At 47.1% G+C, this 230,686-nt stretch carries 216 protein-coding genes, 2 pseudogenes and 5 riboswitches (2 of these 223 only partly in view); of the genes and pseudogenes, 144 read left to right on the top strand and 74 right to left on the bottom strand.

Annotation, left to right across the window (positions count from 1 at the left end; all coding sequences use genetic code 11):
* On the top strand, positions 1 to 528 hold the 3' portion of the coding sequence (gene mgtE, locus AC3IRK_RS14140; RefSeq protein ID WP_131502445.1) for a magnesium transporter. The gene continues 825 nt to the left of window position 1, outside the view; 528 of the gene's 1,353 nt are visible here — the last part of the coding sequence; its start codon lies off the left edge, out of view; it ends in the stop codon at positions 526 to 528.
* A 71-nt stretch (positions 529 to 599) separates the two neighbouring features.
* Here mgtE and AC3IRK_RS14135 read toward each other — a convergent pair whose 3' ends face one another.
* From AC3IRK_RS14135 to AC3IRK_RS14115, 5 genes and pseudogenes are all read right to left on the bottom strand, one after another.
* Positions 600 to 2,168 carry a glycosyltransferase gene (locus AC3IRK_RS14135; protein ID WP_131972039.1) on the bottom strand — a complete coding sequence of 523 codons (1,569 nt, stop codon included), beginning with the start codon at positions 2,166 to 2,168 and terminating at the stop codon, positions 600 to 602.
* Positions 2,169 to 2,274: 106 nt separating this feature from the next.
* Positions 2,275 to 2,907 (bottom strand): hypothetical protein, encoded by a 633-nt coding sequence (locus tag AC3IRK_RS14130; protein ID WP_131502443.1) that lies wholly within the window; start codon positions 2,905 to 2,907, stop codon positions 2,275 to 2,277.
* Between the two features lie 14 nt (positions 2,908 to 2,921).
* Positions 2,922 to 3,248 carry a potassium channel family protein gene (locus AC3IRK_RS14125; RefSeq protein ID WP_071500571.1) on the bottom strand — a complete coding sequence of 109 codons (327 nt, stop codon included), beginning with the start codon at positions 3,246 to 3,248 and terminating at the stop codon, positions 2,922 to 2,924.
* Positions 3,245 to 3,598: pseudogene (locus AC3IRK_RS14120) on the bottom strand (GGDEF domain-containing protein); the annotation flags it as partial. The gene AC3IRK_RS14125 and the pseudogene AC3IRK_RS14120, both read right to left, overlap by 4 nt.
* A 55-nt stretch (positions 3,599 to 3,653) precedes the next feature.
* Positions 3,654 to 4,493, bottom strand: coding sequence for an SDR family NAD(P)-dependent oxidoreductase (locus tag AC3IRK_RS14115; protein WP_131502442.1), 840 nt, complete (start codon positions 4,491 to 4,493; stop codon positions 3,654 to 3,656).
* A gap of 131 nt (positions 4,494 to 4,624) precedes the next feature.
* On the opposite strand from AC3IRK_RS14115, the gene AC3IRK_RS14110 reads away from it, so the two are divergent.
* Genes AC3IRK_RS14110 through AC3IRK_RS14100 form a run of 3 tightly spaced genes read left to right on the top strand, consistent with a single transcriptional unit; the run spans position 4,625 to position 6,872 of the window.
* Positions 4,625 to 5,386, top strand: a complete 762-nt coding sequence (locus AC3IRK_RS14110) for a DeoR/GlpR family DNA-binding transcription regulator (protein WP_214855847.1) — start codon at positions 4,625 to 4,627, stop codon at positions 5,384 to 5,386.
* Positions 5,383 to 6,423, top strand: coding sequence for a Gfo/Idh/MocA family oxidoreductase (locus tag AC3IRK_RS14105; RefSeq protein WP_489170128.1), 1,041 nt, complete (start codon positions 5,383 to 5,385; stop codon positions 6,421 to 6,423). Before AC3IRK_RS14110 ends, AC3IRK_RS14105 begins: the two co-directional genes overlap by 4 nt.
* Positions 6,420 to 6,872 carry a heme-degrading domain-containing protein gene (locus AC3IRK_RS14100; RefSeq protein WP_188004810.1) on the top strand — a complete coding sequence of 151 codons (453 nt, stop codon included), beginning with the start codon at positions 6,420 to 6,422 and terminating at the stop codon, positions 6,870 to 6,872. The genes AC3IRK_RS14105 and AC3IRK_RS14100 overlap by 4 nt, the downstream gene beginning before the upstream one ends.
* 57 nt (positions 6,873 to 6,929) lie before the next feature.
* On the opposite strand, the gene AC3IRK_RS14095 is transcribed toward AC3IRK_RS14100, so the two are convergent.
* The 4 genes from AC3IRK_RS14095 to AC3IRK_RS14080 all read right to left on the bottom strand — a co-directional run bounded on the left by AC3IRK_RS14095 (position 6,930) and on the right by AC3IRK_RS14080 (position 8,725).
* On the bottom strand, positions 6,930 to 7,409 hold the full coding sequence (locus tag AC3IRK_RS14095; RefSeq protein ID WP_188004809.1) for a DMT family transporter: 480 nt from the start codon (positions 7,407 to 7,409) through the stop codon (positions 6,930 to 6,932).
* Between the two features lie 13 nt (positions 7,410 to 7,422).
* Positions 7,423 to 7,851: a DMT family transporter gene (locus AC3IRK_RS14090; RefSeq protein ID WP_188004808.1), complete on the bottom strand. Its 429-nt coding sequence runs from the start codon at positions 7,849 to 7,851 to the stop codon at positions 7,423 to 7,425.
* A 70-nt stretch (positions 7,852 to 7,921) separates the two neighbouring features.
* The gene (locus AC3IRK_RS14085; protein ID WP_114597294.1) at positions 7,922 to 8,239 is read right to left on the bottom strand and encodes an ArsR/SmtB family transcription factor; all 318 of its coding nucleotides are present in this window, start codon (positions 8,237 to 8,239) and stop codon (positions 7,922 to 7,924) included.
* Between the two features lie 36 nt (positions 8,240 to 8,275).
* Complete coding sequence (locus AC3IRK_RS14080; protein ID WP_131972051.1) at positions 8,276 to 8,725, bottom strand: GNAT family N-acetyltransferase; 450 nt, start codon at positions 8,723 to 8,725, stop codon at positions 8,276 to 8,278.
* A 170-nt stretch (positions 8,726 to 8,895) separates the two neighbouring features.
* On the opposite strand from AC3IRK_RS14080, the gene rpoE reads away from it, so the two are divergent.
* Together rpoE and pyrG are read left to right on the top strand one after the other, a co-directional pair.
* A complete protein-coding gene (gene rpoE, locus AC3IRK_RS14075) occupies positions 8,896 to 9,420 on the top strand; it encodes a DNA-directed RNA polymerase subunit delta (RefSeq protein ID WP_131502435.1) in 525 nt (174 codons plus the stop codon).
* 254 nt (positions 9,421 to 9,674) lie between these two features.
* Complete coding sequence (gene pyrG / locus AC3IRK_RS14070) at positions 9,675 to 11,270, top strand: CTP synthase (protein WP_131502434.1); 1,596 nt, start codon at positions 9,675 to 9,677, stop codon at positions 11,268 to 11,270.
* Positions 11,271 to 11,350: 80 nt separating this feature from the next.
* On the opposite strand, the gene AC3IRK_RS14065 is transcribed toward pyrG, so the two are convergent.
* Positions 11,351 to 11,860, bottom strand: a complete 510-nt coding sequence (locus AC3IRK_RS14065; protein ID WP_131502433.1) for a DUF2529 family protein — start codon at positions 11,858 to 11,860, stop codon at positions 11,351 to 11,353.
* 93 nt (positions 11,861 to 11,953) lie between these two features.
* Between AC3IRK_RS14065 and AC3IRK_RS14060 the strand changes: the two genes are divergently transcribed.
* The 5 genes from AC3IRK_RS14060 (at position 11,954) to glpX (ending at position 16,399) form a co-directional block, all read left to right on the top strand.
* Positions 11,954 to 12,328 carry a response regulator gene (locus AC3IRK_RS14060; protein WP_026827306.1) on the top strand — a complete coding sequence of 125 codons (375 nt, stop codon included), beginning with the start codon at positions 11,954 to 11,956 and terminating at the stop codon, positions 12,326 to 12,328.
* Between the two features lie 132 nt (positions 12,329 to 12,460).
* Entirely contained in the window at positions 12,461 to 13,315 is an 855-nt protein-coding gene (gene fba, locus AC3IRK_RS14055) for a class II fructose-1,6-bisphosphate aldolase (RefSeq protein ID WP_026827307.1), read from the top strand.
* Positions 13,316 to 13,479: 164 nt separating this feature from the next.
* Positions 13,480 to 14,127 (top strand): fructose-6-phosphate aldolase, encoded by a 648-nt coding sequence (gene fsa / locus AC3IRK_RS14050; RefSeq protein ID WP_012371594.1) that lies wholly within the window; start codon positions 13,480 to 13,482, stop codon positions 14,125 to 14,127.
* Positions 14,128 to 14,154: 27 nt separating this feature from the next.
* On the top strand, positions 14,155 to 15,402 hold the full coding sequence (gene murA / locus AC3IRK_RS14045) for a UDP-N-acetylglucosamine 1-carboxyvinyltransferase (RefSeq protein ID WP_489170127.1): 1,248 nt from the start codon (positions 14,155 to 14,157) through the stop codon (positions 15,400 to 15,402).
* A 31-nt stretch (positions 15,403 to 15,433) separates the two neighbouring features.
* Positions 15,434 to 16,399 (top strand): class II fructose-bisphosphatase, encoded by a 966-nt coding sequence (glpX, locus tag AC3IRK_RS14040; RefSeq protein ID WP_114597299.1) that lies wholly within the window; start codon positions 15,434 to 15,436, stop codon positions 16,397 to 16,399.
* A 646-nt stretch (positions 16,400 to 17,045) separates the two neighbouring features.
* Here the strand turns inward: glpX and AC3IRK_RS14035 are convergent.
* Both AC3IRK_RS14035 and AC3IRK_RS14030 read right to left on the bottom strand, forming a co-directional pair.
* Positions 17,046 to 17,432, bottom strand: coding sequence for an SDR family NAD(P)-dependent oxidoreductase (locus AC3IRK_RS14035; protein WP_489170733.1), 387 nt, complete (start codon positions 17,430 to 17,432; stop codon positions 17,046 to 17,048).
* 72 nt (positions 17,433 to 17,504) lie between these two features.
* Positions 17,505 to 18,188, bottom strand: a complete 684-nt coding sequence (locus AC3IRK_RS14030; RefSeq protein ID WP_131502430.1) for a C40 family peptidase — start codon at positions 18,186 to 18,188, stop codon at positions 17,505 to 17,507.
* 360 nt (positions 18,189 to 18,548) lie between these two features.
* Between AC3IRK_RS14030 and rho the strand changes: the two genes are divergently transcribed.
* Both rho and AC3IRK_RS14020 read left to right on the top strand, forming a co-directional pair.
* Positions 18,549 to 19,913, top strand: a complete 1,365-nt coding sequence (gene rho, locus AC3IRK_RS14025; protein WP_131502429.1) for a transcription termination factor Rho — start codon at positions 18,549 to 18,551, stop codon at positions 19,911 to 19,913.
* A 97-nt stretch (positions 19,914 to 20,010) separates the two neighbouring features.
* The gene (locus AC3IRK_RS14020; RefSeq protein ID WP_012371588.1) at positions 20,011 to 20,256 is read left to right on the top strand and encodes a type B 50S ribosomal protein L31; all 246 of its coding nucleotides are present in this window, start codon (positions 20,011 to 20,013) and stop codon (positions 20,254 to 20,256) included.
* A gap of 35 nt (positions 20,257 to 20,291) precedes the next feature.
* On the opposite strand, the gene AC3IRK_RS14015 is transcribed toward AC3IRK_RS14020, so the two are convergent.
* The gene (locus AC3IRK_RS14015) at positions 20,292 to 20,942 is read right to left on the bottom strand and encodes a DedA family protein (RefSeq protein WP_131502428.1); all 651 of its coding nucleotides are present in this window, start codon (positions 20,940 to 20,942) and stop codon (positions 20,292 to 20,294) included.
* Between the two features lie 177 nt (positions 20,943 to 21,119).
* Between AC3IRK_RS14015 and AC3IRK_RS14010 the strand changes: the two genes are divergently transcribed.
* A complete protein-coding gene (locus AC3IRK_RS14010) occupies positions 21,120 to 21,740 on the top strand; it encodes a thymidine kinase (RefSeq protein WP_131502427.1) in 621 nt (206 codons plus the stop codon).
* 67 nt (positions 21,741 to 21,807) lie between these two features.
* Here AC3IRK_RS14010 and AC3IRK_RS14005 read toward each other — a convergent pair whose 3' ends face one another.
* The gene (locus AC3IRK_RS14005; RefSeq protein ID WP_489170126.1) at positions 21,808 to 22,566 is read right to left on the bottom strand and encodes an alpha/beta hydrolase; all 759 of its coding nucleotides are present in this window, start codon (positions 22,564 to 22,566) and stop codon (positions 21,808 to 21,810) included.
* Between the two features lie 62 nt (positions 22,567 to 22,628).
* Positions 22,629 to 22,732, bottom strand: a riboswitch (SAM riboswitch).
* 249 nt (positions 22,733 to 22,981) lie between these two features.
* A riboswitch (SAM riboswitch) is annotated at positions 22,982 to 23,085 on the top strand.
* A gap of 86 nt (positions 23,086 to 23,171) precedes the next feature.
* Between AC3IRK_RS14005 and AC3IRK_RS14000 the strand changes: the two genes are divergently transcribed.
* The 9 genes from AC3IRK_RS14000 to AC3IRK_RS13960 all read left to right on the top strand — a co-directional run bounded on the left by AC3IRK_RS14000 (position 23,172) and on the right by AC3IRK_RS13960 (position 33,464).
* Entirely contained in the window at positions 23,172 to 24,203 is a 1,032-nt protein-coding gene (locus AC3IRK_RS14000; RefSeq protein ID WP_489170125.1) for a methionine ABC transporter ATP-binding protein, read from the top strand.
* Entirely contained in the window at positions 24,193 to 24,843 is a 651-nt protein-coding gene (locus tag AC3IRK_RS13995) for a methionine ABC transporter permease (RefSeq protein WP_489170124.1), read from the top strand. The genes AC3IRK_RS14000 and AC3IRK_RS13995 overlap by 11 nt, the downstream gene beginning before the upstream one ends.
* A 33-nt stretch (positions 24,844 to 24,876) precedes the next feature.
* On the top strand, positions 24,877 to 25,698 hold the full coding sequence (locus AC3IRK_RS13990) for a MetQ/NlpA family ABC transporter substrate-binding protein (protein WP_489170123.1): 822 nt from the start codon (positions 24,877 to 24,879) through the stop codon (positions 25,696 to 25,698).
* Between the two features lie 27 nt (positions 25,699 to 25,725).
* Positions 25,726 to 26,937, top strand: a complete 1,212-nt coding sequence (locus tag AC3IRK_RS13985) for a M20 family metallopeptidase (RefSeq protein WP_489170122.1) — start codon at positions 25,726 to 25,728, stop codon at positions 26,935 to 26,937.
* 158 nt (positions 26,938 to 27,095) lie between these two features.
* Positions 27,096 to 27,243: riboswitch (FMN riboswitch) on the top strand.
* Positions 27,244 to 27,399: 156 nt separating this feature from the next.
* Positions 27,400 to 28,446: a bifunctional diaminohydroxyphosphoribosylaminopyrimidine deaminase/5-amino-6-(5-phosphoribosylamino)uracil reductase RibD gene (ribD, locus tag AC3IRK_RS13980; protein ID WP_188004802.1), complete on the top strand. Its 1,047-nt coding sequence runs from the start codon at positions 27,400 to 27,402 to the stop codon at positions 28,444 to 28,446.
* Positions 28,431 to 29,060: a riboflavin synthase gene (gene ribE / locus AC3IRK_RS13975; RefSeq protein WP_188004801.1), complete on the top strand. Its 630-nt coding sequence runs from the start codon at positions 28,431 to 28,433 to the stop codon at positions 29,058 to 29,060. Before ribD ends, ribE begins: the two co-directional genes overlap by 16 nt.
* A complete protein-coding gene (gene ribB, locus AC3IRK_RS13970) occupies positions 29,057 to 30,241 on the top strand; it encodes a 3,4-dihydroxy-2-butanone-4-phosphate synthase (RefSeq protein ID WP_354020953.1) in 1,185 nt (394 codons plus the stop codon). The genes ribE and ribB overlap by 4 nt, the downstream gene beginning before the upstream one ends.
* A 1-nt stretch (position 30,242) precedes the next feature.
* The gene (ribH, locus tag AC3IRK_RS13965; protein ID WP_131502418.1) at positions 30,243 to 30,701 is read left to right on the top strand and encodes a 6,7-dimethyl-8-ribityllumazine synthase; all 459 of its coding nucleotides are present in this window, start codon (positions 30,243 to 30,245) and stop codon (positions 30,699 to 30,701) included.
* Positions 30,702 to 30,827: 126 nt separating this feature from the next.
* Positions 30,828 to 33,464 carry an EAL domain-containing protein gene (locus AC3IRK_RS13960; RefSeq protein ID WP_489170121.1) on the top strand — a complete coding sequence of 879 codons (2,637 nt, stop codon included), beginning with the start codon at positions 30,828 to 30,830 and terminating at the stop codon, positions 33,462 to 33,464.
* 58 nt (positions 33,465 to 33,522) lie between these two features.
* Here AC3IRK_RS13960 and AC3IRK_RS13955 read toward each other — a convergent pair whose 3' ends face one another.
* Together AC3IRK_RS13955 and AC3IRK_RS13950 are read right to left on the bottom strand one after the other, a co-directional pair.
* On the bottom strand, positions 33,523 to 34,173 hold the full coding sequence (locus AC3IRK_RS13955; RefSeq protein ID WP_489170120.1) for a DUF4352 domain-containing protein: 651 nt from the start codon (positions 34,171 to 34,173) through the stop codon (positions 33,523 to 33,525).
* Positions 34,174 to 34,184: 11 nt separating this feature from the next.
* A complete protein-coding gene (locus AC3IRK_RS13950; RefSeq protein ID WP_489170119.1) occupies positions 34,185 to 35,543 on the bottom strand; it encodes an alkaline phosphatase in 1,359 nt (452 codons plus the stop codon).
* A gap of 259 nt (positions 35,544 to 35,802) precedes the next feature.
* Here AC3IRK_RS13950 and AC3IRK_RS13945 point away from each other — a divergent pair, with 259 nt between their 5' ends.
* Together AC3IRK_RS13945 and AC3IRK_RS13940 are read left to right on the top strand one after the other, a co-directional pair.
* Positions 35,803 to 36,612 carry a DUF6612 family protein gene (locus tag AC3IRK_RS13945; protein WP_188004798.1) on the top strand — a complete coding sequence of 270 codons (810 nt, stop codon included), beginning with the start codon at positions 35,803 to 35,805 and terminating at the stop codon, positions 36,610 to 36,612.
* A gap of 368 nt (positions 36,613 to 36,980) precedes the next feature.
* Complete coding sequence (locus AC3IRK_RS13940; RefSeq protein WP_131502413.1) at positions 36,981 to 38,339, top strand: alanine/glycine:cation symporter family protein; 1,359 nt, start codon at positions 36,981 to 36,983, stop codon at positions 38,337 to 38,339.
* 58 nt (positions 38,340 to 38,397) lie between these two features.
* On the opposite strand, the gene treC is transcribed toward AC3IRK_RS13940, so the two are convergent.
* The 7 genes from treC to AC3IRK_RS13905 form a co-directional block, all read right to left on the bottom strand.
* A complete protein-coding gene (gene treC / locus AC3IRK_RS13935; RefSeq protein ID WP_131502412.1) occupies positions 38,398 to 40,041 on the bottom strand; it encodes an alpha,alpha-phosphotrehalase in 1,644 nt (547 codons plus the stop codon).
* Positions 40,042 to 40,064: 23 nt separating this feature from the next.
* Positions 40,065 to 41,504: a PTS system trehalose-specific EIIBC component gene (gene treP / locus AC3IRK_RS13930; protein ID WP_012371570.1), complete on the bottom strand. Its 1,440-nt coding sequence runs from the start codon at positions 41,502 to 41,504 to the stop codon at positions 40,065 to 40,067.
* 302 nt (positions 41,505 to 41,806) lie between these two features.
* Positions 41,807 to 44,593, bottom strand: a complete 2,787-nt coding sequence (locus AC3IRK_RS13925) for an EAL domain-containing protein (RefSeq protein ID WP_489170118.1) — start codon at positions 44,591 to 44,593, stop codon at positions 41,807 to 41,809.
* Between the two features lie 132 nt (positions 44,594 to 44,725).
* Complete coding sequence (treR, locus tag AC3IRK_RS13920; protein ID WP_489170117.1) at positions 44,726 to 45,436, bottom strand: trehalose operon repressor; 711 nt, start codon at positions 45,434 to 45,436, stop codon at positions 44,726 to 44,728.
* A gap of 46 nt (positions 45,437 to 45,482) precedes the next feature.
* Entirely contained in the window at positions 45,483 to 46,445 is a 963-nt protein-coding gene (locus AC3IRK_RS13915; protein WP_489170116.1) for an ABC transporter permease subunit, read from the bottom strand.
* Complete coding sequence (locus AC3IRK_RS13910) at positions 46,438 to 47,304, bottom strand: ABC transporter ATP-binding protein (RefSeq protein ID WP_131502408.1); 867 nt, start codon at positions 47,302 to 47,304, stop codon at positions 46,438 to 46,440. The genes AC3IRK_RS13915 and AC3IRK_RS13910 overlap by 8 nt, the downstream gene beginning before the upstream one ends.
* Positions 47,298 to 47,666, bottom strand: a complete 369-nt coding sequence (locus AC3IRK_RS13905; RefSeq protein ID WP_114597321.1) for a GntR family transcriptional regulator — start codon at positions 47,664 to 47,666, stop codon at positions 47,298 to 47,300. Before AC3IRK_RS13905 ends, AC3IRK_RS13910 begins: the two co-directional genes overlap by 7 nt.
* Positions 47,667 to 47,860: 194 nt before the next feature.
* On the opposite strand from AC3IRK_RS13905, the gene prfA reads away from it, so the two are divergent.
* The 14 genes from prfA to wecB all read left to right on the top strand — a co-directional run bounded on the left by prfA (position 47,861) and on the right by wecB (position 60,588).
* The gene (gene prfA, locus AC3IRK_RS13900; RefSeq protein WP_131502407.1) at positions 47,861 to 48,919 is read left to right on the top strand and encodes a peptide chain release factor 1; all 1,059 of its coding nucleotides are present in this window, start codon (positions 47,861 to 47,863) and stop codon (positions 48,917 to 48,919) included.
* The gene (gene prmC, locus AC3IRK_RS13895) at positions 48,919 to 49,767 is read left to right on the top strand and encodes a peptide chain release factor N(5)-glutamine methyltransferase (protein WP_214855894.1); all 849 of its coding nucleotides are present in this window, start codon (positions 48,919 to 48,921) and stop codon (positions 49,765 to 49,767) included. The genes prfA and prmC overlap by 1 nt, the downstream gene beginning before the upstream one ends.
* Positions 49,764 to 50,762 (top strand): L-threonylcarbamoyladenylate synthase, encoded by a 999-nt coding sequence (locus tag AC3IRK_RS13890; protein ID WP_489170115.1) that lies wholly within the window; start codon positions 49,764 to 49,766, stop codon positions 50,760 to 50,762. Before prmC ends, AC3IRK_RS13890 begins: the two co-directional genes overlap by 4 nt.
* A 17-nt stretch (positions 50,763 to 50,779) precedes the next feature.
* Positions 50,780 to 51,295, top strand: coding sequence for a low molecular weight protein arginine phosphatase (locus AC3IRK_RS13885; RefSeq protein WP_012371560.1), 516 nt, complete (start codon positions 50,780 to 50,782; stop codon positions 51,293 to 51,295).
* A 6-nt stretch (positions 51,296 to 51,301) separates the two neighbouring features.
* Positions 51,302 to 51,742, top strand: coding sequence for a ribose 5-phosphate isomerase B (gene rpiB, locus AC3IRK_RS13880; protein WP_012371559.1), 441 nt, complete (start codon positions 51,302 to 51,304; stop codon positions 51,740 to 51,742).
* Positions 51,743 to 52,282 (top strand): TIGR01440 family protein, encoded by a 540-nt coding sequence (locus AC3IRK_RS13875; RefSeq protein WP_131502404.1) that lies wholly within the window; start codon positions 51,743 to 51,745, stop codon positions 52,280 to 52,282.
* 110 nt (positions 52,283 to 52,392) lie between these two features.
* A complete protein-coding gene (glyA, locus tag AC3IRK_RS13870) occupies positions 52,393 to 53,652 on the top strand; it encodes a serine hydroxymethyltransferase (RefSeq protein WP_131502403.1) in 1,260 nt (419 codons plus the stop codon).
* 99 nt (positions 53,653 to 53,751) lie between these two features.
* A complete protein-coding gene (locus tag AC3IRK_RS13865; protein WP_489170114.1) occupies positions 53,752 to 54,423 on the top strand; it encodes a response regulator transcription factor in 672 nt (223 codons plus the stop codon).
* Positions 54,420 to 55,790, top strand: a complete 1,371-nt coding sequence (locus tag AC3IRK_RS13860; protein WP_489170113.1) for a sensor histidine kinase — start codon at positions 54,420 to 54,422, stop codon at positions 55,788 to 55,790. The genes AC3IRK_RS13865 and AC3IRK_RS13860 overlap by 4 nt, the downstream gene beginning before the upstream one ends.
* Before the next feature lie 70 nt (positions 55,791 to 55,860).
* Positions 55,861 to 56,892, top strand: a complete 1,032-nt coding sequence (locus AC3IRK_RS13855; protein ID WP_489170112.1) for an ABC transporter permease — start codon at positions 55,861 to 55,863, stop codon at positions 56,890 to 56,892.
* Complete coding sequence (locus tag AC3IRK_RS13850) at positions 56,889 to 57,533, top strand: ABC transporter ATP-binding protein (protein WP_131502400.1); 645 nt, start codon at positions 56,889 to 56,891, stop codon at positions 57,531 to 57,533. The genes AC3IRK_RS13855 and AC3IRK_RS13850 overlap by 4 nt, the downstream gene beginning before the upstream one ends.
* A gap of 106 nt (positions 57,534 to 57,639) precedes the next feature.
* Positions 57,640 to 58,617: a hypothetical protein gene (locus AC3IRK_RS13845; RefSeq protein WP_489170111.1), complete on the top strand. Its 978-nt coding sequence runs from the start codon at positions 57,640 to 57,642 to the stop codon at positions 58,615 to 58,617.
* Between the two features lie 76 nt (positions 58,618 to 58,693).
* Entirely contained in the window at positions 58,694 to 59,323 is a 630-nt protein-coding gene (gene upp / locus AC3IRK_RS13840; protein ID WP_012371551.1) for a uracil phosphoribosyltransferase, read from the top strand.
* 128 nt (positions 59,324 to 59,451) lie between these two features.
* Complete coding sequence (gene wecB, locus AC3IRK_RS13835) at positions 59,452 to 60,588, top strand: non-hydrolyzing UDP-N-acetylglucosamine 2-epimerase (protein WP_489170110.1); 1,137 nt, start codon at positions 59,452 to 59,454, stop codon at positions 60,586 to 60,588.
* 357 nt (positions 60,589 to 60,945) lie between these two features.
* Here wecB and AC3IRK_RS13830 read toward each other — a convergent pair whose 3' ends face one another.
* The gene (locus AC3IRK_RS13830; protein ID WP_489170109.1) at positions 60,946 to 61,737 is read right to left on the bottom strand and encodes a pentapeptide repeat-containing protein; all 792 of its coding nucleotides are present in this window, start codon (positions 61,735 to 61,737) and stop codon (positions 60,946 to 60,948) included.
* Positions 61,738 to 62,384: 647 nt separating this feature from the next.
* Here AC3IRK_RS13830 and AC3IRK_RS13825 point away from each other — a divergent pair.
* The 13 genes from AC3IRK_RS13825 to mreB all read left to right on the top strand — a co-directional run bounded on the left by AC3IRK_RS13825 (position 62,385) and on the right by mreB (position 72,808).
* Complete coding sequence (locus AC3IRK_RS13825) at positions 62,385 to 62,603, top strand: AtpZ/AtpI family protein (RefSeq protein ID WP_012371548.1); 219 nt, start codon at positions 62,385 to 62,387, stop codon at positions 62,601 to 62,603.
* The gene (locus AC3IRK_RS13820; protein ID WP_012371547.1) at positions 62,600 to 62,986 is read left to right on the top strand and encodes an ATP synthase subunit I; all 387 of its coding nucleotides are present in this window, start codon (positions 62,600 to 62,602) and stop codon (positions 62,984 to 62,986) included. The genes AC3IRK_RS13825 and AC3IRK_RS13820 overlap by 4 nt, the downstream gene beginning before the upstream one ends.
* 8 nt (positions 62,987 to 62,994) lie before the next feature.
* Positions 62,995 to 63,738 (top strand): F0F1 ATP synthase subunit A, encoded by a 744-nt coding sequence (atpB, locus tag AC3IRK_RS13815; RefSeq protein WP_026827347.1) that lies wholly within the window; start codon positions 62,995 to 62,997, stop codon positions 63,736 to 63,738.
* 75 nt (positions 63,739 to 63,813) lie between these two features.
* Positions 63,814 to 64,026 (top strand): F0F1 ATP synthase subunit C, encoded by a 213-nt coding sequence (atpE, locus tag AC3IRK_RS13810; RefSeq protein ID WP_012371545.1) that lies wholly within the window; start codon positions 63,814 to 63,816, stop codon positions 64,024 to 64,026.
* A gap of 137 nt (positions 64,027 to 64,163) precedes the next feature.
* Positions 64,164 to 64,697 (top strand): F0F1 ATP synthase subunit B, encoded by a 534-nt coding sequence (gene atpF, locus AC3IRK_RS13805; RefSeq protein ID WP_131972087.1) that lies wholly within the window; start codon positions 64,164 to 64,166, stop codon positions 64,695 to 64,697.
* Positions 64,697 to 65,230, top strand: a complete 534-nt coding sequence (locus tag AC3IRK_RS13800) for a F0F1 ATP synthase subunit delta (RefSeq protein WP_131502395.1) — start codon at positions 64,697 to 64,699, stop codon at positions 65,228 to 65,230. Before atpF ends, AC3IRK_RS13800 begins: the two co-directional genes overlap by 1 nt.
* Positions 65,231 to 65,249: 19 nt before the next feature.
* Positions 65,250 to 66,758, top strand: a complete 1,509-nt coding sequence (atpA, locus tag AC3IRK_RS13795) for a F0F1 ATP synthase subunit alpha (protein ID WP_012371542.1) — start codon at positions 65,250 to 65,252, stop codon at positions 66,756 to 66,758.
* Between the two features lie 57 nt (positions 66,759 to 66,815).
* Complete coding sequence (gene atpG, locus AC3IRK_RS13790) at positions 66,816 to 67,667, top strand: ATP synthase F1 subunit gamma (protein ID WP_012371541.1); 852 nt, start codon at positions 66,816 to 66,818, stop codon at positions 67,665 to 67,667.
* Between the two features lie 35 nt (positions 67,668 to 67,702).
* Positions 67,703 to 69,121 carry a F0F1 ATP synthase subunit beta gene (gene atpD, locus AC3IRK_RS13785; protein ID WP_114597335.1) on the top strand — a complete coding sequence of 473 codons (1,419 nt, stop codon included), beginning with the start codon at positions 67,703 to 67,705 and terminating at the stop codon, positions 69,119 to 69,121.
* Positions 69,122 to 69,147: 26 nt separating this feature from the next.
* Entirely contained in the window at positions 69,148 to 69,561 is a 414-nt protein-coding gene (locus tag AC3IRK_RS13780; RefSeq protein ID WP_012371539.1) for a F0F1 ATP synthase subunit epsilon, read from the top strand.
* Between the two features lie 320 nt (positions 69,562 to 69,881).
* Positions 69,882 to 70,115 (top strand): DUF1146 family protein, encoded by a 234-nt coding sequence (locus AC3IRK_RS13775; RefSeq protein ID WP_012371538.1) that lies wholly within the window; start codon positions 69,882 to 69,884, stop codon positions 70,113 to 70,115.
* 235 nt (positions 70,116 to 70,350) lie between these two features.
* Positions 70,351 to 71,655: a UDP-N-acetylglucosamine 1-carboxyvinyltransferase gene (murA, locus tag AC3IRK_RS13770; protein WP_114597338.1), complete on the top strand. Its 1,305-nt coding sequence runs from the start codon at positions 70,351 to 70,353 to the stop codon at positions 71,653 to 71,655.
* 169 nt (positions 71,656 to 71,824) lie between these two features.
* Positions 71,825 to 72,808 carry a rod shape-determining protein MreB gene (gene mreB / locus AC3IRK_RS13765; RefSeq protein WP_026827353.1) on the top strand — a complete coding sequence of 328 codons (984 nt, stop codon included), beginning with the start codon at positions 71,825 to 71,827 and terminating at the stop codon, positions 72,806 to 72,808.
* 66 nt (positions 72,809 to 72,874) lie between these two features.
* Here the strand turns inward: mreB and AC3IRK_RS13760 are convergent, their stop codons facing one another.
* Complete coding sequence (locus AC3IRK_RS13760; protein WP_489170107.1) at positions 72,875 to 73,744, bottom strand: hypothetical protein; 870 nt, start codon at positions 73,742 to 73,744, stop codon at positions 72,875 to 72,877.
* A gap of 181 nt (positions 73,745 to 73,925) precedes the next feature.
* Between AC3IRK_RS13760 and AC3IRK_RS13755 the strand changes: the two genes are divergently transcribed.
* Positions 73,926 to 75,122: a multidrug efflux MFS transporter gene (locus tag AC3IRK_RS13755; RefSeq protein ID WP_131502393.1), complete on the top strand. Its 1,197-nt coding sequence runs from the start codon at positions 73,926 to 73,928 to the stop codon at positions 75,120 to 75,122.
* A gap of 58 nt (positions 75,123 to 75,180) precedes the next feature.
* Here the strand turns inward: AC3IRK_RS13755 and AC3IRK_RS13750 are convergent, their stop codons facing one another.
* Positions 75,181 to 75,618, bottom strand: a complete 438-nt coding sequence (locus AC3IRK_RS13750) for a PAS domain-containing protein (protein WP_426354202.1) — start codon at positions 75,616 to 75,618, stop codon at positions 75,181 to 75,183.
* 229 nt (positions 75,619 to 75,847) lie between these two features.
* Between AC3IRK_RS13750 and AC3IRK_RS13745 the strand changes: the two genes are divergently transcribed.
* The gene (locus AC3IRK_RS13745) at positions 75,848 to 76,636 is read left to right on the top strand and encodes a flagellar hook-basal body protein (protein WP_131502392.1); all 789 of its coding nucleotides are present in this window, start codon (positions 75,848 to 75,850) and stop codon (positions 76,634 to 76,636) included.
* Positions 76,637 to 76,651: 15 nt separating this feature from the next.
* The gene (locus AC3IRK_RS13740; protein WP_131972091.1) at positions 76,652 to 77,437 is read left to right on the top strand and encodes a flagellar hook-basal body protein; all 786 of its coding nucleotides are present in this window, start codon (positions 76,652 to 76,654) and stop codon (positions 77,435 to 77,437) included.
* A gap of 97 nt (positions 77,438 to 77,534) precedes the next feature.
* Here AC3IRK_RS13740 and AC3IRK_RS13735 read toward each other — a convergent pair whose 3' ends face one another.
* Both AC3IRK_RS13735 and AC3IRK_RS13730 read right to left on the bottom strand, forming a co-directional pair.
* Positions 77,535 to 78,398, bottom strand: coding sequence for an NAD(P)-dependent oxidoreductase (locus AC3IRK_RS13735; protein ID WP_426354199.1), 864 nt, complete (start codon positions 78,396 to 78,398; stop codon positions 77,535 to 77,537).
* 108 nt (positions 78,399 to 78,506) lie between these two features.
* On the bottom strand, positions 78,507 to 81,050 hold the full coding sequence (locus AC3IRK_RS13730) for a HAMP domain-containing sensor histidine kinase (RefSeq protein ID WP_214855917.1): 2,544 nt from the start codon (positions 81,048 to 81,050) through the stop codon (positions 78,507 to 78,509).
* Positions 81,051 to 81,333: 283 nt separating this feature from the next.
* Here AC3IRK_RS13730 and AC3IRK_RS13725 point away from each other — a divergent pair, with 283 nt between their 5' ends.
* From AC3IRK_RS13725 to AC3IRK_RS13715, 3 genes are all read left to right on the top strand, one after another.
* Positions 81,334 to 82,491 carry an AI-2E family transporter gene (locus tag AC3IRK_RS13725; protein ID WP_131502388.1) on the top strand — a complete coding sequence of 386 codons (1,158 nt, stop codon included), beginning with the start codon at positions 81,334 to 81,336 and terminating at the stop codon, positions 82,489 to 82,491.
* Positions 82,492 to 82,563: 72 nt separating this feature from the next.
* On the top strand, positions 82,564 to 82,887 hold the full coding sequence (locus AC3IRK_RS13720) for a winged helix-turn-helix transcriptional regulator (RefSeq protein WP_131502387.1): 324 nt from the start codon (positions 82,564 to 82,566) through the stop codon (positions 82,885 to 82,887).
* A gap of 134 nt (positions 82,888 to 83,021) precedes the next feature.
* A complete protein-coding gene (locus AC3IRK_RS13715) occupies positions 83,022 to 83,615 on the top strand; it encodes a hypothetical protein (RefSeq protein ID WP_489170106.1) in 594 nt (197 codons plus the stop codon).
* Between the two features lie 39 nt (positions 83,616 to 83,654).
* Here the strand turns inward: AC3IRK_RS13715 and AC3IRK_RS13710 are convergent, their stop codons facing one another.
* On the bottom strand, positions 83,655 to 84,587 hold the full coding sequence (locus AC3IRK_RS13710) for a class F sortase (RefSeq protein WP_131502385.1): 933 nt from the start codon (positions 84,585 to 84,587) through the stop codon (positions 83,655 to 83,657).
* Between the two features lie 86 nt (positions 84,588 to 84,673).
* A complete protein-coding gene (locus AC3IRK_RS13705) occupies positions 84,674 to 86,044 on the bottom strand; it encodes a copper amine oxidase (protein ID WP_489170105.1) in 1,371 nt (456 codons plus the stop codon).
* Between the two features lie 307 nt (positions 86,045 to 86,351).
* Here AC3IRK_RS13705 and AC3IRK_RS13700 point away from each other — a divergent pair, with 307 nt between their 5' ends.
* Positions 86,352 to 86,648 (top strand): DNA-directed RNA polymerase subunit beta, encoded by a 297-nt coding sequence (locus tag AC3IRK_RS13700; protein WP_114597502.1) that lies wholly within the window; start codon positions 86,352 to 86,354, stop codon positions 86,646 to 86,648.
* A gap of 117 nt (positions 86,649 to 86,765) precedes the next feature.
* Here the strand turns inward: AC3IRK_RS13700 and tnpB are convergent, their stop codons facing one another.
* The gene (gene tnpB / locus AC3IRK_RS13695) at positions 86,766 to 87,857 is read right to left on the bottom strand and encodes an IS200/IS605 family element RNA-guided endonuclease TnpB (protein ID WP_489170104.1); all 1,092 of its coding nucleotides are present in this window, start codon (positions 87,855 to 87,857) and stop codon (positions 86,766 to 86,768) included.
* A 173-nt stretch (positions 87,858 to 88,030) separates the two neighbouring features.
* Here tnpB and fabZ point away from each other — a divergent pair, with 173 nt between their 5' ends.
* From fabZ to AC3IRK_RS13665, 6 genes are all read left to right on the top strand, one after another.
* Complete coding sequence (gene fabZ, locus AC3IRK_RS13690) at positions 88,031 to 88,453, top strand: 3-hydroxyacyl-ACP dehydratase FabZ (protein ID WP_012371522.1); 423 nt, start codon at positions 88,031 to 88,033, stop codon at positions 88,451 to 88,453.
* Between the two features lie 7 nt (positions 88,454 to 88,460).
* Positions 88,461 to 88,883 carry a hypothetical protein gene (locus AC3IRK_RS13685; protein WP_188004782.1) on the top strand — a complete coding sequence of 141 codons (423 nt, stop codon included), beginning with the start codon at positions 88,461 to 88,463 and terminating at the stop codon, positions 88,881 to 88,883.
* Positions 88,884 to 89,015: 132 nt separating this feature from the next.
* Positions 89,016 to 89,339, top strand: a complete 324-nt coding sequence (locus AC3IRK_RS13680; protein WP_489170103.1) for a four-helix bundle copper-binding protein — start codon at positions 89,016 to 89,018, stop codon at positions 89,337 to 89,339.
* Positions 89,340 to 89,490: 151 nt separating this feature from the next.
* Entirely contained in the window at positions 89,491 to 91,008 is a 1,518-nt protein-coding gene (locus AC3IRK_RS13675) for an SdrD B-like domain-containing protein (RefSeq protein ID WP_489170102.1), read from the top strand.
* A 117-nt stretch (positions 91,009 to 91,125) separates the two neighbouring features.
* A complete protein-coding gene (locus tag AC3IRK_RS13670; RefSeq protein ID WP_426354186.1) occupies positions 91,126 to 91,557 on the top strand; it encodes a helix-turn-helix domain-containing protein in 432 nt (143 codons plus the stop codon).
* Between the two features lie 133 nt (positions 91,558 to 91,690).
* Positions 91,691 to 92,539 carry a pirin family protein gene (locus AC3IRK_RS13665; RefSeq protein WP_489170101.1) on the top strand — a complete coding sequence of 283 codons (849 nt, stop codon included), beginning with the start codon at positions 91,691 to 91,693 and terminating at the stop codon, positions 92,537 to 92,539.
* 67 nt (positions 92,540 to 92,606) lie between these two features.
* Here the strand turns inward: AC3IRK_RS13665 and AC3IRK_RS13660 are convergent, their stop codons facing one another.
* Complete coding sequence (locus tag AC3IRK_RS13660) at positions 92,607 to 92,852, bottom strand: hypothetical protein (protein WP_251138607.1); 246 nt, start codon at positions 92,850 to 92,852, stop codon at positions 92,607 to 92,609.
* A gap of 165 nt (positions 92,853 to 93,017) precedes the next feature.
* Here AC3IRK_RS13660 and AC3IRK_RS13655 point away from each other — a divergent pair, with 165 nt between their 5' ends.
* The 9 genes from AC3IRK_RS13655 to AC3IRK_RS13615 all read left to right on the top strand — a co-directional run bounded on the left by AC3IRK_RS13655 (position 93,018) and on the right by AC3IRK_RS13615 (position 106,909).
* Positions 93,018 to 93,431, top strand: a complete 414-nt coding sequence (locus AC3IRK_RS13655) for a hypothetical protein (RefSeq protein WP_214853429.1) — start codon at positions 93,018 to 93,020, stop codon at positions 93,429 to 93,431.
* A 533-nt stretch (positions 93,432 to 93,964) separates the two neighbouring features.
* Positions 93,965 to 97,264, top strand: a complete 3,300-nt coding sequence (locus AC3IRK_RS13650; RefSeq protein WP_489170100.1) for a hypothetical protein — start codon at positions 93,965 to 93,967, stop codon at positions 97,262 to 97,264.
* 212 nt (positions 97,265 to 97,476) lie between these two features.
* Complete coding sequence (locus AC3IRK_RS13645; protein ID WP_489170099.1) at positions 97,477 to 100,158, top strand: glycoside hydrolase family 70 protein; 2,682 nt, start codon at positions 97,477 to 97,479, stop codon at positions 100,156 to 100,158.
* Positions 100,159 to 100,304: 146 nt separating this feature from the next.
* A complete protein-coding gene (locus tag AC3IRK_RS13640) occupies positions 100,305 to 101,915 on the top strand; it encodes a S8 family peptidase (protein ID WP_251138606.1) in 1,611 nt (536 codons plus the stop codon).
* 158 nt (positions 101,916 to 102,073) lie between these two features.
* Positions 102,074 to 103,642 (top strand): S8 family peptidase, encoded by a 1,569-nt coding sequence (locus AC3IRK_RS13635; RefSeq protein ID WP_489170098.1) that lies wholly within the window; start codon positions 102,074 to 102,076, stop codon positions 103,640 to 103,642.
* A gap of 16 nt (positions 103,643 to 103,658) precedes the next feature.
* Positions 103,659 to 104,360, top strand: coding sequence for a hypothetical protein (locus AC3IRK_RS13630; RefSeq protein WP_214853418.1), 702 nt, complete (start codon positions 103,659 to 103,661; stop codon positions 104,358 to 104,360).
* 16 nt (positions 104,361 to 104,376) lie between these two features.
* Positions 104,377 to 105,081 carry a hypothetical protein gene (locus AC3IRK_RS13625; RefSeq protein ID WP_214853415.1) on the top strand — a complete coding sequence of 235 codons (705 nt, stop codon included), beginning with the start codon at positions 104,377 to 104,379 and terminating at the stop codon, positions 105,079 to 105,081.
* A 27-nt stretch (positions 105,082 to 105,108) separates the two neighbouring features.
* Positions 105,109 to 105,798 (top strand): hypothetical protein, encoded by a 690-nt coding sequence (locus AC3IRK_RS13620; RefSeq protein WP_489170097.1) that lies wholly within the window; start codon positions 105,109 to 105,111, stop codon positions 105,796 to 105,798.
* 181 nt (positions 105,799 to 105,979) lie between these two features.
* Entirely contained in the window at positions 105,980 to 106,909 is a 930-nt protein-coding gene (locus AC3IRK_RS13615; RefSeq protein WP_131972127.1) for an LCP family glycopolymer transferase, read from the top strand.
* A 41-nt stretch (positions 106,910 to 106,950) separates the two neighbouring features.
* Here the strand turns inward: AC3IRK_RS13615 and AC3IRK_RS13610 are convergent, their stop codons facing one another.
* Positions 106,951 to 108,108, bottom strand: coding sequence for a hypothetical protein (locus AC3IRK_RS13610; protein ID WP_489170096.1), 1,158 nt, complete (start codon positions 108,106 to 108,108; stop codon positions 106,951 to 106,953).
* A gap of 198 nt (positions 108,109 to 108,306) precedes the next feature.
* Between AC3IRK_RS13610 and AC3IRK_RS13605 the strand changes: the two genes are divergently transcribed.
* The 13 genes from AC3IRK_RS13605 (at position 108,307) to AC3IRK_RS13545 (ending at position 122,721) form a co-directional block, all read left to right on the top strand.
* Complete coding sequence (locus AC3IRK_RS13605) at positions 108,307 to 109,038, top strand: YveK family protein (RefSeq protein ID WP_426354172.1); 732 nt, start codon at positions 108,307 to 108,309, stop codon at positions 109,036 to 109,038.
* Complete coding sequence (locus tag AC3IRK_RS13600) at positions 109,031 to 109,726, top strand: CpsD/CapB family tyrosine-protein kinase (RefSeq protein ID WP_131972133.1); 696 nt, start codon at positions 109,031 to 109,033, stop codon at positions 109,724 to 109,726. The genes AC3IRK_RS13605 and AC3IRK_RS13600 overlap by 8 nt, the downstream gene beginning before the upstream one ends.
* A gap of 11 nt (positions 109,727 to 109,737) precedes the next feature.
* On the top strand, positions 109,738 to 110,502 hold the full coding sequence (locus AC3IRK_RS13595) for a tyrosine-protein phosphatase (RefSeq protein WP_214853405.1): 765 nt from the start codon (positions 109,738 to 109,740) through the stop codon (positions 110,500 to 110,502).
* A 188-nt stretch (positions 110,503 to 110,690) separates the two neighbouring features.
* Positions 110,691 to 111,584, top strand: a complete 894-nt coding sequence (galU, locus tag AC3IRK_RS13590) for a UTP--glucose-1-phosphate uridylyltransferase GalU (protein ID WP_131972137.1) — start codon at positions 110,691 to 110,693, stop codon at positions 111,582 to 111,584.
* Positions 111,585 to 111,623: 39 nt separating this feature from the next.
* Entirely contained in the window at positions 111,624 to 113,474 is a 1,851-nt protein-coding gene (locus AC3IRK_RS13585; RefSeq protein WP_489170095.1) for a polysaccharide biosynthesis protein, read from the top strand.
* Between the two features lie 29 nt (positions 113,475 to 113,503).
* Positions 113,504 to 114,130 carry a sugar transferase gene (locus tag AC3IRK_RS13580; RefSeq protein WP_489170094.1) on the top strand — a complete coding sequence of 209 codons (627 nt, stop codon included), beginning with the start codon at positions 113,504 to 113,506 and terminating at the stop codon, positions 114,128 to 114,130.
* 5 nt (positions 114,131 to 114,135) lie between these two features.
* The gene (locus AC3IRK_RS13575) at positions 114,136 to 115,011 is read left to right on the top strand and encodes an NAD-dependent epimerase/dehydratase family protein (protein ID WP_489170093.1); all 876 of its coding nucleotides are present in this window, start codon (positions 114,136 to 114,138) and stop codon (positions 115,009 to 115,011) included.
* A 3-nt stretch (positions 115,012 to 115,014) separates the two neighbouring features.
* A complete protein-coding gene (locus AC3IRK_RS13570) occupies positions 115,015 to 116,160 on the top strand; it encodes a glycosyltransferase family 1 protein (protein WP_489170092.1) in 1,146 nt (381 codons plus the stop codon).
* Complete coding sequence (locus AC3IRK_RS13565; RefSeq protein WP_489170091.1) at positions 116,157 to 117,320, top strand: glycosyltransferase; 1,164 nt, start codon at positions 116,157 to 116,159, stop codon at positions 117,318 to 117,320. Before AC3IRK_RS13570 ends, AC3IRK_RS13565 begins: the two co-directional genes overlap by 4 nt.
* 14 nt (positions 117,321 to 117,334) lie before the next feature.
* On the top strand, positions 117,335 to 118,837 hold the full coding sequence (locus AC3IRK_RS13560; RefSeq protein ID WP_489170090.1) for an O-antigen polysaccharide polymerase Wzy family protein: 1,503 nt from the start codon (positions 117,335 to 117,337) through the stop codon (positions 118,835 to 118,837).
* Entirely contained in the window at positions 118,806 to 120,101 is a 1,296-nt protein-coding gene (locus AC3IRK_RS13555) for a glycosyltransferase (protein WP_489170089.1), read from the top strand. Before AC3IRK_RS13560 ends, AC3IRK_RS13555 begins: the two co-directional genes overlap by 32 nt.
* Positions 120,098 to 121,522: a lipopolysaccharide biosynthesis protein gene (locus AC3IRK_RS13550; RefSeq protein WP_489170088.1), complete on the top strand. Its 1,425-nt coding sequence runs from the start codon at positions 120,098 to 120,100 to the stop codon at positions 121,520 to 121,522. The genes AC3IRK_RS13555 and AC3IRK_RS13550 overlap by 4 nt, the downstream gene beginning before the upstream one ends.
* Positions 121,523 to 121,554: 32 nt before the next feature.
* A complete protein-coding gene (locus tag AC3IRK_RS13545) occupies positions 121,555 to 122,721 on the top strand; it encodes a nucleotide sugar dehydrogenase (RefSeq protein ID WP_489170087.1) in 1,167 nt (388 codons plus the stop codon).
* An 84-nt stretch (positions 122,722 to 122,805) separates the two neighbouring features.
* Here AC3IRK_RS13545 and galE read toward each other — a convergent pair whose 3' ends face one another.
* The 5 genes from galE to AC3IRK_RS13520 all read right to left on the bottom strand — a co-directional run bounded on the left by galE (position 122,806) and on the right by AC3IRK_RS13520 (position 128,219).
* Positions 122,806 to 123,831 carry a UDP-glucose 4-epimerase GalE gene (gene galE, locus AC3IRK_RS13540; protein ID WP_489170086.1) on the bottom strand — a complete coding sequence of 342 codons (1,026 nt, stop codon included), beginning with the start codon at positions 123,829 to 123,831 and terminating at the stop codon, positions 122,806 to 122,808.
* A 1,792-nt stretch (positions 123,832 to 125,623) separates the two neighbouring features.
* Positions 125,624 to 125,899, bottom strand: coding sequence for a hypothetical protein (locus AC3IRK_RS13535; protein WP_119923519.1), 276 nt, complete (start codon positions 125,897 to 125,899; stop codon positions 125,624 to 125,626).
* The gene (locus AC3IRK_RS13530) at positions 125,896 to 127,272 is read right to left on the bottom strand and encodes a hypothetical protein (RefSeq protein WP_489170085.1); all 1,377 of its coding nucleotides are present in this window, start codon (positions 127,270 to 127,272) and stop codon (positions 125,896 to 125,898) included. The genes AC3IRK_RS13535 and AC3IRK_RS13530 overlap by 4 nt, the downstream gene beginning before the upstream one ends.
* Entirely contained in the window at positions 127,217 to 127,945 is a 729-nt protein-coding gene (locus AC3IRK_RS13525; protein WP_114594946.1) for an ATP-binding cassette domain-containing protein, read from the bottom strand. The genes AC3IRK_RS13530 and AC3IRK_RS13525 overlap by 56 nt, the downstream gene beginning before the upstream one ends.
* A 55-nt stretch (positions 127,946 to 128,000) precedes the next feature.
* Positions 128,001 to 128,219, bottom strand: a complete 219-nt coding sequence (locus AC3IRK_RS13520) for a hypothetical protein (protein ID WP_026830228.1) — start codon at positions 128,217 to 128,219, stop codon at positions 128,001 to 128,003.
* A gap of 784 nt (positions 128,220 to 129,003) precedes the next feature.
* Between AC3IRK_RS13520 and AC3IRK_RS13515 the strand changes: the two genes are divergently transcribed.
* The gene (locus tag AC3IRK_RS13515; protein WP_489170084.1) at positions 129,004 to 131,088 is read left to right on the top strand and encodes a sensor domain-containing protein; all 2,085 of its coding nucleotides are present in this window, start codon (positions 129,004 to 129,006) and stop codon (positions 131,086 to 131,088) included.
* A 226-nt stretch (positions 131,089 to 131,314) separates the two neighbouring features.
* Positions 131,315 to 132,133 carry a tyrosine-type recombinase/integrase gene (locus tag AC3IRK_RS13510; RefSeq protein ID WP_489170083.1) on the top strand — a complete coding sequence of 273 codons (819 nt, stop codon included), beginning with the start codon at positions 131,315 to 131,317 and terminating at the stop codon, positions 132,131 to 132,133.
* Here AC3IRK_RS13510 and AC3IRK_RS13505 read toward each other — a convergent pair.
* From AC3IRK_RS13505 to AC3IRK_RS13495, 3 genes and pseudogenes are all read right to left on the bottom strand, one after another.
* Entirely contained in the window at positions 132,114 to 132,587 is a 474-nt protein-coding gene (locus tag AC3IRK_RS13505; protein ID WP_489170082.1) for a tyrosine-type recombinase/integrase, read from the bottom strand. The genes AC3IRK_RS13510 and AC3IRK_RS13505 overlap by 20 nt on opposite strands.
* Before the next feature lie 179 nt (positions 132,588 to 132,766).
* Positions 132,767 to 132,943, bottom strand: a pseudogene (locus tag AC3IRK_RS13500) (tyrosine-type recombinase/integrase); the annotation flags it as partial.
* Positions 132,943 to 133,377, bottom strand: a complete 435-nt coding sequence (locus AC3IRK_RS13495; RefSeq protein WP_489170081.1) for a sigma factor — start codon at positions 133,375 to 133,377, stop codon at positions 132,943 to 132,945. The gene AC3IRK_RS13495 and the pseudogene AC3IRK_RS13500, both read right to left, overlap by 1 nt.
* A gap of 456 nt (positions 133,378 to 133,833) precedes the next feature.
* On the opposite strand from AC3IRK_RS13495, the gene AC3IRK_RS13490 reads away from it, so the two are divergent.
* Both AC3IRK_RS13490 and AC3IRK_RS13485 read left to right on the top strand, forming a co-directional pair.
* On the top strand, positions 133,834 to 134,274 hold the full coding sequence (locus AC3IRK_RS13490) for a hypothetical protein (RefSeq protein WP_489170080.1): 441 nt from the start codon (positions 133,834 to 133,836) through the stop codon (positions 134,272 to 134,274).
* Positions 134,275 to 134,389: 115 nt separating this feature from the next.
* Positions 134,390 to 135,922, top strand: a complete 1,533-nt coding sequence (locus tag AC3IRK_RS13485; RefSeq protein WP_489170079.1) for an FAD-dependent oxidoreductase — start codon at positions 134,390 to 134,392, stop codon at positions 135,920 to 135,922.
* A 40-nt stretch (positions 135,923 to 135,962) separates the two neighbouring features.
* On the opposite strand, the gene AC3IRK_RS13480 is transcribed toward AC3IRK_RS13485, so the two are convergent.
* Positions 135,963 to 136,640, bottom strand: a complete 678-nt coding sequence (locus tag AC3IRK_RS13480; RefSeq protein ID WP_489170078.1) for a DUF3298 and DUF4163 domain-containing protein — start codon at positions 136,638 to 136,640, stop codon at positions 135,963 to 135,965.
* Between the two features lie 342 nt (positions 136,641 to 136,982).
* Between AC3IRK_RS13480 and desA the strand changes: the two genes are divergently transcribed.
* Both desA and AC3IRK_RS13470 read left to right on the top strand, forming a co-directional pair.
* Positions 136,983 to 138,002, top strand: coding sequence for a Delta(5) desaturase DesA (gene desA, locus AC3IRK_RS13475; RefSeq protein WP_188004747.1), 1,020 nt, complete (start codon positions 136,983 to 136,985; stop codon positions 138,000 to 138,002).
* 126 nt (positions 138,003 to 138,128) lie between these two features.
* Positions 138,129 to 138,641, top strand: coding sequence for a VanZ family protein (locus AC3IRK_RS13470; RefSeq protein ID WP_131972185.1), 513 nt, complete (start codon positions 138,129 to 138,131; stop codon positions 138,639 to 138,641).
* Positions 138,642 to 138,696: 55 nt separating this feature from the next.
* Here AC3IRK_RS13470 and AC3IRK_RS13465 read toward each other — a convergent pair whose 3' ends face one another.
* Positions 138,697 to 138,891, bottom strand: coding sequence for a hypothetical protein (locus tag AC3IRK_RS13465; protein WP_131502347.1), 195 nt, complete (start codon positions 138,889 to 138,891; stop codon positions 138,697 to 138,699).
* 362 nt (positions 138,892 to 139,253) lie between these two features.
* Between AC3IRK_RS13465 and AC3IRK_RS13460 the strand changes: the two genes are divergently transcribed.
* The gene (locus AC3IRK_RS13460) at positions 139,254 to 140,666 is read left to right on the top strand and encodes an ankyrin repeat domain-containing protein (protein WP_489170077.1); all 1,413 of its coding nucleotides are present in this window, start codon (positions 139,254 to 139,256) and stop codon (positions 140,664 to 140,666) included.
* Positions 140,667 to 140,747: 81 nt separating this feature from the next.
* Here AC3IRK_RS13460 and AC3IRK_RS13455 read toward each other — a convergent pair whose 3' ends face one another.
* Positions 140,748 to 142,844 (bottom strand): 5'-nucleotidase C-terminal domain-containing protein, encoded by a 2,097-nt coding sequence (locus tag AC3IRK_RS13455; RefSeq protein WP_489170076.1) that lies wholly within the window; start codon positions 142,842 to 142,844, stop codon positions 140,748 to 140,750.
* Between the two features lie 821 nt (positions 142,845 to 143,665).
* Here AC3IRK_RS13455 and AC3IRK_RS13450 point away from each other — a divergent pair.
* The 3 genes from AC3IRK_RS13450 (at position 143,666) to galU (AC3IRK_RS13440) (ending at position 146,432) form a co-directional block, all read left to right on the top strand.
* Positions 143,666 to 144,475, top strand: coding sequence for an ABC transporter permease (locus AC3IRK_RS13450; protein ID WP_026827415.1), 810 nt, complete (start codon positions 143,666 to 143,668; stop codon positions 144,473 to 144,475).
* A 14-nt stretch (positions 144,476 to 144,489) separates the two neighbouring features.
* Positions 144,490 to 145,443 (top strand): ABC transporter ATP-binding protein, encoded by a 954-nt coding sequence (locus AC3IRK_RS13445; protein ID WP_131972192.1) that lies wholly within the window; start codon positions 144,490 to 144,492, stop codon positions 145,441 to 145,443.
* A gap of 110 nt (positions 145,444 to 145,553) precedes the next feature.
* The gene (gene galU, locus AC3IRK_RS13440; RefSeq protein ID WP_489170075.1) at positions 145,554 to 146,432 is read left to right on the top strand and encodes a UTP--glucose-1-phosphate uridylyltransferase GalU; all 879 of its coding nucleotides are present in this window, start codon (positions 145,554 to 145,556) and stop codon (positions 146,430 to 146,432) included.
* A 68-nt stretch (positions 146,433 to 146,500) separates the two neighbouring features.
* Here the strand turns inward: galU (AC3IRK_RS13440) and AC3IRK_RS13435 are convergent, their stop codons facing one another.
* Positions 146,501 to 147,082: an LOG family protein gene (locus tag AC3IRK_RS13435; RefSeq protein WP_489170074.1), complete on the bottom strand. Its 582-nt coding sequence runs from the start codon at positions 147,080 to 147,082 to the stop codon at positions 146,501 to 146,503.
* A 130-nt stretch (positions 147,083 to 147,212) separates the two neighbouring features.
* Here AC3IRK_RS13435 and AC3IRK_RS13430 point away from each other — a divergent pair, with 130 nt between their 5' ends.
* Complete coding sequence (locus AC3IRK_RS13430) at positions 147,213 to 147,386, top strand: hypothetical protein (protein WP_012371451.1); 174 nt, start codon at positions 147,213 to 147,215, stop codon at positions 147,384 to 147,386.
* A 299-nt stretch (positions 147,387 to 147,685) separates the two neighbouring features.
* The gene (locus AC3IRK_RS13425) at positions 147,686 to 148,108 is read left to right on the top strand and encodes a hypothetical protein (protein WP_489170073.1); all 423 of its coding nucleotides are present in this window, start codon (positions 147,686 to 147,688) and stop codon (positions 148,106 to 148,108) included.
* A gap of 3 nt (positions 148,109 to 148,111) precedes the next feature.
* Here the strand turns inward: AC3IRK_RS13425 and AC3IRK_RS13420 are convergent, their stop codons facing one another.
* Complete coding sequence (locus AC3IRK_RS13420; protein ID WP_131972200.1) at positions 148,112 to 148,999, bottom strand: helix-turn-helix domain-containing protein; 888 nt, start codon at positions 148,997 to 148,999, stop codon at positions 148,112 to 148,114.
* Positions 149,000 to 149,146: 147 nt separating this feature from the next.
* Between AC3IRK_RS13420 and AC3IRK_RS13415 the strand changes: the two genes are divergently transcribed.
* The 4 genes from AC3IRK_RS13415 (at position 149,147) to AC3IRK_RS13400 (ending at position 151,900) form a co-directional block, all read left to right on the top strand.
* Positions 149,147 to 149,293 carry a hypothetical protein gene (locus AC3IRK_RS13415; protein ID WP_165871603.1) on the top strand — a complete coding sequence of 49 codons (147 nt, stop codon included), beginning with the start codon at positions 149,147 to 149,149 and terminating at the stop codon, positions 149,291 to 149,293.
* Between the two features lie 81 nt (positions 149,294 to 149,374).
* Complete coding sequence (locus AC3IRK_RS13410; protein WP_131972202.1) at positions 149,375 to 150,583, top strand: hypothetical protein; 1,209 nt, start codon at positions 149,375 to 149,377, stop codon at positions 150,581 to 150,583.
* Complete coding sequence (locus AC3IRK_RS13405) at positions 150,576 to 151,319, top strand: hypothetical protein (protein WP_131502336.1); 744 nt, start codon at positions 150,576 to 150,578, stop codon at positions 151,317 to 151,319. Before AC3IRK_RS13410 ends, AC3IRK_RS13405 begins: the two co-directional genes overlap by 8 nt.
* Before the next feature lie 272 nt (positions 151,320 to 151,591).
* Complete coding sequence (locus AC3IRK_RS13400; protein WP_131972206.1) at positions 151,592 to 151,900, top strand: hypothetical protein; 309 nt, start codon at positions 151,592 to 151,594, stop codon at positions 151,898 to 151,900.
* A gap of 69 nt (positions 151,901 to 151,969) precedes the next feature.
* Here the strand turns inward: AC3IRK_RS13400 and AC3IRK_RS13395 are convergent, their stop codons facing one another.
* Positions 151,970 to 152,389 carry a helix-turn-helix domain-containing protein gene (locus tag AC3IRK_RS13395; RefSeq protein ID WP_131502334.1) on the bottom strand — a complete coding sequence of 140 codons (420 nt, stop codon included), beginning with the start codon at positions 152,387 to 152,389 and terminating at the stop codon, positions 151,970 to 151,972.
* 228 nt (positions 152,390 to 152,617) lie between these two features.
* Between AC3IRK_RS13395 and AC3IRK_RS13390 the strand changes: the two genes are divergently transcribed.
* Together AC3IRK_RS13390 and AC3IRK_RS13385 are read left to right on the top strand one after the other, a co-directional pair.
* On the top strand, positions 152,618 to 153,115 hold the full coding sequence (locus tag AC3IRK_RS13390; RefSeq protein ID WP_131972210.1) for a VanZ family protein: 498 nt from the start codon (positions 152,618 to 152,620) through the stop codon (positions 153,113 to 153,115).
* A gap of 95 nt (positions 153,116 to 153,210) precedes the next feature.
* Positions 153,211 to 154,203, top strand: a complete 993-nt coding sequence (locus tag AC3IRK_RS13385; RefSeq protein ID WP_131972212.1) for an ATP-grasp domain-containing protein — start codon at positions 153,211 to 153,213, stop codon at positions 154,201 to 154,203.
* Positions 154,204 to 154,270: 67 nt separating this feature from the next.
* On the opposite strand, the gene AC3IRK_RS13380 is transcribed toward AC3IRK_RS13385, so the two are convergent.
* Positions 154,271 to 155,029 (bottom strand): hypothetical protein, encoded by a 759-nt coding sequence (locus AC3IRK_RS13380; protein WP_131502331.1) that lies wholly within the window; start codon positions 155,027 to 155,029, stop codon positions 154,271 to 154,273.
* 31 nt (positions 155,030 to 155,060) lie between these two features.
* Positions 155,061 to 156,350 (bottom strand): O-antigen ligase family protein, encoded by a 1,290-nt coding sequence (locus tag AC3IRK_RS13375; protein ID WP_489170072.1) that lies wholly within the window; start codon positions 156,348 to 156,350, stop codon positions 155,061 to 155,063.
* A gap of 328 nt (positions 156,351 to 156,678) precedes the next feature.
* Between AC3IRK_RS13375 and AC3IRK_RS13370 the strand changes: the two genes are divergently transcribed.
* The 13 genes from AC3IRK_RS13370 to AC3IRK_RS13310 are packed head-to-tail and all read left to right on the top strand — an operon-like array spanning position 156,679 to position 171,181.
* Positions 156,679 to 157,329, top strand: coding sequence for a YveK family protein (locus AC3IRK_RS13370; protein ID WP_131502329.1), 651 nt, complete (start codon positions 156,679 to 156,681; stop codon positions 157,327 to 157,329).
* A 22-nt stretch (positions 157,330 to 157,351) separates the two neighbouring features.
* Positions 157,352 to 159,223: a nucleoside-diphosphate sugar epimerase/dehydratase gene (locus AC3IRK_RS13365; RefSeq protein ID WP_131972214.1), complete on the top strand. Its 1,872-nt coding sequence runs from the start codon at positions 157,352 to 157,354 to the stop codon at positions 159,221 to 159,223.
* Positions 159,224 to 159,235: 12 nt separating this feature from the next.
* Positions 159,236 to 160,498, top strand: coding sequence for an oligosaccharide flippase family protein (locus tag AC3IRK_RS13360; protein WP_131502327.1), 1,263 nt, complete (start codon positions 159,236 to 159,238; stop codon positions 160,496 to 160,498).
* Between the two features lie 13 nt (positions 160,499 to 160,511).
* Positions 160,512 to 161,804: a hypothetical protein gene (locus tag AC3IRK_RS13355; RefSeq protein ID WP_131972216.1), complete on the top strand. Its 1,293-nt coding sequence runs from the start codon at positions 160,512 to 160,514 to the stop codon at positions 161,802 to 161,804.
* Positions 161,794 to 162,831, top strand: coding sequence for an NAD-dependent epimerase (locus AC3IRK_RS13350; protein ID WP_489170071.1), 1,038 nt, complete (start codon positions 161,794 to 161,796; stop codon positions 162,829 to 162,831). Before AC3IRK_RS13355 ends, AC3IRK_RS13350 begins: the two co-directional genes overlap by 11 nt.
* Positions 162,821 to 164,170: a phenylacetate--CoA ligase family protein gene (locus AC3IRK_RS13345; RefSeq protein ID WP_489170070.1), complete on the top strand. Its 1,350-nt coding sequence runs from the start codon at positions 162,821 to 162,823 to the stop codon at positions 164,168 to 164,170. The genes AC3IRK_RS13350 and AC3IRK_RS13345 overlap by 11 nt, the downstream gene beginning before the upstream one ends.
* 12 nt (positions 164,171 to 164,182) lie before the next feature.
* Positions 164,183 to 165,526 carry a nucleotide sugar dehydrogenase gene (locus AC3IRK_RS13340; protein WP_131972222.1) on the top strand — a complete coding sequence of 448 codons (1,344 nt, stop codon included), beginning with the start codon at positions 164,183 to 164,185 and terminating at the stop codon, positions 165,524 to 165,526.
* On the top strand, positions 165,514 to 166,623 hold the full coding sequence (locus AC3IRK_RS13335; RefSeq protein WP_131972224.1) for a glycosyltransferase family 4 protein: 1,110 nt from the start codon (positions 165,514 to 165,516) through the stop codon (positions 166,621 to 166,623). Before AC3IRK_RS13340 ends, AC3IRK_RS13335 begins: the two co-directional genes overlap by 13 nt.
* Before the next feature lie 16 nt (positions 166,624 to 166,639).
* On the top strand, positions 166,640 to 167,260 hold the full coding sequence (locus tag AC3IRK_RS13330; protein WP_131502321.1) for a sugar transferase: 621 nt from the start codon (positions 166,640 to 166,642) through the stop codon (positions 167,258 to 167,260).
* Entirely contained in the window at positions 167,241 to 168,308 is a 1,068-nt protein-coding gene (locus AC3IRK_RS13325) for a lipid II:glycine glycyltransferase FemX (protein WP_489170069.1), read from the top strand. The genes AC3IRK_RS13330 and AC3IRK_RS13325 overlap by 20 nt, the downstream gene beginning before the upstream one ends.
* Positions 168,305 to 169,459: an aminotransferase class I/II-fold pyridoxal phosphate-dependent enzyme gene (locus tag AC3IRK_RS13320; RefSeq protein WP_131972228.1), complete on the top strand. Its 1,155-nt coding sequence runs from the start codon at positions 168,305 to 168,307 to the stop codon at positions 169,457 to 169,459. The genes AC3IRK_RS13325 and AC3IRK_RS13320 overlap by 4 nt, the downstream gene beginning before the upstream one ends.
* Positions 169,460 to 169,482: 23 nt before the next feature.
* Positions 169,483 to 170,223, top strand: coding sequence for a hypothetical protein (locus AC3IRK_RS13315; RefSeq protein ID WP_131502318.1), 741 nt, complete (start codon positions 169,483 to 169,485; stop codon positions 170,221 to 170,223).
* 34 nt (positions 170,224 to 170,257) lie between these two features.
* Positions 170,258 to 171,181 carry an LCP family glycopolymer transferase gene (locus tag AC3IRK_RS13310; protein ID WP_489170068.1) on the top strand — a complete coding sequence of 308 codons (924 nt, stop codon included), beginning with the start codon at positions 170,258 to 170,260 and terminating at the stop codon, positions 171,179 to 171,181.
* A gap of 93 nt (positions 171,182 to 171,274) precedes the next feature.
* Here the strand turns inward: AC3IRK_RS13310 and AC3IRK_RS13305 are convergent, their stop codons facing one another.
* A complete protein-coding gene (locus AC3IRK_RS13305; protein ID WP_489170067.1) occupies positions 171,275 to 171,886 on the bottom strand; it encodes an AmiS/UreI family transporter in 612 nt (203 codons plus the stop codon).
* Between the two features lie 151 nt (positions 171,887 to 172,037).
* A complete protein-coding gene (locus AC3IRK_RS13300) occupies positions 172,038 to 173,291 on the bottom strand; it encodes an SH3 domain-containing protein (RefSeq protein WP_251138605.1) in 1,254 nt (417 codons plus the stop codon).
* Between the two features lie 159 nt (positions 173,292 to 173,450).
* Here AC3IRK_RS13300 and AC3IRK_RS13295 point away from each other — a divergent pair, with 159 nt between their 5' ends.
* The gene (locus AC3IRK_RS13295; RefSeq protein ID WP_489170066.1) at positions 173,451 to 174,359 is read left to right on the top strand and encodes a Gfo/Idh/MocA family protein; all 909 of its coding nucleotides are present in this window, start codon (positions 173,451 to 173,453) and stop codon (positions 174,357 to 174,359) included.
* 68 nt (positions 174,360 to 174,427) lie between these two features.
* On the opposite strand, the gene AC3IRK_RS13290 is transcribed toward AC3IRK_RS13295, so the two are convergent.
* The 3 genes from AC3IRK_RS13290 to AC3IRK_RS13280 all read right to left on the bottom strand — a co-directional run bounded on the left by AC3IRK_RS13290 (position 174,428) and on the right by AC3IRK_RS13280 (position 179,491).
* Positions 174,428 to 174,976 carry a hypothetical protein gene (locus AC3IRK_RS13290; protein WP_188004724.1) on the bottom strand — a complete coding sequence of 183 codons (549 nt, stop codon included), beginning with the start codon at positions 174,974 to 174,976 and terminating at the stop codon, positions 174,428 to 174,430.
* An 80-nt stretch (positions 174,977 to 175,056) separates the two neighbouring features.
* On the bottom strand, positions 175,057 to 175,746 hold the full coding sequence (locus AC3IRK_RS13285) for a zinc ribbon domain-containing protein (protein ID WP_131502312.1): 690 nt from the start codon (positions 175,744 to 175,746) through the stop codon (positions 175,057 to 175,059).
* A 199-nt stretch (positions 175,747 to 175,945) separates the two neighbouring features.
* Complete coding sequence (locus tag AC3IRK_RS13280) at positions 175,946 to 179,491, bottom strand: CDP-glycerol glycerophosphotransferase family protein (protein WP_131972238.1); 3,546 nt, start codon at positions 179,489 to 179,491, stop codon at positions 175,946 to 175,948.
* 141 nt (positions 179,492 to 179,632) lie between these two features.
* Here AC3IRK_RS13280 and AC3IRK_RS13275 point away from each other — a divergent pair, with 141 nt between their 5' ends.
* Positions 179,633 to 180,700 (top strand): glycerate kinase family protein, encoded by a 1,068-nt coding sequence (locus tag AC3IRK_RS13275; RefSeq protein ID WP_131502310.1) that lies wholly within the window; start codon positions 179,633 to 179,635, stop codon positions 180,698 to 180,700.
* 104 nt (positions 180,701 to 180,804) lie between these two features.
* Positions 180,805 to 181,374 carry a hypothetical protein gene (locus AC3IRK_RS13270; RefSeq protein WP_131972240.1) on the top strand — a complete coding sequence of 190 codons (570 nt, stop codon included), beginning with the start codon at positions 180,805 to 180,807 and terminating at the stop codon, positions 181,372 to 181,374.
* Positions 181,375 to 181,534: 160 nt separating this feature from the next.
* Here AC3IRK_RS13270 and AC3IRK_RS13265 read toward each other — a convergent pair whose 3' ends face one another.
* Positions 181,535 to 182,014, bottom strand: coding sequence for a glutathione peroxidase (locus tag AC3IRK_RS13265; protein ID WP_131502308.1), 480 nt, complete (start codon positions 182,012 to 182,014; stop codon positions 181,535 to 181,537).
* 167 nt (positions 182,015 to 182,181) lie between these two features.
* Here AC3IRK_RS13265 and AC3IRK_RS13260 point away from each other — a divergent pair, with 167 nt between their 5' ends.
* From AC3IRK_RS13260 to AC3IRK_RS13240, 5 genes are all read left to right on the top strand, one after another.
* Complete coding sequence (locus AC3IRK_RS13260; RefSeq protein ID WP_012371418.1) at positions 182,182 to 182,376, top strand: hypothetical protein; 195 nt, start codon at positions 182,182 to 182,184, stop codon at positions 182,374 to 182,376.
* Positions 182,377 to 182,615: 239 nt separating this feature from the next.
* Positions 182,616 to 182,768, top strand: a riboswitch (cyclic di-AMP (ydaO/yuaA leader).
* A gap of 321 nt (positions 182,769 to 183,089) precedes the next feature.
* A complete protein-coding gene (gene kdpA, locus AC3IRK_RS13255) occupies positions 183,090 to 184,730 on the top strand; it encodes a potassium-transporting ATPase subunit KdpA (RefSeq protein WP_131972242.1) in 1,641 nt (546 codons plus the stop codon).
* Positions 184,731 to 184,747: 17 nt separating this feature from the next.
* Entirely contained in the window at positions 184,748 to 186,811 is a 2,064-nt protein-coding gene (kdpB, locus tag AC3IRK_RS13250) for a potassium-transporting ATPase subunit KdpB (protein WP_489170065.1), read from the top strand.
* A gap of 13 nt (positions 186,812 to 186,824) precedes the next feature.
* Positions 186,825 to 187,346 carry a potassium-transporting ATPase subunit C gene (locus AC3IRK_RS13245; RefSeq protein WP_489170064.1) on the top strand — a complete coding sequence of 174 codons (522 nt, stop codon included), beginning with the start codon at positions 186,825 to 186,827 and terminating at the stop codon, positions 187,344 to 187,346.
* Positions 187,343 to 188,428 (top strand): universal stress protein, encoded by a 1,086-nt coding sequence (locus AC3IRK_RS13240; RefSeq protein WP_489170063.1) that lies wholly within the window; start codon positions 187,343 to 187,345, stop codon positions 188,426 to 188,428. Before AC3IRK_RS13245 ends, AC3IRK_RS13240 begins: the two co-directional genes overlap by 4 nt.
* Positions 188,429 to 188,548: 120 nt before the next feature.
* Here AC3IRK_RS13240 and AC3IRK_RS13235 read toward each other — a convergent pair whose 3' ends face one another.
* Both AC3IRK_RS13235 and AC3IRK_RS13230 read right to left on the bottom strand, forming a co-directional pair.
* Positions 188,549 to 192,133: an SH3 domain-containing protein gene (locus AC3IRK_RS13235; RefSeq protein ID WP_489170062.1), complete on the bottom strand. Its 3,585-nt coding sequence runs from the start codon at positions 192,131 to 192,133 to the stop codon at positions 188,549 to 188,551.
* 198 nt (positions 192,134 to 192,331) lie between these two features.
* Positions 192,332 to 194,365 (bottom strand): DUF255 domain-containing protein, encoded by a 2,034-nt coding sequence (locus AC3IRK_RS13230; RefSeq protein WP_131502302.1) that lies wholly within the window; start codon positions 194,363 to 194,365, stop codon positions 192,332 to 192,334.
* A gap of 758 nt (positions 194,366 to 195,123) precedes the next feature.
* Here AC3IRK_RS13230 and AC3IRK_RS13225 point away from each other — a divergent pair.
* Positions 195,124 to 197,871, top strand: a complete 2,748-nt coding sequence (locus AC3IRK_RS13225) for a DUF8508 domain-containing protein (protein ID WP_426354075.1) — start codon at positions 195,124 to 195,126, stop codon at positions 197,869 to 197,871.
* A 24-nt stretch (positions 197,872 to 197,895) separates the two neighbouring features.
* Here the strand turns inward: AC3IRK_RS13225 and AC3IRK_RS13220 are convergent, their stop codons facing one another.
* Positions 197,896 to 198,252: a hypothetical protein gene (locus AC3IRK_RS13220; RefSeq protein ID WP_012371409.1), complete on the bottom strand. Its 357-nt coding sequence runs from the start codon at positions 198,250 to 198,252 to the stop codon at positions 197,896 to 197,898.
* A 355-nt stretch (positions 198,253 to 198,607) separates the two neighbouring features.
* Between AC3IRK_RS13220 and AC3IRK_RS13215 the strand changes: the two genes are divergently transcribed.
* Positions 198,608 to 199,486, top strand: coding sequence for a CAP domain-containing protein (locus AC3IRK_RS13215; protein WP_188004715.1), 879 nt, complete (start codon positions 198,608 to 198,610; stop codon positions 199,484 to 199,486).
* Between the two features lie 139 nt (positions 199,487 to 199,625).
* On the top strand, positions 199,626 to 199,766 hold the full coding sequence (locus AC3IRK_RS13210) for a hypothetical protein (RefSeq protein ID WP_165871604.1): 141 nt from the start codon (positions 199,626 to 199,628) through the stop codon (positions 199,764 to 199,766).
* A gap of 127 nt (positions 199,767 to 199,893) precedes the next feature.
* On the opposite strand, the gene AC3IRK_RS13205 is transcribed toward AC3IRK_RS13210, so the two are convergent.
* The 4 genes from AC3IRK_RS13205 to AC3IRK_RS13190 form a co-directional block, all read right to left on the bottom strand.
* Complete coding sequence (locus tag AC3IRK_RS13205) at positions 199,894 to 200,709, bottom strand: MetQ/NlpA family ABC transporter substrate-binding protein (protein WP_012371407.1); 816 nt, start codon at positions 200,707 to 200,709, stop codon at positions 199,894 to 199,896.
* A 34-nt stretch (positions 200,710 to 200,743) separates the two neighbouring features.
* The gene (locus AC3IRK_RS13200; protein ID WP_131972255.1) at positions 200,744 to 201,409 is read right to left on the bottom strand and encodes a methionine ABC transporter permease; all 666 of its coding nucleotides are present in this window, start codon (positions 201,407 to 201,409) and stop codon (positions 200,744 to 200,746) included.
* A complete protein-coding gene (locus AC3IRK_RS13195) occupies positions 201,399 to 202,412 on the bottom strand; it encodes a methionine ABC transporter ATP-binding protein (RefSeq protein WP_131972256.1) in 1,014 nt (337 codons plus the stop codon). Before AC3IRK_RS13195 ends, AC3IRK_RS13200 begins: the two co-directional genes overlap by 11 nt.
* Before the next feature lie 83 nt (positions 202,413 to 202,495).
* Positions 202,496 to 202,599, bottom strand: a riboswitch (SAM riboswitch).
* Between the two features lie 62 nt (positions 202,600 to 202,661).
* Positions 202,662 to 203,849 carry an aminotransferase class I/II-fold pyridoxal phosphate-dependent enzyme gene (locus AC3IRK_RS13190; RefSeq protein WP_131972257.1) on the bottom strand — a complete coding sequence of 396 codons (1,188 nt, stop codon included), beginning with the start codon at positions 203,847 to 203,849 and terminating at the stop codon, positions 202,662 to 202,664.
* Between the two features lie 163 nt (positions 203,850 to 204,012).
* Between AC3IRK_RS13190 and AC3IRK_RS13185 the strand changes: the two genes are divergently transcribed.
* Positions 204,013 to 205,623 carry an alpha-glucosidase gene (locus tag AC3IRK_RS13185; RefSeq protein WP_214767466.1) on the top strand — a complete coding sequence of 537 codons (1,611 nt, stop codon included), beginning with the start codon at positions 204,013 to 204,015 and terminating at the stop codon, positions 205,621 to 205,623.
* 101 nt (positions 205,624 to 205,724) lie between these two features.
* Here the strand turns inward: AC3IRK_RS13185 and AC3IRK_RS13180 are convergent, their stop codons facing one another.
* The 4 genes from AC3IRK_RS13180 to AC3IRK_RS13165 all read right to left on the bottom strand — a co-directional run bounded on the left by AC3IRK_RS13180 (position 205,725) and on the right by AC3IRK_RS13165 (position 208,332).
* Positions 205,725 to 206,453 (bottom strand): MBL fold metallo-hydrolase, encoded by a 729-nt coding sequence (locus AC3IRK_RS13180; protein ID WP_188004712.1) that lies wholly within the window; start codon positions 206,451 to 206,453, stop codon positions 205,725 to 205,727.
* Between the two features lie 102 nt (positions 206,454 to 206,555).
* Complete coding sequence (locus AC3IRK_RS13175) at positions 206,556 to 207,359, bottom strand: SMP-30/gluconolactonase/LRE family protein (RefSeq protein ID WP_214767472.1); 804 nt, start codon at positions 207,357 to 207,359, stop codon at positions 206,556 to 206,558.
* A 36-nt stretch (positions 207,360 to 207,395) separates the two neighbouring features.
* Positions 207,396 to 207,920, bottom strand: coding sequence for a YceI family protein (locus tag AC3IRK_RS13170; protein WP_489170061.1), 525 nt, complete (start codon positions 207,918 to 207,920; stop codon positions 207,396 to 207,398).
* A gap of 148 nt (positions 207,921 to 208,068) precedes the next feature.
* Positions 208,069 to 208,332 (bottom strand): metal-sensitive transcriptional regulator, encoded by a 264-nt coding sequence (locus tag AC3IRK_RS13165; RefSeq protein ID WP_012371399.1) that lies wholly within the window; start codon positions 208,330 to 208,332, stop codon positions 208,069 to 208,071.
* 229 nt (positions 208,333 to 208,561) lie between these two features.
* Between AC3IRK_RS13165 and AC3IRK_RS13160 the strand changes: the two genes are divergently transcribed.
* The 3 genes from AC3IRK_RS13160 (at position 208,562) to AC3IRK_RS13150 (ending at position 212,104) form a co-directional block, all read left to right on the top strand.
* Positions 208,562 to 209,107 (top strand): RNA polymerase sigma factor, encoded by a 546-nt coding sequence (locus AC3IRK_RS13160; RefSeq protein ID WP_012371398.1) that lies wholly within the window; start codon positions 208,562 to 208,564, stop codon positions 209,105 to 209,107.
* On the top strand, positions 209,107 to 209,865 hold the full coding sequence (locus tag AC3IRK_RS13155) for an anti-sigma factor (RefSeq protein WP_188004708.1): 759 nt from the start codon (positions 209,107 to 209,109) through the stop codon (positions 209,863 to 209,865). The genes AC3IRK_RS13160 and AC3IRK_RS13155 overlap by 1 nt, the downstream gene beginning before the upstream one ends.
* Positions 209,866 to 210,061: 196 nt before the next feature.
* Positions 210,062 to 212,104 carry a putative bifunctional diguanylate cyclase/phosphodiesterase gene (locus AC3IRK_RS13150; protein ID WP_131972263.1) on the top strand — a complete coding sequence of 681 codons (2,043 nt, stop codon included), beginning with the start codon at positions 210,062 to 210,064 and terminating at the stop codon, positions 212,102 to 212,104.
* A 255-nt stretch (positions 212,105 to 212,359) separates the two neighbouring features.
* Here AC3IRK_RS13150 and AC3IRK_RS13145 read toward each other — a convergent pair whose 3' ends face one another.
* Genes AC3IRK_RS13145 through AC3IRK_RS13135 form a run of 3 tightly spaced genes read right to left on the bottom strand, consistent with a single transcriptional unit; the run spans position 212,360 to position 214,392 of the window.
* Positions 212,360 to 212,707 (bottom strand): iron-sulfur cluster biosynthesis family protein, encoded by a 348-nt coding sequence (locus AC3IRK_RS13145; protein ID WP_131972264.1) that lies wholly within the window; start codon positions 212,705 to 212,707, stop codon positions 212,360 to 212,362.
* 51 nt (positions 212,708 to 212,758) lie between these two features.
* On the bottom strand, positions 212,759 to 213,487 hold the full coding sequence (locus AC3IRK_RS13140; protein WP_012371394.1) for a TspO/MBR family protein: 729 nt from the start codon (positions 213,485 to 213,487) through the stop codon (positions 212,759 to 212,761).
* A 59-nt stretch (positions 213,488 to 213,546) separates the two neighbouring features.
* Entirely contained in the window at positions 213,547 to 214,392 is an 846-nt protein-coding gene (locus AC3IRK_RS13135) for a DegV family protein (protein ID WP_131972266.1), read from the bottom strand.
* A gap of 186 nt (positions 214,393 to 214,578) precedes the next feature.
* Here AC3IRK_RS13135 and AC3IRK_RS13130 point away from each other — a divergent pair, with 186 nt between their 5' ends.
* The 6 genes from AC3IRK_RS13130 (at position 214,579) to AC3IRK_RS13105 (ending at position 219,562) form a co-directional block, all read left to right on the top strand.
* Positions 214,579 to 215,124, top strand: a complete 546-nt coding sequence (locus AC3IRK_RS13130; RefSeq protein WP_012371392.1) for a helix-turn-helix domain-containing protein — start codon at positions 214,579 to 214,581, stop codon at positions 215,122 to 215,124.
* Positions 215,125 to 215,137: 13 nt separating this feature from the next.
* Positions 215,138 to 216,235: an ABC transporter ATP-binding protein gene (locus AC3IRK_RS13125; RefSeq protein ID WP_012371391.1), complete on the top strand. Its 1,098-nt coding sequence runs from the start codon at positions 215,138 to 215,140 to the stop codon at positions 216,233 to 216,235.
* The gene (locus AC3IRK_RS13120; protein ID WP_012371390.1) at positions 216,235 to 217,041 is read left to right on the top strand and encodes an ABC transporter permease; all 807 of its coding nucleotides are present in this window, start codon (positions 216,235 to 216,237) and stop codon (positions 217,039 to 217,041) included. Before AC3IRK_RS13125 ends, AC3IRK_RS13120 begins: the two co-directional genes overlap by 1 nt.
* A complete protein-coding gene (locus tag AC3IRK_RS13115) occupies positions 217,038 to 217,841 on the top strand; it encodes an ABC transporter permease (RefSeq protein ID WP_131502282.1) in 804 nt (267 codons plus the stop codon). Before AC3IRK_RS13120 ends, AC3IRK_RS13115 begins: the two co-directional genes overlap by 4 nt.
* A 3-nt stretch (positions 217,842 to 217,844) precedes the next feature.
* Complete coding sequence (locus AC3IRK_RS13110; RefSeq protein WP_131972268.1) at positions 217,845 to 218,918, top strand: ABC transporter substrate-binding protein; 1,074 nt, start codon at positions 217,845 to 217,847, stop codon at positions 218,916 to 218,918.
* A gap of 134 nt (positions 218,919 to 219,052) precedes the next feature.
* Positions 219,053 to 219,562 (top strand): hypothetical protein, encoded by a 510-nt coding sequence (locus tag AC3IRK_RS13105; protein WP_426354061.1) that lies wholly within the window; start codon positions 219,053 to 219,055, stop codon positions 219,560 to 219,562.
* A 32-nt stretch (positions 219,563 to 219,594) separates the two neighbouring features.
* Here AC3IRK_RS13105 and AC3IRK_RS13100 read toward each other — a convergent pair whose 3' ends face one another.
* Positions 219,595 to 220,203 carry a YktB family protein gene (locus AC3IRK_RS13100; protein ID WP_131502279.1) on the bottom strand — a complete coding sequence of 203 codons (609 nt, stop codon included), beginning with the start codon at positions 220,201 to 220,203 and terminating at the stop codon, positions 219,595 to 219,597.
* A gap of 128 nt (positions 220,204 to 220,331) precedes the next feature.
* Between AC3IRK_RS13100 and AC3IRK_RS13095 the strand changes: the two genes are divergently transcribed.
* Positions 220,332 to 222,029: a GGDEF domain-containing protein gene (locus AC3IRK_RS13095; protein ID WP_131972270.1), complete on the top strand. Its 1,698-nt coding sequence runs from the start codon at positions 220,332 to 220,334 to the stop codon at positions 222,027 to 222,029.
* Between the two features lie 205 nt (positions 222,030 to 222,234).
* Here the strand turns inward: AC3IRK_RS13095 and AC3IRK_RS13090 are convergent, their stop codons facing one another.
* The 4 genes from AC3IRK_RS13090 to AC3IRK_RS13075 all read right to left on the bottom strand — a co-directional run bounded on the left by AC3IRK_RS13090 (position 222,235) and on the right by AC3IRK_RS13075 (position 226,435).
* A complete protein-coding gene (locus AC3IRK_RS13090; RefSeq protein ID WP_114595023.1) occupies positions 222,235 to 222,885 on the bottom strand; it encodes a homing endonuclease associated repeat-containing protein in 651 nt (216 codons plus the stop codon).
* A gap of 269 nt (positions 222,886 to 223,154) precedes the next feature.
* Positions 223,155 to 224,804 (bottom strand): peptide ABC transporter substrate-binding protein, encoded by a 1,650-nt coding sequence (locus AC3IRK_RS13085; RefSeq protein WP_131502276.1) that lies wholly within the window; start codon positions 224,802 to 224,804, stop codon positions 223,155 to 223,157.
* 326 nt (positions 224,805 to 225,130) lie between these two features.
* On the bottom strand, positions 225,131 to 225,580 hold the full coding sequence (bcp, locus tag AC3IRK_RS13080) for a thioredoxin-dependent thiol peroxidase (RefSeq protein ID WP_131502275.1): 450 nt from the start codon (positions 225,578 to 225,580) through the stop codon (positions 225,131 to 225,133).
* A 12-nt stretch (positions 225,581 to 225,592) separates the two neighbouring features.
* Positions 225,593 to 226,435, bottom strand: coding sequence for a hypothetical protein (locus AC3IRK_RS13075; protein WP_489170060.1), 843 nt, complete (start codon positions 226,433 to 226,435; stop codon positions 225,593 to 225,595).
* Between the two features lie 114 nt (positions 226,436 to 226,549).
* Between AC3IRK_RS13075 and AC3IRK_RS13070 the strand changes: the two genes are divergently transcribed.
* The 4 genes from AC3IRK_RS13070 to AC3IRK_RS13055 form a co-directional block, all read left to right on the top strand.
* Positions 226,550 to 226,837 (top strand): HesB/YadR/YfhF family protein, encoded by a 288-nt coding sequence (locus AC3IRK_RS13070; protein WP_012371380.1) that lies wholly within the window; start codon positions 226,550 to 226,552, stop codon positions 226,835 to 226,837.
* A gap of 127 nt (positions 226,838 to 226,964) precedes the next feature.
* Positions 226,965 to 228,509 (top strand): L-glutamate gamma-semialdehyde dehydrogenase, encoded by a 1,545-nt coding sequence (gene pruA / locus AC3IRK_RS13065; protein WP_114595027.1) that lies wholly within the window; start codon positions 226,965 to 226,967, stop codon positions 228,507 to 228,509.
* Positions 228,510 to 228,581: 72 nt separating this feature from the next.
* Positions 228,582 to 230,093: a sodium/proline symporter PutP gene (gene putP, locus AC3IRK_RS13060; protein WP_131502273.1), complete on the top strand. Its 1,512-nt coding sequence runs from the start codon at positions 228,582 to 228,584 to the stop codon at positions 230,091 to 230,093.
* Positions 230,094 to 230,247: 154 nt separating this feature from the next.
* Positions 230,248 to 230,686, top strand: the start of a protein-coding gene (locus AC3IRK_RS13055) for an Nramp family divalent metal transporter (protein WP_255508366.1). The gene runs 779 nt beyond the window's last position; the window shows 439 of its 1,218 coding nt (coding positions 1-439); its start codon is at positions 230,248 to 230,250; its stop codon lies beyond the right edge, outside the window.

Here is a 230,686-nt window from a genome sequence, read left to right as displayed (position 1 = left end):
CCCTGGGTGGCCGCGACCCGGCGTCTGCCGTGGTTGATTTTGTTATTATTCATTGGACTGGTTTCCGGATCAATCATCAGCCAGTTTGAGGAAACCTTGTCAAAAGTCGTCGCGTTGGCATTCTTCATGCCGATGATTGCCGGGATGACCGGAAATACCGGGACGCAGTCGCTCGCTGTCGTCGTTCGTGGTTTGATTACGCGTGAAGTCGACAAAAAAGTTGTCACCCGGCTGATTCTCCGGGAGTTACGTGTCGGTCTGATCATTGGTGTGACATGTGGAATCTTGATTGCCATCATCGCCTATGTCTGGCAAGGGGATCCGATTCTTGGTCTCGTCGTCGGCAGTTCACTGATTATCACGTTGATTTTCGGGACATTGGCCGGAACGATCATCCCGTTGATTTTGCATCGTCTGAACATCGACCCGGCGATTGCATCCGGTCCGCTCATCACGACGCTGAACGATATCCTGTCGTTGCTCGTCTATTTCGGGATTGCGACAGCCTTTATCAGCCGTTTGATGTAACACAAAAAAAGTATCGTTTCGCCGGATCTCAACAGATTCGGCAGAACGATACTTTTTTTATCGACTGGAAATCAGTCGGTCTGGGCATCAAGTGTCTCTAACAAGTTCACCCAACGCGTTTCATAGTGTTGATCCGAGAACGGTTCAAGTGCTTTAGCGGCACGTGATCCCATCAGTTGTCGGGCATCGGGATGTGTCATCAAGTCGATTGCGGCTTCGGCGAACTTGGCCGTATCTCGTTTAGGAATGAGACGTCCCGTCACCCGGTCCTCGATGATTTCCGCCGGACCGTAACAAATATCGTAAGCAATGACCGGAATACCATAGCTCATGCTCTCAAGAATTGCCATCCCAAACCCTTCTGATTGTGAGGTGAAGAGCGTTGCGACGGCACCGGCATACGCTTCCCGCATATCGGTGACGAATCCTTTGAAATGGATGTGATCGGTCAAAGCCAATTCCTTGATCAATGCCAAAAGATCTTTTTCGAGTTGGTCGTTATAACCAAACCCATAAAAATCAAGGAAAGCGTTTGGATTGTGATCGACGATCCGGCGCATCGCCCGAACGCTTTCTGCGACATCTTTTTTGACTTGAATCCGTGATACGACGACAAACCGATTCGGATTGACGGGATCAACAAGTTCGCCCGAGGCTGTGTTCGTAAACGCATGAGGGATGGAATGGAACAGGGACGCGTGACCAAACTGCTGTTTCATATGGTCGGCCTGTCGGGATGTCGCTGTAATGACAGCACTCCACTCATCAATCCGTTTGAACAAAGTATTCCAGACACCACTGACTGTGGCGGTTTCATCAAAAGGTGAGACAAAGTGGTTACTGTGTCCAAACGCAACTTTTCGGATGTTTGGATGATTGACGTTAAGCACGACGGCATCTAAATTCTGTTTCGGTAAGTTCGGCAGACGGTCCCGGAATTCGGACGACAGCATGACGGCCGGATATTGCCCCAACAAACGATTGAGCGCAAAGGTATAAAAAGCAGCAGGGTCATTGAATTGGAGCTGTTCGTTTTTTCCGAAATAGAACAGATGACTCCAGTCCACGGAATTCATCTTGTGCCAAAGCGTTAAATAACAGGTACCGTTACCGTGAAGAAACTGGCGTGAGACAGGTTTGTTCGTCGTCGTGGAATAATGAATGATTTGGAACAGTTGTCCGTTTTCCAAATATTCTTCCCGTTTCAGACGATGACGTGTCTCTGAGAAGTAATCAATGAAAAGAAGGCGATCCATCGCATCAAAACGAAGATACTGAACGTACACTCCGTTGTCGAAAACACGATAGGAGTCGTTTTCTGTCCGGCTGGCGTCATCAAAGACGACGAATTGCCGGTTCAGTTGTTTCAAGAGACGAGTTTTCGTCTGCTTTTCGTTTGCCTTCTGCTGTCCTAATGTATGGATCAGGTTCGTGACCTGGACATTCGGATTTAGAAGGTCAAGCTGTATCATCTCTTCTCGGATGCTGTCGATTTGTGTCTGCAATCCAATCGTCAGGAGGTGGACTGAGCGGTCCGGTTCGGCAGCCGCAATCGTATTCGCCCGCTTGATGACGGCTTTGACGAGACCGCCGCGTTTGGTTCCCAGTGTATTCAATGTGAAAAAAGTAGTTCTTTTCATAGGTATATCAGCTAACGGACATATGGAATATGTGGTTAGCCTTCACCTCCTTTCTTTTCCCTATAGCATAACATCCTAAAAATAGGACGTGAGTAAAAGAACATGTTCAACGCATCCAGACGGCGAGTGGACCGATATCATCAAACCCGGCTTCAAGTGCCGTAATCAATTGGTCGCCATACTCATAGCCGACGAGGTGTTGTCCCGGAAAGTGAGCGGAACTGAGGCGAATGATGTCATCCCACAGCCGTTCATCGAGATAGTCGGATGTCAGATGCGACAGTCCGGTCGTTTGACCGTTGGAATAGGCAATGAAACCGGCCTGTTGGGCATCAGAAAAGAAGAGCCGGACATCTGTTCGTTCGAATAACGTATCCGGCAAGTCATGCGTTTCGATGAGGGCGAAGAAACGTGCCGCGTCCTCGGAAGTCGTCACGACGGTCCAGTCTGCCGGAAGTGCGCGCCGGTCGAGAATCGGCGGACGGACGATCCATTCCGCTGTGAACAGATGTGTCAGTCCCGCAAGTGAAAAATCATAGCTGGCGGTACAGTCCTTGATACTCATGACGCCAGTCAGATCGAGCTGCTGTTGATGCGCCCGGACCATCATTTCCGGATAGAGCGGCGGGACGTTACCTGTCGCTTTCCAACTGTCGAGTGTTTCCGTGACGGTACATCCGTTCAGTTCACAAATCAGGCGACACCAATCGAAGTTATTTTGAATGGCTGCTTGCCGCATCCCGACATCTCCTTTCAGTCTTCCTGTTCCTTGATTAAGACATAGGCGAGTGTGGCAATCAACGTAAGGAATAAACCACATCCGATTGTAATATAAGCCATCGTAAAGACTTTCCCGAGTGTCGTGACAGGAGCAAACGTCGGATGCCCGACCGTGCTAAGCGTCGTGATACAAAAATACAGCGCATCGATGACGGTTAAATTTTCCTGAGTGCTGTAAAAAATCGTTCCGGACAGCAATGTCAACAGACAAAGGATCAATAGACCACGGAAATATGATAACTGGAAAGCATGGCGTAATCCTTTGAATAACCGTGAAAAAATCGCAAGCATCGAAATCATCGTGTGCCTCCTTCGGACGGTCGCTGGACCGAATAGAGTGTATCATGAATCCGGTATCCGTTTTTACCATTGTATTTGATATGATACATGGCCTGATCGGCATGATGAATCAGTGTATCCAAACTGATGCCATGGTCCGGTGTTTGATTCTGCAGTAGCAAAAAGAATTCATCGCCGCCGACGCGGGCAGCGAAACCGAGTGGTTCAACGGTCTGTTCGAGCAACCGGGTTAAGTGAATCAAAAAGGCATCGCCGATTTGATGGCCGTACGTATCATTGATGCCTTTGCAACCATCCAGGTCAACGACGACGACCATGATACTGTCTTGTTTGAGAATCGCTTGCCCGGTCCGTTCATAAAAAGAAGAAAAGGACGAATCTGATTTATTTTGAAGAAAAGGGGAATCAGTCTAAATTTAGCGTCAGCTGCCGGGTTTTGATCGTCCCGATAAGACCGGACGGATCGTTTCCGGTTTTATGGGCAACAAACGCTTCATCTTCCGGTGCCGTCCGAACACGCAACGGCTTTTCATCGGCTTGGACGAGTTCAAAAATCAACTCGGCAATCGTTTCCGGCGACTGGCGCTCGGCGTGTCGGACGCGGTACGTCCGTAAATAACTTTCGACGATCGGTTTGAAATCATCGTCATGAAGACCACCTGTCTGCTCCAAACGATCGAGGACGTTTGCCGTGAAGTTCGTCTCGACGGCAGCCGGTTCGATTAATGTGACGTCGATCGAGAAAAACGGTTTGTAGTAAGTGGCGAGGCTTTCGAACAAACCTTCGAGTGCAAACTTGCTGGCACAATAGATTTCGTTCATCGGCTGGCCGACCAGTCCGCTGATGCTCGAGGTGGCTAATAGATGACTGCCGTTCGGAGCGGCCTTCAGGAGCGGCAGACAACATTCAATCGTCCGCATGACCCCAAACACGTTGATATCGAACAATTGATTGATTTCATAACTCGTCGCTTGTCCAAGCGCCCGTAACAATCCCTGACCGGCATTACAAAATAAAGCATTCAAGTGACCAACTTCCTGCTCGATGACGGAAACGGCCTGTTTTAGACTCGCGAGATCAGTTACATCGACTTCAAGAAAATGCAGATGCGGTAAGGCGGCTTGTTCCAGTGCTGGTGTCAGTTCACGTGTACCGGCATACACTGTCCATCCTTCTTCAGCAAAACGTGTCGCCGTCGCGAAGCCGATTCCGGACGAGGCACCGGTGATGAAAATCGTACGCATGTGTCATTCCTCCTCTTGAATTCCTGGTTATACCGTTCTTTACCCGAATTCACTGAAGTTATTTTACGTTAAAATTGCATATTTTAATCAAAAAACTTAAAATAAAGAAAAAGAACGGGAGGACAGGCAACATGGCGCAACAGGATCGACTTCAACAAATGCGGGAATGGATCAAGACGGCACCTGAAATTTCACTCGATCAGTTGATGGAGGCGTACCGCATTTCGCGTGATACGGCCCGGCGTGATTTGATTCAACTGGAGCGGGAAGGAAAAATCATCCGGGTCAAAAACGGTTTGATCCGTGTCGGGACGAATACGACGGTTCAGTACGACCGGCGGACCGAACAGCCGGAAAAAAATCGGATTGCCAAACGTGCTGTTCAGTATATTCAACCGCAGCAAAAAATCATTCTTGATGCGGCATCGACCGTTGCCCGGATGACGGTTCATCTGCCGGCAGAACCACTCCAAATCATTACGAATGCACTGGCGATCGTCGAACAACTCGAAGCCCGTCCGGAAATCGATTTGTATGTGGCCGGAGGGAAGTTGGACCGGCATGCACGCAGTCTCGTCGGTATTAAAACGGCGGATGATATTTTGAACTATCAGGTCGATCGTGTGTTTCTTGGTGCATGTGGGCTGACGGAACAAGGGATATTCGCTGAAAACCTGGAAGAAGCAATCGTGAAAAAGGCGATGATCCGGAGTGGTGCGGAAATTATTGTACTGGCGGATCATACGAAGTTCGAGAAACGATTTCTGCACAAGGTCTGTGATCTTGACCACATCGATGTCCTGATTACGGATGAACGACCGCCTGAACAGTGGCAGGCCTGGTTGCACGAAGCCGATGTCTTACTGGAAATAGCAGAGGAGGAACAAACATGACGACGATTCAAACGACACTGGTCGGATTCGGATTTTCAGCCGTAACGTTTCATGCTCCCTTGATTCAAGCGTTACCCGAATATACGATCCGGCAAGTCGTATCAAGCCAAAAGGATAAAGTGGCAACCGTGTTCCCGGAAGCAAAGGTAATCGGGACACTCGAAGAAGCATTACAAGATGAACAGACGGAACTTGTCATCATCACGACTCCGACAGCTTTACATTTTGAGATGGCGAAACAAGCCATCGAAGCTAAAAAACATGTCCTGCTCGAAAAACCGGCGGTCGTGACGATGGAAGAAGCGATAGAACTGCAACGTCTCGCGACGCGTCACGGCGTCCATGTCGCCGTCTATCAAAACCGGCGGTACGACGGCGATTTTCTGACGGTGGAACAATTGATCGAGATGAATGAGATCGGGGATTGGCAATTGTTCGAATCACGGTTTGACCGGTATCGTCCGGTCGTCCGGGATCGTTGGCGGGAAAAGCCGGGACCGGGTTCGGGTATTTTGTTTGATCTCGGTTCCCACCTGATTGATCAGGCGCTTGCTTTATTCGGTGAACCGGATGCTGTGGTCGGAGATGTCTTATTCCAGCGTGACGGGGCGGAGACGGATGACGGATTCCACATCACGTTATTTTACGGGAAACGCCGGGTCATCTTGCGGTCCAATTCCTTTATCCAAGGATCACCCCCGCGATTTGAGTTGCACGCCACACGCGGAAGTTATATTAAATACGGCATGGATCCGCAGGAAGCGCGCCTTGCGTCAGGACAAGCCGTCGATGCCTCAATCGGTCAAGAGGAAACCGCCGACTTTGGATATCTGAAGATTGCCGATCATCCGGCCGAGCGGTTGGCGACACTTTCGGGCAACTACCTTGGTTTTTACAAAGCGCTTGCTGCAGGGCTGAAGACGGGTGACGTACCGGTTGATTTGACGGATGCCCTCAAGACGATGCAACTCATCGAGGCTGTTCGCTTGAGCAGTGAGACGGGACGCAAAATCTTCCGGAAGGAATGGGATCAATGAAACTGACCGAATTGTTGGCGCAAGAAGAGACACTGACATTACGTCAGTTTACGAATCAAGATGCACTGCATGCCGGACAGTACGTCATCGACCGGGCTTTGCGGGAGCAACTCAGCGTCGCTGTCGAGCTGAAACGGAACGGACAACGGTTGTTTTATGCAGCACTGGACGGGACGGCACCCGATCAGGAAGAATGGATCCGGCGAAAATCGAACGTCGTCCTCCGGCACGGACACAGCTCACTCTACATGCGGTTGTATAATGAAGCGAAACAGCGTGCGTATCATACGATGTATGCCGTCGATCCGGCGGACTATGTGGATGCCGGCGGGTCATTCCCGATCCGCGTCACAGGAGTCGGTGTCATCGGAACGATTACCGTATCGGGTTTGTCACAGGAAGCCGACCATCAGCTGGCGGTTGATGCATTAGCCTTTTTAAAAAAGTAAGTAGACGAAAAACCGGGAGTGCCTTCGAGTTGAAGACACTCCCGGTTTTGTATGGTCTCAAGAAGCCATCGAGTCGGAAGCGGGTGCCTCGACACGTCGCTTGTTCCCGCGATAGATAAAGAACAAGGCGGCCAACATGAACAGAAGACCGGAAAAACGTTTAAGGTCAAACGCCACTTCGACGCCACCGAATGTCCCGAAGTGATCCAGCACCATTCCGGCCGATAACTGTCCGATGACGGTTGCGATGCTCGCTGCCGTGACCCCGATTTTCGGAACAGCGAGAATGGTCAGGAACAGATAGCTGACACCAAACCAGACGGCACTGAGCTGCCAGCGGGGGGCGTCAAGAATCAACAGGACATCTCCTTGTCCGAAAAAGAGGACGGCGAGTGCAAGCAGGAGCATCCCTGTGAAAAAAGTTAAAAATGTACTTTCCAGTGCGCCGGCTTTTTGACCGAAGGCACCGTTGATTGAAGACTGGGCACTGAGGAGAATTCCTCCAAGCAGTGTCATCCCGAGTAATGCGATATTCATCAAGTTTCCTCCTTTAGAAAATCAAAAATAGCGCAATGACCATCAGGCCGGATGCGATTAATTTGTCTTTGTTGATGGCGACGCGGGGACTGCCGAGCCAGCCTTTATGTTCAATGACCATGCTGGCAATCATCTGACCGATGATGACACTGATCATGGCGAGTCCGACACCGACAAGCGGGATGCTGATGATCAGGATCGTTAAATAGATGCTCCCGAGTAATCCGCCCAGCAACGTCCATTTGGGTGCCTTGAATGTATAACCGAGCGAACCTTTTCCGAAAAAGAGCGTGATGATGCCGATGATGATTGTACCGGCAAAGAAATTATAAAAACTGCTTTCGAGTTTTCCGATGCTGTTGCCAAGTTCCCCGTAGATGGCACCTTCGATACTGAGCGCGATTCCGGCGAGGAGAGCCAACAGGTAATAAATGAATTTCAAAATCCGTTCCTTCTTTCTTTTTTAAATCTATATATCGGGAATTGTCGATACATGAACAAAGGAAAACCCTTTAGAGTTCTCCTTTTAGATACTCTGCCAGCTCTTTGATCTTTTCTTCATTTCGACGGTAATACGTCCACTTGCCGTGCCGTTCGGATTCGAGCAATCCGACTTTTTGTAACATCGCCAAGTACTGGGATACCGTGGATTGGGACAAGTTCGCCTTCTCCTGGATATCACCAACACAGACGCCTCCTTTTTCAGCGAGATTCGTTGACAAGTGAGCAGCCGGTTTGTTGAAATGAGTCTCTGGATCCTTGAGCCAGCGTAAGATGTCGAGACGGACTTCGTTCGACAACGCTTTAAACAGATCTACTTGTTGTGTCATGCCATCAATCTAATCGATACTTCTCGATATGTCAATTCATCGGTTTGAGTTGGCGAAGGATGTTTTATCAATGGTGTGCGTGATTTTTTCGCCGGAAACGAGTTGAAATCCGAGCCCTTGATAAAAGGGATCGGCCTGTTCGCTGTAGAGGACTAACCGATCATACGTCAAAAATGCTTCAGACATGATTTTTTCCAGTAAGGCAGTCCCGATGCCGTGCGACCGGGCTTCCGGCAATACATAGACGTGGCGGATCCGACCCGTTCCGGATTGACCGGATTGCTTCATATATCCCCCGCAGGCGAGGACTTGATTGTTCGTCGAAAGGACGACGAACATCGCTTCCCCGTCTTTTTGAAACGATTCCTCCCGGCGGTTCCGTAACATCCGCTCGACCAGTTGGAATCCTTCCTGGGAACTTTTAGCGAGCAACGGAAGCCAGTTATATCCATCGAAATCATTAACCCGTTCGATTGTCATGTCCATCCGTGATTCCTCCTTCTTTTCTTTTGGATTATTCCTTTTTCGACGCTGTCAAAAACCCGATTTTCTTTTTTGATGAATCTTTTTTTGCGAGGGACTGGATTTTTAAAAGCCCTTTTGCGTATAATGAGAAGTAATGGATTGAACGCAAATGAAAGGAAGTGGCCGTCACAATGAGCCTCAGCCGTTTAAGTAAAGAAGAAATTACTGATCTTTCACTGATTAACTTCGTCAATGAAATGCTGCAAGAAGCGGGCGAACAGCCTATTACTTTCGATGACATCATTAAAGAAATCGAAAAATTCCATACGTTTAAAAATGAAGAGGATAAGTTCGAGAAACTTGCCCAACTCTATACGGACATGAACATCGATGGGAACTTCGTTAACGTCGGAGCTAACCGTTGGTCGCTTCGTGCATGGTACCCGTTCGATAAATCGGATGAGGATTTGGTTATCGAAGCCCGTCAACGTGGTGAACTCGATGAGTTCGAAGAAGAGTTCAACTATGATGCGGAAGAAGATGAGTTCGAGACGATTGAAGATGATCTCGATACATTCGCGAAAACTGCTGATTACGATGCAGCAGACGACAGCGAAGAAGACACATTCAAAAAAGTTGCGGTCATTGATGACCTTGAAGACGATTTGGATGAAGAAGACCTCGAAGATTTCGAGGAAGATGACGAAGAAGTTTAACAACCGCAACCTGCCATTTTTGAACATGAAAATGGTAGTTTTTTCGTTGACGGCTGACACAAGTGTGTGTGATTTTTTTCTTTAAAAAATCTGCTTGACGAAGTTTTCGGAATGACGTAAGTTAGTCATGGGCTTCTTTAAGCAACGTGCTTAATTTCAGCAAAAGTGTCTCCTGTGAATGGGGGCACTTTTGCTTTTTTATTTTTTAACGACCTCTGACAGATTTCTGGACTCGAGAAGGGAGCAATTTAATCATGACAAAGTATATTTTCGTAACCGGTGGGGTAGTATCTTCACTCGGTAAAGGGATCACGGCAGCATCACTCGCCCGTCTCTTGAAAAACCGTGGCCTCAACGTCACGATCCAAAAATTCGACCCGTACATCAACATCGACCCGGGGACAATGAGCCCGTACCAGCACGGGGAAGTATTCGTCACGGATGATGGCGCTGAAACCGATCTTGACCTTGGTCACTACGAACGGTTCATCGACATCAATCTCAGCCAGAATGCGAACGTGACATCCGGCCGGATTTACTCGACCGTTCTTAAAAAAGAACGTCGCGGTGATTACAACGGTGGAACGGTTCAGGTCATTCCGCACATCACGAATGAAATCAAAGATCGTGTCTTCCGTGCCGGGAAAGAAACAGGCGCAGATGTCGTCATCACAGAGATTGGCGGAACAGTAGGGGATATCGAATCGCTTCCGTTCATCGAAGCCATTCGTCAGGTGAAAAACGATATCGGAAAAGAGAACGTCATGTACGTTCACTGTACGCTCGTTCCGTATCTTGCAGCTGCTGGCGAGCTGAAGACAAAACCGACACAACACAGTGTCAAAGAACTCCGCAGCTACGGCATTCAGCCGGATATCATCGTGCTTCGTGCCGAGCATGATGTACCGCAAGAAATGAAAGATAAAATTGCCCTCTTCTGTGATACACGTCCGGAAGCCGTCATCGAAGCGAAGGATGCATCGACACTGTATGAAGTACCGCTTAACTTACAACGTCAAGGCATGGACCAGCTCGTCTGTGACTACTTCAAGTTCGATACACCGGTTGCTGATATGACAGCATGGAAGCAACTCGTTCACACCGTGACACACCTCGAGAAGAAAACGAAAATCGCACTTGTCGGGAAGTACGTTGAATTGCGTGATGCGTACATTTCGGTTGCAGAAGCTTTGAAGCATGCTGGTTTTGCTTTTAACAGCGACATCGAAATCGACTGGATCAATGCAGAAGATGTCACACGTGACAACGTTCAGGAACTGCTTGGCTCAGCAAACGGAATCCTTGTTCCGGGCGGATTCGGAGAGCGTGGAATCGAAGGGAAAATCGAAGCAACACGTTTTGCCCGTGAAAACAATGTACCGTTCTTCGGAATTTGTCTCGGTATGCAACTGGCGACAGTTGAGTTCGCGCGCAACGTCTTGAACTTAAAAGGTGCCCACTCGGCAGAAATCGATCCGGCGACACCGTATCCGATCATCGACTTGCTTCCGGAGCAAAAAGACATCGAGGATCTCGGAGGAACACTTCGTCTTGGTCTGTATCCATGTAAGCTCGAAGACGGTTCAAAAGCACGTGCCGCGTATTCAAGCGAACTCGTGTACGAGCGTCACCGTCACCGTTACGAGTTCGGTAACGAATTCCGTGAACAGTTCGAAGCAAACGGTATGATCTTCTCCGGTACAAGCCCGGATGGTCGTCTCGTTGAAATCATCGAGATTCCAGAACACAAATGGTTCGTCGCATGTCAGTTCCACCCGGAATTGATTTCGCGTCCGGAGCGTCCGCAAGCCTTATTCCATGACTTCATCCAAGCATCACTTGGTGAGTAAGAAATTTAGCGAACGGCTAAACAACCCTGTTTCCAAATTGGAGACAGGGTTGTTTAGTTTATTACTATAGAAGAAAAGCCTCATTCCCACTCTTCCGTCATCTCCTGTAATTGCGTCAAAATGTGCGTTAACAAGAAGGCACCAAGCGCGAGACTCGGCAATCCGTGACGGGAACCGTCCTCAGCCGGAAGCAGCCCTTTATCGAATTTCAAGGCAAGCGGAGCAATCGAACGTTCGAGTGTTTCGGTCACGTCGCCGAGCGTGATGATCGAATACGGCGTGTGCCAGGCATCATAGCGGGCAAGCGACGCGAGCAGATCGGAACGTTCCGTATCCGGTGTAAAAATCAACACGCGGTCGACCGCATGGAGGGTTTTATGATCCTTAATTTTCGAGACACGTTTCATCTGGTCCGGACCGTCTGACAACATTGGATACAGTCCTTCAAACTCGCCGTAGGCATCGAGATAGACTTTTCCTTGACCGACGAGTGCCTGGGCAAGCAGCCGGACGACATCGAACAATTCGTCTTCCTGTTTTGTAAGCGTTTGTAGTTTCCCATTGAATTGTGTCGCTAAAATTTTCAGCATTTCTAACATCCTTTCTAAATTTCTCACACACACAGTATATAGCAAGTTTTGCTTTCATGTAGAATGGAAATAACTAGAGGAGGAGTGTGGGAGATGAAAGGAAGATTACTCATCGCGGAAGATGAACCGGGGATTCGGAATTTACTGGCACAATTGTTTCGGGCGCAAGGATATACGACCGATGTCGCTGTCGATGGTCTTGAGACGATCGAACGGCTGAAAGAAACGGAATACGACTTATTATTGATGGATGTCAATATGCCGGGCCGAACCGGTCTTGAAGTATTGCGCCATCAGGACGAGGTCGGACGACGGATCCGGACGATTCTGATGACTGCTTTGGACGAAACAGAAGCGATGGAAGAAGCGAAACGACTCGGTGTCGTCGCCTTCTTCGGAAAGCCGTTTGACATCTTTGAATTAAAAAAAGAAGTGACTGTGCAAATTTCGAACGATGTAAGCGGTTAATCCTTCACGTCGTCGTCACAATCCTAAATTCGGAGTGAAATGCTGTACGTTCCGGTGAATCAGTGTGTTATAATCAGTCTGAAAATGCACGTTTACGTGAAAGTAGCGATCAAAACAGAGGAGGATGTCATTATGCCATTAGTATCTATGACAGACATGTTAAACAAAGCTCTCGAAGGTAAGTACGCAGTAGGTCAATTCAACATCAACAACCTCGAGTGGACTCAAGCAGTACTCGGTGCGGCTCAAGAAGAGCAGTCGCCGGTTATTCTTGGAGTATCTGAAGGTGCAGCACGTCACATGGGCGGATTCTACACAGTTGTTAAAATGGTAGAAGGTCTCGTTCACGACATGAAAGTAACAGTTCCTGTTGCAATCCACCTCGACCACGGTTCGAGCGTTGAAAAATGTAAAGAAGCGATCGACGCTGGATTTACATCTGTAATGATCGACGATTCACATAGCCCGATCGACACAAACATCGAAACAACAAAAGCTGTTGTTGAGTATGCGCATTCGAAGGGTGTTTCAGTCGAAGCGGAAGTTGGTACAGTTGGCGGACAAGAAGACGACGTCATCGGTGATGTCATGTACGCGAAACTTGACGACTGCGTTCGTATCGTCAAAGAAACTGGAATTGACACGCTTGCTCCTGCGCTCGGTTCTGTTCACGGACCATACAAAGGTGAACCAAACCTTGGTTTCGCTGAAATGGAAGAAATCCGTAACGCAACAGACCTTCCACTCGTTCTTCACGGTGGAACAGGAATCCCGACACACGATATCGAAAAAGCAATTTCGCTTGGTACTTCGAAAATCAACGTCAACACGGAAAACCAAATTTCGTTCGCGAAAGTGGTTCGTGAAGTCTTGGCTGAGAAACCAGAAGCATATGACCCACGCGTATTCATCGCACCAGGTCGCGAAGCAATCAAACAAACAGTCATCGGTAAGATGCGTGAGTTCGGTTCAAGCAACAAAGCTTAATTTTCCATGCCTAAAGCACGATAGACACTCGTCTATCGTGCTTTTTTTCATCTAAATCAGCAGATTGTTTTGGAAAACGTTAGGACTTCTCGGCGAAAAAATTTATAATAGAAGAGTAAGCGATTTCAAGGGATATTTTAAGGAATGAAAGGGGAAAGAGAGAGATGAGATTTTTTATCGACACAGCAAACGTAGAGGATATTAAAAAAGCACATAAAATGGGGATTTTGGACGGGGTCACCACAAACCCGTCACTCGTCGCGAAAGAAGGCGTCGATTTCCATACACGACTGCGCGAAATTTGTGAAATCGTCGGAGACGTCTCCGTCAGTGCCGAAGTCATTGCGCTTGATGCAGAAGGAATGATTCGGGAAGGGAAGGAACTTGCTCAGATTGCACCGAACATTACGGTAAAGGTTCCGATGACACCGGCAGGACTGGAAGCCGTCGCAGCTCTTTCAAAAGAAAACATCACGACGAACGTCACATTGATCTTCAACCCGAACCAGGCCTTACTCGCGGCACGTGCCGGTGCGACATATGTATCACCGTTCCTCGGTCGTCTGGATGATATCGGTCAAGATGGAATGGGACTGGTCGAGACGATTGCTCAAATCTTCGTCATTCATGATATTCCGACACAAATCATCGCGGCTTCTGTCCGTAATCCGGTGCACGTCACGAATGCGGCACTCGCTGGAGCTGACATCGCGACGATTCCGCTCAATGTCATTGAGTCACTGACGCAACACCCGTTAACGACACAGGGAATCGAACGTTTCCTTGCTGACTGGGAAAAAGCGCAGCAATAACAGATTGTAGAGAAAGGTTGATGGAATGTGGACATTTTGCATATCGTAGGACAACAACGTCTTGAAGGAACCGTCATGATCAGTGGATCGAAACAGAGTGCGATTCCGTGTCTCGCGGCAGCATTACTGACCGATCAACAGGTCATTCTTGAGGGGGTACCGGACATTGGCGACGTTGCGACGATGATCCAGATCATTGAGATCCTTGGAGCCGTCGTAACACGTCAAGGCGATATGGTGACGATTGACCCGAGTCATGTCGAACCGATGCCGCTCACAGGGACAGATACACGAAAATTACGTGGATCGATTTATCTGATGAGTGTCCTCGCGGCGCGATTCAAACAGGGGGTCGTCGGTCTGCCCGGTGGTTATGCCATCGGTCCTCGGCCGATTGATTTACACATCAAGGCACTGGAACGACTTGGTGTCGCGATGCGAAATGAACAAGGGGTTTACTACATGCATGTCGAAGAGTTGAAGGGAAACCGGATTTATTTGGACCTTCCTTCATTCGGTGCGACAATCAGTGCTTTACTGGTAGCAGTCATGGCGGAAGGAACGACGGTCATTGAAAATGCAGCGTGTGATCCGGAAGTCATCGACGTCAGTACGATGTTGACGAATATGGGTGCGAGTGTCAAAGGTGCAGGGACCGATGAGATTCGAATCAAAGGCGTCAAGACGCTTCAAGGATGCCGCCATACCTTGATTCCGGACCGGATGGAAGCAGGTACGTTCCTGGCAATGGGAGCAGTCCTCGGCCGTGTGACGGTGGATAATGTCATTCCGTTACATCTTGAAAGCATCATTCAAAAGCTGGAACGGTTCGGGGCCAACATCGAGTTGGCGGATGATTCGGTCACAGCATCCATCGATATGGCGAAACCGATCGATATTCGTGTTTTTCACTACGGCGGCTTTCCGAGCGATCTTCAACCGATCATCTCGGCTGTCCTGTTGAAACCGAAAGGCGCGAGTGTCGTCGTCGATAAGCTGTATCCTCAACGTTTCCGGCATGTCCAGGAGATGCGGCGGTTGAATGCACGAATTACACACGAAGACGCTTCGATCATCATCCGTGGTGGTGAAGCGTTACGTGGTACGGAAATTGAAGCTCATGATCCGCGCGGTGCAGCGGCCCTCGTGTTAAGTGGAATGCTTGCTTCCGGTGAAACGTCATTACACCATGCAGAAGTACTTGATCAAAGCTATGAACAGTTCGTCGAGAAGTTAAAAGGACTCGGAGCTCTTGTTTGGCGCGAAACGGTTTAAGGTTTTCAGTTAGGGAGAGGGGATTATACACATGGAGAGAAGTTTATCAATGGAACTCGTACGCGTAACGGAGGCAGCAGCACTGGCTTCGGCACGCTGGATGGGGAAGGGCTTGAAAAACGAGGCAGATGACGCAGCAACAAGCGCCATGCGTGATGTATTTGATACGATCCCGATGAAAGGAACGGTCGTCATCGGCGAAGGGGAAATGGATGAGGCACCGATGCTTTATATCGGTGAGAAACTCGGAAATGGATACGGACCACGTCTTGACGTCGCCGTCGATCCGCTCGAAGGCACGAACATCGTCGCTAAAGGAACATGGGGCGCACTCGCAGTTCTTGCGGTCGCCGATGCGGGAGACTTATTACATGCACCGGATATGTACATGGATAAGATTGCTGTCGGACCGGAAGCAGCAGGACACGTCAGCCTGGATGCGACGATTGAAGAAAACATCGCGGCCGTCGCAAAAGCGAAAAATAAAGAAATCGAAGACGTCGTCGTCTCGATTCTTGACCGGGAACGTCATGAAGAAATCATTCAACGGATTCGGGCAACAGGGGCACGGATTCGTCTGATTGGGGACGGAGATGTCGCAGCAGCCATCAATACGGCTTTCCCGCACACAGGGATTGATATTCTGCTCGGTTCAGGCGGGGCGCCGGAAGGTGTTCTGGCAGCCGTTGCATTAAAATGTCTCGGCGGAGAACTTCAAGGCCGGCTCTTACCTGCAGATGAAGCGGAAGTCGCACGATGCAAGAAGATGGGGATTGAAGATCCGTCGAAAATCCTCATGATGGATGACCTTGTCACGGGAGATGACTGCATCTTCGCAGCAACCGGTGTCACGGACAGCGAGTTGATGAAAGGTGTTCAGTTCACGGCACAAGGCGGTCAAACGCACTCGGTCGTCATGCGTGCGAAGTCGGGAACAGTTCGTTTCGTTGAAGGAATTCACTCGTTCAAGAAAAAACCGAAGCTCGTTATTAAGTAATTGGGATGACAGGCTTATCCAAAAGAATCTACGTTTTCTTCACCCGCTTTCCTCGGGCGAGACACAAGCCGCGCCTACTTTGTCCAAATGGACAAGTAGTAGGGTCTTGTTTGTCTCTGACAGCGCGGAACACCGCGCTTTTTCCCGTCGGAGTCGAGTGAAGAACGTAATTCTTTTCGAAAAGGGAATGCAGTTTGATGCTGTATACGAGTCATGATTCAAAAAATGAATGGAGGGAGGTAGATTTTCGGTATTTAATCCGGAAATCTGCTTCTTTTTTCTTTTTGTACAAGAAATAAGAGCATTTGTATGAGGTATCTCAATTACTCACCAAACTGTCGTAAATGAGCATAGAAACAGCCGATGGTCCCATGAAAAGGGATCATCGGCTATTTGATTCCTGTAGAACGGAGACATACATTCTCGACTCCTACGAGAAAAGGAAGCGCGATTAGTGCTTCCGTCAGGGATAGGGAAGACCCGGCAGATTGCATATTAATTCGAGCTGCCGCGGCTTGTCTCCCGCCCGTGGAAAGCGAGGATGTAGGAAACGTTCGTCATGAGAATTGATTTTGGAGTGACTGATGAGTCAGGCTCTGATATCAAATTTATAAAAGTCCAATCGCATGGAAATTATAAAACTGTATTAAAGACTGTGTGTCGGAGCTTGCAATTGGTGTGTCATCTGGACGAGTTTACGACGTGTGAAAAAGCGTGTCATAAAGACATACACTGCATTACTGCGACCGGGGATGACAAGCGTTTTTCCTTTCATGTACCCGGTGAAGGAAAGCTTTGCAACTGTATTGGCATTCATGATACCCGGTCGTTTAAACAATCCGGATGTCGCAAGATCGGCTGTTTTAGCGAAATCTGTATACGTGGCGCCCGGACAAACAGCTGTCACTTGAATATTGTAACAGGCAAGCTCATCAGCTAAAGCTTCTGAAAAATTGAGGACGTACGCTTTTGTTGCATAGTAGACGCTCATGAAAGGACCGCCGTGGAAAGAAGAGGTCGAAGCAATCTGAATGATCCGTCCTCCTTATGTAATAGGGTAGAAAAAAAGCGATCGAGCCGATGCTCAACCGCTTGGTTTGTTCAATTATAGGTATGAACCCGCGCCGACAAGGCGTGAACCCCAGTAACCTGATTTGAAGCTTGAGTACTTAACGCCACCTGTTTCTGAGTTCACCATGCTTGTTTTGCTTGTTGCCATACCGACGTGTTGAATGCCGCTACCGTGTGAGAAGAAAACAAGATCTCCAGGTTGAACGTTTGAGACACTTACTTTTCTAGAAGAAGAATATTGTGAAGAAGACGTACGTGGCAATGTTTTGCCCGCTGCTTTTTTGTAGACGTAGCTTGTGAAACCAGAGCAGTCAAATCCACGAGTTGTCGTTCCGCCCCATACATAAGGAGTTCCTTTATGTTTAGCTGCTTCGCTTAGAAGGCGTGTACGTGTTGAAGATGAAGTTGTTGATTTTTTAGCCGTTGAAGTAGAAGACTTGTATGTTTTCGTATACTGTGTAGAAACATAACGTGTTTTTCCACCGTATGAAATTTTAGTCCAGCTGCCTGATTTACCTTTGTATGTAAATGTTTGGCCTGCGTTTACTTTACCAACGATGCTTGCTTTTGTAGAAGGACCCGTCCGAACACGTAATCCGCTGTCTGTGATTTTAACTTTCGTTACTGTAGAAGCTGCCTCAACCTTATCTGTTCCCACTGATGCAAATCCTGAAACCACTAATGCTGCCGTTGCGACCGATGCTAGAAAACGTTTCATATGTGAAATCCTCCATGTCATTTTAAAGTAGTTTTGAAAACCGAGTTATATGATGTATCTCATTAAGTGTTTGTTTAAGCAGTTTGCCTTACAACTGTGTAAGTTTTTCTCTGCACGATTATCTTAGCATGCGGAGACATGAAAACGTTTTTTCAGTTCCGCTACAAAACATGACGTTTTTGTAACATAACTGCAATAATATACTCGAATATTACAAAGAAGAAATTCCCATTTCTTAAATCACGACGAAATGGATGAAATGTGATACCTTTAATTCACGAAGAATATACAACATGATCATCGCACCATGATGATTACATCCTTTGCTCCTGAATTTATACGAAGAATAGGTGAATGCATATGCCAACTGAAAAAACTGACAAACCAGAACGTTCCTATACACTCGCTCAACTCAGCAACCTGACATTAAAAGATTTATATGAGATTGCAAAAACAAAAAACGTACCACAGTACCGAGAGGCGCGTAAGCGTGAATTGATGTTCAAGATTCTTAAAGCGCAAGCAGAGTCCACCGGTCTTTATTTCCTCGAAGGGGTACTCGAAGTTATCCCCGGAAACCCACAAATGCAAAATGATGGCGGCTTCGGCTTCCTTCGTCCTATCAACTATTCGCAATCCTCTGAAGATATCTACATCGCCGCCTCACAAATCCGCCGCTTTAATCTCCGTAACGGAGACGTCGTGACTGGAAAAGTCCGGCCGCCAAAAGAAAATGAACGGTTCCAAGGTCTTTTAAGTGTGGAAGCCGTCAATGGAGAAGCACCGGATACGGCGCGCAATCGTCTGTTCTTCCCGGCATTGACACCGATCTATCCAGATCGTCTGATGCGTCTTGAGACAGAACCGCGTCATTTGTCGGTCCGGGTGATGGATATGATTGCCCCGGTTGGATTTGGCCAACGCGGTTTGATTGTCGCGCCGCCAAAAGCAGGTAAGACTTCTCTATTAAAAGAAATCGCCAATTCGATCCAGGTGAATCATCCGGATGTTGAATTGATTATTCTGTTGATTGACGAACGGCCGGAAGAAGTGACGGACATCGAACGTTCTGTCCCCGGAGCGGATGTCGTCAGTTCAACGTTTGACGAAACACCGGACAACCACGTCCGGATTTCGGAACTTGTCCTTGAGCGGGCGATGCGTCTCGTCGAACATAAAAAAGATGTCGTTATTTTAATGGACTCGATTACACGGTTGACGCGGGCTTATAACTTAACTGTTCCGCAAAGCGGTCGGACATTGTCCGGAGGGATTGACCCGGCAGCCTTCCACAAACCGAAACGCTTTTTCGGTGCCGCCCGGAATATCGAACACGGTGGCAGTCTGACGATTCTTGCGACGGCACTCGTCGAAACCGGTTCACGGATGGATGATGTCATCTATGAAGAGTTTAAAGGAACCGGCAATATGGAACTGCATCTGGACCGGAAATTATCCGAGCGCCGGATCTTCCCGGCCATCGATATCCGGAAATCCGGAACACGGAAAGAAGAGTTGCTGTTACCGCAAGATCAGCTCGATGCCTTGTGGACGATCCGCCGGACGATGAACGAGTCCAATGAGTTCGTCGACAGCTTCTTACGCAAGATTCGGGACACGAAAAATAACGAAGAATTTTTTGTCGAACTGGAGAAAGAAAAGAAGAAACCCGTACGGCGCGCACCTGTTAAACCACGTGTGACGAAAACCGACACAACGACTTGAAAATAGGTATTGCGGGACATGAAAAAATCGTTTAGTATAGGAAGGTAACTTACTCTGGCTCAGCAAATGAACCAGGGCGGAAGGAGAGAAAACAACCATGAAACAAGGAATTCACCCAAACTACAACAAAGTTGTATTTATGGACTCAACTACTGAGTACAAATTCTTGACTGGTTCTACACGTTCTTCGAACGAGACAATCACTTGGGAAGATGGAAACGAGTACCCACTCATCCGTGTGGATGTGTCTTCGGACTCGCACCCATTCTACACTGGTCGTCAAAAGTTCAACGCTGCAGACGGTCGTGTCGATCGCTTCAACAAAAAATACGGCCGCAAGTAATTGCGACTTCAGTATTAAAAAACAGCCTGTCTCCATTACTGGAGCAGGCTGTTTTTGTATAGACAGAACTTGGCACGGTACGCCAAATACGTTTTTAAAACGAAGGATAGACCGATTCCACCGGCAGCACCAATCAGATACGGAAGTGTATCCGGATTGTTCGCAAAATGTTCGAGTAAAAGACTGAAGGAAAAATGACGACCTAGGAAATAACCTGCTCCTAAAAAGACACTGATCCAAATTAAAGCACCGGTATAGGCATAAGTAACGAAGATCCGGAACGGCATTTTCGAGACGCCGGCAAAAAAAGCGGACAGTTGCCGGAGACCGGGTATGTAATAACCGATGATTAAAACCGTTTTTCCGTAACGTAAAAATCCGGCTTCTGCTTTGAAAATATGTTTTTCAGAAATACGTAACTTCGGAGCCATTCGATGGAGCAACGGCATTCCAAGTTTCAGACCGAGCACATAGCTGATTGTCATTCCGATACAACTGCCGGCATAGGCAGCAAAAATTGTCCCGACGAGCGGCAAATCACCATGATGCATCCAGAATCCTGACATGACGAGTAACGTCTCGTCTGGAACCGGAAGACCGACGATTCCACCGGCCAGAAGAATTGCGAGTCCGAACGCTCCATATTGATGGAGGACTTCATGTAATATGTGATGAATCGGAGTCACCTTCCTTCAAAGAAACTTCTCTTTCAGTGTACAGGAAATACATACCAGTTGAAATGAGAAGATGAAGAAAGTGGCGAATTTGGCAAGGGTTTTTGATTTTTAGAAGTCAATCCTTTTTCTCAATTTAGATTCGGGCTATACTCGTTAAAGTGACTAATTTAGAGGACGGTGTTTACGATGATGCATGTGATCAATCAATATGGTTGGATTGAAGTGATTTGCGGAAGTATGTTTTCCGGTAAGTCAGAAGAACTGATCCGTCGTGTCAGACGGGCACAGTATGGAAAGTTACCGGTTCAAGTGTTCAAGCCGGCAATCGATGACCGGTATCATGAAGAGCATGTCGTGTCGCATATCGGCAACTCGGTCATTGCGATTCCGATGGCGACGAGCCGTGATGTCTATGCAGCAGTGGCGGAAGAGACGCAAATCGTCGCGATTGACGAAGTTCAATTTTTTGACGATGAGATTGTCGCAGTCATCGAAGCACTGGCTCAAGATGGCAAACGCGTTATTTGTGCGGGACTCGATCAGGATTTTCGGGCCGAGCCATTCGGCAAGATGCCTGAATTACTGGCACGTGCGGAATTCGTGACGAAATTACAGGCGATTTGTCTGTCATGCGGAGATCCGGCGTCACGGACACAACGATTGATTGACGGGAAGCCGGCAAACTACAATGATCCAATCATTCTCGTCGGGGCGTCTGAATCCTATGAACCGCGTTGCCGTCATTGTCATCAAGTTCCGGGCAAACCGCAACCGTTACAGGAATGGAAAAAACAACAGCAAAATTGAGAATAGACGATTTGAAAAAGTGAACGATTCTTTGGCCTCACGGCCGGGAATCGTTCGCTTTTTTTTATCAACCGGTTCGTGTCAACCGGCTGAACTGTTCGATGAATTGTAAGGTCTCACGGACAATCGTCTTTTGATCATGGTCAAGCGTCGCGACATGGTACGAGTCGAGCAGACAATAACTGCGTTTATCTGTTGACCCAATCGTCCGGTACAAATAATCGGAACAGGCCGGCGGGACGACGTGATCCTCAGAAGAATATAAAATAAGTGTCGGAATTTGAATCGTCGCTAAGTGTAGTCGCGTGTCATCAATGAGTCGTAACAGTTCTGAAGCACAAACGGCGGGGACAAGATCATAGATGATTTCAAAAGCGGGCTGCTTGATATCAGGGGTGCTTTCCGGCAGATAGACAGGACAATCAGTGAAGGATAAGGCTTCGTAAGCAGGGACGGACAAGGCGGCATTGATCGTGATGATTCCTGCAATCGGGAGACCTTCAGCGGCAAGTGACAGGGCAAGTGTCGCCCCCATCGATTGTCCGACGATGAAGATCGATTCGCACCGTCTGGCTAACTGTTCGAAGCCGTCACGCAAGCTCTGTTTCCAGTCATCTGCCGTCGTCGCTTCGAATTCCAGGACATCGGTCCCATGACCGTGCAGGCGAGGCGCATAGACGGAGAAACCTTGTTCTGCGAACTGTTCTCCTACAGCCCGAACGCTTTGCGGCGTTGCGTTAAAACCATGACAGAGCAAAATGCCGACGGATCCGCGTCCTAAGGAAAAGGCTTCCGCACCCGGTATAACAGGATAAACCATACTCATCATCTCGTCCTCCATTTCAAAAATAAAAACCCGTTTGGCTTTGGACGCAAACGAGTTTCTCGTGTGTATCATCCAAAGCAACCGCTTTGCTGGTCGGAGCACCTTGCATAACAGCAGGTTGCCGTGGAGTCCTAGAGCCAGGTCTCTCGTCCACTCTTGATATATCGTATAGGAATTGTCGGATTAATCATTGAGAAGATGATAGCATTGGCGGAAATGAATTGTCAAACCCTCTTGAACAGGCGTCAAAATTCAGACAACGATCCAGTTTGTCCCGGGACAACAATCGATATGGGTCATATGGTTTATTTTTGAAAATATGGTTGACCTTTAAAAGATCTTTCTGTAGTGTAAAAATTAGTTTTACGACATAAGTTCAACCGGCAACAACACACATACGAATTTCATACCGCAACACTTATCCAGAGAGGTGGAGGGACTGGCCCTACGAAACCTCGGCAACAGACTCATTATGAGCACTGTGCCAATTCCATCAGACAATTGTCTGAGAGATGAGTCGAGTGGATTCTGCCATTGTGCGGATCCAGGTCTCTTCTTGTTTCTTAAGAAGAGACCTTTTTTGTATTTTAAAGGGGGAACAAGTGGTGATTACATTCAAAAATGTAAAAAAAATCTATGAAACAAAGGAACAATCGATTGCTGCGCTGAACGGGGTCGATCTTGAAATCCGAAAGGGAGAAATCTTCGGTGTCATCGGTTTCAGTGGAGCCGGTAAAAGTTCCTTATTACGATGCGTCAACCTGCTTGAACGGCCGACATCGGGCAGTGTGACGGTCGATTGCCAAGATTTGACGACGCTCTCGGCGAAACAGTTACGGGAAGCCAAACAACACATCGGGATGATTTTTCAGCACTTCAATCTGCTGGATTCGAATACGGTTTTTGCGAACGTCGCAAAACCCCTTGTCTTAAAAGGTGTCAAAAAAGACGAGGTCCATCGGCGGGTCAATGAACTGCTGGATTTCGTCGACTTGGCGGATAAGGCCGATCATTATCCGGACCAGTTATCGGGCGGACAGAAACAACGGGTCGGGATTGCCCGGGCACTTGCCACCCAGCCGTCCGTCCTGTTGTGTGACGAAGCGACCTCGGCGCTTGATCCGCAGACGACACAACACATATTACGCCTGCTGAAACAAATCAATCAGGAATACGGCATCACGATCTTACTGATTACCCATGAGATGGGTGTCATCCGTGAGATTTGTGACCGGGTTGCCGTCATCGAAGCCGGCAAGTTGATTGAATCAGGTACCGTATTCGACGTCTTTTCGAACCCCCAGACGGCGACGGCAAAAAACTTTGTCCGTTCCGTCATGCAGGATGAGATTCCGGCGTCGGTTCAAAAAGTCATCGATCAACGGGATGCCGGGCACCATATCTACAAAATCAACTTCCTCGGGGCAGGGACCGGACAACCGCTTTTATCGCAAGTCGCGAAACGGTTTGATGTCGACCTCAACATCCTGCACGGCAGCATCGCGGAACTGCAAAACATTCCGTTTGGCAGTCTGCTTGTTGAACTGATCGGTGATGCGGCGGAAATCAAACGGGCACTGCATTACATCGATCAATCGGATGTCGTCGTCGAGGAGGTGCTCGCAGATGCTGGTTAACTATACGGATATTTGGACCGCTTTTTTGCAAACGATGACGATGGTCGGACTGTCGTTACTCTTTTCAACATTGATTGGTTTACCGCTCGGCATCCTGCTTGTCGTGACACGAAAAGGAGCATTGCTCGAACAAATCCCCTTCTTCAATCTCTTAAGCAGTATCGTCAACATCTTCCGGTCCATTCCGTTCATTATTTTGCTCGTCGCGATCATTCCGCTGACCCGCTTGATTGTCGGATCGTCGATCGGGACGCAGGCAGCGATTGTTCCGCTCGTCTTTTATGCGGCACCGTACATCGCCCGCCTGATTGAAAGTTCATTGCTCGAAGTCGACACCGGTGTCTTGGAGGCGGCAGAAGCGATGGGGGCGACACCGCTGCAGACGATTTTCCGTTTCCTCTTGCCGGAAGCCCTCAGCTCGCTTGTCCTGAACCTGACGATTGCGACAATCGGCTTGATCGGGGCATCGGCAATGGCCGGGGCAATCGGCGGCGGGGGACTGGGTGACTTGGCGATCACGTACGGCTACCAACGGTTTGATACGACCGTCATGATCATCACGGTCGGGATTCTCGTCATTTTGGTTCAAGGGTTACAGACAACAGGCAACCTGTTGGCACGAAAAATTCGGAGACACTAAAAAAACATAGAACAGATAAGGGAGAGATGGATGATGAAAAAAGGATTAGCGATTGGTGCAGCATTGACGACGGTATTGTTTGCGGGATGTGCCGCTTCCGGAGAAGAAGATCAAAAGACGGTGAAACTTGGCGTCAGCGGTTCTGACACCCAAGTTTGGGAATACGTCGCGAAAAAAGCGAAGAAAGAAGGCATCACGATTGAGCTCGTTAAGTTCTCCGACTATGTTCAACCGAATCTCGCACTCGCGGAAGGAGAGATTGATGCGAACTCCTTCCAGACCGTCTCTTACTTTAACGCCTTCAAAAAAGAACATAAGTTAAAACTGTCGCCGATTGCGACTACGGTCATCGCGCCGATGGGAATTTATTCGGATAAGATCAAGGACGTCAAAGACATTCCGGTCGGTGGAAAGATTGCCGTCCCGAATGAAGCGACGAACATGGGGCGGGCATTGCTCCTGTTGCAGGAAGCAGGCCTGATCAAGCTGCCGGACGACTTTGACGGCAACGGATCCGTCGATAAGATCGTCGAGAATCCGAAAAAACTGAAGATTGTCCCGGTCGTCGCCGGACAGACACCACGCGTCCTACCGGATGTCTCCGCCTCGATCATCAATAACGGAATCGCTGTCGATGCCGGCTTTAATCCGATCAAAGATTCGATTCTCCATGAAAACGAGACGGCGAAACCGTACATCAACATCATCGCGACCCGGACAGAAGACAAAGACAAAAAGACGTTGAAAAAAATCGCTTCCCTTTACCAGCAGGACGATGTCGCTGCCTTCATCAAAAAAGAGTACAAAGGCAGCACGATTCCAACGTTCGTCCCTCTCAGCGATATCGGAGAATAACCAAAAACCAAAAGGAGCGTGACCCAAATGACAATTCAGACGAGACGGCAAAACCTGACACAAACGATTGAACAGGATATTGAGCAAAAACGGGAGTCGTATCTTGAGACGAGCCATCGGATTCATGCGACACCGGAAATCGGCAATGAAGAATATTTTGCGTCGCGTCATCATGCGGAACGCCTGACAGCCGAAGGGTTTACAGTCGAACTTGGTGTGGCCGGACACGAGACAGCGTTTCTCGCCCGGAAGGTCTCGGATAAACCGGGAGCAACGATCGCTTTTCTAGCTGAATATGATGCCTTGCCGGGAATCGGTCACGCATGCGGACACAACATCATCGGCACGACAAGTGTCGCAGCAGCGATTGCCGTCAGTCAAGTTCTGGATGAAGTCGGCGGCAGTGTCGTCGTCCTCGGGACACCGGCGGAAGAAGGCGGACCAAACGGGAGTGCGAAAGGGAGTTTCGTCAAACACAATCTGCTGACGGGCATCGATGCGGCCTTAATGGTCCATCCGTCCGGACAGACCCGGATTACCGGTTCTTCGCTCGCCGTTGATCCGCTCGATTTTGCCTTTACCGGTAAACCGGCCCATGCGGCAGCTTCGCCGGAAGAAGGGATCAATGCCCTGGATGCCGTCATTCAGTTGTTTAACGGAATCAATGCGTTACGGCAACAGTTGCCGAGTGACATCCGGATTCACGGAATCATTACCGATGGTGGAGATGCGCCGAACATCATTCCGGAGTATGCCAAAGCCCGCTTCTTCATCCGGGCGACGACACGCGAACGGCTGAATGCGGTGACGGCAAAAGTCAAAGCCGTTGCCGAAGGGGCAGCCCTTGCGACCGGAGCGACGCTTGAGATCATCGCCTTCCAAAACGAAGTCGATAACCTGTTGTTCAACCGGACGTTTGACGAGATTTTCCGGGAAGAAGCGACGGCGCTTGGGGAAGACGTCAAGACCGATGAACGGCAGGGTCTCGGTTCGACCGACGCCGGCAACATCAGCCAGGTCCTGCCGACGATCCATCCGTACATCAAGATTGGAGCAGACGACTTAGTTGCCCATACGGAAAGTTTCCAGGAGGCGGCGAAATCGGAACAAGGCGACGAAGCCTTGATCACGGGAGCGAAAATCCTGGCCCGGACGGCGTTCCGTCTGCTGACGGATGACTCGTTACTCGGGGCGGTCAAACAGGAGTTCCACGACCGGAAAAACGGTTACTTGATGTAACAGCGAAAGACAGAAGTATGTGTTGGTCCGACCGGATGTCATCAAGACGACCGGGCGGGCCAAACCATACTTTTTTTGTTGAACCGGAAAAAAGAAAACAAATTCTCTTTTGTATTTTAAAATAACCTGTGCTAGTCTTGACCTGTACAACTGAATAACCAGTTCTTCGGGGTAGGGTGAAAATCCCAACCGGCGGTAATGCGATGATTTTCGAATCGACGAGCCCGCGACCCACAATGTACGCATTGTGGCTGACTTGGTGTGATTCCAGGGCCGACGGTAAAGTCCGGATGGGAGAAGAACGAAAAAATGTGCTTGAAACCATTTTCTGAAAAAATATGTTCGGGAAAAGGTCTATTTCTGTATGCTTTTGAACAGAAAACAAGACGTTTCTTTCGTGATCCTTCAATCATGACGCCCTGCAAATGCAGCGGCGTCTTTTCTTTTGAAAGGAGCGGAAATATGAATAATCGAATGCACCAGGCGATGCAGTTGGCACGGATGCTGGACGGACAAACGAGTCCAAATCCGAGTGTCGGTTGTGTCATTACGAAACATGGAAAAGTGATCGGCTTCGGTGCCCACCGGTTTGCGGGTGGTCCGCATGCGGAAGTCGAAGCATTAAACATGGCAGGAGAAGCGGCGCGTGGTGCGGATCTCTATGTCACACTCGAACCGTGTAACCATCATGGAAAGACACCGCCCTGTACGGAGGCGATTTTAGCCGCCGGCATCAAGCGGGTGTTCGTCGCAACGGAAGATCGGCATGCAATCGTCGCCGGACAAGGTATTACGCGTCTGCGTGAAGCCGGACTGACGGTCGAAACCGGATTACTCGAAGACGAAGCGGTTCGATTTTATACACCGTTTTGGCAAAGTCTCGAGCGGAAACGACCGGTCGTCACCGTCAAAGTCGCCCAAAGTTTAAACGGTGTCGTCACGACAGGTGAGCAACGCCTGATTACATCAGATGCAGCCCGGGCGGCAGGACGTGAGCTGCGGGCAACACATGACGCCATCTTAGTCGGGAGTGAGACGATTTTAATCGATGATCCCGCATTGACGTTACGCACGGAAGCCGGACCTGAACCGATTCGGGTCGTCGTCGACCGTCGTGGACGTTTGACGGAAAGCGCCCAAGTCTTTCGGGACGGTTTGAATCCGACATACTGGCTGACGGAACAACCGCGTGTCTCAATTCAATCGAACGTCACGGTTCTCGTCGGCACGTATACGACACCGAATCAGATTTTAGACATATTGTACGACCAGGGGATCCGCAGTTTGTTGATTGAAGGCGGACCAACGATTCAGTCGTCATTTTTAGAAGCAGACCTTGTCGATCGTCTTGAAATCTATCAAGCCCCGTCCGTCTTACAAGGGACGACCGGATTGACAAGCACAATCGAGATTGAAGACCGGTTCGATTTAACCGACGTCGCGCAAATCGGACAGGATGTCCATCTGCGTTATACGCGGAAAGGAGACGGCTTATGTTCACGGGATTGATTGAAGAAGTCGGGACGATTAAACGAAAAGTTCCGCGCCCGAACGGTTTAGCGCTCGAAATCGAGGCGCGGCATGTTCTTGAAGAAACGAAGATCGGCGACAGCATCGCCGTCGACGGGATTTGTTTAACGGTCACGGCGATGACGGCGACCGGGTTCACGGCGGACGCCGTTCACGAAACGATTCGGGCAACGTCCCTTCAGACGTTGCGGGTCGGCACACCGGTTCAGCTCGAACGGGCGATGCCGGCGAACGGACGGTTTGGCGGTCATTTCGTCAGCGGACACATTGACGGAACAGCCCGGTTCTTAAGCCGTCGACCGGACGGTGAAGCGATGGAATACCGGTTCGAGACCGGGGAGTGGAGTAAATACTGTATTCCGAAAGGCTCGATTGCGATCAACGGAACGAGCTTGACGGTCCAACACGTGGAACCGAACAGTTTAATCATCTCATTGATTCCGCACTCCCGACAGTTGACGACGTTCGACCGGTTGCAAAGCGGGGCACTCGTCAATATCGAGTGTGATTTGATGGCAAAACATTTGTATCACTTTACACAGCAGGAACAAAAAACGGATTGGTCGGCATTTTTAGGAGGCGGAGCAGGATGAACGGATTTGATCTCGTAGAAGAAGCGATTGAAGAATTAAAACACGGACGTCCGATCATCGTCTGTGATGATGAAAACCGGGAAAATGAGGGGGACCTGATTCTCCTCGCGGAACATGCGACACCCGAACAAATCAACTTCATGATCACGTACGGGAAAGGACTCGTCTGTGTTCCGGTCAGCCCGCAACTTGCAGAACGCCTTGAGCTGAATCCGATGACAGATCACAATACCGATCCGCACGGGACGGCGTTTACGATCAGCATCGATCATGAAGAAGCGAAGACCGGCATCAGTGCCGCGGAACGTGCGTTGACGATTCAACGGATGCTGACGGATGAGGCGAAACAATTTAAGCGTCCCGGTCATATTTTCCCCTTGATTGCGAAAGAGGGCGGTGTCCGGGAACGGCGTGGACATACGGAGGCCGGTGTGGATTTGGCACGGCTTGCCGGAAGTGCTGAAGCAGCTGTCATTTGTGAAATCATCTTAGAGGACGGGACGATGGCGCGCGTGGATGATTTGCTGACCTATAAAGAAGTCCACGGGCTGAAGATGATTACAATCGATGCCCTCGTCACGTATCTCGAACGCCCCGTCCGGCGCGAAGCGGACGTCCTGCTTCCGGCCGCGCACGGCGCGTTTCGGATACTCGGCTATACGACGCCTGATCAAAAAGAACACGTGACCGTCCTGTCGGGAGAGCCGGAAGACGGAATGCTCGTCCGGCTGCATTCGGAATGTCTGACGGGAGACGTCTTCGGATCAAAACGCTGTGATTGCGGTCCGCAACTTGACGCAGCACTGGCACGCATCGGACATGAAGGCGGAGCGGTACTCTACCTGCGCCAGGAAGGGCGCGGTATCGGCTTGATGGCGAAACTGAAAGCCTATGAGTTGCAGGAGCAGGGACTCGATACGGTCGAAGCGAATCACGCGCTCGGGTATGCGACTGATTTACGGGATTACAAAGTCGCAGCCGCGATGTTACACGATTTAGGTGTCACGAAAATTCGGCTGATGACGAATAATCCGGAAAAACAACAGGCACTCGAACAAAACGGTATTACGGTGCTCGAGCGGATTCCGCTTGAGATTGACCCGGTACCGGAAAACAAGCAGTATCTGCAAACCAAACAAACGAAACTCGGGCATCTGCTCGATATCCAAGGAGGACAATAACATGGTATTCGAAGGATTTTTAACAGGTGAAGGACTACGCGTCGCAATCGTCGCAGCACGATTCAATGAATTGATCACATCGAAACTGGTCGGTGGAGCAAACGATGCATTCCGTCGTCACGGAGTCGCTGCGGATGCTGTCGATACAGCATGGGTTCCGGGAGCGTTCGAGATTCCGCTCGTCGCGGAAAAGCTTGCGAAAAGCGGAAAGTATGACGCTGTCATCACACTCGGTGCCGTCATTCGCGGTGCGACATCACACTACGATTATGTCTGCAACGAAGTCGCGAAAGGTGTCGCCGGCGCGTCACGTGAAACAGGGGTGCCGATTATCTTCGGTGTCCTGACGACTGACTCAATTGAACAGGCCGTCGAACGGGCGGGAACGAAAGCGGGGAACAAAGGATACGAAGCAGCGGTCTCAGCAATCGAGATGGCGAACCTGTTACGGACTATTTAATGAAATAACTGAGTCTTGAGACCTGTTTCCGAATGGAACAGGTCTCTTTTTTTATTCTGGCAGGACTTTACGAACTCCATCCCTAATGATAAGGGAAAGACTCTTTACAGAAGGGTGGAAAGGAAGATGGTGCGTTCAAAAAAAGCTTATTATCTGCCTATTGTCGTCTGCTTTATTACAATTTACTATCTTTGGCTGATTATTTTTGCAAACCAGCCAGAGTTGTCAGCTTGGGGCAGTAACTTGTTTTCCATACTCGGTTGCGCGTTTGCGACATGTTTGTTGGTTCAGGCGCAACGAGAACCGGACCAACAAGAAGGACATTTTTTTCTCTACCTTGCATACGGAACAGGAAGTTATCTGATTGCCGAATTGATGTGGGGGACGTATGAGAATATTCTTCAAGTCGAAGTTCCCTTTCCCGGTATCTCGGATCTTTTTTACGTGTTGCAATCTGTCTTCTTTTTAGTGGCCTTTCTACACGCAATCCAACGCCATGTCACAAAAGCTCGTTTAGTCAGCTTTATATTTGATATCGCCATCGTTATGACGGTCGCTGTTACCTACAGTTGGTTTTTCTTAATCCGTCCGCTGTTTGACGAACCGTTCACCTCGAAAGCGGAATTCGTCCTGGCCTTTGCTTACCCGATGTGCGATATCGTTCTGTTATTTTGTATGATCAGTATCTATTATTTATTTGAGAAACACGAGTGGCAAAAACGACGACGTATGTTTCAGTGTTTGTTCATCGGATTGTTGTTACAGGTCGGCGCAGATACATCGTTTGTCTATGTGACGACCGTCAGCGGTGAGGATGTCATCCGGTTGATTGATCCATTGTTTGTCATTGGTTTACTGACGATTAGTATATCTGGTCATTTGGATAATCCCGTACAAAAAAGGCAACAGAAAGAAACAACGCGACGAAGACGTGCACCGATCGGGAAAATGTTTTTACCATATCTGTTAGTCATATTTTTATTTTCAACGATGACCTTTTATGCACGCCAAAATGAAGCAATGAATGGCTTAATGATAGGTTGCGCTATCACGATTCTCCTGATTTTAGTCCGCCAGATTCTAATGATTTTGAGTCACCAAGAATTAATTGAAGAAATTCATCATAAAGCGGACGAGTTAGAAGTGAGTGAGGAACGGTATAAGTCTTTGTTTACTTACCATCCGGATGCCATCTATTCACTTGACTTGAAGGGACGTATTGAAAGCGCGAATCCTTCGTTCGAAAAATTGACGGAGCAGGATGCGGAGGAATTGATTGGCAAAACGTATCGGCAGTTCACGACATGGCAACAGACATCGACAGACAAGGCGACAGCACAGCAATTTGAAACTGTTTTCCAAAAATCTGGCGGTCCAGATGTTTTGCTGAATGTAACCAACATTCCGATTCGCGTCCGGGATCGATTCGTCGGGATGTACGGGATTGGGCAGGATATCACGACCATCCGGGAAAATGAATTAAAAATCCGCCGGCTTGCTTATTACGATCATTTGACCGGGGTCATCAATCGGACCTACTTTGAAGAAGTGTTGCACCATTTAGTCGAAGAAGAGCGGAAGGAAGAAACCATCATTCTCTGTTTTATTGATCTCGACGACTTTAAACTCGTCAATGATTCGTTCGGTCACCATGTCGGCGATCAGTTGTTGATTCAAGTGGCAGAGCGCCTGCAAGAAGCCGTCAATCCGGACGATATCGTCGCCCGTCAAGGCGGAGATGAGTTTACCGTCATCTTGCGGGATGTTACGTCGGATGAGCAGGGCAGAAGCCGAACGGCCCGTCTGCTCGATGACTTAAAACGAACGTATGCGATTGAAGGAATCGAATTGATTTCCAATCCGAGTATCGGAGCCGTCATATGTCAGCGTACAGCGGGAAAACACGTCGTGACGTTGCTGAAGCAGGCCGATCTTGCGATGTATCAGGCGAAATCGGGTGGCGGTAAATCCATCATCTTCTTTGAAGATATTGCCGAAAAAGCGTCCTACCGCTTGCGACTCGAATCGGAGCTGCCGATTGCCATCGAAACCAATCAATTGATTTTACATTATCAGCCGCAAGTCGATACGGTCACGTATAAGATGGTCGGTGTCGAAGGACTGATCCGTTGGAATCATCCGGAACTCGGAATGATTGCACCAAACGATTTCATTCCGATGGTGGAAGAAGTCGGCATGATTATCCGGCTTGGTGAATGGGTGTTACGCGAAGGGTTTTTACAGGCAAAACGGTGGGAAGATGAAGGAGTCACATTGAAGGTTGGACTGAATGTCTCGATGCAACAGTTTCATCATCCGACGTTCGTCCTGACTTTGATTCGTTTAGTAGAGGAAACAAGTGTTGATCCGACGCGTATCGATCTTGAAATCACGGAAGTCTCAGCTGTCGAAGATATCGAAGAAACCGTCGTGACGATGAATCGCTTAAAAGAACTCGGCTTTACGATTTCGATTGATGACTTCGGAACCGGCTACTCTTCCTTATCCCGTTTAGCGGACTTCCCGATTGATACATTGAAGATTCCCCGCGAGTTCGTCGAAAAAATCCAACCGACGACGACCGGCTACTCGATGATTTCATCCATCATCCATTTAGCGAAGTCACTCGATCTTGAGGTCATCGCGGAAGGTGTCGAGACGCTCGAGCAGGTCAACGTTCTAAATTGGTTGGAATGCTCGCGGATGCAAGGTTATTACTTTGGTCGCCCGATGCCCGCAGAACAAATTCCGGCTCTTTACTAAAAAAGAAGACGATCCTTTCCAGCAAAACAGGAAGGGATCGTCTTTTGGTCTTTTAGCATTATAAGCGCAAAGAAAGGGACGAACCTTTTCCAAGCACATCACGTTTCGCACTGAGGACATCACTCGTCAACAACTCGACTGATGTGAGCGGTTGTTCGATAATGAAACCGAAGTTTCCGCTTCGTGTCTCGCCGGGGGCATATGTCGCAGCGAGCGACTCGAGGTAGACATCGTCTTGCAGTGTCTTCTCGGTTTTTGCATCGAGCCTGAAGTGAGCGACGGGGTTAAACGTGACCGGCTCATCGCCTCTGTTCGTAATCGTCACACGTGTCTTGACGAGGTCAAACGATTCCTCATGCGTAAACCCGTGGAAGAAATCAATCATCCCGTAACTCGGCCGGGCATGGAACACTTTCACTTCTTCGACTTTCATCGTGATCGGTCCGATCGTTCGTGTCACGTCGGGACGGACAAACTGTTTTAACGTCAATTCGCCTTTGTCGTCGGTAACCGATGCGTCGACTTTTGTCAGTTTCCGGTCATCTGGTAATTGCGGGTTCGGGACATATGCGGCAGACTTTTCGATCGATACCGGTGTCTCCTGTTTCGGGGCCGACTTTTCTGATGAGTTCTCTTGGACGGTGTCTGGCGTAGTGCCGCAACCCGAAAGAATCGTCCCGAGCATCAAGGCAGCAAGTATCTGTTTCATGGAAAGTCTCCTTATTTCTTCGACTTCAGTAAATCGAAGATGATTTTGGCATGATTCGTATTATCGACTTGTCCGGCAAACCGTTCCTTCGCTGGACCAAACGCATAGACGGGAACGTCTTCACCCGTATGTCCGCCTGTCGTCCAGCCGGTGTGCGACCGTTCATTGAAGATGGCTTCGATCGCATTGTCGACATCAAGCAGTTTCTTCGATTCCGCAGCACGTGTAACGGACTCGATTTCATCTTCCGTCAGGGTGAGTTTCTTCTGGTCGATATATGTCGTCAACGTTTTTTTGACATCGGCACCTTCGATGATTTTTGCTGCCATGAAGTCTGGTGTCTTTTTCGCCGCCTTGATCGGCTCGGCGAACCAGTTATAGATACCATCCGCTCCAATCGAGTAACCGCCGGTCGAATGGTCGGCTGTCGCCACGACAAGCGTGTGCTTGTCTTTTTTGGCAAAGGCGATTGCCGCTTTGAAGGCACGTTCGAAGTCTTCCATCTCGCTCATGACACCGACGATGTCATTGTCATGACCGGCCCAGTCGATTTGACTTCCTTCAACCATCAGGAAGAAGCCTTTTTTGTTTGAATCAAGTCGTTTGATGGCGGAATTCGTCATCTGTTCGAGTGACGGAACGGATGATTCCCGGTCGATGCGTTTCGGCAGACCACCGTCCGCAAACAGACCGAGGACCTGTTTGTTTTTATCCGCCTGCATTTGATCCAGATTCGTGACGTAGCTGTAACCGTCTTTCTTAAACGCTTTCGTCAAATCGGTATCCGGACGGACGAAGTTTGATTTCCCGCCTCCGAGCAGGACGTCGATCTTATGTTTGCCGTTGACCCGCTCCTTGAAGTAGTCGTCCGCAATCGCATTCATGTTTTTCCGGTTCTCATCGTGCGCGCCGAATGAAGCCGGTGTCGCGTGTGTAATTTCGGATGTCGCAACAAGTCCCGTCGATTTTCCGCGTTCTTTCGCTGCTTCAAGGACCGTCTTGACCTCTGATTTATCATTGTCGACGGCAATCGCGGCATTATATGTTTTGACACCGGACGACATCGCCGTCGCGGCGGATGCGGAATCCGTGATGTTTTGCTCCGGGTCTTCCGGATAGGTCATCTGTTGTCCGACGAGATATTGATCAAATGCCGTTTTTTCCGCGACCGGCGTCGAAGGATCATTTTTTAAGTACCGGTGGGCTGACGTATACGAGACACCCATCCCGTCCCCGATCAGGAAGATGACATTCCGGATTTCCGGTGATTTTGCATGTTTCGTCTTAGCCTCAGCGTCGTTCATCGAGACCATCGTACTTAAGGAAAGGGTCGACAAGGCAAGAATGGGAATGATTCGTTTTAACTTCATGGATTGTTCCTCCTTCAGGAAAATAAATAAATAGTTTAGTATCGGATCAGATCTACAGGACTAACTTTAGCGGTAGAGTGTAAAACGAACATTTGAGGGATGTAAAGTTTTGTTAAGAATCAAACAGAAAACTTTACGTCGGACAGGAAGGTCGATGAGTAAAAAACAGTCAGAACGGTAATAAGATAAGAAATGGTTTTGAAACATTTTTCAGTGACAGCTCGTAAAGAAAGATAATCAATTTCAAGGAGGAATGACGATGAAGAAGACAAGGTGGATGACGGTCGGTCTCCTTACGGCAACGATTGGACTGGCAGGGTGTAATAACGAGACCATAGAAGATGGTCAAGGGGAGAACGGTTCCAAACAGCTTTCGAATACGGAGTTGCTGAAAAAAGCGTCAAGCGCACAAGAAAACATCAAGTCGTTTCATATGGACAGTGACATGATGTCGGAAGTTGGCGGTATGCCGATCAGTCAAAAGATTTCGGCAGACATCATCCAAAAGCCGATGACGATGTATCAAAAAATGACAATGAAAAATGCAGAAGACGGGACCGATGTCGAAACGGAACTGTATCTCGTGGATGATAAAATGTATATGTCGCAATCCGGACAATGGTTGGTACAAGATACATCGGAACTAGGGGATATGTTAGAAAACATGGAGTCGTCGGCATCGACAGAACAAAGTCTGAAGTTACTCAAAAAATATAAAGACAATTGGACGATGAAAAAAGAAGGTGATGTCTATCAAATCGATGTCGATTTGAAAGGCGATCAACTGAAAGCCTTCATGAAGGATTCTCTTGAACAATCCGGACAGCTTGCCCAAATGAAAGAGGTCATGGATCAAGTGGATTATAAAAAGATGGAGTACTCGATGACGTATGATGCAAAAACCTACTATCCAAAGACGCTTGATATGGAAATGGCGTTTGAGATTGAAGAAGGAACGGAATTTACGATGAAAAACGAATCCGTATTCTCGAAATTCAATGAGATTAAATCGATTGAGTTGCCGGCGGAAGCAAAAGACGCACAGGAGTTGCCGAGCAGCAAGCAATAAGAAGAAACTGATTGACCTGAAAAGGGACTGACTCAAAATTCAGTCTCTCCAAAGATAAGGGTGGCAGATTATAATTCTGCCACCCTTATCCCGTTTAAACAGGAATCACTCGTTTCACGCTGGCAGAGACAAACAAGACCCGGTTTCCTGCCTGGATCAGGAAGGGAAACTGGCTTGTGTCTCGCCTGAGGAAAGGGCGTGAAAGGACGAGAGATTCCTTTTTGAGTCAGCCCCTTTTAGTGAGCAGTAAAAAGAATACAACAATATAAGCTAGGCAATCGTCTGCACAGAAAATTAACCATTGACAATAATCTGTAAATTCTGAAAAGATAGAAAAGTACATATCGAATTGAAGGAGGGGAAACAGAATGGGGACAGCGTTCAGTGAGTGGATTGGTACGGTATCGGATTTTGTCTGGGGACCGCCGTTGCTTATCTTTTTGGTCGGTACAGGGATTTACTTGACGATACGACTTGGATTCATTCAAATTACCAAGCTTCCGTATGCCTTAAAACTGGCATTCACGAAACATCAGGACGACACGTCGGAAGGGGATATCAGTCATTTTCAGGCATTGATGACAGCTCTTGCGGCAACGGTCGGTACAGGGAATATCGTTGGGGTTGCAACAGCCGTCGTCCTCGGGGGACCGGGCGCGATCGTCTGGATGTGGTTATCCGGATTATTCGGGATGGCGACAAAGTATGCCGAGGCGATTCTCGCCGTCAAGTACCGTGTTGTCGATGAGAAAGGACAGATGGCCGGGGGGCCGATGTACTATCTCGAACGGGGATTAAGACAGAAATGGCTCGGCGTGTTATTTGCCGCGTTTGCTTCGCTTGCCGCCTTCGGGATCGGTAACGGTGTTCAGACGAACTCTGTTGCACTGGCGATGAAATCGACGTTCGACGTGCCGTTGTATGTAACGGGGATTGTCCTGATGGTGGCGACGGGGGTCGTCATTATTGGTGGAGTTAAGTCGATTGGGAAAGTCGTCAGTTATTTTGTCCCGTTCATGATTTTCTTCTATGTCGGAAGCGGTCTCTTGATCATGGTCATGAACTTTGATTTGATTCCGGGTGCGCTCGCGACCATCTTCAGCAGTACATTCTCGAACGAAGCCATCACCGGCGGAGCAATCGGTGCCGCGATTCGTTACGGGGTCGCCCGCGGGGTCTTCTCGAATGAAGCAGGTCTCGGTTCTGCACCGATTGCCGCCGCCGCTGCAAAAACGGATTTCCCGGGGCGTCAGGCACTCGTCTCGATGACGCAGGTCTTTCTCGATACGCTTGTCGTCTGTTCGATAACCGGCTTGACACTCGTCATGGGTGGTCAGCTCGATAAAAAGCTGGAAGGGGTCGAATTGACGACAGCCAGCTTTGAAGTGTTCCTTGGACCGGCCGGGAAGTACATCGTGACGATTGGTCTTGTCATGTTTGCCTTCTCGACAGTCCTCGGATGGTCCTATTACGGGGAAAAATCAATCTATTATCTGTTTGGTCAAAAATCGATTTTACCGTACCGGATTCTGTTTGTACTCGTCGCGGGACTTGGTGCGATGACGACGAACTTGAACATGGTCTGGGCGATTTCCGACGTCTTCAACGGACTGATGGCCATCCCGAACTTGATTGGTTTGATTGGTTTGTCCGGTGTCGTCATTGCGGAAACACGACTGTTCCGGGAACAGTTGAAACGGGAGGAGGCCGAACGACGAATTTCATAGAATCTCTGACATTGCACAAATCCCGCATTCTCATATGGAGAGTGCGGGATTTGTTTGATTAAGCCGTTTGATACAGCATGAGGGATTCGTACGGGCGTAATGTGACTTGCCCTGACGTCTCTAACACATCCGGATAGTTCTGAATCAGGATCTGATGATCAAGCCACTCGTCCGGTAACGTGAACGAAGTTGTCGTACCGTAAAAGTTTGACAAGACGAGCAGCCGTTCCTCGTCAGTGATTCGTTCGTACGCCCAGAGCGCAAGATCATCAGGTGTCAGAAGCCGGTAAATGCCGTTCGTCAAAACATCATACTGTTTGCGCAGGTGAATCAGCTTCTTGTAATGATAGAAGACCGAGTCCGGATCGGCGAGAGCAGCTTCAACATTGATCGAGGTATGATTTTCAGGAACCGGAATCCATGGTGTCGCGGTCGAGAAACCGGCGTGCGGTGACGCATCCCATTGCATCGGTGTCCGGGCATTGTCCCGGGATTTTTGACGGATTGCGGCCAAAATATCAGTTTCCGTTTCACCGAGCGTTGTTTTTTCAGTATAGGCGTTCAGCGTCTCGACATCCCGGTAATCCGCCAAGTCGGTAAAGTCGGGGTTTGGTGTGCCAATTTCTTCGCCCTGATAGATGTACGGTGTTCCTTGTAAGCCGTGTAACGTCGTTGCAAGCATCTTCGCACTTTCGATCCGGTAAACCGTGTCGTCACCAAACCGGCTGACGACGCGGGGCTGATCATGGTTACACCAGAAAATCGCATTCCAGGCATTTCCCTGCATCCCGACCTGCCAGTCGGAGAGAATCCGTTTCAGCTCCAGGAAATCAAACGGGGCTGCCGTCCATTTCTCTCCATTCGGGTAATCAACTTTTAAGTGGTGGAAGTTGAAGGTCATCTTCAGCTCCTGCTCATTTGTATTCGAGTAACGAAGGCAATGATCGAGTGTCGTTGACGACATCTCACCGACGGTCATCAAGTCATGACCGGCAAAGACACGCTGGTTCATCTCCTGCAGGTAGTCATGCACGCGCGGACCGTCCGTATAGTATTTCCGGCCGTCACCGGTCGGGTCATCTGCAAAACTGTCATCTTTTGAAATCAGATTGATGACGTCGAGCCGGAAGCCGCGGACGCCTTTATCGCGCCAAAAGCCCATCATCTGATAGACGGCTTCCCGGAGCGCCGGGTTTTCCCAGTTGAGATCGGCTTGCGTCTCGTCGAACAGATGCAGGTAATACTTACCGGCGACGTCGTCGAACGACCAGGCCGGTCCACCGAATTTTGACACCCAATCCGTTGGTTCGTCCCGCCAAATGAAGTAATCGTGGTAGGGGCTGTCGGGATTTCGTCCTTGCTGGAACCACATATGATCGGTCGAACAATGATTGACGACGATATCCATCATGACGGATAACTGGCGTTTGTTTGCTTCCGCAATCAATTGATCGAAGTCTGCCATCGTACCGTAAGACGGGTCAATCGCGTAATAGTCACTGACATCATAGCCGTTGTCGCGTTGCGGGGACGCATAGACCGGCGTCAGCCACAGGTAATCGACGCCGAGCTCCGTCAGATAATCGAGTTTCGCTGTCACACCACTCAGGGTACCGGTCGCTTTGCCTTCCGGACTGTAAAAACTTTTCGGATAGATTTGGTAGACGGCGGATTTACGCCAGTCGGTTGTCGTAAGAGTCATATCAGGTCACACCTTTCTAAAACTTATGCTGCCTCTTTAAGTGCCGCTTTGCGGGCACGTTTCGTCGAGACGTAATGGAACAGGAACGTACAGACGATCGGAACGATGATCGCGATGACCATCCCGATGATGAAGGACAGAATCGATCCGGGAACGATCGAGATGAAGGCCGGAAGACCGCCGACACCGATTGCCGGTGCGAGTACTCCGCTGACAGCGATGAAGGAAGATGCAATCGCGGATCCGACCAGTGCCGCATAAAACGGATACTTGAACCGGAGATTGACCCCGAACATGGCGGGTTCGGTGATTCCGAAGTAAGCCGAGATGGCGGAAGTCGATGCCATGTTTTTATCATTGACGTTTTTCGCGAGGAACAGCATCGCAAGTGTCGCCGATCCTTGAGCGATGTTCGAGATGGCAATCATCGGCCAGATGAACGTCGTCCCGCTTTGACCGATCAGTTGCAGATCGACGGCGATGAACATGTGGTGCATTCCCGTGATGACGAGCGGGGCATAAAGGGCACCAAACAGCAACGCACCAAGGAGTGGAACGGCTTCAAACGTATTGACGACGCCGATTGTAATCCAGTCTCCGATTTGACGTGTAACCGGTCCGATGACGGCAAGGGCCAGGAAGCCGGTTAATGTGATGGTCGTGATCGGGACGACGAGCAGCTGAATCGCATTCGGAACACGGTTTTTGAGCCAACGTTCGATTGTACTTAAGACGTAAGCGGCAGCGAGGACCGGTAAAATCTGTCCTTGATAACCGACTTTTTCGATTTCAAATAAGCCGAGGATATTGAATGTCGGAATATCCCCTTTTAGTGCACTTTGACCGTAATTCCAAGCGTTCAGGAGATCCGGGTGCACGAGCATCAGTCCCATGACAATCCCGAGGATTTCACTGCCGCCAAAGCGTTTCGTGGCGGACCAGCCGACCAGTGCCGGCAGGAAGACGAACGCCGTGTTCGCCATCATGTTGATTAAATCCCATAAACCCTGCAGGTTCGGATACCGTTCGATCATCGTCTTGCCGCCAAACTCAATGCCGAAAAGATTGTTAATTCCCATTAACAGTCCGGCGACGATGATGGCCGGGATGATCGGCATGAAGACATCGGAAAAGACTTTGATCAGTTTTTGGAACGGATTCATTTTCGAGGCACCGGACGATTTGACGTCAGCGATTGTCGTCGCCTGTAAACCGGTTAATTGAATGAACTCGGCGTAGACACGGTCAACGTCGCCGGCACCGATGACAATCTGATAGACACCCGCATTCAGGAAAGCGCCTTTGACGAGCGGGACTTCAAGTAACGCTTCTTGTTCGACCAAACTTTGATCTTTTAATGTCAAGCGGAGGCGGGTGACACAGTGGGCTGCCTGCTCGACGTTATCTTTGCCACCGATTCGTTCGATGATTTGTTCTGCAATTTGCCGATAGTTGGGTTTCATCTCACATTCTCCTTTGGGATTGAACTGAAGACTCATTTTGAAATGAAAACGTTTTCTTATATGCGCACATTCATCTTAACTTATCTATATAAGTTAAGTCAACAACTTATATAGATAAGTTTGAAACCGCCTTGATCAATAAAAAAGGGGCTGACTCAAAAGTCAGTCCCTACAAAGAAAAGGATGGCAGATTCTAATTCTGCCGCCCTTTTCTCGTTTAAACAGGAATCACTGTTTCACGCAACTCCTACAGGAAAGAGCGTGAAAAGACGAGAGATTCCTTTTTGAGTCAGTCTTGTTTTTCAGGAAGATTGCAGCGCTTCGAAGACGAGATGGGACTGCTTCACATCCAAGTACTGGCATTCATATTCGATCTGACCGTTATCCAGTTCGATCGCCTGAAGCGGTCGGACCGGAATCGGCTGTTGTTTCAAAATCAAAACGAGTTCAATCCCTTCATGAACAGGCAGATGTAGCGGGGAATAGAAGGAGACACTATGCATGGTCCCTTTGGAGACCACGATATTTGTTCGACCGACGTGGATATCCTGTCCGTTCAGCCGTTGAATCGTAATGGAAGCATCGACCGTCCGGGTGCTGATTGGGGCAGTCATCGCTTCCGTCGCTGCAATCTGCCGTTCGCGCATGGCGCGTTCGAAATGGACTTTAGGTAACGGTTTACTGAACAAGTATCCTTGGATGGTCGTACATTCGAGTCCTCGTAAGAAGTGGAGTTGTCCCATCGTCTCGACACCTTCTGCGACGACATCCATGCCGAATTCCTTTGCCATGAAGAGGACGCTCCGGACGACGGATTGTGTTTTTTTGTCCTGGACCAGCGTCGTCGCGAACTGCCGGTCAATCTTAATCGTATCAATCGGATACTGTTGCAGATAAGAGATTGATGAATAGCCTTTTCCGAAATCATCCAAGGCAATCTTGATGCCCATTTGACTGAGCATCTGAAGTGACTGCTGAATTTTACTGTTATCAAACAAGACATCGGTCTCGAGAATTTCGATTTCAAGCATGCTTGGGGAAACACCGAAGCGCTGGAGTGTTTCCTGGCAGGTCTCGGCAAAGTTCCCGTGGATCAAGCGTTTTGGAGAAACGTTGATTGAAATCGGAACGATCGGTAAATCGGCAAGAATCCATTGATTGATATTCCGGCATGTTTCTTCGAGCACCCAGTCAGCAATCAGGATATGCATCTCGCTTTCCTCGGATAACGGAATGAAATCGTTTGGCGGAATCCGGCCCCAGTCCGGATGTTGCCAGCGGATTAACGCTTCAGCTCCGACAATCGTTCCGGACCACGCGTTAACTTTTGGCTGATACTCAAGGAACAGTTCGTTCCGGCGGATAGCCGTTCGGATACTTTTTTGAAGTTGATGGCGCCGGTAAGTCTCGATATTGAACGTCGAGGAATAGACACTGTATTCATTCACACGGGCCCGACCGAGGGCGATGCTCGCTGTTTTGACAAGGTCTTCCGCCGAATCCGCATCTTCCGGAAAACGGCTCACGCCGATACCGATTGACGGGTACCATTCGTAGGAATCGACGACGATTTTTTGTTTGGACAGTTCAATCAATTGTTCACAGATCTTGTTGATTGAACATTCTTCGACGACGTTCGGGAACAGGACGATGTATTCATCTCCGTAGAGGTGACCAAAGTAAGAAGCAGTCGGCAGGTGGTGTAACAATTGTGTTGCTGTTTTTGACAACCACTTATCACCAATCGGATAACCGAAATCATGATTGATGTCCTGTAAGGCATTGTAGCTGACGGTCAAGACGCTGAACGTGGGATAAGTAGCAATCCATTGGTTCATTTGTTCAAGAACGAGTGTCCGGTTCGGCAGTCCCGTCACCCGGTCATGCATCGCCAGTTGAAAAATTTTCTCTTCCTGTTGTTTTAACTGTGTGATGTCCTGAATGACACTTTGGAAAGCGGAGACGACACCGTCTGCGCCACGGATCGGTGTCCGGTTTTCTAAAATCCAATGAATCCTATCGTCGTGACGGATACGATAGGAGACTTCGGACTCATGATTGGCAAGAATCCGGTGATAACTCGCTTCGACTTTTGATCGATCTTCAGGAAGAATCAAATCCTCGATCCAAAGCCCGTCGACCTGTTGGTGCCGGTGCAGCAATCCTTCAAAGATATTTTCAAATCCCCGTGTGTGAAAATCAATCTTTTTTTGATCAATATCGTACCGGTAAATCGCACTCGTCGACACTTGTTGGAACGTTAAAAACTTTTCTTTTTCATCATGAAGTTGTTTATCCAATGATTTGTGTTCCGAAAGATTATAGAGAACACAAGTGAGCTCTGCCTGTTGTTGCCGGTCATCTTGCCGGAACGCACATCGGCAGAAGATATCCTGATAACCATGCTGTGGATGAAGGACACGTGTTTCGATGTCGAGTGAAGGCAAACAGCGGTTTGTTTTCAACAGATCGAGATATTCACGAAACTCCTGTTGGTCAGCAGGATGAATCCGTTGGAAAAACTCTTGTTTAGACAAATGTTTGAGCTGTTCGGGCCGGACTCCGAATAATTCCGCGAACGAGTCGGAGGAGCGCAACAAGTTACCGTGCTCATTGAATGCGGCCAGTGCGATTCCCGGAAGTGTTTCGACCAATTGCTGATCAAACTGAATCGAGTCCATCTGTTGTTTCATCAGTCGGTTTGTCGTTAAATCGCGAGCAATTCCATAAGCCCCGACAATCAGACCATTGGAGAAGATCGGAATATTGACGATCATCATTTCGAGATAATGACCTTTCGAATGCCGGATGTGTGCCGTATACGTTTCGCTTTGTCCCTGCATGACCTGTTGAAAATGGAACACTGTGCTGTCTTGATCGTCTGGATGAACAAAATGTTTGAAGTGGTTCATTAAAGCGTCTCTCGTATAGCCCAGTAATAGGGATGTTTTATCGTTTAGACGCGTGACACGTCCTAAAATGTCGAGTGTATAAATCGCATCCGGATGGTTTTCCATGAAGTGTTCGTCAATGGTGGATACGTCCTGACCACGTTTTAGTAGGGTCTGTAGTCCTTTCTTAAATGACAATGGCAAAACCTCCAGTTAAAAAATATAAAAAGAAACCTAAAATTTGGTTCACATTTTTATAATATAACATTCAAATGGAGGAATGAACGTTTCGTTCAAAAAAACAAAAAAAGGACTCTGAGTTTAGAGTCCTTAGCGGCGGGCAATATCCGTAAACTGAAACTTATCGAGCCGGTGACGCGACTGTGTCCGTTCAAAATGCTGACCCTCGTAATAATACGTATCATTCGTAATGACGATGACGTGGGTGGTGCCCTCAAGATCCAGATACTGCTGATCTTCCACCGTCGCGGGTTGAGCCTCGATTTTTCGTTTGGCATAACTGATCTGCCGCCCGAGTGTCTGTTCGATATACGCATAAATCGACGCACCGGCAATTTCTTTCGTCAAACCGGGGACAAGGGACGTCACGAACAGGTTGATATCAAAGATGACCCGCTCCCCGTCAATCGACCGGACCCGTTTGACCTGCGTGAGCGACGTACCGGGTGTGACATGGAACAACTGGGCCAGTTCCTCGGTCGCTTCGAGCAGCTCACAGGAAATGACATCGGTCTTGACGTCATGTTCGCCGATTTGCCGGTTTGCTTCAGAAAAGCTGACGATGCCGTTGAACTGAAAGGCAATCGCATCCTGACTGAGTACGAAGACTCCTTTTCCCTGGTGTTTACGGACGAAGCCCTTGTCCTGCAAGGCCTCGATTGCTTTGCGGACCGTGCCGCGGCTGGCACCGAATTCCTGCATCAATTCCGTTTCCGAAGGAAGTTTGGTTTCGGCCGGTAACGTTCCGCCCTGAATCTGGTCGACCAATTGCTGATAAATCTGAAGATATTTTGGCATCATCGATTCCGTCCTTTATTCAAAGTGTTGGGGATAGTGTAGCACGGAATCAACGTTTCCACCCAATCATCCGGCGGTACGAACTAAAAGCAGGCCAGGCGAGAATCGCGACGGCAAGCCAGTAGAGAAATTGATTTTCAGACGAGATCACACCGATGACAGCAGCCAGTAAAATGGTCGTATAGACGGAGAAAACGATGATCAACAGCGGATGGATCTTCGGGAAAACCGTGAAACGGCCAAGGCGTTCGTTTTCGCTTCTGACATAAAGCAGACTGCCGCAACTGATTAAGAGTACCAGCAAGACCAGGTTGAATACGAGGGCGCTGATCAACTGTTCGTCTTCGAACAACAAGGTGAACGGTGAAGCCGTCGTCGTCAGGAAATCGAACAACGAAGCCTCCTCATCGGCGAGACCAAATCCGAGTGTCGTGATGGCGGCGATCGCAAAAAAGGTCAGGTAGTTTAAAAACAGGAAGAACAATCCGAGTAATAATTGGCCGATGACGTCGCCGGCAATCGTTCCCGCGAGTAAAAAGATACTGAAGACGACGAGATCGAATAGAAAATACGAGACAAAATCGAGCGTCAGGTCAGACAGGCTGACGTAGTCAAACGGATGAATGCCGCCGATTCCTTGTAAAATCAGCCAGCTGACGAAGAAACCGATGATCGGCAAAATCAGCAGGATGGCGACACCAAGACTCCATTTGATCCAGTAGAGCGTTTTTTTATTGACCGGCAAAGCGTGAAGCATTAAGCTCCGGCCGCTTCCACGCTCTTTTCCGAGGATTAAAATCGCGAAGACCGCCATCAGAATCGCGCCGAATCCGGCAAAACTCGGACTGACGAGGACGGATTGGATGATTTCGTTTTCTGCTCCACCGTATGTACCGAAGTTATCGATGACCGTGTAACTGCCGAAGCCGTAACTGAAGACAGCGAGCAGGAAAAGAGAAGCGAGTGGCCAGATGCCCTGCTTGATATGATAACGGATCAGTTGTTTATACATGTTGATCGCCTCCGAACGTTCCTAAAAAGTAATCTTCGAGTTGGACAGGTAACACATCTCTCAGTAACGGATTTGTCTTGTCGACGTAAGCGGCACCGGCTTCCGAGCGGACGATCAGCGTGACGACCCGGCCGGTTTGTGACAGGACGTGAACATCGTTATGGTGGAAATCCGGGACCGTCTCATAGGCGAGTTGCCATTTCTGCATGCTGGATTTCGCATCTTCGAGTGTTTGCGGTTCTTTGACGAGGTGTTGTTCGATCGTCATGATCCGGTCGGCCAGTGAATCGAGTTCCTCTAACTGATGGGACGCGATCAGGACGGCGGTTTGACGTTCGGCAAGCAAGGTCACAAGCTGTTTTAAGTAATTTCGTTTATTGATCCGGTCGAGTCCGTCCGTCGGTTCATCGAGTAACAGGACCGGTGCGTTGGTTGCGAAAGCAAGCTGCAGTAAAAACAGCTGGGCCTGACCTTTTGAGAGTGAGGTGACACGGCGTCCACGATCGAGATTCAACGACCGGCAATAGTTTTCAATAAAAGTCCGTTCGAAATTCGGATAAAACGCATTGTAAAAGCCGATCAATTCCCCGAGTGTCATCTGACGGTAGACGCCGATTGAATCCGGAACTAAAAACAGATGTTGCCGGGCTGACGGAACGTGATGGATGGACTGTTGGTTCCATTCGACTTTTCCGCGGGACGGCTCAAGTGCTCCGACGAGTGTTTTCAGTAACGTCGTCTTGCCGGCACCGTTTCGTCCGATCAGTGCTGTAATCGTTCCGGCTGGCAACGTGAACGAGGCGTTTTCGTAAATCATTTTGGAATCAATCTGTTTGGTCAGGTGAGACACGGTCAACATGAGGAATCCTCCCTTGTTTGGATAAGTAGTTGATAAAGATCTGCATTGGATATCGATAATTCATCGGCTACGCTGCACAGTGTCTGCACATGTGGTTGAATCGCAGCCTGTTTGACCTGTTCGATCGGTAAATCGGAAATAAAGGAACCTTTGCCGCGCATCGTGACGATGAAGTTACGGCTTTCGAGTTCCTGATAGGCACGGGAAACGGTATTCGGATTGACGAGTAACGTGCTCGCCAGTTCACGGACCGACGGCATCTGTTCACCGGACCGGAGAAGTCCGCGGGCAACCGCACGGATGATTTGGGCGACAAGTTGCTCGTAAATCGGCAACGAACTTTTAGGGTCAACCGTAAACATTCGATTACCTCCTTAAGTGTATTAATTCAATTAGTACACTAATTATAGGAAAATCCATCCAGGACGTCAAGTGGAGTAAAAAAAGGAGTGACGGGAAACGCTGCTAATAAGGAAGAAATGTTGCTCCGGCGTAACGCGACTCTAAATATTTGCTATACTGACGACAGAAGAATCATCAGGAAGGATGACCGAGAATGTTAGAGCGATTAAGTGCGTTGGAAGACCGTTATGAAAAATTAAATGACCTGTTGGCGGACCCCGCCATCATTAAAGATACGAATCAACTGCGTGAGGTATCGAAGGAGCAGTCCCAACTGGCACCGACCGTTGAAGTGTACCGCGTCTACCGCGATAAGATGGAAGCCTACCAGGAGGCGCGTCATATGTTGACGGACCCGGAGATGCGCGATCTCGCGAAAGAGGAAGTCGCCGTGCTCGAGCCGGAAATCAAGGAACTTGAGACGAAGCTGAAAGCTCTGCTCCTGCCGAAAGATCCGAACGACGATAAAAACGTCATCGTCGAAATCCGCGGTGCGGCAGGCGGTGATGAAGCGGCGTTATTTGCCGGCGATCTCTTTAAAATGTATTCGAAGTTCGCTGAAAAACAGAGCTGGAAAATTGAGATCATCGATGCCAGCTATACGGAGCTTGGCGGCTACAAGGAAATCATCTTCATCGTCAAAGGAACGGGTGCGTATTCGAAGCTAAAGTATGAGAACGGCGCCCACCGAGTCCAGCGTGTCCCGTCAACCGAGTCGGGCGGACGGATTCATACATCGACCGCAACCGTTGCCGTCTTGCCGGAAGCGGAAGATGTCGAAGTCGAGATTCACGACAAAGATGTCCGCGTCGATACGTTCACATCGAGCGGACCGGGCGGACAGTCGGTCAACACGACCCAGTCGGCAGTCCGGGTCACGCACGTACCGACGGGAATCGTCGCCAGCTGTCAGGATGAAAAGTCACAAATTAAAAATAAAGAAAAAGCGATGAAGGTGCTGCGGGCACGTGTCTACGATAAGATTCAACGCGAGCAGCAGGCCGAGTACGATGAAAAGCGGAAATCAGCGGTCGGAACGGGTGACCGGTCAGAGCGGATCCGGACGTATAACTTTGCCCAAAACCGTGTCACTGATCACCGGATCGGTTTGACGATTCAAAAACTTGACCGGATTCTGCAAGGTGAGATGGATGAAGTCATCGATACTCTCGTCATGGAGTATCAGGCCCGGGCATCGGAGGCGGCGAACTGATGCGAATCGCAAAACGTCTGAATCAGGCACAAACGATGCTCTTGACGGCAGGACGCGAGGCCTCGAGTGCCGAATGGTTACTTATGCACGTTTTACAGGTCGACCGGACCGGATTGTTGATCCGTTTGTCGGACGAACTTGAGCCGGAACAGGACCTGTTGTTCAGTGAATATTTACTGGCCCATTTAAATGGTGTCCCGGTCCAGCATTTGATCGGATACCAACCGTTTTACGGACGCGACTTCCGCGTGTCACCCGCTGTCTTGATTCCGCGGCCGGAGACGGAAGAATTGATTGAATTCGTGACGGGACGCCTGCAAGGAGAAACATTCAAACCCGGTGAAATCGTCGATATCGGAACCGGCAGCGGAGCGATTTGTCTGACGCTTGCCCTTGAACTGAAACAACCGGTCACGACGGTCGATATTTCGGCGGAGGCGATTGCGGTTGCCAAAGAAAATCAACAGATGCTTGGCGGAGAGGTCACCTTTTTGGAAGGGGATTTGCTGGCACCGCTTGCTGACCGGTCAGTCCGGGTGTTAGTCTCGAATCCCCCTTATATTGAAGAAGATGAATTGCTCAGTGACGTCGTGTTTGACCATGAGCCCCACCTCGCGTTGTTTGGCGGGAAAGACGGACTCGTGTTCTACCGCCGCCTGATTGAAGACAGCAATCGGATCCTGCGCGATGATTTTCGTTTGATTGCGTTCGAAATCGGACACAATCAGGGCGATGAAGTGCAAATGATGTTAAAAAAACGTTATCCAACTGTAGAAACGGGTATTTTAAAAGATATAAACGGTAAAGACCGTATCGTGTATGCGGAACGAAAGGATTGTCCAGAGTGAAGACGGAAATGATTCAGCAGAAGACATTAAATGAAGCGGTACGACTATTACAAGAAGGTGAAGTCGTCGCGATTCCGACGGAGACGGTCTATGGTCTCGCAGGGGATGCGACGAGCGAAACGGCCGTTCGGCGAATTTTCGCCGCGAAGGGTCGACCTTCCGACAATCCGTTGATTGTCCATGTCGCATCCATTGAACAGGCAAAGCAGTTCGTCACTCATATTCCGGATGTCGCGACTCAATTGATGGATACGTTTTGGCCGGGTGCCTTGACGATCATTTTAGAATCAAACGGACGTGCATCCACACTCGTCACCGCAGGACTGGATACGATCGGATTACGGATGCCGGACCATCCGCTGGCGCTTGAGTTAATCGAAGCGACCGGGTTGGGTCTGGCAGCACCAAGTGCCAACCGTTCCGGAAAACCTTCACCGACGTCATCTGCGCATGTCGCACATGACCTCTCGGGCCGCATCGCCGCAATCGTCGACGGCGGGGAGACCGGAATCGGTGTCGAATCGACGGTCATCGACTGTACCGTGAATCCACCGGTGATTTTACGGCCGGGTGGTGTGACGCGGGAACAGATCGAATCGATCATCGGAGACGTGTCACTTGATCCTGCCTTATCGATGAAAGACCAGACACCGAAGGCACCAGGCATGAAGTACACGCACTATGCACCGGAAGCAACGTTATCCATTGTAGCGGGTGACCTCTCATTCCTGCAGCAACTCATCGATGAAGCACGCCAAACCGGACAAAAGACAGGCGTCATTCTCTTTGACGGAGAAGACATCGAAGCCGATGTCCGTTGTTTCCTCGGAACGACGATGGAAACAGCTGCGCAACGTCTTTACGATTGTTTACGGCGATTTGATCAGACGACAGTAGATCAGATTTTTGTACGGGATCTATCAGAAGAAGGGGTTGGGCTGGCAGTCCGAAATCGGCTCCACAAGGCAGCAGGTGGTCGGATCATTCGCCCGTAAAGAAGGAGGATACTGAGATGAGCACACGTCGTGTATTGTTTATCTGTACAGGAAACACATGCCGCAGTCCGATGGCAATGGCATTATTACGGTCAAAAGTGGCCGATCAAGAATTTGATGTCCGTTCCGCCGGTCTGCGTTCGATGCAAGGATTCGATGCTTCTGAAAACGCATTGCAGGTTTTACGTGAGCGCGGCATTGAACTTGAACACTATACGCAAGTATTTGACGACGTCCTCGGGCGTTGGTCGGATATCATCTTGACGATGACACGCAGCCATAAACAGGAAGTCGGCGAACGGTACCCGGAACTGAAAGACCGGACGTTTACGCTGTACGAGTACGTGACCGGCCTTGAACGGGATATCAATGATCCGTACGGCGGATCGATGAACGTTTACCGCCAGGTCCGAAATGAACTCGAACCCCTCGTCAACCGTCTTGTGTTAAAATTGACGCAGAACGGAAACGGAAGAAAAGCACCGGACAACCGGAAGCTTCCGAAAAAACAACCTAAACAAACGGGGGAATAGTTAACGATGAAAGTAGCAATCGGAGCAGACCATGGTGGTTTTAAGTTAAAAGCGGAACTGAATGAACTCTTACAGGAGCTCGGAATTGATTATACGGACTTCGGAACGTATTCGTCTGAATCAATCGATTATCCGGACGTCGCGATTCCGGTCGCGGAAGCGGTCGCGAACGGTGAATTCGACCGAGGGATTTTAATTTGCGGGACAGGTATCGGAATCGGTATCGCTGCGAACAAAGTCAAAGGCATCCGGGCAGCACTCGTCCATGATACGTTCAGCGCCAAAGCGACACGTCAGCATAACAACTCGAATATCTTGACGATGGGCGAACGTGTCATCGGACCAGGTCTTGCGCGTGACATCGCGAAAATCTGGCTTGAGACGGAGTTCGAAGGCGGACGTCACGAAAACCGCGTCTGCAAAATCTCAGATTATGAGGTGAAGTAAATGGATCTGGAACAAATCAAACAAGATCTCGAAGCGTCGTTGACGGAACTGAATGAACGATTCCCGTTAAAAGGGAAACTACTCGTCATCGGGTGTTCGACAAGCGAAGTCATCGGCAAACAAATCGGTAAGGCGGGTTCGCCCGAAGTCGCAGAAGCGTTGTTCGATGTCTTTGATACGTTCCGTCGTTCGCATCAAGTCGATCTGGCGTTTCAAGGCTGTGAGCACATCAACCGTGCTTTGACTTTGGAGCGGCAGATCGTCGAACGGCTCGGACTGGAAGCGGTGACGGTCGTTCCGGTTCCGGAAGCAGGCGGTTCGATGGCGAGTGTCGCCTATCAACGTTTTTCGGCACCGGTCGTCGTCGAAGCGATCCAGGCCGATGCCGGGATCGATATCGGAGACACATTCATCGGGATGCACTTGAAGCAAGTGGCGATTCCGGTCCGTCTGCCGCACCGCGAAATCGGTGAGGCACATGTGACAGCTGCCGTCACGCGACCAAAACTGATTGGTGGCGCGCGTGCTAAATACGAATGATTTGCGCAAGGGGTTGCACTCCCCTTGCTTTTTTAATGGATTTTTAGAGGGTGCCAGCAAGTGATTATTCGTGTTAAGATAGGTCTATCGAAATGAATGGGGGAATTCAGATGGAACAAACACCACTAACGTATCTGAAACAGCAAGATGAGGAACTCTTTTCGGCTATGCGCAAGGAATTAGGGCGTCAACGCGATAATATCGAGTTGATTGCGTCAGAAAACTTTGTCTCACAAGCGGTCATGGAAGCTCAAGGCAGCGTGCTGACGAACAAATACGCAGAAGGTTATCCGGGTCGTCGTTATTACGGCGGTTGTGAGTTCGTCGATTTAGCGGAAAACTTGGCACGTGATCGTGCGAAGGCCATCTTTGGAGCAGAACATGTCAATGTTCAGCCGCACTCAGGTGCACAGGCCAACATGGCGGTCTACTTCACGATTCTTGATCAGGGCGACACGGTCCTCGGGATGAACCTCTCCCATGGTGGTCACCTGACACACGGTAGTCCTGTGAATTTCTCCGGTGTTCAATACAACTTCGTTGAGTACGGCGTCGATCCAGAAACAGAGATGATCGATTACGATGTCGTCGCGAAGCTTGCGGAAGAACACAAACCAAAACTGATCGTCGCGGGAGCATCGGCTTATCCGCGCGTCATCGACTTCAAACGATTCCGTGAAATCGCGGACAGTGTCGGTGCCTACTTGATGGTCGACATGGCGCACATCGCGGGACTCGTCGCGGCAGGTCTCCATCCGAATCCGGTCGAACATGCGCATTTCGTCACGACGACGACGCACAAGACACTTCGCGGACCACGCGGCGGGATGATTCTTTGTAAGGAAGAACATGCCAAAGCCATCGATAAATCGATTTTCCCGGGAATCCAAGGCGGACCGCTCATGCACGTCATCGCAGCGAAAGCCGTTGCCTTTGCGGAAGCATTAGCACCTGACTTCAAGGAGTACATCGAGCAAGTCGTGGCCAATGCGAAAGTCCTCGGCGAAGAGTTGACGGCACGTGGACTGCGGATCGTCTCTGGCGGTACCGACAACCACCTGCTTCTCGTTGATCTCCAACCGCTAGGCATCACGGGCAAGCTTGCGGAGCATGCTTTGGACGAAGCCGGCATCACGGTCAACAAAAACACGATTCCGTTTGATCCGGCGAGCCCGTTCGTTACGAGCGGAATCCGAATCGGGACGGCAGCGATGACGTCGCGTGGATTCAAAGAAGCCGAGATGAAACAAATCGCAGAGCTGATTGAACTCGTTCTGAAAAACCCGGAAGATCAAGAAACACTGACAAGTGCCCACAAGCAAGTTCTGGCATTGACAGGTCGTTTCCCGCTTTACCCGGAACGCGGTTAAGTTTTAAGCGTACAATCACCACCTCGACCTTTTCGATTGATGAGAAGTGCGGGGTGGTTTTTTTTGATGACCTTCAGCTAATCGGAAAGGAAGTGAAGGATGATGAAGATTTTAGTCGTGGAAGATGATCTGCATATTCAGCGACTTGTCCGGGAGACACTTGAAGCGGACGGCCATCAGATTGTCGCGACGGCGGACGGGAACGAAGCAGCCCGTTGGATCGGCGAACAGCTTTTTGAAGCAGCCGTGCTTGACGTGATGGTGCCGGGACGAAGCGGTTTTGAATTGTGTACCTTGTTGCGAGAAAGTCATGAAATTCCGATTTTGATGCTGACAGCTCTCGGAGAACTGACCGATAAACGTGACGGTTTTTCATCGGGAGCGGATGATTACATCACGAAACCCTTTGATCCGGAAGAACTGGTTTTCCGTCTGCATGCCGTTGCCCGGCGGTATCAAAAAGCCGTTGTCCCCATCATACAATTTGGTGAGGTTACGATTGATAAACAGAGCCAGCAGCTGACGATCGGAACGACCCGGTTGACGATTCCCCGCCGTGAGTTCGAATTGTTGCACCAATTGGCCAACTTTCCGGGACGGGTCTTCAGCCGGGAAGAATTGATCGAACACGTCTGGGGACTCGACTTCATGGGGGACGACCGGACGGTTGACGTCCATATCAAGCGACTGCGCAAACGACTGCAGGAGACGGACGCAATCAAAATCCAGACTGTCCGCGGTCTCGGATACCGGTTGGAGGCGACGGCATGAAATCGTTGTATGTGAAAATTGTCGGGCTCGTCTGTCTGGTTCTGCTCGTCTCCGCATTGATTGCCTTATTGATCAGTAATGTCTTGTATTACACCGTGTGGCAAGCTTCTTACAGTCAGAAGGTAGAAGAGGCGGTCGAGACATCGTTCGCTTATTACGAACGACACGGGGACCGGCGTGTCGATTCGTTTTACGAGATGCTCAGTGCGACCGGCTTTCAACTTTATGTCGTGTCGGAATCCGGACAGGTCAAGCGGTACGGGAATCCGTTCCGTAATGAGACAATCGCACCTGCTGTCATTCAATCAGTGCAAGAAGGACAGGTCTATCAAGGGATGCGGGACTACCCGTTCCATTTGTTCCTGCTTGGATTGTTTGATAATGAAGTCATCAATACGTACGGAACGTCCTTAGAAACGGATACGGGGACGGATGCCGTGTTCATTCGTCCGGACTTAAGCCGGCAGATTCGTGAGCTGCATCTGTTCGTCGGTGCGTTCCTGGCGTTACTCATCCTGCTCAGCTTCCTGCTGCTCGTCTTTTCGATCCGTTACCTGGTGCGTCCGATCAAACGATTGACGACGGCGACGGAACGGATGACGACGGGGGATTACTCGATTTCGGTCGCGACGACCGGGCAAGATGAAATCGGGGAATTATCGCGACGGTTCGACGAGATGGCGCAGGCCGTTGCCAAGTCGGACGCCGAACGAAAAGCATTCATCGCCAATGTCTCACATGAATTCCAATCACCACTGACGACAATCAGAGGATACGCCGGACAACTCGACCGGTCTGCACGACCCGAAGACCGGTCGAAATTAAGGACAATCGGACAGGAAGCGACACGAATGGCCGAATTGACCCGTCAATTACTGACCTTGGCACGGCTTGACGAGGGGCGTCCGCTGAGACGCCAGCCGATTCAGCTCATCCAGTCGATTCAGGCGACACTGGAGACACTTCGTTATCAGTTGGACGAACGTGGAGTGGCCGTCGCACTCGATGCATCGGATGATCCGGTGATTCGTGCAGACGAATTGGCGCTGGAACAGATTTTTCAAAATCTGATTCGAAATGCCTTACATGTCTCGGCGGAAGGCGACTTGATTACGATTCAAGTCGACACACAAGCGGATTCCGTCATCGTTCAGATCAAAGATCAAGGACCGGGCATGACGGAGCAAGTAATCGCTCATGCCTTCGAACGATTTTATCAAGGTGATGCGTCACGCGGGACGAGCGGAACCGGTCTCGGACTGGCAATCGTCAAGGAAACGATGGATCAATTGGATGGACAGATTCGAATCGAGTCGATTCCGGATGCGGGAACGACGATTGTGCTGACTTTTGTAAGTCAGGACTGAGTCGTTCATGTTCCGTTCATCTTTCACCTCTACAATCAAACCTGTAACGTACAAACAGGAGGGATGAAAGATGAAGATGGGATGGCGTGAATTGATTCGGATGCGACAACGCTTCTTCTTGATGGCAATCGTGACGACGTTGATCGTCTTGTTGATTTTAATGATTTCCGGACTGGCCGACGGACTGGCTTATGACAATGGAGCGGTTGTCCGCAACTTGCCGATCGAGCAGGTTGCCTTGAGTAAAGATGCGGAAGGGCAGCTGACACGATCCTTTTTGGAACGGACGGATCAACCGGTGGCGACGGAAGCATTAGGTGTGCAAAACATGGTGCTTGAAAAGAAAAATGGGACAAAAGAAGATGTGACGGTGTTTGCTTCTCCGAGTAATACGCGTTACGGACCGCAGCAATCAGCGGACTTAAAGGACGGTCAAGTCCTGGTCGATCGACAGTACTCCGAACAGAGAGGCACGAAAGTCGGCGATTCGGTCACGGACTTCCGGACGAAACAGACGTTTGAAATCGTCGGTACGGTCAACGACGGACGCTACAGCCATGCACCGGTCGTCTGGATGACGATTTCGACATGGGATGCCTGGCAAAAAAAGATGGACTCGAGTTATGTCTCGGCATTCATCAGCCGGGATTCGATTAAAACAAAGCTTGCGACGTATACGAAACAGCAAATCGTCGAACAAGTGCCGGGTTACGCGGCGGAACAAAACTCGTTCCAAATGATGCGGCTCGCACTCATCATCATCGGTTCGTTGATTTTGACGGCTTTCTTTTACATCTTGACGATGCAAAAAATGAAACAACTTGGTATCTTGAAGGCAATCGGGATTCGGACGCGGACGATTGGGCAAGGACTCGTCCTACAGGTTTTCCTGCTGACGGTCATCTCGTTTTCAGTCAGTCTGCTTTTGACTTGGACGGTCGGACAATTGTTGCCGGACGATTTACCATTCCGGTTTGAATGGACGACCAGTCTGCTGTATGGTGGACTGATTATCCTGATGGCTTTGCTGGGCGGTCTGATTCCGTTGCGTGCTTTGAGAAAACTGGAACCGGCTGATGCGATTGGAGGAATGACAGGATGATTAAGCTGACAGATGTCGAACAAACATATGGTGCGATGAAGGTGTTGCAACACGTCTCGTTCGAAGCCCGGGAAGGAGAATTGATTGCGCTTGTTGGACCGAGCGGCAGCGGGAAAAGTACGTTACTCCAATTGCTGGGGCTGTTGCAGACACCATCCGCCGGTCTGATTCAATTTGATGGAAGTCCGCTTGGAGATACGTCGGATGAAGGACGGCGCCGGATGCGCCTTGAGGCAATCGGCTTTATTTTTCAGGAATCCCATCTTGTACCCTTCTTAACAGCAGCGGAACAACTGGAGCTCGTTGCGGAAGAAGCCGGACGAACGATTGATGCAGCAGCTCAGCTGGAAGTGTTCGGATTACGTGAGAGACGTCATCACTTGCCGCACGCTTTATCCGGCGGAGAACGGCAACGGGTGGCGATTGCCCGGGCGCTTGTCAATGATCCGCGTCTCGTTCTGGCGGATGAACCGACGGCGAGTCTTGATTATACGAATGCCCGACAGGTGATGGAGTTGTTGCAGCGACAGGCACATGAGCACGGCAAGACGGTCATCGTCATCACCCATGACGAACGGATGCTGACGTATTGTGACCGTGTCTTACGGATGGAAGATGGACAGATTCAAGAAATCAATTAAAACGGGATACTGCTCTGACTTTTGTTTTCGCACGAAAAATAAAAGTTGGAGCAGTATTTTTGATATACTGAACTGAACACGAATAATTTAAGGGTGGATTTAAACGATGGACTTATCTAAATTCATACGGTCGGAACTAGAGACGATTAATACGGCACACATTACGAAATGGTTGGAAGATAAAAGTTTATCAAAACGTGACTATAAACGATTGGTTGAAGATTTTAAAGCCATTGTCATCATGGAACAAGCCGGTTTTTATGAACAGGCCGATGCACGGTTCATGCAGTGGAAACCTCTTCCGTTACCGGCGGAGATTTACCGTTACCGATTGGCGATTGCGGGAAAAATCGGTGGGAAACGATTGGCCCGAAAACGTTTTTCGGCATATCCTTCTGTTGTACAAAATCATTCGCAACTGAAGTCATGGAAAAAAAATCTTCGGAGCAATCCGTTGTGGTTAGGTGGACTAGTCGTAGCCGGCCTATTAGCAGTCGGCATTACGCAAGTTGATTTTTCCGAGGAAGCTCCGTCTAAAAAAATTTCCGAACAAACGAACGTTGAACAAAAGCTTGCGTCTTTAGAAAAAGAAGTCGAACAGCTGAAACAAAAAAATGAGAAGCTGGCGGCATCTGAAGAAAAAAAGACGGAAACAAAAAAAACCAAAGCCGATCAATCGAAAGAAACGGAACAAGAGGAGCCGCAGGCGTCAACGAAGGATCCTGAGCAGGTTCTTCAGGAGGCAGTTTCTTCCGTTCAGTCCAAAGAGTATGAAACGGCGAACCAATTGTTGACCGGAAAGGTCCTGACGAATAAAGAGACAGCCGGTATGGCGCGTTTCTACAAATTGATTGCAGCCGGAAAGCTGAAGGAAACGAAACAAAGTGACTACCTGGCCTACCGGAATGATTTTCCGGAATCCGGTTACATGAGTGATGTCTTATGGATGCAGGCTGTTTACGAACAAAAAAATAAAATTGGTAATTACAAAACGACATTACAGGAGTTAGCGAAACAACCGGACAACGAATGGTCATATGCTGCGAAGGCAATCCTTCAAGGGAAGAGTACGCTGGGAGATTGATTCGAAGAAAACAGTTCCCAAGCAGTCGCTTTTTGGAGTACAATGCGAAAAGAGAATGGAGAGGAGATGCAAAACAATGAGTAAAGTACATGTATTTGATCACCCATTGATTCAGCACAAGATGACGATCATGCGTAAAGTCGAAACAGGAACGAAACAATTCCGGGAGCTTGTCGACGAAGTGGCTTCATTGATGGCATATGAACTCACGCGTGATCTTCCACTTACTGACGTTGAAATCGAGACACCGGTCACGAAAACGACGCAAAAAATGATCGAGGGTAAGAAACTGGGAATCGTTCCGATTCTTCGTGCAGGTCTTGGGATGGTGGACGGCATGCTTCGCATGATGCCGAACGTCAAAGTAGGACATATCGGTCTTTACCGTGATCCGGAAACACTTGAGCCGACGGAATACTATCTCAAATTACCGACAGACGTCGCAGAACGTGATTTCGTTGTCGTCGATCCAATGCTTGCGACCGGCGGTTCTGCTGCTGACGCAATCTCCTCTTTGAAAAAACAGGGTGCACAAAGCATTAAGCTGGCTTGCCTCTGTGCGGCACCTGAAGGCGTCAAACGCATTCAGGAAGAACATCCGGATGTCGACATTTATCTCGCGGCACTCGATGAGAAATTGAATGACCATGGTTACATCGTTCCTGGACTCGGGGATGCGGGTGACCGTCTGTTTGGTACGAAATAATCAGCAGACTGAAAGGCGCTTCCTGTGAAGGGAGCGCCTTTTTTTGTACGAGTTGCCACAGGTGTGAACTGCGCACGTGACATGGAATATGTTTTAATAGGAGCAGAAGCAAGAAGGAGGAAGTCTGTATGCCCATCAAAGTCATGCCGATTTTCGGCACGCGACCGGAAGCCATCAAAATGGCACCGCTCGTCAACGTCTTAAAGAACAATCCTGCGTTTGACGTCCATGTCACGATTACGGCCCAACACCGGGAGATGCTCGATCAAGTATTGGAGCTGTTCGAGATTACACCGGATCACGATTTGAACATCATGAAAGCGCGGCAGACCTTGGTCGATATCACGACACTCGGTCTCGAGGGACTCGATGCTGTCATGAAGGAAGTCAAACCGGATCTCGTCCTTGTCCATGGCGACACGACGACGACGTTCGTCGGCAGTCTCGCTGCCTACTACAATCAAATCGCCGTGGGACATGTCGAAGCCGGACTCCGTACATACAATAAGTACTCACCGTTCCCGGAAGAAGTGAACCGGCAACTGACCTCGACGCTGGCCGATCTGCATTTTGCACCGACCGAGCAGGCGGCAGTGAATCTGGCGTCGGAAAACAGACACGCGGGCGTTTTCGTGACCGGGAATACGGCGATCGATGCCCTGCAAACGACGGTCCAGACAGATTATATGCATCCCGTTCTAGAAAAGATCGGTTCGAAGCGACTTGTCCTGATGACGGCGCACCGGCGGGAAAATTTAGGTGCGAAGATGCACCAGATGTTCCGGGCGATCCGGCGTCTTGTCGACGACCATCCGGACATTCATGTCGTGTATCCGGTTCACTTGAATCCTGTCGTCCAGGAGGCGGCGAGTGACGTATTCGGAGGACACGACCGCATCACCTTGATTCCGCCGCTCGACGTCTTTGACTTCCATAACTTTGCGAGCCGGGCGCACCTTATCTTGACGGATTCCGGCGGCGTCCAGGAAGAAGCTCCGTCACTCGGTGTGCCGGTTCTTGTCTTACGCGATACGACCGAACGTCCGGAAGGCGTTAAAGCGGGAACGCTGAAGCTGGCCGGAACGGATGAAGAAACAATCTATCGTCTCGCGAGTGAGTTGCTCGAGGACGAAGCAGCGTATAACAAGATGGCCCAGGCTTCAAATCCTTACGGAGATGGTCATGCTTCCGAACGGATTGCAGCGGCGATTCTGGAACATTTTAATCAGGATGCGGAGTTTGAGCCGTTTAAAGTCGAAAACTGACGAAAGTTTAGACATACAGCAAAGGACCGATGTCCCCGTCACAAACGGAGGCACCGGTCCTTTTATGGAATCCAACAGATCATCTGTTCCAAAGATGGACGTACGAACGATGTGTCAACAGTCCGAGTGAACGTCCTCATTTCATGCGACTCCTGCAGGGAAAAGCGCGTTTTTTGCGCTGTCAGAGACAAACAAGACCCGGTTTCCTGACCACAGGTGCAGGAAAGCTGGCTTGTGTCTCGCCTGCGGAAAGCGAATGAGGAAGAGGGCGGAACACCTGTGACGATAGAATGACGCATTATCTTTGGGAAAGAGACGGCACTTCTTTTGGACAATAATTAATACCCCATTGTTCCCTTACGCCCAGTGCGAAGGGCGGAGCAACCGTTCCGGAAGGCGTGTCTTCGTATTGCCTTGCGCCGCATTGACCTGCGCTTGCGTCAAAAACAGCGCGTCGGTCAGATCGGCTCCTGCCAACTGACAGTCACGCAGGTCGGCACCGAGGAAGTTGACGCCACGCAACCTGCTGTTCGATAAGTTCGTCGCGAGCAAAAACTGTCCGCGGACACTTATGCCGGAAAAGTCCTGTCCTGAAAGATTTTTCCCAATCCAGTCGCGGGGAAGTGGGCGTCTGCTCGTCCCTGAAAACGGTGTTTGAACCAGTCCTTCGATTTTTGCAAGGAGCGGTAGCAATGTTGCCCGTACCTGATCGAGATCGAGTGCCGCAAGCTCGTCTGGAGAAGAACCGGTCATTGCATCCAGTTCAGCCAGCTTATTTTCTAGCAGATGATGAATCGAGCGGGTGGCTGGCCGGATGCCGTCTGTCAGGTACCACATCATTTCCTGCAGATGGACCATCTTCGGATACAGGGCGTACATGACCGGTTTTGTCGTCTCATCGTACACGCCGGAAAATGTCACTTGCGAAATCTGTTGTCCGGCACCAAAGCAGTCATAAACGGTACATCCTTTATACCCGCTCGGGCGCAAACGGTCATGAATCCCGCAACAGTAATCAGCATCTAAATTCCGGCATGGTGTCGCTTCCGGTTTGTTGTGACCAAAATCGCTTGAGGCGGAAAAAGCGAGTGCCGTACAACACAATCCGAAGCAGTCCCCGCACTGAACTCGAAAGCGTTCGGTTTCCATTCTCTTCACATCCTTTTGATTTGTTCATGTCACTTCTTTTTACCATATGTAGACAATCATTTTCAAATCACAATCAACGAGTAAACGAGCAGTGGCTCCACTCAAATGGAAGAACTAAATATATGATTTTTGTAAAAAAACAGTTGCACCATGACCTTGAAAGCAGCAAATCATCCGTGAATTTTTAAGCTGTGACAAGGCACACACGAAACGAATTGGAAATCGTCTGCGGGCTTTGTTACAAACAGATGTCAGAGGGGTTTTCGTGTTCCGAAACGGAAGCGTTTACAATTGTGAAGAAAAAATGTTTTTTCACAAAATCGACACAAATCAAATTTAGACGACTTGTTTCTCATTACGAAAGACGATATAACGTTACTGTTCAATGGTTTTGTTCACCTAGTGAACCATCTCGATAAACGTTGATAGTACTACATATTTTCTTCACATCTTCGTGAAAAGAGTGCCGGGGGAGACCTCTGTGAAAACCTTATCAATTGTTGATATACAATGGTTTCGACGGTCCATTTTAATTGTGAATTCATTTGACTATGAAATGGTTCTCATTGTATTCTTGACTAGTATGAAAATCCGCAAATTGTGGGAAAGAAAAAGAACTCACAACTGGGAAAAGGGGGTCGTCTCTAGTGCGCCAAAAAGGGCTCGCGACGAGTATGGTCATGGCCTCGCAAATTTCGACGGCACTAGCCGCACCGATCGTCATCGGCTTTCTTGTTGGGAACTATGGGGAACAGCAGGACTGGTGGCAAAAGATGGGCGCGACGTTTGCAGTGTTCATCGGGATTTTCATCGGAATTCTCTGCATGATCGCAATGATCAGGCACTTGTTAGGAGACAAGACATGAATATCATCCTTCAAGATGCGTTGTATCGTGCGTACTTACGATGGTTTGGACTCTACTATGGAATCCTTGCCGTTCTGTTACTTGTCGGTTATCCGAGTGATCCGGTGATTTATGGACTGGCGCTGGGTGGGGCAGGTAGCTTCATGATCTTGACGCTGCAACGATTAAGCGTCGATCGAATGTATCGTGTAATCGAGCGTGGGCGCAAGCCGATGTCTCGAGGGACCGTATCACGCATGGCGGTCGCGGTACTCTGTGTGATGATCGGCTTGAAGTATGAAGCCGAATTGTCATTAACTGCGGTGGTAATAGGCCTTCTCGCCGGCCACGTCATACAATTTTGTGAGTATTTTACTCACGAACTTAAGCGGGAAAAGAGGTGAATAATCAAATGAACCACGAAATGCCACTTTACGAAATCCCACTCTGGGGCGACTTCGTTCTGTACGGTAGCTGGACAAACTTGATCACAGTGCTGATTGCAGCTGCTCTCGTTTTCCTGATTGCCGTGGCCGGTACGCGACGTCTTGTGATGAAGCCGACCGGTGCTCAAAACGTGATGGAGATGTTCCTCGAGTTCGTTCGCGGAATCATCAGCAGCACGATGGACTGGAAAACAGGGGGTCGCTTCCTAACTTTCGGAATGACACTGTTCCTGTTCATCATCGTGTCCAACTTAATGGGTCTTCCCTTTAACGTTGTGACGGGTCACTACATTTGGTTCAACTCACCAACTGCAGATCCGTATGTGACACTTGCACTTTCATCTATGGTAGTGGTCATGAGCCATTATTACGGTGTGAAAATGCGCGGCTTCGGCTCGTATGCGAAAACGTTTATGACGCCGATGTTTATTATTACCATCATCGAAGAATTCGCAAACACGTTGACACTTGGTCTTCGTCTTTACGGTAACATCTTCGCGGGTGAGATCATGATTGGTATCATTCTCTCGATCGGTATCATCTCTGGAACGAACGATTTCCAATTCCTCGGACCAGTCGGTGTCATCCTGTCAGCGATCCCAATGTTGATCTGGCAAGGATTCTCACTCTTCATCGGAGCAATCCAAGCGTATATCTTCCTTATCTTAACGATGGTTTACATCGGGCATAAGGCAGCGCACGACCATTAATTCGAAGGTAAAGCATCTGCTTTTCCGATAATCGCACGACCAAATTTCGAACACAATCTAGGGAGGCAATTCATAATGGAACTTATTGCAACAGCGATCATCATCGGACTCGGCGCACTCGGCGCAGGTATCGGTAACGGTCTTATCGTAAACGGTACAGTATTAGGACAAGCACGTCAGCCAGAACTCAAAAACGAACTTCGTCAAACAATGTTCATCGGTATCGGTCTCGTTGAGGCACTTCCAATCATCGGTGTAGCGGTCGGTTTCCTTCTCCTCAACTCTTAATCCGTATTTAATTTTACGTACCAAGAACTGAGCTACATAGGGCGTTATTCGTTCCACTAGAGTGAACCGTCATGGGGGCTGCGGCTCCCTTATGTAGATATTAGAAGTAGGACCAACCACGAGGGGAGTGTAATCGAATGAATCTCACGTATCTTGCGGCAGAAGCAGGCGGCGAAAGTAGTCACCTCTTACTTGCTAACATGATCGTCACGATCGTCGTTTTCCTCTTGCTCCTCATCCTCTTGAAGAAATTCGCATGGGGCCCGCTCGTCAACATGATGAAAGCGCGGGAAGAGCATGTGGCTAGCGAGATCAATTCGGCTGAAAAAAGCCGGAAAGACGCTGAAGTCTACGTAGAACAACAACAAGCAGAACTCAACAAGGCACGTACGGAAGCACGTGACCTGTTAGAAGCATCACGCCGTCAAGCTGAGGCAGAACAAGCACGTGCGATGGAGCAGGCACGTGTCGAAACAGAATTGAGCAAGGAAGAAGCTCGCCGTGCAATCGAACGTGAACGCGCTGAAGCACAAGCTGCTTTGAAGAACGATGTTGCTCTTCAAGCAATCGCTGCAGCACGCCACGTCATGAAAACACAGCTTGCGACAGACGAAGCGGCACAACGTGCACTCGTCGACCAATTCCTCGCTGACACTAAGGGCACGAACTAATGCGTGACCACGTAGCGGGACGCTACGCAAAAGCGCTCTTCGATCTTGCACTTGAGCACCATGTGCTCGAACAAGCAGAAGCTGATGTGCGAACGCTCGGCGAAGTGCTCCACGCAACACCAGAGCTCGCATCGGTTTTAGGAAACCCGTCGATTTCTGCAGAAGAGCTGAAGCAAGTCCTTCATACGAGCTTCACAGGCTTCAATACGATTGTCTTAAATACGATCCTCGTCATGGTCGAAAACGACCGGGCACCGGAAGTATTGTCATTGCCGGAGCATTTCATCGCGTTGTTGAATGAGCACCGTAACGTTGCAACAGCAATCGTGACAAGTGCATACAAACTGTCGGACGAAGAACTCACGAACGTGAAGGAAACGTTTGGCCAAAAATCAGGAAAAACGCTTGAAGTAGAAAATGTTGTTGATACGAACGTAATCGGCGGACTTCGTGTTCAAATCGGTTACACGACATATGATGGCACGATCGAAACGAAACTAACGCGACTTGAGCGTGAGCTGTTAAAAGCGTAAGAAAATAGGGGTGAAACGCATGAGCATTAGAGCTGAAGAAATCAGCGCCCTGCTTAAAGCGCGTATCGCGCAGTACGGTTCTACGATGGAAGTGAACGAGACAGGTACAGTCATCCAAATCGGTGATGGTATCGCTCGTGCACACGGACTCGACAACGTCATGTCGGGAGAGCTCGTAGAATTCGCTAACGGCACAATGGGCTTGGCGCAAAACTTAGAAGAAGGCAACGTCGGTATCATCATTCTTGGTGACTACCTTGAAATCAAAGAAGGCGACTCTGTTCGCCGTACGGGCCGCATCATGGAAGTACCAACAGGAGACGCACTCCTCGGACGTGTCGTCAACCCGCTTGGTATGCCAATCGATGGTCTTGGTCCAATCGAAACAGAACACTATAACCCGATCGAGCGTAAAGCTTCTGGTGTTATGGCACGTAAATCGGTTCACGAACCACTTCAGACGGGAATCAAGGCAATCGATGCCCTCGTTCCAATCGGTCGTGGACAACGTGAGTTGATCATCGGTGACCGTCAGACCGGTAAAACGTCAATCGCCATCGATACGATCATCAACCAAAAAGAAGAAAACATGATCTGTATCTACGTCGCAATCGGACAAAAAGAATCAACAGTCCGTGGTGTTGTTGAAACACTCCGTAAAAACGGTGCACTTGATTACACAATCGTCGTTTCGGCAGCAGCTTCACAGCCGGCGCCACTTCTTTACCTCGCACCATTCGCTGGTGTAGCGATGGGTGAACACTTCATGGATCTCGGCAAGCACGTTCTTGTCATCTATGATGATCTTTCAAAACAAGCAGCGGCATACCGTGAGCTTTCGCTTCTTCTGAAGCGTCCACCAGGCCGCGAAGCCTACCCGGGTGATGTCTTCTACCTTCACTCACGTCTCCTTGAGCGTGCAGCGAAATTGAACGACGGACTTGGTGCAGGTAGCTTAACAGCTCTTCCATTCATCGAGACACAAGCGTCGGATATCTCGGCTTACATCCCGACAAATGTTATCTCGATCACGGATGGTCAAATCTTCCTTCAATCGGATCTCTTCTTCTCAGGTGTCCGTCCAGCGATCAACCCGGGTCTCTCGGTATCGCGTGTAGGTGGTTCGGCTCAAGTGAAAGCGATGAAGAAGGTAGCGGGTACGCTCCGTCTTGACCTCGCTTCTTACCGTGAGCTCGAAGCCTTTTCACAGTTCGGATCTGACCTTGATAAAGCGACACAATCGAAGCTTAACCGTGGTGAGCGGACAGTAGAGGTTCTGAAACAGGACCTTAACCAACCGTTGACTGTCGATAAGCAAGTCATCATCATCTATGCCTTGACTCGTGGTCACCTTGATGATGTTGCCGTTTCAGATATTCGTCGTTTTGAAAAGGAACTCAACCTCTGGCTCGATCAAAACCGCAAACAACTTTGCGACGAGATCCGTAAAACAGGTAACCTTCCAGCTGACGAAGAAATCGTTACTGCAATCTCAGAATTTAAGAAAACGTTCCAACCGACTGTCTAAGGGATTTCTCTTAGACTCGGCGGAACACTCTTGATACTAACAAGGTGGTGAATCGAAATGGCATCGTTGCGCGAGATACAAATGCGGATCAACTCGACGAAAAGTACCAAACAGATCACGAAAGCGATGAACATGGTTTCGGCGTCGAAACTGAACCGCGCTCAAGCACATAGCGCTAAGTTCCAGCCTTACATGCTGAAAATGCAGGAAGTGCTCGGAACCATTGCGAATGGCACGACAGGTGCTAGCCATCCGATGCTCGAAAAACGTCCTGTCAAAAAGACAGGATATATCGTCATCACATCGGATCGCGGCTTAGCTGGTGCATATAACGCCAACGTGCTGCGTGAAGTCTACCGGGAAATCAATGAAAAGCATACTACGGACAGTTACGTCTTGTTCGTGGTCGGTAAAGTCGGTGTCCAGTTCTTCCGTTCACGCGGAATCACGGTCACGGATGCGATCACAGGACTAAACGATTCTCCTTCGTATGTCGATGTCGCAGAAATCGTGAAGCGTACAGTGAGTGCGTTCACGCTCGGCGAAATCGACGAACTCAAGCTGTGCTACAACCACTTCATGTCTGTCATCAGCCAGGAAGTGAAAGTCGAAACCCTTCTCCCGCTCGGAGAAATCGAAGCTTCGTCTTCGACGACTTATGAGTACGAGCCAAGCGAGGAACAAATCCTGGCTGAACTCCTTCCGCGTTATGCGGAGAGCTTGATTTTCGGTGCGCTTCTTGACGCGAAAGTAGCAGAACATGCGTCACGTATGACAGCAATGCAAAGTGCGACAGATAACGCAGATGACTTGATCGGTCGATTGACTCTCGTCTACAACCGGGCTCGACAAGCTGCAATCACGCAAGAAATCACAGAGATCGTCAGTGGAGCCGCTGCCCAGCAGTAATCCACTCGGCGTAATGATAGCTAGGAGGAAACACGATGAACGAACTCGGTTTAAAAGGCCGCGTCGTCGCGGTCATGGGACCTGTCATCGACGTTAAGTTCGACGGACACTTGCCGAAGATCTACAACGCGCTTCGTATTCAATATACGCCGCAAACAGTAGAAGAAGTGGCTATCGACTTGACGCTTGAGGTCGCCTTGCACCTTGGTGACGACGTCGTCCGTACCATTGCGATGGATTCTACGGATGGTGTACGCCGTGGAGTGGAAGTACTGGACACTGGTGCTCCAATCTCGGTACCTGTCGGAGAAGCAACGCTTGGTCGCGTCTTCAACGTACTCGGTAACCCAATTGATGAAAAAGAACTCGATGCAAGCGTGGAACGTCTTCCGATCCACAAAAAAGCACCGACGTTTGATAACCTTTCAACAAAAGTTGAAATCCTCGAAACAGGAATTAAAGTCGTTGACTTACTCGCTCCTTACATCAAGGGTGGTAAGATCGGTCTCTTCGGTGGTGCCGGTGTAGGTAAGACCGTCCTCATCCAGGAACTGATCAACAACATCGCGCAAGAGCACAGCGGTATCTCGGTATTCGCAGGTGTTGGTGAGCGGACGCGTGAAGGTAATGACTTGTACCACGAGATGACGGATTCAGGCGTTATCAAACAAACAGCGATGGTCTTCGGTCAGATGAACGAGCCGCCGGGCGCACGTCTTCGTGTTGCCTTGACTGGTTTGACAATGGCGGAATACTTCCGTGATGAGCAGGGACAAGACGTTCTTCTCTTCGTTGATAACATCTTCCGTTACACACAAGCAGGTTCAGAAGTATCGGCCCTTCTCGGTCGTATGCCATCTGCCGTTGGTTACCAGCCGACACTTGCTACAGAGATGGGTATGCTTCAAGAGCGTATCACGTCAACAAACAAAGGTTCGGTTACATCAATCCAAGCGGTTTATGTACCAGCCGATGACTATACTGACCCGGCTCCTGCAACGACGTTTGCCCACTTGGATGCAACGACGAACCTTGAGCGCCGTCTCTCTGAGATGGGTATCTATCCTGCCGTGGATCCACTTGCTTCTACATCACGTGCCCTTTCACCGGAAATCGTCGGCGAAGAGCATTACGGCGTAGCTCGTCAAGTTCAGGAAACACTTCAGCGTTACAAAGAACTTCAGGATATCATCGCGATCCTCGGTATGGACGAGTTGTCTGAAGAAGACAAATTGACTGTACACCGTGCGCGTCGTATCCAGTTCTTCTTGTCGCAGAACTTCCACGTAGCTGAGCAGTTCACAGGACAAAAAGGATCGTACGTCCCGGTTAAGGACACGATCCGCGGCTTCAAAGAAATCCTCGGTGGGAAACACGATGATTTGACGGAAGAAGCATTCCGTCTCGTCGGTCCGATCGAAGATGCGATTGAAAAAGCGAAGACGCTTGTCTAAGTGACAAAGCATAAGGGGGACTTGAGATGAACACACTTCATGTCAATATCGTCACCCCGGATGGCGAAGTGTATGATGGCGATGTCCGTATGGTCGTTGCGAAAACGATATCTGGTGAGATCGGGGTTCTCCCGCACCACGTACCGCTCGTAACACCACTCGACATCAGCATCTTGAAGTTGCGCCACGAAGATGGCGGACGCACGTTGATCGCTATCAGCGGTGGCTTTATGGAAGTGCGCCAGGATACAGTGACGGTTCTTGCTGAAACGGCTGAAGCAGCGGATAAGGTCGACTACGACCGTGCCTCGGCTGCGAAAGTCCGGGCAGAACGTCGCCTCCAGGACACGAAATTATCAGATCTTGAGTTCAAACGCGCTGAGCTTTCATTGAAACGCGCAATCAACCGTCTCAACCTAAAAGAGTACGGTCGCGATTGATCCAAGTTAAAAGACCCGGTTTCCGTCATGGAAGCCGGGTCTTTTTTTGAGGAGAGGTCAATGATTTCCTGCAGGACAATCGCTTTTACAAATCTGTTGGGTGATTCAGGTTTAACAACGCTAAAAAAAGTAAAAGGACATATATGTGTCCTCTTCACACATTTTTCAATCTTATTATGTGGAATTTTCCATAATCATCTTTTCATAATATATTTTATAGGATAAAATAAATTATCTTGTGCCTTTTTGTTTGCGCAATCATTCATTGTATGAAATCATGGTAAGGTTGGAAAAACCTTAACAGAAGAGGTGCAGTAGCAGTGACGTCAATCGGTTTAAGTGCATTAATCAGTATGCTCGTTTATTTAACGGCGATTGTCTTCGCCTGGTGGGCACTCCTTCCAGTCAAGTGGGAGAAGTTCCTGCAACATCCGAAAGGACCACAGGCTGTCGTCTTACGTGTGTTGCTTGCCGTTGCGCTCGGTTCGCTGATCGCCCGTTTTTTGCTCGACTATTCAGGATTCGCACAGCGTCTCCAGTTCTTAGTCGGGTGAACTTGTAACTTCGTTGTAAACCCTAAATCATCAATCTGATTTAGTATGGAACAGGATAGTATTCTTATAATGAAGAAACGTAACCATTGTAAAGCTGAAAAGTCGTGTTGGATTTGGAATGAGAGATTAACTATAGGGTGTTTCTCTTCTATCATGCGTTGGTCTTCAACTATGATGCACACCAATCGCGAATTGAACATAATAGAACAGAAACGAAAGCAGAGGAGTATGAGTAATGGAAAAAATCGTTGTCCGTGGCGGACGTAAATTAGCTGGAACGGTAAAAGTAGAAGGTGCCAAAAATGCAGTCTTGAAAACATTGGTCGCAACATTGCTGGCTTCAGAAGGTACATCGGTCCTTCAAAACGTTCCCCGTTTGGCAGACGTCTATACCATCAATAACGTCTTACGGAACTTGAACGCAGAAGTAACATTCGATGCTGAAGCAAACACAGTCTCGGTCAATGCAGAAGCAGAATTGAAAGACGAAGCACCACTTGAATACGTTCGGAAGATGCGTGCGTCAATTCTTGTCATGGGACCACTCCTTGCGCGTCTCGGTCGTGCACGTGTCGCCATGCCGGGTGGCTGTGCGATTGGTTCACGTCCAATCGATCTTCACTTAAAAGGATTCGAAGCGATGGGCGCAAAAACAATCATCGGCAATGGATTCGTTGAAGCACACGTTGACGGTCGCCTGCAAGGTGCAAAAATCTACCTCGACTTCCCGTCAGTCGGTGCAACAGAAAACATCATGATGGCAGCGACACTTGCTGAAGGTACGACAGTCATCGAAAACGTCGCGAAAGAACCGGAAATCGTCGATCTCGCAAACTTCCTGAACGCAATGGGCGCAAAAGTCCGCGGTGCCGGTACAGAGACGATTCGCATCGAAGGTGTCGAAAAACTTCACGGTGGCAACCACTATGTCATTCCAGACCGGATCGAAGCCGGTACATTCATGATTGCAGCTGCCATCACGGAAGGTGACGTTGAAGTCATCGGTGCTGAGCGTGAACACCTTCGTCCATTGATCTCGAAAATGGAAGAGATGGGTGTTAAAATCTCAGACACAGAAGAAGGACTTCGTGTCGTCGGACCGAAGAAACTCGTTGCGATTGATGTCAAGACGATGCCACACCCTGGTTTCCCGACAGACGTTCAAGCGCAAATGATGGCGTTGGTCTTAAAAGCAGAAGGCACTTCTGTCATCACGGAAACAGTCTTCGAAAACCGTTTCATGCATGTCGAAGAATTCCGTCGTATGAACGCTGACATCAAGATCGAAGGACGTTCATCCATCATCACAGGCGGCATCCAGCTTCAAGGCGCAGAAGTCCTTTCAACGGACCTTCGTTCAGGGGCAGCACTTGTCACGGCAGGATTGATTGCAGAAGGCGAAACACGTGTTGGTGCCTTGCATCACATTGATCGCGGATACGTTGATTTCCATCTTAAATTACAAGCACTCGGCGCAGATGTCGAACGCATCACGGAAGAAACAGTCGCCATCGAAGAGACAGCAGCGACGAAGCTTTAAGCTATTATTTCATTCCAATACATTCTTGACGACTTTCTCAAAAAGAAAGTCGTCTCTTTTTGTTTCCCTGTGCTAGAATTGAAAGGTATGTATACATAAATGGGTTAGACGTCCAAGCGACGTTCTAAATTTTGGAATAATAGCCAGTGGATAAAGGAGATCACGCGAGATGTTTTTGACAAAGGATATCGGAATTGACTTAGGGACGGCGAATGTCGTCATTCACGTAAAAGGTAAGGGAATCGTACTCGACGAGCCGTCAGTCGTCGCTATTGATAAAGTAACAGGCAAAATTCATGCGGTCGGAACGGAAGCCCACCAAATGGTCGGCCGAACACCGGGTAACATCGTTGCCATCCGTCCATTACGCGATGGGGTCATCGCTGATTTCGAGATGACGGAAGCGATGTTACGTCACTTCATCGATAAAATTGAAGTGAGAAGTATGTTCGGCGGAGTCCGGATGTTGATTTGTACACCGGCCAGCATCACGACGGTCGAAGCGAAAGCGATTCGTCAAGCAGGTGAAAAATCAGGCGCGAAAACAGTTTTCCTTGAAGTGGAACCAAAAGTCGCAGCCGTCGGAGCGGGTATGGACATTTGGATGCCGGCCGGTCACATGGTCATTGATATCGGTGGCGGGACGACAGATGTCGCGGTCCTGTCGATGGGCGATATCGTCTGCGGTGAAACGATCAAAGTAGCAGGGGATCGGTTTGACCACGACATCATCCGTGCGATCAAAGATAACCATAAACTCATCATCGGGGAACGGACGGCTCAAAACGTCAAGATGACGGTCGCGACCGTTTCAGATGAGGGGCGTCAGGAAGAGATGGACATTCGTGGCCGGAATCTCGTGACAGGACTCCCGGACAACATCACGATTTCATCGCAGGAGATGCATGAAGCATTGGCGGAAGCCGCAATGGAAATCGTTGAAGCAACAAAACGTGTCCTCGAGAAAACACCACCGGAACTTGCGGCAGACATCATCGACCGCGGGATCATCCTGACGGGTGGCGGAGCATTACTTGACGGCATCGACCAGTTGCTGGCGAAAGAGCTTGGACTTCCGGTCTTGATCGCAGAAGATCCGATGTTATGCGTTGCACGCGGGACAGGGATCATGCTTGATCATTTAGGGAAATAAGACGAATCAAAAAGGTTCATTCCACAATGGAAATGAACCTTTTTTTAATGGAGCGAAAAGTAAAAATCACTGCGTACTGCGCATGAAGGCCTGATACGCATCAAAATCATGATAGACGATCGCACTTGGCGGCAGGGAACTGTTCATCGTTTGATTGACGAGCTGATTGAGGGCGGTCCGCGTCTGTCCGTAAAACGTGATACTTGGTGTGTCCGGCAGTTCCGTGAATTCCAGAGCATACGACAGACGATGTTGATGACTGGCGGCGTAGAGCGCGTCGGTCATCGTAATCGCAGCGAGACCGTTTCCGCCGCCGTAGACGGTCCGGTAACTCATTAAAGTGACTTCGTCGGCCAGTTCCATTGCCCATTCGCTAAGCGGTTGTCCGGAAGTATCCGGAACGGTATGGAACCAAAACGGCAGGAACAGTTGCAACGGAAGACGTTTCGACGCACTGACATCGTGAAAAGCTGTCAACAGACGTTGATAAGAGGAGATAACGGCTGCTTGATCCGTTTCCCAGGCCGGTAAGGCATAAGGCTCGAGATCGACACTGATGCCATCGGGACGTTCCATTGTTTCTTGAAGATAGACATTGATCCAGGCTAACGGATCTTCGACGTTCGGCCGGTTCGTCGTCCCTTCATTCGTAATCCATGCAGGCTGACCGAACAAGAAATAGACTTCGATCCCGGCAAGATGGGCTTTTTCAACGAATGTGCGGTAGAGAGTTCGGTCACCCTCGACAGCGACATGCAGGTAGACACGTTTCATCTGTCTGTTTGCCAGCTGTGTGACTTTCGTTGAAATTTGTTTCGCTTCAGGAATGGACCACATTACGGTATGACGCGTTACGGTAACGGCCGCTTCGGTTCTGGCAGGTAGAAGTGTAGCGGCCATCGTAAGACAAATCAAACTGATGATGAGGCGTTTCATATCGTTCACTCCCTATACTTAAGTTATCTTATTATCGGTCGTCCGGTGCAATTTGGATATAAGCCGAAAGTACGAGAGTCCTAAGAATCAGTTCAAATCCTAGACATTTCACTTTATGAAGTGTATATTAGAAGTTGTTGAATTGAAACGGAATTACCATTAAAAAGGAAGTGATGCCACAATGCCATTGTGGAAACGAAATTTAGTCGTCGTATGGATCGGTAGTTTTTTGACTGCTGCCGCGTTAAGTTTAGTCTTACCGTTTTTGCCCTTATTCATTGAAGAACTTGGTGTCCACGGACGCCAGGAAATCACGACCTGGTCCGGCGTAGCGTTTGGTGCAACTTTCCTCGTCGCAGCAATCGTCTCACCGATTTGGGGACGTTTGGCCGATAAAAAAGGCCGGAAGTTGATGTTACTGCGGGCAAGTCTCGGTATGTCGATCGTCATGTTCTTAATCAGCTTCGTTCAAGATGTGTATCAACTCGTTTTCTTACGACTCGTCATGGGAGCCGTCTCCGGATTCATCTCTGCCGGAATAACCTTGATTGCGTCACAAACACCAAAAGAGAAAAGTGGCTGGGCGCTCGGTACATTATCGACCGGTGGGATTGCCGGTGGATTACTCGGACCTCTGATTGGAGGATTCCTTGCCGATATGATTGGGCTTCGACCCGTTTTTCTCTTTACGAGCATTCCGCTCTTCCTGACGTTCCTCGTCACGTATTTCTTCGTCAAAGAAGAATTCGTGCCGCTTCAGACAAAGCAGATGGCGTCAGCGAAACAAATCATCCAGTCGTTACGTCATCCGGAACTGATTTTAAGTCTCTTTTTGACGACGTTTTTGATTCAGTTCGCAGCACAATCGATCAGTCCGATTCTATCGCTGTACGTCCGGGAACTTAGTCCTGGTACGGAACGATTGGCCTTACTGTCCGGTATCGTCGCGTCGGCTCCAGGGATTGCGGCCTTGATTGCCGCGCAGCGGCTCGGTCGGCTGTCGGATAAAATTGGGGCGGAACGCGTCTTGTTCTTCGCCTTACTGATTTTCGCCGCCTTCCTGATTCCGCAAGCATTCGTTACGGATACGAGTCAATTGATCATTTTACGGATGGGTATCGGCTTTGCGACTGCCGCTTTGATGCCGTCGGTCCAGGCGCTTCTCCGGAAACATACGCCGGCGAATGCGTCGGGTCGGATTTTCGGATATAACCAGTCGGCCCAGTTCATGGGGAACTTCCTCGGACCACTTGCCGGTGGCCAGATTGCCGGTCATTTCGGCTTTGAAGCGTTGTTCCTGTTCACTGGTCTGATTGTCATCACGAACGCGGTGCTCGAACGGACGCAAACGGCTGTCCTCAGTAAAAAACATTCTTAAAGCATACGAAAGGGCGGTTCTGATTCTGCATCGGGACCGCCTTTTTGATGTAGCAACGTCAGGATAACATGAAGAATTTATCCAGCTTCAGTTGTTCGGATGTTTCGAGCACCTTCATGATTTGTCCCGACTGGGCGCGGATTTTATAGTCGGCCGAGTAGTGAAACAGTCCGTTCTCGAGTTCGGTCACGGCGAGCGGTTCAATCAGTGTTTTCAGATGGATGATATCCGTCAAAATCCGTTGTTTAAGCGGCGTACTCCGCTTCGCTTCGGTCGGTGTGATGAACTCATTGAAATGTTGATGGTGAAGTTGTTTCCCACCATAGCCGAGAAGCAGGGACAGTTTTTGATTGTAAGAGACGATTTCTCCTTCTAAATTCAAGATATAGACCGCATCCGGATGATTTTCGAGAAAGTGGGTCGCGTCGACCAATTGTTTAAAATCCAAGGAGCCGTTGATGAAGGATTCTGTGTTCTTCTTTTTGAAGAAAGGCATGAACTCACCTCATTAGTGTCGTTATAGGTCGATTATAACAATTTATGGAATTTAGACATATCGTGTCTGTTGAAAAATAAGCAAATGTTTTTGAACAACAGGGGTAGGCCTTTCGATGCATCTACGAGATTCATTGCCTTATTTTGAAAAAAACATCGAATTTCCAAAAAATTGACCGATATACTTAAGGAACAGAATTGAACAATAAGTCAATGAGGAGCCAACACATATGTTACGAGGAATGTATACGGCGTCTGGTGCGATGCAGGCGTTACAACGGCAACAAGAAATGTTAAGTAATAACCTGGCCAACGCGCGGACGCCGGGCTTCCGGGCCGATCAGGCGTCCCTCCGGACCTTTCCGGAGATGATGATCCAGCAGTCGGGCGTCAACGAACAATCCGGTGTCCGCTCCCGCGGGACAGTCGGGAAACTTGCGACCGGTGTTTTCATGCAGGCCGCGACACCGAACTTCGCTCTCGGCTCGATTACAGAGACAGGTAACGCAACGGATATTCAAATCAGTTCGCTTGAAGGAGCAGCCCTGTTTACGATCCGGCATGCCGATCCTGCGACCGGTGAAGAAGAGACACTCTATACGACGAACGGTCAGTTCGCCGTCGGACAGGACGGTCTCCTGCGGACGACGGAAAATGATCTTGTCCTCGGTGAAGACGGTCAACCGCTGAACGTCGTCAATGAAGATTTTGTTGTCAGTGCGGACGGTGCCGTCACGGACGGGAACGGTCAAGCCATCGGTAACCTCGGTCTTGTCGTGACGAATCAGCCGGAGACGCTTGAACGGACCGGGAACGGTCTGTTCCGTTCGCCGGACGCGTTAAACGCCGGTGCCGTCAAAGTCGATCAAGGAGTGCTCGAACTCGGGAATGTCGAAGTCGAACAGACGATGACAGAGATGAACGCCGGTCTCCGTCAATTCGAAGCCAATCAGAAAGTCATCCAGGCCTATGACCGGACCGCTGAAAGAGCAGTCTCGGAAATCGGACGCGTCCGTTAATCAAGGAGGAAATTCATGCAATCACTTTATACATCGGCCAGTACGATGGCTCAGCTTCAAAAACAGCTTGATACGACGGGGCATAATTTGGCGAACGCCAATACGAACGGATACAAACGACGGGATTCCCAGTTCAATGAACTGCTCGTCCGGAATCTGAATAACCAACCGGCGGGACTGACGACCGGACCGCTGACGACACCTGCTGGTCTCCGACTCGGTGTCGGCGGATACGTCGCCAATGAAGCGACACGCTTCGCAACCGGGACGTTCCAAAATACCGGGCGCAAGCTGGATGCGGCCCTCAGCAATCCCCATCATTTCTTTGGCGTGATTGATGCGGACGGCGTGACGAAATTTACACGCGACGGCAATTTTGAATTGTCACCGCAGGCAAACGGTCAAGTCTTGTTGACGGATGATGCCGGACGATCGGTCATCAATCAGGCGAACGAACCAATCACGTTCCCGGACAATGCGACTTCGATTGAACTGAACAAGGATGGCAACATCACCGGTGTCCTGAACGGGGAACGGCGTGTACTCGCCCGGATTGGCGTCGCTGATATTCCGAACCACGGGGAATTAACGGATGTCGGAGGCGGACTCTTTACCGCGACGGGACAATACCAGAACACGACAACCGTGAATCCGTTGACGGTCGGAACACTTGAGACCTCGAATGTCGATATGGCGACGGAGATGACGAACTTGACGCAGATTCAGCGGGCCTATCAGTTCAATTCAAAAGCCCTGACGACATCGGACCAGATGATGGGCATCGTGACGTCGCTGAAATAAGCGGAAATTGTATATTTGGATAGATGAAAGAGGGGGCCGGATGTTAAAAATCCGTCCCCCTCTTTTCTGTGCGTACTGATGATCTCAGTAGATGCTGTTAGTTTTTTTTCAACGCGAGATAAATCGCCGCCATGTCTTCGTCACCGTGACCATCCTCTAAAGCATGTTGGTACTGCTTGTTTGCCGTCGTGGCCAGTGGCAGGTCGAGCGTCAATCGTTTCGCTTCTTCCGTGATCAATCCGAGATCCTTTGCCATCAGGCGAAGCGGGAACGCAGGCGGGAATTGTTCGTCCCGGTACATCGTTTGTTTGCCCTGGAAAAGCGGTGTGTTCATTCCGGAAGCACCAATCAGCTGGAGAAGCTTTTCTTTGTCGAGTCCCGCGCGTTCGCCGAGCAATAAGGTCTCGGCGACTCCTTCACCGACTAGACCCAGCAGTAGATTGATGGCAAGTTTTGCTGAACTCCCGGTTCCATGTGCTCCGAAGTGAATGCTTTCCTTCCCGAGAATGTCGAAGTAGGGACGACATGCGGCGATCGCCTGTTCATCTCCGCCGAGTAACAGGACGAGTTGACCGGCTTCAGCGACCCCGACGGATCCTGAGACCGGTGCTTCGATATACGTCGCCCCGGCCTGTTCGGCACGTTCCGCAAATGAAGTCGATTGTTCCGGTGAAATGGTACTCAGGTTGACGAGGGTCTTCCCCGACAGCGCACTTGTCAGCAGACCGTCTTCCTGTTCAAAGACTGCAGTGATGGCAGGACCATCCGCCAGCATGACGAAGATAATCTCCGATTGTTCGACGACGGCGCGGGGCGACTTCAGTGCGACGGCCCCTTCTTTGACGAGGGACGCTGTCTTCTCGACCGTCCGGTTATAGACGTTGACCGGGTGTCCGGCCCGTTTGAGACGTAACGCCATCGGTACTCCCATATGACCTAATCCAATCCATCCTAATGCCATCAATAAAACTCCCTTCGTTTTTCAGCTCTTTCTCCCAATACCCGTCCTGCAGCGGTCCGTAACCTGACAAAAAAACGTGCCCCTGTCTGATGACAAAGGCACGTCAGCTTATTCTTCGTACGTGAGGATGGTCGAGATGACCGCAATCGGGAAACGGATCGTAAACGTCGATCCGGCACCAATCGTCGATTCGACATCAATCGTCCCGTTATGATGTTTGACGATTTCCTTACAAATCGATAGACCGAGTCCGGTTCCACCGATTTTCCGGGTTTCCGAATTGTCGACCCGGTAGAACTTATCGAACAACTTCGACATCGCTTCTTGCGGAATCCCGATTCCCTGGTCCCGAATCGTAATTTCTGCGAAGCCGTCGTTGTTCTCGATTTGAATGGCGACATCGCCGCCATCCGGTGAATACTTGATTGCATTACTGAGCAGGTTGTTCAGCAACTGTTTGATTTTTTCCGCATCGGCATCAATCATGATTGGACCTTCCGCTTCAAAGGACAACTGGTGCGTCGTGTGCGAGGCGTCGTGGAAATCAATCAGTTCGCTTGCGAGCTGGACGAGATCGAACGTCGCCATCTGATACCGTTGTTCGCTCGACTCCATCCGCTGGACATCGAGGAAGTCATTGACGAGTGTCGTTAAGCGACCCGTCTCCGAGTGGATCGTCGTCAGGTATTTCCGTTGTTTCAGGGAATCGATTTCCCGGTTGAGCATCAGTTCCGTGAAACCATAGATTGAGGACAACGGTGTCCGGAGTTCATGGGAGACTGTCGAAACGAACTCTTCTTTCATCCGGTCCGCTTCCGTTTCCTTCGTGACATCCCGTAAGACGAGCATCGTGCCGACCCAGACCTGATTGATCTGGATTTTTTCCGCATAAATCTGGATGTAGGCACTTTGCGAGCGGATCGAGACGACAAGACTCTCTTTCGGCAGATTCTGTTCGACGATTTGTTCGATATACTGTTCGAACGGTTCCGGCTCATCGATGATGGCAGAGAGGGCCGACATCGCCTGGCGGAACGACGAGAGATTACTTTCGTCCTGGTATTCCGTCTGGACTTCCGGGAAAAGTTTCATCAATGGTTCATTGACGAGCAGTTCATCTGATTCATGTTCAATGTAGACGACGGCTTCGCGAATCGAGTTCAGGAGTTGGCCGGTCTTATTTTTCTCGTGCATCATTTTTTCATAAATCCCCATCCGCATCAGCGAGAGCGACAACTGGTGCGAGAACGACAGGATGTCACCCATCTGTTCCGGTGTGAACGCATCCCGGTAACGGACAAGGTAGACACAGGCGATGATCTGTTCTTCATTCGGATCAAGGATCGGAACGGCGACCTCATACATATAGTACGGATACGGCAACGGACTATCATGGGCAACTTGTTTCGACGAATGGACCGGTCGTTTCAGGACGCGGGCCCGGTGGAACAGGGACTGATCGTCCTTGACGAGCTGACCGACCATCTCTTCCGTCATCCCGTACTCAATCGTCGAGCGGACGTCATGCTGATCGAGGAACAGCAGGGCACCGATTTCGGAGTGCGTGATGGCGACGAGCTTTTCGATGATTTCCGGATACGCCGTTAATGTCTCGCGTGACGCAAGTGTCTCCGTCAGTTCATTGCGGTATTTGAGATGCTGTTCGCTGCGCAACGTGATTTCGAGTGCCTCTTCGAGTTCCTCTTGCTGCGCCTGCAGTTCTTCCTGCTGGGCGACGAGTTCTTCTTGCTGCGCTTGTAGCTCTTCATTTTTCGACAGCATATGGACTTTATTGTCGGCGATCGACGTCGCCATCCGGTTAAACGATGTCGTCAGTGTATAGAGCTCGTCATGCCGTTTCGGTAACGGAATGGTATTGATATCCTCACCACTGGCGAGCAGAGCGCTGTCACGCGATAACGTGTTGACCTGCTTCGTCACCCGGCTGATGAACGGACGGACGAGCAGCAACAGGATGATGATTAGAACGACGAGATTCGACAGCCAGATGAACTGGGCGACCCGCATCTCGCTCAATAAGCTGGTCTTTGCCTGTGTCTCTTTATCTTGAATCAAGGTCAGGTAGTTGGCAAGTAAAGTATCGATGCCGGCAGCATCCGTATTTGTCGTCAATTGACTGTTTGATCCTTTTAATGTGCCGTTCTCATTAAATAAATCTTCACCATTCGATAAGGAAGCAAGTGTTTTCGGATCGAGGAATGTCTCGTCGATTGAACCTTGTTTCTTCCCGGTGACATATTCCGTCAACAAGGGGAGGGCGGTCCCGAAGTAATCGTCGTAAAATGTTCGGGTCGCAATAGCGTATTCCTTTCCTTGTTCGTAAATCGCATTTTTTTCGAACCAGGTCGTCAAACGATTAATTTCCCGTTGGTTCGCTTTGATCGTATCGAGTATTTCTGGTGTACCGAACAGCACATACGATTTCACATTGCTCTGCACAAGTGTCCATTCGTTGGCTAATGTATTGGCATTCGTTCGGCGTTCCCGTAAATCATCGAACGCGGCATTCGTCTGGTCGATCTTTCGTTCTGTATAGTTATAGACGATAGCTGATGTCAGACTGAGCGCGATGAAAACCATATAAAAGGCAAACATCAACTGGCGACCGATTTTTTGATTAATCCATTTCACTTGTTTATCCTCCGTATATTATTTTCTAAGGTTCAAAGAATTAATCCAGCATTTTTATCTTACTTAATAAAACAGGCATTCATCAAACTTTAACACGCAAAGATGCAAAAAAGATATTTTAATTACTAGATTTGTAGAATGAATAAAAAAGTAATCAATTTTTATGGAAGAAATCGAATAAACAACCCTTCAACTATTTTTTGAAAATAAGGATTAGAAGAGTCGGGATAAAGGGAATCTAATGAAGGAGAAGCCCTCATTTTAATCATAAGGAAGTGACAAGATGCAAAAAATGTTTGAGAACAAATGGTACCGCGGTGCCTGGTGGATCATGACACTGCTGATCATCGTCTGGATCGGCAACCACGTGACGTTCCTGTTCCGACCGATTGCGATTTTATTGCAGATGGTCGTTCCACCACTCGCGATTGCCGGTATTCTGTATTATGTCCTATTGCCGATTGTCGAGCTGCTCGAGAAGAGGATGAAACGGCGTCCTGCTGTCATCATTGTGTTGATAGGTTTGATTAGTATCCTGACGACGCTCGGATTCATCTTTGGTCCGATGTTGTCGGATCAGATTACGGAATTCGTCAATTCGATTCCAACACTCGCTTCCCAGTTTCAGCGTCAACTGGTTGATGTCCGGGATCAACTTGAAAACAGTGCCTTCTTCTCACGTTTCCTCAGCGGACAAGATGACCTGTTTAATAAGTTTTCCGGAAGCGTCTCGGAATATGCGTCATCGTTCCTGAAAAATATCGGAACCGGTGTCGGCGGTGTCGTCAGCGTCATCACGACGACGGTCGTGACGGTTATTATCATTCCGATCATGTTGATCTATATGCTACTAGACGGAGATAAGTTGAAAGGCAACCTCGTCAAGATGATGCCGTTTGAATACCATAAGGAAACGAAAAAGATTCTGCATGATGTCCATTTAACGATCATGAGTTACATCCGTGGCCAGGTCATCGTCAGTATCGGGGTCGGGATCATCGCCTATATTGGTTACTTGATCATCGGAATTGATTACGCGCTGTTGCTCGCGTTGTTTGCGACATTGACGAACATCATCCCGTTCCTCGGTCCGGTCATCGGCGTCGTACCCGCCTTGATCGTCGGGTTCATCCAGGATCCGATTCTTGCCGTCTATGCGGTCATCGTCATGACGGTCGCCCAACAGATCGACTCGCATATCATGTCACCGCTCGTCCAAGGGAAAACGCTTGATGTCCACCCGTTGACAATCATCATCGTTCTGCTCGTCGCCGGAAACATCGCCGGATTCTTTGGTGTCCTGCTCGGTGTTCCATTCTACGCGGTCATGAAGGTCGTCATCCTGAACATCCGTCGTCTATATCACCTGCGGTCGCAAAAAAAGATGGTTATCGCAGAAGACGATAAGACGTTTAATACAATCGTGACGACAAAAGACTGACTTTGAATTTTCAGGACAGTTCGGTCATACTGAAAGAGTAGTCGATTGTGTCACGAAAGGGGTATGTGTCAGATGGATCAACGTCACGTAGAAGAACAGGCTGATTTATTGGCCCTCCAAAAGTTTCAGCACAATTTCGAAAATAGTCTCAAGTCGAGTGTCATCTATATCCTGCGGGATGGGGCGCTGACGATTGGTGAGATTGAACAACGTCTCGATCAGTCGCACGGTCAGATTCTCGAACAATTGCAGGAATTGATTGAAGACGGACTCGTCTTGCAACAGATGTCGGAAAAGGTCCATGGACTTGCCTATTCCTTGACCAGTCCGGCGGAAGAACTCGTTCGCCAGTTCAAGGAATCGATTGCCTGGAGCAAGCAGCACATCACCTATTAAGGAAGTCTGCCCCCTCGAGCAGTTGCTCGGGGGTTTTTGCTATTATAATTGTGAAAAAATGTATAATTATTGAATTGAAACCGACATAATGAGGGGAAGAACGTTGACGTCAGAGTAGGAGAGAAGGAATCGGTGTGAAAACAATCCTGTTGTATGTCCTGATACCGGTATGCGTCATTTTCGTGATCGTCAAGTGGATCATTCCCGTCTCAGGGTGGGGAGCAGACTCTGAACCGGTCAAGCCGAATCCCATTCCTGTCATGCAAAAATGGGATGAAGATCAATTGAAACAATTTGACCGGGAAAACCGGGTCGGTACCCGGTATACGCTCGGCGGATTGGAGGTCGAGACATTAGCGATGAAGCAACGCAATACGATTCGGGCGACCCCTTTGTTACGGGTGATAGTTTCAAAAGAAAAACTAGTGCAAGTCGGCACAGGAACGGACCGGTTACTGGCTTTGACCGTAACGCTTCAAAATCAAGCGGACGATCCGATTAATTTGTCCAAAAAACTTGGTGAGTATGAGACGAACGGGAAAAGAACATCGATTTTACATGAAAATCATCCGCTCGTCGGCACGTACAGGGCGGGAGAAGAACGAATGGGAGTCCTGTTCATCCGGACGGAGCAGAAACAGCTGACGACGGGACATCTTGATTTACTTTATCAAACCCAATCGGGTGAGAAACAGTTGCGTGTACCGCTGAATCAACCAAAAAACTGACCGACCCCTGCAGGCAGCTGCTGGAGTCGGTCAGTCGGATTATTTTTGAACGGCACTGAATGCTTCTTCTGATTCAATCCCGGCTTTGTTGACAGCCGTGATGATAAAACGTCCGGTCTTATCTTTTGGTAACGGGAAGGCTTTTCGTTCGATCGATTCCGTCGAACCCAGCTTTTTCCGTTTTCCTTTTTGTTCCTGATAGATGTTATACGCGACGACTTCATCATCAGTCGATGCATACCAGTTAACGAACCCACCCGAGACGCGGACGTTCGTCGCTGGTTTTGGTGGTGTTTTGACGGGATCGGATGCCTTCTCATCTAATTCAGTAAAGACGACGAGCCGATTGTCGTACGTGCCTTCATTTTCATCGTACGTACCGATACACGTGATCAAGTTCAGGTTACGCTGATCAGAGGTCCCGAAGATTTTTTCGAGCGGTGCATCGAGATGACCGTACTCGACCAGTTTTTTGACCCGGAAGACGAGATTACGGCCTGACTCATCCTTGATTTTGACCGTATCGCCTTTTTTGAGTTCGTGCAGTTGATAAAAGACGGCGGGACCGGTCTTCGTATCGGTATGTCCGTCGATGACGGCATTTCCGACATCACCCGGACGGGGACCGAATTTATACCACCCGACTTGCTGTTCGTTTTTCGGCGTCCCCATGGCGCCTTTTTTATCGAGGCCAACCTGTTCCACGTTGGTTTTAACTTTAAGCGAATCAATCGTCAGGGTCTTTGGCAGTTCTACTTGATTCGTAGAGAGATTCTTAAATTCTTTTTTAAAGATTTCGGACGGTTTGAGTGGATCTTCCTTTGTCTCGGAAGATGTCGCAGCGTCCGTTTTTGTATCGCCTTGCGTAATATTCGTTTCCGGTTCATTCGTGTTTCCAAACAGTAGAAAAATTAACGTACCGATTGAAACGAGCATCAAGAGGATGCTGACCGGTAATAACCATTTTTTCATGACACGTCACTCCTTTCCGAGACAAAGCCTCTTACACAGAAAAAGGATAGTGCCGAGGCGCTATCCTTTTTAGTATACCCGAAATCTTATGCGTTTTGACGTTTGCGTGCGAGGACGATTCCGGCTGCACCGAGTGCAAGACCGAAGAGAGCGATCGCACCAGTTGTACCTGCTGTATTGTTGTCGCTCATGCCGCCGTTACCTGTGTTCGGCATTGAACCTGGTGTACCATCCATGAATTTCTCAGGTGATTGTTTGACGATTGCTTCACCGAGGTTTTCACCGACACCGTACATGTAAGCATATGACTCACGGAATGTATCAACTGATCCTTTGTAGTCGCCTTCGACATACTGCATGAACGTATCTTGGACGTATGTCTCATGACCAGAGATTGCTTCCTGTGCTGCTTTTGTCGGAAGGTTTTCTTCCGTTGCTGCACCAAGGAATGCACCGAAGTCATTTGAGAACATTTTGAGCATGTCTTGTGCGTCACCCATCATTTTCTTGTCGTCGTTGATTGCTGCTGTGACAAGGTTCGCTTGCGCTTCGATGTGGTTTTTCGTCCAGACTTGCTCGAACTGATCCGCACCCGCTTGACCGTAGACGGATTTCATTGCCGCTTTGAAGTCAGCTGTGTGCATGTCTTCTGCCCAGTTCGCTGCATCGTAGTCTTTCGCTTGATCGACGCCAGCCGTCATGCTGATGTTGGCAAGGGCGACGTGCTCCGCTGCAAGGCTGTTGAGTGTTGACCGGAGGTCAGCTGCTTTTGTGTCGGCTTTCGTGTTGTCGAACTTCTCAGGCATTTGTGTTGTGATCGCGACTGAGAGTGCTTTTGAGATATCATACATGCGGCTGTAGCCTTCACGGAACGTGTTGTACGATCCTTCGTAGTCACCGGCTGCATATTGTTGGAATGTTTTATAGACGTCGGCTTCATGGGCACGGAGGACTTCTTCCGCTGCTGCCTTCGGCAGTTTACCTTCAGTTGCTGTATCGAGGAAGCTCGAGAGGTCCTGGACGAACTCTTCTGTTTCCGCTTTTGACGCGTTGATGCCGTCCTGGTCGTCCGCTTTCACGGCTTTGACGAGATCAGTTGTATATTTGTTGTGATCAACGAAGATTTTTTCGAATTGTTTTGCGCCTTCGTCGCCGTAGACAGAAGCGATCGCCGGTGTCATGTCGAGTGCGTTCTGTTTCAGTGCTGCTTCATAATACTTCGCATCTTTTGATCCGTCATATTGTTTTTTCATGTCCATGACGGCAAGCACGAAGTGCTCAGAGAGTAACTGATCGAGTGTTGCACGGAGGTCAGCGGCTTTTGTTTTGACCGTGACGTTCTTCGCGCTCTCCTCATGTTTCATGTCGTCTCCGCCACCGGAAGCGAATGCTGCCGTTCCGGGTAATACGAGTGCTGCTGCCATTGCTGTTGCTGCGAATTTTTTTGTGTTTTTCATCTTGTCTCATCCTCTCAAATTTGGGTGATATCTAGTTAGTATTTGGTAGTTGTTGTCTGTATCGTTCTGAACAGCATACGCACCTGGTTTTTGTTTGGATTGGAAAATTGAAAAAGTTTTTTAAAAAAAGTATGAACGGTTCGGTTTCTTCCTTATATACAAAATGCGGAACTTTTTTTACAAGTTCATCGTTTGTGCATGTTACACTTAAAAAAAGAACCGTTTTGTAGCTAAACTGCAACTATTTAATACCAGGTACTAATATGCTATACTGTTCTTTAGACTGAACCAATGAAAGGTGATCAAGATGGTACAAAATCAAGCCGGAACGGACCAACCGACCCGTGAACGTCTGAAACGTAATCAACAGATCAAGAACGAAGCGCAACAGGAGCAGGAACCGAAACAACGTAAAAAGCTGCGTCAGTATTCTTCACGCCGCGTTCCCATCCTTGTTCGTTTATTGATCATTGTTCTTCTTATTGTCCTTGCGTTAGTGATCGGTGCCATGGTTGGGTATGCGACACTTGGTGGTGGCGAAGCGATGGATGTCCTCAAGCTCGACACATGGACCCGCATCACCGATTTTTGGACACAATCGTGAACTACTCACCACTTATTTGTTTCGCAAATTGAAGTGGGTGCTTCTTGGGAAGACCGTACTTTTACTAGCTACGATTATTTACCAAGCTCATCGGGTGGTTCCCACCCTGAAGAGTTTTCAGTCCGCTAACATTAACAAGTTGATACTTGCGTTGATATCTCGATCATGATGTGCTCCACAAACACAGACCCACTCGCGCACATCCATCGTTTTCTTCTCGCCTTTTACTCCGCAAGAAGAACAGATTTGGGTCGAGGCATACCATTGATCCGCTTTAATAAGTGTTCGCCCATAGAATGTGCATTTGTATTCCAGCTGTCGGACGAACTCATACCAACTGACATCTCCAATCGATTTGGCAATTTTATGGTTCTTCATCATGTTCTTCGATTTAAGTGTCTCGACGACGAGGACTTGGTTATCGTCAACGATCCGTTTCGACAGTTTATGAAGAAAATCTTGACGTTGATTTGCAATCTTTTCATGCTTCTTGGCGAGAATTACCCTCGCCTTCTCTCGGTTCTTACTCCCGATTTTCTTGCGGGACAAGGCGCGTTGCGCCTTCTTTATCTTCTCTTCGGACTTTCGAAGGAAACGAGGATTGTCAACCTTCTCAGAAACCCGTTCATCATTCGTCAGGATGGCGAAGTGCTCCAAACCAAGGTCGATTCCTACTTTATTCCTGGCTGGAACCCATGACGCTTCGGCTTGATCGACAAGGATAGAGATGAAGAATTTCCGGGTCTTCGTCATTGAGACTGTCGCGGACTTGATCACGCCATCGAATGAACGATGTTGTGTCAACTTCACAAAACCGATTTTAGGAAGCTTAACCTTCCCCTCTTCGATGCGGATGCTTCCTTTCAGATTGTTTGTCGTATAAGAGGCACGGTCGTTGTGCTTCGATTTGAACTTCGGAAACCCGACAGACTGATCTCGAAAAAAGTTTTGATACGCCCTGTTTAAGTCCATCTGAGCGTTTGCAAGGGAAAGACTGTCAACTTCTTTGAGGAAAGGGAATTCGGGCTTGTACTTCGCCGGGGTTGGGAGCTTTTGCTTCGCGTCAGGGTTGAGCTTCGAATCTTCATACAATAGGATCCGCTCTTCGAGCATCTTATTGTAGACGAAACGGACACAACCGAACGTCTTCACAAAATATTCTTGTTGGGCTTTCGTCGGATAGAGTCGAAACTTGTACGCCTTCAGCAAAGCAATCACTCCTTTCTTTTTGATTCGTTATACTCATTTTATCGAATGATTGGAGTCTTGCAAAGACAGGCGATTTATCTTTCACCACCGCCGGGTTTCACCCTGAAACGCTTAGAGGTGGGAGGATTATCGCTAAATTTAGTTAAATTAACCAGTGATTGGAGCTGTGTGATATGTATACGATTGAACAAATCAAGGAAGTGATTCCGCACCGGTACCCGTTTTTACTCGTCGACCGGATTTTAGAAGTCGAAGAAGGAAAACGTGCTGTCGGCATTAAAAATGTCACGGCAAACGAAGAATTCTTCAATGGCCATTTCCCGGACTACAACGTCATGCCTGGTGTTTTGATCGTTGAGGCATTGGCGCAAGTAGGTGCCTTTGCTGTTTTGAAGATGGAACAAAACCAGGGCAAACTGGCCTTTTTTGCCGGCATCGAGAATTGTCGTTTTAAACGTCAGGTCGTTCCCGGTGACCAGCTCCGACTGGAAGTCGAACTGACGAAACTGCGTGGACCGATTGGTAAAGGACGTGCCACAGCAACAGTCGATGGGGAAGTCGCCTGTACTGCTGAACTGACTTTCGCAATCAAGTGAATCCGTGATGAAGCGTGTGCTGATTCCTTTGGCAATCTCGCTGCTTGTCATTACCGGTTGTCAGCATGCTGACGAGGTGGAGACTGCTTCCCCGACGGTCATCATCGATCCTGTCACACGTGCTGGACAAACGGAAAACATCTCGGCTCAGATTTCAGCGACGGAAAATGATCGGATGCGTCTGACGATTCGGACGGCAAATGACATCCGGCTGGATGACCAACAGGTCGATATTCGACTGGATGTTGCCAATCAGTCGATTCCGTTCCCATTCGTTTCGTTTACGGCGAAAAAAATGGGGGAAATCAGAACATATACCTCGGATACGACGATTGAAAAAGAAGTCTTCGATGAAAACCGTCTGCCGGTTTTGATCATCGATGCCGGCGCCGGACGTGGAATCGAGATTCCGCTTGAAGTCGTCCGTTAATGGAAAGGAACCATACGATAACCACTTGTTCCCCGGTTATCGTATGGTTCTTTTTTGTTTTTAAGAGATGATAACCGGGGAAGAATAATAATACCGTTTACTTAGTCATCACTTCAAAAGGGGATTCATAAAATGCATGAAGCACACCAGGAAGCTCTAACGACGCTCGAAGCCTGTATCGTCGCCTGTAACACTTGTTTTGATGCCTGTCTGAACGAAGACCACGTCAATCATATGACAGCCTGTATCCGTCTCGACCGGGACTGCGCCGACATTTGCAGCCTGCTCAGTCAAGCCATCGTCCGAAACAGTCCGAACGTCGCGATACTGGCTACGGCCTGCCGGGAAATCTGCCTGGCCTGCGCCAAAGAAGGTGCAAAACATGATCATGACCATTGTCAAAAGTGTGCTGCAGCCTGCGAATCTTGTGCCGAAGCCTGTCATTCTCTTGTATGAATCGAAGACGACTGTTCCTTTTTTGGCGCTGTCGTCTTTTTTCTTGAACAAATATTCGAAATCAGGTGGTTTATTTTCCCTTTATTGTTTAAAATCTAGGTAACACATATTTTAGAATGGAGCGAAAACAAACATAATGCGAAAAATTGGAATGTACATAGTAGCGTGTCTGCTTGTCTTTGGTATCATCACACCGGCCCAGGCGGAAACGGTTTCTTCATGGGATGTCACAGGAACGGGGACGAATCCGTATACGTTGACGTTCACGGGCGAAGGAATGGTCAATCTTGAGTCTGAAACGAAGCTGGTCTTCGAAGACGGATTGACGGGACAAGCGATTGATATCGCCAAAAATCCGGTCGTCACCTTTACGGCGGAAACAGCACCTGTCGTGAAAGTCACGTCGACGGATCAGACGAAGACGATTTTGATTGAATTCGGCCGTGAAGTCAAAGCGGATCCGACACCGGCAGAACCTGTGACGGCAGAACCAACTCCGGAAGAGCAACCGACACCGGAAGAGCCGGCTGCAGAAGAACCAGTCAAAGAAGAGCCGGTGAAAGACGAACCGGTCAAGGAAGAGCCGATCAAGGAAGAACCGAAGCCGGAAACGGAACCGGTCAAGGAAGAACCGGTCCAAGCAACGACGGCAGTCATCAACGGAACGATCTGGTATGACGAAAATGAAGACGGGATTCGTCAGGAAAAAGAAACAGGAATCAGTGACGTCCCGGTCTATCTCTTAAATAAAAACTATGATGTCGTCGAAGAAGTCTACACGAAAGACGGTCTCTATACGTTCAAGGATATCAAGCCGGGAACGTATTACGTGGAAGTGTACGGCATGGACATCGGTTACTACTACACGTCTCCTCAGCATGAAGGAACAGATCCGACGATCGATTCCGATCTTGACGAAGATGATTTGGCGAAAGTGAAACTCAAAGCAGGCGACATCGTTCAGGTCGATGCCGGTCTTTATGGTCTCGATGACGAAGAAATGGACATGGCGAATCTGTTGATCGTGACGAACTTCCTTGACGCCAATGCCGATCAGATTCCCGGTTACTCGGAGCAGACGATTCCTGCGACGTATACGGTAACGGATGCTATCACAGGTAAAGACGTGTATACGGAAGAAGTTGGAAAAGACGATGCCTTGTCGATCGAGTTGACACCGGGGACGTATACGGTGAAGACGGAAGTCGCAGCCGGCTATACGGTCGAAGCGATGCACCATGTCTCGCTCGATGAGATGATGGATTCATTCGAACTGACGAAAGCAGGAGCAGAGGCTCTCGCTGTCGGCATGGCCGATGAAGACGAAGAAGAATTCCCGGGATACGATGAATTCCTCAAACTGTTCAAACGAAAAGCAACAACCGATTCGGTCACATTGACGGACGAGACGATGGGATATTTCCTGCTTGCTGAAATCAAGAAGGCGAAACCGGTCGTGGAACCAAAACCGCAACCAAAACCGACGGAAACATCGACTACACCGGCGCAAGCCCCCGTCACGGAAGTCCAAGCAGACAATCCGGAGACAGGCGGTATGTCCGGTGAGCGACTCCCGCAAGCAGGGGAAGATCAACCGTTCCCATATGCTGTGACAGGAGCAGGACTGGCTGTTGTCGGACTCTGGTTATTGTTACGACGCGCAGGATAAGTACGACCCTCTGGACCACACCGGTTCGGAGGGTTTTTTGATGTGTGTATCAATTGACACACACGCACACACGTGTGTACACTAAGGGTATCAAATGAATGGGAAAGAGGGATAACGATGTTAACGACAAAACAGATCAGTGAATTGTTACGCGTATCAGAAGAGACGGTCCGCCGCTGGATCCGTACGGGAGAACTGCACGCTGAACAGGACGGTAAAGGCTATTTGGTCGATGAACTGGCACTCAAACGTCTCGTCGACGAGAAGTCACAGATTCCAGGCAACGCGATGAACAAAGTCTTGCCGATCATCAACGACCTGTTTGGTCCGGAAGCAGCGAAGTTCGCGAAGTCGAATCTGTTTGATCCGCTCCGTCAGTCGATGGATCAGTCAGCACCGCCACGTCCGGAAGCATCACCGGAGTCGGTCGCAGAAGAACTGAGCCAGCTGAAGCGGAAAAAACGTCGCCTCGAACTCGAACATGAACTGAAGTTGCTCGAAATCGAAGAGAAGATTGCCATTCTCGAACAAAAGGCATCACGTCTTTAATTCAAGCGTTAAACGATTCCGTCAATCGGAGTCGTTTTTCTTTTGTATGGAAACGCCCTGATAAGCAGAAGAGTTCGGCTTCCGGCCGCGGCTGTGCGACAATGAAAATATAATGAACGAAGGGGTTGGGAAAATGTTCAAACGGGATGTTAAGAACCATTGGCAAGTGACGTATCAACAAAATGGTTATCCGCATGTGCAGCAAGGCTGGGTCCTGTCACCGGAGCGGAAGGACGAGTTTGATCCGTTTATCCTGATGGCGGAAGATTGGTTCAAACGCGGAACGTTTTCCGATCATCCGCACCGCGGCTTCCAGACGATTACCTATGTCATCGACGGTCGGCTTGAACATATCGATAATCATGGCGGACACTCGATTTTAGACGCCGGGGACGTCCAGTACATGAACGCCGGCTGGGCGGCACGGCATGCCGAAGAAGCGGTCGATGACGATTTGATCCATACGTTACAACTGTGGCTCAATCTGCCGAAACGTTTGAAAGAGACGACGACATCGTATCAAAACGTCCTGCTGGAACAGGCACCGGTCGTGCCGCTTGCCGGTGGACACGTCCGGGTCTATTCCGGTGCGATTGCCGGCGTGACGGGACCGCTCGAGAGTCTGGTGCCGATTACGATGAGTGAGATTTCGCTGGCTCCCGGAGCGACGTATTCGCATGTCTTACCGGCGAATCATAACACTTTTCTATATGTCCTGGCAGGCGAACTGGAAGCCGGGACAAGCGGGACCCGCCTCAAGAAGACGATGGCAGCAACATTGACGTTTGACGAACAGGCTCAAGGGGACAGTGCATTCGCATTGACGGCTGTCAGTCGGACGAAGGTGCTGATTTATTCGGGTGAACCGATTCGGGAAGAAACGATTGCCTACGGACCGTTCGTCATGAATACGGAAGACGAGATTCGTCAGGCGTACCGGGATTACCATGATGGGAAGTTCGGACCGCCAGCCGTCTTGTGACGACAAAAAAACCAGTTCCGTCAAACGGACTGGTCTTATGTGTTCGATAGGCGGACACCGCTCGACCTCAAACTGAGGAAGAATCGGTTGTCCGTTTTTTCTTGCGGCGCCAAAACCAGTAGCCGAGCCCGAGTGCAATCGGGATAGCGGCCAGGTAAGGATTCGCTTCTAGATAACTGATGATCTCAAACAGCGCGAACCATCCACTGAGTAAACCGAGGATGAGTAAGATCGTCCGAATCGCTTCGGGAAGCTTGCGGATACGATATGCGAAGAGACATACGAGGCAAAAGATGATAATCGCCACTAGCATTCCTCCCATTCCCGTATCCAGTATAGCGTATTCGAAAAGCTTTTTCGATGTTGAATGGTGTGTTTTTTATCCGCATGATTTTCGAACAATCCCACCTCTTGACCTGTCATATAGGGTGAGTCCATCAAGGATTCATCCTATTTTTTATGGAAAAGGAGAAGACGGATGAAAATCGACTACTTCAGCGTCATGCCGAGCGGGCCAAAAGGAGCACTGGAAACACACTGTCTGACGAATGGAAACTGGTACGAACGAATCAGTGAAGAATGGGAACGGGCGATTCATTATGGAGCAGGTTTGATTCGGATCAAGGACAAGGGCGCCGAATTACGGATTCCGATTGAATTCGGATTCGGTTACGTCTTGCAGTACTTACGGCAGTTCGCAGCAGCAGAACGACATACGATTGACCGGGCCAGACGACATCTCCAGCAGCAACTCGAATGGATCGGACGTGGTCTGCCGATTCAATTGCGTCGCTTGGGCGACATGATTGAACTGACGGCGGATGCCGATCACCGGTTTCAGCGCGAATCGTTTTTAGAGGCAGTCGATCAAGCGAATCAGAGTATATCCTGAGAGAGAAGCCGTCACGTTCAAAAGCGTGATGGCTTTATTGTATTTCAGAAAAATATTGACTTAAATGAAATTATATATAAATGTAAGCGTTCTCTTAAAAAGGTATGACCAGTTTTTTAATTTCCATATACAACCTGTGAATATATTTTACTAGTTACTACTATTCACCTATTTTTTACAAAAAACCTATTGTCGTTAGTTTCTGAGTTTTGTATATTTGAGCTGTAGCTGAGTGATTCACTTATCTCGAAGTGAGACTTGGTACGAACCTACAACATACAGAATGCCTTGTGAATGAGGCGTTCGACAACGTTTTTCTGTTCATCCCAAACTGGATACATAATGGATCACTGACGATCGTCTACTGTATAGGCGATGGATCGGCGTGTGAAACAGAACGTATTCCTCCGAAGAAGACAGAAAATCAGTTGAATGGCTAAAGTAAATATTTACAAATATTTTACTTTAAGTGTAGGTTATCTGGTTGGGGTTGTCGCATTTAGTTTTGAAAGACAAGAGGAGGAATTGTAAACATGGCTTACACGAAAAAATCAAACAAATTGTACGCTGCTGCAGCTGCACTCGCAGTCACTGCATCTGTCGTCGCACCGGTTGCTGCTGACGCGGCTTCGAAGGTCTCTGTCAAATACATCGAACCGATCTTGATGAAACATGCAGGCGGTGATAAGTACGCTGTTAAGAAATTGATGTTACCGACGAAAGTCAAAGTCAAGCTCACAAACGGCAAGTACGAAATGCGTTCAGTGAAGTGGAACGGTACCGTGAAGTTCGAGAAAAAGTACATTAACAAGTTCCAAGTCTTGTATGGAACAGTTTCTGGTACTTCGAAAAAAGCAATCCTCAAAGTAGAACTTCAGAACTATCCGGTTGATGTCCTCGAACCAGTCCTCGAACCAGTCGCAGTCGGAGGAAAAGTTGTTCTTCCAAGCACAATCAGCATCCGTTACAAATCAGGTATCATCGTTAAACGCCCGATCAGCAAATTCAACCTGAAAACACCAAACACATCAAAAGCAGGCAAGTATAAGCTTGCTTACTCATACAAAGGTGCGAACTCTGTCGTGACAGGTTCAATCAACTATGAAGTCAAAGCAGCGAATATCATGAACGTCATGGGAAGCGTCGATGATCAGACACTTTCTGTTAAAGCAGACGTCATGTACGCAGCGGCAGGCGCAATGACAGAACTCTTAATTTACCCAGGTAAAGATATGTCAAAAGCACCAATCGTCGTCAAAGGGACGCTTTCAAAAGGGAAATTCATGGCTTCGAAAGGCGGAATTCCTGAAGGTACACACAGCTATGTCGTGAAAATCGGCGATGTGAAATCAGCAGCAATGGACTTCACAGTAGCGAACACGATGTTGACGTCAGCAAAAGCGATCGGCAACAAAAAAGTGGAAGTCTCGTTCTCACGCGCGGTTGATAGCGCTTCAGTCGAAAACTTCAAAATCGCAGGCGGAACAGTTACAGCTGTTACCCTCAGCCCGGACAAAAAATCAGCACTTCTCGACGTGTCAGGTCTTGAGTACGATAAAGACTACACAGTGGAAGCGAAAGGCATCATGATCGGCGGCGTCGCTCGTGACCTCGGTTCAATGAGTTTCATGACACAAGGCGTTGAAAACCTCTGGATGCTTGAAGTCTCACCGAAAGCGTCGACAATCGTCGCAAACGGAGCTGACAACACAGAAGTGACGTTCTTACTCAAGGACAAAGCAACTGGTGAAGTCGACAAAAATGCAGACGATATCGTCTTGAAATTATCAACATCATTCGGTGCCCTTGCAAAAGACCGCGTGACAATTCAAGACGGAAAAGCAACGGTCATCCTCACTTCAGAGTTCAGCAATACGGACCTCGAAGCTATGATCCGTGCAGAAATCATCGAAACGGCAGCAGGCGATTACAAAAACCTCATCGGTAAGATTTCAGGAGAGACGAAAGTCAAGTTCAGCACAATCGCTGTTACTCCGGCTCCGATCGAGATGATTAACGTGCTCGCAGCTGAATCGAACCAAGCAGATCGCGTTACGGTCTTCCTCGATAAAGCAGTCTCACGTGAACTCTTACTCAAATCATTCGGACTTGATAAAGTCATGCAAGGTCTTCACGAAGAAGATTACCTCGCAAACGACAACATCCAGATCGAACAGTTTGACGGCATGAAACGCGTCATCGGTGTTAAAGCGATTCCTTCGAATCCAAAAGCATTCGAATTGATCCTGGACAAAGAAACACCACTCCAAGACAACGCAGTCGTTAAGCTCGTCGCTAAAATCACGAGCAGCACGGATACAGAAGTGAAATCAAAAGCAAGCTTCAAGTTGACGGATGCCCGTCCTGCTGAAGTAACATCTGTTAAAGCAGTCGGTCTGAACCAACTCGAAGTGAAATTCTCTGAAGCGGTCGATTCTGCGAAATTCAAAATCGACGGTCAATACGGAGAGAAGTACTTCAAAGTCACGCATTACGGATTTGACAACAAAACAGGTGTCGATCGCCGCGATACAGTCCGTATCATGCTCGATGACAACTATCCAGGTGTCAAAGAAGGTTACTTCGCTGCAGGTAAACACTCGCTTCAAGTCTGGGATACAATGGACTTCGCAGCACTTTCAGATGAAAGCAACATTGGAACGACACAAAACCTCGACTTCACGGTTGCGGCTGACACAGTCAAACCGACAGCTGGCGTCGTTGTTGAGTCACCTGAGCAATTCCGCGTGATGTTCAGCAAAGGCCTCAAAAATGCGAATATCCTTGCATTGCTTGATAACGAACTGAAGTTTGAGCGTTACAACTCGAACACGAAGAAATACGAAGACTTCAGCAAGTATGTCAATGTCACGTCGTATAACAAAGAGACGGGCGAAGCTGTCATCGAGTTGATGAAAGACTGGACGGAAATCTACGATACAGTCAACACGAAAGAAAACTACTACAACGATAAGTTCCGCATCACGCTCGACAAAGGTGCCATCCAGGCCGAAGCGAACGGTGAGAAGAACGATGCGTTAATCCTTGACCTCAGCTATGAAGGATCGCCGCTCAACACGCCGGACCTGAAGAGTGCTGAAATCAACACGATCGACCGCGTACCAATGACAAACGACTTCGTTGTCATGATGAGCGAGCCGGTGAAAATCCGTGACCTCGATGAGTACAACACGCCACTCATCAATGCGGACGGTATCGTCTTGCCTCCGAAAACGACAGTTGAATTCATCGGTAAGAACAAAGATGGAAAAATCGTTACAATCGACGGATCTGTCGTCAAGTACACGGATACAACGGACAAAAACTTCCAAGTCAAAGCAAACGAGAGCCTGCAAAAACTCGTCGACATGGAAGGGTACGGCGAAGACTGGAAAGTCGTCGTCAAATCATTGTCTGATGATGTCGGTAACACGGTTGCAACAGCAACACATGACTTCAAACTCATGAAAACGCCTGTTAAACCAGTCCTGACACCGTTCGAAATCGTTAAAGTCTCGGCAAACGAGAAAAACGAAAAAGACGTCATCCGCGTCAAGTTCACAGAGGGAGTTCAATACTCTGGTATGTACGATGCGACAAGCACAGCGAACTACATCCTGAACGGAAAAGCACTTCCGGTCGGAACAAGTATCTCGCTTGCTGACTCAGATGACAATGTATCGAACGGACTCGATATCGTTAAGATCAAAGTCCCGGCTGGTACCCTCAAAACGTTGTCGAACGTCATCGTCGTCAACAAAGATCTTCAGTCATATGACAACTCTGTCTTGACTGGCGGTTACGAGAAAGCAGTTCTTCTCGGATTAAACTAATTCCCTCGAACACCTTTCGTCCGGAAATGGATGGAAGGTGTTCTTTTTTATGACAATTAGTGCAATCGATTGCATTTTGTTAAATCTATTGACTTTTTTTGAAAAATAGAAGGTGTTATCTTGAAAGAAAGATGTTAAATTATGTGATGTTGTTTAGTAATTAAAGGAAAAAATAATCAATTAAATACAGATAATAAAGGGGACTTATATTGATGAAGAATACCAAAAAAGTATCGGCTGGACTGCTTGCTACCCTCGTAGCAACAAGTAGCTTCGGTGTAGCACCAAAACAAGCAGCAGCTTATACGTCAGGTGAGAAATTGGATAACCATGTCATCTTCCAGAGCTTCAGCCTCTACCAACCATATGACAGCAATATGTACCGGACTCTTGCTAAAAAAGGTGACCTGTTAAACTCATGGGGAGTAACAGATGTATGGATGCCGCCTGCGTATCGTTCGTTTGATATGGCGCGTTACATGGAAGGGTATGCTATTGCCGATCGGTATGACTTAGGTGAATTCCCACAAGGACCAGGCGGGACAACGGCGACGAAATACGGTAAAGCCAGTCATCTCGAGATGATGGTCGACATGTTGCATGATGACAACATCAAAGTTCAAATGGACTTGGTTCCAAACCAGATGCTTGGATTAAACAAGCGGGAAGCTGTTTTCGTACGTCGTGCGACAAGCTCAGGTGAGTTATTCACGAATCCATACACGGGCGGACAGACAACAAAAACGCTCGCGACACCTTACCTCGCCTATACAAAAGGTGGCGGACAGGGACAAGAGAAATACGGGTACCTCAAAGAGTGGAACAAAACCTTCTTAAACGGAACATCGCTTCAAGGTCAAGGTACAGGACGTGTCATGACGGACAAAGACGGTAAACCGTACCGTTACTTTGGACCGGAGAATGAGAAAAACTATTTACCTGAATGGTTGATTGAAGCGTCTAAAACTCAAAACTTGAATGTCGTCGATACTTATCTCGCGGCTGACGGTTGGTATGAAGTTTCACCGCAGAACTGGAAACCGATGTTATCGCAATACGCGAAGGATCCGGGTTACCTTGCTTATATGAAAGAAAATGGTTTCGAGACAAAAGAAGCACTCCTCGCGTCAGCGGACAATGGAACGATTGCGAAGTTGACGGAAGAATACATGAAGACACAAGCAACTTACGGATACGGAACAGAAGAACGTTCGTATCAAAACGATAACTCGGGCATCGATATCGAAGATCAGTTCCTCTTCGTAGATGAAACAGGATTCCCGCTTCAAGCCTATAACAAGACGATGACGAATAACGATGAGTTCTTACTTGGCGTAGACTTAGCCAACTCGAACACAGAAGTCATCAAAGAACAAAAGAACTGGATGAAGTGGATGCTTGAAACATACAAGTTCGACGGCTTCCGGATCGATGCAGCGTCACACTACGATACGGCGATTTTAAAAGCGGAAGCAGAAGTCGCAAAAGAACACTTTGGTAAAAAAGAGCATTTAAGCTACATCGAGAGCTATAAGTCAGAGCAAAAAGCATACATGAAGGCAAATAACGATGAGCAGCTGATCATGGACTCACCACTTTACTTCACGATGCGGAATGCCCTTGGAAATGAAGCGTCAAAACGTCCCTTAAGTGCCATCGTGACAGGTTCAACTGTTGATCGTTCAGCGACTGGTGCAACAGATGTATCAGCTAACTGGTCATTCGTTAATAACCACGATCAAGAGAAGAACCGCGTCAACCAGATCATGCTCGATCTGTACGGCATCAAAACAGGTATTCAGTACAAAGCAGGCGAAGAGCCGAAATCGTTTGAAAAAATGTACGATAAAGATACAGAAAAGAAAGCACTCGCAATCTACAATGCAGAACTCGCAAGCACAAAGAAAAAGTATTCAGTGGATAACGTCGTCTCACAATATGCGTTCTTGCTGACGAACAAAGATACTGTCCCGACTGTTTACTACGGTGACTTGTATCAGACGGATGCTTCATATATGTCTAAGCAAACGCCATACTATGACGAAATCACGAACTTACTGAAAGTCCGTAAGCAATATGCATACGGTGCTCAGAAAGTGGCGTATCATACGACGAACACTTCAAAAGTCGCCGGCAGTCATTTGATTTCAAGTGTCCGACTCGGTAAAGACCGTAACACGGGTGTTGCGACAGTCATCGGGAAGAAGTCAACACTTAACACGACAATCAAAGTCGATATGGGCAAACAACATACGAACCAAGTCTTTGTCGATGCGAGTGGTGTAACCCAAACGAAACTTGTCACAGACAAAAACGGAATCTTGACAGTTCCGGTTAAAGGGATGAGAACGGCAGAAGTAAATGGATACCTCGGTGTCTTCGTTCCACAAACAACAAAAGCACCGACGGCAACAATCGAGAAAGCAAGTGTCTATCAAGGAAAAGGTATCAACCTGAAAACAAAAGTCTTGAATACGTCATCAACTGTATCATCGATTCGTTATCAAGTAGCGGACACGTCAAAAGCAACAGTGGATACTACGGGACGTCTCGTTGGTAAAGCATCAGGCAAAACGACTGTGACGGCAACCGTGACATTAAAAGACGGATTCGTCCTGACAACTACATTACCGATCGAAACGAAAGTTAATGAAGTGAAGCTGAAAGCTACACAAAAAACATTGAAAAAAGGTCAAACAACGACAATCGGTTATGCGTCAGCAAGCGATAAAATCAAATCTGTCAGCTATGCGTCGCTCAATAAAAAAATCGCGACGGTGAACACAAAAGGACAAGTTAAAGCAGTCACTAAAGGAACAACATCAATTCGCGTTACCTATACGACTGTTGAAAATTACAAGGTCGTTAAAACCTTCAAAGTCATCGTGAAGTAAAGCGAATATCCATCACCTATTGAGGTGGTGGATATTTTTATTCCAAAAATAAAGGAATCAGGTAAATGATTTTTAATATTCCACATTATTCCAAAATTAACGGGTATATAGGGGTATAGACCTAAGACAATTGAAGGGGCGAAGGAATGAAAAAAATCATTGCAGGAAGTCTTGCCGCGAGTTTGTTCATGGGACTCAGCGTAAACGGGGAAGCCGTCGCGCAACAAAAAATTGCTGGTACAACACAAAAAACTGTCAGTGCAAAACAAATCAATCAAGCAAAAACGTTACCGACATTCCATGGCAGTTATGCCGGAACACCGATGAAAGGACGATTTGATGAAGACGGATTTGCTATCTGGTACATGGACGCCAAAGACTTTGTTCAGGACGGAACTCATCTTGAATTTGAACTGGATTGGGATGTCTACGGCACGATGTTTACGAGTAAGGCAGACATTGATGCGGGACGCGTCTACAATCGTTATTTCCAGCGTAACGACGAGACGATGTATTTCCCGCTCAGCTGGAGTGGACGGCAGTACTTGATTTTAGAAGGTTACCCGGGCGATACATATTCCGTCCCGTTCAGTGTCTCGCGTTACGAACCGATTGATGCGACGAGCAGTTCCTCTGTTAAAACGAAAGCGAGTACGACAACGGCTCTTATCATCCAGACAAAAGCGGGTATGGTACGCAGCAGCAGTCTTGGTGCCAAGTCTGTCGAAGCTTTTGCTCCGGAATTGCGTTTAGAAAAATTGACGTATCGTTCAGCGGCGGAAACGAAATTAGCGAAACAAAAGTTTGAGCAGTCGAGTGCGACGGCCTACGTCGAATATGATACGCCGATTCAAGCGTTCGGAACGGACGCTTTCAAGCATCATCAATGGTCGCTCCTGAACACCGGTCAGAAAAAAGGGTTGAAAGGAGCGGATATCGGTCTGACGGCGATGCAGAAACGGATTGCGAAGAAAAAACAGTCGACAACGCTCGTTGCGGTCATCGATTCCGGTATCAATCCGAGTTATGCCGATTTCGCCGGGAAAGTCCGGATGGATCTTGGTTATGATTTCGTCAACCGTTCGAAGACGGCGTGGGATGATTACGGGCATGGGTCGCATGTCGCCGGTATCATTGCAGCCGGAAGTGACAATACGTATGGGATGACAGGGATTAATGCCAAAGCCTCGATTATTCCGATCAAGGTCCTCGATGAGAACGGTGCCGGCTATACGTCGGACTTGGTCAGTGGAATCAATCATGCGGTGAAAAAAGGTGCCAAAGTCATTAACCTCAGTCTCGGTGGCGATACCTCTTCCAAGGCGGTCGAGTCGGCACTGGCTTATGCGAAAAGTAAAAATGTACTGATCGTCGCCGCCTCCGGGAACGCCGGCAAAAAGGATCTATCATATCCGGCACGCTCGAAATATGTGCTTTCCGTTGGTGCAACAGGGCGGACAGATAAACGGGCGTCGTTCTCGAACTACGGAACGGGACTCGATCTTGTCGCACCAGGTGTCGCGATTCCGAGTTATCTCGCAGACGGAGAACTTGCCTTTGCGAGCGGAACATCGATGGCCGCGCCGCATGTCGCCGCTGTCGCCAGTGTCTTGTACAGTTTCAAGCCGACGATCAAGTCAGCGGACGTCGAAAGTATCCTCAAAAAATCAGCGAAGGACCTCGGTTCGAAAGGATATGATACGACCTATGGTTCCGGTCGTCTGAATGCTGACCGGGCGACGAGTTACATTAAATGAAACAAAAGGTGGATCCGGTTGACGCCGGATCCACCTTTTGTGTGAAGTGACTTGAAAACAGAAAAAAATCTACGCGAAACGTAAAAATTAGGTGTTTAGCGTAAAATTTTCCATTATACTGGTTCTGTAGGTCAAAAGGTGGATGAAGGAGTGGAGAAATGAAGAAATGGATCGCAGGATTGACAGTAGCAGGTCTTCTCGGGACGATGATCCCGACTCAAATAGAAGCAGCAGGTACCGGGGCAAAGAAATTACCGACGCTGGACGCGAAAACAAAGAAAGCCTATATCAAAGGCAAGTTTGACAGTAAAGGAAAAGCATTATTTTATTTCGATACGAAAACCTACCTGACAGGCGGAACCCATCTGAAATTTGCTGCCGACGAGACAGAAGCCGTCACCGTTTATAAATCACAATCCGACTACAAACGACAACTGGTTTACGGACGATATGATCAAGTTACGGATCAGTCGCTCGTCTTCCCGCTCAGTTGGAGTGGTCGTCAGTACATAGAAATCGAAGGGAAGAAAAATGCGTCGTTTGTCGTGCCGTTTAAGCTTGAACGGTTGCAACCACTTCGGGAATCGATTGGTCAATCGGGTACGGTTGCGAAGTCAAGCAGCCTCGTAGTCAAGATGACAGGAGAGAACAGCCAGAAACAACAACTGTCCGTGAAAACGGCAGCCGTCAAGCACGAAACAATTGATGCCGGCCTCGGCCTCGTCAAGTTCACGTACCGGACGGTCATGCAGGCATTGGCGGCGAAACAGCAACTCGCAAAATCGAACAGTGTTGCGTATGTCGAGCTCGACAGCTCCATGCATGGACTCGGAGGCGACGTCTTCAAATCGTATCAGTGGTCACTAAACAATACAGGGCAACGCGGTGGCGTCAAAGGCGCCGATATCAACTTCGATGCGATGAAGAAACGGATTGCCGGGAAGAAACAATCGACGGTGCTCGTCGCGGTCATCGATACCGGTATCAATCCGACGTACGCGGACTTTGCCGGACGTGTCCGGATGGACCTCGGCTACGATTTCGTCAACCGCCGGCAACAGGCAATCGATGATCACGGGCATGGCTCGCATGTCGCTGGTATCATCGCTGCGAACAGCAATAACACGTACGGCATGTCCGGCATCAATGCCAAGGCTTCGATCATTCCGATCAAAGTGCTCGGCGAAGACAACTACGGGTCGAACTCGGATATCGCGAAAGGGATTTTACATGCTGTTAAAAAAGGTTCCAAAGTCATCAATATCAGCATCGGCGGTGGATTTTCATCCCGGGCTATCGAAGACGCTCTCGCATATGCGAAGCGAAAAGGGGTTCTCGTCATCGTCGCTTCCGGAAACGAAGGACAAAGTAAATTGTCGTATCCGGCCCGGTCCCAGTATGCGTTTTCGGTCGGATCGACGAACCGGTTCGATAAACGGTCGTCGTTCTCAAACTATGGCAAGGGATTGGATTTAGTCGCTCCGGGACAAGACATCCCGAGTTATCTCAGTGACGGTGAATCCGCTTTTTGGAGTGGGACCTCGATGGCAGCCCCACACGTCGTCGGTGTCGCGAGTCTCCTCTACAGTCTGAAGCCGACGATCAAAGCGTCGGAAGTGGAAGCGATCCTTAAAAAATCAGCACAGGATCTTGGCGCGAAAGGCTATGATTCGTCATACGGATACGGTCGCCTCGATGCCGATCGGGCGGTTCGATTACTGAAATGAAGAGAGTAGGAACATCATGAAGTGTTTAAAACAATTGGTGCTGGTCCTTGTCATCGGTGTCCTCTGCTTGAGCGGGACACTCGACGGACAAGCTGCATCGAAGGAAGAACAGCGCGTATTAAAAGAATACCGGTTGTTTAAGTTCGGTCTGACCGTGACGCAAATCGCCAAAATCATGTACGGTCCATCATACAAACAGCATTTAAAACAGACGAATGGAGCGACGGTCTTTAAGAAAAAAGCAGATTGGGCTAAGAATGAACAAGGTCATCGGTCACGGCAATATTCGTTTTATGACCAATCAAAGACGTTACCCCAAGTGACGACGCTTAAATTTTACACAAAGAAGAACAAAACAACATACTACCTCACGGAAAAGACGCTGCAGTTTGTAGCAGATACGACTACTGGTTTACGTGAAAGTACTCGGATGCTCCGACATGTGACACATATTGAGGGAGAAGAAACGGAAGCAGAGCTCGATCAGCTTTTGTCCGGTAAAGGATTGGGCATGGTAGCGCTACGTTGGTCTTGGAATTATCGTGCTGTTCAAACCAAACAGCAACAAAAAGAGCATGACTACCGGGGACGAGCTAAAATGTATGTCTTTAAAAGTTCGAATCCAAAGAAACAAATCAGTATGACGATGGGATTTGACGGCCGGAGCAAGCAGTATAAGTTAGATAACTTTTCTATCTTCCCGATTGAAATGAAGTAAAAAGGAGCAGTCTTTCATGCTAAGAGAAATTTTGAAATATGCGGTCTTGGTGTCGCTCATGACTTCGACTGTAGTGAGTATCCCGGTCGACGCGGCCACGAAACAGGAAAAACAAGTCACGACGGATTTTACAAAGTATAAGACAGGCATGACGATCGCCGAGTTTGCGAAACAACGATATGGAAAGACGTATAAAAAACACCTGACGAAAAAGAATGGACGGACGATTTTAAAGGAAAAGTCACCAAAAGAAGAGACGTCTAAGGATTTAGACTTCACAGTGTACTTCGTTCCCGGCAAAGAGGAAAAAAACTATATGACCTTTTTGTTTGCAGCTAAGCCGAAAGATAAAGTCTACCGTTTGGCATTAAGGTCCCTTGATTTCAGTGGGGAAAATCCGATGAGCGTCCGGCAAAGTGATCGACAACTCAAACGAGGCAAACAGGTCCAGTACGATATGACGGAGCAGCAGCTCGACAACGTATTGACAGGAAAAGGTCTGGGGGACTGGATGACATGGTCGACAACAGACTTCAGTCATAGCTTTTCCAAACAAGAGCTGAAAAAAATGGGTCTTGGTGAAGGCAAAACAAAAATCTATATTTTTCGGACAAATCATCCGAACAAACGATTACAAGTCCATATGACATTTGATTCAAAGAAAAAAACCTATCGTGTCGATTGGATGGAAAATATATCGAGTACGCAAGAACTCTACTAATCCTAAAACAGAAAAGAGCGACTACACATGAAAACAACATTTAGTAAACTCACAATCGCAGCATTAATCGCCGGATCAACACTGATCGCCGGAACAGCAGAAGCGGCAACGAAACAAGAAACAAAGGTAACGACACAATTCAAGACGTTGAAGAATGGGATGACGATTGAACAGGCAGCAAAAGTTCTTTACGGAAAAGACTATAAAAAACAATTAACGAAAAAGAACGGAATGACCGTCCTCAAGCAAAAAGCAGAGGCGACGAGCACGACACAAGGTCAAAAGACGACGATTTATAGTTTTTATGACAAAAAGGAAATCGTGCCTTCTGATATTACGACGCTGATGTTCATGACAAAGAAAAATAGTTCGGTTTATCGTTTGACATCGAAGTCGCTTGATCTGTTCCGTGACTCTTCGACAGGCGCGCGTGAAAGTAAGATGAAACTTGCAAAGGGAGCAAAAATTAAGACAGGAATGACTGAAAAACAATTGGATGGTGTATTGTCAGGAAAAGGATTAGGGGAATGGACAGGACTGGACTCAATTGATATGACATCTGTCCAAACTAAGCAGGAGATCGATTTAGGATTTGCGATTAAATCAGAGTTTAAAACATATGTCTTCCCGACTTCGACAAAACAGAAAAAATTTGTCATGCTCGAATACAATGCAAAAAAGAAAGCGTACATCGTCTCAAGTCAAATGTCATATTAATTTGCACAAAAGGGTTTACTATCCGGTAGACTCTTTTTTTCATCTTTTCCCGTTTTTGACAATTCGCCCGTAATTTTCAGTATACTCGACTGTAAGATCGTTTTTATTTGACCGATAGTAACGAGAACTCATGAAGTTACATAGGAAACAAGCAACGTATAATAGAAGGGAACGTGGGAAAGTGGAACGTGTCAAAAAAAGAAGGAAAGTCAAAAAGCGCTGGACGCCGTTAAAGGTTATGCTGTTAATCGCTCTAGTGCTGGTCATCGGAATCGGAGGGTTTATCGGCTACACGTATTATCAGGTTGATCAAACCGTCAAAAAGATCCAGTCGCCAATCAAAAATACGGGTGACGAAGTCGTCGAGAAACAAAAACCGGTGTCTGTTTTATTGCTGGGTGTCGATCGTCGTAAAGGTGAAACAAACGGACGAAGCGACTCGATTATGATCATGACGCTCAACCCGACACAAAACGAAAGTCGTTTGATCAGTATCCCACGCGATACGAAAGTTGAGATCGTCGGTAAGGGGACAAATGATAAAATCAACCATGCCTATTCGTTTGGTGGACCGGAAATGGCGATTAAAACCGTCGAGAAGTTTTTCGATATTCCAATCAACTACTATGCAGAAATCAATATGGAAGGATTCACCTCACTCGTTGATGCGGTTGGTGGAGTGACTGTTAATAACGATCTAGATTTCAAAGTCGGCGATAAACAGTTCACGGTCGGAAAAATTAACTTAAACGGTGATGAAGCCTTGAAGTATACACGGATGCGTTATGAAGATCCGCGTGGTGACTTCGGTCGTCAAATGCGTCAACGCCAAGTCATCGAACAAGTTGTCGCTAAATTATCATCGGATGTTTCCGTCAGTAAGTTCAATGCGATCATGGATGTCGTAGGTAAAAATGCTCAGACAAATGTATCATTCAAACCGATGCGGACACTTGCCTTTGATTACATGGATGCGTTTAAAAATCAAAAGAATTTAAAGCTTGAAGGAACAGGTGGAAAAGAAGCGGATGGCATTTATTACTGGCATCCGACTGATGATTCACTGGCCCAAACGAAAACCGCATTACGTTACTCGCTTGGTCTGGAGTAAACAAAAGGGACAATCCGAAAAATGGATTGTCCCTTTTACTGTTATAGATTTTGTTCAGCCAATCGCACCCGGCTGGTACTTGTTTCTGTTTGTTCAAACCGTTGCAGGCGATAAGAATTACTAGTCACAAGACCAGTCGTCTCTGTTTCGAGTTGGAGAGGAGCGAGTGTCGCTAGTTCAGCATTGGTGATGGCTGTTTCAGCCCAGTCAATCGCAATGACCTTGTTATTTTGAAGGGTAAAAAAATGAGTTCCGTAAAACAGATACGTGTTGACTTCATCGGAAAACGTCCGTTCCGGTGGACCATAAGTACTATTTAAATCTTCGGCTTTTTTGCCGATAAGGTCAATGAGCGTCTCGGTGACGAAGCTTGTATCGAGATTGTCATTGACCCACGTCAATAGGGATTCGTCAGCAATCGCGTCTCCTTTTAAAGACTTCGTCGTATCGTTATTTTTGATATAACCTGTCAATTCATCCGTCAATTCAATCTTACTGATAGAGTCGGTCGTTTCAAGAACCCGGTAACCGTCACCAAAGTCAGCTTCAAAAAGTAGATCGGTCAAGGCAGAGTCACTGTAGATATTGCTGTTTCTGCTTTTGACGTAAAGTACATTTGATTCTTCTTTGACCTCCGGCGTTGGTTCTTTTGTTTGTTTCTTTTCTTTTTCAACAGTGACCGGTTGTTCGATTGTTGACTTCGGTTTGCTGGAAGATGGACTCGCGATGTAATTGGAATAGACATATGTTCCACCGGCACCAAGAAGGAAACATAAAATCAATAGAGCAACCCAACCCCAAGGGATTTTTCTTTTAATGCGTTGTTCTGGTCGGGTTTTCACTTTGTTTCGACGGATGGCTTCTGGTTCACGGTGCGTCCGCGATAGGGCTGGAGCAATTTCGATGTCCTCTTTAGGTTCGACAGGGCCATCTTCCTCAAGAATCGGACGAGCCACGAGTGTTCCATAAAAATCAGCCAATTCATGATGATGTTTGCCGGCTAAAAAAGCTGACCATTCTTCAGCGGTCACTGTATCCTGCTTGAATGGAACAAGTGGTGTTTGGCCGGTCAAACGAATCATCGTATCCGTTAACGATTCTGTCGAAGCAAGGCTTAAACGAATCCGTTCATGAAGGCGACGAATTTCTTCTTCCGAGTGCGATGTATAGTATTGAAGGGCTTGTAGAGAGCGATGCATGAAGATCTTCCTCCTATGTTGATATCCGGAAATTCATGTAAAACGAAACATGTCATTCTTTATTATACGCAACAAATTTCAAAAAACGTATGTTATTTCCTGAAATTTAATCAACCATTTCCCAATTTTTTGTTATACTGAGTTCTAGTTGATGAAAAAAGACACCGTATTAGACAAATAAAGGAGAATAATTAAACTATGAATGAAACGATCAGCTTACAGGAATTATTTTCAATTTTGAGAAAATCGCTTTGGCGGATTCTCGCATTGACCATCGTCGCAGCCGTCATCTCATTTGCCGTCAGTACCTTTTTGATCAAACCGACATATCAAGCCGGTACGCAAATTTTAGTCACACCGAAAAAACAGGAAAACGATGTGATTGATGCTTCACAAGTCCAATCGTCCGTCACACTTGTCAATACATACCGCGTCATCATCAAGAGTCCGGCCATTCTCGAAAAGGTCCAGGCAGAAGTGGAAAATGCTCCCACTAGCATTAACGCCTTAAACAATATGATCACCGTTGAAAGTGAACAAAATTCGCAAGTCATCAACGTCTCCGTTCAGAATACGGATGCCGCTCTTGCGTCGAACGTCGCAAACTCAGTTGCGAGCGTGTTCAGTGAAGACATTACGGATTTAATGAATGTCGATAACGTCAAAGTGTTATCTGTTTCAGGCATTCCGACAGCTCCGGTCAGTCCAAACATTATTTTAAATACAGCCATCGCTGCAGTGGTGGGCTTCTTATTGGGAGTAGGCCTTGCCTTCTTACGTGAAGTGCTTGACCGCCGGATCCGGACAGAGGAGCAGGTTCAGCAAATTCTTGATCTGCCTGTTTTAGGAAGTATTCCGGATATCGACAGCAAAGTCTTTAAGTCATCAGCGAAAGCAGCAAAACGGGAGGCGGCAAAACAATATGGCTAAGAAAAATAAGATGAACAAAGATGCCCGTAATTTAATTACGGTCACTCAACCGAAGTCGCCGATTGCAGAACAATACCGGACCATCCGGACAAATATTGAATTCATGGCAGTGGATAAAGAGATTCAAGTCATACTCGTGACATCAGCCACACAAAGCGAAGGGAAATCGACAACGTCTTCTAATCTTGCTGTCGCATATGCGCAGCAAGGAAAAAAGGTCCTGATCATCGATACCGATATGCGCCGCCCGACCGTGCATTATACGTTCCGTGTCGCAAACGGTCTTGGTCTATCCAGTTTGTTAACGCGGCAAGCGGAACTTGAAAAAGCAATCATGCCGACAAAAATCGAAAATTTATCGATCCTGACGGCAGGACCAATCCCACCGAACCCGGCTGAATTGTTATCATCCAAATCAATGGAAAACCTCATTTTAAAATTACGGGAAGAGTACCATGTCATCATCTTGGACGCACCCCCGCTACTTCAAGTCGCGGACAGCCGGATCACGTCTAAATTGACGGACGGAGTCGTCCTGGTCGTCAGCTGTATGACGTCAGATCGTCAACGGGTCTTAAAGGCCAAAGAACAACTCGAACTGGCGGAAGCGAAGATTCTCGGTGTCGTCTTGAACCGCCGGGAGCTGACGGATGATTCAGCGTATCAATACTATTATTCCTATGAATAAGGGGTGCCATTATGGTTGATCTTCATTGTCATCTATTACCGCTGGTCGACGATGGTCCGGCGAGTGTCGAGCAAATGTTACAGCTGGCAGAGCAGGCCGCGAGTGAAGGTGTCACACGAATCATTGCGACACCTCACCTGTTTCATCCGCAGTTTGAGACGGAAGACGTCGATGTGAAACTGACCGTCGATGAACTAAACGTCTTACTCCATCAACGAAATATTCCGATTGTTGTTTACCCCGGGCATGAGATTCGTTTGACGGGGGATTTAATCGAAGAAGTTCAAAAGAGCATAGCGCTACCTCTCGCGAATTCCCGTTATTTACTGATTGAGTTTCCTTCGACCGGAATTCCGTCGTATGCACGACAAATGTTTGCCGAATTGATTTCAGATGGTTATGTTCCCGTCATCGCTCATCCGGAAAAAAACAAAGCGATCATTCAAAACCCGACATTGTTGTTTGATTTGATTTCAAACGGGGCAATCAGCCAAGTGACATGTGCCAGCCTGATCGGTAAGTACGGTAAAGATGTCCAACGATTTGCCGTTGCGTTACTCGAAAACGGTTTGGCGCATCTTGTGGCATCAGACGCCCACCATACTGAAAAACGCCCGTTTTATTGGGAACAATGCCGGACATATTTGGAGCATGAATTAGAAGACTGGTTGTATGAAGAAATTTATGAAAATAATGAAGCGGTTCTTTTAAACCAACTCGTGACAATTAATCCTCCGAATCCGGTTGAAAAAAACTGGAAAGGTCAGTGGGTATAAAAGGTGTAATGTCAAGAAATTGTAAAGAGAGTGGAAATACACTCTCTTTTTTCGATGATATCGTTTACATTTTAGGTATATGGAAAATTTTATAGAAGTGTCATTGATGGATGTGTTAATGTAAATTACATAAAGAATTCCAAATTAATTATATTATAGGAGAATTAAATGAGATGAGGAGGGGTATCATGACTCGTGTCAAAAAGGCTGTTATTCCAGCTGCCGGGCTCGGCACACGTTTTTTACCGGCAACAAAAGCGATGCCGAAGGAAATGTTGCCAATCGTCGATAAGCCGACGATTCAATATATCATTGAAGAAGCGATTGAATCGGGGATTGAAGATATTTTAATCATTACCGGTAAAGGAAAACGGGCGATCGAGGATCATTTTGATTCTGTGCCGGAACTGGAAGCGAATTTAATCGCAAAAAATAAATCGGAGCTGTTGCATCTCGTCGAAGCGACAACGAACATCAATATCCATTTCATCCGTCAATCGAAACCAAAAGGACTCGGTGACGCAATTTTACAGGCAAAAGCATTTATCGGTAATGAACCGTTCGTCGTCATGCTCGGGGATGATATCGTCCAAGCCGATGTTCCATGTACCCGGCAATTAATTGAACAGTATGAGATTACGAACAGTTCAATCATCGGCGTTCAACCAGTTGCGGATAAAGATACACACCGTTACGGTATTGTCGATCCAAGCACGAGCATCTCAGAGAACTTACATAAGGTGAAATCATTTGTTGAAAAACCGGCACCAGGAACAGCACCATCGAACCTAGCGATTTTAGGTCGTTATCTTCTGACACCGGAAATTTTTAAATACTTGGAAACACAGGAAGTCGGATCCGGCGGTGAGATTCAATTGACGGATGCAATTACACGACTGAATGAAATGCAGCGGGTTTTTGCCTATGAATTCGACGGCAAGCGCTATGATGTCGGGGAAAAACTAGGATTTATTCAAACGACACTCGAGTTTGCCTTAAAACGCGATGATCTTGGAGACGACGTTGCTAAGATGATGGCAGACTTACTCGCAGAACGGGCGAAGGCATCTTCGTTAGTCTGAAAAATGCTGTAATCATAAAACGAGAAAGGAGAGTGTCCTTTGAAATTCTACTATTATTACCGCACGTTGACATTAGCCTGCATTGATGCTGTAGCCTTAGGGGTTGCGATGGGATTCACCTACTTCTTCTTATACCCGAAAGAACTGTTTGATTTGATTGATAGTAAACTACTGCTTCAATCAGCTGCTGTCTTTGCATTGTTGTTCGTCACATTGGCTTTTTTAATGAAGTTGTATCGTGTCAACTGGAAGTATGCCAGTATCCAAGAGGCACTGACCTTGTCCTTGTCACTCGGTGCCAGTTCGATTGGACTGATGGTTTATCAGATATTTGTGTTCGACCAAGTGCTTGAACGCATCACGATTCTTAGTTTTTGTATTTCCTTGTTATTGCTTGGAGCAATTCGTGTCGCTTTACGATTACTTGGTATTGGACAGCATTGGCGCAAATATGCATTACCCCGCCGGATGGTTAAATCACGTAAACGGACACTGGTGATTGGTGCTGGACGAGCGGGACGCTCGTTAGTCCGTCAATTGTATGCGTCACCGTTTCATGAGTTAAAGCCAGTCGCCTTTGTAGATGATGATCCAAAAAATATGCATTTCATGATCCAAGGAATTGAAGTGGTCGGGACAACAGCGAACTTAAAGTCGGTCATCGAAAAACACCGGATTGAAGCGATTGTGCTTGCAATTCCGTCATTGACGCAACAACGACGGATTGAACTGATCACGGAAGCGAAAACGCTTTGTAAAAACGTTCAAACATTGCCGATGATTGAAGAGTTGATTACAGGAAAAGTTTCTGTCAGTGCGATTCGAGACGTTTCGATTGAAGATTTACTTGGTCGTGAACCGGTTGAACTCGATATTTCAGGGATTAGATCTGAAATCGAGGGACGAACGGTCCTTGTGACTGGAGCCGGTGGATCGATTGGATCAGAAATTTGCCGACAAATCATTCAATTTAATCCAACTACACTTGTACTGCTAGGTCATGGTGAAAACAGTATTTACCTGATTGAACGAGAGCTACGCGGACTTCAGTTTCCGATTAACTTAGTCCCAATCATTGCGGATGTCCAAGATCGCACGCGACTCGAAGAAGTGTTTGCGACACATAAACCACAGGTCGTTTTTCACGCAGCAGCGCATAAACACGTGCCATTAATGGAAGCGAACCCGTACGAATCAGTTAAAAACAACGTGTACGGGACAAAAAATGTTGCCGAAGTAGCTGACTTATTCGAAGCAGAACGATTTGTGATGATTTCAACCGATAAAGCCGTAAATCCAACAAACGTCATGGGATCCACAAAACGGATTGCGGAAATGGTTATTCAAGAACTGGGATGTCGCAGCAAAACAAAATTTGCGGTCGTACGTTTCGGAAATGTACTGGGGAGTCGTGGCTCTGTCATTCCACTGTTTAAATCACAAATTTTAGCGGGGGGACCAGTTACGGTCACACACCCGGAAATGACGCGCTTCTTTATGACGATTCCGGAAGCAAGTCGGTTAGTCATTCAAGCCGGTATTTTAGCGGATGGTGGAGAAGTATTTGTCCTTGATATGGGTGAACCGGTCAAGATTGTGGATCTCGCAAAAAATATGATTGAACTGAGTGGCTTCACAGAAGATGAGATGCCAATCGTATTCTCAGGGATTCGTCCGGGTGAAAAAATGTATGAAGAACTACTAAAGGATGGCGAAGTGGATCCGGAAGCAATTTATCCAAAAATCTTTGTTGGTCGAACTCGACAAAAAGAACCAGTCATAAACATTCTAAAAATAGTGGATCGCCATAAGAATGCACCACTGCAATTAAGAAACGTCTTACTCGATATTGCGAATGATGTTGCGGTTCGTGAAGAAAACCTAGTCTGACGAACGATATCTAAAAGGAGGAATGAAATGTGAACTACTTAAAAATCAAACGTCCACTTGGATTTTCGATTGCCTTCGTTGCTTGCTTAGTATTGATTCCTGTTTTTATCTTCATCATGGCTGCCATCAAGGTGGAGTCACGAGGGCCAGTATTCTTTAAGCAAAAACGAGTCGGTCTAAATAAAAATCATTTTAATATTCTAAAATTCCGAACGATGTATATCGAAACACCAAATGATACACCAACCCACTTGTTAGCGGATCCAGATGTGTACATCACGCGTGTCGGTAAAATCCTACGAAAAACAAGCCTCGATGAATTGCCACAACTCTTTAACATTTTGAAAGGTGAGATGGCATTTGTAGGGCCACGTCCGGCGTTGTGGAATCAATATGATTTGATCGACGAGCGAGATAAATATCAAGCGAATGATACGTTACCCGGTTTGACAGGTTGGGCGCAAATCAATGGTCGAGATGAATTACCGATTGAAGTCAAAGCCAAGCTTGATGGAGAGTATATTCAAAGAATGGGAATCTTGATGGATACACGTTGTTTTATCGCAACGATTTTTAGCGTCCTGAAGAGTGATGGGGTAGTTGAGGGCGGTACGGGAAATATCTCTGTAAAAGAAGTTTCAGTTACAAAGGAATGAGTATAGTGAAAAGGATTTTAATTACTGGTAAAAATAGTTATATAGGTAAGAGTTTAAAACAATGGTTGGAACGAAACTATGGAGAGTCTTTTTCTATTAAAACGACTGGTGTAAAAAACAATGAATGGACTTTTGAAGATTTTAAAAAATACGATGTCATTATACATGTTGCTGGAATAGTTCATCAAAAGGAAAACAATATAAATGAATCACTATATTATAAAATTAATAAAGATTTAACGTATGAAATAGCAAAAAAAGCTAAGGGGAATAAGGTTAAGCATTTTATATTCCTAAGCAGTATGTCAGTATATGGAGTTGAAGGTTCTTTACATAATAATACTGAAATCAACAAGGAAACAGTATGTTCTCCTAAAACATTATATGGAAAAAGTAAATTAGCTGGAGAAAATAAAATAAGCGATCTCAAATCAACAGAATTTAAAATCTCTATAGTTCGACCTCCAATGATTTACGGGAGAGATTGTCCAGGTAATTATGATGCTTTGAAAAAAATTGCAAGGTATAATTTTTTGTTCCCTGAAGTTCAAAACCAAAGAAGTATGTTATTTATCGATAACTTGTGTATGTATTTAAAAATAATAATAGACAAAGAAAAAAGTGACACATACTTTCCTCAAAATAAAGATTATATCTCTACCACAAAATTAATTTATGAAATCAAAAAGAATAATAAACAAAAAATGTACACGTCAAAATTTTTAGCAAAGATTTTGATGATTATTTTTAGAAATAATAAGACTTTTAATAAGGTGTATGGTGATTTAGTTTATTCTAAAGCGTTGCTAGAAAATTTAAGGGAAAATTCCGAAGAAGTGGATTTTATAAATTCAGTTAAATTGACAGAAGGTTCGAGGTGAAACATGAAATATCCAATTAGAGTATTACATGTAGTAGGTAGAATGGATAGGGGAGGAATAGAAACACTAATTATGAATATATATCGAAACATCGATCGAAATAAAGTACAATTCGATTTCTTATGCCATTATGGAAAAGAAGCAGAGTATAACGAAGAAATTAGAGCACTAGGTGGTAATATTTTCGAGATGACTCCAATTAAATCAGAAGAAAAAGTATATTATAGCAAAATAAGTAACTACATTGCTGATTTGAAAAAATTCTTTCAAGAGCATGATTACTCTATTGTACATGGACATATGACTAATACAGCATCAATTTATATGCCAATTGCTAAGAAAAATGGAACTAAAACCTTAATTGCACATAGTCATTTATCTAAGTCTAAAAAAGGTTTTTTAGGCCTAATCACAGATTTTTTACAAATCCCTATAGGTGTGATTGCAACAGATTATTTTGCATGTTCCCAAAATGCAGCAAGATGGTTATTTTCCAAAAATACAATTAAAAATAACAATGTAAAAATTTTAAAAAATGCAGTTGACACTAATAAGTTTAAATACTCAAATGAAATAAGAGCTACATTAAGAAAAAAATATAAACTAGAAAAAGATTTAGTGATTGGACATGTAGGAAGGTTTTATCATGAAAAAAATCATTCTTTTTTAATAGATGTTTTTAACCTTTTTCAAAAAGAAAATGAAAACGCAAAATTATTATTAGTAGGAGAAGGTCCACTAAAACAAACGATAGAAAATAAAGTGAAAAAGTTAGGCTTAGAAAATAAGGTGTTATTTATGGGAAGCAGAAGCGACGTAGAAAGTATTTTACAAGCAATTGATGTTTTTGTTATGCCTTCTCTTTTTGAAGGATTTCCAGTAGTAACTGTAGAAGCGCAAGCAAGTGGTCTTCCGTGTGTATTTTCTACCGAGATAACTAAAGAAACAAATCTGACTAAAAGAGTAAGTTATGTTTCTTTAAATGATTCTTTAGAAAGTTGGACATTGAAGATTAAACAAGCCTTTGAAAATAATAAACGTATAGACACTTCAAATCAAATTATTGATCAAGGATTTGATATCGTTGAAAACACAAGATGGTTACAAAAATTTTATTTAAATAAAGTAAAGGTGGAGAATGATAATTGAATAAAATATTATATATAGCATTTGTAGATTTCAATCAAAACCATCATGGTGTGAACAAAAAAATTATAAATCAAAGTAAAGTTCTTGAAAATGAAAAAAATGATGTTGAAATTATTGCACGTCAAGATAATTTTATAGTTTTACTAAATGCTCAAGGTGAATTGATTAAAGTATTGAAAGAAGTAAAGAAAGTAAACAACTATTATTTAAAAAACTTGATTTATAAGCAGCAACAATACAAAGAAATAAAGAAAATATTGAGTGAAAAAAAGTATAAGGCATGTTACATAAGATATGATTTGAGTGGCATGAACTTCATAAAAATGTTAAAAGACATCAAAAATGATGCCGATAAAATTGTAATTGAAGTACCAACTTATCCATACGAAAATGAATATAGTACTTCAACTGGTCATAAAATAAAGTTAAATATTGATATGTATTATAGAAAAAAATTAAAAAAATATGTTGATCGGATAGTAACGTATTATCACGAGGATTATATTTTTGAAGTACCAACTATAAAAACAATAAATGGGTTTTCTTTTGAAAATACTGAACCTATTAAAAATACAAATCTAATTAAAAACGAAATAAATATTATTGCGGTAGCATCTATGCGAAGTTGGCATGGATATGAACGAGCAATTGAAGGATTAAAAAAATTCTACGAAAAAAATGTAGATACAGCTTATAAAATCAAAATTCATATCGTTGGAGAAGGACCAGAAATTAAAAAATACAAAGAAATGACATTAGAATTTAACTTGAGTGAAAATATAATTTTCCATGGAAACCTACATGGTGAGCAACTAGATAGATTATTTGAAGAATGTAATTTAGCTATTGATTCATTAGCAAGGCATAGAACTAATATTACTGTATTAAGTTCCTTAAAAAGTAGAGAATATGGATCAAAAGGAATACCTATAATCAATTCTTGCAAAATTGACATATTAAATAAAAATTATAAATATGTTTTATATGTTCCAGAAGATGAATCACCATTAGAGTTTGAAAGCGTAATCGATTTTTATGAAGTGACTTACAAGGAAGATAAAAAAGAAGTAATTAAGAACATTAGAACTTTTTTCGAAGAAAATTCTTCGATGGAGTTATCTATGAAAGAAGTAAAAATGTATATTAATCAAGGTATTTGAAAAGGATAAAAAAAATGACATATAAAATTTCTACATCTAGCATTTTCATTTCAAGAATAATATTATTTTGGATATTGAATATTGTAGTAATAACTAGTATTTTATTTGATCAAGTTAATGGATTATTGTTTTCAGTTTTACTTTTTGTAATTCATAATGTTCTCTATTGCATCGAGAAGTTAGAAAGTAGGATATTTTTTCTATTCTTCCAACTAACTTTCTTCTTGTTTTTAGAAGCAAAGCCTTTAATATTGTTAATTACTGGTGAGGAACTAATAAGTAGTATTAATTCAAATCTATTTTTTGATCAACTTTCTATTGAACATAATATAATAACTCTTTTATTAAGTCAGTATAGTTTGTTTTTTGCATATTATCTTTTTGATAAATTCCAAAGAGACAATGAAAACAAACTAGCTACTAATTATAATGCTAGCTATATAAAAAGAGTAAGATCTATTTCTATAAAACTAATGTATATTAGTTTTATTCCTGCACTATTTATTTTAATAGAGAAAGGTATTTTTGTTAAATCATCAAATTTTACTTCTTACTATGTTGACTATACCTCTAAATTTCCATTGCCTATAATTAAAATAAGTGAAGCTTTTAGACCATTATTTTATATTTATTTAGCGACACTACCTAATAAAAAAGAAGCTAAATTACCGATTATTGTATTTTTGATATACTCAGTCGCGACTCTAAGTTTCGGTCAACGAAATGAATTTATTCTTAATTTAATTGTTTTATTCGTATACTTTTATTTAAGAAATTCATTTAGTCTTGATATCAAAGAAAAATGGTTTTCATTTAAAGAAAAGATAACAATTCTTATTTTATGCCCACTAATAATTATTTTTTCTGTTATATACGATTATATAAGACGTGACCTTTCGATTTCAAATGTAAGTTTGATTCAGATTATAAAAGAATTTTTTATTACTCAGGGAAGTAGTAATGAAATAATTACTCATGGATATTTACTTGAAGAAAGGATTCCTAAGCAAGAAGTTTATTATACTTTTGGAACAGTATATAATTATATTACTCAAAATATAGTATTTTCTTCCTTGTTTGATAATGAGCAGTTTGCTCAGAATTCTATTGAAATGGCTACAAGAGGGCATAGTTTTTCAGCAACGTTAACATACTTAAATTATCCTATAAACTATTTAAACGGAATAGGAATGGGTTCTTCATATGTAGCAGAACTTTATTTTGATTTTGGTTATGTAGGTATCATTCTAGGAAGTATTGTCATAGCTATAGTTTTAAAATATTTAAATACCTATATATTCTCTAAATGGATTTTTACATTTTTCGCATTATTGTGTTTACAATCCTTGCTATTTATACCGAGATCAAGTTTTTTAGATTGGATAGCACAACCATTTAGTATTTTAAATATAGCTTTAGTATTAACAATTCATTTTCTTAGTAAAATAAGTACAGGAAAGAATTATTCTGAAGGAAGTGTAGTCTATGTCGAAAAAAATACTATTCATGATAGATGAGCAGTTTCCTTACGGAAAAGGAGAACCTTTTTTAGAAACTGAATCTAATTACTACAGTAAGTTTGACAAAGTAATTATTTTATCAAACTATATTGGAAAAGATCGGATGTCTAGAGATGTATCTGAAAATATTATTGTAATTAGACCAATGAATAAGTTATTTAGAGAAAACGATAAAAAACTTAAATTTTTATATGGTTTTTTATCTTTATTAGATTTTAATTTTTATAAAGAGTTATATTTATTAAAAAAATTAAAAAAATTAAACTTAAAAACATTAATCCATTTATTATCATATATATCAAAGAGTAACATATCTTATTTATTCGCAAAAAAGTGGATTGAAAATAATCTTGAAGATACAGACAATGTAATATTTTATTCTTATTGGCTTTATTTTCAATCATATATCGCTGTTAAACTAAATAAAAATTTTAAAGGAAAAAGTGTTGCGATATCTAGAGGTCATGGATTTGATATATATGAAGAACGACATAACAATAGTTATATTCCTTTAAGAATGCATACTTTGAAAAGCTTAGATGAAATTTACACAGTTTCTTCTAATGGTAGAAATCACCTTATCGACAAGTACAAAGAAATAAGTTCTAAAATCCATATAAGTTATTTAGGAACTTTAGAAAAAGGTATCCAAAATCATAAAAATAGAAAACATGAAAATTTTAGTATAGTTTCTTGTTCAAGACTTGTAAGCCTTAAAAGAGTAGAACTAATTATTGATGCTATTACTAAAATTAAAAGTGATAAAGAAATCCATTGGGATCATTATGGTGGTGGTGACTTACAAGATAAATTAGAAAGTTATGCTAAAGAAAAACTTGGAGATAAAAAAAATGTAAGTTATACACTTCACGGTAATTTGGCAAATGAAGATATTATGAAAGCTTATCAAAATAATTACTACGATATCTTTATTAATGTAAGTGAAACTGAAGGATTGCCAGTGTCTATTATGGAGGCAATGTCTTTTGGTATACCTGTTATAGCTACTAACGTTGGCGGCACTAATGAAATTGTAGATAATACAATAAATGGTTTTCTTATTTCAAAAGATTTTAGAATATACGATCTTGAAAAAAAAATTATTGAAGTTATGGAAATGAATTATAAAGATAAAAATCTACTTAGAAAAATGGCGCGTTCTAAATGGGAAGAAAATTTTAATGCAGATAAAAATTATAAGGCTTTTTTTGATTTATTTATTAAAAAGAATGAAGAATTACTTGAAAGAGTATCTAAATGAAAAAACTTATAATGAAATTTTTGGCGTTTTCTATAGGCCCGGTAGGTGCTGCTGCACTTTCATTTATTACAATACCTATTATCACATTTTATATATCACCAGAAGATTTTGGAATAGGAAATATGTTTATATTGTATATTAGCGTAATTCTGAGTTTTTCATATTTTGGCATAGATCAAGCTTATACAAGAGAATATCACGAGGAGAAAGACAAAGAAAATCTTTTTAAAAATGCAATGATGATTCCTATACTATTTTCTTTCATTTTATTAATATTTTTGTATGTTTTTAGTGAGAAAGTTTCATATATTTTATTTAGTGACGATTCATATAATGAAATTAGCATTTTATTTGGTTGCTGTATTATTTTAATGGTGATCGAAAGATTTGCATTGCTTTTTTTAAGAATGCAAGAAAAAGCAATAGCTTATTCAGCCTTTAACATACTATCAAAATTATTAATACTTATCTTTACTTTTGTTTGTATTAATCTGTTGAAAAATAACTTTTTAATAGTAATTTATCCAATCATATTTGCTCAAATAATTTCGACAACGATTTTATGTATTTGGATTATAACTTCATTTAGCGAAAAATGGTCATTTAAACTTGATGTGAAATTATTAAAAAGAATGCTTACTTTTGGTTTTCCGTTAGTTATTTCTACAAGTATCTACACTTTAATAATTTCATTAGATAGAATTTTTTTGAAAAATTGGAGTAACTTTGAAGAAATAGGTATATATGTTTCAGCGTTGAAGATAGCATCAATTTTAGCAGTTTTACAAGTAAGCTTCTCTAACTTTTGGATTCCTACCGCATATAGATGGAATATGGAAAATAAGAATATGAAATATTTTGAATTAGTTAGTAAAATTGTTGCATTTGGAATGTCTATAGTTTTTTTTATGATTCTTTTAACAAAAGACTACATAATACTCATGTTATCTCCAGAGTACGAAGATGCGAAATACTTAATAGTTTTACTTTGTATTCAGCCTATTATGTATACGATGAGTGAAACTACTGTTCTTGGAATAGTTTTTTCTAGGAGAAGCAATATAAGCATATGGATTAGTTTAATAACATTGGCCGTAAATTTAATTTTGGCATTTTTGTTAATTCCTAAATTTGGAGCTGTAGGAGCTGCGGTAGTTACCGCAGTATCATTTATAGTATTTTTTATTGTTAGAACAGAGTTCTCCAAAAAATACTGGACTGGATTTGTTACCTATCCTCAATACATTTTAGCAATATATATGTTTATTTTGGCTCTTTTAAACGTCTTTTATAATTTTAATTTAATGTTTCAAATTATAAGTTTTATTATGCTGATTTTCCTCCAAATTTCAGTTGTTAAAGAAATTTTTATTCTAATTATAAGTAAAAAATCGAGAAGAAATTGGGATTACAATAGTTAGTTTTTTAATTTTTGAATATTAAGGAGAATGATATGAAAATTACTGTAGCAGGAACAGGTTATGTCGGTCTTTCGATGGCGGTCCTACTCGCCCAGAATAATGAAGTCACATCAATTGACATCATTAAAGAACGTGTTGAGCTTGTTAACAATGGGAAATCACCAATCGTTGACGCTGAAATCGAAAACTTCCTACAAAATAAAGCATTGAATCTTCATGCAACAACCGATAATTTTGAAGCGTACAAAGAGGCAGAATTCGTCATCATTGCGACTCCGACGGATTACGATCCAACACGGAACTACTTTAACACTCGGACCGTTGAAAGTGTCATCGCAACAGTTCTTGCCATTAATCCGGATGCGACGATGGTCATTAAATCGACGGTACCGGTTGGCTATACACAAGAACTAAAAGAAAAGTTCGATACACCAAACATTATCTTCTCACCGGAGTTCTTGCGTGAAGGGCAAGCCTTGAATGACAATCTCTATCCATCTCGGATCGTAGTCGGTGAACAGTCAGAACGAGCACAACAGTTTGCTAATCTTTTACTTGAAGGAGCCATTAAAAAGGATGTGCCGATTCTTTTGACAGATTCAACAGAAGCTGAAGCCATCAAATTGTTTTCCAATACGTATTTAGCGATGCGTGTCGCGTTCTTTAACGAACTCGATACGTATGCAGAAGTCCGTAATCTTGATACAAAACAAATCATTGAAGGTGTCGGGCTCGATAGCCGGATTGGCAATCATTATAACAATCCTTCTTTCGGATATGGTGGGTACTGCTTACCGAAAGATACAAAGCAACTTCTTGCGAACTACGATGAAGTGCCAAACAATATTATCGGAGCAATCGTTGAAGCGAACCGAACCCGGAAAGATTACATCGCGGATACAATCATCAAGCAAAATCCGAAAGTTGTTGGGGTTTATCGTTTGACGATGAAGACAGATTCAGACAACTTCCGTGCCTCATCGATTCAAGGCATCATGAAACGCATCAAGGCAAAAGGAATCGAAGTGACAGTCTTCGAACCTGTATTGACGGAAGATACATTCTACAACTCTCGTGTCATTCGTGATCTCGAAGCATTTAAACAAGAGTCAGATATTATTCTTTCGAATCGGATGCACCCTGAGTTAAGTGATGTTGAGAATAAAGTATATACTCGTGACTTATATAGTCGAGATTAGACAAAAACCAAAATTTAAAAGGTCCACTTGATTAAATTTTAATTAATCAAGTGGACCTTTTAAATATCCTATTTCGATTGTCGATCAACGATAGTCGTATTCAGGAACTTTGTATCCGTTTGGATTTTGTGATTGCCATTGCCAAGCATCTCTACACATATCATATAATGACTTTTCTGCTTTCCATCCGAGAACTTCTTTAGCTTTTGTTGAATCAGCATAACATTTTGCTACATCACCTATCCGGCGACCTACAAATTTGTGCTTAATATGAATTCCAGTAGCTGATTCGAAAGTTTTTAATAAATCAAGAACACTTGATCCAACACCAGTCCCTAGATTAAATGCTTCAACTCCTGAGTGCGAATATTCAAGTGCCTTGAGGTGTCCTTTTGCTAAATCTACTACATGTATGTAGTCACGAATACCTGTACCATCTGGCGTATCGTAATCTTTGCCATAAATACTTAGTTCTTCTAACTGACCAGCAGCAACTTTTGTAATGTATGGCATTAGATTATTGGGAATATCATTTGGGTCTTCACCAATCCTACCACTACCATCAGCACCAATAGGATTAAAATAACGTAAAAGAGAGATATCCCATTTAGGATCAGAGACTGCTAGATCTTCGAGGATTTGTTCAATCATTAACTTGGTTGCACCGTAAGGATTGGTAGTTGAACGTGGGGCTGCCTCTAGAATAGGTATTGTTTTAGGAACACCATAGACAGTTGCAGAAGAACTGAAAACGAGTTTTTTTACATTATATCGTTGCATTGTTTCAAACAAAGTAAGTGAACTGATTAGATTGTTTTGATAATACATTAATGGCTGTGTTACTGACTCACCTACAGCTTTTAGTCCTGCAAAGTGGATTACCGAATCTATAGAGTGTTTTGTAAAAATTTGATCTAATACATTTTTATCCATTACATCTGCTTGATAAAATGTGATATTTTTACCGGTTAGTTCCTTAACCCTTTCTAAAGATACTTTTTGACTATTAGATAAATTATCGATGACGACTACGTTATACCCTGACTTAAGTAGTTCAAGACAAGTTTGGCTTCCTATATACCCAGCACCACCTGTAACTAAAGTTGCCATAAGTATTTAATCCTCCTCATTTGTTACATTTTTTAACATAATTGTATCATGAAATAAGGACGATTTTTAAAAAAATAGGTAAAAAAAGATTAAGATAATGTGGATTATTTGGTGAAATATAATGAAATGATTAAATAGAAAAATCATAGGGAACACCATTATTACAACAATTGAAGGAAGTCTTTTGATAAATCACTTCGATTATTTGAAATAATATCTTGTTATGCAAATCACTTATAGCAAGTAGAAGTAATCTCCTGTAGGTAAAAAAATCTTTTTTCGAGTGATAATCAAGTTCTTTTAACAATATTATTTTAATCAACTGGTTCATTATTTTAAACCAAAAACGGCGATATCATATGTTGATGACGCTGATAATGAACTTTTGCGAGCGAAACCTCTTAAGGTAAATTTGATGAAACAAGTTGCTCCGATGGCTTACCAACACGTTCATCAACGCGAACATCATCCGCTTGAAGAGGCAATTCACCAAATCAGTCAAACGGGCCTCCGCTTCATATAAGCCCGTTTGTTGTCGATCAAAGATGTTCAGTTTGCGACGTTTACGTTACTTTTGCGACACGGAAAACGACAAAACCTGCGGACGGTTAGAGACGTTCGAATAAATTTCAAACGCTTTTATCAGGATGGACGACAGGACTTGTCCTTCGTCCTGATCGTGGTCAAGCGATCAACGAACAGTACGCTCACGATGCGTTAAATCAACAGTCATTTATCATCCGTGGGCGACTGTTGCATCCGCATGACTTGCGGTATGTCATTTGCGATATATCTCTATTAAACTGGTAATTGTAAACTTCTGGAGATTCAACGGCTGCTTGTTCACAGTAGCTCGCGGATGACGGAAGAATATGCCCTCAGGTAAGAAACGAAGCTCTAGCACATCATCGATACGTTGTCGGTATGAGCCGGTTGATTGAGGAATGGGCGACTTCTGACGACGGAAAGGTGTACTGTTACGCCGTCTTGCGTTACTATGCCCAAGCAGGTGCAATATGATCAGTAAATCAGCGTGATGCTCCTAATAAATCGTTGTCGCGAACGTCACTCGTAATTCATGTGAGCGGAGGATGCAATTAAGGATCTGTTGACTAGCGAATCGAAGTTGTGTCTACGTTTGATTCGGCTCCAGTAAACGCATGGTGTCGTTTTGAAACAAGTAACTGTCGTTGGTTTGGACATCGAGATATTGTGTCAGGATAGCGATTAGTGCCTGAAAAAACGATTTAAAAAAACCTGAGTCCAACAAAATATTGGATTCAGGTCTTGAAAATCTCTTAACAAATAATTCAGTCCAGCTTTTTTAGTACATTGAATTGAGCGATATCTTTTTGAACAGTTCAAAAAGACAGACTTTTATTTTTTTAGATCTTGAAGAGAAGCCGACTTTTGAGTCAGCTTCTTTGTTTTACATCGTCGCTGTTTTTGAATCATTTTAACGAGTGATAAAAATATCATCTGTCCGTCTGTCGTGACCGGGAAAAAGTTAAATACATTTACTAAACAAAGTATTTTCACCACTACCCACGCTCCGCCGTCCCCTTCGACCCATATACCAAAAGAGAAAAGAAGTAATGGTGCTGAACCTGAAATGATCAGATTTTGCCAGTCGACATGAGTATTATGATAACGGACCGTCGGAGTCAGAAAACGGTCGAATGTCACGCATGGCTGACGTCGGAAGAGAAGCGCAAAACACCAATGGATACTTTCATGAATAGTCACGACTAAACCAATTAACAGTACATAACTGATCAGGAGCAGCAGTGTCTCAGCTGTCATGTCGAGCAGAAGTCCGTCGCGTCTGCATGAATAATCCAAATAAAGTGAACAGTACGATAAAGGCGAGATACATGAGGAGCGCCTGTAATGTCAGTGAGAAATGTGTATTCAGTTCTTCTTTCGTCATCACAGTAGAAATTTTCAGACCAGTCATCGTTGTCACAACACTGGTTTCATTGATTTGGAAAAGCTCATAAATGTAATCAATCAGGAATATGACCGCCCAGATTACAGTTCCTACACCAATCAATTTTGTGATTTTCATTTTGCCACCTCGTATTCTTTCTTTAGTATGAGATACAATACACCGAGCAAGAACAATAATGCAGGGTATAGCGCACCGTCTATGCTGACAAGTACTGATAGGAGAATAATTAAGATAATCGTCAAGACGGAAGCAATCGTCTCATTGATATTGCTTTGTGATTTCGGAAACAAGAATCCTGCAATTGTTGCCGCAAAAAAGATATTGATCCCGTACAGATAAGGGTTCAAACTATTTGTCTCGACAATCCCGACATATAAGGCAGGGGCCATTAGAATGATCGACACTCCGAGTAGGGAGCCAAGCTCCATCAGCGGATGGATGCGGTATAATCCATACAGTTTGCGTACCGCCAACGTCGCATCTGCGTATGTGATCGTCACGATTCCTAAAATCGGCAAAAGGAATAACCACAGTTGCATCGTCCCCCCCAGACCCACTTGATAGAGCGCCCCGGCTGACATGACAGCTAATAATGCCCAGAAATAAAGGAAGTTCTTACTTCGAATAATGGCCGGCATCGTTGTTGCCAGTCCAATATTAAAAGCGGGCAAGCCCAACTTAAAGTAACTCTGACGCACATAAAGATGGTTGCGGGAGAAGAATAGGGTTTGCAGGAGATACGCAGCTCCGCCGATCAAGAGACTTCCTGCTAGTACGAATAGTGTTAGCGTAAGAATAGAGTATGGCAGCGTGCTGACCCAGACATCGATTTGAAATCGTGTCTTGATTAAATGAAAGGTCACCAGGCCGATTAGACATAAATCGAGCACGAATCCCAGGATGATGCGCTTAAGTCCGGACATTTTTTGTAACAGAGCTGCGTACAAAAAATCAAGAATCCAAAAGCTTGCGATAAAAACAGTATGTAGCGTCAAGAGCACAAGCAACGCAACTCCCCATTGCATCGGAATCAGCTTTAGTGCAGGTGCCACGATAATCATCAACAACTCAAAAAAGACAAGTGCGACACTCAACTTAAACAAGCGTTGACTGACATTGACTTCCCGTTCAGAAAAAGGAAGTGTTTGGGCGAAGAATAAAGAGTTCCGATTTAATGAGACTGTTGCGTTCAACAGAATGAACATGAACGTTCCTAAAATGAAAACGACATTGAAGTAACTGCTCAACGTCATTTTTCCTGCTAACAAGAGTGTCGCCTGATCAGCTTCTTTCGCATTGGTCGTCAACGTCGAAAGTTGGACCATATTTAAATAAAAGTATCCGAGGTAGGCTGCCGTCAGCAGTAGTAATAATCCGTAACGGTTCAATCGGCTACGAAAGAACGGACGATTGAACAAACCATGAAATGTATCGTTATAGAAGAACTTCAGAAGACATAAAATGTTTTTGGACGATGGCGAACTTCTCACGCAAGACCTCCTCTTGTTTTATGACTTGTGTCAATTCTTCGGGAGACCCCTCAAAGTGTATAAGGGAACCATGACGCATGAGTCTGACGTCATTCGGAAAACGATCAATCGTGTTCCGTTCATGCGATACGATGATGATTTTCTTCGTCTCGCCAACCGCTGCGAACAGCTCCTGTACAAGAAGGGATGTATCGAAATCCAGTCCGCCGAAAATTTCATCCGCGATTATATACTCAGTATTGGCAGCGAGTGCTGCAACAATTTGAATTTTCTTCTTCATTCCAAAGGAGTACGATTCGATGGTTTTATGTTGTCCATCCGCTAAATCGAGTAGTTCGATTAAGATGGGTGCTTTCTCATACTCACTTGTCTCGTATCGACTTAAAACGAACTGGACATATTCTTTACCTGTCATGTATCCAGGTAAATAAAAATCTGAAGGCAGATAGAAGAACTTAGACTTATATGCTTTGCTACCTGGAGATAATGCATCAATCAAAATCTCACCACGATCTGCTTCGAGTAAGTTTGTCATCATGTTTAGTAATGTCGTTTTCCCACTACCATTTGTCCCGACGATCACAGAAACACCGGTTTTTGAGAACGTTGTTGATAATTGATCAATAATACAATTTTTTTTGAACGACTTCGTTAACTGTTTGATTTCAATCATTTTCTCGCCTCCTAAGAAAAACGGGAGCCCGAAGAGCCCCCGCTTATTAAGTACGTTACGAGGCTTTACAGCCAATACCCATTTGCCAAATCTTTGGCCAATTCAGCTTTACGTTTCCGTTAAAGCTGTAGCCGCGGCTTGTGCAATAAAAGGCATATGCAAAAATTCCAACTAAAAGGACTAACGCAAAAACCATCCAGAACCATTTGTTTTCGATCATGTTAAAGAACTTTTCTTCCAATGATAACTGATACGACACGAACATTGCAGACATCCGAATTCCTCCTTTCTCTTTTAAGATAGAAAGTTATTCATCCTCATGAAACATGGCATTAGTTTTTTGAAGAGAAAATTAAAACTTCCTTCCACTTGATTGTAACAAAAATTCCAATATTAGGAACGAGTCCTTTTGGAGCATCTTACTCAACGAATAATCATGACTTTTCTACCGAGGATTTCTCTAATACTAGTAGTTTATTAACTTGTTTTATAAATATCTGAATGGAACGTCCTACAAAAAGTAAAGATTATTCTCATAGTAGAATTAGATATATTATGGAAGAGGTGTTTGACATTACGTATTAATTGAGAAAACGATGACATAAACATGTATCGTTTTTAAGTGTGGGTCAGATAGTCTTCAGGGGATTTTTAGAGGATGGATAATTTGGGATGTTCCTGTGAGCTGAGCGATAGGTAAGTGTTGAAGTAGTGATCATATATTCGAACAGACGATAAAACAAAAACGGGCTTGGATGAAGTGAAATTTGAAGAGACCGACAAAAGCGGAACTTTTTGTTTGATTAAGGAGTTCAGCCTTTGGACTATGAGAAGCGCATAGTTAAGCAGTTTTTAATCTATATTAGTGATACAACCTTTACTTGATTAAAGTAAGAGCTATTTTTATTACTTTTTTTTAAAATGATGCATGTCAGACTCACTAGTGTGATAGAAACAAATACTATTTACAATTTAAACTAATTGATGAAGTTGTCCGATAATATAGTACAAGATTAGGCAAAATCATTAACGATTTGATGAGAGGACTGTACAAATATATGCTCAATGTTTTTAAAAAATCAAGTGAGATTTTAAAACCACGTGCACACGTTGTTTTATCAGGCTCTCTGAATGAAGATATGAATTTCCTAGAGGGGCACCCTGATGCCATTTTTATATTAAATACAAAAGGTGAAATATTAACATGCAATAGTAAGTTACTTGTTCTCTTAGGATACAAAAGGGAAGAACTTAAAAGCTTTTTAGAAGAAGTCGTCCCACCGACTCATCGGGAAGAGGTAAAAGAGTCTTTTCAAAGTACTCTTAAAGGCAAGACAGTTCATTATTCAATTGTAATTCGCCAGCAGAATGGCCAATCGCTTACAACGGAAATCACAAATATTCCGTACTATCAAGAAGGCGTAATTAGCGGAGTATATGGCATCGTGCGTGATGTTACGGAAGAACAAACCTTTAAAAAGAATTATGCAGAATTGTTAAAACGAAATGAAGAAGAAGTATGGCGTTTAGCCACTCATGATCATGTTACAAAGCTACCGAATCGTTTTTATCTTATGAATACAGCAGAGCAATGGCTTAATGAAGATAAAAGCATGACTGTAATAGCAATTAGTTTTAATCAAATCAGCGAAATAAACCGTACTTTGGGATACACGTATGGGGATGTATGGCTTCACGCGACGGCACAGCTCTTAAAAAACAACACACCTAAAGAGGCGTTCATCGGACAGTTGATAGGTGATGATTATGTAATTTTACTTCCCGAGTTGATAGGGTTCAATAAAGAGGAATGGATCGAAACGCTTTTATCGTTTAATAATCATAAATTTAGTTTAGAGTCGTACGAATGGTATGCCAAAGTTTCATTAGGAGTAAGTAACAGTAGTCCTGGTGAAGACGAAAAAGCCGAAACTTTAATCCGCCATGCTAATATTGCTTTGGATCGATCTAAAAAAAGTACTACTAAAGTCCATATTTATGATGCCTATTTAGACATTGAGGCATTTAAGCGTTATAAAATCTATTCAGACTTACGCTATGCGGTTTTGCGAGAAGAATTGTTTTTGGAATACCAACCAAAAGTAAATGCATGGACTGGTAAAGTGGAAGGTGCAGAAGCATTAATTCGCTGGGATCATCCGAAGTGGGGTCGTATTCCTCCGAATGATTTTATTCCACTTGCAGAGGAAAGTTCTGTCCATCTGAAAATTGCGGATTGGGTCGTAGAAGAAACATGTAGACAACTATCGGAATGGAAAAAGCAAAATCTTTTACTAGTACCTATCTCAATAAATGTTTCTCCCAAAAGATTATTACATGGTGATTTTGCAGAGGTTGTCTTTAAAAACTTAAGAAAACATAAGTTACCTTCTTCCTTGTTTGAAATTGAGATTTCAGAAACAGATATTTTATATGAAAATGTAAAAATCTCAGAAACACTGCGTCAATTGCATGATAAAGGGATAAGTATCTCTTTAGATGATTTTGGAAAAGGATATTCCTCTATTTCTTATCTACAGGACTATCCGATTGATACGATTAAAATAGATCGTAAGTTTATCAAGGATATTGATTCAGAAATTCGTGCCCGTTCCATCGTAAGGTCCGCAATTTTTATTGGTCAAGAGTTTAGATTGAATATTGTAGCGGAAGGCGTAGAAACTGCTGCGCAATTACAAGTTCTTCGCGGATTAGATTGTCCTACTATTCAAGGCTATTTATTCAGTCAACCTTTACTAGAAGCGGATTTTGCTGAAGTATTATCACGTCAACTGTTACTACCGAAAGAAGAGATTACTAATAAAGAGATTGCTACGTTATCGTTGCAGGCGAAATTGACAATTGATCGTATTGACGACGTGCCGGTGAAAATTGGCTCCTCTGTCATCATGATTTGCAGAACTAATTTGAAAAACTTAACTTTTTATTCTAACATTCGTTTTCCTGTTAAAGAGGAAGTGGAGTATAGATTGACTGTAGAGTTAACGGATAGATTTCAGGATGTTTCAATCCGGCTTCACGCTATGAAAGAGCTCTCAAACGGATTGCTGGAATATGAAGGATACTATACCAGCATTCATCAATCACATATCGTCATCACTGCCTTTCAAAACCTTAGATGAAGTAAAGCTTTAAAGTGCCGCTGACCTGTAGTCTCTTCCAGTTTTATCTTTATATACGAAGTTAGGCTGAGTGACAATATTAAGAAAGAAACAATCAAATAGTACAAACTCTCCGATTTTTCTACATTTTAAAAAGTTCACGGGTAGAGTTATTATATGAATGGGATTGAATAAAAAGTGAATGGGGAATTGAGGGGGAAATACTTTCTAAAAGGAGGTTCTTCTCATGACACATTTTGAATATCTAGACCACTATTTGAAAACGCATCTTTTTTATAGTAAATCGACAATCAAAGCATATCGCAGTGATTTACGACAAATGAAAAATCATCAAATTGAATGGTCAATGAAATCCTTGCAACGTTACTTTAATGAGTTGATTAAACGATACAAACCAACGACCGCGATGCGGCGATATCATGCCTTGATGGCACTGGGAAATGAACTCATCCGAGCGAAACGTCTCAAAGTTAATCCGATGAAACAAGTCCGTCCGATTGTTCACCAGCATATCCAACAACGTGAGCATCATCCACTCGAAGAAACGATTCAAATGATTCGTCACATTACGGATCCGACCTATCGTCTCTTCTTTGAACTTATCAGTCAAACGGGCCTCCGCTTTATGGAGGCCCGTTTGTTGTCGATCGAGGATATTCAGTTTGCGAAGTCGACGTTACTTGTACGACATGGGAAAGGACGACGATTGCGGACGGTTCCGCTTGGAGAAGGACTTGTGAGTAAGTTTCGAACGTTTTTAGAAGGACGGAAGACAGGGCTCGTCTTTCAGTCTGTCCGAGGCAAAGCCATCAATGAGCAGTCGGCTCGTGATGCATTACGTAAGCAGTCGCTTGCTACGCGTGGACGATCGTTACATCCGCATGACTTACGTGTTTCGTTTGCAACGTATCTCTATCAGACAGGCAACCGTAAATTGCTTGAGATTCAACAATTACTGGGTCACGGCAGTTCCCGAACGACGGAAGGCTATATCCTGACGGAAGAAACGAAGCTCCAGCAAATCATCAATGCGTTATCGGCATGAGACGGTTGATTGAGGACCGGGCGACTTCTGACGACGGTAAGATATACTGTTGCGTCGTCTTCGCGTCACTATGGCCGAGCAGGCGCATGACAGTCAGTAAATCAGCGCGATGTTCCCGATAAATTGTCGTCGCGAACGTGACCCGTAAATCGTGTGGTCGGAGTGTCCGTTTTAAGACATTTTGACTGGCAAGCCGGAGTTGTTTCCGGGTCTGATTCGGGTCCAGCAAGCCTCCGGCAGTGTTTTGAAATAAGGGATCATTTGGTTGAATGTCAAGATAGCGCTTCAGGACAGTAACCAGTTCGTTATGCAGGGGAACGTAGCGTGTTTTCTGTCCCTTGCCGTGACGGACAAACAGTTGGCGTTCGATGAGATCGAGATCGGTTTGGCGTAACTGTCGTGCTTCGTTGAACCGAAGACCTGTATGTAACAGTAGGAAGTAGAACGTATACAACGTATCGTCTTGCAGGGTCTCAATGACACGTCTCGCTTCGGTGTAACTAAAGGCAGTCCGGTGTTTTGGAAGTGGACGGGTCGGTTTCTTAATCTGGGATAACGGGTTTGAAGGAATTGATTTTCAGCGACTAAGGCATCAAATAATGTGGCCAATGCATGAATCCGTCGGGAGACGGTCGTTGGGGCATAGGTTTGTTTTAAGAACGAGATATAGCGATGGAGGGAAGGGATATCAATCGTTTTAGCGTGGGCACAAAAATGCCGGACGTCGGCGCGATAGGCTTTTTTCGTCAGCGGACTGTAGCTCGGTGACTGTTCGATGATGGCCAGTAACCGGTCCAAGTAAAACGTCATCATAGGAGTATGTCCTGGACTTTCTGTTTGAGTTCCGACTTGAGCGACCGGAGACGCGCGGGTGAGTAACCGAGCAATTCCTCATTTCCGTGAAGCAGAGCTTGAAGAATCGCGAATTCCTTAAGGGATAGTTCCTGCTTCAGTTGATCGAGTAAGTAGGTGAACGAGACTTGCTGCTGACGGGGGAGTTCCGGTAGGGTCTCAACGGCGACTTCACCGGCAAGTGTCCGGTTGCGGGTGGCCAAGTAATCGAGCATCGCGCCTTTGGCCCGGATCCTGGCGAAAGTCACGGTCATGACTTTGCCTTCTTCAATTGATTTCCAAAGACGAAGCAAAGCAGCCTGGCGGCATTCATCCTGTTCATTCGGATGAATCGAGAGACGGGAGAGAAGAGAATTGACGAGGGGCATCCATTGTTTTAACGCTTCATTCATATAAGAGAATCCAATCTGAGATATGCATATCTATGTATTCCGCGGTAGTTTCAGTATAAGTAGAGTTATCCTGAAGAGAGTGACGGAAACAGGCGGGTTTTCAAGTGATTTTTCGTGTTCAGTCGAAGAAATGACGACAGTTGGCAATTGGAAAGTTTAGAAAACCGTTGGCATAATTCAAAAAAGACGATTTGAAAAGAGAGGATAACTCTACTTATCCTAAGGGGTGTTCGAAAAAGAAAATCCTTTTTTGCAAGTCGTTACTACACAATTATTCTACAGTCTGAAAAACCAAGGATAAAAGAAAAGACGAGATTTTTCAGATACTGCTTTCCTTGATGTGCAATAGAGAAGTAGAAGCGGATTGGCTGAAGGTGATACGGTAATTAAACCGGTAACGTTAATCTTCAACACGAACAATAATACTATTAAAAAGAAAAGGTTGGTTGAAATGGGATGAATTTAAAGAAAAAACGCCTGCGCATAACACTCATCCTAATTGGTGGTTTCCTGTTGCTAAATCTTGTCTGGTACGGGGTTACGGCGGTTCAGTACAAACCATTCGTTTCGGCTGTACCGGATTTTGATGGCGTACACAGTATGATGCAAGACGGTTTCTCCTATACGGTGGAGACACCTGACTACCTGTCTTATACAGGTAGACTGATGATCGCTGACAAACAAGCCGGATTGGCAGTCGGTGTATACCCACATTTGTTTCAAGACGACACGTACGAAGTCTGGATTCAAGAAGGATTGAATGGATATCTTCTTGACGTCAACAATCGTTTGGAACTACTCGAACCGTACGACGAGCAACAAGATGTACTTAATCGGAATAAATCGGAAATCACGCGTCTCATGGACCAAGTGAAGAGTGTGTTTTCACTTGATTGAATAACTATCTGAACCCAATTAAAATGTACTATTCATGTATGTTTTTAAAAGAACAAGGGTAATTGTAACTGTTAGCTAAGGGAATAAAAACTGACATTTACGGAGGCGGAGAATAATGAAGAAGCTGGATGGATTTCCAACATCGTACTGGCGCACTTCGATTGAACCATCGAATTATCCGAAACTGGAAACAAATCTAACAAGTGACGTCGTTGTCATCGGGGCAGGCATCGCCGGACTCGTCACGGCTGTTCAACTGATTGAACGGGGCTATGACGTGACGTTGATCGAGGCTGACCGGATTGCAAGCGGGACGACCGGCTATACGACAGCAAAAGTTTCATCACAGCACGGCTTGATTTATGACGAACTGATCCAGACGTTTGGCGAAGAGAAAGCACGGCTCTATCACGAAGCGAATGAAGAGGCGATTCGGTTCCTCCGTGATCAGACAACACGCCTGGCGATCGAGTGTGAGCTTGAGGAACAGGATGCTTATCTGTATGTCGCGTCAAGCGGACCGAAACACAAGCAACTGATCAAAGAAGCAGAGGCATACAGCCGGCTTGGAATCAACGGCGGAGACGCGACGGAAGAGGTCAAAGGCAAGTTACCGTATCCTGTCGAACAGGCCCTCGTCATTCGCAATCAAGCTCAGTTCCATCCGGTGAAATACTTACTTGGTCTGGCCCGTTATTTCACGGAACAAGGCGGAAAGCTGTATGAACAGACGCGGGCGACGTCTGTCGAGTCGAAACGGACACCGACGGTATTGCTTGAATCCGGTCACCGGATTGAAGCGAAGAAAGTCATCGTCGCAACACACTTTCCATTTAACGACTTCAAGGGACTCTACTTCTCGAAACTCGAAGTTCACCGCTCTTACATCGTCTCGGGACTTGTTCCGGAAGAGTTCCCGGACGGTATGTTCATGAGCGCGGACAAACCGAGCCGGTCGCTCCGTCACGTGCACACGGCGCACGGGAAACGGCTTGGGCTGTTCGGTGGGGAGAACCACCTGTCGGGACATCAGACGGATACGAAAACGAACTATCAAGCGTTGGGTCATTTCGCCGAGAGTGAGTTTGGGGTAGCTGAAATTGATCAATTTTGGTCGGCGCAGGATTTGATTTCACTCGATAAAGTGCCGTATATCGGTCAGATGACGAGTGATGATCCGAACATCTTGATCGCGACTGGATTTGCCAAGTGGGGGATGACGAACGGGATTGCGGCAGGTCTTCTCTTGTCCGATTTATTAACGGGAACGCCGAACCGCTTCAAGGGATTGTTTGATCCGAACCGGTCGAAGTTGCATAAACAGGATGCCAAACAATTCGCGAAGAACAATGCCGATGTCGCAATCGAATTGCTGAAAGGGAAAGTGACCCGTGCCAGTCAATCGGCGGACGAACTCGGTATTGATGAAGGGGGACTTGTCCGTCATGCCGGGAAGACGGTCGGAGGATACCGAGACGAATCCGGTGAGTTACATCTCGTCAAGACGACCTGTACGCATATGGGGTGTGACGTCAAATGGAACAACGGGGAACGATCGTGGGATTGTCCGTGTCACGGCTCGCGGTTTGATTACGAGGGGAACGTGCTCGAAGGACCGGCAGTCAAACCATTGAAAAAATTAAACTGACTAAAAAACATCCACGCCCATTGATGCGTGGATGTTTTGATTAGTTGTAAACACTTTTCGGAACAAAGATTTCCGGCTGACCTGTCGAATAAGGCGCAATCTCGTAAGACTGGAAGACGACCTTGATGCCATCCTTCATCATCAGATATTCTGATTTTTTTGAGACATCGACGTCACCCAATGTATCGACGAAGTAATCGTCATTGTTTTTTAATTTATTGTAGATGTACTTCTCAACTTTTTTAAACTGTGTCGATGTTTTTAAGACGCTTGTGAGTGGCACTTCTTTACCTGTTTTCAATGAGTAGTTGACCCCATATTTATAACCAAATCCGTGGGCACCGCCTGTATAAGAATAATCCGACAAGGTGAATGTCAAATAAGACGTGTTATTTCCAGTAACTTTATAAGACGTGCTGTATGTATAGTTGCACATCGACGGATTTTTTTTGCAGTAAGAGGTTTTTCTTTCTTCTTTCTCGAAGGCTTCGATCTCTAAATAGTTTTGATAGGCGAACTTGGAGAAATCAGCTAGGTCAGCGTTGATCGTTTTTTGGACACTCGTCGATGGACCTTTCGTGACATATGGGTACTTCAATGCCTTTTTATCTTTTGCGTACTTTGTGATGACGGTTGGTTTCGTCGCTGCATCAACAGACAAAGTGGTCGGTAAAAGTAATGTCGCTGACAGCAGGGGGATGAACCAGGATTTTTTCATAAGTAATCGCTCCTTTTATTTGATAAGATTCCTCTAGTATACGAAATAGAAACTATTTTTGGAAGTATTTTCCTTGGTATTCATTTATCTGAAAACAAATATTTTATGTCCGTCTGACCTTAAATATTTCGAATGATATCAGAATTTAATATTCAATCTGATTTTTAATGTGCTATAATTACCTGGTAATAAAAATATTCAAGCGTTTAACTATATCGGTCGGGTCGATCTTCATGTGGATGTTACGAATTCACCGTCACGAACGCCGTTTACAGGTTTCATATCAAGTTCATTTCATAGTAGCGTCGTGAACGCTGTACGAATTCGAGGAGGAAGCAACACATGAGTAAAGAAAAAATCGCCCAGCTTCGCAAACACGTTTCGCCTTTTGAGAAGGCAGACGTCAAATCAAGCGTCCGGCAAATGATCAATACGATCCTGCCGTTTCTCGTCGCCTGGTTCCTGGCCTATCAAGCCTTACAGATTTCTGTTTGGCTCGCTGTTCCGCTTGCGATCGTCGCAGCCGGTTTCGTCGTCCGGATGTTCATCATCTTCCACGACTGTACACACGGGTCATTCTTCAAAAACAAAAAGGCCAATGCAGTCGTCGGAACGATTACTGGCATTCTGACTTTATTCCCGTATGAGAAGTGGAAACGGGAGCACTCGATTCACCACGCATCCAGTGGGAACTTGGACAAACGCGGTGTCGGTGACATTTGGGTCATGACAATCGAAGAATATGTCGAAGCTTCAAAATGGACGCGTTTGAAATATCGTCTTTACCGTAATCCGTTCGTCATGTTTGGTCTTGGACCACTCCTGTTGATTTTAGTCGTCAGCCGCTTTAACCGGAAAGATGCCCGGAAAAAAGAACGTATCAATACGCATGTCATCAATGCGTCACTAATCGTCTTATACGGCATCATGATTTACTTCATCGGATGGCAGGCGTTCCTGATCATTCAAGGAACAACGATGTTCACGGCAGGCGTACTCGGAATCTGGTTATTCTACGTCCAGCATACGTTCGAAGACTCGTATTTCGAGGATGAGAGCGAATGGGATTACGTCAAGGCAGCTATCGAAGGCAGCTCATACTATGAATTGCCGAAAGTCTTGCAGTGGGTAACAGGGAACATCGGTTTCCACCACGTTCACCACTTAAGTCCGCGTGTACCGAACTACAACTTAGAAAAAGCGCATACGGCGACACCACCGCTTCAAAAGGCAACGACAATCGGCTTGTTCTCAAGTCTGAAGTCGCTGCGTTACAAGCTGTATGACGCTAAAAATAAAACGTTCGTGACGTTCGGGGAAATCAAGCATCTCTTGCGTGAACCGAAAACGTCTGTCTCATAAACGATAGGGTCTTACTTCTTTTTAAAAGGAGTAAGGCTTTTTTTGTTGCGAACTCCGACTTTTGCCGTATGTCTCGCCCGGGAATCCATGGTACGATGGCAAGTATTGAAAAGGAGGGATGTTCGGATGCGTCGCCCATCAATCGGCTACATCATGGCAGGAGCTATTTTGCTTTTATTATTTGGATTCAGTTCGATGAGTTATCAGCAACAATCCTTGATTCCGTTTCTGACGAATCATATCCCACTCGGATGGGTCTATGCCTTTTCGTTCGTCTCGTTTCATTATGAGGTGCCGATTAGTGTCGCAGCCCTGGGACCCGCAGCATTCCTTGAATTTTTCATCCGTAAAGGGATGCATGCCGGCCTGTTCTTCATCCTCGGGACAAGCCTCGTCCATGTCTTGCGTCTGCGCGGCTATCGTCCGGTTCCGGCTGCTTTCTTTGCCGCGACGACAGCGATGACCGTCGGAGTGTTCGATGAGTTCCATCAGCAATTGACCGGCGGACGGACCCCGCTCGTCGGAGACGTCCTCATTGATGGCAGTGGGGCTGTATTTGGAATTGTTCTGTATACGGCCATTCGCCTGTTTATCAAAGCCGACCGAATCGTTAAGACTGAGTACTTGCAGTCGAGTTAAAGACAAAAATACCCGGTCGTCTCAATCTTGCTGAGGCGACCGGGTATTTGGACGATTAGAAGCGTTGGACCCATTCGATTTTATATTGCGTCCGACCGAATTGTTTACGAAGCATCGTATCTGCTTTTTTCCGCGCTGCCGTGTGGTCACCGGCTTTAATGATCAGGCGATCTGTGTCCACGATTTCATCCTGTTCGATAACTTGATATTGAATCGTATATTCCTTATTAAAAAGTCCTAATAATCCCAAGAAAATCACTCCCATATTCTTCATTCTAGTAGTTAGTATATGGTATTTAAGAGGGAATAGCAATTTAAATAAATGACTATTGTCGCACCTGTAACTAAAAATTATATGGTTCTAAAGAATCACTCGTCTAATGTTTCAAATGTTACGATTGATGTTGGTATAACTAGATAAATGGTGTTTGAAAGTGGCTTTTAATCAACTTATTTATAACTTTCATGAGTCTTTAGACATACTTAGGGGGAATATATTTTTATCCTTAAAATATATTTAAATATAATGATTTGGATGATTAACAAGAATTGCCTTGGAACTCTTATGGAATTATCGGTATGATAAGAGGAGTGAGAAAAAGAGGTGAACCAATGCATGAGGAAATGAAACAAATCAGACAGAGACAACAGTCCGCGACCGTACGAGAGCGACTTTATTTTTGGTTACTCTTGCTGAGTACACTCGTAACGGGTTGTGGCTTAATCATCGGGATTCTGACACTTGAAACAATAGGGATCATAATCGTTGGAACGGCCCTTCTTTTACTCGGTATGTTCTGGGTTCGTCAGTGGATTCGTGTCATGACCATCCGGACGGACGGGATGGTGCTGAGTGAACAGCAGCAGCCGCTTGTTTATGAACAACTTCGGCAGGATGCGGAACGACTGGGATTCTGGAAGGTGCCGGAAATCATCGTAACAAACCATAAGACAATCAAACGTCCACGGACGATCGGCTTGTTTCAAAAGTATCTGCTTGTCTTACCGACCGGTTATCCGGTCGATGAGGCGACGCGTTTCGAACTGTTGCGCGAGCTCGTCCATTTAAAACAGAACCACGAAGAGAAACGGATGCTACTGTTGCTCGGGAGTTGGGTGCCGTTCCTGAGAAGTGCTTATCTCCGGGCATGCGAAGAGACGGCTGACCGGCTGGCACTGGCTTGTCTTGCAGAAGAGGAACGTGTCCCGGCGCTTGTCCGGTCCGTTGTCGGTCCTGTCTCCTGGCAGACGTTGAACCTTGATGCCTATATCGGTCAAAAACGCCAACCGATGCCGTTTGCCGCAGCGCTCAGTGAATTGTTCCGAAATCAGTCGTCCATTTCCCGGCGGTTGACGTTTGCCGGACTCGACGCTCCGCGAAAACAGTCGACCCGTATTGCGAGTGCCGTCGTCGTCAGTCTGAGCTGTCTGGCCCTGGCCGGTCTGGTCTTCGCCGTGACCAAGCTTGAGTTGCCCACTTGGTGGACGAATGGTGCCTCTTCCGTTGCCCAACAGACGGCGAAAGAAGATCTTGGAGAATCGAAACTGATGGCGGCGATTCAAAAGGGGACGCTCGCAGAAATCGAAACGTTGATTCCGAAGAGTGATATGCAGGCAGTCGATGCCGACGGCGATACGGCCCTGCATTATCTCGGGTACCGCAAGTCGAGTGAGGGGCTGGAAACAGTCTTTAAAGCCTTGCTTGCTGCCGGCAGTGATGTCGACGCCGTCAATGAGTTCGGCGAACGGCCGTTCATCACAGCGGTCTACAGCAACAACAAGGAATTAGTTGAGCTGTACTTAGAACGGGGTGAGAAGATCAATCAACAGGACGACGAGAAATACACACCACTCCATCACGCGGTTGAAGGCGAAGGAAAAGAGACCGTCCAACTATTGCTTGAGCGGGGCGCCGATCCGGCAATCAAAAATGCCGATGGTTATACCCCATTGATGATGGCACAGGAGTATGAGCTTGATGACATCATCATCTTGCTGAAACAAAATCAGACCCAGACGTTATGAATATAACAACAGGATGGGATATGATCCGCCTCCTGAAGACGCAAAAAGACCGGCTGTTAAGCCCGGTCTTTTTTTGCGGAATTATTTTGTTTCTGCTTTTGTATCAACGATCCGGCCTTCGATTTTGTAATCGACTTGACCGAGTGTTTTCGTAAAGTCGCGGAGGTTTTCCCAGTCCGAGAGACCAAGATCCGTCACACGGCCGGCTTTATAAGCCACTTCGAACGGTGTGAGTCCGTCGCCACCTTTTGCTGTGAAGGCATTAGTTGCGATGACATACGTTTTCGCAAGGTCAAGGGCTTCAAACGTATCGCCGTTTTTGACTTCTACTTTCGTGACACGGTCGCCTTTTGCGAGTTTGCTGCTGTATTCGAACTTCATGCCTGAGACGTGGAGGAAACCGCCGTTTTCGATTGGAGCGACGCCAACGCTGATTTCAAGCAAGTCTTTGATTTCCTGACCTGTCAATTTCGCTGTTGCGAGTGTGTTACCGAATGGAAGTGTCGTTAAGACTTCACCGACCGTGAGTGGACCGGCATTGATGGCAGCACGGATTCCACCACCGTTTTGCATCGCGATGACAGTCTCTGAATTGTACTCTTTAGCTTTTTTAAGCATACCGTCTGTGATCAGGTTTCCGAGTGCCGTTTCGCTGTTCCGGACACTGACTTCGCCACGCGGGTTCACAAGTTCGTTGACGATGTTCGCGCCGACTTCTTCGTTTTTAAGTTCTGTGATTTGATCAGCGTACGGTTTAAGGATAGACGCGGCAGTAGCATCTTCTGCTGCTTTCGAGACGTCGATCAATGATCCTTTATACTCTGTCAATTTCCCTTTGTAGTCGAACGTCAGGTTAAGATTTCCGAGGAAATCACCGTACTGGTAAGCTTGAGCGATGATAGTCGGCTCTGCTTTACCCGGTACGACCGTATCATCGACGACGACCGGTGTTTCGAGTTTCGTATGCGAGTGACCACCGACGATGACATCGATGCCGTCCACATTACGAGCGAGCAACTGATCGTTGTCGACGGCCGGATTGTCATCGAAACCGATGTGCGTCAAGGCGACGATTTTGTTGACGCCACGGTCTTCGAGTTTTTTGACGGCTGCTTTCGCGCTGTCGATGTAGTTCGCGAAGGCGACAGTTCCCGGACTCGAGATATCGGCCGTTTCTTCTGTCGTCAGACCGAAGAAACCGATTTTTTGTCCTTTGTATTCTTTAATGATGCCTTGATAGATTTTACCTTTTTCAGGACCGGCTGTGATCGTTTTCGATTGCAGACCGCCGAGTAATTCGTTTTTGCTGAAATCGACGTTCGCTGTGATGAACGGGAATTTCGCTTTCGTGACGAATTCTTGTAACGCGAGATGGTTGTCTGCATCCCCGAGATCGAACTCATGGTTACCGAACGTCATCATGTCGTATTTCATATAGTTCATCAGTTTGAGATCGGCTTGTCCTTTGAACTTATTGAAGTAAAGGGAACCGGAGAAGACATCGCCTGCGTCAAGTAACAGTGATGGTGTGCCGTCTGCTTTATAGGCAGTGCGGAGTTCTTTAATGACGGTTGCGCGTTTCGGTGCTTTATCAAGGTTTGCGTGCGTATCGTTCGTGTGCATCAAACCGATTGAGAAATCATCTTTATTGATATCGAGGACGTTGATTTTTGCTTTGAGTGTGATTGTTTTTCCGAGACGTGTGTAACTCGCGACGGCATATTTCACGCCGGCTTCGCTCGTATCGACTTTCGACCAGCGAACCGGCTTGTCGTAGACACGGCCTGTCGCATAGAGGACAGCCAACGTTTTCGGAAGTTCCGGTTTTTCACCGACATAGATCGTCTGTTCTTTGACACTTTCAACGAACTTGACGGCATAGTTTTGAATGAGGATTTTCACTTCGATCGGTGATTTCTTCTTGCCATACGTTCCTTTGACCGTCTGATAGCGGTTGAAGATGTGACGATCATAATTTTTCCACGTGATTTTCTCGCCCTTGTATGTAGCAGGTAACTTGACCGGGGCACCTTTTGTGAAGACGAGTGACTTGAGTTTGACCGTTTTGACCTTGACATGCGTTGCTGCCGATACAGTAGTCTGTGCAACCGGCACGATTGCCGATGTCGTCAGGGCGACAGCGACGGCTGCCGCGTAAAGCGGTTTTGATTTATACATGCGTAAAAATCCTCCTTCAAAGTGGGTGTATGAATACAAGGTCGAAATGCGATCGTTGACCTCTTCTTCTACTATAAGTCGTTCTTGACAGGTGGTGCGATAAAACTTTTGTAAAATTCGTAAATTCTTAGGTCGGACGACATGACAACCAGCGGGAGACGTCCGTTTCAGCACGTTTTTCTGGTTAATTTGACCTAAACATGTAAAATGATAACGCTTTCATTATAATCTGTCCGAATGAAAAAAGAAACGGAAATATACATCAAATCGTCAAACATTCCCATTAATTGATAATCTACTGGTGGAGTTCAGTGCATGAGTTCGGTATGATGAAGAAATGAGGAAACCGCGGGAGGAGAGCAACAAGACGATGAAAGAGACGATTCAAGGCACCATGGTTTTGGTCATCTTATGTGTGATGAGCATTTTACTGATTTGGGGATTGTCGTCCCCGCCCACGACGATTGAATTTCCACTTCTATCCCATTCCAAACCAGTCAGTAGCGATGTCTTTCATACCGCTGCCGACTGGTTTTTTTATCGGGGAGAAAGCTACAGTTTGGTGTCGGTTTGCCCAATACATTGACATGAATTTTAACGATGGCTAGAATTGATTAAGTGTATGGCACCCGGTGCCTGCTTTTTTAATAGGAAAAGAGTGCTTGAAAAGGAAGGGAGGAATGAATCAACGTGCAGGCGTCTGCCTGTCCGCAGTCGGTCGTTCGTTTGAAGAATCGCGAACGGAGCCCGTCTTTTTATTTTGAATTGGATGCAACCGAACTAAAATACATGTACCTTTACAGATCGGAAGGAAATTAATTATGTGGAAAGAAATGAAAAGCATCATCCGCGAACAAGTGGAGAATTTTCCGCTGATTCGCCGTCTCGCCCGTTATGAGATTAAATCGGCGCACGCGGAGCAACGACTTGGACTTTTGTGGGAGCTGCTCAATCCCGGTTTACAGATCTTTATTTACTGGTTCGTCTTTGGTGTCGGTCTGAAAGGGAATAAAAACGTCGACGGTGACACGCCGTTCATCGTCTGGCTCCTCTGCGGGATCGTCGTCTGGTTCTTCATCAATGATGCCTTGTTGCGCGGATCGAACTCGATCAACAGCCGACTGGCGATGGTGACGAAAATGCGTTTCCCGATGAGTGCGATTCCGTCGTATGTCATCCTATCCCGGATGTACCAGCATTTCGCGATGCTCCTGATCGTCTTCATCGTCATCATCCTGAACGGTATTCCGATCACATGGAAGTTACTCCAACTCCCGTATTATATGGCGGCGACTTACATCTTCGTCTACGCGTTCTCCCTGTGTTTCTCGACATTGATTACGCTCGTCAAAGACATTCAATTATTCCTGCAGTCGATGATGCGGATGCTCTTTTACCTGACACCGATTCTGTGGAACATCGAACGGTTCCCGGATGTCTTACATGGTGTACTTCGCCTGAATCCGGTCTTTTACCTTGTGGAAGGATACCGCGCGAGCCTGCTCGGCGGAGCCTGGGTTTGGCAGGAGTGGCCGACGGGACTTTATTTCTGGAGCGTGACACTGCTCTTGTTCACAGCCGGAACGTTTTTACACATCAAGTTCCGTAAATCATTCACCGAGCTCGTTTAAGGAAGGAAATCGCCATGTCTATGATAAAACTTGACCATGTCACGAAACGGTTCGATATGGTCACGACGACAAAAGAAAAATTTAAGTTACTGTTTAAGAATCAAAGTAAAAACGTTAAGACGTTTACGGCGCTCCGCGATGTCTCACTTGATATCGGGTCCGGTGAAGTCGTCGGTCTCGTCGGAATCAACGGTTCCGGGAAATCGACGCTGTCGAATCTGATTTCCGGTATCATCTATGCCAACGAAGGCGACGTCGAGATCAACGGGGAAGTAGCGATCATCGCCGTTTCCCAAGGGTTGAAAAACGTTTTGACCGGCCGTGAGAACATCCACCTGAAATGTTTGATGCTCGGGATGGACGATGCAGAAATCGAACGCCGGATGCCGGGGATCATTGATTTCGCGGACATCGGGGATTTCATCGATCAACCGATTAAAAAATATTCAAGCGGGATGAAATCGCGCCTCGGATTTGCGATCGCCGTCAATGTCGATGCCGACATCCTGATCGTCGATGAAGCTTTGTCAGTCGGTGACCAGACGTTTTATAACCGGTGTATCGACAAGATGAACGAGTTCAAGAACGAAGGCAAGACGATCATCTTCGTCAGTCACTCGCTGAACCAGATCCGGAGTTTTTGTGAACGGGTCATCTGGCTCGAATACGGACAGGTTAAACTCGACGGGACGACGAAGGAAGTCGTACCGGAATACAAGAAGTTCCTGACCGAATACAAGAAGCTGACGAAAGAAGAACAGCATCAGTACCGGCGGGATCGTCTGAAGGAACAGGGTGCCCAGGCAAAACCGGGCAAGAAAAACATGGATGCCGAAGATACCGTCAAACATCCGGGATGGATCTTGTCAGGGATCAGCTTACTGGTGCTTGCAGCCGGCAGTCTGATGGTCATCGATGAGACACCGTCATTCGCGACGTTTACAGAAGCCTTAACTAAACTATTTTAAGAACGGATCAGAGACATGTGTCTCTGGTCTTTTTTTGAGTAAAACAGGGAACAAGAGATTGGAAAGCGAATGCTTACGAGTAACGGATCAAGTGCTGAGGAGGAATGTACGTGTCGAAAGTCAGAAAAGCCATCATCCCGGCAGCCGGTCTAGGGACCCGGTTTTTACCGGCAACCAAAGCGATGCCAAAAGAAATGTTACCGATTTTAACGAAACCGACCATTCAGTATATCGTCGAAGAGGCGGTGGCATCAGGGATCGAACAAATCATCATCGTCTCCGGACGGAACAAGCGGGCGATCGAAGATCATTTCGACCACGCACCGGAACTCGAGAACATCCTGCTTCAAAAAGGGAAACTCGACTTGCTGAAAGAGGTCGATGCCTCGACGACGATGGCGGAGATTCATTATATCCGTCAAAAAGAACCGAAAGGACTCGGACATGCGATCTGGAGTGCCCGGCATTTCATCGGCGATGAACCGTTTGCCGTCTTGCTCGGGGATGATATTATCGTCTCGGAAGAACCGGGTCTAAAACAACTGATTGATCAATACGAACAACTGGACGCCTCGGTCGTCGGTGTCCGGCACGTCCCGACGGAAGATACACACCGGTACGGCATCATCGATCCATTGAATCAGACAGGACGCCGATATCAGGTCCGTCAGTTCGTTGAAAAACCGGTCCAGGGAACGGCACCGTCGAATATGGCGATCATCGGACGGTACATCCTGACTCCGGCGATTTTTGAATACTTGGCGACTCAAGAAGCGGGATCGGGCGGAGAGATTCAGCTGACGGATGCAATTGAACGGCTGAATGGACAAGAAGAGGTCTACGGATATGAGGTGGAAGGGAAACGGTTCGATGTCGGGGAGAAGATGGGGTACGTCGAGACGACGTTAGCCTTTGCGCTCGAAGACGCAGAGATTCAGGCAGACGTCCGGCAGTTACTCAAACGGTATGTCGAGAGCTGGAAGGATTAAAAAAACAGGGGTGACGGATGAGAGTTCCGTTACCCCTGTCGAAAGAGAGTAGTTGTCAGCTTGATGTGTCACGTTTGCTTCGTGTTCATGTACGTTTTTACTTGCGGTGCCCGATAAGAGCGGAAGCGTTCAAGTAACCGTTCCGGATCCGATTCGACGAGCAGCATCGACGCGTGTTCCGGAATCAGGAAACCTTGTGTCTCCATTTGTTGAAATAACGCAACGAGCGGATCGTAATAGCCGTCAATGTTTAAGATGCCGCACGGCTTTTCGTGAAGACCAAGTTGTGCCCAGGTAAAGACTTCAAAAAACTCTTCCATCGTTCCCGGACCACCGGGAAGGATGATGAATCCGTCGGCCAGTTCTGCCATTTTCGCTTTCCGGTCATGCATCGATTCGACGAGATGAAGTTCTGTCAGATTCGGATGGGCAATCTCCTTTTCCTGCAAGAAGTGGGGCAGGACACCGACTGCCTTTCCGTTGGCTGCGAGGACAGCGTCCGCAACGGCGCCCATCGTCCCGACACGTGAACCGCCGTAGACAAGCCCGATTTGATGCGCTGCGAGTGTCATCCCGAGTGTTGTTGCGGCTTGACGGAAAATGGGTGTTGCTCCATCTTTAGAACCACAAAATACTGCTAACTTTTTCATCCATAGGTCCCCCTTGTTAAAAATCGTCTTCTGTCAACATATCATATCAGGATGTTTCGAATAAGAGGGATTTTGTAAGTTTTTGACGAAGAAAAACAAATCAAGAAACATTGAAGTGGAGGAGGAAGTAATGAGACCTAAAATCATCGTCTGGCTTGTCTTATTGATTGCGGCAATCAATCTTGCAATCGGTCTTTGGATCCCGGAATCACCTGCCCGAACGACGGTTAGCAGCATTTTGCTCGGACTGATCGTCTTACTTGGAGTGGGGTATTTCATTGCACTGCGCCGTTCTTCAAAATAAATTAAACCCGTTTCGTTTGCGTGCAGCAGACGGAACGGGTTTTTGTATACGAAAGAATCATAAAGATGAGAGTGAGTGAATATTCTAAAAAATCTATTTTCATACACTTTATCGACACAAAGGTGGATAAAATGTAAATAATATGCACGTTTCGGGACCTATAACCTAAGACGAAAGGTATGGTAAGTGTAAATAATGTGCAAAATGTATCGAATATTCGTATTCGAATATCCGAGGGGGGTCTAAGGTTATATGATGTTGTTACAGAGCTAGACAAAAAAATTAGGAGGTTATTCATTATGAACTTGAAAAAGAAAGTACTTTTATCTATCGGTAGCGTAGGGATCACACTTTCAGCATTTGGAATCATTCATTCAGGAAGTGTATTAATCAAAACTGACATAGCTGGAAACAACCTTCCGACAGAATTCTCAGTGAAGCGTGATGTAGCCGGAAACAACTTGCCAACAGAATTCTCAGTGAAGCGTGATGTAGCCGGAAACAACTTGCCAACAGAATTCTCAGTGAAACGTGACGTAGCTGGAAACAACTTGCCAACAGAATTCTCAGTGAAACGTGATGTAGCCGGAAACAACCTTCCGACAGAATTCTCAGTGAAACGTGATGTAGCCGGAAACAACTTGCCAACAGAATTCTCAGTGAAACGTGACGTAGCTGGAAACAACTTGCCAACAGAATTTTCATTTAAATACACAGTGTAAATTCTAAATGATGGTGTTAGTTTGAATATAGTGAATTTTATTAGTAACAATAATTTCTTTATATTCTTTCATTCCTAACAAATCAAAAAGTAGATACGCTTTTGTATAAGCTTCTTTTATATCTGAAAGATCTGCATAGCTGAATTCTAAAGCAGAAGCTTTTTGAAATAATAATTGACCAAGCAAGGACATATCCTTGAATTTTAAACTGTCTCGAATTCCTTCTTCGATGTAAATCAAAGCTTCTGAGATTTGGTCCATATCGAGTAAGATTTTAGAAAAATTGTATAAAATTCTGATTCTATCAATCATCAATTCGTCGTTATCAAAATTTAATTTAAGTAATTCTTGATAAACAGATATTCCACGCTTAAAACTTTTATTCTCATAATACATCGTTGCAATCGCTGATTTTAATCGAATCAACATTTTAGGAGAATAATAAGTTGTGGAATAGAGGTCAGACAGTTTTTGAAGCTCGACGATACACGTTCGAAAATCGATTTTTTTCAATCGGTATGATGATAGGTGGAAATAGTACTGATAGAGTAGTGAAGCTTCTTCTGTGAATTGAGAAGTTTCTAAAAAATATCTGGTTTCATTATAGATTTCTTTATATTTCAAGTTTCTGAACTTCATTAGTAATGAATCATCTATTGTACGTAAAGAATCATATTGTTCTGTACGATCTAAAAAAACAGTAATCGGTACCTGTAATCGTCGTGATAAAGCAAAAAGCAAATCAACGGTCGGAGAATGTGTCCCACTTTCAATTTTACTGATTTCCGCCTGGCTGCAAATTCCATTCGCCAAATCCTTCTGCGTCAGATTATGTTTCTTGCGAAGGCGGCGAAGGGCCAGACCAATCTGCGGTGACGTGAATTGATCCATCGGGTTCTGTCCTTTCTGTCCAGTGGATTTGAGAAAACGATACCCTTTTCCATTATAAGAGGGAACGGGATCTGATACCAAACTTTTAGTTCAAAAAGTCGTCAACGTGTTGTCTGCCATTTTAAACGAATGAAAGGGGTAACTCCTATGAATCTCACCTTTAAAGAATCGCGCCGGACGATGACATCTTACGGCTGGTGCTTAAATGTTGCTACTGTCTCGGTCGCACCCTTGGCAAGTCGGGAAATGGACCGGATCAAACCGACGGCGAAACGAGAATTAAAAACTTCATGATGACGTCTCTTGCTGACGTGGCTTCATTCCGTCACAGGTTTGAAGCCTTTTTTAATACAGACTGCTGAAAGGAGCATGGATATGATCGGACTAACGGTTCTTTCTGAAAGCGAAGGCTGGTTACACCAACTCGACCCGACCGATGCCCTCACGACTTTTTGTGAGCAGCACCGGTTCTCAATGGATCGTTATGATTACGATCAGCATACGTTTTTGGATTTACTCGACTATATGGACTTTCAAGAATTCGAACATTATTTGTTTGTCCTGCGAGGAACGGGGGAGCGGACCTTGCGACTTGTCGCGTATTTACAACAGCGGATGTTACATGTTCAGTTTCATCTGATTAATGAGCGGGGCGATGTCTTGTTCGGTGATCCATATTTCTTGAACGGAACCATCCCGTTAGACGGGATGGCAGTGCATACGCAACCGATTGAATTACAAGATGCGTTGATGTCTTTATTCACCGGTGTCTATCCGGATACGGCTTCTCGTGAGCCACAACCGTTACGTCATGTCTATGTCGAAACAACAGAGTTACTCGACTCGATTGTACCCACCCTGTTTGATCAGATGACGATTAACAGTTTGTTGTACATTGATCAGTCGACTCGTCATGATTTGCCGGTCATTGAATTGATGAGCCGGACGCCGGTCTTGTTAGCCTTTTCCGATACGTTATCCTTTAATGTCAGAGAACGATTGGCGACGTTTGACCGCCAGGAGTTGGATGCTGCTATCAAACAGTGGCATGAGACAAGTGTCGTCTCTAATCCGGAACAGCGGATCGGGATTCTTGATTATGCGACGCTCACCGGTATGCCGTCCTCCCATCGTCTGTTCATTCACAGTGACGGGATCTACGCGGATTATGGAAAACGGCTATTGCTTAGTGCGGCGTTCGACTTAAATATTTGTCAGTTACGTCAAAATCAGTTGGCGAGATGGGAAGCGCTCGCTCCGATTACTCAGCTCGCCTTATATCCGGTTCTGTTTCAACTCGCTTCAGCGTTTCAAGGGACCAGTCAGTTCGTGACGCCTTACAGCGCATTTGAACTGCCGCGGACCGACGGAAAGATTGGTCCGCTGACGATGATTGGGATTCAGAATAACGAGGGATGTTTCGCCTTCGAACTGGTGACGAATCAGTTGTTTGAGACGGATGAGACATTCATCGCCATTCTCGAAGCTGATCAAAAGGAACGGTTTGATGTTTTGCCAGAGCGGCTTGGTACAGACTATGAATCGGCCATTCAGACGTATAAGGAGTTGATCTATCATGGATGACAGACCATTATTCGGTCCATTTGCGCGAAAAGGGAGTTATTCACGTGTTCAAGTTCTCGATCATCTGTTTGCAGACGACCGATTCATGGCACTTTATCAAGAAACGTCCACCTTGCCTGAAGTTGATGAGTTGATGTTATATCGCCGGTATCTGCAGAAAGACGACCGTGTCTTGCTGCACGGGAACTTTTCCCCGCATCTCTTCAATCTGCTATGTGAAGAAGGATATGATTTGCATCTCGTTGAACCGGAACTGAATCGGATTACGGGTATCTCTGAACAATACCTGAATCGGGTCTATGGTCTCAGCAATGAGTTGATTGATGTGATGGGGAATGGAGTATTCGATAAAATCGTTTTACCGGGTACAACAATTGCACGATATTCACGGGGGGAACTGTTGTTGTTCTTCCGGAATATCCGTCACTTATTGGCAACGGACGGTCAATTACTGATCAGTATCCATAAAGCGGATTATTTAAGACAAAATGTCCAACCGATTGCCTCGCGACGTATTGAGGACTGTACCTTGTTTTACGGTCAAAAGGTCGATCGCGACCGGTTGATTTTTAATACGTATCTGAAATCGGCTTCTGATGAGAAGGTTGGTTATGTAGTGGAACATCTGTACGAAACAGATACGTTGTTTGAATTTGCTAAACTGTCCAGGTATCGGGGACGGACATTGTACGCCGGGAAAAGCATCAGTATTTTAGAGTTTGATAAAATCGGTTGATTTTACAATCTATCTTATACTATCAAAAGGGGCAGATTTTTTTATGATCTGTCCCTTTTTGGTATGATAAAAAAATCGCGTGCTTTAAATCGTTGTTACGATGAAAAAAATTAAAGAAGTCAGCCTTTTTGAAGCTAATTAGTTCCTTAAATTGGATAAAAAATATTTTAAATACTAGTTTAACTAGGTCTAAAGGTGGGGTAATAAACAAAAGCAGCCCTTATTAATCAGTTTCATGATGCCATCAGACAATCGGAGGATAGGTAAATGTTATGGATGAGAAGGTAGCAAAACTGAAAGCCAGTTGTTTATCGTTTATCGAAACATTATTTCCGGAAGAGCGTTTTGAGTTTGTGGATTATGTTATTCTTCCTGATGCCTTTGGTAAGAGCGGAACACATTTGACATTCAAATCCGCTGCACGGGAACTCAAACTCAGTTTTGTCGATCAAGCACATAGTCGCTTCGAACGTGTTTTCTTAGCTGAAAAGACGCCGAAGTCTCCATTTTTCAACCGGATGATGGAAGCGACATATGAAGACGGTCAACTTTACATTCACCATGTCTTAAAATCTGATTGAAACGGCAAGTAAAAACACGATGAGATGTGTACAGGAAACATCCTGTCCGCTTCTCATCGTGTTTTTAAGTCAAATCTTAATCGATTGCAAACCTTGTTGGAGTGCTTGATTAATGGTTGTCGCCATATGATCACGGACCTCTTGTGTCAGCAGACGACCATTGAAGTAGACTTCCGGTGAGAGCGTCAAGTGGACGAGAACATCTTCCAGGACGAGCTTGAAATCGAGCGGTTGCGTCGGTTCGAGGGATTGAGCCATAAATTCTTGTAATGAAGGATGTTGGACATATTGGGGATCAATCAAATCAATCACAGTCGTATTCAAAGCAAGAGCAAGCCGTTCTAATGTTTGCGTATTTGGCATCCGTTGACCACGCTCGTAAGCGGAGATCGAAGTGACCGTTTCTCCGCATCGCTCAGCCAAATGTTTTTGGGTGAACTGATGTTGTTTACGCAATTTCATGATTTTTTTTCCGAGAGCACGTTCCACGGGTCTCCCCTCCTATTCTTGCCGATAAGCTTACTAGTACTAAATAACCACTTTCATTATAGCGCAAACCTTTGAAATGTAAAAAAAAGTTTTTAATAAAAAATAATTACATTATTATGTATTTAATGGGTTTAAAATTCACAGTATCATGTGTTATTTGAAAATATTGGGAAGTTCTCTAAAAGAGAACATGCTATTCTAATAGTTAGCGAGAAAAGGAGGGCATATATGTTAAAAAAAATTCCATGGTCCGGTTATGTGACCCTGTTGATTGTAACCATCTTGTTTATCTCGAGTTCGATGCCATATGAAGAACAGTCGTTAAAGCCTGGGTTGTCGAGGTACTTTGATTTAGGTTTCGTCGAACAGCTTCGGTTCATTTCGTTTGACTACCATGGGGAAGTCAGCGTGGAAGCGCTTGGTGCTTCTGGATTTGTTGAGTTTTTCATTCGTAAGGCAGCCCATCTGTCCATCTTCATCGTTCTCGGCATCGCCTTGGTGGATTTAACGTATCGAATGATCCGTCCGTATGCGTTGGCCGGTTTGTTTGCGTATACAGTCGCAATTACAATCGCCGTCTTTGATGAGTTTCATCAAATATTGACGGGCGGACGGACCGGATTGATTCAGGATGTCTTACTGGACGGCACGGGTGCTTTGATCGGGATTCTATTGTATCGATTATTTTGGAAGAAAAGACCAAGTGAACAATGGATGCGTCCGTGAGTCTTCTGTCCTAGTTTTTTTAGAGAAAAAGCAGGGTTTTGATGATGGAAGTCGAAAAAAAGATTAATCTCATTAACTAAAAGGAGTGAAATCGGATGCAGCATCCTCATCTATTGATTACGAGCGCCGGTCGCCGGGCAAAGCTCGTCGAGTATTTTGTCAAAGAGTTCAAGACGGGACGTGTCAGTACGGCAGACTGTAGTCCATTGGCATCCGCCTTATATATGACGGAGGACCATTACATCGTTCCGAAGATAGATGAGGTCGATTACATCGATCATTTACTGAAGCTTTGTCAAGAGGCGGGAGTGACGGCCATTCTGACACTGATTGATCCGGAACTCAGTTTGCTGGCTCGATCAGCTGAACGATTTCAAGCCGTGGGGGTGACAGTCGTCGTTTCACCGTATGCCGCCTGCCAACTTTGTTTCGATAAATATACGATGTATGAGTACTGTCTGCGTCAAGGTATCGCCCATGCGCGGACGTACCCCTCGATGGAATCGTTTCAAGAAGCTTTTTCCATAGGAGAAGTGAGCCTGCCTGTGTTTGTCAAACCACGTAGCGGGAGTGCCAGTACGGAAGTCCGCCAGGTGGAAACCTTCGAAGAGGTCGAACAGTTATTCGCGAAGAATCGCGATCTGATCGTTCAAGAGTTATTAGTCGGTCAAGAGCTCGGCGTCGATGCGTATGTCGATTTGATTTCTGGAAAAGTGACTTCTATCTTCATCAAGGAGAAATTAACGATGCGGGCAGGGGAGACGGATAAAAGTCGTTCCGTCGTCCGGGAAGACGTTTTTGAATTAATTGAACACGTCTTGGAAGAATCCGGCTTGACGGGTCCGCTCGATTTTGATTTGTTTGATGTCGCAGGTACATTGTATCTTTCGGAAATTAATCCGCGTTTTGGTGGGGGCTATCCCCACGCCTATGAGTGTGGCGTTAATTTTCCGGCGCAACTTTACCGGAATCTCATGCAACAAGTCAACGTCCCTCAAATCGGACAGTACATGAGTGATGTCTACATGCTAAAGCATGACACGGTCACCTTGGTTTCTGCTGCTGAACTGCAACAAATCAAGCGATGAATGCAAAAAATGCCGATTGGGTTTCGTGTAGAAATCCGGTCGGCATTTTTATTACAGATGACATCCGTCAAGAAATCGAAACACGGGATCGTTTGAGGCACTGTACAGCAGACGTCCAGCTCCCGAATAAGGCGTTGATCGTCGACGTACTCGGGACGGATCGTCCTTCCGCCCATTTCCGGTAGTGGATGATGCTGAGCGATGGGAGCTCGCGTTGTGCCTGTCTCAACGCATCAAGGACATCTTCTTCGACCCACTTCCGCCGTGGGGGAGCGATGTCGAGACAAGTGAGGGCATCAACCCATGAACCGTATTTTCGGGCAATCGTCGCGACCGTCGGATGTCCGTTTTCCTGCGCCCAAATCGAGTAGGTCTGGGTCGTCAGGCGCGGAAGAACGTCCGATGCTTCGAGGAGCGCGTTGATAATGCGTTCTTCTGTCATACAGATTGAACGTGTCATCTCGATGTGTGCTTCCTCAAGGGCCCGTGACCATGACCCGAAACGAAGGTTAATCAACGTCAAGGAAGGACCGTGTTTGGCTTTGGCCCATTCGCGGTAACTGTTGCTATGAAACGGATGCAAACGTTCTGAAGCTTCTTTGATGAAAGCGAGGATCTCCTGATCGGAATAGTATGGCCGAATGGATGATAACCCAGCTGCATGCAACGCTTCACGCCATGATCCGAACACGTTGATAATCGTCGTGATCGACGGGATTTCTTTTCCGGTCGACCAGCGGGCATACGTCTTGGCGTCCAAGGCAGGATAAGCAATACTCGCCTCGATTAAGCTGTCGATTACTTGTTGTTCTGTCCATTTCTTCATGATGTCATACCCCTTTCGTGTAGGTGTTCGTCTAGGTGTGGGTACTTTCTTGTGAGGTCGTGCGACGGCGTGTCGCATAAATCAGAAAACTGAGCCAAATGAAATAAAATCCACTGGGCCGGATCAAGACACTTTCTGTGAACTGGAGCAAAAGCAACCAGATACTGAGTAACAACAAACTGATCGCTAACGAATCGTCGTAGCGGTAATCCTGAATGAACCGGACGAGTATCAACAGAAATGACGCGGAATACAGCAACAGTCCGAAAAATCCGAGTTCATACAGATAGACAATAGGCGTGCTGTGGAACGTATACAGTGTACTCGGTCCGAGCTGTTGTTCAAGCCCGATCACAGCAGAGCCGAGTCCGTGTCCGAACCAAAACCGGTCGAGTGAAGCGGTCAGACCGGCTTGCCATAACTCACTCCTTCCGTTGAGGCTGATCAACTTGGCGAATAACGAGTGGTTGAGGGACAGTGAGCCGATGAGAATCGCGGCACCAATCAGATAAAGCCCCGTCACCTGATAACGCAACCGATGGGCCGGAATCAATAAGATCGTCGTCAACAGCGCAAGCAGACAAAATGAATAGAGACCAGTCTGCGAAGCACTAAGGATCAGACCAATGAAAATCACAATCAGGATCATCCCGAACAGAACGAATGACCGGAGATTTCGGCGAGCAATCGACTGCAGGACAGACATCCAGGCCATGAGACCGCCGGGAACGAGCCATGCTGCCAACGTATTCGGATTGTTGGTCAGACTGGCTGACCGGAGAAAACTGCCTTGCTCACCGACATAAAGTTGGGATAAGGAAACGGGACCAAGTTGCAACGACTGAATGTTCTCGATCGGAACGTATTGTTTTCCGAATGAGACGATGAGTGCATAAACAGCGAGAAAGAAGGCCTGATAGAGAAGGATGAGGTTCAACAGCTGAAACCAACGGATGAAAGGTTGAAGCGTCAGTGATAGAACGATGATGACGAAAAGCCATGTCGTAAACAGATGGAGTAGGGCAAGCGAAGAATCGACAGCTGGACGAAAAAAGAAAATGATAGCGTGAAACGTGAGATAAAGTAAAAACGAAGTGACAAGTCGTTGGGTCAAGGCGCGTGGCGGAAAATACAAGGGACGGGTAACAAGATAAAGGCCAGTAAACAGAATCAGATAGATAAGAGCGATCCAGATGTTCCAATGACTCGGCAGGACTTCGTCCGTGAAGGAGAGAGGACGTGTCCATAAATCGATCAGGACCCAAAGAGCCAGGAGGAATAAGCCAATCGATTCAGGTATATTGTATGATTTTAACATCATTACTAGTATCTATCCACCCTTCATATAGGACTTATTACCGAATTTTCAGTATTTTAATCATCAAATTGGTATTTACCCTTCATTTACTAAAATTCATGCAGTTTTCACGGATGATTTTGAAAAAATGGCGATCATTTTTTTGTGAATCGTCTTTTTTTTGTGAATCAATCTTTTTCGATGAACTAACGATACCGAAGCATGATGACTCCTCAAAAAAATATAATCATTTCCACCAAGCTCTAATTGTTTTGGCAGTCGTTTGGAAATAAGGTGTAACCATAACCAGTGTCCATCCAACATGTCAGGTAGTGAGAAAGAGGTGAACCATGTGAATTCCATCCATCAAAAAAAGACATTCGGTGACCATGTGATGACATTAAAGAAAGGGTGGTGGGTACTCTGCTTACTGACTCTTCTCTTAGCGGGTGCCGGATATGCCGTCAGCACCTATGTCATTCCACCGACGTATGAAGCGACTGCCTATATCCTTGTCGTCCCGCAACAGGATGCGGAAGCGACATCGACGACGACGCTTGTCAGTACCTACCAAGATATTTTAAGAAGCCCTGAAGTCATTGATCAGGTCGCTCAAAAGATGGACGTCACGGATAAACGGATCTTTGATTTGACGGATCGTCTGACCGTTGCCAGTAACCTGGACTCCCAAGTCATCGCCTTATCGGTCACGGATCGATCGGCAGAACAAGCCGCAATCCAGGCGAATACGATGACGGAAGTCTTCCAGGATTATGTGCCGCAACTGATCAAAACAAGCAGCACGGAAGTCTTCTCGACAGCCCGGATTCCAACGAAACCGGTCTCGCCGAACATTCTGATGAATACCGCAATCGGCGGGATTCTCGGACTCCTCTTCGGATTATTGATCGTCTATTCCCGGGCGCTCGGAAAAAAGTCAGTCGTTGAAGAAACAAAAGAGACGTCTTACCCGCAAGCTGTCAGTCATCCCAGCCGTTCTTGATTGAAGAAAGGAGGAGCCGATCATGCAAGCCCCGCCATTTCAGCAATACCGCCGGCATATGAAAATCGGTCTACTGCGGCTGATCGATGCCTCAATCATCATTGCTGCGACGGTCGTGACCTTTTACTTCTTTAACCCGCTGAACCTCACGGCCAACTTTGAACTGATGGATGCTATCGAAATCGCCCTGATTCAATGGGTCGCCTTGACGCTGGTCGCCCACTGGATGCGTTTTTATCAAATCATTTGGCGGTATGCCAGCCTCCGAGATTTGGGTGTGCTGCTCGTCGTCGTTGTTGCGAGCAGCTTCGTCCTTCTCGGACTTGAGTACGCGTTGTTCGATTTTGCCGTCGAACGCGCCGTTTTCCTCCAAACCGGACTGGTTCTGAACGGAATCTTGTTCGTCCGTCTGCTGATCCGTGGACGGAGTCTCGAACTGAAACGTGAAAATCGGTCGCTCGGGAAACGGACGTTGATCATCGGTGCCGGTGCATCGGGGCAGATGATCACGAAAGAGCTGAAACAGAAAAAAGCCCACATCCTTAATGTCGTTGGATTACTCGACGATTTTACGGAGCTGAAAGGGATGATGATTCACGGTGTCCCGGTTATCGGAACGATTGACCAGCTCGAATGCATCATTGAAGAACATAAAATTGAAGCCGTCGTCCTGGCGATTCCGTCACTTGCCTATCCGGACCGGGTTGCCTTACTGAACCGGATCAAACAGACGAAAGTCGAAGCCCATACATTACCGATGCTTGTTGAACTGGCTTCCGGCAAGGTTTCCGTCAATCAGATGCGCGAAGTATCGATCGCTGACCTGCTCGGTCGGGAACCGGTGGAACTCGATATCACGGAGATTGAAAAAAGTGTCAGTCAAGCAACGGTCCTTGTAACCGGTGCCGGCGGATCCATCGGTTCAGAGATTTGCCGGCAACTGATTAAATTCAAACCGGCCCATCTGATTTTACTCGGTCATGGAGAAAACAGCATTTATCTGATTCGGCGTGAACTGGAAGCCGTAACGGAAGGAATCACGCTCCACTCCGTTATCGCCGATGTCCAGGATGCGGACCGGATGATGGATGTCATGGCACGTTTTAAACCGGATCTCGTCTACCATGCGGCGGCGCATAAACATGTCCCGTTAATGGAAGATAATCCGAGTGAAGCGGTCAAAAATAACATTTACGGGACACGGAACGTCGCGCTTGCCGCGGAAGCGGCCGGAGTCAAGCGATTCGTCATGATTTCGACCGATAAGGCGGTTAATCCGAGCAGTGTGATGGGAGCGACGAAACGAATCGCGGAGATGGCCATCCAGCAGATTGCCCGCAACAGTGAGACGACATTCGCTGTCGTCCGGTTCGGCAACGTGTTAGGGAGCAGGGGTTCCGTCATTCCGCTCTTTAAGGACCAGATTGCGAAAGGCGGTCCGATTACGGTGACGGACCCGGAAATGACCCGGTATTTCATGACGATTCCAGAAGCGAGCCGGCTCGTCATTCAAGCAAGCGTCCTCGCAGAAGGTGGAGAAGTCTTCGTCCTCGACATGGGCGAACCCGTCAACATCACGACGCTCGCCCGGAACCTGATTCATTTAAGCGGCTTTACCGAACAACAGATTCCAATCGTCTACAGCGGCATCCGAAAAGGTGAAAAGTTATACGAAGAGTTGCTCGCGACGGAAGAAGTACATGAAGAACGGGTCTTTGACAAGATTCTCGTCGGGAAGACACGACCGTTCGGATCCATTGATCCTTATTTACGGAACATCGCCTTGACGCTGGATGATGAACAGGCGTTACGGACGTATCTACTTGAAGCGACGAACCGGACCGACATGATGCCGGAGACGATTCCACCGGCGATTCGGATCGCCCGGGAATGAGGGGGAGACGAGATGAAATCTGTTCGGCAACTGTCACGATTTAATCTGATTTTCATTGCAGATACGGCCTATTCCCTCCATCAGTGGATGATTTTGACACTGCTGATTAAATGGAGCACACCACTCAACATCGGTTACTTCAATTACGCGCTCGCTTTAACCGCTCCGATTGTCATGTTTTGCTGGTTAAATGCCAGCACGATCCTGACGGCAGAACGGTCAGGCTTAAAAAACTTCAATTTGTTCATCAAGACCCGCTTTTCCTTATTATCTGTCGGAGTATTCGTCCTTCTCGGTGTCTATTATTTCTTTGGGGAAGCCGATATCCTCTGGCTGACGTTACTCGTTTACCTGAACAAGTATATGGAATCATTCGCTGATCTCGCCTACGGATTTCTCCAAGGACATATGGCGTTCAAGGAAGTCGCCTTATCCAAGATTTTCCGCAGTCTCGTCAACGTCTCAGGTGCGGCCTTGATTCTTTTTACGACCCATTCGATCCACGGCTTCGTCTTAGCACTCGTCGCCGGAAACCTGATCATGTTGATTCTTTACGATTTACCGACCGTCCGGCGTGTCGGTCACGGATTTGAAAACCAGCAGATGAGTGAACGGTATCAAACGGGACGGCAATTGTTCTTTAAAGCAGTCCCGCTCGGATTCGTCGCCTTATTGATCGCTCTCAATGCCAACATTCCCCGCCTGTTCGTCGGACATGCAATCGGAACGGAAGAACTCGGTTATTATGCGAGCATCGCGTATCTCCTGGTTCTTGGCAGCTTGTTCATTCATTCCCTCGTCGCCGTTTTGCTGCCGAACTTCTCCTCCGACAGCGGGGAGCGGCAAAGCTTACCGGAATTACGGAAGCTGACCCGGTCGATGCTGCTCATGACGAATGCAGTCGGTATCCTGTTGATCATCGGGTCGATTTTCTTCGGGAAGTGGGGCTTGACGATTTTCTACAATGCCTCGTTTGTCCAGTACCATACGATTTTCGTCCTGATGATGGTCGCCTCGCTCTTCTTTTATAATTCGACCGTCATCCAAGCGTTGTTGACCGGTTTTCAACAGTTCCGTGTTCAGACGATTGCCATCTTCGGCAGTGTCATCGTCAATATCGTCGCCTGCAGCATCCTGATTCCGATGTACGGTTTATACGGGGCGACGACAGCTTACGGATTATGTGCCGTCACCCAGATCGGACTGTTGATTCCGGCCCTTTATCGTTCGCTTTATCCACGAAAACTGACACTGGCAATTGAACAAAGCAGCTAAAGGAGGGAAAAGCATGCGGCCGATTCTGATTGTCGTCGTTCTGGAAGCCTTGCTCAGCCAATTGGTCCGACCGCTCTTTTTGACTTCTGAAGGTTACGTCGCAACCGTTCTTGCCATCAACTCGGTCTTGCTGATGTTTTATCTTCTCCGGCAAGCCGAGACGACACCGTTGTTCCTGATTTTCGTGACGGCGTTCCTGATCCGGCTGACATTGATGCTGGTTGATTTGGAACTGTTTCGGCTCCCGCCGCACAGTGGTGACGATACGGAAGCGTTTCATCTCGAAGGACTGCTGATTTATACCGACCCGACGATGTTCAACGAAGTCGTCCGGGGGAGTTACTCCAAATTTTTAGGAATCTTTTATCTCGCGTTTGGTCCGGAGCGGATGCTCGCCCAGTACTTCAATGTCATTCTCGGCGTCGTCTCGATCGTCATCCTGTCGAAAACGTTGCTGCTTTTGAAACTGCCGATGCATTACGTCCTGATCGCAACCGGTGTGTTTGCCTTCTTTGCCCAGGGCCTGTTGTTATCACCGATTCTCTTACGCGACCAGCTCGTCGCACTCGGAATCGTCTATACGCTCTACTACATGGTGCGCTGGACGCTTGATAAATCGGTGGCGAGTCTGACTTTCGCCTATCTCGGTTATTTGATCAGTACGATGTTTCATTCGGGTCTCGCAATCGGGATTCTGGTCCTCCTCGTCTACTTCTCCTTTTATAATCACGAGACGCAACGGATGGATTTTGAAGCTTCGAAAGTACAGCGGTTGCTTGTCCAAGTCGTCATCGTCGGGTTCATCGTCTACAGCTTCCAGGACGTGTTGTTCGCGAAATTTACCCACGTCTCTGCAAACGGACAGCTGTTCAGCGGGATGAGTTATGACCGTGGAGGATCGGCCTATCTGAACGGATTGATGGTGACCGGACCGTTGGACATGGTGCTGTACGCACCGCTTCGGATGATTTACTTTCTGTTCTCACCGTTTCCATGGCAGTGGTCCAGTGTCATGAACATCGCGATTTTCTTCGCCGATGCGGCTTTTTACCTCCTGCTATGCGGTCTGACACTGATGCATCTGAAGTATTTGAAACAACACCCGCTCGGCAGTGTGCTTCTGTTCATGCTGATTCTGTTCATGGTTAACGCCGTCATTTTTGGTCTTGGAACAGGGAACGTCGGAACAGCGATCCGCCACCGGTATAAACTGTTTCCGATGCTGCTGATCGCGTATACATCGATCCACTATATCCGCTATCAAGTGCTCCACCACTTCGAGGAGGTTGAGAAACGTGCAGAATAAGACGATTTTAATTACCGGGATTGCAGGATTCATTGGATTTCATGCGGCACGTCGCTTTATGGCGGAAGGGTACCGGGTGATCGGACTGGATGAAGTAAACGATTATTATGATCCTTCACTGAAAGAAGCCCGCCTGATGGAACTGGATCCGAATCGGTATACGTTTTACCGGGTATCACTCGAAGATGCGGCGACAATCAATCGGATCTTTGAGACGGAACAGATTGACCTGGTGCTCCATTTAGCGGCTCAAGCCGGCGTCCGGTACAGCATCGATCGTCCCGACGTCTACATCACATCGAACATCGTCGGGTTCCTGTCCATCCTCGAAGCCTGCCGGCACTATCCGGTTGAACAATTGATCTATGCCTCTTCGAGTTCCGTCTACGGATCGAATACGAAGATGCCGTTCGCAACGACGGATGCCGTCGATCATCCGCTCAGTCTCTATGCGGCTTCGAAAAAAGCGAATGAGCTGATGGCGCATACGTACAGCAGTCTTTACGGCATCAAGACGACCGGACTTCGCTTCTTCAGCGTCTACGGACCATGGGGACGGCCGGATATGGCCTTGTTCAAGTTCACGGAAGCGATTGCGAAAGGACAGCCGATTGATCTTTACAACTACGGGGAGATGGGACGGGATTTCACCTACGTCGATGACATCATCGAAAGCATCTACCGGTTGATGCAGACGGAACCGGTTGCCGATCCGGCGTTTGATCAGGAAAATCCGTTGCCTGACCGCAGCAATGTTCCGTACCGTGTCTTTAATATCGGCAGTCACAGCCCGATCCGGCTGAACGAATTCGTCGCCTTGATTGAAGAGCGGCTTGGTAAAAAAGCCATCAAACACGAAATGCCGCTCCAGGCAGGAGATGTTCCCGAAAGTTTTGCTGATGTTGAATCGTTATTCGAGACGATTGGTTACCGGCCGCAAACGACGATTGAAGCAGGTGTCCATGCATTCATCGACTGGTACGAACAGCATTACCGGCTGAAGGAGGAAGTCCAGGATGGCGCTTAAAGAAGAGATTTACTTTAACTCTCCGATATTTATTCAGAATATTTTGACATCCATGTACGGAAAAAAGCTGATGCAGGAACGTTACGGTCCGGGATATGAGAAAAAAATTCAAGAACTCCGAGTCAAAGACCGGACAGTCGATTACCGGATCGAACAGCTGGAACGGCTGAATACGTTTCTCCTGTTCATCCGGGAACATACGCCTTATTACCGGAAACTGTTTCGGGAGCACGATATCCGTCTTCCGTTCACGTCAATCGACCAGTTACAGACGATTCCGATTCTTGAAAAAGAAACGTTACGGCAACAAAACGAATCCTTCATGTCGGAAGTGGACGCGCCGGTTCGCGGCCGGACCGGCGGGACGAGCGGGAAATCCCTCCAAGTCGCCTTCATGCGGGAAGACGTTCAGGAACGGATGGCGCATCTCGATTACTTCAAGGAATTGCACGGCTTTCATTCCGGGATGCCACGCGCGAGCTTCACCGGGCGGACGTTAACCGCGATCGATCAGAAAAAACCGATCTTTTGGCGGAAGAACCGGCCACTCAATCAATTGTTATTATCGATCTTTCATATGAAAGAAGAAAATTTTCCGGCTTATATCGAAGAGTTGAACCGGTTTCGGCCGGCGGCACTCGACGGCACACCAACCGCGATGCTGGAGATTGCCTTATATCTGCTGAAACATGAGTTACGGCTCGACTTTCCGCTGATCGCGATTTTCCCGACATCGGAAACAGTGACGCCGGAGATGCGCCGGTTAATCGAAGAGGCGTTTCAAGCGCCGGTTTTTGACCAATACGGTTCATCGGAAGGGGCACCGATCATCTCGGAATGCCGGGAACACAAACTCCATCTCCATCACGAAACCGGCATCATCGAACCGTATGGAGACAGGGGTGAGGTCATCGTCACATGTTTTACGACCCGCGGTACACCGCTCGTCCGGTACCGGATCGGCGACCGGATGACACTCGGACAAGAGGCTTGCACATGCGGACTGAACGGTCCTGTCATCGAGTCGATTGACGGCCGTGGAACGAGTTATATCGTCAGCGAGAAACGCGGCAAGGTTTTTGAAGGCGACATCACGACGATCGCCCGGGAACTGCCGAACTCGGTCTTACGCCTCCAGGTGGAACAACATGCGCTGAATCATGTGACGCTCCGTTACATTCCCGACGAGCAGCGGTTCGTGCCGAAACATGAAAAAATCCTGTTGCGGGAGATGCAGAAACTCCTCGGATCGTCGATGCAGGTCACCCTCGAGCCGGTCCGGCAGATGAAGCAGGAACCGAATGGAAAAACACTGATTGTCAAACAGTCGATGAAATAGGAGGAATCCATCATGAACAAGGCAGTCAAACACATCGTAGATACGACAGCAGCCGAAACACGATCACTCCCCATCGCCAACCGTTCGATTGCCGTCGTCGGTCTCGGATATGTCGGTCTTCCCGTCGCCGTCGCCTTTGGCGAAAAAACGGAAGTCGTCGGCTTTGACATCAAAGAACAGCGGGTCGCCGAACTGAAAGAGGGCATCGACGCAACGCTTGAACTCAGTCCGTTCGTCCTCAAAAATGCCGACGTCGAATACGTGACGGATGCAACAGCACTTGGTGTGAGTGATTTCATCATCATCGCCGTCCCGACACCGATCAACGCCCAAAATCAACCGGATTTGACACCGCTTCTGCGCGCTTCACACCTCGTCGGACGCCAACTCAACAAAGGCGATATCGTCGTCTACGAGTCGACGGTCTATCCGGGAGCGACGGAGGAAGATTGTATTCCGGTCCTTGAAGAAGCATCCGGTCTGCGGGCCGGGATCGACTTCTTCGTCGGTTACTCGCCGGAGCGGATCAATCCCGGTGATCATGAGCATACATTCAAGACGATCAAAAAAATCGTCTCAGCCCAAAATCAAGAAACACTCGATATCGTTGCTGAAGTCTACGAAGCGGTCGTCGAAGCCGGCGTCCACCGGGCGTCCTCGATCAAAGTCGCCGAGGCGGCAAAAATCATCGAGAACACGCAACGCGACTTGAACATCGCGCTAATGAACGAACTGGCGATCATCTTCGACCGGATGAACATCGATACGCTTGAGGTTCTCGAAGCCGCCGGAACGAAGTGGAACTTCTTACCGTTCCGTCCGGGACTCGTCGGTGGTCATTGCATCGGGGTTGATCCGTTCTACTTGACGATGAAGGCCGAGTCGCTCGGTTACCATCCGGAAGTCATCCTGGCCGGACGCCGGATCAACGATACGATGGGACGTTTCATCGCCACCTCGCTCGTAAAAAATCTGATCAAACAAAACATGCCGGTTCTCGGTGCGCGGGTGACGGTCCTCGGTCTATCGTTCAAGGAAAACGTCAGCGATATCCGGAACTCGAAAGTCGCGAACCTCGTCAAGGAAATCGAAGAATTCGGTATCGAAGTCCAGGTGACGGACCGCCTTGTCGAAAAAGGAGATGCCAAACGCGAATACGGAATCGATTTAGTTGATATGGCAGACTTGAAACCCGCCGACGTCGTCATCTTCGCCGTCTCGCACGAAGAATATGTCGAAGGCAACTGGCTGCTGGCGCAACATCTGCTCAAAGTCGGTCGCGGAATCGTCATCGATATCAAAGGGATGCTGGAACCGGCGGAAAAACCGGAAGGGGTGCATTTATGGCGACTTTAAAAATTCTTCAGGTCTGCGCCCTCGATACGACGGCCGAGACGATGTTACAACCGTTGCTGTTAGCCTTGCAAAATGCCGGACATGAAGTCGGCATTGCCTGTGCCGACACCGGGGCAGCATCGAAACTCGCGGCGCAAGGATTTACGATGCACGACATTCCAATCGAACGGAAAATCGACTGGACGAGTAACTGGAAGACGATTCGTTCAATCGTCCAGATTTTAAAGACCGAACAATATGACGCCGTGCATGTGCACACGCCGGTCGCGGCGGCCCTTGGCCGGGTCGCGGCGAAGCGGGCCGGCACGAAACATATCGTCTATACGGCACACGGTTTTTATTTTCACGAAAAGATGGGACGTGTCACCTACCAGCTGACGTATTCCGTCGAGAAATGGCTGGCACGGTTCGCGACCGATTATCTGTTGCTCCAAAGTCAGGAAGACTACGAACTGGCGAACCGCAAACGGTTCAAAAATACGACCCGCCTGATGCACCTCGGGAACGGGATTGATTTAACCCGGTTTTATCCACGTCCCCGCCAAACGACCGGACCGTTCACGTTTTTATTCATCGGGCGGATCGTCGAAGAAAAAGGAATTCTCGAACTGTTGAACGCTTTCGAACAGGTTGTCGCGGTCCAACCGGACGTCCGGTTGATGATTGCCGGTGAGATGATGGAAAGCGAACGCGATCAGACGACGAAACATACGTTCAGGAAACGGATCCGGGAAATCCCGAACATCGATTATCTCGGTTTCGTCGAAGATGTACCGGAACTGTTGCATCAAATCGATGCGTTCGTGTTACCGTCGCACCGCGAAGGTGTTCCCCGCTCAATCATCGAAGCGATGGCGACGGCGAAACCGGTCATTGCGACAAACATCCGCGGCTGTCGGGAAGAAGTAGTCGACGGCAAAACCGGTTATCTGGTCGAGGTACAGGATGAAACACAACTGGCCCGGCGGATGCTGAATCTGGTCGAACAGCCGGACGTCGCGTCTGAAATGGGACGGGCCGGATTCGAACGGGCGATGAAACACTTTAACGAAGCAGATGTCATCAAGCGGCAACTCAATCTCTTTTCGAACTTATGAGAAGGAGGACGTTATCATGAAACGGACATTCGATTTCACTGTCAGTCTACTCGCTATCCTCGTCCTGTTGCCGGTCTATGCCTTCGTCGCCGTATTCGTCTATACGAAGCTCGGACGACCGATTTTCTTTAATCAAGTCCGTCCGGGGTACAAAGGAGAACTGTTCAAGATTTATAAGTTCCGGACGATGTCGAACGAAACCGATGCGGACGGCAAGCTGTTACCGGATGCCGACCGGATTCCAAAATCGGTCGAATGGATCCGGCGCCTGAGTCTCGACGAGATCCCCCAGTTCTTTAACATCCTGCGGGGACAGATGAGTTTCGTCGGACCCCGTCCGCTGCTCGTCAGCTATTTGAACCATTACTCAAAAGAACAGATGACACGGCATGACGTCCTGCCGGGCTTGACCGGATGGGCACAAATCCACGGTCGAAACGCGACGACCTGGCAGGAACGGTTGGAACAGGATCAATGGTATGCAGCGAACCATACGTTCCGACTCGATTTATATATTCTTTGGAAGACCGTCAAGATTGTCATTTCTTCAGAAGGGAATTCGACCGACCACCAGACGGGGATGGGTGAGTTCAAGGGACTCGATGGGGGTGTCCATCATGATGTCGCTAAGCAATGAACGTCTGATTCACGATCCCTTGGAATGGGATGCCCTTGTCGCCCGATATGGACTTGATTGTTATTATGAATACGCTTACTTTGAACTGGCGCAAGAACCGGAAGCGGTACCCGAGATGTACATTCATCCTTCCGAGTCCGGTGTGCTGATTTATCCGTACTTGAAACGTAAAATAACCGGCACACCGTTTCAAGACTTAACGACTCCATACGGATACGGCGGACCGGTCTTCGTCGGACGCTGGTCGAGCGATCAAGTCGAGGATATCCGCCGCCACTTTCTCGATTATTGTCACGCGGAACGGATTGTCAGCGAAACGATTCGTTTTCATCCGCTCCTTGAAAATCAGGAACTTGGACAGGTTTGGTGTGAGACGACGACAGTTCTGCAACAGACGGTGACGGTCGATCTGACCGATTCGTTTGAGACGATTGAAAGTCGGTTCTCTTCGATGACACGGCGGAACATCAAAAAAGCCATTCGGGAAGACGTGACGGTCCGGGTCGCGGGACAGGACGAATATGACCGTTTCATCCGGCTTTACCGGCTGACGATGGACAAACACCAGGCCGATGCCCGTTATTACTTCACCGACCATTACTTTCACCAGTTTCAGGATGGGCGACTGCCGGCCGAATTATTGGTCGCTGAGCGAGAAGGAAAGATCATTGCCGGTTGTATCGTTCTCTACGGTCAACAGTTTGCACATTATCATCTCGGTGCATCCGATCCGGCGGAACTGGCAGCCCGTCCGAATCATCTTCTGTTCGCTGAAATGATCCGCCGTGCCAAGGCACTCGGAAAAACGGCCCTTCATCTTGGAGGAGGAACGACGCGGAACGAGAACGACAGCCTGCTCGCCTATAAACGTTCCTTCAGCCATCGCCAGACATCGTATACGCTCGGGACATCAGTGCTCCATCCTTTACTGTACCGGCAATTATCCGAACAGTATCTCACACACCACATCCCGTCGTCGCAAGACTGGTTTCCGGCATACCGGACACCTGTCCGCCAACTGTCACCAAGGGAGGAGCAGTCATTATGAAACACATCCCGTTATCAATCCCGCATCTCAGTGGTCAGGAAATACGTTATGTTACGGAAGCTTTGGAAACGAACTGGGTCGCGCCGCTCGGACCAAATGTCGAAGCATTCGAGGCGGCAATGAAAACGTACAGCGGTGCAGCAGCGACACTCGCAACAAGCAGCGGGACCGCAGCCATCCACTTAGCCTTGGCGACGCTCGACGTTACGGCAGGGGATGATGTCTTTTGCCAGTCGTTAACCTTTGTCGCCTCGACGAATCCGATCCGCTATGTCGGCGCAAGACCGGTTCTGATCGATTCCGAACCGGAAACGTGGAACATGTCACCGGCGGCACTGCGCCGGGCGATGATTCAAGCCGCGACCCGGGGACGCCTGCCGAAAGCCGTCATCGTCGTCCATCTGTACGGGGTCGTTGCGAAGATCGAGGAGATCGCCGCCATCTGTGAGGAGTATGATGTGCCGTTGATCGAGGACGCGGCAGAATCTCTCGGATCAACGGTCAACGGCCGGATGACGGGCACGTTCGGAACGTTCGGCATCTATTCGTTTAACGGTAATAAAATCATCACGACGTCAGGTGGCGGCATGCTGGTCTCAAATGACACCAGATTGATTGAGCGGGCCTTTTATCTCGCGACTCAAGCCCGTCAGCCCGTCTTACATTATGAACACACGGAAGTCGGCTTTAACTACCGGATGAGTAACGTCTCTGCCGGCATCGGACGCGGACAGCTGGAAGTGATCGAAGAGCGCGTCGAGGCACGGCGGACGATTTTTAATCGATACGTCCGGGCGTTCGAGACGGTCGATACCTCGCATTATCAACAGGAGATTGAAGGAAGCCGTGCAAACCGCTGGCTGACGGCACTGACGTTACCGGGCGGCATGGAACAACGGGATATGTTGATTCGGCAGTTGCAGCAAAAAAATATCGAGGCGCGTCCGGCCTGGAAACCGATGCATCTGCAACCCGTCTACCGGGATGTTCCGTATATCACGGCGAATGAGGAGGATGTCAGTCGCCGTCTGTTCGAGGAAGGAATCTGTTTACCGTCCGCTTCGCAAATGAGTTTTACGGATCAGGCACTCGTCATTCGTTTTGTTCGCCAGGGACTCGTTGAAGATGTTCGACGAAATGTTCAGTTATGAATGTGTGGGAGGGAGACATCGTGATGAGCGATTTGGAGGAAGCGATTGAAGCACTCCGTCTCGCTGCGAACGGGAAAAATGAACTGACGGCAAATACCTACTTTCGTTGGCAACTGAATACCCAGTATCCAAGCGTCGCGGAAATCCTGATTTTATTCGGATCATGGCAAATCGCTCTCGAACGGGCCGGCATCGGCCATGTCCGGGTAGCCTTTACCAAGTCGGATATCGTCGAGGCCTTACGAGCCGCGAAGGAAGAACTGGAACCCTTCACGAGTGCGACGTATCGTGAATGGGCTCAGCAACATCAGGCGCCGAGCTTGACCGATATCGTCCATCAATTCAACTCGTGGCAGCAGGCATTATCGGAAGCAGAAATTTTAAAAGAACGGGTGCAGGAGATGGAGCGCCGGATCATCGAATCGTTACTCGAAGCACAAGAGACGTTATCCGTCCTGACGAGCCAGACGTATACGAAATGGGCAGCCGGAAAAAACCGGCCGACGGTGGCAACGATTGCGAGACGGTACGGATCGTGGAGTAATGCTCTGGAAATCATCGGGATTGAACAACCACGCAAACGCTGGACGGAAGAGGAAGTGTTACGCATTTTACGGGAGGCATCGGTTGAAATGGATGGTTTGACGATTGCACACTATCAACGCTTCAGTGAGGGACGGGAGGCGCCGAGCATCGGTGTCATCACGGCCTTGTTCGGCAGTTGGAGCAATGCGGTGATGATCGTCTCCGACCAGCAATCGTAAATCGACTTGATCCGAAGGAAAAGGGGATATCATGATGAAAAAATGGACGTGGCTGATCATAACAGTGGTTGGTATCGGGTTACTCGTTTTTTTCGGATCAGGTGGGTACATCCAGCAGGCAGATCATCCGACGAGCAAGCAGGCGGAGGTGGCCGATTCGACACATGTCGAGGCGACGACTCAATCTCAACCGGCAAAAGCCTCGAAGAGCAAACCGGCAAATCAACAAAAGGCGTTGTCGTTTTTATTGCTTGGTGTGGATCAAAGGGGAGACGAAGCAGGACGGAGCGATACGATCATCGTCGTCACGGTTAATCCGGCAACCGGCGAAAGCAAGATGCTCAGCATCCCCCGCGACTTGAAGACGGAAATCATCGGTGTCGGTTCGAACGACAAAATCAATCATGCCTATGCTTTCGGAGGTCCGGAAATGGCACGGGATACGGTCGAGCATCTACTCGATCTGCGAATCGACTACTTCGCCGAAATCAATCTCAAGGGGTTCACCGATTTAGTCGATGCCGTTGATGGAGTGACCGTTGAAAATGATATTAATTTTTCCTATTATGAGATGCAGTTCCCGAAAGGTCCAGTGTCACTGAACGGAAAGGAAGCTCTTGCGTATGCCCGGATGCGTCACGATGATCCGCGGGGGGACTTTGGACGGCAAATCCGGCAACGGCAGGTCGTTCAGGCCGTCGCAGATAAACTGACGGCTGATTTTTCCTTGACGCGTTTTAACGATGTGTTGACGGCACTCGGTAAAAATGTCAAAACGGATATCCCGTTCCCGGTCGTCCGGAAGCTTGCGACCGATTACCGGGACAGTTTGAAACAAGTCGAGACGTTGTCGCTTGAAGGAAGCGGCGGCATTGAGTCGGATCAGATCTATTACTGGCATCCGACAGCCGCTTCGCTGAAGCAGGTCCGGACCGAGTTGCAAAAGGAACTGAAATGATGGTTATAGTCCTCGAAAAAGGGCGGCAGATTAAAATCCGCCGCCCTTTTTCATATTCATGCCCGACGTTGAAGCCAGGATGGATGGTTGTCTTTAGTTTTTCGAACGGACAATCGTCCGGACAGGCAGGAACTTAACGGCCGCATAGATGAAATACAAGACCGTCATGATAGCGGCTGCACTCCAGATGAGCTGGTAGCTGGCATCGTTCGTCCCGAACCGCAGTCCGACAAGAGCCGGAACGATTAGCGTCAGCCAGCTGAGGACAATCGCAACCCGTGCCGTCAGAGCATCGATGCTGATGTTTAATCCCATCCCGAGGAAAAATAATCCCCACAGGATGACCCAAAATAACCACGTCGCACCACCCATGAAATCGCCGGTACTAAAGCTGACCCCTGCATAAAACAGCGCGGAGATGGCGACAAACAACGAGAACCAGCCGACGCCGCTCCCATCAAGACCAAATAAAAAGGTGATGCCGACATAGAGGTACGTAAACGCAAATAAATAGATGCTCGCATAGCCGAACGTCAATGCCGGATCTCCGGCTGCCCCGATGACGAGCCAGGTCGCGATGAACGTCTGCAGTAATCCGGTCAACAGACTGAACAGGCCTGCACTCTTCAAATCGACTTTACCGAACAGCGACAGACTATTTAAAAAGAGGGCGACGCCTCCGAATAACAAACTTACATTTCCCACGTGAATTCCTCCATTAAGACGTCAGACGTCTGATTGTTATCTCCACCATATGATGAATTCGCTTCCATTGCAAGTGAAATTTTTAAGAGAAAATCAACAAAAAAGACTCGCGATTCCACTTTCCGAAGAAAGCGGATCCGAGAGTCTGTTCTTAACGATTAAGGACGGAACGTAACGTCGTTTCTGTTTGAGGAAGGGTCCCTTTTAACGTGACGAGACCGTAACGTGTTGAACCTTTTTTAATGAAGAAGACCCGTGTATAAGCAGATTCCGGAGTGTAACCGGTCTTGCTTGCATAGACACGCGTATCACCTGGAAGTGACGTGTTCGTGTGATACCACGTCAACGTCCGGGCATACGGTCCTTTAACGGTCGTCTGGAACGACTTACGTCCGCTGACCGTCATCAGATAACTGTACTTGGCATAGGTATTGGCAAGCTTCTGCATATCCGCCGCCGTCGTATAGTGGCTTGGATGATAGAAGCCGTGTGGATTCATGAAATGACTGGCCGACATGCCGATTGCTTTCGCTCGGCTGTTCATCATGGAAACGAAGTTCGACTCCGAACCGCCCGTACGGACCGCGATGGCTTTCGCGGCATCGTTGCCTGACCGGATCAGCATCCCGTTTAACAGTTGACGCATCGTGACTTTGTCACCCGATCGGAAACCAGCGGAGCTGCTGCCGGCAGGAACAGACAACATCGAATACGTCAGTGTAAATGTCTGATCGAGTGTCCCCTTTTTTGCAGCCGCGTCATAAGCGACAAGGGCCGTCAATAATTTTGTCGTACTCGCCGGGTAACGGCGGGCGAAGCTTTCTTTCGTCAGTTCATAACCGGATGATCCAAGCTTGAAATAACGCATCGAAGCGACCGGATAACTGCCGCTCGCTGGAGCAGGAGAGCTCGTCGTCAGCTTTCTGGCGACTTGGTTCGAAACATAATAGTAGTTCGTTTTCCCTTTGACCTTATACCAGCCATTCGAATAGGAAACGGCATTGAACTTTGACTTGTATGTAGCATGCCGCTTGATATTTTTAGAGGAAGCTGTACTTGGTGACGTGCGGACGTTTGCGCCTGCCGTTGAGTAAACGATGATTTTATATGTCTTGACGGAACTTGTTGTCACCTTTTTAGCGACTTGATTCGACAGATACCGATAGGCACTTCCATCTTTGATTTTGTACCAACCGTTCGAATAGGAGACCGCTGTGAATTTAGCTTTATACGGAGCACGACGGGTAATGGTTGCAGATGAGCTTGTACTCGGCTTCGACCGGATGTTCGCTCCAATCGTCGACGTGACGATGACCTGGTAGCTTGCTGCTTGGGCAGGAACGGCCGGGAGACATAACGTAATAAGTAGGACGAGCGTCAAACCAATCCTGAATAATGATTTCATAAAAAAACTCATTCCCTCCTTTTGCAAAATATGTTCTTATCATAAAACAAAAAAAGGAAATTATCTTCTTTTTTAAAAAAATACTTTAGTTATACGAAGTGTATGAAAACCGCTAACATAGGGTATGAGAGCAAAAGACGTGTCCAAGGAGGAATTTAGATGAAGATTGCAATAATTGGTTTAGGCGATATCGCTCAAAAGGCATATTTACCGGTCTATGCGGAGCGGACGGACTTAGAGGTCTATCTTGTTTCAACGGATCAGGAAAAAGCAGAACGGTTACGGAACGCTTACCGGTTTGCCGGAACATTGTCTTCACTCGAAGACGTGATCAAAGAGGGGATTCAAGTCGCGATGATTCACTCGGCAACGAAAGTCCACGCGGAACAAGCGAAACAGCTGCTGACGGCAGGTGTCCATCTCTACATTGATAAACCGGTCTCGCTCGAAGTCGCGGAAGTCCGGGCCTTAACAGAACAGGCGGAAGAACAAGGACTGCATTTCATCACCGGCTTCAATCGCCGGTTCGCATCTGCCCATCGGACGTTACTCGAAGTCGAAGAACCGAATCTGGTCGTCATGCAAAAAAACCGGACATCCTTCATCGAAGATGCGAAGACCTTCATTTTTGATGACTTCGTCCATGTCGCGGATACACTTCGATTCCTGACGGGACGAGGTGAAATCGAACAGTTGCAAGTCCGCGGTAAAAAAGTCGATGGGTTGTTGCATCACGTGACGATTCAATTCGAATCGAACGGTATCACGGCGATCGGCATCATGAACCGGAACAACGGCGTGACGGAAGAACGCGTCGAAGTAATGGGACCAAATGAAAAACGGATTGCGACAGATGTGACGTCGGTGGAACGGCTGACGAAAGCCGGTACGTTGCGTCTTCCGCTCGACAACTGGGAGCCGACGCTTCACCGTCGCGGATTCGTTGAGATGGTAGATGCGTTCATCGAAACCGTCCACGGAAATCCGTCAGCATCTGTCACGGGGAAAGACAGCCTGGCGACGCACGAGCTGTGTGCGGAAATCGTCAGTCGACTGGATGCATTGTAATTCTTTTATGTAAGTAAAAACGAACGCTGCCTCTTGAATCATCAAGAGACAGCGTTCGTTTTTTTCGTTTACTGATCAGCTTTTTTTAATTGATAGATTCGTTTCCCGCCCGTACCTTCGAAGGTGACGGTAAGACCTGCCCGGCTGAAGACATAACTGACGAGCCCTTCGGATTGGGCGAGGCGGGCCGATAAATCCGGTTCGAAGCGGACTGTCTCTGTATCACTCCGGGTTGCATCAGTCGTTCCGAACTGTTGATACTGGATCGTTGCCAGCAACGTGTGCGGTTTACCGAATGATACTTTCACTTGACCTGTGGCAGGGAAGGATTGTTCTTGCAGCCCGTCATCGAGAATACTGCGCTCGATTTGATAAGTACCCGCTGCTTGTTTTAAGCGCTCGATCATCGCTTCGGCACTGAGTTGAATCGACTTTGCCTGCAAGCGAACCGAATTATCTTGTGTTAACGGCAACTGTTCAATCTTTCGGGCAGTAGTGACGGCGTCATGAAAATGGTAACTCGCAAATTGCGTTTCCAAGCGAACCATCAACTGAGCTGCTTCATCCATCGGGTCCTGACGGGTCGATTGATCGACGGCTTTCGTATATTGTCCCATGTCCAGTTCGTCCTGGATACGTGACGGCTCCTGGGAACACCCCATCAGCAGACTGCATAAAAGAAGTATGGCGAACATTCTCATGCGGGCACCTCCGTCCGGACGATGTGCGTGATCTGCAGGTGATCCGTATGTAACCGAACACTGTAACGGACAACGTACGTGACGAGCTGATGACCGGCAGGAAGTTGATACGTTTCAATCGTCCTTACCTGATAGGAATCTCCTTTTGAGACGAACCCCTTAAAGTCAACTGTCTGGAGGCGCGGTGGAATCGGACTGTCGGAAGCGGCATGGATCGTCCGTAACGCCCCGACTTCTGACTGAAAGGCATCCAAGGTCGCGAACTGGATGGCGGAGAACGTTTCCAGTGTATCCGTCGCTTTTGAATAATTGGCCGTTTCCGGAACCGTTTGGGTATATTGACGGACGAACTTCAAGATATCGTAAGAGGCCGGAGGGTTTTCCGACGAATAGGTTTGATTGTAGGCGGATGTCTCATCGGACCAATCCGACAAAGGTAAGGCTTGAACGGGCGCCGCCAGCGTCGTGCGGGCTGAGTCGGTTTGCGTCAAGGCATACCATGTCCCGATCGATCCAACCGCTAACGCGAAAACGATAATGAAAGATAAGATGTGACGGCTGGATTTGACCGGCGTGACCGGTAATTCCTCATCGAAGCGTTGTTTTTTGAGGACAGGATGTTTGCAGTAGGAACATGCTGTCGCTTCTGTTTCCAATGGTGTTCCGCAAAGTGAACAACGTTCCATGAACCATCCCTCCTAAGTAAAATGACATAATATTTTTTGTGTCGAATAATATTTTTGAAATTCTAATTTAGAATAACATTAATTGGAAATCAAATCAAAAAGCAATTGGCTGAAGGCGGTAGTTGTTCGGCTGAACAGAAAAAAAGATTCTTTCCACGGGTGTGGAAAGAATCCTTTCTCATATGAAACTTTCATGTTCTTAGACGGAATAACTGCCGTCCGATTGCTCGGTTAACTCGAGTGTGTCTTTCGCAAAATAGCTGTCGACGACACGTGAAGCCGCCGAACCATCTTCCATCGCACAATACGCTTCCCGGAAGGAATCGAGTCGCGACTGGTAGTCGTTCGTCAATTGCGGGATATTCGCCAAGGCCTCAATAAAGGCATCTTCGGTCTCAAGAATCGGTCCCGGTAAGTCTTTGTAGTAATCAAGATAGAAACCGCGTAACGTATCGCGGTATAAATCAAGATCGTAAGCATAAAAGAACATCGGCCGGTTCATATTCGCGAAATCAAAGAAGACGGACGAATAGTCGGTAATCAATAAATCCGTGATCAAATAGAGTTCCTGAATATCCGGATAACTCGTGACATCGATGAAACGTTCCCGGTGTTCGGCAGGAATCCGCGGTTTCTTCGTCACAAGGACATGGGTCCGGATCAAGAAGACGTACTCGTCTCCGAGCGCTTCAGCGACGCGGTTGAAATCGAACGGATAGTCAAAGAAGAACTTTCCGTTTCCGAGCGACTGATGATCGCGGAAAGTCGGAGCATATAAAATGACTTTCTTATCATCCGACAATTGGAGTTTCGTCCGGATGCTTTCGATTGTCTTCGGCTGATTGTTCGAGAAGAACAAGTCATTGCGCGGATAACCGGATTCAAAAATCGGTCCATCATACCGGAAGGCACTTTTGAAAATCGTCGAGGCATAAGCACTCGGAGACAACAAGACGCTCCACTGCTTGATCGAGTTCGTGACCCGGTCGATGTATCCCTCGTCCCGTCCGTGAATCTCGTCCAAATCGAACAACATCTTCTTGAGCGGTGTGCCGTGCCACGTCTGAATATAGGTCGTCTCTTTCCGGCGTGTGAAGTAATGCGGGAAGTTCTGGTTGTTGACCCAGAACTTCGCCGTCGCCAGGTAATAGAAGTAAGCAGGTGACAGACGTTTGATGACTTTGGCATTCGGATCCCCGAGATACAGACGCTTATGATAGACCCAGACGACTTTATAATCGAGATCACGTCGTTTTAATTCTTCATAGATATAACGCGGGCTGTCGGAATACTGTTTACCGAGTCCACTTTCAAACACGACAAGTTTCGGGTCGACCGGCAACCGTTGCATTAAACGATAGGCCAGTTTCATTGAAGGGAAGTAGAACCGGCTCCGGCGATACAGACGGAAGAGAATATTGGCGGCTTCCGCCGTCTGGATTTGTTCGATCCAATTCCGTTCCTTCTTAAAATCGACGACTGTTTGAAGAATTTTCTCCGAATACGAAGACTCGACGGGTTGCAAGAAGGCTGCAGCACGTGCCTGATATTCCGGCGCCATCGCGAACGAACGGGCAGCCGTCGCGTCGAGATCATTAAACAACTCATCGAGTGTCGATGAGATCGGTCCCGGTAATTCCTGTTCCAGATCCAGATAAGAACCCTTTGGTCCGATGAACCGGACCGGGTCAAATTGGAAATAGTGAACCGGACGATTCAAGAAACTAAAGTCGAACGCGACACTCGAATAATCGGTCACAAGGAGCAGACTTTCCTTCATTAATCCTTGTACGTCCCGTTCACCCTGATGGATGACCGTGATCGGCAAGTCTTCGAAGTGACTCGTATATTGTTGCATGTTCGGATGCAGGCAAAAGACGATTTCGAGCTGATGTTCGTCCGCGAATCGGTGTAATCGTTCACTTGTCAGCAACGTCTGATATTGTTGATAATACTCGGATTCAAAGAATTGAAGCGGTGTCTGTAACCAAGAACGCCATGTCGGGATGATCAACATTTGTCGTTTGACTTCGACATCTTTTGCAAGCAAAGCATCGAAGCGGGACAGACCGGTAATCCGGACTTCCCGTTCCGGATACCCCATGTCCTGAGTCACAAGACGTTTTTCCCGTTCTGAACTGACAAGGAATAAATCCGTATCGAACGCCGGTGCGAATTTGCCGTACTGGTCGTCCATGTTTTTCGTCCCAAGGACACCGTGCTGGATAAAGACACGATCAGCTTTCATCTTCCGTTTGAAGGCTTCCGACCGGAGCGGATAAAGATATTCAGCATGATGCGTCCCGATGACTTTTTTCGACATCAGTGAATGATAAATATGTTCCTTTGACTTGAACGGTAACGCATGTCCTAGCTGTTCGACTTGCGAATATTCATTGGACTCAGGATCAATCACGTAATAGACAGGACGATCGGGATACGTCTCGCGCATGTATTTAAAGAAATGATAACCGTTGTCTTGTGCTTTGTAAGGACGTTCGCCGACGAGCCATGTATTCTTTTCGGCAAACAGTCGATAGAGCGGAGCAAACTTCATCATATGATTCAAATAAGCATAGTTGTCATTCGTAAATTCCGTCATTTCGAACGACAGATTCCGGTGTCCGACCGTAAAGTACGGGATGATATGCATCGTCGTCGCATCTCCTTGCCCCCGTGTTTCGGGGGTCAATTGACGGGTGATATAACGTGCCCGTCCAAGGCGAAGCAACGTTGGGGCAGAACGGTGGTAATAGTCCAGAGCAACGAAAGCATCATAAATGCCTTCTTGTAAAAGTTGATGCTCCTGGTGCAGACGTGTCCAATTGATGACTGTCCGGTACGTATACCGGTAGAGACCAAATTTTTCGGCACTCCGGGCGTTATCGTATACCCAATCAATCGGGACCGGGATTTGCTCACCCGTCTCGCGGTGTACGAGTTGTAACGTTCCTTTTCGGATGAAAGCATGCCGGGTAAAGATTTTCCCTTTGATTTCCGTTTGATCGGCGACTGGAGAATCAATCGCATCAATCTGCATCTTCGGTTTGACCTTTGGTTCCTTATTTAATAACAGGCGAAGATTCCCTTTTAAATCCGTATACAGGTGGGCAACATGTTGGAAGTCCGCATCAAGCAGTGGTTTTAATGGCGCGGCGATCCGGGTCTCCAAGAACCGGCCGAGAATGATTTCACGTGTGAAGAGATCATCAATAATCGTGGCGTGACTCGGTAAGCCGTTTGTTTCCCATTTCTCGAGCGTCGCAGGTTGGAAATCAGTGACGCTTTTCGAGAATTTGAGCCAAAGCGAGAAACGTCCGGAAGGGAGTTCTGTCTCCTCTTCAGTCGTGTCGTCAGAAGCATCTGTCTCTAAGCTTTCTAACGTGTCTTCAGCCTCTTTCAAAAGCAACGGCTGTTCCTGCTCGGTCAGTTCCTGATTTTCGAGGACACGATTGACGAGGGCAGGAAGTATGTCATGCGTCAACGAAAAGGAAAACTGATGTCCTCCTGAGCTGTGCGTGTTAGGTAAGGCGATTACTTCGTTTAAAAGACGATCGCGAACAAGTAAGGCTTCGACCGTCACTGTAGTATCAGAAAGTTTTCCTGAAAGGGTCTGTTCTTGGAATGTGGAATCCAGTTGCAGGAATTGTTTGAAATTCGATCGTTTTGGACTGTTTTTTTTCGGTGCTGGCAAAATCGTTTTTCCGAATCGTGCCATCCGTAATAATGTCTTGGAAAGACTCACGGGGTAGAACCTCCTCATAAAAAATCGTCTGTTTTCGACGGCGAAAACAAACAGAACGTGTCGTGTGCATGACAATTATCATATCATATTTTACTTTTTTTAGATGGTCAAAATAAAGACAAGTTACAGGAGGCAATCAAGATGCATCATTTCATCTGTATCGACAGCTTCAAAGGCTGCATCAGCTCGTCGGATGCAGCACATGCCATCGAACGGGGGATTTTACACGCCGATCCTGACGCGACGATTGATTGGAGCCCTGTCGCGGACGGTGGAGAAGGTACGATTGACGTGTTATCCGCCAACGGATTTGAGAAAATCGTTGCTCCGACAATCGATTTAGCCGGTCGGCCGATTGAAATGTCCTATGCTCAAAAAGACCGGATTGCCGTGATTGAGGTGGCGACAATCTGTGGGTTGCACTTGAAACGTCCGGAGGATGATGCGTTTTCAGTTCATACACGAGGAGTCGGGCGTCTCGTCCGGCAGATTTTGGCGACTGGTGTATCGGATGTCTTTCTTGCCTTGGGCGGTACGGCGACGACCGATGGCGGACTTGGTTTTTTGGCGGAACTGGGGGCTGACTTGCTGACACAAACCGGTGCGCCGATTCCATGGCAAACGAATCCGTTGATGGAAACGAAACAAATCCGTTTGCCGGCAAGGTCCGGTTCCTTACACGTATTGGCCGACGTTACGGCTTCGTATGCCGGCGAACAAGGAGCTGCTTACGTCTTCGGACCTCAAAAAGGACTGATCACATCCGACATCAATTTACTCGATGGCCGGTTAAAAGAGATTGGAAGCCAACTTCACATCGACCATATCAAAGGGGCAGGGGCTGCCGGAGGACTTGGTGGAGCGGCATATGCGCTCGGCGCTTCAATCGAATCCGGAGCATCGTTTGTCCTCCGGATGATTCATGCGCAGGGACGAATCGAACGAGCCGCTTATGTCTGGACAGGGGAAGGACGGGTCGATCGTCAAACCGCGATGGGAAAGCTTCCTTCACAAGTCAGCGCATTAGCTGATTGTGCGGATGTTCCTTGTATCGTCCTGGCAGGAGAAGTCACGGAACGATTGGAACAGGCGTGGATCTGCGAAGCAATTCATGATCCGGGTGAAGGGAAGACACTCGATCCATTCATCACGAAACAACGGTTGGCGCGACGGGCAGAACAAATCGTCCGGCGTTTAAACCTGAAATGACTTTTCTAATTTAGGGAAATGGTTGACTGGAAAAGGAATGAAGCGCTGGCGCTTAGGGTAAAAGAAACTATACTACTCTATCAATTGGAAGGCAGGTCACCACCATGATCAATCAGTCGATTCAACTGTCATTTCGACAAGTCCGGGCACTCGTCGAACATACATTATTGTTATTCAAGGAGCTCGATCAACAACTCGCCAATCGGGGGTACGAACCGATTTTACCGGATGTCGTCCAAACGGAACACGGCATCAGCATTCATCAGACGAAAGACAGCGCGGAGTCACTGGTTCCGCATTTTTTGACCCGGTCTTACACACGTCAAAATGAAAAAGTCTCGAATCATGCGCTGATTGTGTCCGTTCAATACACGCATCCGCTCCACGAACGGTTTGATCCGGTTGTCCTGGTCGGAGACGTCATGTTCAAAAACCCGAAACAGACGGCAAAACTGTTGCTCGATAAACCATGGCTGTTGAAGTATGCCGCCTTCGAATCGACGGCAGCCGGATCATTTGAGCCGACCGGAAAACGTTTCCGGACCCAGCCGATTGAAGAAATCGAATGGCTTGATGTCTGGGGACATCCGTTTACGGAAATGCGGGATGTCGAGGACGTGAAAGTATTGGCGGAAGAAATGATTAAAGGGCACTTGGAGCCGGGGACACCTTGATGTACGGCACGTCATCACGCAAAAATTACGTGAAGCAAGTGATTCTTTTTTGAACGAGACGAGGGTGGCAGAATTGTAATCTGCCACCCTTGTCTTTGTAAAACTGACCGTTGAGTCAGCCCGTTATGTGTGTGTGATACGTAACTCTTGTTCATCGATTTTAGACCGCAACGACAATCCGTTCGATGGCTGCGACAAGATCCGTCGGATTGGTTTTTGGAGCAAACCGTGTCACTTCCCCGTCGCGCGTCACTAAAAATTTTGTGAAGTTCCATTCGACATCCTGCTCGCCTGTCGTGTTTGGCGCAAGTGCCTTCAGTTCTGCGAACAATGGATGTGTTCCTTCTCCGTTGACTTCGATTTTTGAGAAGACAGGGAACGTCACGCCGTAGTTCATTTGGCAAAAGCTTTGAATTTCTTCGTCCGTTCCCGGATCCTGTCCGGCAAACTGATTACACGGAAAACCGAGGACGACGAGTCCTTGTTTCCGGTAATCCTGATGGAGTTGTTCAAGCCCTTCGAACTGTGGCGTCAAGCCGCATTTACTCGCTGTGTTGACAATCAGCCAAGCCTGTCCCGGATAATCTTTTAACGTTGCTTCCGTACCATCAATCCGCTGAAACGTCTGTTCCTGTAACATAAAATTCCCCCTTATGGTCTTACCATCAGTGTATCAAATGCGTCCGGCTTTCGCCTGAAAAACGGTCATCAGATGACAATCCCTTCACAATCCGGTGTCAGACGCCCGGAACAATTATAAAGTTTGATAAAATACAAAAGACTTTGGAAAGAAAGGAGAGATGCCACATGAGAAAGATGTTGAAACAATCGCGTTTTGTCATGATCGCGACGCTTTGTCTCGTCTTGGTTGCAAGTGTTGTTACACTGCTGACCCTCGGATTCGAACGTGATATTGTGATTCTTGTTTCTGGAGTGGTCGCCCTGTGGGTGACGATGCTAGCTCCTTTGACGGTCCAGGCCAAACTGAATGAGCAATCATAACCGATGTTGATTCAAAAAACCGCAGTCCGAGTTCCTGCTGAAGGAGTGTTTCCATTCAGATGAAGGAACCGGTTCCTGCGGTTTTTTTCCTTCTATAACATAGGTCGTAAAAACACTATTTTTATAAAGTAAGTCATCAAAAAGTCTGACTATATTTTTTTTAGAAATTCTATTTACAAGCTTGAATAATCGGAGTAATATCCATCTCATCAACGAACACTAACATGTTAATGCTTCGATCTCAAAGTACGCCGAATTCATGATTGAAGCGGGGGACCCAACCGTCACGACACGTGACACGGGGTGAATCTTCTCAGGTAAGAGAAGTAGGGCGAAATCCTAGGTATGCCCGAATCCGACAGCTAACCTCGCAGGCGTTTTAGGAGGGAACGACTCTTATTCAGTGATGCCAATTTTTTTAGGCGATGCTGGGGCCGTTACTGCCTCACATCGTCTTTTTGCCGTGTTTAATTGTAAAAATATTGAATAATATGGAGGTAATTTCAACATGGGGGACCTTTGGAGTGTCTTGTTACTCGCATTGTTTTTCGGAAGTTCGTTTTTGATGATTGGTTTGATTGAACGGATTCAATGGCGGGCAGGTGACCGGAAATGACCTGGTTTTTGCTGGCTACCGGTTGTGTTGTCTTTTTGTATCTGAGTTATTGTTTGATTTATCCAGAAAAATTCTAATCGCATAGGAGAAACAAATCATGTGGACTCAATTTTTAATTCAATTTTGGATTTTACTGATCATCACCCTGGGAGCGGCCGTTTTGCTTGGACGGTACATCGGAACGGTCTTTGCACCTGTGGCCATTCGAAAAAACGACTGGATCGGTAAGGTGGAACGACGACTCTTGTTGTTGCTCGGCGTCGACGAACGAAAACAGGACCAGTCATGGGTCGGTTATGCGAAAAGTCTGCTGCTCGTCAATCTGTTGTTCTTCGTCGGAGGATACGTGTTACTCCGTTTTCAAGGCATCCTGCCTTTGAATCCGAACGGTGCCGCTAATCTTGACTGGTCGACTGCCCTGCATACGACCATCAGTTTCATGACGAATACGGATCAACAGCATTACTCCGGTGAAGCATTATCCTATCTGTCACAGACGTTTGTCCTCGGAACGATGCTGTTCGTCGCACCGACGATGGCCTTTACAGTCTGCATCGCCGTCATCCGCGGCCTGGCGAATCAGCCGCTCGGGAACTTTTATGCGGACTTCGTTCGTTTCATCATCCGTGTCCTACTTCCGGTGTCTTTCGTATTTGGCGTGTTGCTGATTTTACTCGGCGTCCCGCAGACGTTTGGCGGTGCCGTGACGGTGACGACACTCGAAGGCGCGAAGCAGTTGATTTACCGCGGACCGGTCGCTGCTTTTGAAGTCATTAAACAGCTCGGGAACAACGGTGGCGGATTCTTCGGGGCGAACGGCGCCCACCCGTTTGAAAACCCGAACCAGTACGTCAACTTTATCCAGATGTTTTTGATGCTGCTGATTCCGATGTCACTTCCAATCGCTTACGGAAAACTGATCGGCTCAGCAAAACAAGGCCGCCTTTTCCTCGGTGTCATGACCATCCTGTTTATGCTGATGACGTTCGGGATGGCGGGCAGTTTGTTTGCGAATCCGACCGCACACGGTCAGGAACTCCGGTTCGGTCAAGTCGGAACTGTCTTGTACAGTTCCATTACGACAGCGGCTGAAACAGGTGCTGTCAATGCGATGCACGATTCGCTTCATCCGCTTGCCGGATTAATCCAGCTCGGAAACATGATGCTGAATGTCGTCTACGGCGGAACGGGTGCCGGTTTCCTGAACGTACTGCTGTATGCGTTTGTCGCGGTCTTCCTGACCGGACTATTGATCGGGCGGACGCCGACCTTCCTCGGCAAAAAGCTCGAGACGTTTGAGGTCAAGCTGATGGCAATTACGTTACTCGTTCCGCCGTTTCTGATTCTGGTCGGAACCGCGATTTCGATGTACGTCGCACCGGGTGTCGGAGCGATTTCCAATCCCGGCTACCATGGTCTATCCCAAGTTCTATATGAGTTCACCTCGGCGACGGCCAACAACGGTTCCGGCTTTGAAGGACTTGGCGATGCGAACGTCTACTGGAATGTCTCGACGTCGTTTGCCTTATTCTTTGGTCGTTACATCCCGTTAATCCTGATGCTTGCGATTGCCGGATCGTTAAAAGCGAAACCGGCTGTTCCACAGGATGAATTTTCGTTTAAAACAGATACCCCACTTTTCGGTACAGTTTTCCTCGGTACGGTCGTACTCGTCGGTGCACTGACATTCCTGCCAGTGCTCGTGCTTGGACCTATCGCGGATTGGCTGACGATGTGAACAGGAGATAATGAAAGATGATGGAACCAATCAAAGATCAACCTACTGGGCAGAAACCGAACGTTCCGGAAAAAGAAGCAACAGCAACTGTCAATCCATCGATTGCGAAACAAGCGACACTTGATGCCCTGAAAAAACTAAATCCAATGCATATGGTCAAACAACCGATCATGTTCGTCGTCTGGATCGGTTGCCTGCTGGCAATCGGTTATACGATTTTCATCGATGAGATGCGCGGCTTTAACTTAGCCGTCAGCATCATTCTGTTCCTGACCGTCTTATTCGCGAATTTCGCTGAATCGATTGCGGAAGGACGCGGGAAAGCGCAGGCAGATTCCTTGAAAGCCTCGAAAGCTGATGTCATGGCACGCAAACGGGTCGGTCAAATGATCGAGAACGTGTCCTCGGCAACACTGCGTAAAGGCGACATCGTTTTTGTCCGGACCGGTGAATATGTACCGGGGGACGGGGAAATCATCAAAGGTCTGGCATCGATTGATGAATCCGCGATTACCGGAGAATCGGCACCGGTCATCAAAGAAGCAGGGGGCGATTTTTCGTCCGTCATCGGCGGAACGTTAGTCGTCAGTGATGAAATTGAAGTCCGGATCACGAGCAATCCCGGCGAGTCATTCCTCGATCAGATGATTGCGCTCGTTGAAGGGGCAAGCCGGCAAAAAACACCAAACGAGTTGGCGCTGTCGACTTTACTGACAAGCTTGACGCTGATCTTTTTACTCGTCGTCATGACACTGCCTGTCTTTACGAATTATTTAGGATTCAGCTTATCGGGTCCGATCCTGATTGCACTGCTCGTCTGTTTGATTCCGACGACGATCGGCGGATTGTTATCAGCAATCGGAATTGCCGGAATGGATCGGGTGACCCGGTTCAACGTCATTGCGATGAGCGGGAAGGCGGTCGAAGCGGCAGGAGATATCCAAACGATTATCCTCGATAAAACCGGAACGATTACATTCGGGAACCGGATGGCATCTGACATTTTACCGGTCGGTGACGCAACGACGGAAGCCGCCTTTGCCGGCGCGACGCTCTCGTCACTTGCCGACGAGACACCGGAAGGCCGCTCGGTTCTGGAACTTGCCGAACTGCGAAACATGACGATCGAACATGACCGTTTGCAAGGTGCGGAAATCATTCCGTTCCGCGCGGAAACACGGATGTCGGGACTTGATTTAGCAGACGGTCGCCGCGTTCGAAAAGGGGCCGGTCAAGCGATTCAACAGTGGGTCGTTGATCAAGGGGGAGACATCCCCGGCAATCTTCAGGAAACGGTCGAGCAGATTTCCCGTCTTGGCGGCACGCCGCTCGTCATTGCCATCGATTCGACGATCTTAGGTGTCATTTACTTGAAAGACACGGTCAAACCCGGCATGCGGGAACGATTTGACCGCCTGCGGGAGATGGGGATTAAAACCGTCATGTGTACCGGCGACAATCCATTGACGGCAGCGACGATTGCCCGGGAAGCCGGAGTCGATGACTTCGTCGCCGAATGTACACCGGAAGATAAGATCCGGGTCATCAAACGCGAGCAGGACGCAGGACACCTGGTCGCGATGACGGGGGACGGAACGAACGATGCGCCGGCGCTCGCTCAGGCCGATGTCGGTCTTGCGATGAACAGCGGGACACAGGCAGCAAAAGAAGCAGCCAACATGATTGATCTCGATTCCAATCCGACGAAAATCATCGAAGTCGTCGAAATCGGGAAACAGTTGCTGATGACACGCGGCGCGTTGACGACGTTTTCGATTGCCAATGATGTCGCGAAATACTTTGCGATTATTCCGGCAATCTTCATGGTCGCGATTCCCCAAATGGAACTGCTCAACATCATGCGACTCGATTCGCCGACGACCGCGATTCTTTCGGCCTTGATCTTTAACGCGATTATCATCCCAATGCTGATTCCGCTCGCGATGAAAGGTGTCTCGTATAAACCGATGACAGCGGATCAGCTACTTGGTCGGAATTTACTCATCTATGGTCTCGGCGGCGTCATCGTCCCGTTCATCGGCATTAAAATCATTGATGTCTTGCTCGCAAGCATCCTATAAGGAGAACAGAATCATGAAACAGGCCATTCGTGTGACGGTTTTCGTCACCGCGTTGTGCGGGATTGTCTTTCCCGCTTTGCTGACCTTATTCGGTCAGTTACTCGTCCCGGACAAAGCAGCCGGTTCTTTGCTGCAGGAAAACGGAAAATTCATCGGATCGGAATTGATCGCTCAACCGTTCACGTCGAAACAGTATTTTCACGGACGTCCGTCAGCGGTGGATCAATTAGCGGGAGCTTCTGCCGGGGATAACCTGGCCGCGTCAAACCCGGAGCTTGGCAAGCAGATGGCGGAATACGAAAAACAGAATCAGGTGGACGGCGCTTCGCTTCCGGACGATGCCCGCGTGACATCCGGTTCTGGCTTCGATCCGCACATCTCGCTCGACTATGCGCGGGCACAGGTCAAACGGATTGCAACCGAACGAAATCTCTCGCGTGATGCTGTTCAGCGATTAATCGATCAGGAAGCAGGGAATAATCAATATGTGAACGTTTTGATGTTGAATCTGAAACTTGATCGGAGTCCATCATGACACGCGGAAAGCTGAAGCTGTATATCGGCTCGGCTCCCGGTGTCGGGAAGACGTATAAGATGCTGGCGGATGCCCATGCGTTGGTCCGGGAAGGCAAGGATGTCGTCATCGGTTTGATCGAGACGCACGGCCGTCGGGATACGGCAGAGATGATCGGGCGGCTCGAACAGGTGCCGTTACTCGAAGTCCACTATAAAGAGAAAGTGTTTCTTGAAGTGAACGTCGAGGCGATCATTGCCCGCAAACCGGACATCGTGTTGATAGACGAACTGGCACATACGAATGCGCCGGGATCGGTTCGGAAAAAACGGTATCAGGATGTCTCTGTCCTGCTTGAAGCGGGAATCAATGTCTATTCGGCTGTCAACATCCAGCATTTCGAAAGCCTGCTGTTTAAGGTGAAAGAAATGACAGGGGTCGAAGTCCGGGAGCGGATTCCGGATCCCTTCCTCGGGGAGGCGGATGAGATTCTACTCGTGGACGTGACGCCGCAAACCTTGCGCGAGCGGTTGGAACACGGGAAAATCTATAAAAAAGAGAAGATTGAACAGAGCTTAAATTCTTTTTTCTCCTTGCAAAACTTAGCGAGCTTACGGGAGTTATCGCTCCGGCAGGTCGCGGATGAAGTCGACGATCAAGTGTATCAAGCACGTCTCTTGATCGAAAAAGATCCGACATTGTTACAGGAACGAATTTTAGTCTGTGTCCAGTTGAATGAAAATGCGCGAAAGTTAATCTATCGTGGATTTCGGATGGCGAGCCGGATGAAAGCGGATCTCTATATCTTGACGATTCTACCCAAACCGGAAAACCAGTTGCCGGCATTTCAAAAAGAAGTACTGGCGATGTTACGGGAAAGTGGTGCCCTGTTTGACGCAGAAGTTTTAATTCGGATTCAAGGAGAACGTTCGATTGCGGAGACCATCACGGCGGCCGCAAAACATCACCGCATTACACAAATCGTGCTCGGTCAATCCGCACGGACCCGGTGGCAGGAAATCCGGCGCGGTTCGATCGTCAATCAAATCATGCGCCAAAACCGGGGCATTGATTTGCAAATCGTCGCTGATGATCAAGTCTGACAGGGTGTCTCTTCCGCGTAAATGCAGGGGACGTCTTCCGTCAGATGGTGGCGGTCAAAGCACACAAAAAAATCCAGACCACGAATCGATTGATTCAGTGTCTGGATTTTTTTGTAGTTCTTAACGCGTAAAGACTGGAATATCAAAGACGGCCGTATAGCTGTCCATCTGTTCATACAGCTTGTAGATTTGGGTTGTTTGTTTGACCGCCCAGCCCATATCCGTCGCGTACTGGTGAACACCGGGACGCATCGGACTCCAACGCATTTTGTAGAGTGTGTTTTGATCGTAAGCATTGTGGATGTATGTCGTACTGATGAATTCAGCACCACCGACGATGGCGGCTTCCGGTGTGAACCATCCTTTGCTGTACGCATATGCAGCACCTGTATTGATGGCATCGTAGTCATACGCGCCGATTCCGTACATGTTGTAGACCGTGCGTCCGTTCCAAATGACGCCTGTCGCAAGTTTCGACGTCCCGTTCCCTGTCTCAAGTAAAGCATGTGAGATGAGGTACGCTTCGTTGACCGAATACTTCGCACCGGCATCGATGAAAGCTTGGCCGCAGCTGCCTGTCGTACATTTACCGAAGATTCCTTTTGTCGCGAGGATATTGTTCAGCGTCGCGGCTGAAGCACCTGTTGATTTGGATAGATCAAGGAACTGGTAATAGGCAGAGGATTGACGGTCGACTTTTAACGGGTCGGCCGCATTCCGGACATCGGCTTCAAGAGCGTTCAACCAATAAATCGTTGAATAGCGTGTAGTCGATGTATAGACACGCGGATAGGTCGTATAGAATCCGCTGACGTTTTGGTAGACCTTAATCATCACGTTCGGTTTGAACTGACCATAGACGTGACTGGCAGTCGTCGCACCGGAGCGTATGTTCAGCGGTGTCGTTGCCGTGACAGTGGCAATCGTTCCGTTGACAGGATCAAGTGCACCGCCGAGGCGAACGTAATCCGAACTGACATACATCAGTTTCGAAGCATATAAATCAGTTTGCGGTGGCGGATTCAGTTTCATTTGGGCACTGATGAAGCTGTCAAACGTATACGGAGTGGCGACCGAATTATAGACGTTCAGCTTGGCTGATGTCATGACCATGGTTCCGTTGTACGCATAAAGCGTCTTCCCTTCATAAGAAACTTCGTACCAGCTGCCGATTTTACCGGTGACCGGTAAAATCGTGTTCACCGGAATGGAAGCGACGAGCTGATAGGCATCCCCGACGTAAGACCGGAGCGAAGTCGTACCGGTTGCCCGGACGAATGATTTTTCAATCGGCTCATAAGCGATCGGTGAAGTCGGTTGACCGAGTTTGATGTAACCTGTTTTTCCGTTGACAGTGACTTGATGCCACTGTCCGTTGACGGATGTCGTGACAAGGGTTTTCGTCGAGTAGACATTGCCTTTGTTTAAGTTGGCGATTGTTGTTGCCGTATCTTTTGCATCACTTTTGACAGCGACCGGAGCATCGAGTAAGAAGCGGACTTCTGCAATCGTCGTTGTGTCCGAGAACTCCGTCAAAGTGGAAGCAGCTGCATAACCGCTTTTACCGGCATAGGTGATTTTCATCCAGTTGCCGATCTTTCCTGTCACCGTGACGACTGTTCCGTTCGGAATGGTCGTGACCGAAGCGTACGATGGTCCGGCATATGACCGGAGCGGTGTTGAAGCTGATGTTTTATATTTTGTAGCCGGTAATGCCTGATAGTCGATCGATGTTCCCTGGTTGACGCGAACGTAACCGGTTTTTCCGTCGATTGTCATCCGGTGCCACTGTTCCGACCGGCCGTTCGTGACGAGTTGTGTCGTGTAGTAGACGTCATTTGCCGCCAGCGTCGTAAACGTATCGGCTGTCGAGTGATGCGATTTCTTGACATCGACCGACTTCGATAAAACGAACCGTGAAGCAGGCAGGGTCTTTTTCGTAATCAATTCGGTCATCGTATCTGCAGCGACATAACCGGTTTTCCCGTTCGCTGACACCTTGTACCACTCCTGGATTTTTCCGATGACTTGAACGTTCGTACCCGTTGAAATCGTTGCAACAGTCGCATATGAATTGCCTGCATATGTACGCAGTGAAGTTGTTTCTGTTGCTTTCATCGCCAAATTCTCTGAAGTATAAGCGACGGGTGTTCCCTGGTCGACCGGGACGTATCCTGTCTGACCGTCTTTTGTCACACGGTGCCATTTAGATGAGCCGTTCGTGACGAGTTGATTCGTTTGATAGATATCATTCGTCTTGAATGTCGTGACTGTGGCAGCAGTTGCTTTCGGTGCGGCTTTCATCGCGACATCTGTTTGAAGCTTGATAGCTGTTTCTGGAATCGGTTGTGTCGTCACGTAGTCTGTAAACGTTGTACCTGACGCGTAACCTGATTTTCCATCGTACGAGACTTTATACCAGTTGCCGATTTGTCCCTGGATTTTGATGATAGTGCCGCCTGGAATCGTTTTGATGACACCGTAAGAAGGTCCGGCGTACGAGTGTAATGCCGTTGCTGTCGTTGTCTTTAGAGAAAGATCGTGGACCGTATAGTACTTGATCGTTTTTCCCTGATTGACTTTGACATAACCTGTTTTGCCGTCTTTTGAGACTTTATGCCATTGCTCGCCAAGCGGGTTCGTCACGAGTTGTGTAGTGTAGTAGACGTTACCCGTCTGTAAGCTGGCAAGTGTCGCACCGGATGAAAACGGAGTGGCTTTGATCTCAACCGAGTTCGACAACAGGAAGCGTGACGATGCTAACTTGACCTTCGCCGTGTATTCATTTAAAGCAGCAGTCAAGACATAACCTGTTTTGCCGTCATACGTGATGCGGTGATAGAGACCAGAACGGGCAGTCGATTTGACGATCGCTCCTTTTGGAATCGTGACAAGCGGTCGTTTTGTTCCGTCCGTCGTGTCGTACAGGACAAGAGCCGATTTCGTCTGGAATGCGGTTTCCGGAATCGTTGTTACCTCTTGTTTAGAAGAGCCGGCAAACGCACCTTTGTGCATGTAACCTGATTTGCCTGCATACGTGACATTGTACCAGTCACCGATTCGTCCGGTCGTTTTCAGGGAAGTCCCAGTTGGAACGACAACCTGCCGCGGATAGGCTGTACCGGCATATTGACGGAGAATGTAGCCGTCTGTCGTCTTTAACGCGGTTTTTGACATTTTCGTATAGGCAATCGGGGTCGCGTTCAAGGCACGCGCATACACCGTCTTGCCGTCATACTTGACGCGATAAAAGATTTCACCAACCGAATTCGTGATTTTTTGTGAGCTGTAGTACGCATCCTGTTCATTTAATGTAGTGATGACAGGAGCTGTCGCCGACGCCGATTTATAAAGAGGCGTCTTTTTCGAAACGAGGAACCGTTGTCCCGAAATCGTTTCTTTTTGATCAAATGCTGTTAGATATTTTGACGCGACATATCCCGTTTTTCCGCCGTATGCTACTCTTCTGAAATAGCCAGAAGACGACTCATACGTGGATGAAACGATAGTTCCGGTCTTGATCGTCAACAAGCGTTTCCGTGAAGATGTCGTCTTGTCATACAGATAAGTATCGGCAGACAGACGGTAGGTCGTTGCTTTGGTCGTCGCAGCTTCGAGTGAAGGGCTGTAAGAAACAAATATGCCGAGGACCAGGATAAAGCTGACCAGCATCTTCAAGGGTTTCGTGAATAGTGTCGTGTTCAAAGATCGTATCCTCCTAGTTAGAATTCGTCCGAAGACGTTTCGGGCTCTAGGATGTCAATTCTAAGATGTGAAATTAATTTGCCTATACTTACTATCGACAATAAAACATTTATCTACAGTATATTTAGATTTTTTTTGAAAAAAGGGGTTTAGTTTTTTTAAAAACCCTTCTGTTTTAGGAAACAGAAGGGAATTAAGTCATATCATGATTTTTTGAAAAAGTTCCGACAGATTAGTCGTCGGTCGGTCGCATTGAAAATCATGACAAAGATAGGCTGTCGCCTGTCGAGTCGGAGCATCGTACGTGGCAAGGAATGGAGCGATTTCGAGCAAGTCCGTTTTTGAACCGACGAGCAGTGAAAGTTCAGGCAGGCGGCGCTGATGGAGCTGCGTCAGAAACGAGGCGACGTCCGTGTAAGATTCCGTCAACAAGATCAACTCCTTTGGTTCCATCAACGTCCGCGTGTAGACACTCAGAAGACTGGCGAAACCGGTCGGTTGAGATTTAATTTCGGAAGCAAGCGTCGAGAAGTTCCGCTGGGCCTGATCCCGGTAGTCGGTCCGGCCTGTCAGCTGGGATAAACGAAGCAGATTCGAGACAGCCGTGCTGTTACCGGCCGGTTTGACGCCGTCATAAACATCTTTCGGCCGCATGAGTAACGTCTCGTCCTCAAATGAAGTAAAGAAAAAGCTGCCGTCTTCGTCAGAGAAGTCCCCGATCATCCGCTCTGTCAGCCGGATTGCCTGTTTGAGATAGGGGATGTGCTGTGTCGTTTGATGCAGCTCGAGATAAGCTTCCGTCAAGAAACTGTAGTCATCGAGATAACCGTTTCCTTGAATATGACCTTGACGGTACCGGACGTGTAACCGGTCGTCGTCCATCAAATGGGTCTCAAGGAACGTCAAAGCCTGTCGGGCACGCTCTGTATACCGCTCATCGTTAAAAACACGTCCTGCTTTCGCATAGGCAGAAATCATCAAGGCGTTCCAAGACGTTAAGACCTTATCGTCACGGAACGGACGGGTCCTTTGACTACGGAAGAGCAACAAGGTCCGGCGCTCCTGCTCGAGTTGGATCAGGATATCTTGGACAGCGGTATTTCGATCAGCCGAGAGTTGCTGAATCGATTGACCGGTCCGCCGAAAAACAATCCGCCCTTCGAAGTTTCCTTGAGGCGTGGCTTGATAGAGAAGTGGGAAAACGGCGTCTTGTCCGAGTAAATCCGTCAGTTCATCGAATGTGAACGTATAAAAAAGACCTTCGCGACCTTCGCTGTCCGCATCTTCTGCCGAATAAAACGCACCGTCCGGAGAGGACAAATCGCGTTCGATGTACGCAAAAATTTCTTCCGCATATTGTTTAAACCGTTCTCTGCCCGATACTTGATACGTTTCGATACATAATGTCGCAAATAAGGCATTGTCATACAACATTTTTTCAAAATGCGGGATTTCCCAGCGTTCATCGACCGTATACCGGTAAAGACCGAATCCAACGTGATCGGTGATTCCGCCATCCCGCATCGCGGTTAAGGTCCGCATGACCATTTGCAAGGCGGTCTCATCTTCTGCGAACCGGTAATAATCGAGCAGGAAAGTCAGCAACGAAGGCGATGGGAACTTAGGAGCTGTGCCAAACCCGCCGTTCTCCACATCAAACTGACGCATTGCCTGATCAAATGTCTCGTGGACCAATGCCTCATCCAGTGGATCCTCTGAGTCGAAGGTCGTGACCGCCGTTAACGCCTGAATGATTTCCTGTCCGACCCGTTTGATTTTGCCCGGATCGGTCCGGTAGTGTTCACTGAGCTGCAAAAGAACCTGTCGGAAGCTCGGGCGGTTGAATTGCGGTGTCTTCGGAAAATAGGTACCGATGTAAAAAGGTGTCTGATCCGGGGACATGAAGACGCTGAGCGGCCAACCGCCCTGTCCGTTCATCAGTTGGGCCGCCGTCATATAAATCTGATCGATATCCGGTCGTTCTTCCCGGTCGACTTTGATCGAGATGAACCAGTCATTCAGCATCCGGGCCGTTTCTTCGTCTTCGAAGCTTTCGTGTGCCAAAACATGGCACCAATGACAGGTCGAATAGCCAATCGACAGGAAAATCGGTTTGTTCGCCGAACGGGCAGCGGCAAACGCTTCTTCCCCCCATGGATACCAATCAACCGGATTGGTGGCGTGTTGGAGTAAATAAGGACTTTTTTCATTGATCAGTCGATTCGTCGCCATCTCTAAAACCTCGTTTCTTCTATAGTAATAGTCAGTCGTCTTTTGATAACCTTAACGATACCGGTGTTCGGGAGATGAATCAACAAAAGGACCCGTATCCAAAATAGAAGTTTCTTAAAAAAGATTGACTTTATAAAATAAAACGTGGTATATTAAATTTTGTCATGAATCGGGGATGATCACTCATGTGAGAATCCATCACAAAAATACACAATTTAATAATCAGGTCAGGATTTTTAGACCTTACTGACAAATGAGTCAGACATAAGTCATCGCTTTTATTTTGTCCTTCTTCTGTTGAACGAGAAGAAGTTGACCCAGCAAGATAAACCTTCCATTCGATACTTTTCAGCTCATTTCCGAGCGAAATTCTAAAAATCCCAGTAAATACGCAACCCAACGCGTAACTTGATTCTTGCTAAAACGCTTGATTCAGCTGGCGCGGCCAAGGAGCCGTAACAACGAAAGAGAGGTAGGGCTTTCGTCGTTTCAGGTGTTTTGATCACCTGTATCCTCGATTCTCATGACACCTAAAAAACAGACACGCTGAAAAGGCGTTTTTTTTATGCCGTTTTTTCATAAATATGACTACGGAAGCTGAGCATTCCATCCTGAAAGACGAATGATTAATTTTTGTAAGCGTTAACAAGTTATTCTTTTACGAATATTAACATCTTTTTTTACATAAAACATACACTATTCATGAATTAATCTGATAATATAAAGAAGTGTCAGAAAATTCATAGGGGGTCAACATCATGAAGAACGTCAGTACGTTTGGGAAGTGGGCATTGGTCGGAGCATTAACAGCAGGAATTCTTCCACAAGCAGGCATTACGGTCGGGGCAGAAGGCGAAGGCGTCATCTTGTCCGAGTACATAGAGGGGTCAAGCAACAACAAAGCGATTGAAATTTATAATGGTTCGGGTCAAATCATCAATCTTTCAGATTACACGCTTGTTCAATATACGAATGGTGGACCGACGGAGTCAAAAATTACACTGTCGGGAACGCTTGAGCCGGGAAAAACATTTGTCATTGCCAATTCAAGTGCGAATGCAGACATTAAAGGAAAAGCTCAGCAAACAACAGGTTCACTAAACTTTAACGGAAATGATCCTGTTGCCTTGAAAAAAGGCGATGTCGTCCTCGATATTATCGGTCCGGTCGGCTCAAGTGCTGATTTCGCGAAAGATACGACACTCGTTCGGAACTCAAACGTAACAGCCGGTTCGAAAACATACGAACCATCACAATGGACAAGCTTCCCGGTCGACACGTTAACGAATCTCGGGACGCACGCTGCTGAAGCCGGAGACATTTTAGTCGCACCGACGGCGTCACCGGTCGGAGAAGTCGATCGCGGCGATCAAGTGACGTTAAACGGAGAAGGTACGATCCACTATACCGTCGACGGATCAACACCGACTGCTGAAAGTCCGGTCTACTCCGGTCCGATTACAATTAATGAAGAAATGACGATTCAGGCAGTGGCCGTCAAAGACGGAAAAACGTCTGCTGTTTCGACATTCAAATACTACATCGCACCTCCAATCACGAAAATCAGCAGCATTCAAGGAGTCGCGCATACATCACCATACGCGGATCAACTTGTCCGGACGACGGGTGTCGTCACATATATCGTCGATGCCAACAACTTCTACATGCAGGATCCAAATCCGGATAACAACAGTAAAACGTCTGAAGGAGTGCTGGTCTACGCGAAAAACCACGGTGCAGCAGTCGGACAGACTGTCGCAACTACAGGATACGTCAAAGAATGGTTGCTTGGCGGATACAGTGACAAGTTCGATACGGATCTCGCGGTGACGGAAATCAGTACCGTTAATCTTGTTAAAGGTGCATTGAACTCAGGATTGCCGGCAAGTATCGTTCTCGGGGAAAACGGTGTCTTGATTCCGACGAAAGTCATCGACAACGATTCATTTGCTGAGTTTGATCCGGCTGAAGATGCAATCGATTTATACGAAAGTGTCGAAGGAATGCGTGTCGCGCTTCCAAATGCCATCGTCACGGGACCGCAGGCCAACCGGACGATTCCGGTCCGTACGCAAACAGCGGATAAAGTCTACACGAAACGCGGCACACCGATTCTGACAGCGGATAATGCCAATCCGGAGCGTCTGTTCGTCGAGATGGGCAGCAGCTCGTACCGCGCGAAATCAGGGGACCGTTTCGAAGGAACAATCGAAGGAGTCATGAGCTATAATTACTCAGCGTATAAAGTGTTAGCGAAAGCAGCAGACTTACCGAAACTGATTACAAGTGAAGTCGATCGTCAACCGACGAACATTGAAACAGGCGATTCACGTTTGACGGTTGCTTCGTATAACGTGGAAAACTTTGCTTCAACGGCGGATGCCGGAAAAGTCGACCGTGTCTCGGAAGGAATCGCGACATTCCTGAAAACACCGGATATCGTCGGTTTGACAGAGATGCAGGATAACGATGGGGCGACAGACAGCGGCACAGTCGATGCATCGAAATCATTTGAGACATTGATTACAGCAATCGAAGCGAAAACAGGTGTCCGTTATGCGTATACGGATATCGCACCGGAAGATAAAAAAGACGGCGGACAACCGGGCGGAAATATCCGTGTCGGTTTCTTATACAACCCGGCTCGTGTTTCACTTGCACCAGGTGAAAAAGGAACAGCGACAGAAGCTGTTGCCGTTGAAAACGGTAAGCTGACGAACAACCCGGGTCGCATTCAACCGAACGATCCAAACTTTGACAGCTCACGGAAACCGCTCGTCGGCGAATTCATCTTTAAAGGCGAATCGTATCACATCATCGTCAACCACTTTAATTCAAAAGGTGGCGATGGAGCGGACTTCGGTAAAAACCAGCCGGTCGTTCGTAAGAGTGAAGTTCAGCGTCACGCAATCGCTGGCATCGTCCAAAACTTCGTCAATGAACTGGAAACAGAAGTGAAAGACTCGAACGTCGTCGTACTGGGTGACTTGAATGACTTCCAGTTCTCGAAAACACTTGATATCTTAAAAGGGGACAACCTCTGGAACACAGTGGATGATCTTCCGAAATCGGAACGTTATTCTTACGTCTATAACGGAAACGCACAGGTTCTCGACCATGTCTTGATTTCGAAAAACCTGAAGCCGTATACATCGTCTGATATCGTCAACATCAACTCGGATTATATGGAAGCGGACGGCAGTGCGAGTGACCACGATCCAGCCATCATCTCCATTCAAGGAATGGAAAGTGCTGTCGCAGTAAATGGTAAAGCAGAAATCGGAAAATGGCGTGCTGTTCAAAAAGGAAAGCATATCTTCATCGAGCGTCAACTTGCCGGGAAGTGGGACAAGGCAAGCGAAACACATGCCGATCAACAAGGAGATTTACTTGAACTGCGTGTTTCTCAAGGTCGTCCGTATATCCAGGTGAAAACGAAAAAAGGGAAAACGATTTGGCTTGAACTGTCGAATGGTTACAAATTAAAAGAAACAACGAAATACTAAGCAGTTGTATTAAAAAAAGCGGACTTAATTGTCCGCTTTTTTGTGTATTCGGATAAAGAGTGAGAAAAAGGACAGCAGACTAATCGTGAGGGTAAGCAGTAACGCGAGGTTTAACGGGATGACACGGAACATGTACGTAAAATGAATGATGATCAATAACAGGATAATGGCAAGACCGGGAAGAAATTGTTTGCGTAACAGATGACCGACACCCGGGACAAGGAGTTCGAAACCGAACCGTTGACTGATATGGACTTCTTCATGGGCATTAGCGAGACTGAATGAGACAGTCAACAAAACTAAAATGAGCCATCCGGAAAACAGATACTGCTGAATCGGTAAAAACGTAATCGATTCATAGATAAAATAAAGTAGAATCATGGCATACTCCTTTGGAAGTGAATATTATATGGAATTTCCTTATTTTTTCCTTACGAGTTCTAATGATAGCGAGGGTTTTCAGGAACGGCAACAACATTTAAAGGGAATAAAAATAAAAGAATGTTCACACATTTTAACAACAGGGAAAGAATAGTTTATTTTATGTATGATAATGGTGTGAGAATGCCATAAATAAAGACGTCAGACCTCTTTTGCACAAAAAATCTGAGATGTGTCAAAACTGTGAAGCGGAACAGGGAATCGTGTGATTTCACTTGAAACGATAGCTTAGACTGTTCGAACAGACAGGTTTCTTTTAAAATGAAGTCAATAGAAGAACCGAGGAGGCAAGCAGATGAAAAAGTGGTTAGTACTCGGAGTAGCAGCGGTCGCTTTCTTCAGTTATGAAAATACCCCGATGGAACAAGCAGAAGCAGATTATCCGAAAAGCGGCGGAACGCTGATTGATCGATATACAAGTGAATATCCGGGTTATGACTGGGAAGTCAGACGGACGGCGACGGAAGAGTTCGTGGCGTTGACGAAAGACGGCAAGGATTACGGAAAGTACCGTTCGAAAAACGGTGTGACGACGCAAGGGGCCGTCTTAAATAAAGACACGGAAACGACCCTTGCGAAAAAAGGCTGGAAAGCCGTCAAGTCGTACCGGAAAGGCAATACGAACTATTTGCTGAATCTCGATCATGCCGCCGTCTATGAAAAAAAGGATCGGTATGTGACCTACTTCTTTGACCAGCACGATGGCAACAAAGTCAAAGCGACACTCGCGATACCGAAAGAGGTCGAAGCGAAGAAGAGTGGATTTTACGGCAAGGCGTCCACTGCCTTGCGGACGACGGATGAGAAGCTGATGTTGCGTTTGATGAACTGGGACCGGGCCGATTATAACCTCGGAGCACTGACGCCGTACAGTACTTTAAAACCGATCACGCGCGCGCACAGTGAGAACATGGCGAAGAATAATTTCTTCTCTCATACCGATCCGGAAGGGCGTGATCCGTTTGACCGGATGAAAGAAAACGGAATCCGCTTCTCGGCAGCCGGAGAAAATCTGTCGATGGGCTATCCGAATGTCTTTGCAGCGCACTGGGGCTTGATGAACTCCAAAGGACACCGTGATAACATCATGAACAAGACCTTCGAACAGGCGGATACCGGTGTCGCGTTCCGTGACAATGCACCGTACTTTACGATTAATTTCCGGACGCCCTGAAGTAACATTTAAAACGAAAATATACGTATCACCCCGATTTCGCGAAAGAGAAATTGGGGTTCTTTTGTGTGAATCAATCTGTAGATGGATGACGCACCACCTAGAGTTAAATCCTATCTTGAAAAATGAGAGAAGGCTTTTGATTGACGAAGCCTTGTCTTCTCAGCTCGCTTTTCTCGGGCGGAACGCAAGCCGCGGTCATTGTTTGATGACCGGGTCTCGCCTGTTCCTGACGGAAGCGAAGCTTCCTTTTCCCGTAGAAGTCGAGCGGAAGACGTGACTTCTCCAAGAGTCATCATTCAATGGAAAACCCCTGAAACCGTTCCACCTCTTTTTTGTAAAGGGAGGCAGCTATTTCAGGGGTTTTATATCATTTTTAGATAAACTGATATACAAAAAGAGTTATGTTAGTTTGCCCAGTCCGGTTTACTGAATCCTTTGAATGATTTTTCGATAACGTTATTAAAGTCATCCGATTTGACGACAGCCGTCAAATCTTTCGCCAGTTGTTTATCGGCATTCGATGTTTTGATAGCGACCAGATTCCGGTACTGCTCGTCCATTTTTTCGAGTGCCAGTGCATCCAGTAAATCAAACTTCGCGGCTAACGCAAAGTTTCCCGGAACGGCAGAAATATCGACACTGTCAATGGCACGCGGCAGTTGGGCAGCTTCGAGCGGTTTGATGACCAGTTTCTTCGGATTTTTGACGATATCTTTTTCGGAGACTGTCAACGGATCCACGTCGGCTTTCAGTTCAATCCAACCTTGGTCAGCGAGCAGGTTCAGTGCCCGGGCCTGGTTCGTTGGATCGTTTGGTGTCGCGACTTCAGCTCCCGTCTTGACGTCATCCAGCGATTTATAGGATTTGCTGTATAAACCCATCGGCGCCGTTGGGACAGTAATCAGTCCTTTAAGGTCGAGGTTCTTTTCCTTCGCAAATGTCTTCAGGTAGATCGAGTGTTGGAACAAGTTGGCGTCGATGTCGCCACTGCCAAGTGCGATGTTCGGTTGAATATAATCCCCGAACTCGACGATTTCGACGTCGTAGCCTTTCTTTTCAAGCCCGGGTTGGATCGCTTCTTTGACCATGTCGCTGTAAGGTCCGCTCGTTGCCCCGATCTTGATCGATTTGTTGTCTTCTTTGGCGCTGCTGTCGCCGCAACCGGCAAGAATACCGGCTCCGAGTAGTCCTGTTGCTAAAAAGGCATAACGTTTTTTCATATTCATTCTCTCCCTTACGATTCTCTATTTTTGGTTAACGCTTATCAGCACGACGGGCCAAAACATTGCCGAGCCCTTGAATACTTTGAACAATGATAACGAGGACGACGATCGTCACAATCATGACGACATTGTCGTACCGGTAATAGCCGAAGCGGATGGCCAGGTCACCGACGCCGCCACCACCGACGATACCGGCCATGGCGGAAAATCCGATCAGACTGATGGTCGTCAAAGTGACGGCTTGAATGATGCCGGGAAGGGCTTCCGGTAAGAGTGCACTGATGATGATCCGAAACGGTGTCGCACCACAGGCTTCTGCTGCTTCGATTAATCCCGGTGGAATCTCACGGAGCGATGTCTCGACCAGTCGGGCGAGAAACGGAATGGCGGCGACACTCAGGCTGACGGAAGCAGCAGTCGGTCCAATTGTATTATCGAGTAACAGTTGTGTCAGCGGAATCAACGCGACGAGCAGGATGATGAACGGTAACGAACGGACGATATTAACGAAAAAGTCCAAGATGCTGCGAACGACGACGTTTTGGAAAAATAGTCCCCGGTCCGTGATGAACAGTAAGATCCCGAGTGGAATCCCGATGATGAGGGCGAAGCCGAGTGAGATTCCGACCATCAAAGCCGTTTCCGCTAACGCTTTCGCAAGATCCGGTAACATGGTTTCAATCCGTTCAAGCCACATCCTGGATCACCTCAAGCGTGTGAAGTTGTTCTTCGAGCCACGTCAAGGAGCGGTTCACGTGAAGGGTCGGACCGGTCAAACTGACAATCAGCACTCCGAAAGCGACGTTCTGGATATAGTCGACCTTACCGTGGAGGATGCTGACGGAAATATCAAACTGTTTAATTGCTTCCGATAACGTACTTTCACCGGTCTTTTCACCTGTGAATTGCAGGCGGATAATTTTTCCCGGTGTCGTTCGCAAGATCCGTTCCGGTAACTCGATCTGGAGTGCCGTATCGACATAATGTTTCGTGACATCATGTGCCGGCTGACTGAACAGGTCGTATGTACGGGCGACTTCAACGACTTCACCTTGCGCCATGACGGCAACCCGGTGACAAATCTGTTTGACGACATCGATTTCATGGGTAATGAGAATGATCGTCAGGCCAAGCCGTTCATTCAAGTCTTTCAGCAGTTCGAGAATTTGCAGCGTCGTGACCGGATCAAGAGCGGACGTCGCTTCGTCACATAACAGGACACTCGGATTATTCGCAAGGGCGCGGGCAATCCCGACCCGTTGCTTTTGACCGCCGCTGAGCTGACTCGGGAAATTCGTCTCGAAGCCTTCGAGTCCGACCAGGGAGACGAGCTCTTTGATCCGTTGCGGGAAGTCAGTCCGTTTGACGCCGGCAGCCTTTAAGGCGAAGGCGATATTATCGGCGACGTTCCGGGATTGAATCAATTGGAAGTGTTGAAAGATCATCCCGATGTTCAAACGCAGTTCACGTAAGCTGCCTTTGGAGAGGCCGGACAGATTAGTGCCCGATACTTTAACCGTTCCTTGTGTCGGTGTCTCCAGTCCGTTGATCAGACGGAGCAGGGTGCTTTTTCCGGCACCGGATTCACCGATGATGCCAAAGATTTCACCTTGCTGAATCGTTAAATTGACGTCACGTAAGGCAAAAATGGGTGTCCGGTCACGAACGAACCGTTTAGTGATCCCTTTAAATTCAATCATCTGTCGTTTCCTCCCTATACAAAAAAATCGCCTTTTTCCAGTTAAGAGCAACCAGAAAAAAGCGACGAAGTGTAAGATTTCGTAACTTATCTCTCAGAATGAAACATTCTGTAGGATGTGGCACCGTTCCTTAAAGGTGGTTGCCGGACGTCGTTGGGCCTAATCCCTCGGTCGCTCTCGATAAGTAGATATGCTGTTGGGACTTACTGTAACGGAAATCATTCCCATTTGTCAAACGTTTTTTCAGAATTATTCCGCAACGGTCTGGCGAAACAGATTCAATTGACCAATCCGTTCAGCTGCTTCGACGAGTCGTTCGGCGTCAGCAATCAGGCTGATCCGGACGTAACCTTCCCCGTATTCGCCGAAGAAATGTCCCGGTGTAACGGCGACATGCGCTTCGTCGAGCAGGTGATCGGTAAAGCTTTGGGACGTGTAGCCGGACGGGACCGGCAACCAGACGAAGAACGAACCGCCCGGGATCGGTCCGTCCCAACTGATTTCCTGTAACTTGCCGAACAAGGCATCACGCCGCGCTTCATACAGAGCGCTCAGTTCGCGGACACACGTCTGATCGCTTGAAAGAGCGACGGTTGCTGCCTGTTGAATCGGTGTGAAAGCACTGACGTATAAGTGTTCCTGGTACGTCTCGATACTTGCGATGACGGACGGATTCCCGATGGCGAAGGCGATTCGGAAACCGGACATGTTAAAACGTTTCGATAATGAAAACAGTTCGATTCCGACGTCTTTTGCGCCTTCCGTCTGGAGGAAACTGCGGGTCGGACCGTCGAAGCTGATTCCGCCGTAGGCGAGGTCGTGGACGACGCAAATGTCGTTCGCATCAGCGAAGGAAACCGTTTGCTCGAAGGCTTCCGCTGTTGCCGTCGCCCCGGTCGGATTGCTCGGGTAGTTGAGGAACAACATCCGGGCCCGTTCGACATCTGTCGTATCAAGTAACGTGTAGTCAGGTAAAAAAGCATTTTCCGCAAGGAGCGGCAATGTGATCGGGTAAGCTCCGGCAAGGGCGGCGCCGGATAAGTAATCCGGGTATCCGGGATCAGGAACAATGACACCTTCACCGGGATTGACGATCGTTTGCGGTAAAGCGACGATACCGGCTTTGCTGCCGAGCAAAATGGCGACTTCAGAGGCCGGATCGATGTTTACGCCAAACTCTGACTGATAAAAATCCGCGACAGCCTGTTTGAGGAAATCGTGTCCGCGAAATGGCGGGTACTGGAGGTTTGAAGCGTCATTGATTGCTTCTTTCAAGGCATCCAGAATATGTACGGGTGTCGTCTGATCCGGTGTTCCCTGACCAAGCGTGATGACGTCATGACCAGCAGCCTTGACGGCACCGATCCGCTGGGCGAGCTCGGCGAAGACCGGAGCGGGTAACCGATCAATCGCAATCGATGGGGCGAAATGTTTCATCTGTCTTCCTCCTTGTTGGGTATTGTCGTCAAGGATAACGAATTTTCAGAAAAAAGAAAAGAGTTTTTTAATAATTGCTGATAATTGGGAAAAAGAACCGATGGCTTTCGTGTTTTTGATACACTGAACTAGAATACGATTGAATCACAAAGGAGCTGATGGGATGAATCGGGCCTGGTGGAAAGAAGCCGTTGTCTATCAAGTGTATTGGCGCAGTTTTAAAGATTCGAACGGAGACGGGATGGGCGATTTACGCGGAGTAATTGAAAAACTCGATTACATCGCTTCCCTTGGTGTCGATGTCATCTGGTTAAATCCCTGTTATACATCACCGGATGTCGATAACGGATACGACATTTCGGATTATTACTCGATTATGCCGAAGGCGGGAACGATGTCGGATCTGGAAGAACTGATTGCGTCCGCCCATGAACGGGGACTGAAACTGATTCTTGATTTGGTCGTCAATCATACGAGTGATCAACACACGTGGTTTAAAGAATCCCGCAGCAGTCGGACAAACGAGAAAGCCGATTGGTACATTTGGCGGGACGGGGTCAAAGGAACACCGCCGAACAATTGGCGGTCGTATTTTGCGCCGAGCCCTTGGACGTGGGATGAGACACGCCAGCAGTATTACTTCCATTCCTTTGCATCGGAGCAACCGGACTTGAACTGGGAACATCCTGCAGTCCGGCAGGCTGTGTATACGATGATGCGGTGGTGGGCCGAGAAAGGAATCGACGGCTTCAGGATGGATGTCATCAACCTGATCAAGAAACGGGCGACGTATGATGATGTCGCAGATCCTCTGAATTTATCCTACTTAGGGAACCAGCCGGGCATTCATGAATTCTTGCAGGAGATGCACCAGGAAGTACTGGCGGGAACCGATCTCTTTACCGTCGGTGAGATTCCGTTCGTCGGCCCGGAAGACGGGTTACTGTATGTCGGTGAGGAACGGAATGAGTTGCGGACGCTGTTTCACTTCGAAGTCGCGGATGACATGGAGACGATGGATTTACCGCGCTTCAAACAAATCCAGAAGCGCTGGTACGAAGCGCTTTATCCGAGCGGAGTCGCGTCACAGTTTTTGAATAACCATGACCACACCCGTCAGGTGACCCGGTTCGGAAGCGAACGGTATCGTGTCGAAAGTGCCAAGCTACTGGGCTTGATGCTGCACACGTTACCGGGCATCCCGTACATTTATCAGGGTGAAGAAATCGGCATGACCGGCATTCGTTTTTCTGATCCCGAGTCTTATCAGGACGTCGCATTTCGGAATCAATACGCCGAACGGATTGCCGCCGGCGAATCACCCGGAACCGTCCTGTCCTCGATGCAGTTGCGGGCGCGAGATAATTCACGGACACCGATGCAGTGGAATACCGGCAAAGCAGCCGGATTCACCGCAGCGACGCCATGGATGACGGTCAATCCGAACTACCGTGACATCAACGTCGAAACAGCGGAACAGGATCCGCATTCCGTGCTGGTGTTTTACCGGCAACTGATTGATTTACGGAAGACTCATCCGGTCATGGTTTACGGAGGTTATCGTGATCTGGCGATTCAGGATCCGTACCTGTATGTCTATGAACGGGTCCTGGGCGGAGTGGTTTGGCGGATCGTCTTGAACGTCCATGATGAACCGGTGACGACGACGTTTGGTTTACCGGAAGAACAGTTGATTCTGACGAATTATGAGACCGCGGACATCAATCGATTGGCACCGTACGAAGCCCGATTGTACCAATATGAGATGCCTTAACTGGCGGCGACGGTCAACAGAAAAAATCCGGACATCTTCTACTCTTCATTTCTAAATGAGGAGCAGGAAATGTCCGGATTTTTTTGAACCAGCTGATTTTTTTACGTATAACCGTTGCGCTTTTTCGAGGATAAGAGCTGTTCGAACCGGTCGACTGCCTGGCGCATATCGAAGCTTGGTGCGACGACGAGCGGTCCGTGACCGACTGCCAGGACGTCCGGTGTCAATTCCGTCAACTGATGTGCCGATTGGAGGGCGACTTCCTTATCCCAGGTCGCAAGTGACGGGAAGGGGAACTGCCAACGCGTGTCCCCCGAAACCGCCAGACCACCCTGAGTTTGGAAAGCGTCACCGGCAATCAACGTCCGACTGCCTTCATGCCAAAGGGAGATGGAACCCGGTGTGTGTCCCGGAGAAGCAATGACACTTAAACTGCCGATCTGTTGACCGCTTTCGAGCAACCGGTCCGGACGGGTTTTGATGTTTTTTGGAATGCCGCCTTTCAGCGGTGTCGTCTCGCCTTCGCGCAACGACTCATCCCCGCTGAGGAGAGCCGCATCCCGGTAACTGATCGAGACTTCGGCAAGCGGGAAAGCACTTGCTAAAAAATCAAGGGATCCGACGTGATCGGCATGCGCATGAGTCAGGATGATGGACTGTAACGGTTTGTCAAACGACTTGATGACGGAATAAATCGCTTTGGCATTCAGTGAAATCCCCGTATCAATCAGGGTGAGGCTGTCCGCTTCTTCAAATAAGTAACAGTTGACCGGGAAGAAGGACGGCGTTGTTTGCAGTTGATGAAGTCGTTCGATCGTCGAAATATGCATCCGATTACACTCCCTCGTCATAATATACACTTCTGTTTTAGTATCGCCTGTTTTAGTACAGACGTCTACAAAAAAACTCCCTCTCGTGAGGGAGCAAATGTGTTAATACGTCACTTCGAAAACGGCTCCGGCATGTTCGGAATCGTCCCCGTCTGCTGCTGTCGTGACCAGTAGACGGTCTTCGTACAGAATCGGACAAGTCGGGTTCGAAACCGGGAAATCAATCTGGGCGAGTTTTTCACCGGTTTCAAGATTCCAGCGTGTTAAGCATGATCCGGCATAATGGGCGATGAAGACATGACCTTCCGTGTCTTTGGTCATACCATCCGGGAAACCGTCTTCGTCCTCTAAGTCGATGGCCACCCGGCGGTTTGTCAACGGTTGATCCGCAGCATAGTCGAAGGCATAGACTTTTTTCGTCGGCGTATCGATGTGATAGAGTGTCTTACCGTCCTCGGACCAAACGAGTCCGTTCGAGTTCGTTAAGTTTTCGAGGAGGACATCGACGGAACCGTCATGACGCAGACGATAGAGGGAAGCGGTCTCGCCGTCCTCTTCATTGATACTTCCGGCCACATACTGACCCGATGGATCAAGTTTCCCGTCATTCATCCGGTCGGAGTCAGGAAGCGTCAATTGGGTTTCCAGTGAGAGGTGTCCTTCCTTTAAATCAAACGTTCCGAAACCATGTGCCGACGTGACACGAAGGAAATCCGGCGCATCCGTCAAAGCGATCGATGTGATGGCACTTGGTACTTGGTACGGTTTTAAAGCCTCTGTCGTTAAGTCATATGAAAAAAGAAGCTTGCCCGGAATATCGACGAAATAAAATCGTTTGGTTTTAGCGTCATACACCGGTGATTCCCCGGTCTTACATGCAACATCAATAAAAAGTGAAACTGTCATCTGATTTCCCCCTACGTCTACTATGATCTCTACTAATTACCCGTGAATGAACTCGAGGTGCAATTGGAACTTCACATCACTGCCGACCAGAACACCTCCGGCTTCGAGCGCGACGTTCCAGGTGAGATTGTAGTCTTCCCGTTTGATCTTCCCGTCGACTTCAAAACCGGAACGTGTATTACCCCAAGGATCAACACCGCTGCCTTCATACTCGACCTTAAACGTTTCTGTCCGCGTAACATCCTTAATCGTCAAATCACCGGTCACTTCATATTCGTCACCGGAGTGTTTTTTAAACGAAGTCACACGGTAAGTAATGTTCGGATACTGCTCGAAATCGAAGAAATCAGCTGATTTCAAATGTGTATCGCGGTCCGCACTGCGTGTGTCTATCGTAGCGACCGGAATCGTTACGACAGCAGAAGCGTTTTCCAAATCATGTGCTTCTCCACTGACATCGAAGGTAAAGTCACGAAACTCTCCTTTAACCTTTGAAATCATCATGTGTTTGACTGAGAATGTGATGGAGCTGTGGTCCTGATCGAGTTGATACGTAGCCATATTCGGTTCCTCCTCATGTTCAAGTCACTTTTCGTCATGCCTTTTATTGTTCCTTTTTATCTCGATTCCAAAACATACAGCGGAAACAAAAATAAGTCTTGCACCGCATCCAAGCAGAGCAAGACTATCAACGATTCCAAGGAATCGATTAGCGGCTTTTTACCAGCAAGTTAACGGCTTCCTTAACCAATTCCTCCGTCTGTCCTTCGCCGGATTGTTCGGCTTCTTTGACACACTCGATCAGATTGGAGCTGACGACGACACCAATCGTCCGGTCAATGGCGGAGCGGGCAGCCGACAGTTGCGTGATGACATCACGGCAATCCTGTCCTTCTTCCATCATTCGCAAGATACCGCGAAGTTGTCCTTCGATCCGGCTGACCCGGTTCTTCATTTTACGATCGTAATCCATTCATTTTCCTCCATTCTAAGATGCAATCCGTCTGTTCGATACCTTTATGCTATGCCCATCACGGTATTGCTGTCAATCTAACCGCTTTTTTCAGCTATATTTTTTAGCGGAATAGGGAATATGGATGTGGTGGACAAAAAAATGAAATAAAGTGAAAAAACTAAAACGATTTTGCGTCAGCTTGCGTATACTATATGATAAGGCTGACTGATCACCAAGGAGGAGAAGGATGCATACTCAATCCGATGAATCGCTTTATCATCAGATGCGCAGTGGAGATGAACAAGCTCTCGAAGTACTGTATGACAAGTATGAAAGACTGTTGTTCTCATTCGCTCATCGCTTTACGAACAATGATCGTTTATCAGAAGAAGTCATCCAGGAAGTCTGGATGAAGATTTGGAACGGACGGGTCGATTTTAATACCGATAAAGGAAAGTTCTCCTCTTGGATATTAACGATTACCCGCAATGCAGCGCTCGACTGTCTGAGACGCGAGAAACGCCAACCGACGATTGAAGTCGAGGAGCGGGACGGCGGATATGATGAACCGGTCGAACGGACGGTCATGCAGCGGGAAACGGCGACGGAAGTCCGCGATGCCGTCAATGAACTGAAACCCGATCAACAAGAGTTAATTGAACTCGTTTATTTTAAAGGCCTGACACAACAACAAATTTCAGATCAGCTTAATTTACCGCTTGGAACGGTGAAAACCAGAATAAGGAGTGCTATCCAGGCACTCCGGAAATTACTAGACGGGAGGGAACGTTGATGGAAGAACGTTGTCATGATTTAATCGATTACTTCAACGGAACATTATCAGCTGCCGATCGCGACGCGTTCGAGGCACACTTGGCGACTTGTGATGACTGCAAACAGGCGCTCCAAGAGATGCAAGACTTGATGCTGCCCATCGCGGAATCACTTCCGGAACGACCGATACCAACCGGCATGAAGTCAAGAATTCTCGGTGAAGTCCTTGGATCGACGAAACAAGGACAAAAACCGGTGCAAGCAGCAGTTGAAAAACCGGCTGTAGAGGAGACGCACTTGTCTGACCTCGACGCAGTACGATCGAAGAAAGAGAAAAAACGGTCTGTGCCGCTCGGATGGTTGATGAGTATCGCAGCCGCCTTGATCCTGTCACTTGGTGCCAACGCCTACTTCTTGTCGCAAGACGAGTCTTCTCCGGCGGAAGAGTTTGCGATGGACGAAGTCAAAGGAATGGGCAACTTTGAAAGTACGGCCTCAATTAAGGGGTCAAGCATGATTTTTACAAAAGATGATCAGGAATTCATGCTTGTCCAACTGAAAGATTTACCGCCGCTGAAGAAGGGTGAGTTGTATCAACTTTGGACGATTCAAGGTGATACGCCTCGTGCGAACGGGGTCATCGAACAGGACGGGGAAGCGGCAGCTGTCTTCCCGATCAAAGGAGACGGAACAATTGATGCGGTCGCCATCACAGTCGAACCTGAACCGGATTTAGAAAAACCGACCGGCGAAGTCGTGGCTTCCGTCGCGTTATAACAATCAGTGAATGAGAGATAACAGTAAGGGGATGCGATATCAACAGCATCCCTTTTTTTGTTCGTTTTTCGAGTATATCCGCCTTTTTTAGAAAAAAGCACACGCATTCTAATGAAATTTCTTCAGAAGACTGAAAAAATACCGGTAAGCAGACGATACTAATAGGAATGTCAGTCAAAAAAGAGAGGCACTTATCATGAATGAATGGATCACCTTAACGAAACATTACGAAGAGACACTGGTCATCCTATCGGTCATCGTGGCCATTGTCGGATCCTATGCCTCACTTGAATTAAATCGCCGGTTGGCAAAAGCCGTATCTTTAAAGAAAAGAGCATTGTTCGTCTCTTCCTTGACGATGGGATTATCCATTTGGGGTATGCACTTCGTTGGCATGGGGGCATTTGAGTTGGCGGTACCGGTCAAATACGACTGGGTGCTGATGTTCCTGTCAATCGTCCCCGCCGTGACGGCTGCCTGGATTGCCTTTTATCTCTTATATTATTCGGAGCTGACACGGAAAAAAGTCATCATTGCCGGAACGTTAATGGGGATGGGAATCGCCATGATGCATTATCTTGGTATGGTTGCGATGCAGTTCGATGGGGATGTCCGCTATGATGCGGCGTTATTCACGTTATCGATTGTGATTGCCATCACGGTCGCTTATGTCGCCCTCCTGTTGCTGTATATGACACGGCATGTCGATAAAAAACGAATTTTGATTCCCGTTGCCATCTTAATGGGGTTTGGTATTTCAACGATGCACTATGTCGGAATGCTCGGGACGACGTTTTGTGTTCCCGGTGCTTCGGGAGTGGACGTCTCAGCCAGCCCCGTCACATCAAATATCTTAAGCGACGTGGCAGTTCCGGTCTTTTTAATCGTTCTGTTGATCGTCGGACTGTATATTCATCTTGAACGGCGGGCCTTACAGATGATGGCGTATACGGATCATTTGACCGGATTGCACAATCGCCGTTGGCTGGATCATCATATGTCAAAAGTCGACGGACAATACAGCCGGACGAAAAAGCGGATGACGATGGCGTTGCTCGATCTGGACGGGTACAAATGGATCAATGATACATTCGGCTTTGATCAGGGAGACATCGTCATTCGGCAATTCTCGGACCGGATCAAAGCGTTACTTCAAGAAGATGAAGCTTGTATCCGTTACAATGGAACCCAATTTTTCCTGATTCAAAACATCCATCCCGATCTGCTCGAAGAGGCCTTCACGGATGTCCTGGAAGCAATCCGGCAACCGATTTTTCTCGACGGGCAGGAGATTCATTTGACTGCGACCATCGGCATCATCGTTCCGAATATTACGGATACACTGGAAATGCGGATTGGTCAGATGGAAAGCGCCCTGCGTGCAGGGAAAAATGAAGGACGGGACCGTTTTGTCATCTACGATGAACTGCTCCATTCGGATCGCCGGGAACAACAAATCGTCGGTTCCCTCCGTCGGGCCATGACGGACTTTAAAGAGTTTAATCTCGTCTATCAACCGAAAATTGCGCTGGCAACAGGCAAGGTCGAGCAGGCAGAAGTCCTGATTCGCTGGAATCATCCGAAATTCGGTTTCATTTCACCGGCGGAATTCATTCCACTCGCTGAAAAGTACAGTCTGATCCATCGGCTGACCCAGTGGGTACTGCAGGAAACTGTCAAGCAAATGGAAGTCTGGCGGGAAGAGGATCACTTCATCCGTCAAGTCTCCGTCAACCTGTCAGCGATGCATTTCCGGTCGGAATCGCATAATCTGATGATCAAGGAAATCGTTCATCATTCGTTGAAGAACGGCGGAGAATTGCAACTTCAACTGGAAATTACGGAGACATCCGTCATGGAAAATCTGGAGCGGGCCTTATTGATGCTCGGAGAATTAAAGCAATTGAGTTTGACGATTGCGCTCGATGACTTCGGGACAGGACTGTCCTCGCTGACGCATTTAAAGCATTTACCGATCGATATCTTGAAGATTGATAAATCATTCATTGATGAAGTACCGCATGATGAGCGGGGAACGGCGATTACCGAAATGATCATCCAGTTGGCGAAGAGTCTTGGGATTGAAGTGGTGGCGGAAGGCGTCGAGACGCTTGAGCAGCATGAATTCCTGAAACGACTCGGATGTGACTATGGACAGGGCTATTATTACAGCCGTCCGGTCAAGGTCAAGGATCTCGACCAGCAGACGATTGAACGAACTGTCCTGGATGTGGGCTGACAGCACATCCGTTCAATCCAATCCGTGTCTTTTTACGTATACTGGATAAGCACACGAGGAATATGTGTGCGATCATGGGGGACGCAATGGCTTCGTGAACGAATTCCGGGCAGGAATTTGTTCGACTTGTGCAAGATGCAGACAGAATCGCCGTACATTTCGATGGTTGCTCAGCTCTCTACTCAATCCAGTACCTGTCTGTCCATCACACTACAAAGGCAGCTTTCCACAAGGGAAGCTGCCTTTTTTGTCGTCTTACCGGTTGGCTGTCAACTGGCAGCCGGTCTGATCGGTAACGAGGACGTTCGTATTGAAGTATTGACCATCACTTTTTAGAATCAATGATTTTTTCTCGGGATTGTAATCAAGCGTCATTTCCTGATCGAGAAAATGGCTCGACCACCGTTTAACGAGGACCGGTCCGACGTTTGAATCAATCGTCATATCTTCGTCCGCCGCCCCTTCGACGAGCCGGATGCTGAAGATGCCGGAGTTCCCGCAACCGCATCCTTCCGTATCATAATAAAGATGCAGTTGACCGGGAGTATCCCCGCGTAACTGGTCGATGCGTGCCAGAGCCGTTTCTGTAAATGTGATATGCATGACATTCACTCCTTTGACTTCATTATACGCCGAACCGGGCAGAAAATAACGTTAGTTGCTCACGCGCATTTGCCGGCGCATCCGGACGAGCAGGAAGACATATCCGGCAAGCAGGACGACGACACTTCCGAGAACAACTGTATCAACAAGCCCGTTATCCGACTGGAAGTTGATTGCAATGTAAGCCCAGACGAAGACGAGCGGATAAATCGGATCGCGGTTAAAGAACATGAACAACAAGGCGAGAACTACACCAACACCAAGCATGATCATCGTCCAACCGGCATCGCCGATTCCAAGCCATGAGTTGATGTTTTCGGTATCGATGGTCAAGAAGATATTGGCAATCGTCGCAACCGATACCCAACCGAGGTAAAGCGAGAACGGCAATTTAAAGCGTAAGGCTTTTGTCTCGCGGTCGATTTTTGAGTAAATCACGATCAGTGAAACGAGAAGACCGACGATGACGACGACCGACAGCGGGAATAACTTGTATGAGAACGTAACAATCCAACCGGCATTGAACAGACAACTGATCAAGAACCACGGTCCGATTTTTTTTGCGATATCATGTTCCTTGAATTTCGGAATCGTCTGCATGATCAACCAGACGAGCAAAACAAGATAGATAAGTCCCCAAATTGAGAAAGCATAACCTGCGGGTTTGAAATAGGTCATGATCGTGTCCGAAATCCGTCCTGTCTTTCCACCGTCAAGCGCATTGACAGCGATCGTAAAAACAAAACCAAGCCAGTTGAGCCAAATCCATTTGTTTTTCAATACAAAAACCTCCTTTAATCTCTAAAGGAGGTTTACCCGGATATTTGACTCTTTAGACATCAGCGTCGGCTCGTCGGATTTAAGAACGACATGCCGATGGCCGGATTACCGGTATGTGAACCGAGAACAGGCGTTAAGTTATCGATGCGAACTGTGACATCGAACCGCTTTTCGAGATTCGTTTTCCACTCGAACGCCAAATCGTAGGCAGTTGCATGGAATAATGAAACATCAGTGACCGTTCCGCTCTCAAGCATTTCAACGAGATGGTCATAAATCTTCCCATGCGCTTTCTTGAACGTTCGAACCGTCTGATACGGTACGATTTTCCCTTCTTCGAAATGAAACAGAGGCCGCAATTGAAGTAAGTTACCGACAAACGCCTTCGTCGAGGAAATGCGTCCGCCTGCCTGCAGCTGATCGAGGTTCGCGACCGTGAACTCGATATGATGATCGAAGCGGCGCTCTAAAATATACTGCTCGATCTCTGTGACTGCCATTCCATCTGCTGCGAGTTGCATCGCTTCCGCAAGCAATTGGCCCGCCGGATAGATGCCGCAACGGGAATCGATGGCAATCAACCGGAATCCGGCAATTTCAGCCCCTTGAACAGAAGCGTTATACGTCCCGCTCAGCTCGCTTGAAAGATGGATCGCAAAGCCGATATCATACTGCTCTTTTAACCGTTCATAGTGTTCCGTGAACGTACCGATCGACGGTTGGCTGGTCGTGACCTTATGTTTCGCATCGATCCATTGATAGACGGTCTCGGCCTCGACATCGACGCCGTCCGTAAAACTTTCACCATCCTTCATGACGAGAAGAGGGACGACGGTCAAGTCTTCGTGCTGAGAAATCGAATCGGGCAAAATCGTCGTACTGTCTGTAATCCATGCAATCTTCATGCTGTTTCCTCCTTATTTTAGTACCTGGTATTAATTGTAGTTGTAAGCGTTATCGCTGTCAAATGAACCCTTAAATTTTTGAAACATTTTAGTTGATTAACTGGCCCAATACGCTATAATCGGTACGTGATTAGTAAACTTGAAGTCGTCTTATACTAAACTGTTATTTGGAAAGGAGGGCGCGGATTGCGGACGATCGGAAACAAAATCAAAAATCTGCGTCTTCAAAAAGGCTTGACGCAAGAGGAGCTTGGCGAACGGACGGATTTAAGTAAAGGATACATCTCGCAAATCGAACGTGAGATCAGTTCACCGTCGATTGAGACGCTGTTCAGTCTTTTGGAAGTACTCGGCATCTCGGCAAAGGATTTCTTTGATGAAGACACATTAAATCAAAAGGTCGTTTATTCGCAAAAAGATGTCACGCGTTATGAGGACCCGGAACAAGGGTATCATGTGACATGGCTGATTCCGGAATCGAATGAAAAGGAAATGGAGCCTGTCTTACTGCGATTGGCACCGGGCGGACACTTTAAAGCATACGAACCGTCCGGATCGGAAACGTTCGTCTATGTACTTGAAGGGGCGGTCACGTTGAAGCTTGGCCGGGAATCATTCGTGGCGACGCAAGGCGAGACGCTCTATTATAAAGCTTCAGAAATTCATCAGTTACGAAATGATTCAAAGGCGGAAACGAAAGTACTCGTGACGGCCACGGATTCGTACTTATAAGGAGGAATAAGATTTGGCAGACAACAATACGATCATTCAATTTACAGACGTGACAAAACGTTTTGACGATCAGACGGTTCTTGAACGCGTCAGTTTTGAAATTGAACGTGGAAAATTTTATACGCTGCTCGGACCATCCGGTTGCGGGAAAACGACGGTTTTACGGCTGATTGCCGGGTTCACCGAAGCGACGGAAGGCGATATTCTGTTCAATGGAAAACGGATCAACGATGTTCCCGCCAACAAACGGCAGGTCAACACGGTCTTTCAGGATTATGCGTTGTTCCCGCACCTCAACGTCTTTGAGAACATCGCGTTCGGATTGCGGATCAAAAAGATGAAAGACGCGGAAATCAAGACACGTGTGCTCGATGCGTTAAAGTTCGTCAACTTATCCGGATACGAAAACCGTGAAATCACGGAGATGTCAGGCGGACAGCGCCAGCGTGTCGCTATCGCCCGGGCGATCGTCAACGAACCGGAAGTCATCTTACTGGATGAACCGTTATCGGCACTCGATCTGAAACTCCGGACGGAAATGCAGTATGAGCTGCGTGATTTACAGCGTCGTCTCGGGATTACGTTCATTTTCGTCACGCACGATCAGGAAGAGGCACTGGCGATGTCGGACGAAATCTTTGTCCTCAATCACGGTCTGATTCAGCAGTCGGGTACACCAACGGATATTTATGACGAACCGATCAACCGTTTCGTCGCTGATTTCATCGGGGAATCGAATATCATCCCGGGACGGATGTTGATGGATTACCGGGTCTCGTTCGCAGAAAAAGAATTTGAATGTGTCGACCGCGGTCTCGAATTAAATGAACCGGTCGAAATCGTCATCCGTCCGGAAGACTTGGAAATCACCAGCGTCGCCCAAGGGAAGTTGCGCGTGACCGTCGATTCCCAGCTGTTCCGCGGTGTTCACTATGAGATTGCCTGCATGGATGAAGTCGGAAACGAATGGCTCGTCCACAGTACGAAAAAAGCGACGGTTGGGGAACAGATCGGCTTGACGTTTGATCCGGAAGCGATTCACGTCATGCGTCTGAATGAGACGGAAGAGGAATTCGACAAACGACTTGAGTCCTACGATGGGGTGCTGTGATGCAGAAGACACGTAACTGGTACCTGATTCCGTATAGTTTCTGGATTGCGTTGTTCGTCATTGCGCCGATCGTCCTCGTCGTCTATTATTCGTTTCTCGATCTCGAAGGACATTTCTCACTCGTCAACTACCAGAAGTTCTTCACCTCGACGTATCTGACGATGACGCTCAGCTCGTTTTGGTATGCCTTTTTGATCACACTGTTTTCACTGGCAATTGGTTATCCGACCGCCTATCTGCTGACGAAAACAAAGCATAAACAATTGTGGCTGCTGTTGATCATCTTGCCGACCTGGATCAACCTGCTCTTAAAAGCCTATGCTTTCATCGGTCTGTTCAGCACATACGGATGGGCGAACCAGACGTTGGAAGCGATCGGAATCGGCCGGAAACAGATCTTGTTCACGGACTTCAGTTTTGTGTTCGTTTCCGTCTACATCTTCATTCCGTTCATGATCCTGCCGATCTTTAACGCGATTGAAAAATTGAATCCGTCACTTGTGTTTGCGGCCCGCGATCTCGGGGCTTCGAATTTCATGACGTTCCGTCGTGTCGTCTTTCCATTGACGCTTGACGGAGTTAAATCGGGCTGTCAGCTCGTCTTCATTCCGGCGCTGTCGTTATTCATGATTACACGTCTGATTGCCGGGAACCGGGTCATCACGCTCGGAACAGCGATTGAACAACAGTTTCTTGTCACGCAAAACTGGGGAATGGGCGCGACGATTGCCGTCTTCCTGATTATTGCGATGGCAATCATTCTGGCATTAACGAGTACGAAACGGAAGAAAGGGGCGACGACATGATGAAACGATTAAAATTAGCAAATCTGTACTTGATCGGGGTCTTCATCATCTTGTACGCACCGATTCTTTATCTGGCTTTCTACTCGTTCAACAGTGCCGATAACATGACGAATTTTGATTCCTTCACGTGGGATTGGTATAAGGAAGTCTTTCAGGATTCCCGTCTCTTGATCATCGTCTTAAATACGCTGGTCATCGCGCTCCTGTCCGCTGCAATCTCGACGATCATCGGTGTCCTCGGGGCCATCGGGATTCAAGCGGTCCGCAAAAAACGGGTCGAGACCTCTCTGTTGACGCTGAACAGCATCCTGATCGTCAGTCCCGACGTCATCATCGGTGCGTCGTTCCTGATCTTTTTCACGATGCTCGGCATTCAACTCGGCTTCACCTCGGTCCTGTTGTCACATATCGCGTTTTCCGTCCCGATTGTCGTCATTTTAGTCCTGCCGAAACTGCAGGAAATGAGTCCGACACTCGTCGATGCGGCACGTGACTTGGGAGCGAGCCGACTCGATGTTCTGACGAAAGTCATCTTGCCGTACATCACACCCGGCATCTTCGCCGGCTTCTTCACAGCATTGACGTATTCACTGGATGATTTTGCGGTGACGTTTTTCGTCACGGGGAATGGATTTACGACGTTGTCCGTTGAAATCTATTCGCTTGCCCGCCAAGGAATTTCGATGAAAATCAATGCCTTGTCGACCGTGATTTTCCTGTTTACGTTCTTACTCGTCATCGGCTACTACTTCCTGAACCAACGTTCTGCCATGAAGCTGTCCCGACCGGAGGTGAAATAAGCGATGAAAAAGCTCATTCAATTATTTGTCGCAATTTTTTTGATATCCGGTATCATCTTGTTTGCTTTGAACCGGTTGAATGCAACACAAGGGTATTCCGGAAAAAACGTTTTGAACATTTATAACTGGGGCGACTACATCGATCCGGAATTGATTGATCAGTTCGAAAAGGAATCCGGCATCAAAGTCGTCTATCAAACGTTTGATTCGAACGAAGCGATGTTGACGAAAATCGAACAGGGCGGAACGACGTATGATATCGCCGTCCCTTCCGATTATGCAATCGCGAAGATGATCGAAGAAGATTTAGTCGTCCCGATTGATCAGAAAAAAATTCCAAATCTGAAAAATATCGACCCGCGGTTCCTCGATTTATCGTTTGATCCGGGCAACAAGTACTCGATCCCTTATTTTTGGGGGACGGTCGGAATCGTCTACAATCAAAAATTGATTGACGGAAAGAAACCGACCAGTTGGAAGGACTTGTGGGATCCGGCGCTGAAAAATCAAATTCTTCTCGCAGACGGTGCACGTGAAGTAATGGGGATGAGTCTGAACAGTCTCGGTTATTCCTTAAACGAGACCGATGAAACCAAACTGCAGAAAGCGAAAGCGAACCTGATGGATCTGACACCGAACGTCAAGGCGATTGTCGGTGATGAAATCAAGTTGTTGCTTGCAAACGAAGAAGCAGGGATTGGTGTCGTCTGGTCCGGTGATGCCAATGAAATCATGAGTGAAAATGAAAATTTGAACTACGTGATTCCAAAGGAAGGATCGAACGTCTGGTTCGATAACATCGTCATTCCGAAAACGGCTAAAAATGTAAAAGGTGCCCATGAATTCATCAACTTCATGTTGGATCCGAAAAATGCCGCCAAAAATGCGGACTATGTCGGATACTCGACACCAAACGAAGCGGCTTTGAAATTGCTCGATCGTGACGTGCGGGAAGACAAACGTTTTTATCCGGATAAACAGGTCACGGATACACTCGAAGTATATGAAAACTTAGGTAAGGAAATGCTCGCTCATTATAATGAACTATTTTTAGAGTTCAAAATGCATAAGAAATAACAAGAAAAGTTGTTGCCCGGACGGGTAACAACTTTTTTTTGAAATATTTTTTAAAGAAATGTATTTAAAGTGAATATTATTTCTAAAATGGGGGAATGAGATATTTATCAAAGCATTTCAAGGGGGAGCACATCATGAAACAATTTTTCGGACTTATTTTAACTGCTGCACTTACCATGAGCCTTGTCTCAGGTCCTTCATATAACGAATCTGCCGAGGCAGCGAAGCCGACGGATGTCGATTGGCTGAAACAAGTCAAAACGACCGCTGCAAAAGCCAAGTCACTTGATGGAAAAGTAACATTAGAAAAAACAACATTAGCCCAAGTACATAGCGCGTACAAAGGGGAAAAAAATTCAACGTGGTGTCAGAGCGGTAAAGGACTGGTCGCGCCAAACAAAGCCATTCATTATTGCTCGACATTCGGTGTTCCTGATCGCAAAGCCAAAGTCTCTGCCATCGTTTACAATCCGAAAATGATCGACCGGACGATTACCGTCAAAGAAGTTAAAAAAGCGTACTCGACTGCGAAACTCGATAAAACCTTTAACTTGATGACCATTTCAACAAAAGAGGTCAACATTTATCTAAATTTAAATTCTGACCGTACACAAGTCATGTCAATTCTAGTAAAATATAACTAACGAATAAAGGATGACCTTTTAGGCCATCCTTTTTATTGAATTTTTTTATAGATTGGTACGAGTTGTTCGTAGGTATTTCGAATCAATTTTACTAAATCCTCGTGCGACATCGTACTGACTTCTTCCGCAGATACATGACGGCCGACTAAGAATTCTGCTTTCTTGACATCGCGGAACCGAACGAGTCCTTGTTCTAGACTGTTCTCGTCAATCCGTTGTGCCTCTTTCTTCATATGATCGTAAGAAACAACAAAATCGGACGGCAGTGCATGCAACAGCTCCTGGTGATCCAGTAGTTTAGCAGCGTACTGTGATTTATTCGGAAGTTCGTAAATGTAAGCGAGCCAGATGAACAGATGATCATCAAATAAGCCGACTTGGAAATGCGGATGTTTTTTGTATCCGCGTTTGTTCGGGGAAAAAGCCATCCATGTGTCCTTCGGTGGATTTACTTTCCGGCGGGCATGCTGTGCAATATGCACATACATATCTTCTGCCAGATGGACCGTTAAATCCGGTGATACTTCTTGCCCGATTTGTTTGAAGACAGGTTGAATCCGTTCCCGGATCGCGTCCATCCGTTGTTCCAGTCCTTCAATCTCAAATGTATCAAATGCTTCTTTCGTAAAATGTGTAGTCACTGATTTATCACCTCTATTGCTAGTGTAACAAATCAAAGCATTAAAAATAGACCTCAATGCTCAAATGAGTGATAATCAGATTTTGTTTTCCATATATATACAAAATGTGTTAGGAAGGGGAAGTCAACATGCGTCGCTTTCAACAATATCTCCTTCGAAGCTGGATTGTATTTTTTCTTGTCGTCATCGGAATCGATTTACTGGCGAAATCAAGAGACTACAGCCTCAGCATCGACTTTTTTACGTTCACGCTTGTTGTTGCACTCTCCACGATCTTTGTCGTCGATCCGGTCCGCAGAAGACATATGAGCTTTACGTTCCATTTCGGATTCGTGTTATTTACGTTTTTGACGTATGGATTGTTGTCTGCCGTCTGTGTCGGACAATTGACGATGTTGATCTATCAATTGCGGACGTTCCACACAGCGATTGGCCGCCGGCGTATGCTACATAACTATCCGTTTAATGTCACGCTCGAGCTGTTATTGATTTTACCTGCGGGACTCGCTTACAACGCGTTAGGTGGAACGCACGGGAACGACTTCGCGTTAATCGGAAACATCGGACCGTTACTCGTCATGGTCTTGATTTTATGGCTCGTTTTACTGTTCCAGTATAAGTTATCGAATTTTTTACTCGGTGAAAACATTCCAAGCAGTGTCATGCTACCGTTGCTTCGGTTCGAGGCGGTCGTCATTGCTGCCGAATTGTTATTCGGGATTTTCAGTACATTGATGGTTCAAAACAACGGGAACAGCGGTCTTGTCATGACGGCCTTTGCGCTGTTCATCATCAAACGGTCGCTTGGCAGTTCCGTCCATGCCAGTGACCGGATCGAGCACTGGGAGCAAATTGAACGATTAAAAGAAGCGGCCTGGAAAGATGGCGATGCCCAGTTCATCATTGAACGGTATTTACGTCAGTTGAACCATTTTGTTCGTCCGGACATCGCCTGGATTAAATTTGATTTCGGTGAAGGGAATTCGATTTATTATTCGTTGAAAGATGGTCGGAAGTTAAAGGCGGACCATGTCCGTGGGATCATCATTGAAGAAATCATTGAAGAAAAAGACGAAGTTTTGCTGTACGGCATGCAACAGGAGTGGGACATCCGTTTATATGATTGTGTCCCGGAAGAAACCCAATCGATTCTGTTCATCCAACCGGAAGCGACGGAAAAAATCAATTGCTCCTTATTCTTGGCTTCTGAAGCAAGCGGAGAGTTCACAAAAGACTTTGGGTATGAGCTGTACCGGGCTTTACGGGTCCTTTCGTGGGCAGTCGAACGGGCACAGGAACGGGAACGTCTGTTGACGGACAGCCGGACAGATGCGATGACGAAATTGCCAAACTACCGGGCGTTACAGGAATGGGGCGACCGCCGGATTCGGCAACGTGATTTATATCCATTCTCTGCCTTGATGATCGATTTGGATCATTTTAAACAAATCAATGATACGTATGGACATGAGGTCGGGGATGTCGTCCTGTTTGAAGTCGCTAAACTGTTGATGCAGGCGACACGGATCACCGATCTCGTCGCCCGGTATGGTGGTGAAGAATTCGTCGTCTTGTTACCGAACACGGATCTGGAATCAGCCCAAATCGTAGCAGAGCGGATTCGCGAGACGTTACATGCGAATCCTATTCAAGTGGAAGCGGATTCGTTAACGATTACGGCAAGTATCGGTGTCGATACGTTAAACGAGTTGGGCGATTTAGCAAGTCTGATCCGCAACGCCGACCGCGCGATGTATATCGGTGCGAAGTTCCAAGGACGTGACCGTGTCGCATCCTACCAGGAATGGAAAGAACGTGTTGTCTAACTTTCACTGCAAGAACCGTTGACGTTGTCAGCGGTTTTTTTGACGCCTTAGCGACTGATAGAGCGTGTCGAGAGTAGTGAGGAGGGGGCTGTCGAAAAGCTGTCTGAGGCGTCAAATCGTACGAAAAAAGCCTCGTTCTGCAAGAGAAGGAGGCTCGGCTATAACGTATAAGGGATGGAATATAAGAAAAAAGATGAAGGCTGGATTACTGGGCCTGTTGGTTGCTGATGCGGATTTCACTTTCGATGGCATGAATGGCAGCAGACCAGGAACCGTAACGGTGTAACAAGGCTTTCGTCGATGGTTTATTGTTTCGTTTCGCCCACTCGCGGTACGCTTCAAATGAAAGCGAGAAACCGACTTCCTCGATGGCTTGACGGAGTGAAGCGGCAAGTTCTGCTTTGGAATACGTGACACTGGCTTCTAATCCGGCAGCTGTACAGGCATCATGCCAAGATCCGAACATCTTTACGATATGATAATGACTCGGAGCATGATGAACCGATTTTCGCCAGATTTGATATTTTTTTAAGGTGATGGTTGATCCAACATCCTGGGCATACCGGTGAAACGACTTCAGGATTTCATCTTTGGTATATTTCGGAGCGCGCTCGAGTTCTTCCGGCTGCTGATCGATATGCCACTCGTAACCGGCTGCTGATAAAGCTTCCGGCCAGGAACCGAACTGACGAATGATGGTCTCCGGTTGCGGCCAGCCATGTTCGATGGCATAACGACGATAAATCGTCCGACGGGGACGATCCTGAATGAGTTCGCCTAAGGCTTGGATGGCTTGAATCATTTCAAGCTGTTCTTCCGTCCACGTTTGCTGACTCGTAAGTACACGTTGTTTCAAGGGTGAGTCCTCCTTCCTAATAAATCATAATTTTTGAGGCAAAAGTCCTCTGTATAGAATATATCGGCACATTTCCATTAATTATGAATAATTACCGTGAAATATTGTAAATAAAGTGAAAATCGTTCTTCTGCTAAGTATAAATCGAAGCAATTCAAATGAAAACAGAATGTTACCAATTTTTAATGAACAGGATAAAAACAGTACATTTGTCTCATATGGAAAAAAAGACCAGACCCGCATGGAGCGAGACTGGTCTTAAGTCATACTTATTTTCCTTCGATATACGTCCATTTGAACGAAGTATCCGCACCGACTTTGTGGTTAACGATTCCTTTAACGTAAGGCTTACGTAAGAGGGAAGCACCGCGTTGGTACATAACGGAGATAGCTTGATCGTCTTCAAGTAAGATTTTCTCAGCGTCTTTCAGTGACTGCCAACGTTTTGCAGCATCTGTTTCTTTCATCGCCGACTTGATGAGGGAGTCATACTTGTCGCTTGAGTAACCACCACGGTTGTACGGTCCGCCAGTCATCCACATGTCGAGGAATGTCATTGGATCCTGGTAGTCAGGGCCCCATCCTGCGAATGAAAGTTCGAACTGACCTTTAGACTCGAGATCCAATTTGTTTTTGAACGGTTGTTGTTTGATCGTCACTTCAAGACCTGGAAGGTTTTTCTCCCACTCGCCTTTGAGGTACTCGGAGATTTTCTTCGAGTTGTCGTCATCGTATGAAAGAAGCTCAAGCTTGACGGATTTTTTGCCGATATCTTTGAGGCCTTTTTCAAACGAAGATTTAGCTGACGAAGCATCAAACGATCCGAATCCTTCGTTGCCGTCACGGAAGTCTTTTCCGTCCGGACCTTTAGCAAATTCTTTTGGTACATAGTAGTAAGCAGGGATCGATCCGTTGTTTAAGAGGACTTTCGCCATCTGCTCTTTGTCATACCCGGAATCGATTGCTTTACGGATGTCTTTGTTTTTAAGCAGTTCGTTCTTGAAGTTCATTTGGATGTAGTACATCGAAGCGTCAAGACGTGTATCGAAGTCTTCGCTGTCTTTGTACTGATCGACGAATTCACTTGTCAGACCGACTGTATCGATGTCACCTTTTTCATACAGGTTGACGGCAGTCGAGACTTCTTTAACGACCTTGTAGTTGACTTCTTCCAGTTTGACCGTATCAGCATCCCAGTACTGGTCGTTTTTCTTGTAGCTCCAGCCGACTTCTGTTTTCCAGTCCGTCAGTTGGAACGGTCCGTTGTAGAGAAAGTTCTCTGGATTTGTTGCGAAATCTTTTCCTTTTTCTTCAACGAATTCCTGTTTCAGCGGCATGAATGAACCGAAGCCAGTCAACGCTTTGAAGTACTCGGCCGGTTGTGTCAGTTTGACTTCGAGTGTCTTGTCGTCAACCGCTTTGACACCAACGTCAGCCGGTTTTCCTTTTCCTGTGTTGTAGGCTTCAGCACCATCGATGATATACATGATGTATGCATATTGCGATCCACTTTTCGGATCAAGGACACGTTTCCAAGCATATTCGAAGTCTTTTGCCGTGACGTCACTGCCGTCCGACCATTTCGAATCACGTAGTTTGAATGTGTATGTAAGACCATCTTCAGAGACGTCTACACTCTCAGCAACACCAGGTGTCGGCTCTTGTTTGTCATCAAGTCGGAAAAGACCTTCCTGTACGTTATTTAAGACCGTGAATGAAACCGAGTCCGTTGCGACCGTCGGGCTGAGTGCCGGGATGTCGGAACCGCTTGTCAGGTTGAGGACTTGTTTGTCCGACGCCTTTTTCGTGTCTGTCGATCCTGAAGTATCTTTTGAATCATCTGTCGATGAACAAGCAGCAAGGCTTGATCCGGCGATAGCTAGGGCGCCAACGAGTGCAAGTGTTTTTTTCGTCTTCATAATAATAAGTTCCCTCCCAAGAATGAATATATATGATTGAAAAATGAGTACCGATTAGAATAGCGATCCGGTGTCCTATTAAAAAAATAAGAGGGGTCATCGCCTTTTATTTTGTTGAAGGAAAGCACCGGATCAACTTGTTACCAATAATAAATACAATATTCAGAAAAATCAATAGATTATTTTCAGATTATTTCAAATTTATTAAAATTTCGTGTAATATCAACGTTTTTTTTGTAAAAATAATTTTTGGGAAGGATAATATTGGGAGGTAAAAATGATTCCAAAATTAAAACACGCACATAAAATGGCGTGTTTTAATTCGATCAGTTCAGTTGTTCGAGGAAGGAAAGTGCTTCTGTGACGTGGTCTTTGACTTTAACGGAACGCCATTCCTGAATCAATTCGCCGGATTCATTGATTAAAAAAGTGGAACGTACGATTCCATAATATTCCTTTCCATAATTTTTCTTCAGTTGCCAAACCCCGTATTGCTCACAGACGGTATGGTCGACGTCAGACAATAATTCGAATGGAAGTTCGTATTTTGAGATAAAATTCTGGTGACGCTTCTGACTGTCAGCGGAAATACCGAGGATGACCGTGTTCTTCGCAGCGAAGGCTGCGGAAGCATCCCGGAAGTCGCAGGCTTCCGTCGTACAACCGGGGGTCGAGTCTTTTGGATAAAAGTAGACGATCACTTTTTTTCCGCGGTAATCACTTAATGTAATCGGCTCTCCCTGTGCATTCGGCAGTGTAAAATCAAGTGTGCTCATGAATGGTCCTCCTCAACCCAGTTCCATGTTCAACTGGTCAGCATATTTTTCGAGTTTCTTCTGCAGACTTTCCTTTAACGGATCTAGCGCAATCAGGTATTTTTCGTAATCGGTCCCGGCCTTGGCTGTCTTCAGCAGCAAGGTCTGTTCCTCGCGGTACCAGTCGGCATAATCTTCATAATACTTGACGAGCGTCTCCGGATTACCTTTGTTACCAAGGGCAGGACCGTAAATCATCAGGATGTTGCTGTTCATCTCGAGCGCCATGTAGTCCGTCTGGGCATTGACCCGCGTGAAAACTTCATCCTGCTCGTCTTCCTTCGTGTTGCCGACCGCTTCCGCCGCTTTCGCGTTGACGCCGTACTCGTCGGCATTAAAGGATTCGAACAGGGAGGCGAGGGTCGTAAAGACTTCAGGGTCAAATTTCGTCGGGACGATGACGATTTTCCATTCACCGTCCTGTTTCAATAACAGTTTTGAAGCACGGTTCGGTAAGGGAGACCCGTCCTCATCGTTAAATTCATGGATGATATAGGCGACATCACCTTCCTGAAAGCTTTTGACGACCTTACCCGGCCGGATGTTTAAATTGTTAGCACCGAGCATGGCAGGACGGAGTAATTTTCCATCACCGGTATATTCAATCCGGGCAAGTGCCTTGGCGTCAGCCGTACCCGATTGTCCAACGGTTTGTTGATACGTCTTGTAGACGTCAAGAACGTCATGACCTGCCTGCTTCGTTTGTTTCGTTTCCGTTGACTTCGGGGATTCAGTATCAGTAGACGGTGCAGCATCATTTCCGCACCCTGCAAGGATGATACCCGTTGACACGAGTACCGTCAGTAATCGTTTCATATTTTCAGTTCCTCCTATATAAACAACATCAATCATCTATGTCTTCACCATACAGGAAATTCGCTTTTTTGAGTAGGAAATAGGTACATTATCACAAAGGAGAGTGGGTTCAACATGAAAATTCACGTAACAGACGAAGCATTACAGTATTTCAAAGAAGAAATGGAAGCAAAAGAAGGCGATACAATCCGCTTTTTCGCTAAATACGGTGGATCAACCGATTTGACGCAAGGGTTTTCGGTCGGCGTACACATGGAGACCGTCGACCGGGCAGCGGTTGAAGAAACCGTCGACGGGATTCATTTCGTCGTCTCGGATCAGGATGACTGGCTGTTCCAGGGGCAGGATGTCGAAGTATCTGTTCAAAATGAAGAGATCGTCTTCTCGCAGGCCAAGCAATGAATCGCAAATGAAGAGGGCCTCCACGGTCTTCTTCATTTTTTTGTCCAGAATAATTGTAAGCGGCGACATGCTTCTGTACAATGGAGAATGTAAGCGATTAAAAGCAAGTATAAAAGGGGGAATAGAGATGATTCCGTACAAACACGAACCATTCACGGACTTCTCACAGGAAGCAAACAAGAAAGCGTTCGAAGAGGCGCTTGAACTTGTATCGAAAGAGCTTGGGAAAGATTATCCGCTCGTCATCGGGGGAGAACGTGTGACGACAGAGGACAAAATCGTTTCTGTCAATCCGGCAAACAAAGAAGAAATCGTCGGACGCGTTTCGAAAGCGACACAAGCACACGCTGAAGATGCAATGCAAGCGGCAGTCAAAGCATTTGAGACGTGGAAATTCGTCAATCCGAGTGTTCGTGCGGACGTCTTATTCAAAGCGGCAAACATCATTCGCAAACGCAAACATGAATTCTCGGCTTATCTCGTTAAAGAAGCAGGTAAACCATGGAACGAAGCGGATGCGGATACAGCAGAAGCAATCGACTTCCTCGAATACTATGCGCGTCAGATGCTCGTACTAAAAGAAGGTAAAAAAGTCGAGAGCCGTCCGGGTGAATACAACCGGTACGACTACATTCCACTGGGTGTCGGTGTCATCATCTCACCATGGAACTTCCCGCTTGCCATCATGGCAGGAACAGCGGTTGCTGCGATCGTGGCAGGTAACCCGATCCTCTTGAAACCAGCATCGACGACACCGGTCGTCGCTGCCAAATTCGTTGAAGTCATGGAACAAGCTGGTCTTCCGGCCGGCGTCTTGAACTTCATTCCGGGACCAGGTGCAGAAGTCGGCGATTACCTCGTCGATCACCCGAAAACACGTTTCATCAGCTTCACGGGTTCACGTGATGTCGGCCTCCGTATTAACGAACGGGCTTCTAAATTGAACGACGGTCAAATCTGGCTCAAACGCGTTATCGCGGAAATGGGCGGAAAAGATACAATGGTTATCGATGAGTCAGCTGATCTTGACTACGCAGCAGACATGATCACAAAAGCGGCATTCGGTTTCTCAGGACAAAAATGTTCAGCTTGTTCACGTGTCGTCGCACTTGATTCGGTTTATGACGAATTGCTCGCAAAAGTCGTCGAAAACACAAACAAACTTAGTATCGGTAACCCGGTCGACGTGACGAACAACGTAGGACCTGTCATCGATGCAGCAGCTTTCAAAAAAATCACATCGTACTTCGATGTCGCAAAACAAGAAGGACGGATTGCAGCGGGTGGTACGGCGGATGATTCGACAGGATACTTCGTCTCGCCGACAATCGTCGCTGACGTTCAACCGACTGACCGCTTGATGCAGGAAGAAATCTTCGGACCGGTCGTTGCCTTCACAAAAGCAAAAGACTTCAAAGAAGCAATCGATATCGCCAACAACACGGAATATGGTTTGACAGGTGCTGTCATCACTCAGGATCGTACGAACCAGGAATACGCACGTGCGAACTTCCATGTCGGTAACTTGTACTTCAACCGTGGTTGCACAGGGGCAATCGTTGGATACCAACCGTTTGGCGGATTCAACATGTCAGGAACGGATTCAAAAGCAGGCGGACCGGATTACTTGACTTTACACCTTCAAGCAAAAACTACTTCTGAAATGTTCTAAAATGATGTTTAATAGATGAAACGGGTATGCGACCTGCATACCCGTTTTTCTTTAGAAAAGGGGGAGCACGAGATGAACGGAATGTGGTTCGCGATTTTGTTGTATCTGGGTTTGATGGTCATACTAGGCGTCGTCGCGTATTATCGGACAAAAAACATGAACGATTATATGCTTGGAGGACGAACGATCGGACCGGTCGTCACAGCGCTCTCAGCCGGAGCGAGTGATATGAGTGGATGGTTATTGATGGGATTACCAGGCGCTATGTTTGCAACTGGTCTGTCCAGTGGATGGATTGTCATCGGGTTACTACTCGGTGCGTATGCCAACTGGTTGCTAGTTGCACCACGTTTACGTGCTTATACGGCGCATGCCGGGGATGCGATTACGATTCCCGACTACTTTGAAAAGCGGTTCCACGATAAAAGTGGTGTCCTGCGTACAGTTTCAGCTGGAGTTATCTTAATATTCTTTATAATGTACGCTTCAAGTGGTTTTGTCGCCGGCGGTCGTTTGTTTGAATCGGTCTTCGGACTCGAGTATACAACCGGCTTATGGATTTTGGCAGGTGTCGTCATCGCGTATGTATTCCTCGGTGGTTTCCTCGCAGTCAGTTGGACGGACGTCGTCCAAGGAATGATCATGGTCATCGCCTTGCTGATCGTCCCAGCCGTTACGCTTGCGCTCAGCGGCGGGATTAATGAGACGCTTGAGACGATCCGTTCGACAGATGGTTCGAAACTTGAACTGTTCAAAGGAACGACTGTGATCGGTATCGTTTCCCTGCTTGCCTGGGGACTTGGTTACTTTGGTCAACCGCACATCATCGTCCGTTTTATGGCGATTCGAAACTTGCATGAAATGAAAGCGGCTCGTCGGGTCGGGATGATCTGGATGACGTTTTCGATTGTCGGGGCAATGGTAACCGGACTATTCGGATACGCTTATTTCACGCAACAAGGTGGAAAACTCGAAAATCCAGAGAACGTCTTCATTCAACTGTCACGTGATCTGTTCCCGGGGTTTATCACGGGATTATTACTGGCGGCATTGCTCGCTGCCATCATGTCAACGATTTCGACGCAGCTGCTTGTGTCATCGAGTGCCGCAACTAATGATTTCTATCAGCGTTTCCTGAAACGAAATGCGTCAGATAAAGAGTTGATGGTCATGGGACGGATCATGGTTCTCGTCGTCGCACTCCTTGCAATTGCCTTATCATTTGGTGCTCAAAAATCCATTCTGACACTTGTAGGATATGCGTGGGCCGGATTCGGCGCTGCATTTGGACCGGTCGTCTTGTTCAGTTTATTATGGCGCCGGATGAACAAACATGGTGCTCTTGCCTCGATGATTACAGGAACAGTCGTCGTCATCGTCTGGATTTTGGTGAAGGTGTATGTCAAAGATCTTCCGTTTTATATCTCGGAGATGTATGAAATGATTCCTGCATTCATCGCTTCCACCGTCGCACTTGTTGTCGGCAGTCTCTTGACGAAAGCACCGAGTCAAGCGATGTATGATGAATTCGATGAAGTACAAGCTCAACTCAAAGGAGCAGAACAACAACGGAAAGTCGTATGATGATAACGAAAAGAATGTCCGGTGCCTCGTGCGCCGGACATTCTTTTTATATAGAAGAAACTAACTAAGTGAACATATCTTTACGTAAAACATATATGTTGCCTATACGCAAAAAAAGCGTATACTAACAACTAAAGAGAGGTGAGGCAAAGTGATGAGTCAACCGATCGTTCCAGTGGAGCGTTTGAAAAAAAGACACTATATCGGACCGGCGTTCGTGGCTGCCGTCGCTTACCTCGATCCGGGGAATTTTGCGACAAACATGACGGCAGGAGCGCAGTACGGATTTTTACTCCTGTGGGTGATCATCGCAGCAAACTTGATGGCCGTCATGATTCAGACGCTGTCAGCGAAACTGGGGCTGGTCAGCAATACGAGTCTCGCGGAAGTGATTCGGGATGAATTATCGCCGGTCATGCGGATCATTTACTGGGCACAGGCCGAACTCGTTGCCATGGCGACGGACTTGGCCGAATTCGTCGGGGCGGCACTCGGTTTTAACCTGCTGTTCGGCATCGATTTGAAAATCGCCGCCTTGCTGACGGCGGTTGCTTCGTTCATCATCCTTGGATTCGAACGAAAAGGATTACGGC

This window comes from Exiguobacterium sp. GL_137 (genome assembly GCF_057834585.1).
This window is presented reverse-complemented; position numbering and strand designations above follow the sequence as displayed.

Bases quoted from the DNA above. Each gene is read 5' to 3' on its own strand.
- AC3IRK_RS14135 (WP_131972039.1), bottom strand. From the start codon at position 2,168: ATGAAAAGAACTACTTTTTTCACATTGAATACACTGGGAACCAAACGC.
- AC3IRK_RS14130 (WP_131502443.1), bottom strand. From the start codon at position 2,907: ATGCGGCAAGCAGCCATTCAAAATAACTTCGATTGGTGTCGCCTGATT.
- AC3IRK_RS14125 (WP_071500571.1), bottom strand. From the start codon at position 3,248: ATGATTTCGATGCTTGCGATTTTTTCACGGTTATTCAAAGGATTACGC.
- AC3IRK_RS14115 (WP_131502442.1), bottom strand. From the start codon at position 4,493: ATGCGTACGATTTTCATCACCGGTGCCTCGTCCGGAATCGGCTTCGCG.
- AC3IRK_RS14110 (WP_214855847.1), top strand. From the start codon at position 4,625: ATGGCGCAACAGGATCGACTTCAACAAATGCGGGAATGGATCAAGACG.
- AC3IRK_RS14105 (WP_489170128.1), top strand. From the start codon at position 5,383: ATGACGACGATTCAAACGACACTGGTCGGATTCGGATTTTCAGCCGTA.
- AC3IRK_RS14100 (WP_188004810.1), top strand. From the start codon at position 6,420: ATGAAACTGACCGAATTGTTGGCGCAAGAAGAGACACTGACATTACGT.
- AC3IRK_RS14095 (WP_188004809.1), bottom strand. From the start codon at position 7,409: ATGAATATCGCATTACTCGGGATGACACTGCTTGGAGGAATTCTCCTC.
- AC3IRK_RS14085 (WP_114597294.1), bottom strand. From the start codon at position 8,239: ATGACACAACAAGTAGATCTGTTTAAAGCGTTGTCGAACGAAGTCCGT.
- AC3IRK_RS14080 (WP_131972051.1), bottom strand. From the start codon at position 8,725: ATGGACATGACAATCGAACGGGTTAATGATTTCGATGGATATAACTGG.
- rpoE (WP_131502435.1), top strand. From the start codon at position 8,896: ATGAGCCTCAGCCGTTTAAGTAAAGAAGAAATTACTGATCTTTCACTG.
- pyrG (WP_131502434.1), top strand. From the start codon at position 9,675: ATGACAAAGTATATTTTCGTAACCGGTGGGGTAGTATCTTCACTCGGT.
- AC3IRK_RS14065 (WP_131502433.1), bottom strand. From the start codon at position 11,860: ATGCTGAAAATTTTAGCGACACAATTCAATGGGAAACTACAAACGCTT.
- AC3IRK_RS14060 (WP_026827306.1), top strand. From the start codon at position 11,954: ATGAAAGGAAGATTACTCATCGCGGAAGATGAACCGGGGATTCGGAAT.
- fba (WP_026827307.1), top strand. From the start codon at position 12,461: ATGCCATTAGTATCTATGACAGACATGTTAAACAAAGCTCTCGAAGGT.
- fsa (WP_012371594.1), top strand. From the start codon at position 13,480: ATGAGATTTTTTATCGACACAGCAAACGTAGAGGATATTAAAAAAGCA.
- glpX (WP_114597299.1), top strand. From the start codon at position 15,434: ATGGAGAGAAGTTTATCAATGGAACTCGTACGCGTAACGGAGGCAGCA.
- AC3IRK_RS14030 (WP_131502430.1), bottom strand. From the start codon at position 18,188: ATGAAACGTTTTCTAGCATCGGTCGCAACGGCAGCATTAGTGGTTTCA.
- rho (WP_131502429.1), top strand. From the start codon at position 18,549: ATGCCAACTGAAAAAACTGACAAACCAGAACGTTCCTATACACTCGCT.
- AC3IRK_RS14020 (WP_012371588.1), top strand. From the start codon at position 20,011: ATGAAACAAGGAATTCACCCAAACTACAACAAAGTTGTATTTATGGAC.
- AC3IRK_RS14010 (WP_131502427.1), top strand. From the start codon at position 21,120: ATGATGCATGTGATCAATCAATATGGTTGGATTGAAGTGATTTGCGGA.
- AC3IRK_RS14005 (WP_489170126.1), bottom strand. From the start codon at position 22,566: ATGAGTATGGTTTATCCTGTTATACCGGGTGCGGAAGCCTTTTCCTTA.
- AC3IRK_RS13995 (WP_489170124.1), top strand. From the start codon at position 24,193: ATGCTGGTTAACTATACGGATATTTGGACCGCTTTTTTGCAAACGATG.
- AC3IRK_RS13990 (WP_489170123.1), top strand. From the start codon at position 24,877: ATGAAAAAAGGATTAGCGATTGGTGCAGCATTGACGACGGTATTGTTT.
- AC3IRK_RS13985 (WP_489170122.1), top strand. From the start codon at position 25,726: ATGACAATTCAGACGAGACGGCAAAACCTGACACAAACGATTGAACAG.
- ribD (WP_188004802.1), top strand. From the start codon at position 27,400: ATGAATAATCGAATGCACCAGGCGATGCAGTTGGCACGGATGCTGGAC.
- ribE (WP_188004801.1), top strand. From the start codon at position 28,431: ATGTTCACGGGATTGATTGAAGAAGTCGGGACGATTAAACGAAAAGTT.
- ribB (WP_354020953.1), top strand. From the start codon at position 29,057: ATGAACGGATTTGATCTCGTAGAAGAAGCGATTGAAGAATTAAAACAC.
- ribH (WP_131502418.1), top strand. From the start codon at position 30,243: ATGGTATTCGAAGGATTTTTAACAGGTGAAGGACTACGCGTCGCAATC.
- AC3IRK_RS13960 (WP_489170121.1), top strand. From the start codon at position 30,828: ATGGTGCGTTCAAAAAAAGCTTATTATCTGCCTATTGTCGTCTGCTTT.
- AC3IRK_RS13955 (WP_489170120.1), bottom strand. From the start codon at position 34,173: ATGAAACAGATACTTGCTGCCTTGATGCTCGGGACGATTCTTTCGGGT.
- AC3IRK_RS13950 (WP_489170119.1), bottom strand. From the start codon at position 35,543: ATGAAGTTAAAACGAATCATTCCCATTCTTGCCTTGTCGACCCTTTCC.
- AC3IRK_RS13945 (WP_188004798.1), top strand. From the start codon at position 35,803: ATGAAGAAGACAAGGTGGATGACGGTCGGTCTCCTTACGGCAACGATT.
- AC3IRK_RS13940 (WP_131502413.1), top strand. From the start codon at position 36,981: ATGGGGACAGCGTTCAGTGAGTGGATTGGTACGGTATCGGATTTTGTC.
- treC (WP_131502412.1), bottom strand. From the start codon at position 40,041: ATGACTCTTACGACAACCGACTGGCGTAAATCCGCCGTCTACCAAATC.
- treP (WP_012371570.1), bottom strand. From the start codon at position 41,504: ATGAAACCCAACTATCGGCAAATTGCAGAACAAATCATCGAACGAATC.
- treR (WP_489170117.1), bottom strand. From the start codon at position 45,436: ATGATGCCAAAATATCTTCAGATTTATCAGCAATTGGTCGACCAGATT.
- AC3IRK_RS13915 (WP_489170116.1), bottom strand. From the start codon at position 46,445: ATGTATAAACAACTGATCCGTTATCATATCAAGCAGGGCATCTGGCCA.
- AC3IRK_RS13910 (WP_131502408.1), bottom strand. From the start codon at position 47,304: ATGTTGACCGTGTCTCACCTGACCAAACAGATTGATTCCAAAATGATT.
- AC3IRK_RS13905 (WP_114597321.1), bottom strand. From the start codon at position 47,666: ATGTTTACGGTTGACCCTAAAAGTTCGTTGCCGATTTACGAGCAACTT.
- prfA (WP_131502407.1), top strand. From the start codon at position 47,861: ATGTTAGAGCGATTAAGTGCGTTGGAAGACCGTTATGAAAAATTAAAT.
- prmC (WP_214855894.1), top strand. From the start codon at position 48,919: ATGCGAATCGCAAAACGTCTGAATCAGGCACAAACGATGCTCTTGACG.
- AC3IRK_RS13885 (WP_012371560.1), top strand. From the start codon at position 50,780: ATGAGCACACGTCGTGTATTGTTTATCTGTACAGGAAACACATGCCGC.
- rpiB (WP_012371559.1), top strand. From the start codon at position 51,302: ATGAAAGTAGCAATCGGAGCAGACCATGGTGGTTTTAAGTTAAAAGCG.
- AC3IRK_RS13875 (WP_131502404.1), top strand. From the start codon at position 51,743: ATGGATCTGGAACAAATCAAACAAGATCTCGAAGCGTCGTTGACGGAA.
- glyA (WP_131502403.1), top strand. From the start codon at position 52,393: ATGGAACAAACACCACTAACGTATCTGAAACAGCAAGATGAGGAACTC.
- AC3IRK_RS13865 (WP_489170114.1), top strand. From the start codon at position 53,752: ATGATGAAGATTTTAGTCGTGGAAGATGATCTGCATATTCAGCGACTT.
- AC3IRK_RS13860 (WP_489170113.1), top strand. From the start codon at position 54,420: ATGAAATCGTTGTATGTGAAAATTGTCGGGCTCGTCTGTCTGGTTCTG.
- AC3IRK_RS13855 (WP_489170112.1), top strand. From the start codon at position 55,861: ATGAAGATGGGATGGCGTGAATTGATTCGGATGCGACAACGCTTCTTC.
- AC3IRK_RS13850 (WP_131502400.1), top strand. From the start codon at position 56,889: ATGATTAAGCTGACAGATGTCGAACAAACATATGGTGCGATGAAGGTG.
- AC3IRK_RS13845 (WP_489170111.1), top strand. From the start codon at position 57,640: ATGGACTTATCTAAATTCATACGGTCGGAACTAGAGACGATTAATACG.
- upp (WP_012371551.1), top strand. From the start codon at position 58,694: ATGAGTAAAGTACATGTATTTGATCACCCATTGATTCAGCACAAGATG.
- wecB (WP_489170110.1), top strand. From the start codon at position 59,452: ATGCCCATCAAAGTCATGCCGATTTTCGGCACGCGACCGGAAGCCATC.
- AC3IRK_RS13830 (WP_489170109.1), bottom strand. From the start codon at position 61,737: ATGGAAACCGAACGCTTTCGAGTTCAGTGCGGGGACTGCTTCGGATTG.
- AC3IRK_RS13820 (WP_012371547.1), top strand. From the start codon at position 62,600: ATGAATATCATCCTTCAAGATGCGTTGTATCGTGCGTACTTACGATGG.
- atpB (WP_026827347.1), top strand. From the start codon at position 62,995: ATGAACCACGAAATGCCACTTTACGAAATCCCACTCTGGGGCGACTTC.
- atpE (WP_012371545.1), top strand. From the start codon at position 63,814: ATGGAACTTATTGCAACAGCGATCATCATCGGACTCGGCGCACTCGGC.
- atpF (WP_131972087.1), top strand. From the start codon at position 64,164: ATGAATCTCACGTATCTTGCGGCAGAAGCAGGCGGCGAAAGTAGTCAC.
- AC3IRK_RS13800 (WP_131502395.1), top strand. From the start codon at position 64,697: ATGCGTGACCACGTAGCGGGACGCTACGCAAAAGCGCTCTTCGATCTT.
- atpA (WP_012371542.1), top strand. From the start codon at position 65,250: ATGAGCATTAGAGCTGAAGAAATCAGCGCCCTGCTTAAAGCGCGTATC.
- atpG (WP_012371541.1), top strand. From the start codon at position 66,816: ATGGCATCGTTGCGCGAGATACAAATGCGGATCAACTCGACGAAAAGT.
- atpD (WP_114597335.1), top strand. From the start codon at position 67,703: ATGAACGAACTCGGTTTAAAAGGCCGCGTCGTCGCGGTCATGGGACCT.
- AC3IRK_RS13780 (WP_012371539.1), top strand. From the start codon at position 69,148: ATGAACACACTTCATGTCAATATCGTCACCCCGGATGGCGAAGTGTAT.
- murA (WP_114597338.1), top strand. From the start codon at position 70,351: ATGGAAAAAATCGTTGTCCGTGGCGGACGTAAATTAGCTGGAACGGTA.
- mreB (WP_026827353.1), top strand. From the start codon at position 71,825: ATGTTTTTGACAAAGGATATCGGAATTGACTTAGGGACGGCGAATGTC.
- AC3IRK_RS13760 (WP_489170107.1), bottom strand. From the start codon at position 73,744: ATGAAACGCCTCATCATCAGTTTGATTTGTCTTACGATGGCCGCTACA.
- AC3IRK_RS13755 (WP_131502393.1), top strand. From the start codon at position 73,926: ATGCCATTGTGGAAACGAAATTTAGTCGTCGTATGGATCGGTAGTTTT.
- AC3IRK_RS13750 (WP_426354202.1), bottom strand. From the start codon at position 75,618: ATGCCTTTCTTCAAAAAGAAGAACACAGAATCCTTCATCAACGGCTCC.
- AC3IRK_RS13745 (WP_131502392.1), top strand. From the start codon at position 75,848: ATGTTACGAGGAATGTATACGGCGTCTGGTGCGATGCAGGCGTTACAA.
- AC3IRK_RS13740 (WP_131972091.1), top strand. From the start codon at position 76,652: ATGCAATCACTTTATACATCGGCCAGTACGATGGCTCAGCTTCAAAAA.
- AC3IRK_RS13735 (WP_426354199.1), bottom strand. From the start codon at position 78,398: ATGGCATTAGGATGGATTGGATTAGGTCATATGGGAGTACCGATGGCG.
- AC3IRK_RS13725 (WP_131502388.1), top strand. From the start codon at position 81,334: ATGCAAAAAATGTTTGAGAACAAATGGTACCGCGGTGCCTGGTGGATC.
- AC3IRK_RS13720 (WP_131502387.1), top strand. From the start codon at position 82,564: ATGGATCAACGTCACGTAGAAGAACAGGCTGATTTATTGGCCCTCCAA.
- AC3IRK_RS13710 (WP_131502385.1), bottom strand. From the start codon at position 84,587: ATGAAAAAATGGTTATTACCGGTCAGCATCCTCTTGATGCTCGTTTCA.
- AC3IRK_RS13705 (WP_489170105.1), bottom strand. From the start codon at position 86,044: ATGAAAAACACAAAAAAATTCGCAGCAACAGCAATGGCAGCAGCACTC.
- AC3IRK_RS13700 (WP_114597502.1), top strand. From the start codon at position 86,352: ATGGTACAAAATCAAGCCGGAACGGACCAACCGACCCGTGAACGTCTG.
- fabZ (WP_012371522.1), top strand. From the start codon at position 88,031: ATGTATACGATTGAACAAATCAAGGAAGTGATTCCGCACCGGTACCCG.
- AC3IRK_RS13685 (WP_188004782.1), top strand. From the start codon at position 88,461: ATGAAGCGTGTGCTGATTCCTTTGGCAATCTCGCTGCTTGTCATTACC.
- AC3IRK_RS13680 (WP_489170103.1), top strand. From the start codon at position 89,016: ATGCATGAAGCACACCAGGAAGCTCTAACGACGCTCGAAGCCTGTATC.
- AC3IRK_RS13675 (WP_489170102.1), top strand. From the start codon at position 89,491: ATGTACATAGTAGCGTGTCTGCTTGTCTTTGGTATCATCACACCGGCC.
- AC3IRK_RS13670 (WP_426354186.1), top strand. From the start codon at position 91,126: ATGTTAACGACAAAACAGATCAGTGAATTGTTACGCGTATCAGAAGAG.
- AC3IRK_RS13665 (WP_489170101.1), top strand. From the start codon at position 91,691: ATGTTCAAACGGGATGTTAAGAACCATTGGCAAGTGACGTATCAACAA.
- AC3IRK_RS13660 (WP_251138607.1), bottom strand. From the start codon at position 92,852: ATGCTAGTGGCGATTATCATCTTTTGCCTCGTATGTCTCTTCGCATAT.
- AC3IRK_RS13655 (WP_214853429.1), top strand. From the start codon at position 93,018: ATGAAAATCGACTACTTCAGCGTCATGCCGAGCGGGCCAAAAGGAGCA.
- AC3IRK_RS13650 (WP_489170100.1), top strand. From the start codon at position 93,965: ATGGCTTACACGAAAAAATCAAACAAATTGTACGCTGCTGCAGCTGCA.
- AC3IRK_RS13645 (WP_489170099.1), top strand. From the start codon at position 97,477: ATGAAGAATACCAAAAAAGTATCGGCTGGACTGCTTGCTACCCTCGTA.
- AC3IRK_RS13640 (WP_251138606.1), top strand. From the start codon at position 100,305: ATGAAAAAAATCATTGCAGGAAGTCTTGCCGCGAGTTTGTTCATGGGA.
- AC3IRK_RS13635 (WP_489170098.1), top strand. From the start codon at position 102,074: ATGAAGAAATGGATCGCAGGATTGACAGTAGCAGGTCTTCTCGGGACG.
- AC3IRK_RS13630 (WP_214853418.1), top strand. From the start codon at position 103,659: ATGAAGTGTTTAAAACAATTGGTGCTGGTCCTTGTCATCGGTGTCCTC.
- AC3IRK_RS13625 (WP_214853415.1), top strand. From the start codon at position 104,377: ATGCTAAGAGAAATTTTGAAATATGCGGTCTTGGTGTCGCTCATGACT.
- AC3IRK_RS13620 (WP_489170097.1), top strand. From the start codon at position 105,109: ATGAAAACAACATTTAGTAAACTCACAATCGCAGCATTAATCGCCGGA.
- AC3IRK_RS13610 (WP_489170096.1), bottom strand. From the start codon at position 108,108: ATGCATCGCTCTCTACAAGCCCTTCAATACTATACATCGCACTCGGAA.
- AC3IRK_RS13605 (WP_426354172.1), top strand. From the start codon at position 108,307: ATGAATGAAACGATCAGCTTACAGGAATTATTTTCAATTTTGAGAAAA.
- AC3IRK_RS13600 (WP_131972133.1), top strand. From the start codon at position 109,031: ATGGCTAAGAAAAATAAGATGAACAAAGATGCCCGTAATTTAATTACG.
- AC3IRK_RS13595 (WP_214853405.1), top strand. From the start codon at position 109,738: ATGGTTGATCTTCATTGTCATCTATTACCGCTGGTCGACGATGGTCCG.
- galU (WP_131972137.1), top strand. From the start codon at position 110,691: ATGACTCGTGTCAAAAAGGCTGTTATTCCAGCTGCCGGGCTCGGCACA.
- AC3IRK_RS13570 (WP_489170092.1), top strand. From the start codon at position 115,015: ATGAAATATCCAATTAGAGTATTACATGTAGTAGGTAGAATGGATAGG.
- AC3IRK_RS13560 (WP_489170090.1), top strand. From the start codon at position 117,335: ATGACATATAAAATTTCTACATCTAGCATTTTCATTTCAAGAATAATA.
- AC3IRK_RS13555 (WP_489170089.1), top strand. From the start codon at position 118,806: ATGTCGAAAAAAATACTATTCATGATAGATGAGCAGTTTCCTTACGGA.
- AC3IRK_RS13550 (WP_489170088.1), top strand. From the start codon at position 120,098: ATGAAAAAACTTATAATGAAATTTTTGGCGTTTTCTATAGGCCCGGTA.
- AC3IRK_RS13545 (WP_489170087.1), top strand. From the start codon at position 121,555: ATGAAAATTACTGTAGCAGGAACAGGTTATGTCGGTCTTTCGATGGCG.
- galE (WP_489170086.1), bottom strand. From the start codon at position 123,831: ATGGCAACTTTAGTTACAGGTGGTGCTGGGTATATAGGAAGCCAAACT.
- AC3IRK_RS13535 (WP_119923519.1), bottom strand. From the start codon at position 125,899: ATGAAAATCACAAAATTGATTGGTGTAGGAACTGTAATCTGGGCGGTC.
- AC3IRK_RS13525 (WP_114594946.1), bottom strand. From the start codon at position 127,945: ATGATTGAAATCAAACAGTTAACGAAGTCGTTCAAAAAAAATTGTATT.
- AC3IRK_RS13520 (WP_026830228.1), bottom strand. From the start codon at position 128,219: ATGTCTGCAATGTTCGTGTCGTATCAGTTATCATTGGAAGAAAAGTTC.
- AC3IRK_RS13515 (WP_489170084.1), top strand. From the start codon at position 129,004: ATGCTCAATGTTTTTAAAAAATCAAGTGAGATTTTAAAACCACGTGCA.
- AC3IRK_RS13510 (WP_489170083.1), top strand. From the start codon at position 131,315: ATGACACATTTTGAATATCTAGACCACTATTTGAAAACGCATCTTTTT.
- AC3IRK_RS13495 (WP_489170081.1), bottom strand. From the start codon at position 133,377: ATGAATGAAGCGTTAAAACAATGGATGCCCCTCGTCAATTCTCTTCTC.
- AC3IRK_RS13490 (WP_489170080.1), top strand. From the start codon at position 133,834: ATGAATTTAAAGAAAAAACGCCTGCGCATAACACTCATCCTAATTGGT.
- AC3IRK_RS13485 (WP_489170079.1), top strand. From the start codon at position 134,390: ATGAAGAAGCTGGATGGATTTCCAACATCGTACTGGCGCACTTCGATT.
- AC3IRK_RS13480 (WP_489170078.1), bottom strand. From the start codon at position 136,640: ATGAAAAAATCCTGGTTCATCCCCCTGCTGTCAGCGACATTACTTTTA.
- desA (WP_188004747.1), top strand. From the start codon at position 136,983: ATGAGTAAAGAAAAAATCGCCCAGCTTCGCAAACACGTTTCGCCTTTT.
- AC3IRK_RS13470 (WP_131972185.1), top strand. From the start codon at position 138,129: ATGCGTCGCCCATCAATCGGCTACATCATGGCAGGAGCTATTTTGCTT.
- AC3IRK_RS13460 (WP_489170077.1), top strand. From the start codon at position 139,254: ATGCATGAGGAAATGAAACAAATCAGACAGAGACAACAGTCCGCGACC.
- AC3IRK_RS13455 (WP_489170076.1), bottom strand. From the start codon at position 142,844: ATGTATAAATCAAAACCGCTTTACGCGGCAGCCGTCGCTGTCGCCCTG.
- AC3IRK_RS13450 (WP_026827415.1), top strand. From the start codon at position 143,666: ATGTGGAAAGAAATGAAAAGCATCATCCGCGAACAAGTGGAGAATTTT.
- AC3IRK_RS13445 (WP_131972192.1), top strand. From the start codon at position 144,490: ATGTCTATGATAAAACTTGACCATGTCACGAAACGGTTCGATATGGTC.
- AC3IRK_RS13435 (WP_489170074.1), bottom strand. From the start codon at position 147,082: ATGAAAAAGTTAGCAGTATTTTGTGGTTCTAAAGATGGAGCAACACCC.
- AC3IRK_RS13430 (WP_012371451.1), top strand. From the start codon at position 147,213: ATGAGACCTAAAATCATCGTCTGGCTTGTCTTATTGATTGCGGCAATC.
- AC3IRK_RS13425 (WP_489170073.1), top strand. From the start codon at position 147,686: ATGAACTTGAAAAAGAAAGTACTTTTATCTATCGGTAGCGTAGGGATC.
- AC3IRK_RS13420 (WP_131972200.1), bottom strand. From the start codon at position 148,999: ATGGATCAATTCACGTCACCGCAGATTGGTCTGGCCCTTCGCCGCCTT.
- AC3IRK_RS13415 (WP_165871603.1), top strand. From the start codon at position 149,147: ATGAATCTCACCTTTAAAGAATCGCGCCGGACGATGACATCTTACGGC.
- AC3IRK_RS13410 (WP_131972202.1), top strand. From the start codon at position 149,375: ATGATCGGACTAACGGTTCTTTCTGAAAGCGAAGGCTGGTTACACCAA.
- AC3IRK_RS13405 (WP_131502336.1), top strand. From the start codon at position 150,576: ATGGATGACAGACCATTATTCGGTCCATTTGCGCGAAAAGGGAGTTAT.
- AC3IRK_RS13400 (WP_131972206.1), top strand. From the start codon at position 151,592: ATGGATGAGAAGGTAGCAAAACTGAAAGCCAGTTGTTTATCGTTTATC.
- AC3IRK_RS13390 (WP_131972210.1), top strand. From the start codon at position 152,618: ATGTTAAAAAAAATTCCATGGTCCGGTTATGTGACCCTGTTGATTGTA.
- AC3IRK_RS13385 (WP_131972212.1), top strand. From the start codon at position 153,211: ATGCAGCATCCTCATCTATTGATTACGAGCGCCGGTCGCCGGGCAAAG.
- AC3IRK_RS13380 (WP_131502331.1), bottom strand. From the start codon at position 155,029: ATGAAGAAATGGACAGAACAACAAGTAATCGACAGCTTAATCGAGGCG.
- AC3IRK_RS13375 (WP_489170072.1), bottom strand. From the start codon at position 156,350: ATGATGTTAAAATCATACAATATACCTGAATCGATTGGCTTATTCCTC.
- AC3IRK_RS13365 (WP_131972214.1), top strand. From the start codon at position 157,352: ATGCAAGCCCCGCCATTTCAGCAATACCGCCGGCATATGAAAATCGGT.
- AC3IRK_RS13360 (WP_131502327.1), top strand. From the start codon at position 159,236: ATGAAATCTGTTCGGCAACTGTCACGATTTAATCTGATTTTCATTGCA.
- AC3IRK_RS13355 (WP_131972216.1), top strand. From the start codon at position 160,512: ATGCGGCCGATTCTGATTGTCGTCGTTCTGGAAGCCTTGCTCAGCCAA.
- AC3IRK_RS13345 (WP_489170070.1), top strand. From the start codon at position 162,821: ATGGCGCTTAAAGAAGAGATTTACTTTAACTCTCCGATATTTATTCAG.
- AC3IRK_RS13340 (WP_131972222.1), top strand. From the start codon at position 164,183: ATGAACAAGGCAGTCAAACACATCGTAGATACGACAGCAGCCGAAACA.
- AC3IRK_RS13335 (WP_131972224.1), top strand. From the start codon at position 165,514: ATGGCGACTTTAAAAATTCTTCAGGTCTGCGCCCTCGATACGACGGCC.
- AC3IRK_RS13330 (WP_131502321.1), top strand. From the start codon at position 166,640: ATGAAACGGACATTCGATTTCACTGTCAGTCTACTCGCTATCCTCGTC.
- AC3IRK_RS13325 (WP_489170069.1), top strand. From the start codon at position 167,241: ATGATGTCGCTAAGCAATGAACGTCTGATTCACGATCCCTTGGAATGG.
- AC3IRK_RS13320 (WP_131972228.1), top strand. From the start codon at position 168,305: ATGAAACACATCCCGTTATCAATCCCGCATCTCAGTGGTCAGGAAATA.
- AC3IRK_RS13315 (WP_131502318.1), top strand. From the start codon at position 169,483: ATGAGCGATTTGGAGGAAGCGATTGAAGCACTCCGTCTCGCTGCGAAC.
- AC3IRK_RS13310 (WP_489170068.1), top strand. From the start codon at position 170,258: ATGAAAAAATGGACGTGGCTGATCATAACAGTGGTTGGTATCGGGTTA.
- AC3IRK_RS13300 (WP_251138605.1), bottom strand. From the start codon at position 173,291: ATGAAATCATTATTCAGGATTGGTTTGACGCTCGTCCTACTTATTACG.
- AC3IRK_RS13295 (WP_489170066.1), top strand. From the start codon at position 173,451: ATGAAGATTGCAATAATTGGTTTAGGCGATATCGCTCAAAAGGCATAT.
- AC3IRK_RS13290 (WP_188004724.1), bottom strand. From the start codon at position 174,976: ATGGGACAATATACGAAAGCCGTCGATCAATCGACCCGTCAGGACCCG.
- AC3IRK_RS13285 (WP_131502312.1), bottom strand. From the start codon at position 175,746: ATGGAACGTTGTTCACTTTGCGGAACACCATTGGAAACAGAAGCGACA.
- AC3IRK_RS13275 (WP_131502310.1), top strand. From the start codon at position 179,633: ATGCATCATTTCATCTGTATCGACAGCTTCAAAGGCTGCATCAGCTCG.
- AC3IRK_RS13270 (WP_131972240.1), top strand. From the start codon at position 180,805: ATGATCAATCAGTCGATTCAACTGTCATTTCGACAAGTCCGGGCACTC.
- AC3IRK_RS13265 (WP_131502308.1), bottom strand. From the start codon at position 182,014: ATGTTACAGGAACAGACGTTTCAGCGGATTGATGGTACGGAAGCAACG.
- AC3IRK_RS13260 (WP_012371418.1), top strand. From the start codon at position 182,182: ATGAGAAAGATGTTGAAACAATCGCGTTTTGTCATGATCGCGACGCTT.
- kdpA (WP_131972242.1), top strand. From the start codon at position 183,090: ATGTGGACTCAATTTTTAATTCAATTTTGGATTTTACTGATCATCACC.
- kdpB (WP_489170065.1), top strand. From the start codon at position 184,748: ATGATGGAACCAATCAAAGATCAACCTACTGGGCAGAAACCGAACGTT.
- AC3IRK_RS13245 (WP_489170064.1), top strand. From the start codon at position 186,825: ATGAAACAGGCCATTCGTGTGACGGTTTTCGTCACCGCGTTGTGCGGG.
- AC3IRK_RS13240 (WP_489170063.1), top strand. From the start codon at position 187,343: ATGACACGCGGAAAGCTGAAGCTGTATATCGGCTCGGCTCCCGGTGTC.
- AC3IRK_RS13230 (WP_131502302.1), bottom strand. From the start codon at position 194,365: ATGGCGACGAATCGACTGATCAATGAAAAAAGTCCTTATTTACTCCAA.
- AC3IRK_RS13225 (WP_426354075.1), top strand. From the start codon at position 195,124: ATGAAGAACGTCAGTACGTTTGGGAAGTGGGCATTGGTCGGAGCATTA.
- AC3IRK_RS13220 (WP_012371409.1), bottom strand. From the start codon at position 198,252: ATGATTCTACTTTATTTTATCTATGAATCGATTACGTTTTTACCGATT.
- AC3IRK_RS13215 (WP_188004715.1), top strand. From the start codon at position 198,608: ATGAAAAAGTGGTTAGTACTCGGAGTAGCAGCGGTCGCTTTCTTCAGT.
- AC3IRK_RS13205 (WP_012371407.1), bottom strand. From the start codon at position 200,709: ATGAAAAAACGTTATGCCTTTTTAGCAACAGGACTACTCGGAGCCGGT.
- AC3IRK_RS13200 (WP_131972255.1), bottom strand. From the start codon at position 201,409: ATGTGGCTTGAACGGATTGAAACCATGTTACCGGATCTTGCGAAAGCG.
- AC3IRK_RS13195 (WP_131972256.1), bottom strand. From the start codon at position 202,412: ATGATTGAATTTAAAGGGATCACTAAACGGTTCGTTCGTGACCGGACA.
- AC3IRK_RS13190 (WP_131972257.1), bottom strand. From the start codon at position 203,849: ATGAAACATTTCGCCCCATCGATTGCGATTGATCGGTTACCCGCTCCG.
- AC3IRK_RS13185 (WP_214767466.1), top strand. From the start codon at position 204,013: ATGAATCGGGCCTGGTGGAAAGAAGCCGTTGTCTATCAAGTGTATTGG.
- AC3IRK_RS13180 (WP_188004712.1), bottom strand. From the start codon at position 206,453: ATGCATATTTCGACGATCGAACGACTTCATCAACTGCAAACAACGCCG.
- AC3IRK_RS13175 (WP_214767472.1), bottom strand. From the start codon at position 207,359: ATGACAGTTTCACTTTTTATTGATGTTGCATGTAAGACCGGGGAATCA.
- AC3IRK_RS13170 (WP_489170061.1), bottom strand. From the start codon at position 207,920: ATGGCTACGTATCAACTCGATCAGGACCACAGCTCCATCACATTCTCA.
- AC3IRK_RS13165 (WP_012371399.1), bottom strand. From the start codon at position 208,332: ATGGATTACGATCGTAAAATGAAGAACCGGGTCAGCCGGATCGAAGGA.
- AC3IRK_RS13160 (WP_012371398.1), top strand. From the start codon at position 208,562: ATGCATACTCAATCCGATGAATCGCTTTATCATCAGATGCGCAGTGGA.
- AC3IRK_RS13155 (WP_188004708.1), top strand. From the start codon at position 209,107: ATGGAAGAACGTTGTCATGATTTAATCGATTACTTCAACGGAACATTA.
- AC3IRK_RS13150 (WP_131972263.1), top strand. From the start codon at position 210,062: ATGAATGAATGGATCACCTTAACGAAACATTACGAAGAGACACTGGTC.
- AC3IRK_RS13145 (WP_131972264.1), bottom strand. From the start codon at position 212,707: ATGCATATCACATTTACAGAAACGGCTCTGGCACGCATCGACCAGTTA.
- AC3IRK_RS13135 (WP_131972266.1), bottom strand. From the start codon at position 214,392: ATGAAGATTGCATGGATTACAGACAGTACGACGATTTTGCCCGATTCG.
- AC3IRK_RS13120 (WP_012371390.1), top strand. From the start codon at position 216,235: ATGCAGAAGACACGTAACTGGTACCTGATTCCGTATAGTTTCTGGATT.
- AC3IRK_RS13115 (WP_131502282.1), top strand. From the start codon at position 217,038: ATGATGAAACGATTAAAATTAGCAAATCTGTACTTGATCGGGGTCTTC.
- AC3IRK_RS13110 (WP_131972268.1), top strand. From the start codon at position 217,845: ATGAAAAAGCTCATTCAATTATTTGTCGCAATTTTTTTGATATCCGGT.
- AC3IRK_RS13105 (WP_426354061.1), top strand. From the start codon at position 219,053: ATGAAACAATTTTTCGGACTTATTTTAACTGCTGCACTTACCATGAGC.
- AC3IRK_RS13095 (WP_131972270.1), top strand. From the start codon at position 220,332: ATGCGTCGCTTTCAACAATATCTCCTTCGAAGCTGGATTGTATTTTTT.
- AC3IRK_RS13085 (WP_131502276.1), bottom strand. From the start codon at position 224,804: ATGAAGACGAAAAAAACACTTGCACTCGTTGGCGCCCTAGCTATCGCC.
- bcp (WP_131502275.1), bottom strand. From the start codon at position 225,580: ATGAGCACACTTGATTTTACACTGCCGAATGCACAGGGAGAGCCGATT.
- AC3IRK_RS13075 (WP_489170060.1), bottom strand. From the start codon at position 226,435: ATGAAACGATTACTGACGGTACTCGTGTCAACGGGTATCATCCTTGCA.
- AC3IRK_RS13070 (WP_012371380.1), top strand. From the start codon at position 226,550: ATGAAAATTCACGTAACAGACGAAGCATTACAGTATTTCAAAGAAGAA.
- pruA (WP_114595027.1), top strand. From the start codon at position 226,965: ATGATTCCGTACAAACACGAACCATTCACGGACTTCTCACAGGAAGCA.
- putP (WP_131502273.1), top strand. From the start codon at position 228,582: ATGAACGGAATGTGGTTCGCGATTTTGTTGTATCTGGGTTTGATGGTC.